The organism is Micromonospora sp. NPDC049171 (genome assembly GCF_040648275.1).
GTDB lineage: Bacteria > Actinomycetota > Actinomycetes > Mycobacteriales > Micromonosporaceae > Micromonospora.
This window is the reverse complement of record NZ_JBEZDJ010000009.1, coordinates 1-224,612: the sequence shown is the minus strand read 5'-3', so window position 1 is coordinate 224,612 and position 224,612 is coordinate 1. Positions and strand designations below refer to the sequence as shown.

The 224,612-nt window shown below is 71.5% G+C and carries 214 protein-coding genes, 3 tRNA genes, 1 other RNA gene, 6 pseudogenes and 2 riboswitches (1 of these 226 running past the window's edge); of the genes and pseudogenes, 102 read left to right on the top strand and 122 right to left on the bottom strand.

Annotated features, from left to right (window positions below; genetic code table 11):
• The 3 genes from AB0B14_RS14515 to AB0B14_RS14505 all read right to left on the bottom strand — a co-directional run.
• Positions 1-217, bottom strand: partial view of a DUF4062 domain-containing protein gene (locus AB0B14_RS14515; protein WP_357522676.1) — the start only. Its footprint begins 788 nt before the window's first position; 217 of the gene's 1,005 nt are visible here — the first part of the coding sequence; the start codon lies at positions 215-217; the stop codon falls past the left edge of the window.
• Between the two features lie 1,117 nt (positions 218-1,334).
• Entirely contained in the window at positions 1,335-1,844 is a 510-nt protein-coding gene (locus AB0B14_RS14510) for a hypothetical protein (protein WP_357070522.1), read from the bottom strand.
• Positions 1,845-1,855: 11 nt separating this feature from the next.
• A complete protein-coding gene (locus tag AB0B14_RS14505) occupies positions 1,856-2,245 on the bottom strand; it encodes a phosphotransferase (protein ID WP_357070525.1) in 390 nt (129 codons plus the stop codon).
• A gap of 297 nt (positions 2,246-2,542) precedes the next feature.
• Between AB0B14_RS14505 and AB0B14_RS14500 the strand changes: the two genes are divergently transcribed.
• Complete coding sequence (locus AB0B14_RS14500; RefSeq protein WP_357070528.1) at positions 2,543-3,343, top strand: methyltransferase domain-containing protein; 801 nt, start codon at positions 2,543-2,545, stop codon at positions 3,341-3,343.
• A gap of 152 nt (positions 3,344-3,495) precedes the next feature.
• Here the strand turns inward: AB0B14_RS14500 and rnpB are convergent.
• Positions 3,496-3,911, bottom strand: an RNA gene (rnpB, locus tag AB0B14_RS14495) — RNase P RNA component class A.
• A 144-nt stretch (positions 3,912-4,055) separates the two neighbouring features.
• Entirely contained in the window at positions 4,056-5,018 is a 963-nt protein-coding gene (locus AB0B14_RS14490; protein WP_357522675.1) for a threonine/serine dehydratase, read from the bottom strand.
• A gap of 97 nt (positions 5,019-5,115) precedes the next feature.
• Between AB0B14_RS14490 and AB0B14_RS14485 the strand changes: the two genes are divergently transcribed.
• Positions 5,116-5,877 (top strand): sulfite exporter TauE/SafE family protein, encoded by a 762-nt coding sequence (locus AB0B14_RS14485; protein ID WP_357522674.1) that lies wholly within the window; start codon positions 5,116-5,118, stop codon positions 5,875-5,877.
• A gap of 26 nt (positions 5,878-5,903) precedes the next feature.
• Here the strand turns inward: AB0B14_RS14485 and AB0B14_RS14480 are convergent, their stop codons facing one another.
• On the bottom strand, positions 5,904-7,136 hold the full coding sequence (locus AB0B14_RS14480; protein WP_357522673.1) for an MFS transporter: 1,233 nt from the start codon (positions 7,134-7,136) through the stop codon (positions 5,904-5,906).
• 54 nt (positions 7,137-7,190) lie between these two features.
• Between AB0B14_RS14480 and AB0B14_RS14475 the strand changes: the two genes are divergently transcribed.
• Positions 7,191-7,649 (top strand): MarR family transcriptional regulator, encoded by a 459-nt coding sequence (locus AB0B14_RS14475; protein ID WP_357070540.1) that lies wholly within the window; start codon positions 7,191-7,193, stop codon positions 7,647-7,649.
• Positions 7,650-7,877: 228 nt separating this feature from the next.
• Here the strand turns inward: AB0B14_RS14475 and mctP are convergent, their stop codons facing one another.
• The 7 genes from mctP to AB0B14_RS14440 all read right to left on the bottom strand — a co-directional run bounded on the left by mctP (position 7,878) and on the right by AB0B14_RS14440 (position 14,981).
• A complete protein-coding gene (gene mctP / locus AB0B14_RS14470) occupies positions 7,878-9,527 on the bottom strand; it encodes a monocarboxylate uptake permease MctP (protein WP_357522672.1) in 1,650 nt (549 codons plus the stop codon).
• The gene (locus AB0B14_RS14465) at positions 9,527-9,769 is read right to left on the bottom strand and encodes a DUF3311 domain-containing protein (RefSeq protein WP_139587743.1); all 243 of its coding nucleotides are present in this window, start codon (positions 9,767-9,769) and stop codon (positions 9,527-9,529) included. The genes mctP and AB0B14_RS14465 overlap by 1 nt, the downstream gene beginning before the upstream one ends.
• A 579-nt stretch (positions 9,770-10,348) precedes the next feature.
• Positions 10,349-11,491, bottom strand: a complete 1,143-nt coding sequence (locus AB0B14_RS14460) for a bifunctional RNase H/acid phosphatase (protein ID WP_357522671.1) — start codon at positions 11,489-11,491, stop codon at positions 10,349-10,351.
• A gap of 3 nt (positions 11,492-11,494) precedes the next feature.
• Entirely contained in the window at positions 11,495-12,232 is a 738-nt protein-coding gene (locus AB0B14_RS14455; RefSeq protein WP_357522670.1) for a C4-type zinc ribbon domain-containing protein, read from the bottom strand.
• Entirely contained in the window at positions 12,222-13,094 is an 873-nt protein-coding gene (locus AB0B14_RS14450; protein WP_357070553.1) for a Nif3-like dinuclear metal center hexameric protein, read from the bottom strand. Before AB0B14_RS14450 ends, AB0B14_RS14455 begins: the two co-directional genes overlap by 11 nt.
• A 71-nt stretch (positions 13,095-13,165) precedes the next feature.
• Entirely contained in the window at positions 13,166-13,738 is a 573-nt protein-coding gene (locus AB0B14_RS14445) for a flavoprotein (RefSeq protein ID WP_357522669.1), read from the bottom strand.
• Positions 13,739-13,754: 16 nt separating this feature from the next.
• Entirely contained in the window at positions 13,755-14,981 is a 1,227-nt protein-coding gene (locus tag AB0B14_RS14440; protein ID WP_357070559.1) for a helix-turn-helix domain-containing protein, read from the bottom strand.
• A 247-nt stretch (positions 14,982-15,228) separates the two neighbouring features.
• Between AB0B14_RS14440 and AB0B14_RS14435 the strand changes: the two genes are divergently transcribed.
• On the top strand, positions 15,229-15,900 hold the full coding sequence (locus tag AB0B14_RS14435) for a bifunctional DNA primase/polymerase (protein ID WP_357071031.1): 672 nt from the start codon (positions 15,229-15,231) through the stop codon (positions 15,898-15,900).
• Between the two features lie 313 nt (positions 15,901-16,213).
• On the opposite strand, the gene AB0B14_RS14430 is transcribed toward AB0B14_RS14435, so the two are convergent.
• From AB0B14_RS14430 to AB0B14_RS14410, 5 genes are read right to left on the bottom strand one after another with little or no spacing between them, the layout of a single operon-like run.
• Complete coding sequence (locus tag AB0B14_RS14430) at positions 16,214-16,936, bottom strand: FAD:protein FMN transferase (protein WP_357071034.1); 723 nt, start codon at positions 16,934-16,936, stop codon at positions 16,214-16,216.
• Between the two features lie 49 nt (positions 16,937-16,985).
• Positions 16,986-17,597 (bottom strand): FMN-binding protein, encoded by a 612-nt coding sequence (locus tag AB0B14_RS14425; RefSeq protein WP_357522668.1) that lies wholly within the window; start codon positions 17,595-17,597, stop codon positions 16,986-16,988.
• An 11-nt stretch (positions 17,598-17,608) separates the two neighbouring features.
• Positions 17,609-19,027, bottom strand: a complete 1,419-nt coding sequence (locus tag AB0B14_RS14420; RefSeq protein WP_357522667.1) for a ferredoxin reductase family protein — start codon at positions 19,025-19,027, stop codon at positions 17,609-17,611.
• Positions 19,024-20,406, bottom strand: a complete 1,383-nt coding sequence (locus AB0B14_RS14415; protein WP_357070568.1) for a DUF1501 domain-containing protein — start codon at positions 20,404-20,406, stop codon at positions 19,024-19,026. Before AB0B14_RS14415 ends, AB0B14_RS14420 begins: the two co-directional genes overlap by 4 nt.
• An 8-nt stretch (positions 20,407-20,414) precedes the next feature.
• Entirely contained in the window at positions 20,415-22,517 is a 2,103-nt protein-coding gene (locus AB0B14_RS14410) for a DUF1800 domain-containing protein (RefSeq protein WP_357070571.1), read from the bottom strand.
• Between the two features lie 430 nt (positions 22,518-22,947).
• On the opposite strand from AB0B14_RS14410, the gene AB0B14_RS14405 reads away from it, so the two are divergent.
• Positions 22,948-23,205 carry a DUF3040 domain-containing protein gene (locus AB0B14_RS14405; RefSeq protein ID WP_091409372.1) on the top strand — a complete coding sequence of 86 codons (258 nt, stop codon included), beginning with the start codon at positions 22,948-22,950 and terminating at the stop codon, positions 23,203-23,205.
• A 4-nt stretch (positions 23,206-23,209) separates the two neighbouring features.
• Here AB0B14_RS14405 and AB0B14_RS14400 read toward each other — a convergent pair whose 3' ends face one another.
• The 3 genes from AB0B14_RS14400 to AB0B14_RS14390 all read right to left on the bottom strand — a co-directional run bounded on the left by AB0B14_RS14400 (position 23,210) and on the right by AB0B14_RS14390 (position 28,014).
• The gene (locus AB0B14_RS14400; protein WP_357070574.1) at positions 23,210-24,127 is read right to left on the bottom strand and encodes an SWIM zinc finger family protein; all 918 of its coding nucleotides are present in this window, start codon (positions 24,125-24,127) and stop codon (positions 23,210-23,212) included.
• A gap of 73 nt (positions 24,128-24,200) precedes the next feature.
• The gene (locus AB0B14_RS14395; RefSeq protein WP_357522666.1) at positions 24,201-27,398 is read right to left on the bottom strand and encodes a DEAD/DEAH box helicase; all 3,198 of its coding nucleotides are present in this window, start codon (positions 27,396-27,398) and stop codon (positions 24,201-24,203) included.
• A 97-nt stretch (positions 27,399-27,495) separates the two neighbouring features.
• Positions 27,496-28,014, bottom strand: a complete 519-nt coding sequence (locus tag AB0B14_RS14390; RefSeq protein ID WP_357522665.1) for a DinB family protein — start codon at positions 28,012-28,014, stop codon at positions 27,496-27,498.
• Between the two features lie 81 nt (positions 28,015-28,095).
• Here AB0B14_RS14390 and AB0B14_RS14385 point away from each other — a divergent pair, with 81 nt between their 5' ends.
• Positions 28,096-28,302, top strand: coding sequence for a hypothetical protein (locus tag AB0B14_RS14385; RefSeq protein ID WP_357070583.1), 207 nt, complete (start codon positions 28,096-28,098; stop codon positions 28,300-28,302).
• Between the two features lie 8 nt (positions 28,303-28,310).
• Here the strand turns inward: AB0B14_RS14385 and AB0B14_RS14380 are convergent, their stop codons facing one another.
• Together AB0B14_RS14380 and AB0B14_RS14375 are read right to left on the bottom strand one after the other, a co-directional pair.
• Positions 28,311-29,453, bottom strand: coding sequence for a polysaccharide pyruvyl transferase family protein (locus AB0B14_RS14380; RefSeq protein ID WP_357070586.1), 1,143 nt, complete (start codon positions 29,451-29,453; stop codon positions 28,311-28,313).
• Between the two features lie 91 nt (positions 29,454-29,544).
• Positions 29,545-30,024 carry a GNAT family N-acetyltransferase gene (locus tag AB0B14_RS14375; protein WP_357070589.1) on the bottom strand — a complete coding sequence of 160 codons (480 nt, stop codon included), beginning with the start codon at positions 30,022-30,024 and terminating at the stop codon, positions 29,545-29,547.
• A gap of 163 nt (positions 30,025-30,187) precedes the next feature.
• On the opposite strand from AB0B14_RS14375, the gene AB0B14_RS14370 reads away from it, so the two are divergent.
• Both AB0B14_RS14370 and AB0B14_RS14365 read left to right on the top strand, forming a co-directional pair.
• Positions 30,188-30,928, top strand: coding sequence for a 3-oxoacyl-ACP reductase family protein (locus tag AB0B14_RS14370; RefSeq protein WP_357070592.1), 741 nt, complete (start codon positions 30,188-30,190; stop codon positions 30,926-30,928).
• A 315-nt stretch (positions 30,929-31,243) separates the two neighbouring features.
• Positions 31,244-31,996 (top strand): hypothetical protein, encoded by a 753-nt coding sequence (locus AB0B14_RS14365; RefSeq protein WP_357522664.1) that lies wholly within the window; start codon positions 31,244-31,246, stop codon positions 31,994-31,996.
• A gap of 14 nt (positions 31,997-32,010) precedes the next feature.
• Here AB0B14_RS14365 and AB0B14_RS14360 read toward each other — a convergent pair whose 3' ends face one another.
• From AB0B14_RS14360 to AB0B14_RS14350, 3 genes are all read right to left on the bottom strand, one after another.
• Positions 32,011-32,562: a DinB family protein gene (locus tag AB0B14_RS14360; protein WP_357070598.1), complete on the bottom strand. Its 552-nt coding sequence runs from the start codon at positions 32,560-32,562 to the stop codon at positions 32,011-32,013.
• 136 nt (positions 32,563-32,698) lie between these two features.
• Positions 32,699-32,902: a heavy-metal-associated domain-containing protein gene (locus AB0B14_RS14355; RefSeq protein ID WP_357070601.1), complete on the bottom strand. Its 204-nt coding sequence runs from the start codon at positions 32,900-32,902 to the stop codon at positions 32,699-32,701.
• Positions 32,899-33,315, bottom strand: a complete 417-nt coding sequence (locus tag AB0B14_RS14350; protein ID WP_357070604.1) for a nuclear transport factor 2 family protein — start codon at positions 33,313-33,315, stop codon at positions 32,899-32,901. The genes AB0B14_RS14355 and AB0B14_RS14350 overlap by 4 nt, the downstream gene beginning before the upstream one ends.
• Before the next feature lie 74 nt (positions 33,316-33,389).
• Here AB0B14_RS14350 and AB0B14_RS14345 point away from each other — a divergent pair, with 74 nt between their 5' ends.
• On the top strand, positions 33,390-33,977 hold the full coding sequence (locus AB0B14_RS14345) for a TetR/AcrR family transcriptional regulator (RefSeq protein WP_357070607.1): 588 nt from the start codon (positions 33,390-33,392) through the stop codon (positions 33,975-33,977).
• Positions 33,978-34,248: 271 nt separating this feature from the next.
• Here AB0B14_RS14345 and AB0B14_RS14340 read toward each other — a convergent pair.
• From AB0B14_RS14340 to AB0B14_RS14310, 7 genes are all read right to left on the bottom strand, one after another.
• A tRNA-Val gene (locus AB0B14_RS14340) sits at positions 34,249-34,320 on the bottom strand.
• A gap of 77 nt (positions 34,321-34,397) precedes the next feature.
• Complete coding sequence (locus tag AB0B14_RS14335; protein WP_357522663.1) at positions 34,398-34,862, bottom strand: peroxiredoxin; 465 nt, start codon at positions 34,860-34,862, stop codon at positions 34,398-34,400.
• Positions 34,863-34,951: 89 nt separating this feature from the next.
• Positions 34,952-35,389: a DUF3052 domain-containing protein gene (locus AB0B14_RS14330; RefSeq protein ID WP_272612865.1), complete on the bottom strand. Its 438-nt coding sequence runs from the start codon at positions 35,387-35,389 to the stop codon at positions 34,952-34,954.
• Between the two features lie 112 nt (positions 35,390-35,501).
• Positions 35,502-38,114 (bottom strand): thiamine pyrophosphate-dependent enzyme, encoded by a 2,613-nt coding sequence (locus tag AB0B14_RS14325; protein WP_357522662.1) that lies wholly within the window; start codon positions 38,112-38,114, stop codon positions 35,502-35,504.
• 51 nt (positions 38,115-38,165) lie between these two features.
• The gene (locus tag AB0B14_RS14320; protein ID WP_357522699.1) at positions 38,166-38,570 is read right to left on the bottom strand and encodes a MarR family winged helix-turn-helix transcriptional regulator; all 405 of its coding nucleotides are present in this window, start codon (positions 38,568-38,570) and stop codon (positions 38,166-38,168) included.
• 373 nt (positions 38,571-38,943) lie between these two features.
• Positions 38,944-39,348: a YjbQ family protein gene (locus tag AB0B14_RS14315; protein WP_357070617.1), complete on the bottom strand. Its 405-nt coding sequence runs from the start codon at positions 39,346-39,348 to the stop codon at positions 38,944-38,946.
• Positions 39,349-39,374: 26 nt separating this feature from the next.
• Entirely contained in the window at positions 39,375-39,854 is a 480-nt protein-coding gene (locus tag AB0B14_RS14310; RefSeq protein WP_357070620.1) for a hypothetical protein, read from the bottom strand.
• A gap of 178 nt (positions 39,855-40,032) precedes the next feature.
• Between AB0B14_RS14310 and aceE the strand changes: the two genes are divergently transcribed.
• Complete coding sequence (aceE, locus tag AB0B14_RS14305; RefSeq protein ID WP_357070623.1) at positions 40,033-42,771, top strand: pyruvate dehydrogenase (acetyl-transferring), homodimeric type; 2,739 nt, start codon at positions 40,033-40,035, stop codon at positions 42,769-42,771.
• A gap of 259 nt (positions 42,772-43,030) precedes the next feature.
• On the opposite strand, the gene AB0B14_RS14300 is transcribed toward aceE, so the two are convergent.
• A complete protein-coding gene (locus tag AB0B14_RS14300) occupies positions 43,031-43,477 on the bottom strand; it encodes an SRPBCC domain-containing protein (protein ID WP_088988232.1) in 447 nt (148 codons plus the stop codon).
• A gap of 188 nt (positions 43,478-43,665) precedes the next feature.
• Here AB0B14_RS14300 and AB0B14_RS14295 point away from each other — a divergent pair, with 188 nt between their 5' ends.
• Genes AB0B14_RS14295 through gltX form a run of 3 tightly spaced genes read left to right on the top strand, consistent with a single transcriptional unit; the run spans position 43,666 to position 47,750 of the window.
• A complete protein-coding gene (locus AB0B14_RS14295; protein WP_357522661.1) occupies positions 43,666-45,015 on the top strand; it encodes a GH1 family beta-glucosidase in 1,350 nt (449 codons plus the stop codon).
• On the top strand, positions 45,012-46,289 hold the full coding sequence (locus AB0B14_RS14290; RefSeq protein ID WP_357522660.1) for an MFS transporter: 1,278 nt from the start codon (positions 45,012-45,014) through the stop codon (positions 46,287-46,289). The genes AB0B14_RS14295 and AB0B14_RS14290 overlap by 4 nt, the downstream gene beginning before the upstream one ends.
• 51 nt (positions 46,290-46,340) lie before the next feature.
• On the top strand, positions 46,341-47,750 hold the full coding sequence (gltX, locus tag AB0B14_RS14285; protein WP_357522659.1) for a glutamate--tRNA ligase: 1,410 nt from the start codon (positions 46,341-46,343) through the stop codon (positions 47,748-47,750).
• 328 nt (positions 47,751-48,078) lie between these two features.
• Here the strand turns inward: gltX and AB0B14_RS14280 are convergent, their stop codons facing one another.
• The gene (locus AB0B14_RS14280; protein WP_357070636.1) at positions 48,079-48,684 is read right to left on the bottom strand and encodes a copper resistance protein CopC; all 606 of its coding nucleotides are present in this window, start codon (positions 48,682-48,684) and stop codon (positions 48,079-48,081) included.
• A 253-nt stretch (positions 48,685-48,937) separates the two neighbouring features.
• On the opposite strand from AB0B14_RS14280, the gene AB0B14_RS14275 reads away from it, so the two are divergent.
• Entirely contained in the window at positions 48,938-49,585 is a 648-nt protein-coding gene (locus AB0B14_RS14275; protein WP_357070639.1) for a hypothetical protein, read from the top strand.
• Positions 49,586-49,652: 67 nt separating this feature from the next.
• Here AB0B14_RS14275 and AB0B14_RS14270 read toward each other — a convergent pair whose 3' ends face one another.
• The gene (locus AB0B14_RS14270) at positions 49,653-49,979 is read right to left on the bottom strand and encodes a hypothetical protein (protein ID WP_357522658.1); all 327 of its coding nucleotides are present in this window, start codon (positions 49,977-49,979) and stop codon (positions 49,653-49,655) included.
• A gap of 225 nt (positions 49,980-50,204) precedes the next feature.
• On the bottom strand, positions 50,205-50,702 hold the full coding sequence (locus AB0B14_RS14265; RefSeq protein WP_357522657.1) for a phosphoribosyltransferase family protein: 498 nt from the start codon (positions 50,700-50,702) through the stop codon (positions 50,205-50,207).
• 164 nt (positions 50,703-50,866) lie between these two features.
• Between AB0B14_RS14265 and AB0B14_RS14260 the strand changes: the two genes are divergently transcribed.
• The 8 genes and pseudogenes from AB0B14_RS14260 (at position 50,867) to fabF (ending at position 58,503) form a co-directional block, all read left to right on the top strand.
• Positions 50,867-52,066, top strand: coding sequence for a histidine kinase (locus tag AB0B14_RS14260; RefSeq protein ID WP_357522698.1), 1,200 nt, complete (start codon positions 50,867-50,869; stop codon positions 52,064-52,066).
• A complete protein-coding gene (locus tag AB0B14_RS14255; RefSeq protein WP_357070648.1) occupies positions 52,063-52,746 on the top strand; it encodes a response regulator transcription factor in 684 nt (227 codons plus the stop codon). The genes AB0B14_RS14260 and AB0B14_RS14255 overlap by 4 nt, the downstream gene beginning before the upstream one ends.
• A gap of 94 nt (positions 52,747-52,840) precedes the next feature.
• A complete protein-coding gene (locus AB0B14_RS14250) occupies positions 52,841-53,689 on the top strand; it encodes a septum formation family protein (RefSeq protein WP_357522656.1) in 849 nt (282 codons plus the stop codon).
• Between the two features lie 23 nt (positions 53,690-53,712).
• Positions 53,713-54,984: pseudogene (locus AB0B14_RS14245) on the top strand (helix-turn-helix domain-containing protein); the annotation flags it as partial.
• A 97-nt stretch (positions 54,985-55,081) separates the two neighbouring features.
• The gene (locus AB0B14_RS14240) at positions 55,082-56,008 is read left to right on the top strand and encodes an ACP S-malonyltransferase (RefSeq protein ID WP_357070654.1); all 927 of its coding nucleotides are present in this window, start codon (positions 55,082-55,084) and stop codon (positions 56,006-56,008) included.
• Positions 56,005-56,949 (top strand): beta-ketoacyl-ACP synthase III, encoded by a 945-nt coding sequence (locus tag AB0B14_RS14235; RefSeq protein ID WP_357070658.1) that lies wholly within the window; start codon positions 56,005-56,007, stop codon positions 56,947-56,949. The genes AB0B14_RS14240 and AB0B14_RS14235 overlap by 4 nt, the downstream gene beginning before the upstream one ends.
• A gap of 85 nt (positions 56,950-57,034) precedes the next feature.
• Entirely contained in the window at positions 57,035-57,274 is a 240-nt protein-coding gene (locus tag AB0B14_RS14230; RefSeq protein ID WP_030330276.1) for an acyl carrier protein, read from the top strand.
• Positions 57,275-57,276: 2 nt separating this feature from the next.
• Positions 57,277-58,503 carry a beta-ketoacyl-ACP synthase II gene (fabF, locus tag AB0B14_RS14225; protein WP_357070662.1) on the top strand — a complete coding sequence of 409 codons (1,227 nt, stop codon included), beginning with the start codon at positions 57,277-57,279 and terminating at the stop codon, positions 58,501-58,503.
• A gap of 50 nt (positions 58,504-58,553) precedes the next feature.
• Here the strand turns inward: fabF and AB0B14_RS14220 are convergent, their stop codons facing one another.
• Positions 58,554-58,772 carry a hypothetical protein gene (locus tag AB0B14_RS14220; RefSeq protein ID WP_112582579.1) on the bottom strand — a complete coding sequence of 73 codons (219 nt, stop codon included), beginning with the start codon at positions 58,770-58,772 and terminating at the stop codon, positions 58,554-58,556.
• Positions 58,773-58,906: 134 nt separating this feature from the next.
• Here AB0B14_RS14220 and AB0B14_RS14215 point away from each other — a divergent pair, with 134 nt between their 5' ends.
• Positions 58,907-59,566, top strand: a complete 660-nt coding sequence (locus AB0B14_RS14215) for a lipoprotein (RefSeq protein ID WP_357522655.1) — start codon at positions 58,907-58,909, stop codon at positions 59,564-59,566.
• Positions 59,567-59,594: 28 nt separating this feature from the next.
• Here AB0B14_RS14215 and AB0B14_RS14210 read toward each other — a convergent pair whose 3' ends face one another.
• Positions 59,595-61,328: a glycoside hydrolase family 3 N-terminal domain-containing protein gene (locus AB0B14_RS14210; protein WP_357522654.1), complete on the bottom strand. Its 1,734-nt coding sequence runs from the start codon at positions 61,326-61,328 to the stop codon at positions 59,595-59,597.
• 87 nt (positions 61,329-61,415) lie between these two features.
• The gene (locus tag AB0B14_RS14205; protein WP_357070672.1) at positions 61,416-61,907 is read right to left on the bottom strand and encodes a DUF3145 domain-containing protein; all 492 of its coding nucleotides are present in this window, start codon (positions 61,905-61,907) and stop codon (positions 61,416-61,418) included.
• A 309-nt stretch (positions 61,908-62,216) separates the two neighbouring features.
• Between AB0B14_RS14205 and AB0B14_RS14200 the strand changes: the two genes are divergently transcribed.
• A complete protein-coding gene (locus tag AB0B14_RS14200) occupies positions 62,217-62,546 on the top strand; it encodes a hypothetical protein (protein WP_007463527.1) in 330 nt (109 codons plus the stop codon).
• Between the two features lie 201 nt (positions 62,547-62,747).
• Here AB0B14_RS14200 and AB0B14_RS14195 read toward each other — a convergent pair whose 3' ends face one another.
• Positions 62,748-63,374, bottom strand: a complete 627-nt coding sequence (locus tag AB0B14_RS14195) for a carbonic anhydrase (RefSeq protein ID WP_357070675.1) — start codon at positions 63,372-63,374, stop codon at positions 62,748-62,750.
• Positions 63,375-63,532: 158 nt separating this feature from the next.
• Between AB0B14_RS14195 and AB0B14_RS14190 the strand changes: the two genes are divergently transcribed.
• The 5 genes from AB0B14_RS14190 to AB0B14_RS14170 all read left to right on the top strand — a co-directional run bounded on the left by AB0B14_RS14190 (position 63,533) and on the right by AB0B14_RS14170 (position 69,687).
• Complete coding sequence (locus AB0B14_RS14190; RefSeq protein ID WP_357070678.1) at positions 63,533-64,477, top strand: alpha/beta hydrolase; 945 nt, start codon at positions 63,533-63,535, stop codon at positions 64,475-64,477.
• Between the two features lie 108 nt (positions 64,478-64,585).
• The gene (locus AB0B14_RS14185; protein ID WP_357070681.1) at positions 64,586-66,700 is read left to right on the top strand and encodes an AAA family ATPase; all 2,115 of its coding nucleotides are present in this window, start codon (positions 64,586-64,588) and stop codon (positions 66,698-66,700) included.
• Positions 66,701-66,807: 107 nt separating this feature from the next.
• Positions 66,808-67,725, top strand: coding sequence for a cation diffusion facilitator family transporter (locus AB0B14_RS14180; protein WP_357070684.1), 918 nt, complete (start codon positions 66,808-66,810; stop codon positions 67,723-67,725).
• Positions 67,726-67,837: 112 nt separating this feature from the next.
• A riboswitch (cyclic di-AMP (ydaO/yuaA leader) is annotated at positions 67,838-67,969 on the top strand.
• A 56-nt stretch (positions 67,970-68,025) separates the two neighbouring features.
• Entirely contained in the window at positions 68,026-69,045 is a 1,020-nt protein-coding gene (locus AB0B14_RS14175; protein WP_357522697.1) for a hypothetical protein, read from the top strand.
• A gap of 168 nt (positions 69,046-69,213) precedes the next feature.
• Positions 69,214-69,687: a hypothetical protein gene (locus AB0B14_RS14170; protein WP_357070687.1), complete on the top strand. Its 474-nt coding sequence runs from the start codon at positions 69,214-69,216 to the stop codon at positions 69,685-69,687.
• A 119-nt stretch (positions 69,688-69,806) separates the two neighbouring features.
• On the opposite strand, the gene AB0B14_RS14165 is transcribed toward AB0B14_RS14170, so the two are convergent.
• Positions 69,807-70,274 carry an SRPBCC family protein gene (locus tag AB0B14_RS14165; RefSeq protein WP_357522653.1) on the bottom strand — a complete coding sequence of 156 codons (468 nt, stop codon included), beginning with the start codon at positions 70,272-70,274 and terminating at the stop codon, positions 69,807-69,809.
• Between the two features lie 189 nt (positions 70,275-70,463).
• Between AB0B14_RS14165 and AB0B14_RS14160 the strand changes: the two genes are divergently transcribed.
• Both AB0B14_RS14160 and AB0B14_RS14155 read left to right on the top strand, forming a co-directional pair.
• Positions 70,464-71,441 carry a PfkB family carbohydrate kinase gene (locus tag AB0B14_RS14160; protein WP_357522652.1) on the top strand — a complete coding sequence of 326 codons (978 nt, stop codon included), beginning with the start codon at positions 70,464-70,466 and terminating at the stop codon, positions 71,439-71,441.
• Positions 71,438-72,265, top strand: a complete 828-nt coding sequence (locus AB0B14_RS14155) for a 5'/3'-nucleotidase SurE (RefSeq protein WP_357070696.1) — start codon at positions 71,438-71,440, stop codon at positions 72,263-72,265. Before AB0B14_RS14160 ends, AB0B14_RS14155 begins: the two co-directional genes overlap by 4 nt.
• Positions 72,266-72,283: 18 nt before the next feature.
• Here AB0B14_RS14155 and AB0B14_RS14150 read toward each other — a convergent pair whose 3' ends face one another.
• Positions 72,284-72,646: an STAS domain-containing protein gene (locus AB0B14_RS14150; protein ID WP_030330302.1), complete on the bottom strand. Its 363-nt coding sequence runs from the start codon at positions 72,644-72,646 to the stop codon at positions 72,284-72,286.
• Positions 72,647-73,033: 387 nt separating this feature from the next.
• Between AB0B14_RS14150 and AB0B14_RS14145 the strand changes: the two genes are divergently transcribed.
• The gene (locus tag AB0B14_RS14145; protein ID WP_167626067.1) at positions 73,034-73,174 is read left to right on the top strand and encodes a hypothetical protein; all 141 of its coding nucleotides are present in this window, start codon (positions 73,034-73,036) and stop codon (positions 73,172-73,174) included.
• Between the two features lie 139 nt (positions 73,175-73,313).
• Complete coding sequence (locus AB0B14_RS14140) at positions 73,314-73,712, top strand: hypothetical protein (protein WP_357070703.1); 399 nt, start codon at positions 73,314-73,316, stop codon at positions 73,710-73,712.
• A 166-nt stretch (positions 73,713-73,878) separates the two neighbouring features.
• Here AB0B14_RS14140 and AB0B14_RS14135 read toward each other — a convergent pair whose 3' ends face one another.
• Positions 73,879-76,605: a cellulose binding domain-containing protein gene (locus tag AB0B14_RS14135; RefSeq protein ID WP_357522651.1), complete on the bottom strand. Its 2,727-nt coding sequence runs from the start codon at positions 76,603-76,605 to the stop codon at positions 73,879-73,881.
• Between the two features lie 345 nt (positions 76,606-76,950).
• Here AB0B14_RS14135 and AB0B14_RS14130 point away from each other — a divergent pair, with 345 nt between their 5' ends.
• From AB0B14_RS14130 to AB0B14_RS14120, 3 genes are all read left to right on the top strand, one after another.
• Positions 76,951-77,637, top strand: a complete 687-nt coding sequence (locus AB0B14_RS14130; protein ID WP_357070709.1) for a BON domain-containing protein — start codon at positions 76,951-76,953, stop codon at positions 77,635-77,637.
• Between the two features lie 122 nt (positions 77,638-77,759).
• Positions 77,760-78,257: a redoxin domain-containing protein gene (locus AB0B14_RS14125; RefSeq protein ID WP_357070712.1), complete on the top strand. Its 498-nt coding sequence runs from the start codon at positions 77,760-77,762 to the stop codon at positions 78,255-78,257.
• Positions 78,254-78,802 carry a DsbA family protein gene (locus AB0B14_RS14120; protein WP_357070715.1) on the top strand — a complete coding sequence of 183 codons (549 nt, stop codon included), beginning with the start codon at positions 78,254-78,256 and terminating at the stop codon, positions 78,800-78,802. The genes AB0B14_RS14125 and AB0B14_RS14120 overlap by 4 nt, the downstream gene beginning before the upstream one ends.
• Positions 78,803-78,813: 11 nt before the next feature.
• On the opposite strand, the gene AB0B14_RS14115 is transcribed toward AB0B14_RS14120, so the two are convergent.
• Complete coding sequence (locus AB0B14_RS14115; RefSeq protein ID WP_357522650.1) at positions 78,814-81,726, bottom strand: LuxR C-terminal-related transcriptional regulator; 2,913 nt, start codon at positions 81,724-81,726, stop codon at positions 78,814-78,816.
• A gap of 163 nt (positions 81,727-81,889) precedes the next feature.
• Here AB0B14_RS14115 and AB0B14_RS14110 point away from each other — a divergent pair, with 163 nt between their 5' ends.
• The 5 genes from AB0B14_RS14110 to serS all read left to right on the top strand — a co-directional run bounded on the left by AB0B14_RS14110 (position 81,890) and on the right by serS (position 87,207).
• Complete coding sequence (locus AB0B14_RS14110) at positions 81,890-82,318, top strand: hypothetical protein (protein ID WP_357522649.1); 429 nt, start codon at positions 81,890-81,892, stop codon at positions 82,316-82,318.
• Complete coding sequence (locus tag AB0B14_RS14105; RefSeq protein WP_357522648.1) at positions 82,315-83,442, top strand: alcohol dehydrogenase catalytic domain-containing protein; 1,128 nt, start codon at positions 82,315-82,317, stop codon at positions 83,440-83,442. Before AB0B14_RS14110 ends, AB0B14_RS14105 begins: the two co-directional genes overlap by 4 nt.
• 49 nt (positions 83,443-83,491) lie before the next feature.
• Entirely contained in the window at positions 83,492-84,673 is a 1,182-nt protein-coding gene (locus tag AB0B14_RS14100; RefSeq protein WP_357522647.1) for a saccharopine dehydrogenase NADP-binding domain-containing protein, read from the top strand.
• 25 nt (positions 84,674-84,698) lie between these two features.
• Positions 84,699-85,781, top strand: a complete 1,083-nt coding sequence (locus AB0B14_RS14095; protein WP_357522646.1) for a MerR family transcriptional regulator — start codon at positions 84,699-84,701, stop codon at positions 85,779-85,781.
• 142 nt (positions 85,782-85,923) lie between these two features.
• Positions 85,924-87,207: a serine--tRNA ligase gene (gene serS, locus AB0B14_RS14090; RefSeq protein ID WP_357070730.1), complete on the top strand. Its 1,284-nt coding sequence runs from the start codon at positions 85,924-85,926 to the stop codon at positions 87,205-87,207.
• Between the two features lie 93 nt (positions 87,208-87,300).
• Here the strand turns inward: serS and AB0B14_RS14085 are convergent, their stop codons facing one another.
• Genes AB0B14_RS14085 through AB0B14_RS14070 form a run of 4 tightly spaced genes read right to left on the bottom strand, consistent with a single transcriptional unit; the run spans position 87,301 to position 91,982 of the window.
• Positions 87,301-88,176: a cytochrome c biogenesis CcdA family protein gene (locus tag AB0B14_RS14085; RefSeq protein WP_357522645.1), complete on the bottom strand. Its 876-nt coding sequence runs from the start codon at positions 88,174-88,176 to the stop codon at positions 87,301-87,303.
• Positions 88,173-88,799, bottom strand: coding sequence for a redoxin domain-containing protein (locus AB0B14_RS14080; RefSeq protein WP_357522644.1), 627 nt, complete (start codon positions 88,797-88,799; stop codon positions 88,173-88,175). The genes AB0B14_RS14085 and AB0B14_RS14080 overlap by 4 nt, the downstream gene beginning before the upstream one ends.
• A 37-nt stretch (positions 88,800-88,836) precedes the next feature.
• The gene (locus AB0B14_RS14075; protein WP_357070739.1) at positions 88,837-90,300 is read right to left on the bottom strand and encodes an NADH-ubiquinone oxidoreductase-F iron-sulfur binding region domain-containing protein; all 1,464 of its coding nucleotides are present in this window, start codon (positions 90,298-90,300) and stop codon (positions 88,837-88,839) included.
• Positions 90,300-91,982 (bottom strand): hypothetical protein, encoded by a 1,683-nt coding sequence (locus tag AB0B14_RS14070; RefSeq protein WP_357522643.1) that lies wholly within the window; start codon positions 91,980-91,982, stop codon positions 90,300-90,302. The genes AB0B14_RS14075 and AB0B14_RS14070 overlap by 1 nt, the downstream gene beginning before the upstream one ends.
• A gap of 199 nt (positions 91,983-92,181) precedes the next feature.
• Here AB0B14_RS14070 and AB0B14_RS14065 point away from each other — a divergent pair, with 199 nt between their 5' ends.
• Positions 92,182-93,087: a L,D-transpeptidase gene (locus AB0B14_RS14065; protein ID WP_357070745.1), complete on the top strand. Its 906-nt coding sequence runs from the start codon at positions 92,182-92,184 to the stop codon at positions 93,085-93,087.
• Between the two features lie 10 nt (positions 93,088-93,097).
• Here AB0B14_RS14065 and AB0B14_RS14060 read toward each other — a convergent pair whose 3' ends face one another.
• Genes AB0B14_RS14060 through AB0B14_RS14045 form a run of 4 tightly spaced genes read right to left on the bottom strand, consistent with a single transcriptional unit; the run spans position 93,098 to position 96,599 of the window.
• Positions 93,098-93,730 (bottom strand): response regulator transcription factor, encoded by a 633-nt coding sequence (locus AB0B14_RS14060; RefSeq protein WP_357522642.1) that lies wholly within the window; start codon positions 93,728-93,730, stop codon positions 93,098-93,100.
• Positions 93,727-94,857: a histidine kinase gene (locus AB0B14_RS14055; RefSeq protein WP_357522641.1), complete on the bottom strand. Its 1,131-nt coding sequence runs from the start codon at positions 94,855-94,857 to the stop codon at positions 93,727-93,729. The genes AB0B14_RS14060 and AB0B14_RS14055 overlap by 4 nt, the downstream gene beginning before the upstream one ends.
• Positions 94,858-94,885: 28 nt before the next feature.
• Positions 94,886-95,698 (bottom strand): ABC transporter permease, encoded by an 813-nt coding sequence (locus tag AB0B14_RS14050; protein WP_357522640.1) that lies wholly within the window; start codon positions 95,696-95,698, stop codon positions 94,886-94,888.
• A 1-nt stretch (position 95,699) separates the two neighbouring features.
• On the bottom strand, positions 95,700-96,599 hold the full coding sequence (locus AB0B14_RS14045) for an ABC transporter ATP-binding protein (protein ID WP_357522639.1): 900 nt from the start codon (positions 96,597-96,599) through the stop codon (positions 95,700-95,702).
• Between the two features lie 280 nt (positions 96,600-96,879).
• On the opposite strand from AB0B14_RS14045, the gene AB0B14_RS14040 reads away from it, so the two are divergent.
• Together AB0B14_RS14040 and AB0B14_RS14035 are read left to right on the top strand one after the other, a co-directional pair.
• Positions 96,880-97,734 carry an alpha/beta hydrolase gene (locus AB0B14_RS14040; RefSeq protein ID WP_357522638.1) on the top strand — a complete coding sequence of 285 codons (855 nt, stop codon included), beginning with the start codon at positions 96,880-96,882 and terminating at the stop codon, positions 97,732-97,734.
• A gap of 49 nt (positions 97,735-97,783) precedes the next feature.
• Positions 97,784-98,941 carry a site-2 protease family protein gene (locus tag AB0B14_RS14035; RefSeq protein ID WP_357522637.1) on the top strand — a complete coding sequence of 386 codons (1,158 nt, stop codon included), beginning with the start codon at positions 97,784-97,786 and terminating at the stop codon, positions 98,939-98,941.
• A gap of 68 nt (positions 98,942-99,009) precedes the next feature.
• Here AB0B14_RS14035 and AB0B14_RS14030 read toward each other — a convergent pair whose 3' ends face one another.
• Positions 99,010-100,293: an FAD-binding protein gene (locus AB0B14_RS14030; RefSeq protein ID WP_357522636.1), complete on the bottom strand. Its 1,284-nt coding sequence runs from the start codon at positions 100,291-100,293 to the stop codon at positions 99,010-99,012.
• A complete protein-coding gene (locus AB0B14_RS14025; protein ID WP_357522635.1) occupies positions 100,290-101,141 on the bottom strand; it encodes a hypothetical protein in 852 nt (283 codons plus the stop codon). The genes AB0B14_RS14030 and AB0B14_RS14025 overlap by 4 nt, the downstream gene beginning before the upstream one ends.
• A 20-nt stretch (positions 101,142-101,161) precedes the next feature.
• On the opposite strand from AB0B14_RS14025, the gene AB0B14_RS14020 reads away from it, so the two are divergent.
• Complete coding sequence (locus AB0B14_RS14020; protein WP_357522634.1) at positions 101,162-101,599, top strand: hypothetical protein; 438 nt, start codon at positions 101,162-101,164, stop codon at positions 101,597-101,599.
• A gap of 22 nt (positions 101,600-101,621) precedes the next feature.
• Here AB0B14_RS14020 and AB0B14_RS14015 read toward each other — a convergent pair whose 3' ends face one another.
• From AB0B14_RS14015 to AB0B14_RS13995, 5 genes are all read right to left on the bottom strand, one after another.
• Positions 101,622-102,551 carry an LLM class F420-dependent oxidoreductase gene (locus tag AB0B14_RS14015; protein WP_357522633.1) on the bottom strand — a complete coding sequence of 310 codons (930 nt, stop codon included), beginning with the start codon at positions 102,549-102,551 and terminating at the stop codon, positions 101,622-101,624.
• Between the two features lie 69 nt (positions 102,552-102,620).
• Positions 102,621-103,661, bottom strand: coding sequence for a hypothetical protein (locus tag AB0B14_RS14010; protein WP_357522632.1), 1,041 nt, complete (start codon positions 103,659-103,661; stop codon positions 102,621-102,623).
• Positions 103,661-103,930, bottom strand: a complete 270-nt coding sequence (locus AB0B14_RS14005) for a hypothetical protein (RefSeq protein ID WP_357522631.1) — start codon at positions 103,928-103,930, stop codon at positions 103,661-103,663. Before AB0B14_RS14005 ends, AB0B14_RS14010 begins: the two co-directional genes overlap by 1 nt.
• Positions 103,931-104,217: 287 nt before the next feature.
• On the bottom strand, positions 104,218-105,012 hold the full coding sequence (locus tag AB0B14_RS14000; RefSeq protein ID WP_357522630.1) for a class I SAM-dependent methyltransferase: 795 nt from the start codon (positions 105,010-105,012) through the stop codon (positions 104,218-104,220).
• A gap of 41 nt (positions 105,013-105,053) precedes the next feature.
• Positions 105,054-105,608, bottom strand: a complete 555-nt coding sequence (locus AB0B14_RS13995; protein WP_357522629.1) for a Uma2 family endonuclease — start codon at positions 105,606-105,608, stop codon at positions 105,054-105,056.
• Positions 105,609-105,730: 122 nt separating this feature from the next.
• Here AB0B14_RS13995 and AB0B14_RS13990 point away from each other — a divergent pair, with 122 nt between their 5' ends.
• The 5 genes and pseudogenes from AB0B14_RS13990 (at position 105,731) to AB0B14_RS13970 (ending at position 110,151) form a co-directional block, all read left to right on the top strand.
• Positions 105,731-106,183: a GNAT family N-acetyltransferase gene (locus AB0B14_RS13990; RefSeq protein WP_357070790.1), complete on the top strand. Its 453-nt coding sequence runs from the start codon at positions 105,731-105,733 to the stop codon at positions 106,181-106,183.
• Positions 106,184-106,193: 10 nt separating this feature from the next.
• A complete protein-coding gene (locus AB0B14_RS13985) occupies positions 106,194-106,673 on the top strand; it encodes a hypothetical protein (protein WP_357522628.1) in 480 nt (159 codons plus the stop codon).
• A 75-nt stretch (positions 106,674-106,748) separates the two neighbouring features.
• Positions 106,749-107,873, top strand: a pseudogene (locus tag AB0B14_RS13980) (MFS transporter); the annotation flags it as partial.
• 63 nt (positions 107,874-107,936) lie between these two features.
• Positions 107,937-108,881 (top strand): RNA polymerase sigma-70 factor, encoded by a 945-nt coding sequence (locus AB0B14_RS13975; RefSeq protein ID WP_357071050.1) that lies wholly within the window; start codon positions 107,937-107,939, stop codon positions 108,879-108,881.
• Between the two features lie 82 nt (positions 108,882-108,963).
• Entirely contained in the window at positions 108,964-110,151 is a 1,188-nt protein-coding gene (locus tag AB0B14_RS13970; protein WP_357522627.1) for an FAD-dependent oxidoreductase, read from the top strand.
• A gap of 8 nt (positions 110,152-110,159) precedes the next feature.
• Here the strand turns inward: AB0B14_RS13970 and AB0B14_RS13965 are convergent, their stop codons facing one another.
• Positions 110,160-111,053, bottom strand: coding sequence for an NmrA family NAD(P)-binding protein (locus AB0B14_RS13965; RefSeq protein WP_357522626.1), 894 nt, complete (start codon positions 111,051-111,053; stop codon positions 110,160-110,162).
• Positions 111,054-111,137: 84 nt separating this feature from the next.
• On the opposite strand from AB0B14_RS13965, the gene AB0B14_RS13960 reads away from it, so the two are divergent.
• Entirely contained in the window at positions 111,138-111,698 is a 561-nt protein-coding gene (locus tag AB0B14_RS13960) for a helix-turn-helix domain-containing protein (RefSeq protein WP_357070802.1), read from the top strand.
• A 304-nt stretch (positions 111,699-112,002) separates the two neighbouring features.
• A pseudogene (locus AB0B14_RS13955) lies at positions 112,003-112,191 on the top strand (cell division protein DivIVA); the annotation flags it as partial.
• A 146-nt stretch (positions 112,192-112,337) separates the two neighbouring features.
• On the opposite strand, the gene AB0B14_RS13950 reads toward AB0B14_RS13955, so the two are convergent.
• Complete coding sequence (locus tag AB0B14_RS13950; RefSeq protein ID WP_357070805.1) at positions 112,338-112,829, bottom strand: YcxB family protein; 492 nt, start codon at positions 112,827-112,829, stop codon at positions 112,338-112,340.
• 149 nt (positions 112,830-112,978) lie between these two features.
• Here AB0B14_RS13950 and AB0B14_RS13945 point away from each other — a divergent pair, with 149 nt between their 5' ends.
• A complete protein-coding gene (locus AB0B14_RS13945; protein ID WP_357522625.1) occupies positions 112,979-113,569 on the top strand; it encodes a DinB family protein in 591 nt (196 codons plus the stop codon).
• A 12-nt stretch (positions 113,570-113,581) separates the two neighbouring features.
• On the opposite strand, the gene AB0B14_RS13940 is transcribed toward AB0B14_RS13945, so the two are convergent.
• The 3 genes from AB0B14_RS13940 to AB0B14_RS13930 all read right to left on the bottom strand — a co-directional run bounded on the left by AB0B14_RS13940 (position 113,582) and on the right by AB0B14_RS13930 (position 116,326).
• A complete protein-coding gene (locus tag AB0B14_RS13940; RefSeq protein ID WP_357522624.1) occupies positions 113,582-114,592 on the bottom strand; it encodes an AraC family transcriptional regulator in 1,011 nt (336 codons plus the stop codon).
• A gap of 502 nt (positions 114,593-115,094) precedes the next feature.
• On the bottom strand, positions 115,095-115,505 hold the full coding sequence (locus AB0B14_RS13935) for a lasso peptide biosynthesis B2 protein (RefSeq protein WP_357070811.1): 411 nt from the start codon (positions 115,503-115,505) through the stop codon (positions 115,095-115,097).
• A complete protein-coding gene (locus AB0B14_RS13930; RefSeq protein WP_357070814.1) occupies positions 115,502-116,326 on the bottom strand; it encodes a hypothetical protein in 825 nt (274 codons plus the stop codon). The genes AB0B14_RS13935 and AB0B14_RS13930 overlap by 4 nt, the downstream gene beginning before the upstream one ends.
• A 255-nt stretch (positions 116,327-116,581) precedes the next feature.
• On the opposite strand from AB0B14_RS13930, the gene AB0B14_RS13925 reads away from it, so the two are divergent.
• A complete protein-coding gene (locus AB0B14_RS13925) occupies positions 116,582-117,544 on the top strand; it encodes an AraC family transcriptional regulator (RefSeq protein ID WP_357070817.1) in 963 nt (320 codons plus the stop codon).
• Positions 117,545-117,629: 85 nt separating this feature from the next.
• Here AB0B14_RS13925 and AB0B14_RS13920 read toward each other — a convergent pair whose 3' ends face one another.
• The 4 genes from AB0B14_RS13920 to AB0B14_RS13905 form a co-directional block, all read right to left on the bottom strand.
• A complete protein-coding gene (locus tag AB0B14_RS13920; protein WP_357522623.1) occupies positions 117,630-118,517 on the bottom strand; it encodes a hypothetical protein in 888 nt (295 codons plus the stop codon).
• Positions 118,518-118,559: 42 nt separating this feature from the next.
• A complete protein-coding gene (locus tag AB0B14_RS13915; RefSeq protein ID WP_357522622.1) occupies positions 118,560-119,279 on the bottom strand; it encodes a hypothetical protein in 720 nt (239 codons plus the stop codon).
• Positions 119,280-119,371: 92 nt separating this feature from the next.
• Positions 119,372-122,143 carry a BTAD domain-containing putative transcriptional regulator gene (locus tag AB0B14_RS13910; protein WP_357522696.1) on the bottom strand — a complete coding sequence of 924 codons (2,772 nt, stop codon included), beginning with the start codon at positions 122,141-122,143 and terminating at the stop codon, positions 119,372-119,374.
• Positions 122,144-122,231: 88 nt separating this feature from the next.
• Complete coding sequence (locus AB0B14_RS13905) at positions 122,232-122,474, bottom strand: hypothetical protein (RefSeq protein WP_357070827.1); 243 nt, start codon at positions 122,472-122,474, stop codon at positions 122,232-122,234.
• Between AB0B14_RS13905 and AB0B14_RS13900 the strand changes: the two genes are divergently transcribed.
• From AB0B14_RS13900 to AB0B14_RS13890, 3 genes are all read left to right on the top strand, one after another.
• A complete protein-coding gene (locus AB0B14_RS13900) occupies positions 122,450-123,010 on the top strand; it encodes a BTAD domain-containing putative transcriptional regulator (RefSeq protein WP_357522621.1) in 561 nt (186 codons plus the stop codon). The two genes, AB0B14_RS13905 and AB0B14_RS13900, sit on opposite strands and share 25 nt — an antisense overlap.
• 57 nt (positions 123,011-123,067) lie before the next feature.
• Positions 123,068-123,520: a hypothetical protein gene (locus tag AB0B14_RS13895; protein ID WP_357522620.1), complete on the top strand. Its 453-nt coding sequence runs from the start codon at positions 123,068-123,070 to the stop codon at positions 123,518-123,520.
• A 61-nt stretch (positions 123,521-123,581) separates the two neighbouring features.
• The gene (locus tag AB0B14_RS13890; protein WP_357070836.1) at positions 123,582-124,013 is read left to right on the top strand and encodes a hypothetical protein; all 432 of its coding nucleotides are present in this window, start codon (positions 123,582-123,584) and stop codon (positions 124,011-124,013) included.
• Positions 124,014-124,017: 4 nt separating this feature from the next.
• Here the strand turns inward: AB0B14_RS13890 and AB0B14_RS13885 are convergent, their stop codons facing one another.
• Together AB0B14_RS13885 and AB0B14_RS13880 are read right to left on the bottom strand one after the other, a co-directional pair.
• Entirely contained in the window at positions 124,018-124,575 is a 558-nt protein-coding gene (locus AB0B14_RS13885) for a hypothetical protein (protein ID WP_357070839.1), read from the bottom strand.
• Between the two features lie 233 nt (positions 124,576-124,808).
• Positions 124,809-126,008 carry a DUF418 domain-containing protein gene (locus AB0B14_RS13880; protein ID WP_357522619.1) on the bottom strand — a complete coding sequence of 400 codons (1,200 nt, stop codon included), beginning with the start codon at positions 126,006-126,008 and terminating at the stop codon, positions 124,809-124,811.
• A 111-nt stretch (positions 126,009-126,119) separates the two neighbouring features.
• Between AB0B14_RS13880 and AB0B14_RS13875 the strand changes: the two genes are divergently transcribed.
• The gene (locus AB0B14_RS13875; protein ID WP_357522618.1) at positions 126,120-126,872 is read left to right on the top strand and encodes a TetR/AcrR family transcriptional regulator; all 753 of its coding nucleotides are present in this window, start codon (positions 126,120-126,122) and stop codon (positions 126,870-126,872) included.
• A gap of 28 nt (positions 126,873-126,900) precedes the next feature.
• On the opposite strand, the gene AB0B14_RS13870 is transcribed toward AB0B14_RS13875, so the two are convergent.
• Genes AB0B14_RS13870 through AB0B14_RS13860 form a run of 3 tightly spaced genes read right to left on the bottom strand, consistent with a single transcriptional unit; the run spans position 126,901 to position 128,619 of the window.
• Positions 126,901-127,575 (bottom strand): uridylate kinase, encoded by a 675-nt coding sequence (locus tag AB0B14_RS13870; protein WP_357522695.1) that lies wholly within the window; start codon positions 127,573-127,575, stop codon positions 126,901-126,903.
• Positions 127,576-127,592: 17 nt separating this feature from the next.
• The gene (locus tag AB0B14_RS13865; protein ID WP_357522617.1) at positions 127,593-127,781 is read right to left on the bottom strand and encodes a DUF397 domain-containing protein; all 189 of its coding nucleotides are present in this window, start codon (positions 127,779-127,781) and stop codon (positions 127,593-127,595) included.
• On the bottom strand, positions 127,771-128,619 hold the full coding sequence (locus AB0B14_RS13860; RefSeq protein WP_357522616.1) for a helix-turn-helix transcriptional regulator: 849 nt from the start codon (positions 128,617-128,619) through the stop codon (positions 127,771-127,773). The genes AB0B14_RS13865 and AB0B14_RS13860 overlap by 11 nt, the downstream gene beginning before the upstream one ends.
• A gap of 197 nt (positions 128,620-128,816) precedes the next feature.
• On the opposite strand from AB0B14_RS13860, the gene AB0B14_RS13855 reads away from it, so the two are divergent.
• A complete protein-coding gene (locus AB0B14_RS13855) occupies positions 128,817-128,966 on the top strand; it encodes a hypothetical protein (RefSeq protein WP_357522615.1) in 150 nt (49 codons plus the stop codon).
• Positions 128,963-130,156 (top strand): helix-turn-helix domain-containing protein, encoded by a 1,194-nt coding sequence (locus AB0B14_RS13850; RefSeq protein ID WP_357522614.1) that lies wholly within the window; start codon positions 128,963-128,965, stop codon positions 130,154-130,156. Before AB0B14_RS13855 ends, AB0B14_RS13850 begins: the two co-directional genes overlap by 4 nt.
• Positions 130,157-130,319: 163 nt before the next feature.
• On the opposite strand, the gene AB0B14_RS13845 is transcribed toward AB0B14_RS13850, so the two are convergent.
• On the bottom strand, positions 130,320-130,856 hold the full coding sequence (locus AB0B14_RS13845; protein ID WP_357522613.1) for a hypothetical protein: 537 nt from the start codon (positions 130,854-130,856) through the stop codon (positions 130,320-130,322).
• Between the two features lie 539 nt (positions 130,857-131,395).
• On the opposite strand from AB0B14_RS13845, the gene AB0B14_RS13840 reads away from it, so the two are divergent.
• Both AB0B14_RS13840 and AB0B14_RS13835 read left to right on the top strand, forming a co-directional pair.
• On the top strand, positions 131,396-132,079 hold the full coding sequence (locus tag AB0B14_RS13840) for a hypothetical protein (RefSeq protein ID WP_357522612.1): 684 nt from the start codon (positions 131,396-131,398) through the stop codon (positions 132,077-132,079).
• Between the two features lie 341 nt (positions 132,080-132,420).
• Positions 132,421-132,951, top strand: coding sequence for a hypothetical protein (locus AB0B14_RS13835; RefSeq protein ID WP_357070866.1), 531 nt, complete (start codon positions 132,421-132,423; stop codon positions 132,949-132,951).
• Positions 132,952-133,021: 70 nt separating this feature from the next.
• On the opposite strand, the gene AB0B14_RS13830 is transcribed toward AB0B14_RS13835, so the two are convergent.
• Complete coding sequence (locus AB0B14_RS13830) at positions 133,022-133,426, bottom strand: nuclear transport factor 2 family protein (RefSeq protein WP_357070869.1); 405 nt, start codon at positions 133,424-133,426, stop codon at positions 133,022-133,024.
• Positions 133,427-133,489: 63 nt separating this feature from the next.
• On the opposite strand from AB0B14_RS13830, the gene AB0B14_RS13825 reads away from it, so the two are divergent.
• The 4 genes from AB0B14_RS13825 (at position 133,490) to AB0B14_RS13810 (ending at position 135,884) form a co-directional block, all read left to right on the top strand.
• Positions 133,490-134,056 carry a TetR/AcrR family transcriptional regulator gene (locus tag AB0B14_RS13825; RefSeq protein ID WP_357070872.1) on the top strand — a complete coding sequence of 189 codons (567 nt, stop codon included), beginning with the start codon at positions 133,490-133,492 and terminating at the stop codon, positions 134,054-134,056.
• Between the two features lie 87 nt (positions 134,057-134,143).
• Positions 134,144-135,100: a prolyl aminopeptidase gene (pip, locus tag AB0B14_RS13820; protein ID WP_357522611.1), complete on the top strand. Its 957-nt coding sequence runs from the start codon at positions 134,144-134,146 to the stop codon at positions 135,098-135,100.
• Between the two features lie 158 nt (positions 135,101-135,258).
• Positions 135,259-135,513 carry a type II toxin-antitoxin system prevent-host-death family antitoxin gene (locus AB0B14_RS13815; protein ID WP_357522610.1) on the top strand — a complete coding sequence of 85 codons (255 nt, stop codon included), beginning with the start codon at positions 135,259-135,261 and terminating at the stop codon, positions 135,511-135,513.
• A complete protein-coding gene (locus AB0B14_RS13810) occupies positions 135,510-135,884 on the top strand; it encodes a type II toxin-antitoxin system VapC family toxin (protein WP_357522609.1) in 375 nt (124 codons plus the stop codon). The genes AB0B14_RS13815 and AB0B14_RS13810 overlap by 4 nt, the downstream gene beginning before the upstream one ends.
• A 515-nt stretch (positions 135,885-136,399) precedes the next feature.
• Here AB0B14_RS13810 and AB0B14_RS13805 read toward each other — a convergent pair.
• Together AB0B14_RS13805 and AB0B14_RS13800 are read right to left on the bottom strand one after the other, a co-directional pair.
• On the bottom strand, positions 136,400-136,687 hold the full coding sequence (locus AB0B14_RS13805; protein WP_357070880.1) for a type II toxin-antitoxin system RelE/ParE family toxin: 288 nt from the start codon (positions 136,685-136,687) through the stop codon (positions 136,400-136,402).
• Positions 136,684-136,968 carry a type II toxin-antitoxin system Phd/YefM family antitoxin gene (locus AB0B14_RS13800; RefSeq protein ID WP_357070883.1) on the bottom strand — a complete coding sequence of 95 codons (285 nt, stop codon included), beginning with the start codon at positions 136,966-136,968 and terminating at the stop codon, positions 136,684-136,686. Before AB0B14_RS13800 ends, AB0B14_RS13805 begins: the two co-directional genes overlap by 4 nt.
• Before the next feature lie 306 nt (positions 136,969-137,274).
• Here AB0B14_RS13800 and AB0B14_RS13795 point away from each other — a divergent pair, with 306 nt between their 5' ends.
• Positions 137,275-137,418, top strand: a complete 144-nt coding sequence (locus AB0B14_RS13795; RefSeq protein WP_357522608.1) for a hypothetical protein — start codon at positions 137,275-137,277, stop codon at positions 137,416-137,418.
• Between the two features lie 324 nt (positions 137,419-137,742).
• Here the strand turns inward: AB0B14_RS13795 and AB0B14_RS13790 are convergent, their stop codons facing one another.
• Complete coding sequence (locus AB0B14_RS13790) at positions 137,743-138,630, bottom strand: NAD(P)-binding domain-containing protein (protein ID WP_357070889.1); 888 nt, start codon at positions 138,628-138,630, stop codon at positions 137,743-137,745.
• Positions 138,631-138,713: 83 nt separating this feature from the next.
• On the opposite strand from AB0B14_RS13790, the gene AB0B14_RS13785 reads away from it, so the two are divergent.
• Together AB0B14_RS13785 and AB0B14_RS13780 are read left to right on the top strand one after the other, a co-directional pair.
• The gene (locus tag AB0B14_RS13785) at positions 138,714-139,067 is read left to right on the top strand and encodes a MerR family transcriptional regulator (protein WP_357070892.1); all 354 of its coding nucleotides are present in this window, start codon (positions 138,714-138,716) and stop codon (positions 139,065-139,067) included.
• Between the two features lie 461 nt (positions 139,068-139,528).
• Entirely contained in the window at positions 139,529-140,032 is a 504-nt protein-coding gene (locus AB0B14_RS13780) for an NUDIX hydrolase (protein WP_357070895.1), read from the top strand.
• 146 nt (positions 140,033-140,178) lie between these two features.
• On the opposite strand, the gene AB0B14_RS13775 is transcribed toward AB0B14_RS13780, so the two are convergent.
• Positions 140,179-141,147: a hypothetical protein gene (locus AB0B14_RS13775; RefSeq protein ID WP_357070898.1), complete on the bottom strand. Its 969-nt coding sequence runs from the start codon at positions 141,145-141,147 to the stop codon at positions 140,179-140,181.
• A 156-nt stretch (positions 141,148-141,303) separates the two neighbouring features.
• On the opposite strand from AB0B14_RS13775, the gene AB0B14_RS13770 reads away from it, so the two are divergent.
• The 9 genes and pseudogenes from AB0B14_RS13770 (at position 141,304) to AB0B14_RS13730 (ending at position 150,950) form a co-directional block, all read left to right on the top strand.
• On the top strand, positions 141,304-143,376 hold the full coding sequence (locus tag AB0B14_RS13770; protein ID WP_357522607.1) for a serine hydrolase domain-containing protein: 2,073 nt from the start codon (positions 141,304-141,306) through the stop codon (positions 143,374-143,376).
• Between the two features lie 74 nt (positions 143,377-143,450).
• Positions 143,451-144,791 (top strand): histidine kinase, encoded by a 1,341-nt coding sequence (locus tag AB0B14_RS13765; protein ID WP_357070904.1) that lies wholly within the window; start codon positions 143,451-143,453, stop codon positions 144,789-144,791.
• 47 nt (positions 144,792-144,838) lie between these two features.
• Complete coding sequence (locus tag AB0B14_RS13760; RefSeq protein ID WP_357070907.1) at positions 144,839-145,483, top strand: response regulator transcription factor; 645 nt, start codon at positions 144,839-144,841, stop codon at positions 145,481-145,483.
• 255 nt (positions 145,484-145,738) lie between these two features.
• A pseudogene (locus tag AB0B14_RS13755) lies at positions 145,739-145,981 on the top strand (macro domain-containing protein); the annotation flags it as partial.
• Between the two features lie 153 nt (positions 145,982-146,134).
• Positions 146,135-146,482: a YciI family protein gene (locus AB0B14_RS13750; RefSeq protein ID WP_357522694.1), complete on the top strand. Its 348-nt coding sequence runs from the start codon at positions 146,135-146,137 to the stop codon at positions 146,480-146,482.
• On the top strand, positions 146,476-147,684 hold the full coding sequence (locus tag AB0B14_RS13745; RefSeq protein ID WP_357070913.1) for an RNA polymerase sigma factor: 1,209 nt from the start codon (positions 146,476-146,478) through the stop codon (positions 147,682-147,684). Before AB0B14_RS13750 ends, AB0B14_RS13745 begins: the two co-directional genes overlap by 7 nt.
• A 350-nt stretch (positions 147,685-148,034) precedes the next feature.
• Positions 148,035-149,117 (top strand): cellulose binding domain-containing protein, encoded by a 1,083-nt coding sequence (locus AB0B14_RS13740; protein WP_357522606.1) that lies wholly within the window; start codon positions 148,035-148,037, stop codon positions 149,115-149,117.
• A 504-nt stretch (positions 149,118-149,621) separates the two neighbouring features.
• On the top strand, positions 149,622-150,023 hold the full coding sequence (locus tag AB0B14_RS13735; protein WP_357522605.1) for a DUF6461 domain-containing protein: 402 nt from the start codon (positions 149,622-149,624) through the stop codon (positions 150,021-150,023).
• 61 nt (positions 150,024-150,084) lie between these two features.
• Positions 150,085-150,950: pseudogene (locus tag AB0B14_RS13730) on the top strand (IS5 family transposase).
• A 15-nt stretch (positions 150,951-150,965) separates the two neighbouring features.
• On the opposite strand, the gene AB0B14_RS13725 reads toward AB0B14_RS13730, so the two are convergent.
• A complete protein-coding gene (locus AB0B14_RS13725) occupies positions 150,966-151,889 on the bottom strand; it encodes an EamA family transporter (RefSeq protein ID WP_357070922.1) in 924 nt (307 codons plus the stop codon).
• 72 nt (positions 151,890-151,961) lie between these two features.
• Here AB0B14_RS13725 and AB0B14_RS13720 point away from each other — a divergent pair, with 72 nt between their 5' ends.
• Positions 151,962-152,891, top strand: a complete 930-nt coding sequence (locus AB0B14_RS13720) for a LysR substrate-binding domain-containing protein (RefSeq protein WP_357522604.1) — start codon at positions 151,962-151,964, stop codon at positions 152,889-152,891.
• Between the two features lie 643 nt (positions 152,892-153,534).
• Here AB0B14_RS13720 and AB0B14_RS13715 read toward each other — a convergent pair.
• The 4 genes from AB0B14_RS13715 to AB0B14_RS13700 all read right to left on the bottom strand — a co-directional run bounded on the left by AB0B14_RS13715 (position 153,535) and on the right by AB0B14_RS13700 (position 157,394).
• Positions 153,535-153,608, bottom strand: a tRNA-Ile gene (locus AB0B14_RS13715).
• 122 nt (positions 153,609-153,730) lie between these two features.
• Positions 153,731-154,969, bottom strand: coding sequence for an FAD-dependent oxidoreductase (locus AB0B14_RS13710; RefSeq protein ID WP_357522603.1), 1,239 nt, complete (start codon positions 154,967-154,969; stop codon positions 153,731-153,733).
• The gene (locus tag AB0B14_RS13705) at positions 154,959-157,076 is read right to left on the bottom strand and encodes an MMPL family transporter (protein WP_357522602.1); all 2,118 of its coding nucleotides are present in this window, start codon (positions 157,074-157,076) and stop codon (positions 154,959-154,961) included. Before AB0B14_RS13705 ends, AB0B14_RS13710 begins: the two co-directional genes overlap by 11 nt.
• A 245-nt stretch (positions 157,077-157,321) precedes the next feature.
• Positions 157,322-157,394, bottom strand: a tRNA-Asn gene (locus AB0B14_RS13700).
• Positions 157,395-157,688: 294 nt separating this feature from the next.
• Here AB0B14_RS13700 and AB0B14_RS13695 point away from each other — a divergent pair.
• Positions 157,689-158,096: a hypothetical protein gene (locus tag AB0B14_RS13695; RefSeq protein ID WP_357070934.1), complete on the top strand. Its 408-nt coding sequence runs from the start codon at positions 157,689-157,691 to the stop codon at positions 158,094-158,096.
• 64 nt (positions 158,097-158,160) lie between these two features.
• Here AB0B14_RS13695 and AB0B14_RS13690 read toward each other — a convergent pair whose 3' ends face one another.
• From AB0B14_RS13690 to AB0B14_RS13605, 18 genes are all read right to left on the bottom strand, one after another.
• Positions 158,161-159,168: a sugar phosphate isomerase/epimerase family protein gene (locus AB0B14_RS13690; RefSeq protein ID WP_357070937.1), complete on the bottom strand. Its 1,008-nt coding sequence runs from the start codon at positions 159,166-159,168 to the stop codon at positions 158,161-158,163.
• Positions 159,169-159,379: 211 nt separating this feature from the next.
• On the bottom strand, positions 159,380-159,883 hold the full coding sequence (locus tag AB0B14_RS13685) for an ATP-binding protein (RefSeq protein ID WP_357522601.1): 504 nt from the start codon (positions 159,881-159,883) through the stop codon (positions 159,380-159,382).
• A gap of 185 nt (positions 159,884-160,068) precedes the next feature.
• On the bottom strand, positions 160,069-162,177 hold the full coding sequence (locus AB0B14_RS13680; RefSeq protein WP_357070943.1) for a ThuA domain-containing protein: 2,109 nt from the start codon (positions 162,175-162,177) through the stop codon (positions 160,069-160,071).
• A 75-nt stretch (positions 162,178-162,252) separates the two neighbouring features.
• A complete protein-coding gene (locus AB0B14_RS13675) occupies positions 162,253-165,105 on the bottom strand; it encodes a PQQ-dependent sugar dehydrogenase (RefSeq protein ID WP_357070946.1) in 2,853 nt (950 codons plus the stop codon).
• 219 nt (positions 165,106-165,324) lie between these two features.
• Positions 165,325-166,392 (bottom strand): polyprenyl synthetase family protein, encoded by a 1,068-nt coding sequence (locus AB0B14_RS13670; protein ID WP_357070949.1) that lies wholly within the window; start codon positions 166,390-166,392, stop codon positions 165,325-165,327.
• On the bottom strand, positions 166,389-167,795 hold the full coding sequence (locus AB0B14_RS13665; RefSeq protein ID WP_357522600.1) for a nucleotide pyrophosphatase/phosphodiesterase family protein: 1,407 nt from the start codon (positions 167,793-167,795) through the stop codon (positions 166,389-166,391). The genes AB0B14_RS13670 and AB0B14_RS13665 overlap by 4 nt, the downstream gene beginning before the upstream one ends.
• Positions 167,792-168,991 carry a metabolite traffic protein EboE gene (gene eboE, locus AB0B14_RS13660; protein ID WP_357522599.1) on the bottom strand — a complete coding sequence of 400 codons (1,200 nt, stop codon included), beginning with the start codon at positions 168,989-168,991 and terminating at the stop codon, positions 167,792-167,794. Before eboE ends, AB0B14_RS13665 begins: the two co-directional genes overlap by 4 nt.
• Positions 168,991-169,848 (bottom strand): TatD family hydrolase, encoded by an 858-nt coding sequence (locus AB0B14_RS13655; RefSeq protein WP_357070958.1) that lies wholly within the window; start codon positions 169,846-169,848, stop codon positions 168,991-168,993. The genes eboE and AB0B14_RS13655 overlap by 1 nt, the downstream gene beginning before the upstream one ends.
• Position 169,849: 1 nt before the next feature.
• Positions 169,850-170,458 (bottom strand): EboA domain-containing protein, encoded by a 609-nt coding sequence (locus tag AB0B14_RS13650; RefSeq protein WP_357070962.1) that lies wholly within the window; start codon positions 170,456-170,458, stop codon positions 169,850-169,852.
• Positions 170,459-170,515: 57 nt separating this feature from the next.
• A complete protein-coding gene (locus tag AB0B14_RS13645; RefSeq protein WP_357522598.1) occupies positions 170,516-171,535 on the bottom strand; it encodes a sugar phosphate isomerase/epimerase family protein in 1,020 nt (339 codons plus the stop codon).
• Positions 171,532-172,467: an SCO3242 family prenyltransferase gene (locus tag AB0B14_RS13640; protein ID WP_357522597.1), complete on the bottom strand. Its 936-nt coding sequence runs from the start codon at positions 172,465-172,467 to the stop codon at positions 171,532-171,534. The genes AB0B14_RS13645 and AB0B14_RS13640 overlap by 4 nt, the downstream gene beginning before the upstream one ends.
• Complete coding sequence (locus tag AB0B14_RS13635; protein ID WP_357070971.1) at positions 172,451-173,617, bottom strand: inositol-3-phosphate synthase; 1,167 nt, start codon at positions 173,615-173,617, stop codon at positions 172,451-172,453. Before AB0B14_RS13635 ends, AB0B14_RS13640 begins: the two co-directional genes overlap by 17 nt.
• Positions 173,618-174,095: 478 nt before the next feature.
• On the bottom strand, positions 174,096-175,304 hold the full coding sequence (locus AB0B14_RS13630; protein WP_357070974.1) for a Gfo/Idh/MocA family oxidoreductase: 1,209 nt from the start codon (positions 175,302-175,304) through the stop codon (positions 174,096-174,098).
• 19 nt (positions 175,305-175,323) lie between these two features.
• A complete protein-coding gene (locus AB0B14_RS13625; RefSeq protein WP_357070977.1) occupies positions 175,324-176,376 on the bottom strand; it encodes a substrate-binding domain-containing protein in 1,053 nt (350 codons plus the stop codon).
• Between the two features lie 98 nt (positions 176,377-176,474).
• Positions 176,475-177,602 (bottom strand): ABC transporter permease, encoded by a 1,128-nt coding sequence (locus tag AB0B14_RS13620; RefSeq protein ID WP_357522596.1) that lies wholly within the window; start codon positions 177,600-177,602, stop codon positions 176,475-176,477.
• Entirely contained in the window at positions 177,599-179,107 is a 1,509-nt protein-coding gene (locus AB0B14_RS13615; RefSeq protein WP_357071062.1) for a sugar ABC transporter ATP-binding protein, read from the bottom strand. Before AB0B14_RS13615 ends, AB0B14_RS13620 begins: the two co-directional genes overlap by 4 nt.
• Positions 179,108-179,240: 133 nt before the next feature.
• The gene (locus AB0B14_RS13610; protein ID WP_357070983.1) at positions 179,241-180,419 is read right to left on the bottom strand and encodes an ROK family protein; all 1,179 of its coding nucleotides are present in this window, start codon (positions 180,417-180,419) and stop codon (positions 179,241-179,243) included.
• 341 nt (positions 180,420-180,760) lie between these two features.
• Entirely contained in the window at positions 180,761-181,780 is a 1,020-nt protein-coding gene (locus AB0B14_RS13605) for a YihY/virulence factor BrkB family protein (protein ID WP_357070986.1), read from the bottom strand.
• A gap of 858 nt (positions 181,781-182,638) precedes the next feature.
• Here AB0B14_RS13605 and AB0B14_RS13600 point away from each other — a divergent pair.
• From AB0B14_RS13600 to AB0B14_RS13580, 5 genes are all read left to right on the top strand, one after another.
• Positions 182,639-184,729: a TRAP transporter fused permease subunit gene (locus AB0B14_RS13600; RefSeq protein WP_357522693.1), complete on the top strand. Its 2,091-nt coding sequence runs from the start codon at positions 182,639-182,641 to the stop codon at positions 184,727-184,729.
• Entirely contained in the window at positions 184,726-185,748 is a 1,023-nt protein-coding gene (locus tag AB0B14_RS13595; protein WP_357070989.1) for a TAXI family TRAP transporter solute-binding subunit, read from the top strand. Before AB0B14_RS13600 ends, AB0B14_RS13595 begins: the two co-directional genes overlap by 4 nt.
• A 62-nt stretch (positions 185,749-185,810) precedes the next feature.
• Entirely contained in the window at positions 185,811-188,201 is a 2,391-nt protein-coding gene (locus AB0B14_RS13590) for a nitrate- and nitrite sensing domain-containing protein (RefSeq protein ID WP_357522595.1), read from the top strand.
• Complete coding sequence (locus tag AB0B14_RS13585) at positions 188,198-188,590, top strand: roadblock/LC7 domain-containing protein (RefSeq protein WP_357070995.1); 393 nt, start codon at positions 188,198-188,200, stop codon at positions 188,588-188,590. The genes AB0B14_RS13590 and AB0B14_RS13585 overlap by 4 nt, the downstream gene beginning before the upstream one ends.
• Positions 188,587-189,555, top strand: coding sequence for a TAXI family TRAP transporter solute-binding subunit (locus tag AB0B14_RS13580; RefSeq protein WP_357070998.1), 969 nt, complete (start codon positions 188,587-188,589; stop codon positions 189,553-189,555). The genes AB0B14_RS13585 and AB0B14_RS13580 overlap by 4 nt, the downstream gene beginning before the upstream one ends.
• A 16-nt stretch (positions 189,556-189,571) precedes the next feature.
• Here the strand turns inward: AB0B14_RS13580 and AB0B14_RS13575 are convergent, their stop codons facing one another.
• Entirely contained in the window at positions 189,572-190,108 is a 537-nt protein-coding gene (locus AB0B14_RS13575; protein ID WP_357071001.1) for a hypothetical protein, read from the bottom strand.
• Positions 190,109-192,011 (bottom strand): annotated as a pseudogene (dnaG, locus tag AB0B14_RS13570) (DNA primase).
• Between the two features lie 113 nt (positions 192,012-192,124).
• On the opposite strand from dnaG, the gene AB0B14_RS13565 reads away from it, so the two are divergent.
• Positions 192,125-193,330 carry a low temperature requirement protein A gene (locus AB0B14_RS13565; RefSeq protein WP_357071004.1) on the top strand — a complete coding sequence of 402 codons (1,206 nt, stop codon included), beginning with the start codon at positions 192,125-192,127 and terminating at the stop codon, positions 193,328-193,330.
• Between the two features lies 1 nt (position 193,331).
• Here the strand turns inward: AB0B14_RS13565 and AB0B14_RS13560 are convergent, their stop codons facing one another.
• The 3 genes from AB0B14_RS13560 to AB0B14_RS13550 are packed head-to-tail and all read right to left on the bottom strand — an operon-like array spanning position 193,332 to position 195,808.
• Complete coding sequence (locus AB0B14_RS13560; RefSeq protein ID WP_357071007.1) at positions 193,332-194,162, bottom strand: siderophore-interacting protein; 831 nt, start codon at positions 194,160-194,162, stop codon at positions 193,332-193,334.
• 15 nt (positions 194,163-194,177) lie between these two features.
• Entirely contained in the window at positions 194,178-195,443 is a 1,266-nt protein-coding gene (locus AB0B14_RS13555; RefSeq protein WP_357522594.1) for a deoxyguanosinetriphosphate triphosphohydrolase, read from the bottom strand.
• 17 nt (positions 195,444-195,460) lie between these two features.
• On the bottom strand, positions 195,461-195,808 hold the full coding sequence (locus AB0B14_RS13550) for a VOC family protein (protein ID WP_357071013.1): 348 nt from the start codon (positions 195,806-195,808) through the stop codon (positions 195,461-195,463).
• Positions 195,809-196,060: 252 nt separating this feature from the next.
• Here AB0B14_RS13550 and AB0B14_RS13545 point away from each other — a divergent pair, with 252 nt between their 5' ends.
• The gene (locus tag AB0B14_RS13545) at positions 196,061-196,561 is read left to right on the top strand and encodes a roadblock/LC7 domain-containing protein (protein WP_357522593.1); all 501 of its coding nucleotides are present in this window, start codon (positions 196,061-196,063) and stop codon (positions 196,559-196,561) included.
• Between the two features lie 40 nt (positions 196,562-196,601).
• Here the strand turns inward: AB0B14_RS13545 and ppdK are convergent, their stop codons facing one another.
• Positions 196,602-199,310: a pyruvate, phosphate dikinase gene (ppdK, locus tag AB0B14_RS13540; protein ID WP_357522592.1), complete on the bottom strand. Its 2,709-nt coding sequence runs from the start codon at positions 199,308-199,310 to the stop codon at positions 196,602-196,604.
• A 255-nt stretch (positions 199,311-199,565) separates the two neighbouring features.
• Between ppdK and AB0B14_RS13535 the strand changes: the two genes are divergently transcribed.
• Together AB0B14_RS13535 and AB0B14_RS13530 are read left to right on the top strand one after the other, a co-directional pair.
• Positions 199,566-201,302: a family 20 glycosylhydrolase gene (locus AB0B14_RS13535; protein ID WP_357522591.1), complete on the top strand. Its 1,737-nt coding sequence runs from the start codon at positions 199,566-199,568 to the stop codon at positions 201,300-201,302.
• Between the two features lie 527 nt (positions 201,303-201,829).
• Entirely contained in the window at positions 201,830-202,492 is a 663-nt protein-coding gene (locus AB0B14_RS13530) for a C39 family peptidase (RefSeq protein ID WP_357522590.1), read from the top strand.
• Between the two features lie 143 nt (positions 202,493-202,635).
• Here AB0B14_RS13530 and dusB read toward each other — a convergent pair whose 3' ends face one another.
• The 5 genes from dusB to AB0B14_RS13505 form a co-directional block, all read right to left on the bottom strand.
• Positions 202,636-203,808 (bottom strand): tRNA dihydrouridine synthase DusB, encoded by a 1,173-nt coding sequence (dusB, locus tag AB0B14_RS13525; RefSeq protein ID WP_357077207.1) that lies wholly within the window; start codon positions 203,806-203,808, stop codon positions 202,636-202,638.
• A gap of 86 nt (positions 203,809-203,894) precedes the next feature.
• Positions 203,895-204,578: a hypothetical protein gene (locus AB0B14_RS13520; protein ID WP_357522589.1), complete on the bottom strand. Its 684-nt coding sequence runs from the start codon at positions 204,576-204,578 to the stop codon at positions 203,895-203,897.
• Between the two features lie 141 nt (positions 204,579-204,719).
• Complete coding sequence (locus AB0B14_RS13515) at positions 204,720-206,099, bottom strand: glycine--tRNA ligase (RefSeq protein WP_357077200.1); 1,380 nt, start codon at positions 206,097-206,099, stop codon at positions 204,720-204,722.
• 114 nt (positions 206,100-206,213) lie between these two features.
• The gene (locus tag AB0B14_RS13510; RefSeq protein WP_357077199.1) at positions 206,214-206,693 is read right to left on the bottom strand and encodes a hypothetical protein; all 480 of its coding nucleotides are present in this window, start codon (positions 206,691-206,693) and stop codon (positions 206,214-206,216) included.
• 24 nt (positions 206,694-206,717) lie between these two features.
• Positions 206,718-207,059: an antibiotic biosynthesis monooxygenase gene (locus AB0B14_RS13505; protein ID WP_357522588.1), complete on the bottom strand. Its 342-nt coding sequence runs from the start codon at positions 207,057-207,059 to the stop codon at positions 206,718-206,720.
• A 29-nt stretch (positions 207,060-207,088) separates the two neighbouring features.
• Here AB0B14_RS13505 and AB0B14_RS13500 point away from each other — a divergent pair, with 29 nt between their 5' ends.
• The 8 genes from AB0B14_RS13500 to AB0B14_RS13465 all read left to right on the top strand — a co-directional run bounded on the left by AB0B14_RS13500 (position 207,089) and on the right by AB0B14_RS13465 (position 211,737).
• A complete protein-coding gene (locus AB0B14_RS13500) occupies positions 207,089-207,346 on the top strand; it encodes a hypothetical protein (RefSeq protein WP_357077194.1) in 258 nt (85 codons plus the stop codon).
• Positions 207,347-207,400: 54 nt separating this feature from the next.
• Complete coding sequence (locus AB0B14_RS13495; protein WP_357522587.1) at positions 207,401-208,345, top strand: metal ABC transporter substrate-binding protein; 945 nt, start codon at positions 207,401-207,403, stop codon at positions 208,343-208,345.
• Positions 208,342-209,103: a metal ABC transporter ATP-binding protein gene (locus tag AB0B14_RS13490; protein WP_357077188.1), complete on the top strand. Its 762-nt coding sequence runs from the start codon at positions 208,342-208,344 to the stop codon at positions 209,101-209,103. Before AB0B14_RS13495 ends, AB0B14_RS13490 begins: the two co-directional genes overlap by 4 nt.
• A gap of 3 nt (positions 209,104-209,106) precedes the next feature.
• On the top strand, positions 209,107-209,979 hold the full coding sequence (locus tag AB0B14_RS13485) for a metal ABC transporter permease (protein ID WP_357522586.1): 873 nt from the start codon (positions 209,107-209,109) through the stop codon (positions 209,977-209,979).
• A gap of 37 nt (positions 209,980-210,016) precedes the next feature.
• Positions 210,017-210,316 (top strand): metalloregulator ArsR/SmtB family transcription factor, encoded by a 300-nt coding sequence (locus tag AB0B14_RS13480; RefSeq protein ID WP_355030824.1) that lies wholly within the window; start codon positions 210,017-210,019, stop codon positions 210,314-210,316.
• A complete protein-coding gene (locus AB0B14_RS13475) occupies positions 210,313-210,711 on the top strand; it encodes a Fur family transcriptional regulator (protein ID WP_357522585.1) in 399 nt (132 codons plus the stop codon). The genes AB0B14_RS13480 and AB0B14_RS13475 overlap by 4 nt, the downstream gene beginning before the upstream one ends.
• Before the next feature lie 51 nt (positions 210,712-210,762).
• Complete coding sequence (locus AB0B14_RS13470) at positions 210,763-211,371, top strand: hypothetical protein (RefSeq protein ID WP_357077176.1); 609 nt, start codon at positions 210,763-210,765, stop codon at positions 211,369-211,371.
• Between the two features lie 198 nt (positions 211,372-211,569).
• Complete coding sequence (locus AB0B14_RS13465; RefSeq protein WP_357077173.1) at positions 211,570-211,737, top strand: hypothetical protein; 168 nt, start codon at positions 211,570-211,572, stop codon at positions 211,735-211,737.
• Between the two features lie 143 nt (positions 211,738-211,880).
• On the opposite strand, the gene AB0B14_RS13460 is transcribed toward AB0B14_RS13465, so the two are convergent.
• From AB0B14_RS13460 to AB0B14_RS13440, 5 genes are all read right to left on the bottom strand, one after another.
• Complete coding sequence (locus AB0B14_RS13460; RefSeq protein WP_357522584.1) at positions 211,881-213,887, bottom strand: acyl-CoA dehydrogenase family protein; 2,007 nt, start codon at positions 213,885-213,887, stop codon at positions 211,881-211,883.
• A 104-nt stretch (positions 213,888-213,991) separates the two neighbouring features.
• Positions 213,992-214,495 (bottom strand): DUF6328 family protein, encoded by a 504-nt coding sequence (locus tag AB0B14_RS13455; RefSeq protein WP_357522583.1) that lies wholly within the window; start codon positions 214,493-214,495, stop codon positions 213,992-213,994.
• Between the two features lie 139 nt (positions 214,496-214,634).
• Positions 214,635-215,384 (bottom strand): SIS domain-containing protein, encoded by a 750-nt coding sequence (locus tag AB0B14_RS13450; RefSeq protein WP_357522582.1) that lies wholly within the window; start codon positions 215,382-215,384, stop codon positions 214,635-214,637.
• Positions 215,381-216,187 (bottom strand): AAC(3) family N-acetyltransferase, encoded by an 807-nt coding sequence (locus AB0B14_RS13445; RefSeq protein ID WP_357522581.1) that lies wholly within the window; start codon positions 216,185-216,187, stop codon positions 215,381-215,383. The genes AB0B14_RS13450 and AB0B14_RS13445 overlap by 4 nt, the downstream gene beginning before the upstream one ends.
• Before the next feature lie 29 nt (positions 216,188-216,216).
• On the bottom strand, positions 216,217-217,047 hold the full coding sequence (locus tag AB0B14_RS13440) for an alpha/beta fold hydrolase (protein ID WP_357522580.1): 831 nt from the start codon (positions 217,045-217,047) through the stop codon (positions 216,217-216,219).
• Positions 217,048-217,153: 106 nt separating this feature from the next.
• A riboswitch (TPP riboswitch) is annotated at positions 217,154-217,258 on the top strand.
• Positions 217,259-217,333: 75 nt separating this feature from the next.
• On the opposite strand from AB0B14_RS13440, the gene AB0B14_RS13435 reads away from it, so the two are divergent.
• The 3 genes from AB0B14_RS13435 to AB0B14_RS13425 all read left to right on the top strand — a co-directional run bounded on the left by AB0B14_RS13435 (position 217,334) and on the right by AB0B14_RS13425 (position 220,339).
• Positions 217,334-217,927 carry an ECF transporter S component gene (locus AB0B14_RS13435; protein ID WP_357522579.1) on the top strand — a complete coding sequence of 198 codons (594 nt, stop codon included), beginning with the start codon at positions 217,334-217,336 and terminating at the stop codon, positions 217,925-217,927.
• A gap of 118 nt (positions 217,928-218,045) precedes the next feature.
• The gene (locus AB0B14_RS13430; protein ID WP_357522578.1) at positions 218,046-219,542 is read left to right on the top strand and encodes an ABC transporter ATP-binding protein; all 1,497 of its coding nucleotides are present in this window, start codon (positions 218,046-218,048) and stop codon (positions 219,540-219,542) included.
• The gene (locus tag AB0B14_RS13425; RefSeq protein WP_357077149.1) at positions 219,539-220,339 is read left to right on the top strand and encodes an energy-coupling factor transporter transmembrane component T; all 801 of its coding nucleotides are present in this window, start codon (positions 219,539-219,541) and stop codon (positions 220,337-220,339) included. The genes AB0B14_RS13430 and AB0B14_RS13425 overlap by 4 nt, the downstream gene beginning before the upstream one ends.
• 132 nt (positions 220,340-220,471) lie before the next feature.
• Here AB0B14_RS13425 and AB0B14_RS13420 read toward each other — a convergent pair whose 3' ends face one another.
• The gene (locus AB0B14_RS13420) at positions 220,472-220,978 is read right to left on the bottom strand and encodes a hypothetical protein (RefSeq protein WP_357522577.1); all 507 of its coding nucleotides are present in this window, start codon (positions 220,976-220,978) and stop codon (positions 220,472-220,474) included.
• 292 nt (positions 220,979-221,270) lie between these two features.
• On the opposite strand from AB0B14_RS13420, the gene AB0B14_RS13415 reads away from it, so the two are divergent.
• Both AB0B14_RS13415 and gndA read left to right on the top strand, forming a co-directional pair.
• A complete protein-coding gene (locus AB0B14_RS13415) occupies positions 221,271-221,567 on the top strand; it encodes a thiamine-binding protein (protein ID WP_357077142.1) in 297 nt (98 codons plus the stop codon).
• 187 nt (positions 221,568-221,754) lie between these two features.
• Positions 221,755-223,197, top strand: a complete 1,443-nt coding sequence (gene gndA, locus AB0B14_RS13410; protein WP_357077139.1) for an NADP-dependent phosphogluconate dehydrogenase — start codon at positions 221,755-221,757, stop codon at positions 223,195-223,197.
• A gap of 160 nt (positions 223,198-223,357) precedes the next feature.
• Here the strand turns inward: gndA and AB0B14_RS13405 are convergent, their stop codons facing one another.
• The gene (locus tag AB0B14_RS13405) at positions 223,358-224,119 is read right to left on the bottom strand and encodes a pirin family protein (RefSeq protein WP_357077136.1); all 762 of its coding nucleotides are present in this window, start codon (positions 224,117-224,119) and stop codon (positions 223,358-223,360) included.
• Positions 224,116-224,463 (bottom strand): hypothetical protein, encoded by a 348-nt coding sequence (locus AB0B14_RS13400; protein ID WP_357522576.1) that lies wholly within the window; start codon positions 224,461-224,463, stop codon positions 224,116-224,118. Before AB0B14_RS13400 ends, AB0B14_RS13405 begins: the two co-directional genes overlap by 4 nt.
• Between the last annotated feature and the right edge of the window lie 149 nt (positions 224,464-224,612).

The window sequence follows — 224,612 nt, the reverse complement described above, 5'->3', positions numbered from 1 at the left end:
TATCACTATCCCGCGCAAGACTTCCGTATCGACCCCCGATAATCAATACAAAGAGGTCGACGTTCGGAACTTCCTTGAAACAGGACTCGGAAGCGCTAGTTGCCGGATCGTAAAAGACCGCCCCGTCCTCACTTAGGACGGCGCCATAACCCAGCGCTTCAATCATTCGCTTGAGGCTCTCACGAATGTAGCGGAGGTCGTAGAAAGTGGAGCTCACGAAGACGGTAGGGGATGCCATAGAGCGATTGTTGCATCGGATGCTCCGTGACTGGATGCTTGGAGCCTGGCGAGTCGCGGGGCGCTAGTAGTTTGAGGAGGAATGCCCGCATTGCCCGGGGTGCTGCATAGTTGATCGGCAACCCCTGGCCGGTCAACCTAGCAACGACGGCCCCGACATGGGTACACAGTTGCGAACTTACAGAAGATAGCCCCCAGGCGGCCGACGCCAAACTTGTGGAGCTGATTGAGCATGTCGTCCGGCTTCGACATGCGCCCCGACCCGATCATCGACTCGGGGGCACAGCTTCCGCTACATGTAGCAGCCGCCGGCATGTTCGAAGAAACCCTTGCCGAGGATAGCGCCTTGCCTGACACGTATGCGGGAGGGCAGCAGGAATTGATTGACGCGATGCGTGCCGATCTGGACCGTCTTGATCGGGCCATAAAGCAAGGCGCAGGGGAGGACGAGGCAGCTATTGGGCAACAAGACCACGCGCGCCCTCAGGCCGTCTCAGGTCGAACCTTGACGGGGCGAAGATCCCACCGCAGAACCGCCCCGGATGGGTGGTCACTTGTGATCACCCGGTAGACGTGACCCGCCGCCCGCTCTCCCCGATGCCGCATCGAGTGGTCACCCGGACGAGTCTGGCCCTCAGATACAACGCTCTCACGGGCGCGGTTCCGGAACCCCAGCCGCAGGCCCGAACAGGCTATCGATCGCGTTTCGGGTGTGTTCCTCGCGGGACGGCATCAGCGCAGCTTGGTCGCGATATGTCGGGCACAGTCACGTGGAAGGCTGCCGCTGGCTCGCCAGGTCGCCATCCCCCAGCCAGAGCCTTGCGGACGACTGCCACGACCGTCGACGGAAGTACAGGGACGGGCGGGCCGCCGAACCAGTTGCTCGGATGGTCCTGAGGCATGCTGACCAGCAGCACGCTGCCCTTGCGGTCGGCTTGCTCGATGGCGAAGGTAAGTGGTCGCTCGCAGAGTGCCTGGTCGTAGGTCGGCTTCCCGCGCACTCGCCACCGGTAGACGATGCCGTCGACCGTGGTCAGCCTTGAGCCCTTCCTGGTCAATGCCATGCCGATCCCCCTCGCGGTCGATTGTGGGGCCCGTCAGGAGGGTGAGACGGTCGGAGTCGACGCCGGGTCGTAGTTGGCGTCGGATCGGAACAAGACGACGCCGCTCGCCGAGTCCAGCAAGTATGAGGCTGACACGGCCGAGCCTTCCTCGCCGTCGCTCCAATCCAGGCCGGTCCCACCACGCCACTCCGGTTCGGCGGGCAGCCAGGACGACAGCCGCGGGTGTGGCGCGACATCGTCGGGGATGTCCACGTCCAGGGCAGTCGTCAACTCGGTCAGCCTGGCAATGTCGGCCTGCGCAACCCGGACCGCGCCCTCACGCACCAGGAAGAGGTCGCCAACGTTGAAGTCGCAGCGGCCGTTCTCTGTCCACTCCCACCAGTGGACCTCCAGGACCCGACCCAGCGGTCGCAGCTCCGACTCGATCGGCGCGGCTTCGGTATGCACGGATGCGTCGACCGTCACCTCCGGCTCGGCGCAGCTGAACGGCATAGAACACCCGCCCTGGGACATCGACAGTGCGCCCAGGGCAAGAATGCCCACCACACGGCGCCTCACGTCACCACCAGGACGAGCACTGTGGGTAGCGAAGGGTCGATCATCCGACCCAGCGCAGCTGAGGTTGCCACCTCGCCGTCAAGCCATTGCGAGACCGCCCAGGGCCACGGATACCCGAAGTCCGGTCGACCCACCGCGACCGGTTGCGGGATGGCCAGCGGTAGGTGCGGGGCCAACTGTGGCAGCCACCGATACTCCTTCTCGGCCTGCCTGACGGCACCGGCGTGCCGAGGCAACCGGACCGCAAGTTTCTCGCCGATCCGATGGATGACGTGGTCGGACCCACCCGGCTCAACCAGGCGCAGCGGCAGCCCGGCCCACTGTGGGAACTGTGTTTCGATCAACCGTTCGACAAGTACGCGGTCGATTCGAGGTCGGACAATCACCAGGGACGGCTCCTACCGGGAGGGAAATCATGACCAGGAGAGCTCACGACTGATCACCTGTCGACCGGTTTCCCATAGGTACTCGTCAACGATCAGCTCAGAGCCTTGATCACGGCTCTGAGCTGGTGGGCGACGGACGAGTCGACCTGTACGCCGGACTATGGCCATTGTCCCTCCGACTGAGGCCATGGGCATGAATTCCGGTGGCAGAGGGGAAGCCCAGAAGGCTACTCTCAGTTCCCGCCGAGGGTGAACAATGCACTACAAGCTCATCCACTTGAACGAGAGGCAATACATATGACCAATGAAGCATCATTGCGCTTTCCCCGATCCTCGCAGTATTCGCTTGACTGGTTGAAGTCGTGCGTCAGCGGGGGAGCCAACTCGCTTTGGCTCACAGAGTGGCTCACTCAGCAGATGCCTCTACAAAAAGGAATGAGAGTTTTGGATCTCGGCAGTGGCCGCGGAGCTTCGTCGATCTTCATGAGCCGTGAATTCGGTGTCGAGGTGTGGTCGGTGGACCTGTGGTTCGGAGCAGATGAACGCGCTCTGCGAATTCATGATGCTGGTCTTGACAAGAGCGTGTTCGCGTTGCATGCGGACGCGAAGTCGCTGCCGTTTTCGACGGGCTTCTTCGATGCCGTGACCAGCATCGACTCGTTCATGTACTTCGGGACCGACGACCTGTTCGTGAACTACCTTGCGCGCTTTGTCAAGCCAGGCGGTCTGATAGGAATTGCCAATGCCGGCCTGATGCAGGAGATTGACGGACCCATTCCTGATCATCTCACCGGCTGGTGGGAACCAAGCATGGCCTGCCTGCACTCCGCCGGCTGGTGGTCTCGGCACTGGCAGCGCAGCGGAGTAGTCGCGGTGGAGGCGGCCGATGCAATGCCGGACGGATGGAAGAGATGGCTGGAGTGGCAATACGCTGTCGCCCCTGACAACAGCGCGGAAATCGGGGCTTTGAAGGCCGACCAAGGCCGCAACCTTGGATATGTCCGAGCCGTGTGTCGCCGCCTACCGGAGGCTGCACTCGACGAACCAATCACGTCCATCCCTGTCGACTACGAATACCGTCCTATTGCAGCTGATTAACCGCAGTGCCTCTCGCCAGGGCGGGGGGCGCAGCATGCCTCGTTACGGCGTGGGGCCCTGATATTGGGATTGCCTTGTTACCACCCAACTCCAACGACACCTAACAGACGACCAGCTCAGAGCCTTGATCGAGGCTCTGAGCTGGTGGGCGACGGACGAGTCGACCTGTACGCCGGATTCTGTGCGCGGCGCGTACCCCGGAGGGTGTGCGCCGGCGGCGGCCATCCATCTCGGCCTGCCGTTGCCGGCAGGCTCCAGCGGCCTACCCGCAGACATCGGGCGGGCAGCCCTCAAGCGTCTGCGCCGGGTCGTCATCTTGCGGTGACGGCCCTTGCTTGGCCTTGCTCCGGGTGGGGTTTACCGAGCCACCCCGGTCACCCGGGGTGCTGGTGGGCTCTTACCCCACCGTTTCACCCTTACCGTCCCCGTTGGGGTCGGCGGTCTGTTTTCTGTGGCACTGTCCCGCGGGTCACCCCGGGTTGCCGTTAACAACCACCCTGCCCTGTGGAGTCCGGACGTTCCTCGGCGGCGGGCCGAAGCCCGCCGACGCGACCGCCCGGTCGACTCGTCCGTCGCGCTCCCATCCTAACGACGTGATGGGGAGGCCCCGTTCCGCCCCGGCCCGGCTCGGCCGATGACGATGGCGGATCGGCGCGACCGGCAGACGGAGGCCGGATCGTGCGGGGCGGCCTGCTGCCGGCCACAGGGACGATTACCCGAGGGCGCTCAGGCGCGCCGTCCACGACGCCACGTCGGCGACCGTGGCGTTGCCACCGCAGAGCACGAGACCCAACCGGGCATCGTCACCCACCCGCTCCCGTACCCGGCGGGCGGCCGGCAGCAGGCATCCGGCGGCCGGCTCGGCCCAGACCTTCGCATGCTCGGCCAACTCCACAGTTCCCCGCACCGCCTCCGCGTCGGAGACCACGAGCACGTCGCTGACCAGGGCAGTCACGTGATCGTAGGTGAGCTGCGAGACGGTCGGCGCGCTGAGCGTGGTGACGATCGACGACAGCGGCACCTCGACCGGCCCACCCTTGGCCAGGGCCTGCGACATCGCCTGCGCGCCCTCGGTCTCCACGCCCCAGACCCGTACCCCCGGCCGGCGTGCCCGCAGCGCCGCGGCCACCCCGGAGATCAGCGCCCCGCCGCCGACGCTGACCAGTACGTCGGTCAACTCACCGGCGTCGTCGGCGAACTCCAGTCCGACAGTGCCCTGCCCGGCGAGCACCACCGGGTCGTCGAACGGGTGCAGCAGGGTCAGGCCGTCCTCCCGCAGCCGGGACATGAGCGCGAACGCGGCGGACATGCCGTCGGTCAGCTGGACGTCGGCACCGGCCGCGCGGGCCACCTCGATGGCACGCGCCGGTGCCGTCCGGGGCATCACCACGGTCGCCGCCACGCCCAGGGCGCCGGCCATCACCGCGACCGCGATGCCGTGGTTGCCGCCGCTGACCGCCAGCACGCCCGCCGCCCGCTCGGCGTCGTCCAGGACGAGCAGCTTCGCCGCCGCGCCACGTGCCTTGAACGACCCGGTACGTTGCAGCAGCTCCAGCTTGGCGGTGACGGGCACGCCGAGCAGCTCGGACAGGCCGGGGCTGGGCACGGTGGGCGTGTGGACCACATGGCCGGCGATCCGGTCGGCGGCCGCCTCGATGTCCGCGAGCTCGATCATCACCGAAGCGTGCCACAGCAGCGGGACAGGCCGACCCGCGGATCAGGAGCAGCCGATCGTGCGGGGGGCCAGGCGGCCGGGCTAGCCTCGTGGGGCTATGGATCTTTCCCACGCGGCGCTGCTACTCGCCGCCGGTCTCGCCGCTGGCACGGTCAACGCGGTGGCCGGTGGCGGTTCGCTTATCACTTTTCCGGCGATGATCGCGGTCGGGTTGCCCCCGGTTCCGGCGAACGTCAGCAACTCCATCGCGGTGTTCCCCGGTTACCTGGCCAGCGTGGCGGGCAGCCGGATGGACCTGCCGCGCCCCCGGGCGCTCGCCACGCTGATACCCACCACGATCGCCGGCACGATCGCCGGAGCGTTGCTGTTGCTGGCCACCCCGGCCCGCGCGTTCGAGCTGGTCGTACCCTTTCTGGTCCTCGGCGCGACAGCGGTCCTGGCGTTCCAGGACCCGCTGCGCCGGCTGGTCGGCCACCCCCGGGACCTGTCGCCACGCCGGCGGACGGTCACGGTGCAGGCGATGGTGGCGCTTGGCGCGGTGTACGGCGGTTACTTCGGTGCGGCACTCGGGGTGATGCTTGTCGCCGGGCTGGCCCTGGTGCTGGACGCGACGCTGGCACGGGTGAGCGCGATCAAGAATCTGCTCTCCGCGTTGGTGGGGTTGACCACGCTCGTGGTTTTCGCCCTGTTCGGCCCGGTGAACTGGGCGGCGGTCGCGGTGGTCGCGCCGGCCACCCTCCTTGGGGGGTACGCGGGCGCCCGGCTCGTCCGCCGGCTGCCGCCGGTGGTGCTCAAGACGCTGATCGTGGTGTTCGGCACGACGATCGGCCTCTACCTGCTCTGGCGCGCCCTGAGCTGACCGGCGGCAAAGCCAACAAGCCTGCGTCAGTAGGCCTCGCCTACCGGCTCCTCGACGGCGTTCTCGGCATCGGCGGCGGCGCGGTTCAGGCGCGACCAGAGCACCCGCTCGCCGTAGCCGGCCGCCATCACGTGTGCGAAGGCCAGGTAGACCAGCACGCCGACGGCGAGGACCCCGAAGCCGACCCAGAACGGCAGGGCCAGCGAGTGCTCGGCGAGCTTGCCGGAGATGATCGGTGCCGGCGCGGCGGCGCCCCAGCGGACCAGGTTGAACGCTCCGGTGGCGACCCGACGATCGCTGGAGCCGAGGCCGAGCGCCAGGTCGGTAAGGTTGGCGTTGGCCAGCCCCATGCAGAGTCCGGCCAGCACCAGCACCACGAGCGCCTCGGCGGTGGAGTGCGAGGTGGCGAAGAGGACCATGCAGACCAGCAGGCCGGTGATGGCCACGCCGACGGTCTGCACCGCGCCGATCCGGTGGGCGAGCCGGTGGCCGATGACCAGGATGCCGGTGGCCAGGCCGAGGCCCCAGCCGGTGAACGCGAGCCCCAGCGGCACGATGTCCAGGCCGAGGAAGAGCGGCGTGTAGCCGAGCACCACGAAGAACACGAAGTTGTACGCGGCGGTCACCACGCAGAGGGCGATGAACGCCGGCCGGCGGTAGGTGGCGAAGATCTGGCCGACGCGTACCGGGGCCTGGCGGTTGGCGGGTTCGCGGAGTTTGCGGGAGGCCACGCCGAGGGCGAGGACCATGAAGACGCCGCAGACGAAGAACGGCAGCCGCCAGCTGACCTGGCCGAGCAGGCCACCGATCAGCGGTCCGACGGCGAACCCGAGGCCGAGGGCGGTCTCGAAGAGGCCGACCACCCATTCCCGGTCGACGGCCAGGTTGACCAGCACCACCATGGCGGTGGCGAAGAACATCGCGTTGCCCAGTCCCCAGACGCCGCGCAGCACGGACAGCTGCACGATGTTGTCGCTGAACGAGGCGAGGATCGCGGCGAGGCCGACCACGGAGACGCCGGTGATCAGCACCGGTTTGAAGCCGAACCGGCCGCTGGCCAGCGTCGCCGGGATCATGCCCAGGGCCATGACCGCGATGTACGCGGTGAACAGCAACTCGACCTGCCAGGCGCTGACCCCGATCGCCTCGCCGATGGCCGGCAGGATCGGGTCGACGACGGCGATGCCGGCGATGGCGAGGAAGGCCACCAGTGTGGTGGCGTAGATGGCACTGCGGTTCGGTTCGGAACGCCGATCCACTCCGACTCCTCAGATAGCTGTATCGTACAGGTAATTATCCTGTATCATACAGCTATGAACGACGACGACGAAAGCACCCTCGGCCGGATCGAGACCGAGGTGGCCCTGCTGATGCGCTTCGGCGAGGCCACCCGGCGGGCCACCGGCACCGCCGAGCACCGGGTGCTCGACCGCGCGGCGTACGTCATCCTGCGCCACCTGGCCGACGCCGGCCCACAGAACGTCTCGGCGCTCGCCGCCCGACTCAACCTGGACGGCTCGACGGTGACCCGGCAGGTCTCCGCCCTACAACGCGACGGCCTGATCACTCGCACCCCGGATCCCTCCGACGGCCGGGGCACGGTCATCTCCCCCACCGCCGCCGGCCTGCAACGGATGGCCGTCGTGCAGGCCGCCCGCACCCGGCTCTACGGCGACATGCTGGCCGACTGGACCACCGAGGACCGCACCGCCCTGGCAACCCTGCTCGGCCGCCTAAACCAGGCCCTGATAAACCGCAACCACCCCCGCTGATCCGCTGATCCACCCCCGCCCAGCCCCGCCCCGCCCCGCCCAGCCCCGTCGATCTTGCACTTATGGTGGGGGACAAACGGTCTGAATCACCACCTGCCGGGCACCACAACTGCAAGATCGACGCGGGAGACGCCGGGCGCGGGGAAACGGGGCGCGGGGAGACGGGGCGCGGGGACAGGTGCGCCCGGGCACCGACCCACGTCGGCGCCCGGGCGTACGTGCCTGAGGTCAGGCGACCGGTTCGCGGGCCGAGTCGGCGTCGCTGTCGGTGCCCGGGGTGACCCGGGGGTCGCCCTCGTCGGCGAAGTAGTCGTCAGGTGTGGTGCCGTCGACTCCTTCCTCGACCTTCGCGGCCCGCAGCGCGAGCGTCACCAGCGCCGCCACGGCCAGGTTGACCGCCACGGCCACGATGCCGACGTAGATCGTCTTGGTGGTGTCGAACCCGAACTCCGACAGCGGGAACGCCGAGCCGCCGAAGTGCTTCTTCGTCGGGCTGGCCACCTGGTAGAGCATCCACATGCCCAGGCCCATGCCGGCCACCCAGCCGACGATCAGGCCGGTGCGGTGGAACCAGCGGGTGTAGAGGCCCAGCGCCACCGCCGGCAGCGTCTGCAGGATGATCACGCCGCCGATCAGCTGGAGGTCGATGGAGAACTGCGGGTCGAGGAACACGATGCAGGCCACCGCGCCGACCTTCACCACCAGCGAGGTGATCTTCGAGACGTTCGCCTCCTGGGCCGGGGAGGCGTCCCGCTTCAGGTACTCCTTGTAGATGTTGCGGGTGAACAGGTTCGCCGCCGCGATCGACATGATCGCCGCGGGCACCAGGGCACCGATGCCGATCGCGGCGTACGCCACACCGGCGAACCAGTCCGGGAACTGCTGGTCGAACAGCAGCGGCACGATCGTGTTGTTGTCGACCGTGCCCTCCTTCGCGCCGGGCAGCGGCTTCACCCCCGCCGCGATGGCCATGTAGCCGAGCAGCGCGATCAGCCCGAGCAGCAGGCTGTACGCCGGCAGCGCCGACATGTTCCGCTTGATCACGTCGCGGTTCTTGCTGGCCAGCACACCGGTGATGCTGTGCGGGTAGAGGAAGAGCGCCAACGCCGAGCCGAGCGCCAACGTCATGTACTGAAGTTGGTTGTTGCCGTTGAGCAGGATGCCGTCGTTCGGGTTGGGTGAGGCGTCGAACTTCGCGTCCGCGGCGGCGAAGATGTCACCCCAGCCGCCCAGCTTGTACGGCAGGTAGACGACCGCCACCAGGATGACGATGTAGATCAGGCTGTCCTTGACGAACGCGATGAGCGCGGGCGCGCGCAGCCCCGACTGGTACGTGTACGCGGCCAGGATGGCGAACGCGATGATGATCGGCAGGTGCCGGGCCACCGCGTTGTCGCCGGTGACCCCCATCGTCTTGAGAACGGCCTCGATGCCGATCAGCTGCAACGCGATGTACGGCATGGTGGCCACGATGCCGGTGATGGCGATCAGCAGGGCCAGCGCCGGCGAGTCGAACCGGTTGCGGACGAAGTCGGCCGGCGTGACGAAGCCGTGCCGGTGCGACACCGACCAGAGGCGCACCAACACCAGGAAGACCAGCGGGTAGATGACGATGGTGTACGGCACGGCGAAGAACCCGGCCGCACCGGCACCGAACATCAACGCCGGCACCGCCACAAAGGTGTACGCGGTGTAGAGGTCACCGCCGATCAGGAACCAGGTGATCCAGCCGCCGAAGCTGCGGCCGCCCAGCCCCCACTCGTCCAGGTGCGCCATGTCCTTCGGTGCCCGCCACCGGGCGGCCACGAAGCCCATCGCGCTGACCAGGAGGAACAGCAGCGAAAAGACGATGATCTCGGTGAGATGGTCGCGCCACATCAGCGGCCTCCCCGCTTCTTCGTCATCTGGTAGACCAAAGTGGTGGTGCCGACGCCGAGCAGGATGAAGGCCAGTTGCAGCCAGTAGAAGCGCGGGAAGCCGAAGACCCGGGGCGAGTCGCCGTTGAAGAAGGCCGGGATCAGCGGTACGACGATGGGAATGAAGAGCAACCAGTTCCAGGGGCTGTGGTCCTTCGCCCTGGCCGGCGCCGTGGTGGGCGCCTCCGGTTCGGGTGCAGCCATCTGACACACCTCCGGGGAGTCGAAGATCTCGATGTAACGGGCCGGAGGCTACGGCTTTGCGCGGACCGCCACGCGGCCCGGCCGGTGAGTCGTGCGCCGAGCGGCGATCACGGTGCGCCGAATGACGCGCACGCCCAGTAGGACAGCGAGAACCGCCGCCCGGCCACCAGCCCGACGGGCCGCCAAGGGTTGCGGGGTGATGTCACGGCACGAGGTCGGGCCGCCGTGGCTGACCACGAGCCGTGCGGGTGCTTCGTCGACCCTGGGCCGCGGCGACGAGGGGGGTGCGGAGATCAGTCGCGGCGACGATCCCCGCACCCCTCCTCTCGATGGCTGATCGCTGATTGTCCTTTGCTCTGCACCCCAATAGGCACCGGTCGCAGACAGTAGCCGTCGCACCCGCGGGTGCAGAGCAAAGGACAACCCTGAGCTGGCTGGACGCCCTGGTGCCAACGGGCACCCTCGCCGCGTTCTACGAGCTGCCCCCGGCCTACCTGAACAAGCAGCTACAGGCCGTGGGGCCGGGCGGGTTTCCGCGCGGCAGGGCGCGACGAGCCGGTGGGCCCGACCGCCGCCGATCTAGAGCGCGGCGAGGTGGGCGGTGTCGTTGACCGTGCGCACGGCCACGCCGCCGTCGGGCCACATGTCGAGCACCGAGATGCCGGCCGCGTCCAGGAAGAGCCGGTGCAGGAACCCGTCGCCGGCCGCGAGGGCGTCGCGCAGCACCAGCTTGATCGGCGAGACGTGCGAGACCACCACCACGGTCTCCCCGGGGTACGCGGTGAGCAGCCCGGCTGTCACGCGGTGCGCGCGTTCGGCGACGTGGGTGAACGACTCTCCGCCCGGCGGGGCGATCCGGGGTGAGGCGAGCCAGGCGTCCATCTCCCCCGGCCACTGCTGACGCACCTCGGCGAAGGTGCGCCCCTCCCACGCGCCGAAGTCGCACTCGATCAGGTCGTCCTCGGTGCGCACCGGCACGTCACCGCCGAGCGCTTCGGCGATCGCCGCCGCGGTGGCCGTACACCGGGACAGCGGTGAGCTGAGCACGGCCGCGACGGACGGAGCCAGCGCGGCCACCCGGGCGCCGGTGGCCCCGGCCTGGGCCCGGCCGCGCTCGGACAGGGGCACGTCACCGCGGCCGGAGTAGCGCCGCTGCTCGGTGTACTCGGTCTCGCCGTGGCGGACCAGGATCAGCCGGGTGGCGGTGAAGGTCGGCCGTGGCTCCCACGAGGCCGGCGCGGTCGCCGGGTCGCTGCCGACCGCGGGTGTCGCCGGCGGTTGGCCCGCCGTCCGGGAAGAGGTGGGACGGCCGGCGGCGGCGTCCATGGCGGCGTTGGCGAGCGCGTCGGCGTGCCGGTTCTCGTCGCGCGGAATCCAGGTGAACCGGACGGCGGTGAACCGGCCCACCAACCCGGCGGCCTGGGCGGCGAGGGGCCGCAGGCCGGGGTGCTTGATCTGCCACCGGCCGCACATCTGCTCGACCACCAGTTTGGAGTCCATCCGGACGTCCACCTCGGCGGCACCCAGCTCGGCGGCGGCGGTCAGGCCGGCGATCAGCCCCTGGTACTCGGCGACGTTGTTGGTCGTCGTACCCAGTGACTCGGAACGCTCGGCGAGCACCTCGCCGGTCTCCGGGTCGAGCACCACCGCGCCGTAGCCGGCGGGGCCGGGGTTGCCCCGGGACCCGCCGTCGGCCTCGACGGCGACCACGCGCGGCGCCACGACCTACAGGCCCGACTCGTTGGTGCGGACCATGATCCGGCGGCAGTCCTCGCAGCGGACCACGTCGTCCGGGGCCGCCTTGCGGATCCGGGCGAGGTCGGCACCGGACAGCTCCAGCCGGCACCCGCCGCAGCGGCCCCCGGTGAGCAGCGCGGCACCGAGGCCGGTGTCCTCGCGGATCTTGTCGTAGAGGGTGACCAGGTCGCTCGGGAGGTCGGCGGCGAGCGGCTGACGGGCCCCCCGCTTGAACTCCTCCTCCTTGGCGATCTCGGCCAACGCGTCGTCGCGGCGCTGCTCGGTCGCGGCCCGCTTGTCCCGGGTGTCGGCCAGCCGCTGCTCCACGCCGTCCAGGACGCCCTGCGCGGTCTCGCGCTGCTCCATCAGCTCCAGTTCGGCGTCCTCCAGGTCGCCCTGGCGCCGGTTCAGCGAGACCAGCTCGTGCTGGAGCGCCTCCAACTCGCGGGCCGGGCCGGTGCCGGCGGCCAGCCGGTTCTCGTCCTTCTGCTTGCGGGCGCGGACCTGGTCGACGTCCTTCTCCAGCCGGGCGATGTCCCGGTCCAGGTCGTCGACCGCCACCTGGGCGCGGACCCGCTCGTCCTCCAACGACGACAGCTCCCGGGCCAGCGACTCCAGCTCGGCCCGCTCGGCAAGCGTCCGCCTGCGGTGGGCGAGCTGGGCGAGGTTGGTGTCGATCGCCTGGAGGTCGAGCAGGCGGCGCTGCACCTGAGGGTCAGCCTTCACGGTCGGGCTCCTTGTCGTCCACAACGGGTGCGGCGGCATGCACGGTCCACGGGTCGGTATCCAGGTCGGACACCAGCGTCTCGACGCCCAGCGCCTCCCGTAGGAGGGCGGCCAGGTCGTCCAGCCACGGTCGTTCGGTCGCCCAGTGGGCGGCGTCGATCAGGGCGGGACCATCGGCGGCGAGGTGCTCGCCGGCCGGGTGGTGCCGCAGGTCGGCGGTGAGGAACGCGTCCACCCCGGCGGCGGTCGCGGCGCCGAGGAAGCTGTCCCCCGACCCGCCGCTGACGGCGAGGGTACGAACCATACGCCCGGGATCCCCCGCGGCGCGAACTCCCCAGGACGTGACGGGGAGCACGGCGGCCGCGTGTCGGGTCAGCTCGGCGAGAGTCATCGGCTCGGGCAACTCGCCGACCCGGCCGAAACCCCGGTCGTCGCCGTGGGCGGCCGAGCCGGGCGCGGGCCGCTGCAACGGGCGCAGCCCGGTCAGCCCGAACCGGGCGGCGAGGGCGTCCGAGACACCCGGGGACGCCACGTCGGCGTTGGTGTGCGCCGCGTAGAGCGCCACCCCGGCGCGGATCAACTGGTGGATGATCCGGCCCTTGAAGGTCGTCGGCGCCACCGACGAGACCCCGCGCAGCAACAGCGGGTGATGCGCGACGATCATGTCCACGTCGGCGGCCAGCGCTTCGGCGACCGTCTCGGGCACCACGTCGACCACGCAGAGCACCCGGTGGACCGGGGCGGTCGGCTCGCCGAGCACCAGGCCCACCCGGTCCCAGTCCTCGGCCCAGACCGGTGGATAGCGCCGTTCCAGCTCGGCCACCACGTCGGTCACCGTGGGGACGGATCTGCTAGTGCTCACGGCGGGCCAGCTTACCGGCGCGGGGGCGGCCCAGCGGTGACGCCCGGCCCGGTCGCGCCGCGCCGTGGCCGCTAGGCGGCTCCCACGGCGACGGCGTGCAGCGCGGCCAGCGGCATCGCCCACGGGAAGGCGTGCAGGTGTTGCTCCCCCGTGCCGGGCGGGTGCAAGGCGACCACGTCGTCACCGAAGAGCACCGTGACACCCCACTCGGCCAGCCGGGCCAGGCCGGCGCGGAACGCCGGGTGGGCGGCCATCGCGACGTTGGTGTACGGCACCGCCACGATGGGGATGCCCTTGCCCTGCGCCTCGACCAGCAGCCCCAGCGCGAGTGTGTCGGCGATGCCGGCCGCCCACTTGTTGACCGTGTTGACCGTCGCCGGGCAGACGATCATTGCGTCGGCGGGCGGCAACACGTCCGGGTCGTCGGGATTCTTGTAGTGCGTCCGCACCGGGTGGCCGGTCTGCCGGGCCAGGGCGGTCTGGTCGACGAACTTGGCGCCGTCCGGCGTGACGACCACGCAGACGTCCCAGCCGTCCTGCTGCGCCAGGTCGACCAACTGCCCGACCCTGCGGGCCAGCGGCGAACCACAGGCGATGACGTAGAGCACCGCACGGCGTCCGCTGCTGCGCGCTGGACCGGCCATCACACCGGCTCCGCGGTCATACCCCTACTCCCATGTGCTCAGCCAACTCCGCTACCGGAGAAGGCGGCGCACCACGTGTGCGACGAAGGACGTCCGACATCACCTCGTGGGCGATCGGCCGGCAGCGGATCTCCGACGGCGCGAGCCGATCACCCATCAGCAACATCTCGCCGGCGTTCGCCACGTCGCCGACCTGGGCGTACCCGCGGGCGATGTCGAGCAGGTGGTGGGCGCGGCGTTCGGGCAGCAGCGCGTTGAAGGAGTGCTCCGCGATGCGGTGGTGCACCTCCACCGCCCGACCCCCGTCGCCCAACTCCACCGCGGCGGCGGCCCGGTGCAGCTCGACGTTCGTCGGGCCGAACGACGTCCAGTAGTGGTTGTGGTCGCCACCGAGCAGGGTCGCGGCCTCCTGGGCACAGTTGATCAGGTCGTCGACGCTGGCCGAGTCGCCGATGCGGGACGCGGCCATCGCGCCCTGCAGCAGCAACATCCCGTAGACGGAGAGCCGGGCCGGAGTGACCTCGTTGCTTCCGCCGGGTGCCAGCCGGTTGGCGATCTGGACGTTCAGCTCCAGTGCGGGGCGGGCCCGACCCATCGCGGCCAGGGCGTTGCACACCCGGGTGGTGGCGATGCCGGCCAGCAGGGGGTCGTCGGCGCGCTGGGCCACCGCCATCGACCGGTCGGCGGCCAGCCAGGCCAGCTCGCACTCGCCGAGCTTGCGCAGCACCGAGGAGGCGATCTGGTAGACCTGGCCGAGCAGGTGGGCCGCCTCGGCGGCCCGCTCACCGCCGTAGGCGGCGTCGGCCGCCTGGGCGTCGCGCAGCAGCTTCGGCAGGGCCCGGGTGAGCATGCCGTAGCGGCCGTACTGGTAGGTGAGCCAGGCGTGGTTGACGGCCTTGCGCAGGTCGTCCAGCGGTGGCGGACACGGCACCGCGTCGAAGTACGCGCTCATCGAGTCGTAGCGTTCCAGCGCGGCCCGGATCTCCTGCACCTCGACCTGGTCGATGCAGTTGAGGGCGTCGGCGCGTCGCTCCGGGTCCTTGCCCATCAGCAGTTGCACGTCCATCTGGAGGATGTCGGCGATCTCGTAGAGGACGGAGAACTTGTCCAGCCGGCGAACGCCGCGTTCGACCTTGTCCACCCAACTCTTGGACTTGCCGAGCCGATCGGCGAAGACCTGTTGCGACATCTTGCGGCGCCCTCGCCAGTAGGCCACTCGCCGTCCTATGGGTAGCTCGTCCATCTGCCCATCCTCCTCTGCCGCCGCCGATAGATCGAGCGGGGGCGATGTCAGCGGGTGCGACGGCCGCCGTTCACGTTCAGGTTTTCGCTGGTCGCACACGATGTACGTCAGTCGAACGGCCAGCCCTCGTACTTTCGTGCAAGTTGCACGAGCCGTTCGTCAACCTCAACGATCGTGGGTTACGGCAGTGACGGTGCTCGACATGCGACCTGGCGACCGCCGGGCCCGACGAGGGGAGATGGCACACATGTGGGGGAACGTCGGACCGCGCGTAGCCGAACTGTCACCACTGGAACGAGTCCGGCTGCGCAGGGTCGCCATGCGGTACGCCACACACGGATGGGAGGTCACGCCAGGGGCCTGCCTGGCCCGCAGTCGCTTCGTCTGTGGTCGGGCCGGTTGTCCCACCGTGGGCTGCCACCCCGCCCTGGAGAACTGGGAGTTGGCCGCCAGCGCCGACCCGGCCCGGGTGGCCACCTGGTGGCGCAACCGTCCACACGGGGTGCTGCTGCCCACCGGCCGAACCTTCGACGTGCTGGAGGTGCCCGCCCACCTGGGCCGGCACGTGCTCGACGCGGTGCGGATCCACCCGGCCGGCACCGGCGTACGCGGCCCGGTGCTTGTCACCCCCACCGGGCGGTGGATGTTCCTGGTCCGCCCCGGCGACCCGCTCCGGCCGGAGTTGGAGCACTGCTTCCACGTGGTCCGACACGGGCCGGGCTCGTGGATCCCCGCGCCGCCCACCCGGCTGCCGGAGGGGACGGTCCGCTGGGCGGTCGCCCCCGAGCAGGCCCGCTGGCAACTGCCGGACTCGTACCTCGTACAGAACACGTTGATCGGGGCGCTGCGCGCCGCTGGCGTGACCCTCGCCCCCGACCTGCTCCCCGGTCACCTGCCGCTGCCCCGACGAGGCCGATGAGACCGGCCCGACCGACGATTCGATCCGGTGCCCGACAGCGTCGCCGGGGCGCCGGTCCTCGTTGACAGGAAGACGGCGCGAACGCGCGCCACGAACGGGGGAACGATGTCCACGAACGACAGGGCGCCTCATCCCGGCGGCACCGAACCGCCCCGCCGTAGCCACCGACGCCACCGGTGGGCCGGCACCCGACCCTCCGGCTCGCGCCCCGGCCGCCCACGCCCCACCGGCTCCCGCCCAGCCGGCACCCACCGCCCAGTCCGCTAGAACAACCCACCCCACCCGCCCCACCCCCCGCGCGGGGGGTGGGGCGTTAGGTGGTTAGGGGTAGGCCGGCGGAATGGTATTGGCGGGCGTCGTCGGTCACCACCGCATGGGTGTGGTCGTCCAGGCCGCTCAGCCAACCCAGACCGGCGGTGCCCATGGCCAGGGCGGCGGTGGCGTACGCGTCGGCCACGCCGAGGTCCGTGCCGACCACTGTCACCGAGCGCAACCCGCTGGCCGGGGTGCCCCGGCGTGGGTCCAGCACGTGCCGGCCCCGCTCGTAGACGCCGGACGTGGCCACGGCCAGGTCGGTCCCGGTGAGCACCAGGCAGGTCGCCATGGCGTCCCAGGGGTGCCGGATGCCGATGCGCCACGGTGCCCCGGTCGGGGACACGCCCCGCACCCGCAGGTCACCGCCAGCGTTCACGCAGTGGTTCACGGCACCGGCGGCGAGCAGGCGGTCCGAGGCGACCTGGGCGGCCCACCCCTTGACGAAACCGGACGGGTCGAGCCGCCCGGTGGCGTACGCGTCGAAGAACCCGTCGGTGGCACCCCACAGGTCGGCGCAGGTCTCCAGCACGAACCGCAGATCCGCCGACGCCTCGGAGAGCAGCACCTCACCCCGGTCGAAGCGGCACACCTCGCTGTCCGGCTGGTACGTGCTGAACCGGGCGTCCACCTCGCGCATCCAGGCGAAGACGTCGTCGGCCACCTCGGACAGGGTGGCCGGCGGCAGGTCGTCGGCGAGGTCCAGGGTGATCGCCGTACCCATGATCTGCTCGACCCGGCACAGCCCGGGTCGGATCAGCGCCGCCGGCACGTCAGAACGCCTGCTCGATCGCGCCCCGCAGCGACTGCTTGTAGGAGTTGCTGGTCTCGGTGGCACCGGAGACGGTGTTGACGTTGGCGCTCTGCTTCTGCACCACCTCGCCGCCGCTTCCGTCGTACCGGCCGCTGACGTCGTCGCTGTGGATGTCGGACTCACCCCCGCTGGGCAGCGACAGTGCGACGGCGTCGACGATCCGGCTGCCGGAGACCACGATCTGCACCTGCACGTACCCGTACTCGTTGTCCACGCCCGGCCCGGTGATCCGGCGGGTGGTCGGCTGCGGCGCCTTGGTGGTGGGCCGCGGCGCGGTCGGAGCCTTCGTGGTGGTGCGGGGGGTGCTGGGCGGCCGGGTGGTGCTCTTGGTGGGTTTGGCCGACGACGGCGCGCTGGGCGCCACCGACGGCGTCGGTGCCCCGGCGGGCGGTTCGGCGGCGGCGCCGGGGGCCGGGGCGGCGGCCGGGTCGACGTCCTGTGGGGTGGGGTCGACCGGTTGGGCGGTCGGCAGGTTCTGGGCGACCTGGGTGGCGGCCGGCGACCCCTTGAACACCACGAGCGCGGTGGTGCTGGCGGCCAGGCCGGTGATCGCGAGCAACGCGCGACGCATCTGATGCCTTCCTACAACTCGAACGTGGCCAGGTGGATCTGCCGTCGGGGCACGCCGGCCCTGCGCAGCGCGCGCACCGACTGTTCCACCAGGCCGGGTGGCCCACACAGGTAGACGTCGCGCCGGGCCACGTCGGGCACCAGTTGACGCAACCCGTCCGGGCTCATCAGTTGACGGGGGCCGGGGTCGTCGCGGGACCCGATGACGTACCAGACCGAGGTGTCGCGCTCCTGCGCCAGCCAGTCCAGCTCACGGCTGAGCAGCACGTCGGCGGGGGTGCGGGCCCGGTAGATCAGGGCCGCGCCTGGCGGCAACTCCTCCAGCATCGCCCGGATCGGCGTGATGCCGCTGCCGCCCGCGATCAGCAGGGCCCGCTCGCGGACCCGGTGCGCGGCCGTGAAGGTGCCCGAGGGGCCCTCGGCCCAGACCCGGGTGCCTGCGGTCAGGTCCCGCAGGTCCCCGGTGTGCGCGCCGACGACCTTGACGGTGAGTCGTAACCAGCGACCGTTCGCGGCGGCGGAGACGGAGAACGGGTGCGACTGCCACCAGCAGCCCCTGGTGAGGAAGCGCCAGCGGAAGTACTGGCCGCCGAGCATCGCCAGCCGGCCGAGCCGTTCGCCGGTGAGGTAGATGGAGATGGTGTCGGGACTCTCGGCGACCACGTCGGCGACCCGCAGTTTGTAGCGCAGGTTGAACGCCAGCGGCGCGAGCACCCGACCCCAGAGCAGGGCGGCGACCACCAGCACGTAGAGCGCGATCCAGCCGGTGCGGACCGGACCGGGCTTGTAGAGCTGCGCGCCGTGGGTGAACTGGTGGCCGAAGCCGAGCAGCAGGATCAGGTAGCTGGACAGGTGCAGCAGGTGCCACAGCTCGTAGGGCAGCGCCCGGCGGATCGCCCGGATGCTGCTGAGCCCGACAAGCATCATGATCCCGGCGGCGACGAACGCCGACACCATGTCCTCGTAGTCGCCGAGCAGCGTGCCGACCTCGGCGAGGAGCGACTGGTTCCGCAGGTCGGCGTAGCCGACGATGATCAGCGACAGGTGCGCCAGCACGGCGACCAGCAGGGTGGCACCGACGTCGCGGTGCCAGCGGGCCATCTGCTCGCCGCCGATCCACCGTTCCAGCACCGGCAGCCGGCTCATCATCAGCACCTGCACCAGCAGCAGGTAGCCGGCGATCAGACCGCTGATCCGGCCCGCCGCGGTGACGGTGGACGCGGTGCTGCGCAACGAACCGGCGGGGGTGCCCAACCACCACGGCAGCACGCTGGCGAGCAGGCCGACCAGGAGCAACAGGCCGAGCAGCCGCCGGCCGCCGGGTCCGCGCCGGTCCGGGATCTGCGGGGGTACGGGCGCAGCCGACCGGCCGCCGTGCCGGGACGAGGTCCCGGTACGACGGCCGGCGGCGTGGGTGTGCGAATGCGTCACGCGTACAGCTTCATCGGGGCGTACTTCTGGCGGGGGAAGACCTTCTCGACCTCCGCGTTGGTGAGCCCGAACCGGCCCTGGGCCACCGCGCCGTACACGTTGAACATGTTGTTGTACTCCGGCACGTCACCGGAGTCCAGCTTGTCCAGACCGTTCCAGTCGCCGAGCAGCGAGCCGGCCAGCTTCTTGCCGGAGAGGATCGTGACCACCCCACCGTGCCCGTGGTCGGTGCCGCCGGTGTTGGAGCCGACCCGGCGGCCGAACTCGCTGGACACCATGATCGTCACGTCGGCGGCCTGCGGGCCGAGGTCGGTGAAGAAGGCCGCCATCGCGCTGGCCAGCTCGTTCAGCCGGCGGTGCAGCTGGCCGCCGGCGGCGGTGCCCTGGTTCTCGTGGGTGTCGTAGCCGCCCATCCCGACGGTGGCGACCCGGACGTTCGCGCCGCCCTTGATCAGCTGGGCGAGTTGCTTGAACGAGTTGCCGACGCCCTCGTACTTGACGCCCTCGGCCGGCTCGTACGGCTTGGCGGCCAACTGCTGGGCGGTGGCCAGCGCGCCCATGCCCTCCTGCACGGCCTCCTCGACCGGGTGGTTGATCCCGGTGAAGAGCCCCTTGATGGCGGCCTCGGTGGCGGCCCGGTACTTCTGGTCGCCGTTGAGCCGCAGCGATCCCACGTTGTTCAGCGACAGCGCGCCGTTGGTGCCCACGAGTGAGCGGGGCAGGGTGCTGCCGATGCCGACGCTGCGGAACGCGGTGCCCTTGCCCAGGTGGTCGACCAGACCGTCGAGCCAGCCCCGGCCGCCGGTCTCGTTGGGCAGGCCACCCAGGTTGCAGGCGTCCGCGGCCTGGAAGTGGCTGCGCGACAGGCGCGGGTCCGAGGTCCCCGGGACAAAGGCCAGTTGGCCGGCCGCGAGCCACTTCTCCAACGGCTTGAACGCGCTGGTCAGCTTGAAGCCACGGTCCAGGGCCAGCGAGTCGTTGCCGAGCAGCAGGTCGGGGCGGGCCTTGGCGAGCACCGGCTCGTTGTCCGGCGCGACCAGGCTCAGCCCGTCCAGGCCGCCGTAGAGGAAGACGTGGATCAGGGTGCCGGTCGGGGTCGCCGCGAACGACGCCGACGTGGTGACGAACTGGGCGGTGGCCAGGGCGGTGGCGGTGGCCGCGGCACCCACGACGAAGGTCCGCCGGGTGACGCCACGACCGTCCTGCTGGGCCTCCTCCAGGTTCTCCAGAGTGCGGTAGCGGTCGGCCTCGGCGGCGTTCTCGGCGGCGACGATGTCCGCCTCCGCGCGCAGCAACGCCTCGGCCGGGTTGTCGGCCAGCCGTCGCACGTCGGGGCATTCGGGGTGCAGGGGGAAAGAGTTGTACACAGTCTTCTCCATCGGGTGCCTCACCGGAGGTGGTGCTGGGGGGAAGCGAGGATCGCCCGCGCGACGGCGGTGATGGCCCCGTTGAACGTGGCGTCCACCTTGGCAGTCGCCGGCACACCGGCCACACCGAGGATGAGGGTCTTCTCCCGCGTGCTCAGCAGCTGACCCACCAGCCGCTGGGAGAGCGCGTCCACGTACGCCCCGGCGGTGGCCGGCGGCTTGGCGATCAACTTCTCGGGCGCCGTGTACGTGAAGGTGGTGCGGAAGCCACCGATGATCTCGCCCGCCTCGTTCCAGCCGTTGACCATGGTGCCGGCCGACGTCCAGGCGACGTAGACATCCGGGTAGCCGTCCGGGGTGGGCTGACCCATCGGGAACTGGCCCAGCTCGCGCAGCTTGTCGTGGATCTGCCGCAGGCCCCGGGCGTACGGGGTGCGCTTGTTGTCGCCGTTGTTGTGCTTCGGCGACGGGTCCGGTGAGACGCCCAGGGTGCGGTACGTGGCGACCAGGTACTCCATCGGCCGGCGCACCTTCTGGCCCACGCCGGCCCAGAACTCCGAGGAGCTGAACAGCGCCATCAACACCGGCTTGATCAGGCCGTTGTTGGTGGTGTACGTCTTGGCCAGCCGGTCCACCAAAGACTTCGGCGGGGTGTCCGAGACGAACCGGGTCGCCAGGCTCTGCGCGACGTACTTCGCCGTCGACGGGTGCAGCGCGATGTAGGCGATGTACGCGTCGATCGCCGCGTCGGCCTTCTTCGGGTCCAGCGAGTCGTTGGCGTGGGTGAAGCCGAGGATCTTCACCTTGCCGACGTAGTGCTGTTCCGGCTTGAAGACGTACTTGCCGTCCCGGTCGATACCGCGACCGGTCTGCAGCATGGCCGCCTGCCGGACGTCCTGCTCCTCGTAGCCACCGTCGACGCCGACCGAGTAGAGCTCGAGGTTCTCCCGGGCGAGGTTCTCGTTGATCGCGTCCTTGCGGGAGTCCTTCTGGTTCAGGTAGATCAGCAGCGCGGGGTGCTTGTTCGCGGCAACCAGCATCTCCGGGTAGCTGCTCAGCGCGTACTTGCGCACGACGTCCTGGTCGAACGAGTTGCGGTAGACCTCGCCGCCGTCGAAGTCGGCCGCGACGTGCAGGAAGTCGTTCCAGAAGTCGACCATCACCTCGAACAGCTGGCGCTTGGACCAGATCTGCCGCGCGATGGTGGCGTCGACCATCTCCCGCTCCGGCTGGGCGCCCTGCTCGTTGAGCTGGTCCCGCTGGGTGCGCAACTGCTGCGGGTCGAGCTTTAGGGTGGGCAGTTCGGAGAGCTTCAGCTCGGCCTTGCTCGGCTCGATCTTGTCCGGCTCCAACTGGGCGCGGATCCAGGCGTCGATGCCCTGGCTCTTGATGTCGGCGATCACCGCGGGCGTGGGCCCGAAGGTGGCGCGCCGGGCCAGGTGCAGGATCGGGTCCTTGGACAGCACCGTCTTGACCGTCACCTTTGTCGCCGCCGCGGCGGCGGCCGGGCCGGGCAGGGTCCGTCCACTTGTCGGCGCGTTCTTCTTCAGCGCCTCACCGGCCCGAGAGCCCATGTAGCTCTCGTTCTGCTCGGTGTACGTCCGCACCGTGCTGGGCTGCTGGCCACTGGGCCGCGCCGCGGTGCCGTCGGTCACCGTGCTGCCGGTCGCGTCGCCGGCCGCTGCCGCCTCGTCGCCGAAGAGGCCACGGAACTGCGGGGTCATGGCGATCGCCGCGCCACCGGCGACGACGGCGGCGGTGCCGCCGAGGGCGACCATGGCCTTGCGCCGGCCGACCTTGCGGCCCGGGTCGTCGTCATCGTCGAGGGCGGGCAGTCCGGCACCGGCCGGTCGCGCCGGTGCCGGCCGGCCGAGACCCTCCGGGCCGACCCACTGCGGTCCGCGCGGGCCGGGGGCCGGGTGTCCGGCGTGGGCGTAACCGTCGCCGTACTGCTCGCGCGGGTCGGCCTGGGCGGGGTAGCCGCCCTGGTAGGGGTGGGGCGAGTCGTACCCGTACGGCGCGGGCGTGTGGGGGTCGCCGTAGCCGTCCGCGCTGTGGTGCTGGCGTCCGTCCCAACCGCGGTCGTCCCGCGGTCGACGTGGTGGCACATTCTGGTCGGCCATGTACCAATCCCGATTTCTGATGAGCGCCGAGAACTGCGACCGGCAGGTGCGGCAGGTGCGGCGACTGTTGCCTGAGGGGGTTGCTACGGCAAGGTAGCCAAGCCCTCAGGTGCCTTCAAGGTGGGCCGAACACCCGCAGGAGGGCACTTAAGACAGCGCTCAGCGCGTCGTCGGGATCGGGCGGCGGGCCGGAGTCGAGCGCGGACCCTCCCAGCAGGGCGTACGTGCGGCAGCCGGGCACAGATCGGACCGCTCCGCCGGAGGCGACACGTTCCGCGCCGCCCATCACCACAGACAAACTTAAGGTTTGGGTAAGCCGGACATGAGGTTCACTCGCGTGGCGGAAAAGTAGCAGCAGCGGGTGGGCGTGAGCCGCCGTCACGGCGGGTATGCCGCCGAACCGCTGAACGCGTGAGGGGAAGGCAGCGCCATGCTCAGCAAAGAGGATCAGCGCAGGTTCGACCAGATCACCCGTCAGCTCCGGGAGAGTGACCCGGCCTTCTTCAACCGGCTGGACCACCGGGCCCGGGCCCGCAGGGGCCGCTACCTGATGTTGTTGACCATCGTGCTGTGGGCGTCGCTGCCAGCGATAGCCGTGTTCGCCGGCCGGTTGACCGGCGCGATCTGCGCGGTGGTGCTCGTGGCGAACGCCGCGATCATGTGGCGGTTCCGCCGCCGGTGGACGTGACGGCTCACCGGTCGGCCGGGCCGAAGGCCCGGTACGCACGACGCAGACGTTCCAGCAGCCCCGGCCCGCCGATGGCCGGAGCTGGCGCTCCGAGCTGGCGCAGCAGGAGGTCGGGGCCGGTCGCCAGTCGGGGTGGCCGATCGGGCAGCGGCACCGACGGCATCCAGAACCGGTCCGCCGATTCGGCCAGCGGCGTCGCCGGCAGCCCGGCGAGCGCGCGGGCCGCGCCGACCGGTGCCACGACGTCCACGGTCGACTCCGATCCGTCCGGCTCGGACGGTGGGCCGGCCGGTGCGGGTGGCAGGGCGGCGCCGGTGGCCTCGACGCGCCGGGCGCGCAGCTCGTCGAGCAGCTGGGCGCGGGATCGGCCGCGCCAGTGCAGCAACTCGAACGGGTCCGCGTCAAACGCCTCGGCCAGCAGGTAGAACGTCGCCGCGAGGTGCTTGCACGGCACCGCGAAGTCGGGGCAGTTGCACCGCTGGGTCAGCTCGTCGACGGCGGCGGGAAAGAGCGGCGCGCCAGCGGCGACGAACAGCTCCTCCAACTCGTCGGGCAGGTCCCCGGCGAGCAGCCGGGCGCTGAAGAACGCCTGGCCGGCCAGCTCCGCCTCGATCCGGGACCAGAGCGCGGCCGGGAACGGCTTCAGCGCGATCGACACCTGGTACGGCTGCGGGCGCGAGCCCTGCACCACCGCGCTGACCCGCCCCGGTGCGATGTCGAGCGTGAGCACCTGACCGGCCCGCGCGTACGACCGGCCACGGGTCAGCCGGGTGCCGAGCGCGAAGGACTCCAGCACCTCCAGGAAACGTCGCGACCACCAGGAACTGCCGATCGCGCCCCGGGCGCTGCGCGCCCGCAGACCCCCGTCGACCTTGCGGGGGCGCCCGTAGTCGGCGAACCGGTCGGTACTCGGCTGGCTCACTCCAGCGCTCCGCTGCGCTCCGCGCCGGGGTGAGGCACCACGCTGTGCCTGATGGTTCGCACACTCCGCTCGCTCACTCCACCACCGCCCCGGCCTCCAGGGCGAACAGGTCACGCAACTGGCCGGTGGACAACTCGGTGATCCACTGCTCGCCGGTGCCGACCACCCGCTCGGCGAGGTTGCGCTTGTCCGCGATCAACGCGGCCACCTTCTCCTCCACGGTGCCGGCGCAGACGAACTTGCGGACCTGCACCCGCCGACGCTGACCGATGCGGAACGCCCGATCGGTGGCCTGGTCCTCCACCGCCGGGTTCCACCACCGGTCCACGTGCACCACGTGGTTGGCGGCGGTCAGGGTGAGCCCGGTGCCACCGGCCTTGAGGGAGAGGACGAACAGCGGCGGACCATCCGCCGACTGGAAGCGCTGCACCATCGCGTCCCGTTCGGCCTTACCGAGGCCGCCGTGCAGGAACAACACCTCCCGGCCGAACCGTGCCGACAGGTGGCCCCGCAACATCGCACCGAACTCGGCGTACTGGGTGAACAGCAGCGCCCGCTCCCCCGCCGCCAGCACCTCCTCCAGGATCTCGGTCAGTCGGGCCAGCTTGCCGGAGCGGCCCTCCAACGCCGAGCCGTCGCGCAGCAGTTGGGCCGGGTGGTTGCAGACCTGCTTGAGTCGGGTCATGGTGGCCAGCACCAGGCCGCGCCGCTCGATGCCGTCGCTGGTCTCGATCCGGGCCAGCATGTCGTCGACCACCACCCGGTACAGGGCGGCCTGCTCCGCGGTGAGGTTGCAGACCACCTCCATCTCCAGCTTCTCCGGCAGGTCCGAGATGATCGACGAGTCGGTCTTGAGGCGGCGCAACACGAACGGCCCGGTGATCCGGCGCAATCGCTCGGCGGCCTCGACGTCGCCGTTGCGCTCGATCGGCTCGGCGAACCGCTTACGGAACGTCGCCGCCGGCCCCAGCAGACCCGGGTTGGCGAACTGCATGATCGACCACAGGTCGGCGAGCCGGTTCTCCACCGGCGTACCGGTCACCGCCACCCGCTGCCGGGCGGGCAGCGCGCGGACCGCCTCGGCCTGCCGGGTCGACGCGTTCTTGATCGCCTGCGCCTCGTCCACCACCACCCGGTGCCAGTCGATGCCAGCCAGGTCGACGGCGTCGCGGGCGGCCACCGAGTAGGTGGTGAGAACCAGGTCCGCACCGTGCGCGGCCGCGGTGAACTCCGCCCCCCGCGCGCGCTCCGCGCCATGGTGTACGTGCACCCGAAGCGTCGGCGTGAACCGTGCCGCCTCCCGCTGCCAGTTGCCGACCAGCGACATCGGACAGACCAGCAGCGTCGGCCCGGCGTCCGGTGGATCCCCGGCGAGCAGCGCGAGCAACTGCACGGTCTTGCCCAGCCCCATGTCGTCGGCGAGCACGCCACCCAGGCCGAGCGAGCGCAGGAAGGCAAGCCAGGCCAGTCCGCGCTGTTGGTACGGCCGCAGCGTCCCCTGGAAACCCGGCGGCGCGTCCAGCGGGGTGAGCCGGCGCTCGACCGCCCCGGCGAGCAGGTCGCCAAGTGCTCCGTCGGCGGTCACCTCCAGCACCGGCAGCGCCCCGGTGGCCTCGCCGTCGGCCAGCCCGAGGCGGAGCAGGTCGGCGACGCTCAGCTCACCCGCCGAGCGGAGCAGACGCAGACCGGCGGCGAGCCGCCCCGGGTCCAGTTCGACCCACCGACCGCGCAGCCGCACCAGCGGGGTCTTCATCTCGGCCAATGCCGCCAGCTCCTCGGCGGACAACGGCTGGTCACCGAGGGCGATCTCCCAGCGGTAGTCGACCAGGGCGTCCAGGCCGACACCTGCTTCGGTGCCACCGACAGTGCCCGGCGCGGTGCGGCTGCGGGCCCGCAGCCGAGCGCCGAGCCGCGCCGACCGGCGCTGCCACCACGAGGGCAACAGCACCCCGAAGCCGGCCGCGTGCAGCACCGGGGCACCCTCGCTGAGGAATCGGTGCGCCCCCTCGACATCCAGGTCCATCGCCTCGGGAGCGGCGGTGCGCAGCGCGGCGTCCAGGTCCGGCCAGAGCCGGCTGGCCCGACCCAGCTCGGCCAGCAGCGTCTCCTGCGGGCTGCTCGTGCGACCGGCCAGGCCGCCGAGCGTCTGCGGCGCCCGCCAGACCTGCCCGGCGTCGACGTGCAGACCGGGCTCGTCCGCCGACTGCAACCCGAACTCCAGCCGCCACCGACCGCCACCGACCGACTCCACCGGCACGATGTCGGCCGGTGCCGGGCGGGTGACCAGGATGGGTTCGGTGATCTCGTCGGGGGCTGGCTCCACCAACCGGAAACTGGCCCGCACCGGGCCGCCAGCGGCGTCCCGCTGCCAGACGTCCAGCTCGTCGCGCAGCGTGGCCAACGCCAGGGGATCGACGGTGAAGTCACGCCGAGGGCCGGCGAGTGCGGCCAACCAGGCCGGTGCCGGGCCGCCCGGCCGCAGTCCCCGGGCCAGCGTGGTGGTCGCCAGAGCAGCCCGCGCGGCGGCGTCGGTCAACGCGTCGAGCGCGTCCGCGACCAGCGCGGCGGCCGTCAGCTCAACCCCACCCAGCTCGGCCGAGGTCGGGGTGGGCGGCACGGCGGCGGCTCGGGTGGCCGGCGGCAGGGCCAACGCCAGTGATCGCGCCCAGCCGGCGTCGGTGCCGGTCAACAGCGGCCGCCAGACCGCACGCGCCGACACCTGCGCAGAACCGCCCGACGAAGCCCCCGCCGCCATGCCCCCGGCCGGCGCTGCGTCCGCCACCGCCCGGCCCGCCGACGCGGCGACGCCGGGGAGCACCCGGCCCCGGGTTACCAGATCGGCGGCGAAGTCGGCCAACTCGGCGAGGTGGCGCAGGGTGGCTCCGGGCACCGCCGGGAGGTCGTCCAGGGCGCGTAGCAGCGGCAGCGCGTCGTCTGGGGCGTACACCAGAACGGGGACCCGCCACCCGGCCAGGGTGAGCCGGCCGCGGGCCGGGGGTGCGACGGCGGTCCGGATCAGCTCGGGTGAGTCGGTGGGCGTGCCGGCCCGGGTGGGCAGGGTCAGCAGCGCGGTGTCCGGGCGGGTCGGCTCGGCGACGTCGCCGAGGACGGCGGCCAGGTCGGCGTGCCCGGCGGCGAAGGGGTGCGGGCGCTCCCGGGGCGGCCGGCCGGGACGGGTCGGCGCTGGTGGCGCGGCGCTGTCCTCGGCCCAGACGGCGAGGCCGCCGGTCGAGCCGTCGCAGGGCTTCCACAGCCCGTGGATGACCAGCACCTGCTCCCCCTCGTCGCCGCCCGCGCCCAGGATATGCGGCCCCGCTGGGCGATCACGCGCCCCACCGGCCCAGGCACGAACTCAACGAAGATCAGGTTCAGATCGCGCCGGACTCGCCGTCGGTCAACTCGCGCAGGATGTCGGCATGGCCGGCGTGTCGGGCCGTCTCCTCGATCAGGTGCACCAGGATCCAGCGCAGCGACACCTCGCCGAGCTGCGGGTGCGGCACCACGTGGTCGAGGTCGAAACGCGCGGCGATCGACCGGGACCGGGCGCAGGCCCGCTCGTACGCCTCGGTCAGCCCGGCGACGGTGTCCTGGTCGCCGAGGGTGAAGCTCGCCACCGCGTCCTCCTCCGAGGTGAGGTAGACGTCGCCCGGCTCGGGAGCCAGCAGGGTCGGGAACCAGTTCCGCTCGACCAGGGTCAGGTGCTTGACCAGCCCGGCGAGCGTGGTCGCCGAGGGCACCAGGCGTCGGCCGGCGTCGGCGTCGGAGAGACCGCGCACCTTGCGCAGCAGCACGCCACGGTGGAAGTCGAGAAACGAGTCCAGTACGGCGCGCTCGTCGCCGGTGCGGGCGAGCACCGGACCGAGCGTCGGATCGATCGTCTGCTCCATCCGCCGACCCTAGCCACGGGCCGGGTCGCCCGCTGCCCCGCTATCGCTGCGGGCGGGCGACACGACGGGCAGGATGGGCGCATGGCTTCATCCGTGCGAATCCTTCTCGTCGGCGGCTCGGCGGACGGGCAGACCATCACCGTCGAACTGGACAGCAACGGCCGTCCACCGCTGACCCACCATCACCTCGGCTCGGGTGGGCTGGCGGGGGCACAGATCTACGAGCTGGAGACCGCCCACGACGAGGCCAGCGAGTGGCGCTACCGGTGGACCGGCCCCGCGGTCTGAGCGCCCACTCAGACCCGGGTCAGGGCCTGGCTGCGCAGGCCCTCCAACACGCCGCGGGTGACCTCCGAGGTGCCCCGCGCCTGCTCGCACACCTCCGCCACCCGGCGGGCGGTGGCCTCGGCGCGTTGCTCCCGCTCGTCCCACAGCCTGTCGACCTCGGCCAACAGCGGCCCCTCGACCTCCCGCTCCACGCCGCGCAGGGCCGGCACGCCGAGCCGCTGGGCCAGGTCGAAGACCTTGCCGGCGTACGGCAGGGGCAGGAACGGTGTGCCGACCATCGCCGCGAAGATCAGGAAGTGCAGGCGCATGCCGACGGCCAGGTCGAAGTGCCGCATCAGCCCGAGTACCTGCTGTGGAGAGTAGGTGCCGTGCAGGATTCGCCCCCGATCGGCGGCGACCATGTGGGAGAGCACCCCGTGGGCGTGCCGGATGTCGTCGCGCTCCATCGGCACGAACAGCACGTACGCGTCGATCCGGTGCACCAGGAAGTCACCGATCTGGGCCAGCAGCCGGTGGTAGCCGTCCACGTCCAGCCGCTCGGCGGCCCGCCCCGGCTCCCGCACGCTGATCCCGACCAGCCGCTTACCGACCGGCACGCCCTCCTCGGCGAGCAGGTGCGCCGGGAAGTCCTCGGGCTGGAGGAGGAAGGCCGGGTCGGCGGTGACCGTGATCGGGTTGAGCAGGCCGGCCTCCTCCAGCACCATCCGGGACTCCTGGTCCCGGACCGTCACCTGGGTCGCGCCGGAGAGCGTTTCCCGGACCATGCCGGTGTCCACCCCGTCGCTGAGCGGCCCGACCCCCACCGCGTACGTGATCAGGGGCAGGCCACGCTCCTGGGCGACCCGGACCACCCGCAGGTAGCGGCGGGCCTCCCGGTCGTAGAGGATGCCGCCGCCGCCCAGGATGAGCAGATCGAGCTGGGCCAGGACCAGGGCGGAGTCGGTACGGCTGACGCCCTCCCAGGGCACCGCCTCGACATCCGGATGGGCGGCCCGGGTGTGCTCCGGGTTACGGGAGAAGACAATGATCCGAGCGTTTGGTTCCTGCGTGCGCAGATCGGTGAGCAGGCCGGTGAGGATCGCCTCGTCGCCGAGATTTCGCCCACCGTACGAGCCGAGCACACCGATGGTCAGTCCGGCGCCATGCGTCATCCGTCGCTCCTCCCCAGGTGCGGTCCGCGCCGGTTTCCCGCTGGGCAGGTGAACAGTCCTGCCGGGGGGACCGTCCTGGGTCACTCCCGGCTCAACTCGCCGCGGTGATCCGCTTCGCCATCTGCTGCGAGGTGACCTCGAAGCCCAGACTCCGGTAGAGCCCGATCGCCACGACGTTCGTACCGAAGACGTTCAGACCCAACTCGGGCACGTTGAGCTGGGCGAGTTCGACCTCGATGAGCTGGATCATCCGGCGTGCGTAGCCGCGTCCCCGGTGCTCCGGATGCACCTCGATGTTGTGGATCCAGGCCTGGCGCGGGGCGGTCGCCGCCGGCAGGGTCACCCAGATCCAGCCGATCTCGGTGTCGTCGACCCGGCCCAGCCGCAGCAGCGCCCCCTCGGTCGCCGCGCCCGCCGGCAGCGACTCCCGGATCTGGCTGACCGACCGTTCGAGGGCCGCCTCCGGGGTCAACCCCCGGTTCACGACCAGGTCCTCCGCGTACCCCTGCTCCAACTCCCCGAGCAGCCGGGTCAGGTCCTGCTCGGTCATCGGTGTCAACGTCAACTCCACCGAATCCTCCCCTCTGTCGTCGCCGGTGAAGAGTGCAGCAGATCAGACCTGGGCGCGCCACCGGGTTCGGTCGCGCACGGGCGCGGGTTTCGGACCTGGGGGTGGGAACGAGGGGTCCGATTGCCGCCAGACGGGCAGTCGGCGCGGCTACATGATCGTTTGCATGATGACACTCAACGACAGGGTCGCCCTGGTGACCGGGGGCTCTCGCGGCATCGGGGCCGGCATCGCCCTGCGCCTGGCCCAGGACGGCGCCGACGTGGCGCTGACCTACCGGCAGGACGCGGAGCGGGCCGCGACAGTGGTGAAACAGATCGAGGCGCTGGGCCGGCGGGCGCTGGCCATCCAGGCCGACGGTGCCGACCCGAGCGCCGTGCGGGGCGCGGTCGACCGGGTGGCCGCCGACCTGGGTCGGCTGGACATCCTGGTGAACAACGCGGCGGTCTTCCTGGTCGGTGCCATGGACGAACTCGGCCCGGCGGAGCTGGAGCAGACCATCGCGGTGAACATCCGGGCACCGTACGTCGCCGTGCAGGCGGCGCTGCGGCACCTGGGCGAAGGCGGACGGATCATCAGCATCGGCAGCAACGTCGGTGAACGGGCCGTCTTCCCCGGGCTGACGCTCTACTGCATGAGCAAGACCGCGCTCGTCGGGTTGACCCGGGGCCTGGCCCGCGAGCTGGGCCCACGGAACATCACCGTCAACCTGGTCAACCCCGGGCCGACCGACACGGACGCCAACCCGGCGGACGGCCCGAACGCGGCGGCCATCAGGGGATTCACCGCCGTCGGCCGCTACGCTCGCCCCGCCGACATCGCGGCCACCGTCGCGCACCTGGCCAGCCCCGAGGCCGGGTACGTGACAGGTGCGGTGCTCAATGTGGACGGCGGCTTCACCAGCTGAGGACCCCGGGCGGCGTCGGATGGCGCCGCGACGCCGCCCAACCTCAACCACAACACCGTTGCGTTAGGGCTGTAGCCAGCGGGTCAACCCGGGACAGGAAGTGCCCGATCTGCGCCTGGCTTGGCGATCATGGAGTTGTGGTGCCGACTTTGGGGGTTTTACGGGCGTTCTGTTACCCACCACAACTCCATGATCGACAAGACAGTGCTGGTTGACGAACAGCCGTTCCACCTAACGCAACGGCGTTGACCTCAACCAGCACCGCTGATCACCAGCTCGCTCGTCGGCTTGACCGGACCGCCTACGGTGCCGGCCATGTCCCTTCGCGCGGCACGCCTGCTGGTCTGGCCCTTCGCCGTGGCCGCACTCGCCCTGCGGGTCTGCGCCGAGCTGTGGTTCAAGCCGCTGACCTGGCGGATCGATCCGAATGGCGTCGCCCTCCTGACGTGGGTGGCCGTCCTGGCCGGCACGCTCCTGGTGCCGTGGGCCGGCTACAACCTGTTGACCAGGAGCAACCGGCGGCCCGCGACCTGGCAGGTGGACGCGGCGCGGAACCGCTTCGTCGCGCCGTCGAGCCCGCGCTGGATGGGCCCCTGGTCGATGGTCCTTGGCTGGATCGCGGCGGCCTTCGTGCAGACCGAACGGATCGCCGGCGAGGATCGCGCACAACTCGTCCAGATACCAGGGGTGCTGGCGCTGGCCATCGCTGTCCCGCTCCTCGTCCTGGGCGGTATCGCGCTCACCCTGCTGCTGAACCGGCCACGCCTCACCCTGGACCGCGATGGCATCACGGCAAAGGGCCTTGTCAGGCGGACCTTCCTACCCTGGGATCGCCTGGTTCCCGGTGGACCGCCTCCCCCGCCCCCGAAGGCCGCGAGCATCCCCCTGGTGCGGGTGCCCGCGGTGCCGGGCAAGCCGCCCTACCCGTATCCGCTGGCGGCCGGACGGCTGCACGTGGAGCCGGGGTTCCTCGCGAACACGATTCGGCAGTACGTGGAGCACCCTGAGCACCGCTCGGCCATCGGCACCCAGCGCGAACTGGATCGGCTGCACGCCACCCTGAGGTGAAACCGGCCGCGTCCTCAGCGGGGCGGATCCTCGCCGGTGAGCCCGTCCACCGACTCCCGGATCAGGTCGGCGTGGCCGACGTGCCGGGCGTACTCCTCAATGAGGTCGACGAGAACCCGGCGCAGGCTCGGCACGCGACCGTCCGGCCACTCGCCCCGCGCCAACTGCTCCGGACCGGCGTCGGTCAGCAGGTCGGCGACGGTGGCCCGGGAACGGGCCACCGCCTCCCGCCAGAGGTTGTAGAGCTGCTCCGGGGTGTCCTCGGCGGCGGAGTGCCAGTCCCAGCCGGGGTTCGCGGCCCAGTCGACGGTCTCCCACGGTGGTCCGGGTGAACGCCCGGCCAGCTTCAGCGAGAAGTAGAGATCCTCGACGAAGGCCAGGTGCTTGAGCAGCCCACCCAGGGTGATCGACGACGGGCCGAGCGTCGCCCGCAGACCGTCCGCGTCGAGCCCACCGGTCTTCCAGGCGAGAGTCGCGCGCTGCCGGTCCAGGGAGCCCAGCAGGGTGGCGGTCTCGTCGCCCGCGATCGGCGGCTCGGGGTGACCGTGCTCGTCGGCGTTGGTCATGGTGATCGAGGCTAACGGGCCGACCGAGGCCGGTCCATCCCGCGTGGACACGAATAGGATTCCGTGGGTGAAGCCACGGGTGGTCCCGGGTCGGGCGAGCTGCTGTTGGCGGACGAGCGGAGCTGCCGTCGAGACGTCAGGGCAGTTCGTAGCCGGCTTCCTCGACTGCGGCGCGCACCTCGGCGATGTCGAGAGGGCGGTCGCTCGTCACCGTGGCGGTGTCGGATTCGACGTCCACCGCCACGGCGGTGACACCGGGAATCCGTTCGATCTCCTCGGTGACGAAGCCCGCGCAGTGCCCGCAGGCCATACCGATCACCCGATAGCTGCTGACGGTCATGGCGGCGACTGCCCTCGGGCAGGCGCCTCGACGGGCACCGAACGGGTCAGCATGTGAGCCCGGCGCATCCGCCCGTCGGCAGCGAACTGCCCGAAGAAGTGGACGTCCACGCTGCCCTCCCGCTTGGAGGTCTGGAAGTGCAGGGTGTAGCGGGCGGCGATCCGGTCCCCGGCCGCGATCGCCTCGTGCACCTCCCACCGGGCGCCGGTCTGGTGCTTGCGCGCCGGGCGCGAGTGTGCGATGAGCTTGGCGCGGTCCATCAGGTGGCCGTCGGCGACCTGCACGATGTCGGGCGTGTGATAGCGGTCGACGACAGTGGCCGGGTCCTCGTCGCCGTGAACCAGCTCGCTCATGAAAGAGGTGAAGAAGTTCGCGATGAACTCCTTCGGGGCGGTGCCGTCGGAAGCGGTCATCTCACCTACCGTTCGGTCGATCCTTTACAGCTTGTAAAATATCGATCCTCGACAACTTTGGCAAGGTGTAAGAGATGAGTGGCTCAGCAGATCGCAACCGCCGCGCCGACGCCCGCCGCAACAGCGGCGCGATCCTCGACGCGGCGATCCGACTGCTCGACGCGCAGCCCGACGCGAGCCTCGACGCCATCGCCGGCGCCGCCGGTGTCACCCGGCAGACCGTCTACGCCCACTTCCCGTCCCGTGAGCAGCTGATGGCGGCAGTCGTCCGACGGATCACCGACGAGGCCGTCGCCGCGATGGACGCCGCCGACCCGGACCACGGACCCGCCACGGACGCGCTCACCCGCGTCCTCACGGCCGGCGCCCAGATCGCCGAGCGCTATCCGGTCCTGATCCAGCAGATCGCGGCACTGCCGGTGAGTCCGCAGGTCGACGAGGAACGCCACGTGCCGGTCGCCGATCGGATCACCCGGGTGATTCGGCGCGGACAGGCGAGCGGCGAGTTCGACAGTGGACTGCCGGCCGGGTTGCTCGCCACGATGACCATCAAGATCGGCCACGCCGTGGGCGAGGAGGTCGACGCCGGCCGGATGACCCGGACCGAGGCCGCCGACGCGCTGCGTACCGTCCTGATCAGGCTGCTGCGCCCCAGCGGGTGATCATGTACGGACGCTAGTCTGATGTGCAACGGCCTACCTGGGAGGCACTGTGACGCAGCGCTCGCAGCCCCAGCAAGGCCGGTGCCCCGTCTGTAAACGTCTCGTGCCCCTCATCGCACAGGGAAAAGCCGCGCGGCACAACGGCACCATTCGCGCCTACGCCCCGCCCGAGGAGTGCCGCGGGGGTGGACAGCGAGCGGAAGCCACGGGGTCACGAGACGACGAAGGCCACCGGTGATCCGGCAGCCCTCGGCGCTCACGTGTCGGAAGGTGGGCGCGGCAGGTTTCGAACCTGCGACCCCTCGCTTGTAAGGCGAGTGCTCTCCCACTGAGCTACGCGCCCGGATCGCCCGTGCGGCGGGCCGGTGGCTGGCAAGCTTACCTTGCTCGCCGCCGACCTCGGCGCACGGCGTACCCCGGTCAGCTTGTCGCTTCGGCGATGGCCTTGCGCCAGCCCTGCTGGTCGCGGGCCTCGCCCGGGCCGTTCATCTCGGCGTAGCGGACCACGCCGGCCTTGTCGATGAGGAAGGTGCCCCGGTTGGCGAAGCCGGCGTTGTCGTTGAAGACCCCGTACGCCTGGGCGACGGCGCCGTGCGGCCAGAAGTCGGCGAGCAGGGGGAACTGGTAGCCCTCGCGGTCGGCCCAGACCTTGTGGCTGAAGACCGAGTCGACGCTGACCGTCAGCACCTGGACGTCGTCGTTCACGTACGCGTCGAGGTTGTCCCGCACCTCGCTCAGCTCGCCCTGGCAGGTGCCGGTGAAGGCGAACGGGTAGAAGACCAGCAGCACGGCGCGCCTGCCCCGGAAGTCCGAGAGTCGGACTTCCTGGTTGTTCTGGTCCTTCAGCACGAAGTCCGGTGCCTCGGCACCAACCTCGATGGGCATGCGTGATCTCCTCGGGGGTCGAGTCGGGGGGAACGGCACCAGCCTGCCACCCGACGGTGCGGACCGCCGGGCCGGCGAAACGGCGCGGGCTACTTCTTGGCCTTGGCCCCTCGGCGCAGCACCAGACGTGCGCCGCTCCAGTCCCGGCCGGCGTTGACGGTCGAGGTCTGCTGAAGGCCGGCGGTGGGCGCGGACTCCGCGACCTCGCTCGGCTCGACGTGCCCGTCACGCCCCGCCTTCGGGGTGAGTAGCCACACGACCCCGTTGTCGGCCAGCGGGCCGAGGGCATCGACGAGAAGTTCGAAAAGGTCACCGTCGCCGTCGCGGTACCAAACCAGCACCGCGTCGACCACCTCGTCGGTGTCCTCGTCGACCAGCTCTCCACAGCGGTCGGTCAGGGCGTCCCGGAGATCCTGGTCGACGTCGTCGTCGTACCCCATCTCCATGACGACCATCCCCGGTTCCATTCCGAACCGGTCCGCCAGGCTGCGTACCCCGTCGGCGGCCTGACCAGCGGTCGCGCTCACTGTCGCGTGCCTCCTCATCTCGTCCCTGCTCGCGGCGTCGGTGCGACGCCGTCAGGCAAAGTCCACACACTTGTGCGTCCGCGCGCAAGTGGCGCACCGGGTGCAACGGAATTTACCGTGCCAGCAGCGTACGGGCACCGTCGGTAATGGCTTCCGCCGAGACCAGAACATGACGTGCTGCTGGACCTAATGGTACAAACGAGTCAACTCCGGCCACGCGCCGCGCGGCACCGACATATCCGGCGTCGACGAGCGCGGCGATCACCCCCTCGCCGACCCCACCGGAGCGGCGCGTCTCGTCCACCACCAGCACCCGTCCCGTCGCCGAGGACTCCCGGATGATGTCGGCCACCGGCAGCGGGGCCAGCCAGCGCAGATCCACCACCCGGATGCCCACCCCCTCCTCGGCGAGGACCGCAGCGGCCCGCAGCGACATCCGCACCCCGTTACCGAAGGTGATGATGGTCAGGTCGTCGGCCGAGCCGACCCGGTAGACGCGGGCCCGACCGATCGGCACGTGCCCGGAAACCCACGCGCCCGGCTCCGGGTAGGCGGCCAGCCACTCCCCGTCGCCCTCGGCGTACAGGTCACGGGTGTGGTAAAGCGCGATCGGCTCCACGAACACGCAGACGCTGCCGTCCACCGCCGCGCTGGCCAGGCAGGTCCGCAGCATGGGCGCCGCGTCGTCCGGCCGCGCCGGCACCGCGACCACCAGACCTGGCACATCCCGGAGTACGGCCACCGAGTTGTCGTTGTGGAAGTGCCCGCCGAAACCCTCCTGGTACGCCAGCCCGGCGACCCGGACCACCATCGGATTGCGGAACGCCCCCCGCGAGAAGAACTGCATGGTCGCCGCCTCGCCGCGCAGCTGGTCCTCGGCGTTGTGCAGGTACGCCAGGTACTGGATCTCCGGCACCGGCAGCATCCCGGCCAACCCGGCCCCGAGGCCCAGCCCGAGCACCGACGTCTCGTCCAGCAGGGTGTCGAAGACCCGGGCCGCCCCGAAACGGTCGCGCAGCCCCTTCGTCACCCCGTACACACCGCCCTTGGCGGCCACGTCCTCCCCGAAGATCGCCATCTGCGGGTGGTCGAGCATCCCGTCGGCGAGCGCCGCGTTGATGCTCTGCGCCAGACTCATCGGGCCGGCCAGTTCCGGCGGCTTACCGCCGAACGCCTCGACCCGGGCGCCGGCGCCCGGCCCGCTGGCCCGCGCCGCGGCGTCGGCCACCGCCCGCGCCACCCGCACCGGACGGCGTGGGGCCAGCGCCGACACCACGTCGGCCGCGGAGCCCAGCTTCGGCTCGCCCAGCACCTCCTCGGCCAGCCGGCGTACCTGCCAGCCGGTCTCGTCGTACCGGGCCAGCAGCTCCTCGCCGGTGGCCACACCGGCGTCGACGAGCAGCCGCGCGGTGGCGGCCACCGGGTCCCGGTCCAGCTCCTCGGCCAGCTCGGCCGTGCTCCGGTACGCCGACTCCGCGTCCGCACCGGCGTGTCCCATCAGCCGTACCGTGCGCAGGTGCAGCACGGCCGGCCGCCGGTTACGGCGCACCCAGGCCGCCGCCTCGGCCGCCACCGCGTACGTCTGCACCGGGTCGGCCCCGTCCGCGCTGAAGTAGCGGATGCCCGGCTTCGCCCGCAGGGTCGCCTCGACCCAGCCCTCCGGTGAGCGGACGCTGATGCCCAGCCCGTTGTCCTCGCAGACGAAGAGCACCGGGATGCGCAGGCCGGCGTGGTCGTACCAGCCGGCGGTGTTGAACGCGGCGGTGGCGGTGGCGTGGTTGACCGAGGCGTCGCCGAAGGAGCACACCACTATCGCGTCCGGGGGCCACGGAACGGACGCGGGGCCCGCACCGCCGCCGACCCGCACCCCGGCCCCGGTACGCCGCCCGACGCTGTCCAGCCGGCGCAGCCGCTCCACGGCCAGTCCCATCCCGACCGCGCGGGGCAGGTGCGAGGCGATCGTGGAGGTGGTCGGCACGATGGCCAGGTCGGCCCGGCCGAACACCTTGTGCCGGCCGCCCGCGATCGGCTCCTGACTGGAGGCGACCATCCCGCGCAGCACGTCCCGGGCCGCGTCCTCGTACGCCGCGAACCCGCCGACCGCCGACGCGGACCCGGCGGGATCACGCTCGGTCGCCTCGCGGCCAGTCGACTCGGGGTCGGTCGCCTCGGGGTCGGTCGCCTCGCGGTCGGTCGGCCGGGACTCGGAGCGCTCGAAGTCGGCCGGCACGGAACCGGAAAGCACAGACCCGGTAAGCACTGAGCCGGACGGCACAGACCCAGACGGCACGGAACCGGACGGGACGGACCCGGACGGGACGGACCCGGACGGCTTCGGGTCGGCGGTCGCTGCCGAACCCACGGTCGCTGCCGAATCGGCGGCGGCCTGCGCGGCGCGGACGCAGTAGAAGGCGCCGGAGCGGTAGTGCAGCAGCGCCGGATCGGTGGGGCGCAGCGCGGCGGCGACCGCGGCGTTGCCCTCGTGCCCGGCCGAGCCGATTGTGTAGAAGCCCTCGCCGAAGCCGCGCAGCCAACGGCCGGCCAGGTCGAGCTGCCGGCTGGTCACCTGCGCGTCGAACAGGTCCAGCACCTGCGCCCCGGTCAGTGGGGCATCGTCGCTGACCGGGTCGGCGGGGTCACGCCGCCGCACCGCGGCGGGCAGCGCCGCCAGCGTCTCCCGGAACCGGTCGTCGAGATCTTGCGGGGTCGTCACGTGGGACAGCATTACCGACGAGAGCCAGTGTCGCCCAGTGGGACACGGCTGGCGCCTGTCGACTCACTCCGGCCCGCAGGGCTCCGAACAGTCCTCGTCGGACATCTTCCGGACCAGGTCACGAAGGGTGCTCAGCTCCCGGTCGGTCAGCCCGGACAGGAGTCGGGAGTCGGACATCACCTCGGTCACCCGGTCCCGTTCGACGCGTCCCCGCTCGGTCACCACCAACGTCTTCTGCCTGCGGTCCGCCGGGTCGGTGCGGCGCTCGACCAACCCGACCTGCTCCAGCTTGTCGACGAGGATCGTCACGTTCGACCGGTCGCAGCCCAGTCGACCGGCGAGGTCACGGGCGGGCAGCGGGTGGTCCGGGTCCAGTTCGCGCAACGCCCGGGCCGCCGCCGGGGTGAGCCCCAACTGAGCGAACGCGACGCCCTGCCGGTGCCGCAGCGCGGTGATCACCTGCGTCATCCGACGCACCACATCGTCGGCGAGGCCAGCCCGATCCACCGGTCCACCGGTTGCGGGCCCCGCCTCCTGCGTCACGTCCACATCGTACGCACGGCGCCCGGTCGCGGAGCTCGGCGATCGGGTTCGCGCACGCCGCCCACCGCGGCGACGCCGCCCGCGCCGGGACCGACCGGAACGGACCAGGAGCAGTTCGCCCATCCGTCCGGTGGCGACGACTGCACCTCGGTGCACGTCTCACGCCGACTGTGCCGGGACTTGCTCACCGGCCGGTCGGCACCCGCGGTGGTGCACCTCGCCTGGCGGTGGTGCACCGGCCGACACCACTAGAACGAGGATCGAACACGATCTTGGCGCGGTCAGCCGGGGAGAGCGGTCAGCCGGGGAGGAAGGAGAAGCGGACCTGGCGGGTGGGGTTGTCGCCGTTGGTGTCGACGAGACAGATCGACTGCCACGTGCCCAGCGCCAGACGCCCGCCGAGCACCGGCAGCGTGGCGTACGGCGGGACGAACGCCGGCAGCACGTGATCCCGACCGTGGCCGGGTGAGCCGTGCCGGTGCCGCCAGCGGTCCGTCGTGGGGAGCAGGTCGTCCAGCGCGCTGAGCAGGTCGTCGTCGGAGCCCGACCCGGTCTCGATGATCGCCAGGCCAGCCGTGGCGTGCGGCACGAAGACGTGCAGCAGGCCGTCGCCCTCCCCGGAGACGAACTGTTGGGCTTCGGCGGTGATGTCCCGGACGGTCGGCCGGGACCCGGTCTGGACGGTGATCACGTCGCTGCGCATACGTCGCATTCTGCCGGAGAGCGGGGTCAGTAACTGCCGCCACCGCCACCCGAGTCGCCGCCGCCGGACCAACCGCCACCCGAGTCACCGCCGCTGGACGAGCCCCCGCCGGAGTCACCGCTGGACCAGCCCCAGCCGGACCAGCCTCCCCCGGAGTCGCCGCCGACCGGTTGCGTACCGTCGGAGCGGTCGTGGTCGCCGTCGCGCTGGCGGTCGACGTGCCCGCTCCCGGCGTCCCCGGCGGGCATCGGGTAGAGGGGGTACCCGGCGGCGCCGTCCGAGTCCGGACGGCGGCGACGGCGACCTCCGTCCTGGCCGCTCACGCGGGCCGCGCGGCTCGTCTGCCGCAGCAGGACCACGCCGAACACGACCAGCAGGGCCCCGAGGGCCATCAGTCCCACCGTCGGCCAGGTGTTGCCGGCAGCGAGGGCGAACACGCCGATGACCAGGCCCGCCACCCCGACAACGATCATGCTGGCGGCAATCGCGACAGAACGTCCGTTCATGGTGCCGACGGTAGGAGTGCCGGTCAAACCGCTCAGGTTTCACCGGGCCGTCGCGTTAAGTTACCGGCGGGTACCTGTGTTCAGCATCGCGTCCGGGGGGCCTAGACGTGACGAGGGGTGCCACCAGGGGGCAGGATGGCGCTAGAGACCTATCCCACACACAACCGAGGGAACGCCTGTGGCTACGGAACGCAAGCGCCCGGTGATCAGCGACGGCCTACCGAGCCAGCTTCCGGACATCGACCCTGACGAGACAAGCGAATGGGTCGAGTCGCTTGACGGTGTCATCGACGAACGCGGAGCCAAGCGCGCCCGCTACGTCATGCTGCGCCTGCTGGAGCGGGCCCGTGAGCGCCAGGTCGGGGTTCCGCCCCTGACCACCACCGATTACATCAACACCATCCCGTCCGAGCGCGAGCCCTGGTTCCCGGGTGACGAGCACGTCGAGCGGCGGATCCGGGCGTACGTCCGGTGGAACGCCGCCATGCTGGTGCACCGGGCGCAGCGCCCGGAGATCGGCGTCGGCGGGCACATCTCCACCTTCGCCAGCTCCGCGTCGCTCTACGAGGTGGGCTTCAACCACTTCTTCCGGGGCAAGAACCACCCGGGCGGTGGCGACCAGATCTTCTACCAGGGCCACGCCTCCCCCGGCATGTACGCGCGGGCGTTCCTGGAGGGGCGGCTCAGCGAGCACCAGCTCGACGGGTTCCGCCAGGAGCTGTCGCACCCCGGTGGTGGGTTGCCGTCGTACCCGCACCCGCGGCTGATGCCGGACTTCTGGGAGTTCCCCACCGTTTCGATGGGCCTCGGCGGTCTGAACGCGATCTACCAGGCCCGGTTCAACAGGTACCTGCAGCACCGCGGCATCAAGGACACCTCCCAGCAGCACGTCTGGGCGTTCCTCGGCGACGGCGAGATGGACGAGCCGGAGACGCTCGGCGCCATCGGCGTGGCCGCCCGCGAGGAGCTGGACAACCTCACCTTCGTGATCAACTGCAACCTGCAGCGGCTGGACGGCCCGGTACGGGGCAACGGCAAGGTCATGCAGGAGCTGGAGGCGTTCTTCCGGGGTGCCGGCTGGAACGTGATCAAGGTCGTCTGGGGCCGCGAGTGGGACCCGCTGCTCGCCGCGGACACCGACGGCGCGCTGGTCAACCTCATGAACACCACGACCGACGGCGACTACCAGACCTACAAGGCGGAGTCGGGCGCGTACGTGCGGGAGCACTTCTTCGGCCGGGACGCACGGACCCGCAAGATGGTCGAGCCGCTCAGCGACGACGAGATCTGGAACCTCAAGCGGGGTGGGCACGACTACCGCAAGCTCTACGCGGCCTACAAGGCGGCCACCGAGCACACCGGTCAGCCCACAGTCATCCTGGCGAAGACGATCAAGGGCTGGACGCTCGGCTCGCACTTCGAGGGCCGCAACGCGACCCACCAGATGAAGAAGCTGACGCTGGAGGATCTGAAGACCTTCCGCGACCGTCTCTACCTGGACATCCCGGACAAGGCGCTGGAGGACAACCCCTACCTGCCGCCGTACTTCCACCCGGGTGAGAAGTCCGAGGAGCTGGCGTACCTGAAGGAGCGGCGCGAGCAGCTCGGCGGTTACCTGCCGTCCCGGCGGACCAGCACGAAGCGGCTGGCCATCCCCGGCCCGGAGCGGTTCGCCGACATCAAGCGCGGCTCGGGCAAGCAGAAGGTGGCCACCACGCAGGCCTTCGTCCGTCTGCTCAAGGACGTGATGAAGGACAAGGAGTTCGGCAAGCGTTGGGTGCCGATCATCCCGGACGAGGCCCGCACCTTCGGTCTCGACTCGATCTTCCCGACCGCGAAGATCTACTCGCCGCACGGCCAGCGCTACACCTCGGTCGACCGGGAGCTGTTCCTGTCGTACAAGGAGTCGACCTCCGGGCAGATCCTGCACGAGGGGATCAACGAGGCCGGTTCGGTGGCCTCGTTCACCGCGGCCGGCTCGGCGTACGCCACGCACGACGAGCCGATGATCCCGATGTACATCTTCTACTCGATGTTCGGGTTCCAGCGGACCGCCGACGGGCTGTGGGCCGCGGCCGACCAGATGGCCCGGGGCTTCCTGCTCGGCGCCACCGCGGGTCGGACCACGCTCAACGGTGAGGGCCTCCAGCACGAGGACGGGCACTCCCTGCTGATCGCCGCCACCAACCCGGCGGTGGTCGCGTACGACCCGGCGTTCGCGTACGAGATCGCACACATCCTGGAGCAGGGCCTGCACCGGATGTACGGGGACGCGCAGGAGAACGTCTTCTACTACCTGACGGTCTACAACGAGCCGACGTTGCAGCCGGCCGAGCCAGCCGACGTGGACGTGGAGGGCCTGCTCAAGGGCATCTACCGCTACGCGCCGGCCCCGCAGGTCGACGGCCCGAAGGCCAACCTGCTGGCCTCGGGCACCGGGATGCAGTGGGCGCTCAAGGCCCAGCAGCTGCTCGCCCAGGACTGGGGGGTGGGCGCCGACGTCTGGTCGGTGACCTCGTGGACCGAGCTGCGCCGCGACGCGGTGGAGACCGAGGAGTACAACCTCCTCAACCCGGGCGCCGAGGCGAAGATCCCGTACATCCAGCAGAAGCTGGCCGACGCGGACGGGCCGAAGGTCGCGGTCAGCGACTTCATGCGTGCCGTACCGGATCTGATCGCCCGCTGGGTGCCCGGCGACTACACGTCGCTCGGCACGGACGGCTTCGGCATGTCGGACACCCGGCACGCGCTGCGTCGGCACTTCCACGTCGACGCGGAGTCGATCGTGGTAGCCACGCTGCGGCAGCTCGCCCGCAGCGGCGCGGTCGCGGCCACGATCCCGGCCGAGGCCGCCAAGAAGTACGCGATCGACGACGTCAACGCCGCCCCGGTGGGCGAGACCGGCGGCGACAGCTAGACCCCAGCACCATCGACGAAGGGCCCGACGCTGCGCGCCGGGCCCTTCGTCATGCCTGCCCCCACTTGCACCCGTCGATCATGCAGTTGTGGTGGTGGACGAAGCGCTTGAATCGCACCTTTCCCGGCACCACAAGTCCATGATCGACGCCAAGCTGGGGCGGGGGTGGGGGTGGTGTACGGAGCGGCGGTGGTCCGGGGGCCCTGGCGGGGATCCGGACCACCGCCGTCGCGGGTGACGCCGGGAGGATGGGCGCTCGTCAGCCGACGGCGGCCAGGTCGGTGAGCCGGGCCAGCGAGTCCTCCAGGTCGGCGCCGACCCGACGCAGTCCGAGGCGCAGCAGGGCCGCCTTGACCGGGCCGGCCGGCCAGCGGACCACGATGAGCCGCACGATGGTCCCGCCCTCCTCCTCATCGGTGGTGAGCTGGACGTAGATCTCGGTGCGTGCCTCCGCCCGAGAGCCGGCGCCCTTGGCCCGTTCCCGCCAGCCGATCAACGTCGGCTCCTGGTAGGCGATCACCTCGGCCTCGTGCGCCGAGCCGCGCCCCGCCTGGACCAGTTGTCGCCGGCCGAAGCCCTCACCCGAGAGCACTTCGGCCGCGCGAACCCCGGCCAGCCAGGCCGGCAACTGCTCGGCCCGCTGGACAACATCCCAGACCACTTCAATTGGCGCCGCCACGTGCGCACTGCGTTCAACGAGGATCATTTTCCGTCTTCCTCCGGTGAGGACATCCCACGATATCGGCACTCTATGCGCTAAATCGGACTTACCTGGACGGGTTCGGAAAAAGACACGCCGATCAACCATTGCGGATTGCGCCAGGCCGGCCTATGGCGCATTCATCGAGAGCGCCCTAAAGTCCCGAACACATTTCACGTTGATCGGGAGGGCGCATGTCCACCGCACCGATGCCCGAGTTCCCCGCCGGCTTCCGCTGGGGCGTCTCCACGTCCGCCCACCAGATCGAGGGTGCCAGCACGGCCGACGGACGCGGTCCGTCCATCTGGGACACCTTCGCGCACTCCCCGGGCCGGATCAGCGACGGCAGCAACGGCGCGGTGGCCTGCGACCACTACCACCGGCACACCGAGGACGTCGCGCTGCTGGCCGGACTGGGCGTGTCGGCGTACCGGTTCTCCATCGCCTGGCCCCGGGTGCGGCCCACCGGCACCGGCCCGGCCAACCCGGCCGGCCTGGACTTCTACGACCGGCTGGTGGACGAGTTGCTGGCCGCCGGCATCGACCCGGTGGCCACCCTGTACCACTGGGACCTGCCGCAACCGCTCGAAGACGCCGGCGGCTGGCTGCACCGCGACACCGCCGCCCGCTTCGCCGAGTACGCCGACCTGACCGCCGCCCGGCTCGGCGACCGGGTCCGGCTCTGGATCACCCTCAACGAGCCGTTCATCCACATGAGCCTCGGCTACGGCATGGGCGAGCACGCCCCCGGCCGGGCGCTGCTCTTCGACGCCTTCCCGGTCGCCCACCACCAACTGCTCGGGCACGGGCTCGCCGTCGCCGCGCTGCGATCGCACACCAGCAGCCCGGTGGCGATCGCCAACAACTACTCGCCGGTGCGGGTGCTCGGCGACCGGGACGCCGACCGGGCCGCCGGGGCCGCGTACGAGGTGCTGCACAACCGGCTCTTCACCGATCCGCTGCTCGGTCGCGGCTACCCCGAGCTGCCCGGCTTCGACCCGGGCATCGTCCGCCCCGGCGATCTGGACACCATCGCCGCGCCGATCGACGTGCTCGGGGTCAACTACTACAACCCCACGGGTGTACGGGCCGCCGAGGAGGGTTCACCACTGCCGTTCGACCTGGTGCCGCTGGACGGCTATCCGCGTACCGCCTTCGACTGGCCGGTGGCCCCGGACGGGCTGCACGAGTTGCTCGGCTGGCTCCGCGACACGTACGGCGACGCGCTGCCGCCCATCGAGATCACCGAGGGCGGCTGCGCGTACGACGACGCACCCGACGCGCACGGGCAGGTGGCGGATCCGGAGCGGATCGCGTACCTCGACGGGCACCTGCGGGCGGTCCGGGCCGCCATCGACGACGGGGTGGATGTCCGCGGGTACTTCGTCTGGTCGCTGCTCGACAACTGGGAGTGGGCCGAGGGGTTCACCAAGCGCTTCGGTCTGGTGCACGTGGACTTCGCCACCCAGACGCGTACGCCGAAGTCGTCGTACACCTGGTTGCGGGACGTGATCGCGGCCTCCCGGGGCGGGTCGGCGCGGTGACCACCCTGGACCCGACGCCGGCGTCGCCGCCGGCGGCGCTCGCCGAGCCGACGGTTCCGGTGCGGCGCGGCTGGATCGGTCTGATCTTCGCCGCCAACCTGGGCGTGTGGATGGCGTTCTTCACGCCCATCCAGGTGCTGCTGCCGCAGCAGATCGAGCAGATCGCACCGGGCGACAAGGAGAACATGCTGGCCGTGGTCACCGGCCTCGGCGCGCTGGCCGCGGTGCTCGCCAACCCCCTGGCCGGCGCGTTCTCCGACCGGACGTGCCTGCGGATCGCCGGCCGCGAGTTCGGTCGTCGGCACGTCTGGACGGCGGGTGGGGCCCTGCTCGGCGCGGCGGCCCTGGTGCTGCTGGCCCAGCAGCGGACCATCCTCGGCGTCGCCCTCGGCTGGGTGGCCGCGCAGGTCTGCTTCAACGCGATGCTGGCCAGCCTCAGCGCGGCCATCCCGGACCGGGTGCCGGTGACGCAACGCGGCGGCGTCTCGGGTTGGGTGGGCATCCCGCAGGCGCTCGGGCTGGTGCTCGGCGCGGTGCTGGTCACCGCCGTGGTCACCGGCAACGCCGCCGGCTACCTGGCCATCGCGGTGGCCATCCTGCTGCTGTCGCTGCCGTTCGCGCTGCTCACTCCCGACGAGCCGCTGCCGCGTACCCATCGGCCCGTGGTGCGCACCCGGGCGCTGCTGGCCTCGATGTGGATCAGCCCGCGCCGGCACCCGGATTTCGCCTGGGCCTGGCTCACCCGGTTCCTGGTCCAGCTCGGCAACGCGTTGGGCACCCTCTACCTGCTGTACTTCCTCACCGACGGGGTGCACCACGCCGATCCCGAGAGTGGCCTGCTCGTGCTGATCCTGCTCTACACGCTCGGCATGATGCTGACCGCGGTGGTGGCCGGCCGAATGTCCGACCGCTCCGGACGCCGCAAGATCTACGTGATCGTCTCCGGGCTGATCATGGCGGTGGCGGCGCTGCTGCTCGCGGTCGCGCCGGTCTGGCCGATGGCCATCGTCGCGGCGCTGCTGCTCGGCGCCGGCTACGGCGTCTACCTCTCGGTGGACGCCGCGTTGATCACCCAGGTGCTGCCCCGGGCCACCGACCGGGCCAAGGACCTGGGCGTCATCAACATCGCCAACTCCGCGCCGCAGGTGCTCGGGCCGGCCCTGTCCGCCCCGCTCGTGGTGTACCTGGGCGGTTACCCCACGCTCTACGCGGTCACCGCCGTGGTCACCCTGATCGGCAGCGCCCTGGTGGTGAAGATCCGTTCGGTGCCGTGAGTCAGGGGGGCGTGGCCAAAAGCGGTCGCCGCCCGCCGTAGGCTGGGGGACGTGACGGTACGTGTGCGCTTCGCCCCCTCCCCGACCGGTATGTTCCACGTCGGCGGTGCCCGCTCGGCACTGCAGAACTGGATCTACGCCAAGCAGCAGGGCGGGGTGTTCGTGCTGCGCGTCGAGGACACCGACGCGGCGCGCAACAAACCCGAGTGGACCGAGGGCATCCTCTCCGCGCTGGACTGGATCGGCATCTCCCGGGGCAGCTACGAGGGTCCGTACTTCCAGTCGGAGAACGCCGGCGAGCACCGGGCCGCCGCCGCTCGCCTCTACGACTCGGGTCGCGCCTACTACTGCGACTGCACCCGCGAGGACGTGCAGGCCCGCACCGGCTCGCAGTACCAGGGCTACGACGGCTACCACCGCGACCGTGGCCTCGGCCCCGGCCCGGGGCACGCGCTGCGCTTCCGTACGCCCGACGAGGGCACGACCGTGGTGGTCGACCTGATCCGCGGTGAGCCCACCTTCGAGAACAAGCTCATCGAGGACTTCGTCATCGCCCGGGGCGACGGCTCGCCCGTCTTCCTGCTGGCCAACGTCGTCGACGACATGACCATGGGGATCACCCACGTGATCCGGGCCGAGGAGCACCTGCCCAACACGCCCAAGCAGCAGCTGCTGTGGGACGCGCTCGGGGTCAAGCCGCCGATCTGGGCGCACGTGCCGGTGGTCGTCAACGAGAAGCGGCAGAAGCTCTCCAAGCGGCGGGACAAGGTCGCCCTGGAGGCGTACCGCGACGAGGGTTACCTCGCCGGGGCGATGCGCAACTACCTGATGCTGCTCGGCTGGGCGCCGTCGGGCGACCGCGAGATCGTTGCCTGGTCGGTCATCGAGGACGAGTTCCGGTTGGAGGAGGTCAACCCCTCCCCCGCGTTCTTCGACGAGAAGAAGCTGCGCGCGTTCAACGGTGAGTACATTCGGGCGCTGTCCGTGCCCGACTTCATCGACGCCTGCCAGCCGTGGCTGACCGGCACCGGGACCATCGCGCCGCCGCCCTGGCAGCCGGAGGAGTTCGACGCCGACGCGTTCGCCGCAGTCGCCCCGCTGGCCCAGACCCGGCTCGCGGTGCTCAGCGAGATCGTCCCGAACGTCGACTTCCTCTTCCTCGCCTCGCCGCTGATCGACGAGGCCGCCTGGGCCAAGACGATGAAGGACGGCTCGGCCGAGCTGCTGGACGCGGCCATCGCGGCGTTCGAGTCGCTGGAGTCGTGGGACGCCGAGACGCTGAAGTCGACGCTGGAGGCGGTCGGCGCCGAGCGGGGCCTCAAGCTCGGCAAGACACAGGCACCGGTACGCGTCGCGGTCACCGGCCGCACCGTGGGTCTGCCGCTGTTCGAGTCGCTGGAGGTCCTCGGTCGCGAGCGCACCCTGACCCGGATGCGCGCCGCCCGACTCCGCCTGGTCTGACCGTCGCTCGTCGACGCGTCAAGAACGGCGACCGGGTCACCGCCCTCGCCGGCGCCCTCGCGCGTCGCCGTCGCGCGTCGCCCTCGCACGTCGCTGGCGCCCTCGCGCGTCGCTGGCGCCCTCGCGCGTCGCTGGCGCCCTCGCGCGTCGCTGGCGCCCTCGCGCGTCGCTGGCGCCCTCGCGCGTCGCTGGCGCAACTGCGCATCGCCCTTCCTTTGCTCTGCACCCCAATACGCGCCGGTCACAGACCGTAGCTGTCGCATCCGCGGGTGCAGAGCAAAGGATGACCGATACCCCTGACCCACCGGGGGCGGTGAGTTTCAGCGGGTCACCGAACGCGTCGGCGCCGACGGAACATGAGGGCGGTTGCGAGTGCGGCGAGCAGCAGCAGGCCGCCGAGCGCCCCGGTCCACAGGCGACCGCCGGAGTCGGACTGCTCCGACGCCGCCGGCACCGCGGAGGCCGTCGAGCTGGCAGGTGTCGCCGACGCGGGCCCGGCGGAGGGTGTGCCGACGGCCGAGGGTGAGCCGGCCGGGCTGGCGCCGACGGCGGCCGACGGCGAGGCGGACGGGTCGGCGGCGGTCCCGGTCGTCAGGGTGAACCGCACCTCGCCCTTCACCGGGTGCCCGTCGCTGGACGCGAGCTGGTAGCCGACGACGTAGAGCCCCGCGGCCGTCGGCGTGAACGGCACCCGCACGCGGCTGCCGTCGAAGACGGGTGGGCCGCCAGCGACCACATTGTTCGGTCCCGTTATTGTGATCTTCGTCGTAGCCTTTGCCGGCTTGGCGAGGAACCGCAGCTCGATCCGGGCCGGTGCCTTCGCCACTCGGGCACCGTCGCGCGGATCGCTGCCGGTCAGCGAGTTGTGCGCGGCGGCCGGAGTTGCCGGCATCAGGAACGACACACCGAACGCCACGCCGAGCACCACTGGCATGACCCGCACCGTACGTGTAACCCTGCCCCCCATGAACCCCTCCGTAAGGGTACGATCCGCCCGCTGATCAAACGGCTCCTCATTAGTTGAGCAGAGATCGCAGATAGTTCCAATTACTGTTCCAGAAGCTGCAACCCATCGACGTTCTGCGGAGTCTGTAGGAGTAGGCCCGGCCATCTGGTCGATGCCCGCACCGGCAGACCGCTTCAGGCGTCACACCGAAGCCATCCATCGAACGGGGCGAGGAGGCGGGATGGTCCGACACATGAGGCGGTTGGCCGCCGTGCTGGCGGGCGCGCTGGCGACGGCGCTGCTGTCGCTCGGCACCGCCGGCCCGGTCTCGGCGGCGCCGAACACGGCACCGGCCGGGGTGGACATCACGGGCGAGGGGCTCGCCGCGCCGCTGCGGTTGCGCGTGGACACCCAACCCGCCCACGTCGGCGCGGTCATCGACCAGGTCAACTTCCTGGGGCGCACCGGCATGCCGACCGGCCCGAAGCCGGCCGACCTCGGTCCGAAGTACACGGTCGTGGTGTTCGCCGGCGAGACGCCGCAGCAGACCTACGACCTCTATCCCCGGGCGGTCGGTGGCCCGCGGGTCTACCGGCCGGCGAAGCAGCCGGCCGGCAAGGCCAGCGCTGGTTGGTTCCTGGGACGGCTGAGCATGTCCGAGACCCTGCGCACCGCCGGTGTGCCGCTGGAGCGGCAGTTCGACACGGTCAGCGGTGGTGCGGGCGGTGGCGAACGGGTGCTCCCGGAGGACACGCTCGACCCGGCGAAGGACCTCGACGACGCGCTTGGCGACCTACAACGCCTGCTGCTGCTCAACGTCGGGGTGATGCTGACGATCACGGTCGGCCTGGCCGGGATCGCCCTGCTGATCCGCCGCCGCACGCGCTGACCCGCCGCACGCGCTGACCCGCCGCAACCGCTGACCCACCGCACGCGCTGTTTCGCGCGGCGGGCGCTCAGCACCAGCGGCGTGGTGGGCGCTCCCGGCGGGTGGCCCGCGGGCGCGGCCGGACCGGGCCGTGCCGATGCGCCCCGGCCCAGCCGGGAAGTTCGCTGAGGCAACCAGCAGGAACGTCTGCGTCGGGCTCGGCCAGGGCGGCGCCCTCGGCGGAGCGCTGACGCGGGAGCGTGGTCTCGTCGTCCCGGCCGGTGAGCGGCTCCCCCGGGTGCCCCGTCGCGCCGGCAGCCGGCCGGCGGTGTTTGCCAGCCGCCTGCGGGTCGTGGTGCCCCGGTCGGCAGGGCTCGCCCTGGGCGCAGCCGTGCTCGGCCTCCCCGTGCGCCATCCCCGGTCTCCTCACGTTCGCCTCACCCGCGGGTGCTCCCCCGACGTGCCCCTGTCACCGTACTGGCCGGGACCGACTGGCCGCGCACGGCGTACCCGGGGTCGGCACCGGCCAGTTCGCAAAAACGACGGTGAGCGCGGAACCCTGCCGCGCAGTTCACAGCCTCTTTTCGCGCCGTTAATCCGGAGGTCGCAGACAGCGGGCGCAGACGGAGCCGACCGGCGCTCAGCGGGCGCGGTGCGCCTCCAGGTCCGCCCGGCGCAGGAGCGCTCGCAGCGCCACACCGTGCCCGGCGAGCGCCTCGGCCCCACCCTCGACGCGGTCGATGACGCACAGGGCGTGCTCCACCCGGGCACCCAGTTCGCGTAGTTGGCCGGTGGAGATGACGACCTGGCCGCCGGAGGTGACGACGTCCTCGACCACCAGCACCTGCCGCCCGGCCAGCTCCGCTCCCTCGGCCAGCCGGGCCGTCCCGTACGGCTTCGCGCTCTTGCGGACGAAGGCGCAGGGCAGCCCGGTGTGCCGGCCGAGCGCGGTCACCACCGGGATCCCGCCCATCTCCAGCCCGGCCAGCACCTCGGTGCCGGTCGGGACCAGGTGCGCGAGTTGGGCGGCCACCCGGTCCAGCAGGCGGGGATCGGCCTCGAAGCGGTACTTGTCGAAGTACTCGTCGGCGGTCCGACCGGAGCGGAGCACGAACGTGCCGGTCAGTCGGCAGGTCACGTCGATCTCGCGGGCCAGGGCGGCCAGGGCTCCGGGTCGGTCATGTTGATCATTATCGTCGGGCCGGGACGGGCTGCGCGTACCCCTTTCGGCGCATGTCGACGCCGTCGGCCTCCTCCTCCGGTCGGTGTCCGGGGGTCGGCGGCTGTGGTGGGATCGTGGGTATGCGACCGCCACCGTGGCTCGGATCCGGCACCCTCGGGCGCGACCTCGCGCTCGCCGCCGCGTCGCTGGCCGGCGGCCTGGTGCTCTACTCCCTGGGCTGGCAGCCGCAGGTCCGTCCGAACACGGGCGTGCCGTCGGCGCTGTTCCTGCCGCCGCTGCTGGTGATGTGCGCGGCCGTGGGCATGCGTCGGGTCGCCCCCCGCGCCAGCCTGGCCGTGGGCACCGGGGCGCTGGTGGTGGACACCGCGCTCGGCAACTCGCTGGGCACGATCCTGGTCTACACGCAGGTGCTCTACGACGCCTGCGTGTACGGCCCGCCCCGGCTGTGGCGGTGGCTGCTGCGGGTGACCATCGGACTGAGCCTGCTCGGTGCCGTCGTCGGCGTGGTCTCCCTCGACAACTGGCGCGGGGTCACCATCGGGGTGCTGGTGGTGCTCGCCGGGCTGCTGCCGGTCCTGACCGGCATCAGCGTGCGGCAGTACCGCGACCAGGCCGCCGCCGAGCGGGCGCGGGCCGAGCAGACCGCCCGGCTGGTCGAGTTGGACCGCCGGCAGGCGGTCAGCGCCGAACGGGCCCGGATGGCCCGCGAGCTGCACGACGTCGTCGCCAACCACCTCAGCGCGGTCGCCATCCACGCCACCGCCGTGCTGTCCGTACCCGGCCTGGATCGCGGCCAGGTCACCTCGGCGTTGCACGTGATCCGGGAGAGCAGCGTGCAGGGCCTGGCGGAGATGCGTCAGATGATCGAGGTGCTGCGGGAGCCGGCGACCGGCGACGGTCCCGCGGGTGACGGCCCGGCGGTGCCGGAGGTGGTCACCGCCCGGCTCGCCGAGGCGGACGGGCTGGTCGAGCGGATCCAGGCCGCCGGCCTGGCGGTACGGGTAAGCACCGATGGCACCCCGGGCCCGCTGCCGGTGGGGGTGGACCTCGCCGCGTACCGGATCGTGCAGGAGTCGCTGACCAACGCGCTCAAGCACGGCACGGGTAAGGCGGAGTTGACCATCGCGTACCGGCCGGCGGAGGTGGTGGTGACCGTGGAGAATCCGGTGCGCGTACCCGGGGGCGGGGTGCCGGGCGCCGGGGCCGGGCTGATCGGGATGCGGGAACGGGTCACGCTGTTGGCCGGGCGGTTCACCGCCGGGCCGCGGGACGGGCGCTGGCAGGTCCGGGCCACGCTGCCCACCGGGCAGGGCGGGTGACCGGGCCGGCGCGCGCACCGGACGACGCGGTCGTCCGGGTGGTGCTCGCGGACGACCAACCGGCGGTACGGGCCGGACTGGCCCTGATCCTGGGCGCCGCCCCCGACCTGGAGGTGGTCGGCGAAGCGGCCGACGGCGACGAGGCGGTGCGGCTGTGCCGGGAGTTACGCCCGGACGTGGCGGTGCTGGACGTGCGGATGCCCCGCCAGGACGGGATCTGGGCGACCCGGGCGATCGTCGCCGACCTGCTCGCCGACGTGCTGGTGCTCACCACCTTCGACCTCGACGAGTACGTCTTCGGCGCGCTGCGCGCCGGTGCGGCCGGGTTCCTGCTCAAGGACACCGACGCTGACGGCCTGGTGACCGCGGTGCGGACGGTGGCGCGTGGCGACGGGTTCATCGCCCCCGCGGTGACCCGTCGGTTGATCGCGGCCTTCGCGGCCACCGCGCCGGGTGCGTCCGCGGACACCCGGGCCGCGCTGGGCACCCTCACCCCTCGTGAGCGTGACGTGTTGGCCTGCCTCGGGCTGGGCCTGTCCAACCAGCAGATCGCCGACCGGCTGGCGACGGCGGAGAGCACCACCAAGACGCACGTGAGCCGGATCCTGGCGAAACTGGGCCTGCGCAGCCGGGTACAGGCCGCGATCCTGGCCCAGGAGCTGGGCCTGCCGCCACCGTGATCCGCCGCCGGTCCACCCTGGACGGTGCTGTCGCCCTGCTGCCGTACGCTGCGCGCCATCGACGCCGACAGCGGCGGCCCAGAACGGAGACAACGTGCGACGGTGGTGGGGGACGACGGTCCTGGCAGTGCTGATCATGGGGGCGGGCGGTTGCGACAGCATCTTCGCCGACGAGTCGCTCCCGTCCTTCACCCCCGAGGCGGGGGTGTGTCACGCCGCCGCCTCCGACGAGCGCAGCCCCGAGACGTACACGCCGATCCCCTGCTCTTCGAAGCACGAGACGGAGACCTTCCTGGTCGGCCGGTTCGGCGGCGCGGACGCCGCCGCGTCGGCACCGCCGGCGGCCAACACCGAGGGCATCGGGCGGGCGTACGGGTCCTGCGACGCCGAGGCTGCCCTCTTCCTGGGCGGCGAGTGGCGCGAGTCACGGCTGGCGATGCGGGTGCTGGTCCCGTCGGCGGCGCACTGGGAGGCGGGTGAGCGGTGGTACCGCTGCGACCTGCTGGAGATGCACGCGGTGGACCGGTGGTTCCCCGAACCCCGGGCGAACAGCCTCGGCGGTGCCCTGACCGGTGACTCGACGCTGCGGCTCACCTGTTTCACCGAACCGGAGGAGACCGCCGAGGGCGGCGTCAACCTGCCGCCGACGGACTGCACCGGGCCGCACGCCACCGAGTTCGCCGGCCTCTGGCGGCCCACCCCGCAGGCCGATCAGGTCACCGAGGAGGTCATGCGGGCGGGTTGTCAGTCGACGATCGCGCAACACGTCGGGTTGCCGGAGCGGGACCTGGGCGACCGGTTCGAGGCGTTGGCGTCCGTCCCGTCTGGTGAGCCCGAGTGGCAGGCGGATGCCGGCGCCTGGTGTTTCCTGCACAGCCCCGACCGGGTGCTCACCGCGTCGGTGAAGGGTGCCGGTCGGCGCGTGCTGCCGGCGACCCGCTGACCGGTGCCGACGTGGTTGGCCTGGTCACGACGTGTCAGGCTAGGGCGGTGAGTACGCCGGGGGGTGGAGAGCTGGCGGCCACGCTGCGCCGGATCGAGCGTTCGGCGGGGGCGTTGGCCACCTCCAGCGTGGCTCGGATGGATGAGACGCTGCCGTGGTTCCGGGCGCTGCCGGCCGACCAGCGCTCCTGGGTGATGCTGGTGGCCCAGGCCGGCGCCCGGTCGCTGGTGCAGTGGCTGAGCGAGGGTGGCGGCACCGCGGACAGCACCCAGGAGGTCTCCGACGAGGTCTTCGCCGCCGCCCCGCAGGCGCTGGCCCGGTCGATCACCCTCCAGCAGACCGTCGCGTTGATCAAGGTGACCATCGACGTGGTCGAGGAGCAGGTGTCGCACCTGGCCGCCGAGGGCGAGGAGCAGCAACTCCGCGAGGCGGTGCTGCGCTTCTCCCGGGAGATCGCGTTCGCCGCCGCCCGGGTCTACGCGCGGGCGGCCGAGTCACGCGGCGCGTGGGACGCCCGGTTGCAGGCCCTGCTCGTCGACGCGCTGTTGCGCGGTGACTCGCCCGACGTGCTGGCCAGTCGGGCCGCCGCGCTCGGCTGGGCGGACGCGCCGCCGGTGGCGGTGGCGGTCGGCCGATCGCCGGGCGGGGAGGTCTCCGCCGTGCTGCACGTGGTCTACCGGCAGGCCCGCCGGATCGGTGTGGAGGTGATCGGCGGGGTGCACGGCGACCGGCTGGTGATCGTGCTGGGCGGCGCGGCGGACCCGCTCACCGCCACCGCCGAGCTGCTGAGCGCGTTCGGTGACGGGCCGGTGGTGGTCGGTCCGGCCGTACCGAGCCTGGACGAGGCGACCGAGTCGGCGCGGGCGGCGCTGTCCGGGTTCCGGGCGGCGCCGGCCTGGCCCGGTGCTCCCCGTCCGGTGCCGGCCGCTGATCTGTTGCCGGAGCGGGCCCTGGCCGGCGACGCGGAGGCTCGGCGGCGGCTGCGACACGACGTGTACGCGACGCTGGTGCGCGCCGGCGGCGAGTTGCTGGCGACCCTGGACGCCTTCCTGGCCGCCGGTGGCACGCTGGAGAGCGCCGCCCGGGCGTTGTTCGTCCACCCGAACACGGTGCGTTACCGGCTCCGGCGGATCGCCGAGGTGACCGGCTTCTCGCCGCTGTCTCCCCGGGACGCGTTCGCACTTCAGGTGGCGCTCACCGTGGGTCGGCTGGATCCGGTCGTCCCGCTCACCTCGACCGTCACGACTCAGACAATGACCCCGGCCAACCGGAAAACCGTCCGAACCGAGGATTGATTCACGCCGACTTTTGTAGGAAACCTCCAAAGGTTCTAGTGTGGTTTGGTCGGAGGCGACACAGCGTTACCCGCGCGAATCCGGGAGAGTCATAGGCGTGCTCGCCGTACTTAGTCCCGGCCAGGGTTCTCAGAAACCCGGCTTCCTGACCCCCTGGCTCGACCTGACCGGCACCGAGGCGCGGCTGCGCGAGTGGTCGGCGTTGGCCGGGGTCGACCTGACGCACCTGGGCACCGCCGCCGGTGCCGACGAGATCATGGATACCGCCCGCACCCAGCCGCTGCTGGTCGCCGCGGCGCTACTCGCGGCCGAGCACCTGCCACTGGAAGGCGTCGACATCACCGCCGGGCACAGCGTCGGTGAGTTGAGTGCCGCCACCCTCGCCGGCGTGCTGACCGCCGAAGCCGCGATCACCCTCGCCGGCGTACGCGGCCGGGAGATGGCGGCCGCGTGCGCGCTGGAGCCGACCGGGATGGCCGCGACGCTGGGTGGCGACCCCGACGAGGTGCTCGCCGCCATCGAGGCACACGGGTTGTACCCGGCCAACCGCAACGGCGCCGGGCAGATCGTCGCCGCCGGCACGCTGGACGGAATCGACAGGCTCGTCGCCGAGCCGCCGGCCCGGACCCGGATCATCCGACTCAAGGTGGCGGGCGCGTTCCACACCCCGTACATGGCTCCGGCCGCGACCGCGCTCGCCGCGGTCGCCGCCGGCATCACCCCCGCCGACCCGACCCGGACCCTGCTCTCGAACCTCGACGGCACCGCTGTCGACAACGGCGCCGAGCTGGTGCAGCGCCTCATCCGTCAGATCACCGCGCCGGTGCGCTGGGATCTGTGCATGCGTACGCTGGCCGACCTCGGTGTCACCGGCGTGATCGAGCTGCCGCACGCCGGCACGCTCGCCGGGCTGATCAAACGGGACCTCAAGGGCGAGGGCGCCCCGGAGATCGTCACCCTGAACACCCCGGACGACCTGCCGGCCGCACGGGACCTGATCGCCCGCATCGGAGGTCGTTCATGACTGGCAGTCGCATCGTCTCGATGGGGCACTACCAGCCCTCCCGGGTGGTGACCAACGACGACATCGCCCAGCTCGTCGACACCAACGACGAGTGGATCCGCGACCGCGTCGGCATCGTCAGCCGGCGGATCGCCGACAGCGAGACGGTGGCCGACATGGCCGCCGCCGCCGCCGGCAAGGCGCTTGCCAACTCCGGCCTGACTGCCGCCGACATCGACCTGGTCGTGGTCGCCACCTGCACGTCGATCGACCGCAGCCCCAACGTGGCCTGCCGGGTCGCCGCCAAGCTGGGCATCACCGCCCCGGCCGCGTTCGACGTGAACACCGCCTGCTCGGGCTTCGCGTACGGGCTGGGCACCGTCGACCACGCCATCCGGGCCGGCGCGTCGCGCAACGCGCTCGTCATCGGCGCCGAGAAGCTCTCCGACTTCACCGACTGGACCGACCGCTCCACCTGCATCATCTTCGCCGACGGCGCCGGTGCCGCGGTGGTCACCGCCACCGCTGACGACGAGCCGGCCGGGATCGGCCCGGTGGTCTGGGGTTCGGTGCCGGAGAAGAGCGACGCGGTCCGCATCGAGGGCTGGCGCCCGTACGTCCAGCAGGAGGGGCAGGCGGTGTTCCGCTGGGCCACCACCGAGCTGGCGCCGCTGGCCCTGCAGGCCTGTGAGCGGGCCGGGGTCGACCCGTCGGAGCTGGCCGCGTTCGTGCCACACCAGGCCAACACCCGGATCATCGACGGCATCGCCAAGCGGCTCAACATCCCCAACGCGATCATCGCGAAGGACATCGTCGAGTCCGGCAACACCTCTGCCGCGAGCGTGCCGCTGGCCCTGTCCAAGCTGGTCGAGCGCCGGGAGGTGCCCTCGGGCGCACCGGTGCTGCTGTTCGGCTTCGGCGGTGGTCTGACCTACGCCGGTCAGGTCGTCCGCTGCCCCTGAAGACCCCCTCCGGCGCGTACGCGTCGAGGAGTGGCGGTCGGCGACGCCGTCCGTCGGACAACCCCGATGAAAGGAACCAACCACAATGACCCGTGACGAGATCACCACCGGCCTCGCCGAGATCCTCGAAGAGGTTGCCGGAGTGAACCCGGACGACGTGGCCGAGGGGAAGTCCTTCACCGACGACCTCGACGTCGACTCGCTCTCCATGGTGGAGGTCGTGGTGGCCGCCGAGGAGAAGTTCGGCGTCAAAATCCCGGACAACGAGGTACAGAACCTCAAGACCGTCGGTGACGCCGTCAGCTACATCGCGGCGCAGTCCTGATCATGAGTCGTCCTGACGTCGTCGTCACCGGGCTCGGCGCGACGACCCCGCTTGGCGGGGACGTCGCGTCGACCTGGGACGCCATGCTCGCCGGCCGCTCCGGGGTGAGTGCCCTCACCCAGGAGTGGGCCGAGCAACTGCCGGTCCGCATCGCCGCCCAGCTGGCCGTGGAGCCGTCCGAGGTGCTGGACCGGGTCCGACTGCGCCGGCTGGACCGGTCCGAGGCGATCGCGATCATCGCGGCGCAACAGGCCTGGGCGGACGCCGGCCTCGCCGGCTCCGACCTCGACGGGGAGCGGTTGGCCGTCAGCGTCGGTTCCGGCATCGGCGGTGCCACCACCCTGCTCGCCCAGGACGACATCCTCGAGGCGTCCGGGCCGCGGCGGGTGTCCCCGCACACCATCCCGATGCTGATGCCGAACGGTCCGGCCGCCTGGGTCGGGCTGGAACTGGGCGCCAAGGCCGGGGTGCACGCGGTGGCCAGCGCCTGCGCCACCGGCGCCGAGGCGATCGCGCTCGGTCTGGACATCATCCGCTCCGGCCGGGCCGACGTGGTGGTGGCCGGCGGCACCGAGGCGGTCATCCACCCGCTGCCGATCGCCGGTTTCAGCTCGATGCGGGCCATGTCCACCCGCAACGACGACCCCGAGCGCGCCTCCCGCCCGTGGGACCGGGGCCGGGACGGCTTCGTCCTCGGTGAGGGTGCCGGCATCCTGGTGCTGGAACGGGCCGAGCACGCCGCCGCCCGGGGCGCCCGGGTGTACGCGCGCCTCGCCGGGGCCGGCATCACGTCCGACGCGTACGACATCGTGCAGCCACACGCCGAGGGCGAGGGCGCGATCCGGGCCATCGCCAAGGCCATCGCGGACGCGGACGTGGCCAAGCGGGACATCGTGCACGTCAACGCCCACGCCACGTCGACGCCGGTCGGTGACATGCTGGAGATCGGCGGGCTGCACAAGGCGCTCGGCGACCACCCGGTGTTGTCCGCGACGAAGTCGATGACCGGTCACCTGCTCGGTGCGGCCGGCGCGCTGGAGTCGATCGCCACCATCCTGGCCATCCGCGACAGTGTCGTCCCACCGACGATCAACCTCGACGACCCAGAGCCCGGTCTCACTCTGGACGTCGCGGCGCACAAGGCACGCCACATGGAGATCCCCGCCGCGTTGAACAACGCGTTCGGCTTCGGCGGCCACAACGTGGCGCTCGTCTTCGCCCGACCCTGAGATCCCGCGAAAGGGGCCCCTCCTCGTCGAGGAGGGGCCCCTTTCGTCGTTCAGCCTCGGTTGCGGGGGTGCTGTTTCGCGGTGCGCTCGTTGCCGTGGCGGTAGTTGCCGGTCCAGCGGGCCATCACCAACTGTGGGTCGTCGTCGACCTCGGCGAGGAACTCCGCGGCCCGCGCGCCGCGCAGCGTGCCGGCGACCCGGCCGTGGTGCGTGATCACCACCGTGCCGTCCGCCCGTTGCACGTGCCGGAATCCCGCTGCCGCTCCCATCGGGTCAGGTTGTCAGACCGACCCGGGCGGGGCGACCCGATTTCCGTCGCGCGGGCACACGATCGCCGATTGACGTCGACTGACCGCCCGGCTTAGATGGGCCGACTGAAGATCGACTGACGGGGATCACCACCATGGACACTCGTACCCTTGTCGCCGTGTCGGCGGCGGCGCTCACCCTCGGCCTGCTGGCCGGCTGCGGCGACGACGCCGCCGCTCCCGCCGGGCCGAAGGCCGGCGGCCCGGCCCCGCAGGCCACGGGCGAGCCCTGGTACGACGAGGTGGCCCCGGCGTCGCCCGGCGGCACCAGTTCTCCCTGCCCGGTACCGGTGTCGTTTCCGCTGGCCGAGGGGTGGACGGCCAAGGCCGTCGAGCCGCCCAAGGGCGAGCTGGCCGAGCTGCTCGGCGAGGCACTCACCAAGCGCGGCGGCACCACCGTGCGCTGCGAGGTGGACGGCCGGGCGGCCGGCGGCGGATTCCTGCGGATCTGGGCGGCGGACTCGCCGACGGTCACGCCGCGCGCCGCGCTGGAGGGTTTCGCCGCCGGGGCCGGCGAGACGGTCGCCGGCCAGCAGTTCCGCGACCTTCGCGCCGGCGGCTTCGACGCCACCGAGATGACCTGGCTCGCCACCAACCCGCTGGCCGACGAGGAGGAGTCGCGGAACTGGGCGCTGGCCGTCCAGTCGGCGGGGCAGACGCTAGTCTTCGCGGTCAACGAGGGACTGATCGCCGAACGGACCGACGTGCTGCCGGCGTACCGGCTCGCGGTGCGGGGGCTCGCGAAGGGCGAGTGAGGTGGGCGCGGACCCGGCGCGCCGCCGGTCAGGTCCGACAGGTCGTGGCGGGCAGACCGGGCACGACCACCGGGGACCGGCCTCCCGGCCGGGCCTTGCCGGCCAGCACGGCAGCCAGCGCGGTCATGGACGCCCGGCTGGAGGAGTACGTGGCCAGCAACGTCGGAGACTTCGCCTCGCCCAGCACGTACGGGGTGTCCATGGCGACCGTGACCGCCGCGTCGGCGCGCAGGTCCTTGGCGCCGTCGCCGTAGCCCACCAGGTGCACGATCGTCCCGCCGCTGGGCTTGACCGACACCCCGGCGGCGGTCAGTGCGGCGGTGAGCGCGGCCCGGGTGCCGTCCCGTCCTCCGGAGGAGGTGACGGTGACCGGCCCGGGGATCGCGCCGCCGCAGGTGCCGCGCAGCACGGTCACGGCGGCGGCGGCCAGCGCGTCGGCCGCGGCCCGGTGCGCCGGGGCGTTGAGCGTGGACATCTGCGCGGCCGGGGTCTCCGCGAGCCGGAACTTCATGGTCAGCACCCGGGTGACCGCCTCGACCAGCCGGGTCCGGGGCAGTGTTCCGCCGCGCAGCGCGGCGAGCAGCCCGTCGTACGCCTGGCCGACGTTCGGGGTCATCAGGATGAGGTCGTTGCCGGCGTTCAGCGCTCGGACCGCCGCCTCGCCGGGTGCCCAGCGCTTCGCGGGCGGCATGTTCATCCCGTCGGTGATCACCACGCCCTTGAAGCCGAGCTGGCCGCGCAGCACGTCGGTGAGCAGCTTGTGGGAGAAGGTCGCCGGGGTCCCCGGGTCGATCGCGCGGGCGTCCAGGTGACCGGACATCACCGCCATCGCCCCGGCGTCGATGCCGGCGGTGAACGGCGGCCACGCGCCGCTCTGCAATTCGGCGGCGGACTGGGTGAGCACCGGCAGGTCCTGGTGCGAGTCGTCGGCGCTGTGGCCGTGCCCGGGGAAGTGCTTCAGGGTGGCCGCGACCCCGGCCGCCTGGAGGCCACGGACGGCGCCGCCCACCTGCGCCGCGGCCTGCTTCGGGTCGGAGCCGTACGACCGGGAGCCGATCACGGTGCTGCGGGTGGCCAGCACATCGGCCACCGGGGCGAAGTCGACGTTGATCCCCATCGCGGCCAGCTCGGCACCGGCGGACTGCCAGGCGGCCTCGGTCAGCTTCGGGTCGCCGGCCGCGCCCGCCGCGAGCGCGCTGGGCAGCACGGTGACCCCGTCGGTCACGCGGGTGACGACGCCGTACTCCTGGTCGGTGCCGATCAGCAGCGGCGCGGGCCCGGCGGCGAGCCGACCGGCGGCGGTACGCAACCCGGTGGTGAGCTCGTGCACCTGCTTCGGGTTGTCGACGTTCGTGGTCTCCTGGTTGCCCTTGGTCGGATCGTCGGCGCTGAAGCCGACCAGGATCAGGCCACCCAGCCGGTACTTGGCGATCATGTCGGCGGGGGTGTCGACCCCGGCGAGGGCCTGGTTGCCGGCAGCCGAGCCGGCGGACACCTTCGTCGCCGAGTCGCCGTAGGCGTACGGCATCAGCACCTGACCGACGAGGTCTTCGTCGGACAGCGTGGCGACCAGGGCCGCGGCACGGGCGGCGGGGTCGTTGGCCGGTGTCGCGGCGGGGACGCTCGGGGCGGCGGTCGCGCCAGCCGGGCTGGGTGGCGGCGCGGGGCGCTCCGGGTCGCCTGAGCAGCCGGAGACGAGCAGAGCGGTCAGAGCGGCGACTGTGACGGCGGCGCGCCACGGGCGATTCGACACGCCGCCCATCCCACCAGCTTCCCCCTTATCGGGGCAACTTGACCTTACCGGTCGCCGCCGGCCCGACGGCGTACGGCCAGCGGGCCGGCGGCCGGATCAGCCGACCCGGGTGAGCAAGGTCACCGGGGCGCCGTCGCCGGCGTACCGGTACGGCTCCAGGTCCGCGTCCCACGCCGTGCCGAGCGCCTTGTCCAGGGCGTGCGCCAGCGCCTCCGGGGCCCGGGAGGCGACCATCAGCGCGCGTAGTCGGTCCTCGCCGAGCTGGATGTCGCCGGCCACACCGACGGTGGCCCGGAACAGGCCACGGGCCGGCACGTACATGAACCGCTCGCCGTCGGCACCGGGACTCGGCTCCTCGGTGACCTCGAAACGGATCATGGGCCACTGCCGCAGGGCAACAGCCAGCTCGGCGCCCGTCCCCGGACGACCGGTCCACCCGCACTCGGCCCGGCGTGCGCCGGGGTCGACGGGCTGAGCCGTCCACTGCAGGTTGACCGGCGCGGCTAGGACGCGCGCGATCGCCCACTCGACGTGCGAGCACACGGCGAGTGGGGTCGAGTGGACGTATACGACGCCACGCGTTGGCACGGTGACCTCCCGGGAGAGCGAGGTGCGTCTTCCCCTACGACCTCGTCCACCCAGGTGGTTGCTGCAACACATGATGACTCCTGTGACGCGTGGTGCGCCAGGGAATCGGAAAAAACGCCGGGTGGAATAGCCGGACGGGTGGCCGCCGTTGCCTCTCAGGACACCGCGACGACCAGCATGATGTCGTGGTCCTGTACAGTTCCATCGGCGGCTTATGCCGCGTTACACCTTCGCGGGTCGAGCGCAGTGTGGCCCGCACACAGCCCCCGGACGTCCAGTCCTCCCGTACGTCTTGCAAGGAGTACCTCCGTGGCGAGCAACACCTCTAAGACCGCGCGCGCGTCCGTCCGGGCCGGCCAGGCTGGCCAGGGTGGCGCCCTCAGCGTGCTGGGCGAGTTCAAGTACCTCATCCCGCTCAACGGCGGCAAGCACGCCTACGTGCGGAACCTGACCAACGGCAAGACCGCGCACCTGCGCACGGACTCCGACGCCTTCGTCGAGGAGATCCGCGTGCTGGCCGCCGCCGGCCACGCCGCCAAGATCCGGGCGGAGATCAACAACCTGGCTGCCGTTCACCCGAACGACGGCTGGGAGGCCACCGAGAAGCGCCTGGTCGCGGCCGGCGTCTTCGAGGGCTGAGCCCCTCCCCCACCGCACCATCGACACCGCCCGCCGGGAGTTCCCGGCGGGCGGTGTCGCGTGTCCGGGGCGAGATCCACTCGGCTTCCCGAAAACCGGAGTGTCCCGGCCGGCCGGACACCCCGACATCACGAAACCCGAGTCGATCAAGCACGCCGCGCGGGCGTCGGCGTCGGCGTCGGTCGAGCGCGGCGGGCGGGTTCAGGCCGGGTCGAGCAGGGTGACCTCGCCGGTGGCCAGGTCGTAGAGGCCACCGACCACGGCCACCCGTCCGGCGGCGACCGGCCCGGCGAGCAGGTCGTCGGCGCGCAGCGTGCCTACCGTTCGCCGGACGTGCCGACGGATCGCGAGCGGCAGCACCGCCGGGTCGTCGATCCCCACCTCGGTCACCGCCGGGGCGATCTCGTCCACCAGGTGCGCCAGCGAGCCGCCGGGACGCTCCCCGGCGCGCAGCGCGTCCACGGTGGCGCCGACCGCGCCGCACCGCTCGTGACCGAGGACCAGCACCAGCGGTACGCCGAGCTGGCCGACCACGTACTCGATCGACCCGCACACCGCCCGGTCGAGCACGTGCCCACCGGTACGGATCACGCAGATCGCACCGAACGTCTGGTCGAAGATCGCCTCCAGCGGCACCCGCGAGTCGATGCAGCCGAGCACCACGGCGTACGGCTGCTGGTCGCCGGAGGCGGCGGCCGCGGCGGCCGTGACGTCGTGCCCGTGGATCGGCTGGCCGCTGACGAACCGCCGGTTGCCGGCGAGCAGGTCGGCCAGCGCGGCGCGAGGAGTGCCGCCGGCCTGCCGCCCCGGCCCCGATGCCCCGCCCATGGGCGCTCCCGAGGACCCCATGCCGTCCAGCTTGGCCCGCCGTCGGACCCCACGGGCGGGGTCGGGAATGTTGGCGACGGCGTGATTGGTGTGCTGCCGTGGCGGGTAGCCGGGTACCAGTGGGACTGGTGGTGCCGGGCGGCCCTGGGGAGGTGGCGATGCCGGAGCGGTTCGAGGTCGGGCTGCCGGACGGCGTACGGCTCAACGTCGAGGCGACGGGGCCGACGGACGCGCAGGTCACCGCCATCCTGTTGCACGGCTGGACGTTGGACGGGCGCGCGTGGCACCGGCAGGTCGACGCGCTCACCGCGGCGTTCGGCGGGTCGGTGCGGGTGGTCACCTACGACGCGCGGGGGCACGGCCGGTCCAGCTGCATGGCGTTGCCCACGGCCACCCTGGCCCAACTCGGCGACGACCTGGCCGCGGTGCTCGACACGGTGGCGCCGGTCGGGCCGGTGGTCCTGGTCGGGCACTCGATGGGCGGCATGACGATCATGGAGTACGCCCACCGCCACCCCGCGCACTTCGCCGCCCGTACGGCCGGTCTGGTCTTCGTGTCGACCACCGCCGAGGGGCACACGCACACCGTCTACGGGCTGTCGCCACGGATCGCCCGGTTGATCCGGTTGGCCGAGACGACAGGTGCCGGGGTGCTGGCCCGGTGCGGCTCCTGGCGAGCGCCCCGGGCGCTGCTGAACGCGTTGCGCCCGAGCATCCGCTGGATGCTCTTCGGCGACCGCTGCGACCCCTCCGACATCCGCCTGGTGACCTCCGCGGTGGCTCGTGCCTCGCTGCGCTCGATCGGCGGGTTCCGCGCCTCCATCGGCACCCAGCACCGACTGGACACCCTCACCGCGTTGGCCCACCTGCCGGCCGCCGCCCTGGTCGGCGACCGGGACCGGCTGACCCCACCGCCGTGCGCCGAGTCGATCGCGGCGGCCCTGCCGGCCACCGAGTTGACCGTCTGCCCGGGTGCCGGGCACATGCTGATGATGGAGCGCCCGGACGAGGTCAACGCGGCCCTCACCGGCGTCCTGCGTCGGGTGCTCGCCGAACCGCCGTCCCGCAGCCGGGGGGCGACGCCCGCCGAAACGGGTGTCTGAGCGCGTTCCCGCACCTCGGGCGCGGCCGGCCAGGCGCGGGGCCGTACCCTTCTGCGGTCGGCTCGCGCGGTTCCCGCCGCCTGCCGGCGACCTTCGAAGGAGCGTGCGTTGACCGACCAGACCGGCCTGGAGCAGGAGATCGCCGTCGAGCAACGCCACCTCGACCGGGTGTACGCGCGACTCGCCGAACTGCGGCAGTCGGCGGTCCGTGCCGAGCGTGACGGCTACCGGATGGCCCGGGTGGGCACGTACGGCTCGTTGGTCGAGCGTGACGCGATGGTCTTCCACGCGGCACAGCGGCGGCACGTCCTGGACGCCGAGTACGAGGGGCTGGTCTTCGGCCGGCTGGACCTGCGGGACCGGCAGGTGCTGCACGTCGGGCGGCTCGGCATCCGCGACGAGGACACCACCACGCTTGTCGTCGACTGGCGGGCACCGGCCGCCGCCGCCTTCTACCAGGCCACCCCGGCGCAGCCGCTGGACGTGGTGCGTCGCCGCACGATCCAGTCCCGCGCCGAGCGGGTCACCCGGATCGAGGACGACCTGCTGGACCCGAACGCCGCCCCGGAGGGGATGACCGTCGTCGGCGACGGCGCGCTGCTGGCCACCCTGTCCAAGGCCACCGGCCGGGGCATGCGCGACATCGTGGCGACCATCCAGCGGGAGCAGGACGAGGCGATCCGCTCACCCGGTTCCGGGGTGACGATCGTCGCGGGCGGCCCCGGCACCGGCAAGACCGCTGTCGCCCTGCACCGGGCCGCCTTCCTGCTCTACTCCGACCGCAGCCGGTACGCCGGTGGCGGCATCCTGGTGGTCGGCCCGTCGTCGGTCTTCGTGGAGTACATCGGCTCGGTGCTGCCGTCGCTCGGTGAGGACACCGCGACCCTGCACTCGCTGGGCACCCTGTTTCCGGGAATGAGCGCCACCCGCACCGACCCGCCCGAGGTGGCGGCGGTGAAGGGCTCGCTGCGGATGCGCCGGGTGCTGGAGCGGGCGGCCCGCGACGCGGTGCCGGGCGGCCCGGGTGAGCTGCGGCTGCTCTACCGGGGCACGTTGCTGCGGCTGGACCGGGCGGCGCTGGACCGGATCCGGGACCGCGCGCTGCACCGGGGTGCCCGCCGCAACGAGGTTCGCCGGGCCGGCTTCGACGGGATCTTCGCCGCGCTCTGGGCGCAGGCCCGTGAGGTGGGCGTTCGACTGCCGGAGCAGCGGACCTTCGAGGCGGAGATCGCCGAGCGGTCGGAGTTCCGCGAGTTCCTCAAGGCGTGGTGGCCTCGGCTGCACCCGCGGCACGTGCTCGGCTGGCTGGCGCGGCCGGACCGGCTGCGGCGGTACGCCGGGGGGATCCTCTCCGGCGCGGAGATCCGGCTGCTGACCGCCGCGTACCGGAACCTGGACTCGGATGGGTTGACCATCGCCGACATCGCGCTGCTGGACGAGTTGGACGCCCTGCTCGGCAAGCCGGCGCAGCCGGCCAGGGCCCGGCGTGACCCGTTCCAGTTGGCCGGCGGCGTCCGTGAGCTGAGCACCGCCAGCGACCGGCAGCGGGCCGCCCGCGCGGCGGCGCGGGAGCGTCCGGAGGACTACCGGGACTACGCGCACGTGGTGGTGGACGAGGCGCAGGACGTCTCACCGATGCAGTGGCGGATGGTCGGTCGGCGTGGTCGGCTGGCCTCCTGGACGGTGGTGGGTGACCCCGCGCAGACCGCGTGGACCGGCGACCCCGACGAGTTGGACCGGGCCCGGGACCAGGCGCTGGGCCGACGCAAGCGGCACGATTTCACGCTCACCACCAACTACCGCAACTCCGCGGAGATCTTCGCGGTGGCGGCGGCGGAGATCCGCCGGCTCTACCCCGACCTGCCGCTGCCGACGGCCGTGCGCTCCACCGGGGTCGATCCGGTCGAGCTGGTGGTGCCCGCGACGGGGTTGGCGACCGCGACCGTGCAGGCGGCCGCCGGCCTGCTGACCGAGGTGGAGGGCACGGTCGGGGTGATCACGCCGGTCCCCCGCCGGGACGAGGTCGCCGGCTGGCTCGCCGCGCTCGACGCGCCGCGCCTGCAGGTGGTCACCAGCCTGGAGGCCAAGGGCATGGAGTACGACGGGGTCGTGCTTGTCGCACCGAGCGAGATCCGGGCGGATCCGGGTGCCGGGGTCCGCACCCTGTACGTGGCGCTGTCCCGGGCCACGCAGCGACTCACCACCATCGACCCGACCGGCTGATCCGTGCCCGCTCGTCGCACGGGCCGGCGGCCGACTTGACACTTGCACACATAGCGATGTGAACATACATTTGACCGGGCCCCGGCCGGCAGCGGAAGGTGGATCTCGTGGGCGCAGGTCATGACCACCACCACGGGTCCGTCGCCAATGCCGCACAGCAGCACCGGGGCCGCCTCTGGGCGGCGTTCGGGCTGCTCGCCACCCTGATGGTGGTCGAGGCGGTGGCCGCCCTGCACACCGGCTCGCTCGCCCTGCTCTCCGACGCCGGGCACATGTTCACCGACGTGCTCGGCATCGGTTTGGCGCTCGCCGCGATCACCGCCACCCGACGGGCCACCGGCGACCCGCAGCGCACCTTCGGGCTCTACCGCCTCGAGGTGCTCGCCGCACTGGCCAACGCCGTCCTGCTCTCCGGCGTCGCGATCTACGTGGTGATCGCGGCGATCCGCCGCTTCGGCGACCCGCACGAGGTCGTCGCCGGCCCGATGCTCGTGGTGGCCGTACTCGGCCTGCTCGCGAACGTCGCCGCCTTCGCCCTGCTCCGCGCCGGTGCCCGGGAGAGCATCAACCTGCAGGGCGCCTACCTGGAGGTGCTCGGCGACCTGCTCGGCTCACTCGGCGTGATCGGTGCCGCACTGCTCATCGCCGTCACCGACTGGTGGTGGGCCGACCCGCTGGTCGCGGTCGCCATCGGCGCGTTCATCCTGCCGCGCACCTGGCGGCTGGCCCGCGCCGCCGTCCGCATCCTGGTGCAGGCCGCCCCGGAGCACCTCCAGGTGACCGCCGTGCACGACCGGCTGGCCGCCGTCCCCGGTGTGGTGGAGGTGCACGACCTGCACGTCTGGACGCTCACCTCGGGCATGGAGGTGGCCTCCGCGCACCTGACCATGGCACCCGACGCGGAGGTCGGCGCGGTGCTGACCGCAGCGCGTACCGCCCTGCACGACGACTTCCGGATCGAACACGCGACGTTGCAGATCGAGCCCGGCGCCGCCACCGGGGCCTGCGGCTCAATCGAGTGGTAACACCCATTTCCGTGACGACGTGCGCACCTTCCGTCACATCGGCTGCAGCAGCCCCACCGGCACCGGTAGGCTCGGTCCCGGCCTCCACCAGGCGGCGCCCTCCAGGCGCCGGTGGCGGTCGCCGCCTAATCGCCCAACCGGGCGAACCGGGGAACCACGTTCCTGGGGTGCATCCGCGTCAGCGGTAGGGATCTTCCGTCCCGAACCCGTCAGCTAACCCGGTCGGCGGCTGACGGAAGGACATGCGCAGTGGCACCAGCACGACCACCCGCCGCCCGACTGGCGGCCCTGATCGTCGCGATGTTCGCCCTCGGCGTCGCGATCCCGGCCGGCACCGCCTCGGCCGCTCCCCCGACCGGCCTGCGGGCCGCCGCCGCACCCGACTCCGACGAGGAGGGCGGCACCCCGTCGCTGCGCGCCCAACTCGAGGCCGCCAGCAAGGGCTACCTGGACGCCAAACGCGCTCTGGACACCTCCGTGCAGCGGCAGCAGCAGCTCGCCACCCAGCTGAAGACCATCGAGGTCGAGCTGGCCCAGCGCGACGGCAAGGTCGGCCAGATCGCCGGCGTGGCGTACCGCACCGGCCGGCTCGGTGCGGTGTCGGCGCTGCTCAACAGCAGCAGCCCGGAGGGCTTCATGGATCGGGCCGCCGCCCTGGAGGCGGTGGCCGCCAACGAGGACCGGGTGCTGCGCGACCTGCTCGCCACCAAGGACGAGGCCAATCGCACCCGGGCCGCCCTGAACGGCGAGATCACCGAACAGCGCAAGCAGGTCACCGTGATGGCCAAGCGCAAGGAGCAGGCCGAACGCGCCCTGACCGTCGCCAACACGCCCAAGCCTCCGCAGACCACCGCCGACACCAGCTCCAACCGGGGCACCTCCACCGCCAACGCGAAGGCGGCGCCACGCAACTCCGACGGCTCCTGGCCCTCCGAGTCGTGCAGCGTCAACGACCCCACGCCCGCCAACGGCTGCATCACCCCGCGCACCCTGCACGCGCTCAACCAGGCCAAGGCCGCCGGCTTCACCCGGTACGTCTCCTGTCACCGCCCCAGCGGCTCGGGCGAGCACCCGAAGGGCCGGGCCTGCGACTTCGCCGCCCAGACGAGCGGCTTCGGCGGCAACGCCACCGGCGGCGACAAGACGTACGGCAACAACCTGGCCGCGTACTTCATCCGCAACGCCGACCGGCTCGCCGTGCTGTACGTGATCTGGTACCGGCAGATCTGGCTGCCCAGCAGCGGGTGGAAGTCGTACAGCGGCGCCGGTGGCACCCCGTCCACCGACCACACCAACCACGTACACCTGTCGGTCTACTGACCCGGCCGTTCCCCGCAGCGCATGATGCCTGTGAGTCATCGTGATGACTCACAGGCATCACGTTCGTTCGGGCAGTCGCGCGGCGCTGGCCGGCTACGTCAGCGGGCGTACCCCTGATGTCGCCGCTCGTCGGACGACCCGGCCAGAGCCGGCGGGCAGCCTTGCGGTATGCCTCGGATCCCACCCGCCGCCCGCAAGGGCCTTCTCACCCTGCACCTGGTCACGTCGCTGGGCTGGCTCGGCGCGGACCTGGTGCTGCTCACCCTCGGCATCGCCGTGCAGCGGGGCGCCGACCCGGCGGTGCTCTACCCGGTCGGCGCGCTGGTCGGCACCGTCCTGTTCGCGCCGCTGAGCGTCCTGGTGTGGCTCATCGGTGTCGCCAGCGCGCTGCTCACCCCGTGGGGCCTCGTGCGCTACCGGTGGGTGCTGGTCAAGCTCGTGCTCACCACGGTGATGGCCGGGCTGGTGCTGTTCCTGCTCACCCCGAACCTGCGGCACGCCGGAGAGTTGGGCGCCGCCCTGCCCGCACGGGACCGCGCCGACCTGGTGATCGCACCCGCGGTGTCGACCACCCTCCTGCTCATCGCGACGGTGCTGTCCACGTACAAGCCGTGGGGACGTCGCCCCGCAAGATCGCGCTAGAACCAGGATGTCGTGGCCTCCTGAGCGTCAACAGGCCACTCCATCCAGGATCGAGCACGATCATGGACCCGGGCGGCGGGCCGCGGGCGGGTCGGGACCCGGGCGGGCAAGGGCGCGGGTCAGGCCGGGGGCGGTGGGTCGCCGGTGCGGTTGAGGGCTGGGCCCAGGCGGGCGGCCAGGGCCAGGTGAGCGGCCCGCGCCTGGCGGAACGCGTACCGGAACAGCGGCGTCGGTGCGGTCAGGGTGATCTCGACGTCGATCCGGACCAGGCCGTCGGGCTCGGCGCGCAGTCGGGTGTGGTTGTGCACGGTGGTGGCGGGCCACTGCCGGGCCACCATGATGATCTCGTCGTCGCTGCTGCTCAGCACGTCCGCCTGGTACGTGGTGCGGAAGCGTAGTGGGCCGGCCACCAGCCTGTCGTTGATCGTGTAGCTGGCCTGGGCGCCGGGTCGGGGCGGCACTTGACGGACCTGGACGATCAGCGGGTGCAGCTCACCCTGTCGGGTCAGGTCGCTGAGCATCGCCGCCGCCTCGGCCAGCGAGCACCGGGCCTGGACGGTGTAGCTGAAGGTATCGCTGCTGAGCACACGTCTCCCGCCGTCGATTGTCGCACGATCGTCCCGTACCGATGCCTGACTGGCAACGCCCGACGGCGGCCGGATGCCCGGACGAACCCCGGCCGATGGGGTGCCGCACCGCCAGTCATCGCATTAAGGTCGGTTGGTGGTAAATCACCCGACCAGGATGAAGGGCGACATCATGCGCGGTGACAACAGGTGAGCGGGCACGTGATGGTCTTCGCACCCACGCCGCAGCTCACGGTCACCGTGGACCAGCCGAACGACCACCCGGAGCTGCACCTGCACCCCGGCGGGCAGGGTGTCTGGCAGGCCCGGATGGTGCTGTCGCTCGGTGTCGACGTGGTGCTCTGCGCCGCCCTCGGCGGCGAGATCGGCCAGGTGTTGGAGCCACTCCTGGTCAGCGAGGGCGTGGACCTCAAGGTGGTGGCCCGGGACTCCGGCAGCGGCGGGTACGTGCACGACCGCCGGGGCGGCTCGCGGCAGGAGATCGCCGACGTGCCCGGGCAGCCGCTGAGCCGACACGAGCTGGACGAGTTGTACAACCTGGCCCTCGGCGAGGGCCTGCGGGCCGCGGTGAGCGTCCTCAGTGGGCCGAACGAGCCGTGGCTCGTCCCGGCCGACCTGTACCGGCGCTTCGCCGCCGACCTCGGCGCCAACGGCGGGCGGGTGGTGGTCGACCTCTCCGGCGATCACCTCGGTGCGGTGCTGGAGAGCGGCGTGTTCTTCCTCAAGGTGAGCCACGAGGAGTTGATCCGCGACGGTCGCGCCCGCAGCGACGACAGCCTGGAGCTGACCCGCACCATGTACGAGCTGCACGCCGCCGGTGCCGAGACGGTGGTGGTGAGCCGGGCCGACCAGCCGGCGTTGGCGCTCATCGACGGGGAACTGTTCGAGGTGGAGATGCCCCGGTTGGAGGCCGCCGACCCGCGCGGCGCGGGCGACTCGATGACCGCCGGGGTGGCGGCCGTCGTGGCCCGCGGCGGGGACATCCGGACCGCCATCCGCACCGGTGCCGCCGCCGGGGCGATGAACGTGACCCGGCACGGCCTCGGCACCGGACGACTGGACTCGATCACCGGCCTGGTCGAGCGGGTCCGGCTGGTGCCGGCGGACAGCCGACCCCAGGAGCGGACCACCCCGGACGAGCTGGCCGACCGGGTGGTCGAGCGATGACGCTGCGCGTGCTGATCACCAACGACGACGGGATCGCCGCGCCGGGCATCCAGGCCCTGGCCTGGGCGGCGGCACAGCGGGGCCTGGACGTGGTGGTCGCGGCGCCGCTGGAGGAGGCGAGCGGCACCAGCGCCGCGATGAGCGCCGTGGAGCGGGACGGGCGGGTCGTCGTGAACGACCACCCGCTGCCGGACCTGTCGGGTGTGCCGGCGTACGGGGTGGGTGGCTCCCCCGGCTTCATCACCCTGATCGCGCTGCACGGCGCGTTCGGCCCGCCGCCGTCGGTGGTGCTCTCCGGCATCAACCGGGGTGCCAACGCGGGCCGTGCCGTGCTGCACTCCGGGACGGTGGGTGCCGCGTTCACCGCCGCGATGAACGGCTGCCGGGCGATGGCGGTCTCCCTGGACGTGCTCTCCGCGGGCGAGGCGACGGCAGCCAGCGGTGGCGCCGCGGTGGACGCCGCCGCCCGGGTACGCGACGCCGAGCGGCACTGGAGCACCGCCGCGCGGGTCGCCCTGGACCTGCTGCCCCGGTTGACCTCCGCGCCGCTGGAGAGCGTGCTCAACGTCAACGCCCCGGACCTGCCGCACGGGCGGCTGCGTGGGGTGCGACGCGGCACACTGGCCAGCTTCGGTCAGGTGCAGATGACGGTGGCCGAATCCGGCCACGGCTTCGTCCGGACGTCGTTGGAGGAGCCGGGGCAGGCCGCGCAGCCCGGCACGGACGTGGCGCTGCTGGCCGCCGGGTACGCCTCGGTGACGGCCATCCGGGCAGTCACCGAAGCGACGGATGTCGACCTGACCGGGCTGGACGACCAGCCCTGACGGTCATGGCGGGCGCGCTCAGGCGCCGGGCAGCACCTCGGGGGTGGCCGCGCCGGCGAAGTAGGGCTCCGGTGCACCGAACAGGCCGAGCAGGCCGGTCACCCAGAGCTGCCGGTGCACGAACCGGCTCGGCTCGGTGACCACCAGCTTGACGTCGCTGACCTCGGCCGTCTGGAAGCCGGCAACCATGGCGCTGATGCCGACGGAGTCGATGAAGGTGACCAGCCTCATGTTGAGCTCGATGCGCAGCGGTCGGCCCTTGGCCAGCACCTCCGCGATCGCCTCACGCACCTCGTACGCTGTGTCGACGTCGATCTCGCCCCGCGGGGCGATCTCCACGACTCCACCGGACAAAACCGACTTCACGATCGACAGGCTCACGCGAGCACCTCCACCCGCCCGTCCCCCGGGCGCCTCATCAGTACGCGGGCCGCGACCGAGAGTATTCCTCCGACAGCCTCGGTCGCCACCCCTCGGGATGAGCAATTCGCGGATCCGGCCGCACAAAGGCACCCATATCCGCACTTTTGAGTATCTGATTGCTCAAGACTTTTTGTTATTTGACCTCCGACGACCCGTCGTGACCGACGCGCCGCCGAACCAGGGTAGCGGCCCCGGCCCGACGCGCCCGACAACCGGCCCACAAGCGACGGCCCGCCCGCTGCCACCGGCGTGTCGCCTGCGGATACCCGCCCGTTCCGCGCCGTCGGCTTGCCGACGCCACCTAGCATCGGGCCGGGACACCGCCCGTGACGGAGAGGATCTTCGATGATCAAACGACTTGCTGGGCTGGCCGGCGTCGGCGTGCTGCTGGCCCTCGTACTGGCCTGCGGTTTCGGTGGTGGCGACGACGATGACGACGATGACGACGACTTCGCCCGCGGCGTCGCCGTGGTGGCGGTGCGCTGAGTCCCGGCAGCGGGCCGCAGCCGGCCGGGTTTGCACCCGGACGGCCCTGGGCACTGGCGGGGTAGGCGAACCGTGACGCGCTGAACAGACGCCGAGGTCCGAAGTGGCCGGCGGCTTCGGCACCCGAGGAGGTAACCACATGTTCGGAACCAACCTGCTGGACCGCCGCAACAAGCCGGAGCGGATTGCGGACCAGGCCTGGGAGCACCTGCTGTCCGCCGTCAGCTACGCCGGCGACAGTGTGCGCGACACCGCCCGCTCGGCCCGTCGCAACAGCGGCGACCTCGCCGACGGTGCGGGTGACCTGGTCGGCTCCGCCGCCGAGGAGGCGCGACGCCGCGCCTCGCTGGCCTTCGACGCACTCGCCGGCCGGCAGCCGGCTCTGCCCTGGACCCTGCTGATCGGTGCGGCGCTTGTCGGTGCCGCGGTCGGCTGGGCCGTCGGGTCGGCCGCGCGGGCCGCGGGCAGCCGGGATGACCGCGCGGTCGACGACGTGGAGTTCGTCGACGTGGACCGGCCCAACTCCCCGGCGGTCTGAACGACCGAACGACGCAGGGCCGCACTCGCTTGAGTGCGGCCCTGCGTCGTTCGCACCGCACCTGTCGATCGTGGGGTGGACCGGTCCGCCGGGTGCCGGACCCCTCAGGCAGCCCGACGGACCGGTGCTCGGGTGGTGATCGGGCCCTCCGGCCCGGATCACCAGGTCAGCGGCTCAGGCAGGTGACTGTGGTCGGCGGCGTGTTGCTGCCGGTCCACGAGCCGAGGAAGCCGCCGGTGGTGGTGGCCCCGGCGCCGAGCGCGCCGTTCCAGCCGCTGTCGCGGACCGAGACGACGGCCCCGACCTGGGTGTGGGTCCCGCCCCAGAGTTGGGTGATCTGCTGCCCGTTGGGGAAGGTCCAGCCGAGCGTCCAACCGGCGATGGGCACGCTGCCGGCATTCTGGACCACCAACTCCGCCTGGAAGCCACCCGACCAGGAGCCGGTGACGCGATAGGTCGCCGTACACCCACTCGTCGGCGGCGGCGTGGTGGGAGGCGGCGTCGTCGGAGGCGGCGTCGTCGGAGGCGGCGTCGTCGGCGGCGGCGTCGTCGGCGGCGGCGGCGTCGTCGGCGGCGGCGTCGTGGGGGGCGGCCCATCGGTCCGGTCGGCGACGAGGATGCCGCGCCCGTTGGAGCCGAGGTACACCCGGCCGTAGACGCGGGGGTCACCGGTCAACGCCTCGGCCGGGTTGCCGTACTGGTGGCGGTCGTCGTTGATGCGTACCCACGTCGCGCCGGCGTCGTCGGAGCGGTGCACGCCGGGCTGACCGTTCACCGTGCCGTACAGGAAGACGGCGGGGTTGGTCCGCCCGGGTGCCGCCTTGCCGAAGCCGACGTTGCCGGAGGCGCTGACGCCGTCCAGCTTGGTGAAGCTGGCACCGGAGTCGGTGGATCGCCACAGGCCACCGGGCCCGGCCAGCCACAACTCGCCGGAACGGCCGGGCAGCGCCTTGAACCGGACGTCGGTGGCGGGCAGACCGGTCGCCGCCGTGGCGGTGAAACTCGCCCCACCGTTGGTGCTGAGGTAGAACCGCCCGCCGCTGAAGCCGTAGAACCGGTTGGGGTCAACCCGGTCGGACTCGATGCTCGCGTTGGCGGGGATGCCGGCCGAGGGCGCCCACGAGTTGCCGAAGCCCACCGAGTAGACCACCCGTTGACCGGCGTCGCCGGGCGCCCAGACGAACCGGCTGCCGTCGGCCGCCGCGGCGACCGTGCCACCGGTGTTGACCCCGGACGGTTCGGTGCCCTGGAACCAGGTGGCCCCACCGTCGGTGGAGAACGCGACATGGCTGTCGCCGGGCCGGTCGGAGTCGGTGAAGCTCCCGGCCCGCACCAGTACGGCCGGTTTGCTCTCGGCATAGTCCAGGCTGGTGGTGGTCGTGAACACCGGTTGGGTGAACAGCATGGGCGGAATGGCGGTCAGGTCGGTGTGCCGGAAGCCACCGACGTCACCGAGCGCGCTGATCAGCGGTGCGCCGCTGGGCGGGCTGACCAGGTCGAGCACCGCCGTCTCCTCCAGCCCGCGGACCATCGGTCGGATGGTGAACTGGCCGCCGGTGTCCCACTTGGTGAGGTCGGTGGTGCCGTAGATGGTGGCGCCGGTGCCGTACATCATCCGGTTGGAGTCGTGCGGGTCGATCTCCACCGACTCGTTCATCCAGCCGAGCTTCGGCGAGGCCTCCGGGGGCGCCGGGTTGACGCCGAAGGTCAGCCAGGGCACCGAGCTGATGTCCATGGTGTAGCGGCGGGACCGCTCGGGATAGTTGGTGAAGTCCCAGATCCGGGTCCAGGTCGCCCCACCGTCGGTGCTGCGGAAGAAGATCGCGTCCGGCCACCAGGAGACCTGGGTGGCCACCATCAGCGTGTTGGGGTGCTGCCGGTCGATGGTCAGGCCGCTGTAGCCGAAGTAGTCGTCGCCGCTGGTGGAGGGCACCGGGCTGATCCGGGCCCAGGCTCCGGTCGACCGGGTGAACTTCCAGACGTCGCCCTTGCCGCCGTCGTACGGGCCACCGGTGTCGCTGGTGGCGATGTAGAGGTGACCGCCGACCGGGTCGACGACACCCTTGTGCGCCAGGTAGCCGGTGGGCTGGCCGGGAATGCGCGACCAGCTCACGCCCCCGTCGGTGCTGCGGTAGACCGGATTTTCCTTGTCCGCCACGCCCACGTAGATGGTCTGCGTCGTGGATCCGGCGGTGCCGGTGCTCTTGTCGAAGCTGACCCAGGTCAGGCCCTGGTTCTGCCCGTTGTAGCCGTTCGGGTCGCTGGGGTCGGCCCGGTAGTTGCCGACGTTCGGAAAGGCGGTGACCTTGGCCCAGGTCGCCCCGTGGTCGGTGCTGCGCCAGAGCCCGTTGCCGCCCTCGGCGCCGTAGTACAGGATGCTGTTCCGGTTGGGGTCGACGGCCAGCCGCTCACCCATCCCTCGGCCCGGCATGTTGCCGCCGTTCTTGAACGGCAACTCGGTGCTCTGCCAGGTGGCACCCTTGTCGGTCGAGCGCAGGATGGCGCCGTTGTTCGGGTCCCAGCCGTTGGTGTACATGCCGACCGCCGCGTACACCCGGTTGGTCTGCACCGGGTCGGTGGCGATGCTGACCACGCCGTTGTAACCCCAGCGGTCGGCGCCGACCCAGTCGAGCAGCGGCGTCCACGACTGGCTGGCCTGCTCCCAGCGGTACGCCCCACCGATGTCGGTGCGCGCGTAGATCAGGTTTTTCTCGGTGGGGTTGAAGACGATGCCGGGCACGAAGCCGCCGCCGCCCACCGGGACGTTGCGCCAGGTGTACGCCTCCGCTGCGGTCGGGGCGGAGGCCGACCCGGCGGGGGTGAGCGGGACCGCCACGACGGCTGTGGCGGCTGCCAGCACGGTCACGACCGTGCTGGCGAGACTTCTGGGCATCTGTGGATCCTCTCGGGAGGCAACCCCGGGGGACGGGGTTGGTCGCGTGGCGACGCCGTGGCCCGGGGGACGGGCACAACGACGGGACGGACGGAGCTGCCCTGGCTCCCACCACCCGACGCGACGGCTCCCGCAATCGAGGAATGTGACTACCGTAACCGAAATGGGCTCGCTTTGGAAGCGCTCCCATCATCTCCCCCGGCGCTCGCCCGTAACGTCCGGAGCTGCGGTCCTCACCCGGTGCGGGTGAGGACGCTTCACCCGTGGCGGCGGCAGGCTCGGACCCCGGCGGACCTCCGGCCGCAGCCGCCACCGGTCCGCCACCCACGCAGGGAGGAGGCCCAGATGGCGATCGCGGAGATCGACCGCACCGACCAGGACATCCAGTCCGCCGTCCTCGACGAGCTGACCTGGGAACCGAGGGTGCAGCCACACGAGATCGGGGTGACCGTGGCCGAGGGTGTGGTCACGCTGACCGGTCGGGTGGACAGCTACGCCAAGAAGTGGGCCGCCGAACGGGCCGCCCACCGGGTCGTCCGGGTCCGGGCGGTCGCCAACGACCTGGCCGTGCAACTGGCCAACGGCGCCGAGCGCACCGATCCCGACCTGGCCGCCGCGGCCAGCCACGCGCTGGAGTGGGATGCGTTCGTGCCCATCGAGAAGCTTCAGGTCACCGTCTCGTCCGGTTGGGTGACGCTGCACGGCGATGTCGAGTGGGAGTACCAGCGCCGGGCGGCCGAGCGCGCCGTCGGGCGGCTCACCGGCGTACGCGGGGTGAGCAACGGCGTCACCGTCCGGCCGACCGCCGCACCGGACGGCCGAAACCTGGCCGAACTGATCGTCGACGCCCTGGCCCGGGCCGGGGCGACCGAGGCCGAGCGGATCAGCGTCCGGGTGCACGGCGACACCGCGGTGCTCGCCGGGCTGGTGCACTCCATGCCGGAGCGCGCCGAGGTCGAGCAGGTGGCCTGGTCCGCGCCGGGCATCCGCGAGGTGCAGAACCACATCGCGGTCGCACCGGTACTGCGCTGAGCGAGAGCGAACGCCCGGCGGGCGCGGGCAAGCACGGCGGACGCCCGGCGGGCGCTGAGCGAGCGCGAAACCACCCGGGGTGGGTGAGCCGGCCTCACCCACCCCGGGAGCAGGCTGGTGGCATGAGTGATCCGAACGGGCTGATCCAACCGGGGCGCCCCGCGCCCGGTTTCACCCTGGCGGCCACCCCGGACGGGGCCCTGACCGGGCCCGAGCAGTTCCGGGGCCGACCTGTCGTACTCGCCTTCTACCCCGCCGACTGGAGCCCGGTCTGCGGTGACCAGATGTCGCTCTACCAGTCGGCGGCACCCGTCTTCGCCCAGTACCGGGCGGTGGTGCTCGGCGTCTCGGTGGACAGCATCTGGTCACACCGGGCATTCGCCCAGAGCCGGGGCATCGAGTTCCCACTGCTTGCCGACTTCGAGCCGAAGGGCGAGGTGGCCCGCCGCTACGGCGCGTACAGCTCGCGGGGTGAGGCGGACCGCGCGCTCGTGGTGCTCGACCCGACGGGGACGGTGGCCTGGAGCTACCTCTCGCCGCCGGACGTCAACCCGGGCGCGGACGGCATCTTCGACGCGCTGGACCAACTCGCCGCCGATCGGAAGGTGATGGCCGGATGACCACGCCACTGCAGGTGACCGCCCGACTGCGGGACCCGGTCACCACCGAGGACCACGTCCGGGGGCCGGCCGACGCGGCGGTGACAGTCGTCGAGTACGGCGACTTCCAGTGCCAGTTCTGCGGCGCGGCGTACCCGAACCTGCACGAGATGCTGCGGCAGCGGTCCGACACCGTCCGGCTGGTCTACCGGTACTTCCCGATCGCCAACGTCCACCCGTACGCCGAACGTGCCGCCGAGACGGCCGAGGCCGCCGCGGTTCGCGGCCGGTTCTGGGAGATGCACGACTGGCTCTACGAGCACCAGGACCAACTCGACCCGGTGCACCTCTCGCTCGGTGTCGAGCAGGTCGGGCTGCCGCCGGACGAGTTGAACGCCGAGGTGGAGAACCGGGCGCACGCCGACCGGGTGCGCCGGGACTTCGTGGGTGGCATTCGCAGCGGGGTGAACGGCACGCCCACCCTGTTCGTCAACGGCGTCCGCCACGACGGCGGGTACGAGTTGCCCGACCTGTTGACGGCCGTGGACGCGGCGAGTGACGCCTGACCGCGTTCCGCTCAGATGAGCCGCAACTCGCGCGCCCGCCGGACCGCCTCGCGCCGGCGGGTCGCGTCGAGTTTGCGGTAGATGTTGCGCACGTGGGTCTTCACGGTGTTGACCGAGAGGGACAGCTCGCTGGCGATCTCCACGTTGGACAGGATGCTCTGTAGGTAGCGCAGGATCGTCAGTTCCCGCTCGGTGAGCGGCTCGTCGAGGGCGCCCCTCGGCTCGGTGGTCGGGCGGGCGGGCCCGCGCCCGCTCTGCCCGGCCCCGCGCACCAGGTCACTGACCAACGCGAAGTGTGCGGTGCCCGCGTCCAGGTGTGCGGCCAGCAGGTCCCGGACCGGCGGTTCGGCGCGAGTGAACACCCGCCGGCAGCCCGGCGGGCCAGCCAGGTCCAGCACCTGCTCCAGGAGTCGACCCGCCCGACGCCCGTCCCCGGCCCGCTCGGCCAGGACGGCGTCCAGCAGGCCCGCGTCCAGGCGTACCGGCAGGGGCCAGGCCGTGGCCGTCGGCGCCTGCCAGGCGGGCACGCTGCGCGCGGCGGCGGCGTGGTCGCCGGCCAACAGCTCCACCCTGGCCCGCGCCACCGCGAGCGCCGGATCGGCGGTGCCGACCAGCGAGCCTCCGTCGGCGGTGCCGGCCAGCGAGCCTCCGTCGGCGGTGCCGGTCCCCTCGTCGGCGGTGCCGGCGAGCAGGTCGCGGGCGGCGGCCAGGTCGCCCCGCTCGGCGCGCAGTCCGGCCTCGGCGGCCCGCAGCAGGCCGGTCAGCTCGGCGGCGGACGGCCGGTCGGCCAGTGCTTCCCGGGCCCGGACGAGAAGTCGTTGGCCGGCGGCCAGGTCCCCGGCGTCGCGGTGCAGTTGTGCCCGGCACAGCGCCGCCGCCGCGGTGGCCACCGGTTCGCCGTCGGCGGCGGAGAGCCAGCCGTCGCCGGTGTCGTCGGCCCACCCGCCGGTGACGCCGAGTGCCGGGCCGGCGAGGTTGAGGTTCGCGGTGGCCTCGTCGGGCTGGTCGCGCAGCAGCGCCACCTGGGCCAACGCCAGGTACGCGTAGGCGCAGTCGAGCTGGCAGGACCAGCCCCGACACGGCGGCATGCCCAGCGCGTCCCGGGCCGCCTGCTCCGCCGCCCGCAGCCCCCCGCGCAGGGCGAGCAGCAGCGCGGCCCGGCTGGCGCCGACCAGCTCGGTGCGCGGCCGGCGGGCCTCCCGGGCGGCCGCCCGGGCACGGACGAACCGGGCGGTCGGCAACGCGCCCTCGGCCAACTCGACGAGCCCCAGTCCGGTGCCGGTGAACGCCCGCAGGTCGGCGTCGTCGGCGGCGTCGCCGCCACCGGATGTCGGCGCGGTGGTCGACGTGGAGTCCGGCAGCCGGGTCGGCGTGGCGCCCTCCGGGCGGGTCCGCAGCAGCCGGGCAGCGGCGGCGCGCACCTGCACCGGGTCGCCGGCGAGCCGGGCCACCGTCAGTTCCAGCGCGGTGACCAGCCGCAGGAACCGTTGCCGGCGAGGCACCGGCAGTCCCGCGGCGTGTCCGGCGGCGGCGCGCAGCTGATCGGTGGCGGCCGGCAGGTCACCGGCGTAGGCGCGCTCGGCAGCGTAGGCCAGCGCCACCTCCGGGTCGGCCCGGAGCACCTCCGCCGGCGGGGCCACCGGTGCCGGGGTGTGCACCGGGCCACTGTCGTACCGGGTCAGCTCCGGCCAGTGCGCGACGAACAGGTCGCCGGCCAGGTCCCACCGGCCGGCGGTCAGCGCGTGCCGCAGCGCGTCGGCCGGCCGGCCGTCGTTGGCGTACCAGTCGGCCGCCCGCACGTGCAGGTCGCGCACCTCGTGGTCGGGCAACCGGGCCAGGTCGGCGCGGAGCAGGTCGGCGAGCAGGGGGTCGCAGCGGTACCAGGGCGGGCGGGTGTCCTCCCGGTGCAGCAGACCACCGGTCCCGGCCAGGTCGGCGAGCGCCTGCCCGGCGTCGGCGCGGCCGGTCAGCGCCCCGGCCAGGTCGGCGCAGACGGTCTCGACGAGGGCGGTCCGACGCAGCAGGTCCTCCTCGGCCGGGTCGAGCGTCGCCAGCACCTCCTCGCGGAGGTACCCGGCGATCTCCGGTTGGTCTCCCCCGAACTGCCCCACCCAGCGCTCCGGGTCGCGCTGCCCGCGTACCGCCAGGGCGGCGATGCGCAACGCGGCCGGCCAGCCCCCGGTGCGCTCGCGGAGCTGGCGCACGGCGGCCGCCGGCAGGGCCGCGCCGTGCGCGGTGAGCAGGTCGGCCACCTCGTCGTCGGTGAACGCCAGCTCGTCCGGGCCGATCTCGGTCAGCTCGCCGGCGAGGCGCAGCCGGTGCAGGGGCAGGTGCAGCCCGGCCCGCGCCCCGATCACCAGGCGTAGTCGCTGCCCGGCGTGCCGCAGCAGGAACTCCACGCCGCTCAGCGCCGCCGGGTCGGCGACCCGGTGCAGGTCGTCGAGGATCAGCAGCACCGGCCGGTCCGCGGCGGCGAGGGTGGCGGCCAGCACCTCCAGTTGGTCGGGTCGGGGCGGCCGGTCGGGCACCGGGCCACCGTCCGCCGACCCGGTCGCGGTCCGCAACGCCGACGCGAGGTACGCCCAGAGCCGCGATGCGTCGTCGCCGACCTCCACCGACACCCAGGCCAGGACCGGGCTGGGTGTCGGTGCCGAGAGGTCGCCGGAGTCGGGCACCACGGCGCCCGGGTCGACGTCGGGCGTCTGACCGTCGAGCCGCGCCCAGGTGGCGAGCAGCGTGGTCTTGCCCCAGCCGGCGGGTGCGGCGACCAGGGTGACCGGTCCGGCACTGCCCTCGTCCAACCGGCGCAGCAGCCGGGGCCGGGCCACTACCGGCTCCGGTGGCACGGCCGGGCTCAGCCGCGACGCGAGCAGCGGTCGCTCCGGTGCCGTGTCGACGCGTACGCGATCCTGCTGTTCTGGCACTCAGCCCCACCCCCACCACGCGCTCCACCCCCGGTCGGCGAGCGGTTACCCGACGCGGGCCGGTTCACCCCTTCCGGGCGAGCACGCTTCACCCGAGGGCGACCGACGATCGGGGGACGTGGACCGGGAGGACGTGGGACGGGTGGGAGCGATGGGACGGCTGGTGCGGGCAGGACCCGCCCTCGGCGGCGCGGCGCGCAGCGGAGCGGCGCGCCTGTTGCGCGTACCCCGGTGGCGTCGTCGGACCGGCGCGGACCGCGACCCCGCCGCGGCGGCCCGGTGGGAGGTGGTGACCGTCGACCGGCCGCCGGAGCAGGTGCTGCCCGCCGGTCGGTGGCCGGAACCGCTGCGCCGCCTGGACGGCGCGGTCGAGGTGCGGGTGCGCCCGGCGCCCGGCGACCGGGGCACCGAGCTGGCCGCCCGACCGGTGGCCGGCGCCACCCCGCCGGTCGGGTTGGCCGCGCACCTGGTCGGCGACGACCCCCATCTGCTGGTCCGCCGGACCCTGCGCCAGATCAAGCAGCGGGTGGAGGCCGGCGAGGTGCTGCGCGCCGACCGATCGGCGCTGGACCGCCCCGAGGTCCGCGGGTGAGGGCGCTGTGCTGGGTGGCCGCCGACGAGCTGGCGGTACGCGAGGTGCCCGACCCGGAGCTGCGCAACGAGCGGGACGTCATCGTCCGGGTACGTCGCAGTGCCACCGCGGGCGGCGACCTGCCGCTGCTGGCCGGACGGCACCCCCTGCTGCGCTCCGGCGACGTGCTCGGGGCCGAGTTCCTGGGCGAGGTGGTCGAGGTCGGTCCCGGGGTCCGCCGGCACCGGGGCGGCGATCGGGTGGTCGTCGGCGCGAGCGTCGCCTGCGGCGGCTGCTGGTACTGCCGTCAGGGCCTGCACTCCTGCTGCGACAACGCCCATGCCGACCAGGCGAGCGACGACCCCGACCGGGGACACTCGGACGCCGGCTGCTTCGGCCGGCCCCGGGCGGCGGGCGGGTTCGCGGGCGGTCACGCGGAGTACGTGCGGGTGCCGTACGCCGATGTGAGTGCCTTCCCGGTGCCGGACGCGGTCGACGACGACCGGGCGGTGTTCGCCGCCGACGCGGCGCCGACCGGGTGGCTGGCCGCCGAGCTGGGCGCGGTGCGGCCCGGGGACGTGGTGGCGGTCTGGGGTGCCGGGGCGGTGGGTCAGTTGACCGCTCGGGCGGCGGTGCTGCACGGTGCCGCCCGGGTGCTCGTCGTCGACCGGCACGAGGAGCGGTTGCGGATGGCCGAGCGGCACTCCGGGGCGGAGCCGCTGGACTACCGTCGCACCGACGTCGCGGCGGAGCTGCGCGACCGCAGCGGTGGGCGCGGGCCGGACGTGTGCGTGGTGACTGTCGGCGCGCCGCCACCCGAGCGGTTCGCTGCCGACCGGCCGGACGCGAGACGCGAGGCCGTGCACGCCTGCCGCAAGGGCGGTGTGGTGGTGCTGCTCGGCGGGACGGACGGGTTCGTCGACGCGTTCCCGCTGGGCACGGTGACCGACCGACGGCTGACGTTGCGCGGGGCCCGTCGGCCGGACCTGCGCAGCGTGCCGATGCTGCTGGACCGGATGGCCCGCGACGAGCTGCGCACCGAACACCTGGCCACCCACCGGTTGCCGCTGGCGCACGGCCCCGAGGGGTACGCGCTGTTCCGGGACCGGGCCGACGGCTGCGTACGGGCCGTGTTCACGCCGTGACGTCTGCTCGGCACCGTGCGTCGACGCGAGCAGGTGGCAGACTCCGGGGATGGTTGGCGAGCGGACGTACGACGTGGTGCTGTTCGGGGCGACCGGGTTCACCGGTGGCCTGACCGCCGAATACCTGGCCCGACACGCGCCGGCCGGGCTGCGTTGGGCGCTGGCCGGCCGCAACCCGGCCCGCCTGGCCGCCGTCCGGGACCGGCTCACCGCGATCGACCCGACACGTGCCGACCTGCCGCTGCTCACCGCCGACGTGACGGACGCCGAGTCGCTGCGGGCCGTGGCGGAGAGCGCCCGGGTGGTGGCCAGCACGGTCGGCCCGTACGTCCACCACGGTGAGCCGCTGGTCGCGGCCTGCGCGGCGGCCGGCACCGACTATCTGGACATCACCGGCGAGCCGGAGTTCGTCGACCTGATGTACGTGCGCCACCACGCCCAGGCGACAGGCACCGGCGCGCGGCTGGTGCACGCCTGCGGGTTCGACTCCGTCCCGCACGACCTGGGCGTCTGGTTCACCGTCAAGCAGTTGCCCGCCGACGTTCCGATCACCGTGGACGGTCACGTCCGCGCCGGTGGCCGGGTCTCCGCCGGCACCTACCATTCGGCGCTCACCGCGTTCTCCCGGACCGGGCAGGCCAGCCGGGCCGCCCGGGAGCGCCGGGCGGTCGAGCCGCGCCCCACCGACCGCCGGGTCCGCGCCGTGCCGGGCCGGCTGGCCCGCTCCGCCGAGGTGGGCGGCTGGACCGTGCCGCTGCCGACAATCGACCCGCAGGTGGTCCGCCGGTCGGCGGCGGCCCGCCCGGAGTACGGCCCGGACTTCCGGTACCGGCACTTCGCCGCGGTGAAGCGGCTGCCCACCGTGCTGGCCGGCGCGGTCGGGCTCGGCGCGCTGATCGGGCTGGTGCGGCTGCCGCCCAGTCGACGCTGGCTGCTCGGTCGGCTCGCGTCCGGGCAGGGGCCGACCGCCGAGCAGCGGGCGGCGTCCTGGTTCACGGTCCGGTTCGTCGGCACCGGCGGCGGGCGGCGGGTGGTCACCGAGGTGGCCGGCGGCGACCCGGGTTACGACGAGACGGCGAAGATGCTCGCCGAGTCGGCGCTCTGCCTGGCACTCGACGAGCTGCCGCCGACCGCCGGGCAGCTCACCCCGGTCGCCGCGATGGGGGACGCGCTGCTCGACCGGCTCGTCCGTGCCGGGCTCACCTTCCGGGTGCTGGGCCGCTCGGCTTGACCCTCGACCGGGTCGAGGGGGCAGGATGCCCAGCGTGAGCGACCTGCACAGCATCGGTGAGCTGGCCCGGGCCAGTGGCCTGACCGTCAGCGCGTTGCGCTTCTACGACTCGGCGGGGGTGCTTCAGCCGGCCCTGGTCGACCCGGTGACCGGCTACCGCTGGTACACCGACGAGCAGATCACCCCGGCCCGGTTGGTGGCCGGGCTGCGCCGGATCGGGGTGCCGGTCCCGGAGATCGCCGCCGCGGTCCGCGCCGAGCCGGCCGTGGTGCACCGGATGCTCGACGCGCACCTGCGCCGGCTCGCCGACGGGCTCACCGACGCCCGTCGGGAGGCCGCCCGGCTGCGGGCCCTGGTCGACCCGGCCCAGCCGGCCACCACCACGCTGCTGCTCTCCCCCGCCGACCTGGCCGCCGCGCTCGACGCGGTGCGCTTCGCCGTCGGCGTCGACCCGGAGCTGCCGATGCTCTCCGGCGTGCTGCTCGACGTGGAGCCCGACGGGGTCCGACTCGTCGCCACCGACCGGTACCGGCTCGCGCTGGCTCGGGCCGGGGCCGACGTCGACGGACCGCCGGTGCGGGTGTTCGTGCCGGTGGCCCTCGTTGACCGGCTCCGCCCGCTGCTCGACGCCGCCGACGCCCCACCGGTGTGGCTGAGCGTGGCCGGCGCGGACCTGCGGGTGCGGGTGGCCGAGGCCACGGTGACCGGCACCGCCCTGCCGTACGACTTCCCGGACTACCGCCGGCTGCTGCGCAAGGCCGTCGGCGACCGGCCGGCCGCCCGCCGGATCCCGGTGGACGTGGCGACGCTGCGCGCCGCGCTGGCCGACCCGGCGGCTCCCACCGTCGCCCGTGACCACGACGGCACCACCAGGGCGGTCACCGTGCTCGGCGTCGACGACGAGGGCGGTCTGCGGCTGCTCCCCGCCGCCGACCTGGCCTCCGACACGCTGCGGGTCGGCGTGGACGGCGGCTACCTGCTCGACGCGCTGACCGCGGCCGGGGCGCCGCAGCTGGTGTTGGAGCTGGACGGCCCGATCGCCCCGCTGGCCGTACGCCGACCGGACGACGCGGACACCTACTCCGTGCTGATGCCGATCCGGCTCTGACTGCGCGGCCGGCACTCCCCGTTCCGGGAGTGCCGCACTCCCCGTTCCGGGAGTGCCGCACTCCCCGTTCCGGGAGGAAAAGCCCGCGACGGTAGCATCGGGTGGTTCACCTGTGACCCCGGACGGAGGCGTACGGAGCAGCATGCTCGACATGGAGTTGATCCGGAAGGATCGCGAGGCGGTGGCGACCGCGCTGGCGAAGCGTCTGGATCCCGCCGAGGTCACCCGGGCGCTGGACGAGATCCAGCGGCTCGACCAGGAACGCCGCACCCTGATCACGGAGATCGACGCCGAGCGGCAGCGTCGCAAGGCCGAGGCTCGGGCGTACGCGCAGGCGAAGCGGGCCGGCGAGGAGCCGCAGGCCGCCGCGCCGGAGGCCGAGCGTAAGCAGCTCGCCGAGCTGGAGTCCCAACTGGACGAGGTGCAGTCGCGGCTGCGTACGGCGATGAGTGAGCTGCCCAACCTGCCGGCCGACGACGTGGTGGCCGGCGGCAAGGAAGCCAACCGGGTCGTGAAGACCTTCGGCGAGCCGCCGGTGATCGACAAGGTCCGCGACCACGTCGAGTTGAGCCGCGCGCTGGGCCTCGTCGACTACGAACGCGGGGTCAAGCTCGGCGGCTCCGGCTTCTGGATGTACACCGGTGCCGGCGCCCGGCTGGAGTGGGCGCTGCTCAACTACTTCATCGACCAGCACGTCAAGGCCGGGTACGAATTCCTGCTCCCGCCGCACCTGCTGCTCGACTCGGCCGGCTTCGCCGCCGGGCAGTTCCCGAAGTTCTACGACGACGTCTACCACCTGGACGCCGAGTCCGCCCCGCGCGGGCAGTTCCTGTTGCCCACCTCGGAGACGGCGATCCTCGGCGCGTACCAGGACGAGATCCTGGAGACCCCGAAGCTGCCGCTGAAGGCCTTCGCGTACACGCCGTGCTACCGGCGGGAGTCGGCCGGCTCGCACTCCGACGAGCGCGGCACGGTGCGCGGGCACCAGTTCAACAAGGTGGAGATCTTCCAGTTCACCCTGCCGGAGCAGGCCGACGCGGCACTGGAGGAGATGCTCGCCCACGCGGAGAGCCTGGTCGAGGGGCTGGGCCTGCACTACCAGCGCTCGCTGCTCTCCGCCGGTGACGCCAGCGCGGCCATGCGCAAGACCCTCGACATCGAGGTGTGGATGCCGAGCACCGGCAAGTACAAGGAGGTGTCGTCGGTCTCCTGGTCCGGCGACTACCAGGCGCGTCGGGCGGCCATCCGCTACCGCGAGCCGGGCGGCAAGCAGACCCGCTTCGTGCACACCCTCAACGGCTCCGCCTTGGCCACCAGCCGCCTGTTCCCCGCCATCCTGGAGCAGAACCAGCAGCCCGACGGCAGCGTCCTGATCCCCAAGGTCCTCCAAGACCGCCTAGGAACAGACCGCCTAACCCCCCGCTAACCCCCGCCCCGCCCCCGCTGCCCTCCCCCGCCCCCCTGCCCTCCCCCTCCGCCCTGCCCCGCTCCGCCCTGTCCCGCCTCGTTGATCATGGAGTTATTGCCCCTCGCCTCGGCGTGTCGTGGCAATAACCTCATGATCAACGGGGTGGGGGTGGTGGAGGAGGAGCGCGGTCAGGAGCAGGGTGGCTAGTGCGGCCAGCAGTAGCGCTGGGCCTAGGGTGTTCAGGGTGTTGGCTAGGGTTTGTTGGAGCTGGGCGGCCGCTTGGATGACCGGGTCTTGTAGGGCTTGTCGGCTTCCGGCGGCCAGCCTCAGTTCGTACCAGCCGTACCAGGCTACGTAACCGCCGGCGAGCAGCAGCACCAGGCCGCTGAGGCGGGGCACCAGCGCGCCCGCGACGCGCAGCCGGGCCACCAGACCGTCGCGCAGCAGCGCCACACCCAGCGCGGCGACCGCGACCACCAGGCCCATCCCGAGGGCGTACGCGCCGAACAGCGCCAACCCCTGCCCGGTCGAGCCGGCCTGGAGGCTGGTCACCACGATGGCCAGGAACGGGGCGATGGCGCAGCCGAGCGACGCCAGCGCGTACGCCGCGCCGAACAGCGCCATCGACGGCCAGGAGCGGGTCAGCCGGGGTGCCCGGGTGGTCCAGCCGGGTGCGGGCAGTCGTCGGCCGGCGAGCAGCCAGCAGCCGGCCACCGCCAGCAGCACGCCGAGCGCCACGGTCAGCCACGGCAGCCGGGGCCGCAGCCAGCCGGCCAGCGGCGCGAGCGCCAGGCCGAACGCGCCGAACACCAGTACGTACCCCAGGGTCAGCCCGGCCGCCGCGGTGAGCGCGCGGCCGACCGCGCCGCGGGCGTCCGACGCCCCGGCGACCAACAGCGAGAGGTACGCGGGCAGCAACGCGAAGCCGCACGGGTTGACCGCGCCGAGCATGCCGGCGGTCAGCGCGAGCAGCAGGGGGCCGGTCACGCCCCGGCCAGTGCGGCGACCCGGGCGGTGAGTGCCTCACCGTCAAGGAAGCCCTGGTGGACCACCGTGCCGCTGCGATCGATGAGCACGAAGATGCTCTGCTGGGTCACCTTGAACCGCTTCCAGAGCACGCCCTTGCGGTCGTCGATCTGTGGCGTTGCGGCGAGGTCGAACTCGGTGACGAACTCCCTCATGGCCCGTTGCTCGCCCAGCCCGGCGACGCCGATGATCGGCACGGTGTCCCGGTAGCGGGGCGCGACCTCGGCCACCGTCCAGGCCTGGCTGGCGCAGGTGGCGCACCACGGCGCCCAGAACCACAGCACCACCGGCTTGCCGGCGAGCTGCGCCGCGTCGAACGCCGCGCCGGTGAGGGTGGTGCCGGTGAAGCGCAGCACGTCCGGGACCGCTGCCGGGGCCGTACTCGCCGAGCCGGTCGCGGCGGCGGTGGTGGTTGGCGGGGCACCGGTGGTGGCCGGCGCGGTGCCGGCGAGCGCCGGTGCCGGGGTGGCCGTACCGGTGCAGGAGACCACGCCGAGCAGCGCGGCGGCCAACGCCACGGCGGCGCCGGCACGGCGGGCCGCACCAACCCCGGCCAACCGCCTCGGTACGTGCCAGCTGCGCATGCGCGTCTCCGTTCGTTCGGCGAGAAGGTGCCCTTTCCTACTCGGCCTTGGCGAGGCGCAGAGCCAGCTCGGGGCACACCTTGACCGCCTTCAGCGCGCCCTCCCGCAGCCAGGTCGGCACGGGGGTGGGCGGGAAGGCGGGGTATCCGTTCGCGTCGAGCCGGATGAAGTCCGGTACGACGTGCGCGCACAGGCCGTGCCCGTCGCAGCGCGACCAGTCCAGGGTGAGCTTCTGCGGGTTCGCGTCGGGTGCGCCGGGCAGCCCCATCACACCCTTGACCCGCCGGCCGCAGCCGTCTCCGGTGGTGTGCAGTCGCAGGTCGTCGGCGAAGACCTCGATCGCGGAGAGCGCGAACCGGGCGGTGCCGTCCGGGTGGCTGCACGCGCCCCGGCCCCTCACCTCGCCGGCGGCGGCTCGCACCACGTCGGCCGGCTGGCTCCCGGCCACGGCCAGGTCCACCGCGCGGGCCAGGTCCGGCAGGCCCATCTTGCACGGCCCGCACTGGCCGGCGGACTCCCCGGCGAGATAGCGCACCACCTGGGCGGCCTCACCGAGCGGGCAGGTGTCGACGCCGAGCGGGACGATGATGCCCGCACCGAGGGTGCCGCCGACCGCGGCCAGGCCCTTGCGGGACACCTCGGCACTGTCCGCAGCCTCCGGGGTGATCCACTTGCCGTGGTAGCCGCCCATCAGGATGCCCTGGGTCTCCGGCACCTCGCACAGGTCGAGGACGTCGCGCAGCGGCATGCCGGCGGTGCACTCCACCACGGCCGGCCGGCCCGCCGCGCCGGTCACGGTGAGCAGCACGGTGCCCGGCTCGTCGTCGGTGCCGAGCGCGGCGTACTCGTACGGGCCGAGGCGGGCGCCGACGGCGAGCTGCGCGTACGTCTCGGCGTTCGACAGCAGGGTGGGCAGGCCGCTGACCCCGGAGTCGCTGGAGCGTTTCTTGGTGCCGGGCGGGATGTGCGGCAGGCCGTTGATCCCGTTGACGAGTGCGCCGCCCTCGCCGGAGATGAACCGGTGCGGCACGGTGACGATGGTGGTCAGCACCGGCATCCGGCGCTCTTCGAGGGCCTCCATCAGCGAGTCCCGGCCGACCCCGTCGTCGGCCACACCGATCACGATCTCGTCGGCGTCCAACGCGTACGCGGCCAGCGCCGCGCCGTCCAGGATCAGGTGCGGGGCGCGGGTGAGCAGCACCTTGTCCTTCCAGCTGGCCGGCTCCCCCTCGGTGGCGTTGACGACCACCACGGCGGCGAGGTCCTGCCGTTCGCAGGACTCCAACACCGCGCGCAGTTTGCGGGCGAACGGGAAACCCGCCCCGCCCTTGCCCTTGAGCTGCATGCCCTCGGCGAGCCGGAGCAGTTGCGCCGGCTCCATCGGGCCGATTGGGCCGTGCACCTCCTCGTGCGCGGCCAGGTCGAGCCGACCGAACTCGGCGAAGCCGGCGGTGAGCCGGGGCTCACCCACGCACGCGACCGGTGGCACTGCCGTGCGCATCACTTCGCCTCACCCCGCAGCCCAGCCCAGTACGCCCCGTCCACCGCGTCCGCGCTGGCCTTGCGACGCTTCGCGGACCGACCCTCGCCGGCTGCCCGCCGAGCGCGCCGGGACGCCAGGTCGACAAGGGTCGGGGTGTCGTCGACGGGCGGCGCGACCTCGTCCGGCACGTACCGGGCCGGCGGACGCCAGTAGTCCGGCTCCTCCGGCACGTCGTCCTCGACACTGTGCCGGCCGCTGCCGCTGCGCGGCGTCGCGGAGATCGGGCTGGCCGAGATCGGGCCGGCGGAGATCGGCTCGACGGAGACGGGGCCGGCGGAGATCGGCTCGACGGCCTGCCAGCGCAGCGGGCTGTCCCACGGCTCCTCCGGCTCGACCGTCGGCTGCGGCGGCGCCGAGTAGCGGCTGCCGTCGTCCTCGCTGCGCGACCGGCGGCGGGACCGCTCGGCGGCCGGCTCGTCGGCGCGTCGCCGACCGGTCGGAACGGCCTCGTCCCGGGTACGGGAGCCGCGCCGCCGGGTCACCGGCTCCAACTCCTCCTCGTCGCGTCGACGGGTGACAATCTCCTCGTCGTCGCGCCCGCGGGCGACGGTCTCCTCGGCGCTGCGGCGCGACCGGCGGGCCCTGGACTCCGCCTCGTCGCGCCGGCCGCGCGACTGTCGCTCGGTGTCGCGGCGGGCCGCCGGCTCTTCTTCCGCACGCCGGCGACGACTGGGTCGGGTCGACTCGACGAGGGAACCGGGCTCGGGCACCACCGGAACGGTGAACCGGTCCGGGTCACGCCGCGCGGCCGGCGCGGCCCAGGTGGCGGTGGTGGTCTCCGCCCAGGCGGGACGCTTGTCCGCGTCGGCGTTCTTGCGTCGGCTCAGCCCGGCCAGCAGCGACCGGCCGGTGTTCGTCTCCTTGGCCCGCCCGGCCAGCGCCGCGTTGCGCACCGCGGCCTGGTGCTGTTCGCGGCTGCGCCGGCCGATGGTGACCGAGAGCCGGACCAGCAGGGCCAGCACCACGAGCAGGATGCAGCCGAGGTAGCTGAACACCACCCAGGGGCTCGCGGCCCGACCGGCGTTGAGGCCGTGCAGCACGGCGAACGGCCAGGCGAGGTACGCGGTGGAGTGCAGGGTGCGCCACAGCCACTTGGGACCGACACCGGCGAAGCGGGCCCGGATGATGCCGGTCCAGATCACGCTGACCATCAGCAGGGCGGCCACGGTGCCGAGCCCGACGTAGAGCCCTCGGCCGCCGACGAACGGCACCAGCGCGTCGGTCGCGGCCGCCCGCCCGGTGGCGATCTTGGTGAGGACGTGGAAGCCGAGCCCGGCCACGCCCAGCACGCCGGTGGCCCGGTGCGCCGACTGCATCAGCACCCGGTGCGAGATGCGCAGCACCAGACGGTCGGTGGCGAGCAGGCCGAGCATCACGGTCAGGCTCAACGTCACCAGGGAGATCACCCCGGCGAAGAACTCGGTGAAGAAGAAGCCGTACGCGTACGCCTTCTGTCCAGCGCCCGTCAGCATGACCGCCGCCCACAGTGCGGCGAGCACCGACGCGATCAGCAGGGTGGTCGCCGACCTTGACGGTGTGCGTACCCCCCGACTGCTGGCGCTGGTCCGGACGGTGGCCGCCTTCTGGTTCTGCTGTGCCCGGGCCATGTGCTCCTCGATCGTCTCGCGGCGGCGTACCACCGGCCGACCCCTGCTCCCCCATCCAGTACGGGCCGGCGGGGCGCGCGGATCACCCGCGCCGAAAAATTTCTGGGCCGGAATCGAACCGAGGTGCGTCGACGTGCGTTGGCGTCCCCCTCGGTGCGGGGTCGGGACCTTTCGGTCGGCGGGTATCCGCGAACCGGGAGCCGCGAGCCGGCCGCCACCTTAGAGTGGTTTGGTGCCGTTTGACCGAAAGTCCAAGTACCGCCGTCGTGGCGTCTGGGTGGCCGCCGCCATCGGCGTACCCGCCCTGCTGGTGACCGCGCTGCTGGTGGGTCAGGCGCTGACCCCCGGCACGGCCCCCGACAGACGGATCGCGGCCGCCGACCCGACCCCGAGCAGTGCCGAGCAGAGCCCGGAGGAGCTGGTCCTCCCGGCCGCGCCCGCCCCGGCCGGGCTGCCGGTGGTCGACTACGACCCCGCGCCCGGAGGCTTCCCCGCCGATCCGGCCACCCTGGACACCACGCCGCTGACCGAGGGCGTGCACCCGACCAGGCGGATCGCCGCGTACGACGCACCCGGCGGCCGTCCGCGCGCCTTCCTCGAACCCACGATCAGCGGCGTCGAGCTGACCATGCCGATCGCCGAGCGGCGCGCCGGCTGGACGGCCGTCCTGCTGCCCTCCGCCAATCGGCGCCTCGCCTGGCTGCCGGCCGGCGGGTTCGACACCGTGGCGCTGCGCGACCAGATCGTGGTGGAACGCAAGGTCCACCGGCTCACCTGGTACCGGGCCGGCGCGGCGGTGCGTTCCTGGGAGGTCAGCCTCGGCCAGTCGGGACAGGAGACGCCGCTGGGGCGGACGTTCGTCCTGGGTCGGACCCCGCCGCCCGAGGAGGTCTACGGAGGCGTGGACATCTACGCCCTCGGCTCGGTGCCCGACGACCCCGAGTCGGTGCCGGCCGGGCTGCGCGGCGCCCACATCGGGGTGCACACCTGGTACAACGACGACGAGCTGGGTGCGAACACCACGAACGGCTGCATCCGGCTGACCCGCAGCGGCCAGCGGGAGTTGCTCGCCGAGGTCCGGCCCGGCAGCAGCGTGGTGGTCGTCGACAAGCTGCCCACCCCGCCCCCGACCGCCTGAGGTGCGGCCGTCACTCGCCGAGCAGCCAGCCGTTCTGCTCGGCGACCCGGATCGCCTCGGCCCGGTTGCGCGCACCGGTCTTGCCGATCGCCGCCGAGAGGTGGTTGCGCACCGTCCCCTCGGACAGGTGCAGCACCCTGGCCAGGTCGGCGACCGTGCCACCGCCGCGGGCGGTCCGCAACACCTCGGTCTCCCGGTCGGTCAGCGGGCTCACCCCGGCGGCCAGGGTCTCGGCGGCCAGTGCGGGGTCGACCACCCGCAGACCGGCGTACACCCGGCGGACCGCGTCGGCGAGTTGCCGAGCCGGGGTGTCCTTGACCACGAAGCCGCTCGCGCCGGCCTCCATCGCCCGACGCAGGTAGCCGGGCCGGCCGAAGGTGGTCACCACCAACACCCGGCAGGTCGGCACCGCGGTCCGTAACGCGGCGGCGGCGGCGATCCCGTCCAGGCCGGGCATCTCCACGTCCAGCAGGGCGACGTCGGGGTTGCTGCGGCGCGCAGCGGGGACCACCTCGTCGCCCCGGCCGACCTCGGCCACCACGCTCAGGTCCTCCTCCAGCGAGAGCAACGCGGCCAGCGCGCCCCGGACCAGTGCCTGATCGTCGGCGAGCAGCAGCCGGATCGGCGGGGAGTCGCCGCTCACCGGGCCCCCGCCGGGGCGTGCACCCGGAGCAGGAAGCCACTCCCGTCCGGCCGGCGGCCGACGCTGAGCGCGGCGTCCAACTCCCGCGCCCGCTCACGCAGGCCGATCAGCCCGTACCCGCCGGCGTCGGGAGTGGACGGACCCCGCCCGTCGTCGCTCACCTCGACCCGGTCCGGGTGCACCCGGATCGTGCAGCACCGTGCCCCGCTGTGCCGGACCACGTTCGTCACCCCTTCCCGCACCGCCCACCCGAACAACCGGTCCCACTCGTCCGGCAGCGCCGGCACCTCGGCCGGCAGGTCCGCCGCGATGCCCGCCGCGGCCAGCGCGGAGCGGGCGCCGGCCACCTCCGCGGCGAGGGTGACCTCGCGGTACGCCCCGACCGTCTGCCGTACGTCGGCCAGCGCCGCGCGGGCCAGCGCCTCCACCTCGGCGATCTCGACGGCGGCGCGCGCATGGTCCACCTCGATGAGCCGGCCCGCCAACTCGGCCTTGATCGCCACCACGGTCAACGAGTGCCCGAGAATGTCGTGCAGGTCGCGGGCGGCGCGGGCCCGCTCCTCGGCGACCGCGAGCCGGCCGATCTCCTGCTGGGCGGCCCGAAGTTCGCTGTTGCGCTGCGCCAGCCGGGACACCCCGAACATGGCGAACGAGGCGAGCAGGACCGCGACGGTGACCGTGCTCTCCCCCGTCCAGGTCGGCACCAGCCAGGCCCCCACCAGTGGAATCAGCGCGCAGAGCGCCACGATGACCACTGCCTGCGCCGCGGACAGCAGGAACACCGCGGACGCGGCCACGAACACCAGCGTGGCCGTCCAGTCCCCGGCGGTGCCCGGGATGCTGGCCAGACCCAGCACCACCAGGCCTGTCAGCGCGAGCCCCGCCCGGCGTGGGGGGATCGGTCGGAGGTGCTCACGCAGCTGACGGGCCCACTGGAACAGCAGCACGTAGCCGAGACCGAAGGCGATCAGGGTGGCGACGCCGACCACCCGCCGCCACGGCTGCGGCTGGTGCAGTGCGGTGGAGAGAGGCACATTGAGGAAGAACAGCCACACCGCGGCCAGCAGCCAACCGGTGAACCGCCATCGGCGGCTCACCGGTCGGGGCTGACCCGTCAGGGAGTCCATCGGGTTCACGCTAGCCGTCGCGCGGGGGTCAGACCCGCGCGGTGTCCCGGCGGAACAGCCGGGCCGCACCGACACCGAAGAGCAGTGCCCAGACGACGAGGTTGGCCACCGCCGCCACACTCACCCCCTCGCCGGTCAGCGGGGCGCGGGCCAGCACACCCATGCCGTACACCGGGGTGAACTTCGCGACCTCCTGGAGCACCTCCGGCAGCACCTCGACCGGGACGAACAGGCCACCGAACATGGCCAGCACGGCCAGGATCGGGCCGATGAACTGCATGACGTTCTCGGCCGGCACCAGGTAGCCGATGAACAGGCCGAACGCGGCGAACACCAGCGAGCCGAGCCAGGCGGCGAGCCCGGACAGCAGCCAGACGTACGCGGGGATGCGCACACCGGCCGCCGCGCCCACCAGGAACTCGACGACGACGGCGAGCAGGCCGAGGGTCATCGCGGTGACCAGCTTGGTGGCCACGTACGCGGTCGGGCGCAACGGGGTGAGCCGCAGCTGCCGGCTCCAGCCCAGTGCCCGCTCGGTGGCGACCGCGCCGCCCGCGCTGGTGGTCGCCACCATGGCCGCGTACACCGCCAGGCTGATCATGACGTACGCGGTGACCGGGCGACCGTTGTCCAGCGACTGCCCGCCCTGCGGCAGGCCGAAGATGAGGAAGAAGACGCCCGGCATGATCAGCGTGAAGGCGAGGGTGCGGCGGTTACGCAGCACCCGGCGCAGCTCGATGAGCAGGACTCCCGGAGCGAACCCGCCCAGGGCGGGCAGCCGACGGTCCGGCTCGGCGGCACGGGCGGGGGTGGGGGTGGGGGTGGGGGCGATGGTCGTCATCTCAGGCTCCGGTGTGCGCGGTGGTCAGGGCGAGGAAGGCGTCCTCGAGGTTGCGGGAGGTGATCTCCACGTCCCGGGCGTCGGTGCGGGTGAGCAGGTGCCGGGCGATCGCGTCCGAGTCACCGGTGCGCACCAGCACGCTGTCGCCGCGTACCTCCACGGCGTCGACGCCGGGCAGCGCGGCCAGCGCGGCCTGGTCGGCGCCGGGGAGGGTGGCCCGGACCGTGCGGCCGGCGGCCAGGTTCTTGATCTCCGCGGTGGTGCCGTCGGCGACGATGCGCCCCTGCCGGACCAGCACGATCCGGTCGGCGTACGCGTCGGCCTCGTCCAGGTAGTGGGTGGCGAAGATGACGGTCCGGCCGGCCCGCGCGTCACGGCACAGGGCCTGCCAGAAGTCCCGTCGGCCCTCGACGTCCATGCCGGTGGTCGGCTCGTCGAGCACCATCAGATCCGGGTCGGGCAACAGCGCCAGCGCGAAGCGCAGCCGCTGCTGCTGCCCGCCGGAGCACCGCCCGACGACCCGCCCGGCGATGTCGGCGATACCGGCCCGCTCCAGCACCTCGGCCGTCGGGCGGGTGTGCCGGTAGAAGTGCGCGCTCATCTCGACCGTCTCGCCGACGGTGAGGTCCTTGAGCAGCCCGCCGGTCTGGAGCACGGCGGCGACCCGACCCCGGGCCACCGCGTTGTCCGGGGTGCCGCCGAGGATGCGGACGGTGCCCTCGTCCGGGCGGGCCAAACCGAGCAGCATGTCGATGGTGGTGGTCTTGCCCGCCCCGTTGGGGCCGAGGAACGCCACCACCTCGCCGGGCTGCACCCGCAGGCTCAGCCCGTCGACCGCGGTGACCGCGCCGAAGGTCTTGGTGAGGCCGCTCAACTCGACGGCCGGATGCGTACTGGTCATGTCAACCATGCTCCGGCGGCGCGTACCCCGATGCCCGGAGCGGTCGTCACGTCCCGGCCATGACATTTGTCAGGGCCTGGGCGGCACGCAGAGTGACCGCCGCGCGAGCGAGCACCACCGCGAGCGTGATGCCCCTGAGTCATCAATATGCCCCTGTGTCATCACGCTCTCTGCCATGTCCGCCCCACACGCGGCACGACGAGGCGAGCACCGGCGGAGGAATTCCCCGCGCGGCAGCGGGTAACCGCCGGGCCGGACGCCGCGACACCGGGAGGATGCGATGGGTGCCACGCCGCAGGGCCAGGTCGACACGATCGTGCTGATCCACGGGCTCTGGATGACCCCGCGCAGCTGGCAGGGGTGGACCGAGCGGTACACCGCGCGCGGCATGCACGTCATCGCCCCGGCCTGGCCCGGGATGGACCGGTCCGTGGAGGAGTTGCGGGACGACCCCGCCCCCATCGCCGAGCAGAGCATGGCCACGATCGTCGCGCACTACGACAGGATCATCCGGGCGCTGCCCCGACCACCGATCATCATGGGCCACTCGTTCGGCGGCCTGTTCGCCCAGGTCCTCGCCGACCGGGGTCTCGGCGCGGCGGTGGTGGGGGTGCATCCCGCGGCGGTGAAGGGGGTGCTCAAGGTGCCGCTGAGTCAGCTGCGCTCCGGCTTCCCGATCCTGCGCAGCCCCGCCAACCGGAGCAGGGCCGTGCCGTTCACCCCGGACGACTTCGCCTACACGTTCGGCAACACGATGAGCCGTGCCGACTCCGACCGGGCCTATCAGCGCTACGCCGTCCCCGGCGCCGGCCGGGTGTTCTTCGAGGGCGCGTTCGCCAACGTCGACCCGCGCTCACCCGCCCGGGTCGACACCGCACGCGACGACCGCGCGCCCCTGCTGCTGCTGGCCGGCGGGGCGGACCACGTGGTGCCGGCGTCGGTGGTGCGCGCCAACGCGGGGCTCTACCAGAAGTCCCGGGCGCTCACCGCGTACCAGGAGTTTCCCGGCCGGTCGCACTTCACCGTCGGGCAGGACGGCTGGGAGGAGGTCGCCGACTACGCGCTGGACTGGGCGCTGCGCGCGGCGGCCCTGCCCCGGGAGGCGACAATCGCCAGCGAAGCACCCCGCCGCTGACCGGCAGGGTTTCCGGCATGTCGACGGTCTGGCGGGGTATCTCGGTGGGATGAGGGCCAGTTTCCGACTCGGTCGGATCGCGGGGGTGCCGGTCGGCGTCAACTGGAGCGTTCTGGTCATCTTCGCGTTGATCGCGTGGGGGCTGGCCGCCAACCAGTTCCCCCGTTCTTACCCGGATCGCTCGTCCGTGGCGTACACCCTCGCCGGGCTGGTGGCGGCGGTGGTCTTCTTCGTCGGCCTGCTCGCCCACGAGGTGTCGCACGCGGTGGTGGCCAAGCGCAACGGGCTGGAGGTCGACGGCATCACGCTGTGGCTGTTCGGCGGGGTGGCCGAGTTGCGGGGCGAGCCGCGCGACCCGGGCGCGGAGCTGCGGATCGCCGGTGTCGGCCCGCTGGTCAGCCTGCTGCTCGGGGCGTTCTTCGGCGCGATCGCCGCGCTGCTCGCGCTGGCCGGGCAGGATGGGCTGCTCTTCGGGGCGGTGGCCTGGCTGGCCGGCATCAACGTGCTGCTGGCCATCTTCAACGTGCTGCCGGCCGCACCGCTGGACGGCGGCCGATTGCTGCGCGCCGCGGTGTGGAAGGCCACCGGTGACCGGACCAGAGCCTCGGTGGTCGCCGCGCGGGCGGGTTGGGTGCTGGGCGTCCTGTTGATCGGTCTGGGGTTGTGGCAGTTCCTGTCCGGGGTGGGTTTCGGTGGGCTCTGGCTGGCCCTGATCGGCTGGTTCCTGATCGGTGCCGCCGGGATGGAGGAGCGACAGGCCCGCACCGGCAGCGCGCTGCGCGGTGTTCGGGTGGGTGACGTTATGACACCGCAGCCGCAGACCGCCTCGGCGGAGATGACTGTCGCCGACTTCGTCGACCACTACCTGTTCGCGTACCGGCATTCGGCGCTGCCACTCACCGAGGAGGGCCGGCCGACCGGCCTGGTCACCGTCGACCGGGTGCGCGGTGTGCCGGCCGAGCGGCGGGCGTCGACCACGCTGGCCGAGGTGGCCTGCCGGGCCGACCAGCTGGTCCTAGCCCAGCCCGGCGAAGAACTCAACGACCTGCTCCCCCGCCTCAGCGAGTGCGCCGACGGCCGAGCCCTGGTGGTAACGGAAGACGGCCGCCTAACCGGAATAGTCTCCCCCAGCGACATCAGCCGAGCCGTCCAACGCAGCACCCTACGCACCCCAACCCCCACCCCAACCCCCACCCACTCGCGTTGATCATGGGGTTATCGTCACGACACGCCGGAAACGGCGGCAGTAACTCCATGATCAACAGCGCCGGGGGGTCAGCGGGGGAAGTAGTTGTCCAGGAGGTTGGTGCGGAACTTTCCGGTTGGGTCTTGGCGGGGCAGTAGGGCGACGAAGTCGGCGTGGCGGGGGTAGCGGGCGGCCAGCTCCGTCGGGTCGGTGACGAAGACCTTGCCCCAGTGGGGGCGGGGCGCGAAGGGCGCCAGGCGTTCCTCCACCGCGGCCACCACCGGCAGTACGGCGGCGGTGTCGTCGATCCAGGTGAAGTGCACGACGAAGCTGTCCCGTTGGTGGTTCGGGCTGAGCCACAGCTCGTCCGCCGCCACCGTCCGCAGCTCGCACACCAGCAGCACCGGCGCGATCAGGTGCGCCACCTCGTCCAGTGCGGCGAGCACGTCGGCTGCCGCCGTACGCGGCACATGGTATTCGGACTGCAACTCGTCGCCGCTGCTCGGGGTGAAGCCGAGCTTGAAGTGTGGCAGCCGCTCGTGCCACGGGCCCGGTTCGCCGAGCTGCGGGGTGCAGTTCTCCGGTGACATGCCGAGCACCGGGTGCCGTGGCTCGGTGGCGGCGGTGGTGCCGAGCCAGTCCGCCGGGGGCGGCGGCTGGTCGGCCACCTGCTTGCGCCACACCTCACGCAGTCGGGGTGCCCGCCAGTCGGTGAAGACACTCACGCTGTACGCCGAGTCGAGCGCCTCGTCCAACGCCTCCCGGTCGAGGTCGAGCGACACGTACTGGCGCAGCTCGTAGGCCGGCACCACGTCCAGGGTGACCCGGGTGACCAGGCCGAGCGCGCCGAGACCGACCACCATGCCGGCGAACGTGTCCGGGTCGGTCTCGCGGTCGACCCGCAGCAGGTCGCCGTCGGCGGTGACCAACTCCAGGGCGGCGACCGCGGTGGCCAGGTTGCCGTGGGTCGGACCGGAGCCGTGGGTGGCGGTGGCCACCGCGCCGGCCACCGAGATGTGCGGCAGCGAGGCGAGGTTGGCCAGCGCGTACCCCTGGGTGTGCAGGTGTCGGGCGACGTCGCCGTAGCGCATCGCGCCGCTCACGGTGGCCTGCCCGCGCTCGCGGTCCACCTCGACGACCGGGGGCAGCCCGGCGAGGGTGACCAGGTCGCCGTCGGTGTCGCCGAAGCGGTTGAAGGAGTGCCCGCTGCCCACCGCCCGGATCCGGGTGCTGCCGGCGACCAGGCGGCGCAGTTCGTCGGTGGACGTCGGCCGGTGGAACGCCCGAGCGGCGTACCGCACGTTGCCGGCCCAGTTGCGGCGCGGAACGTCGGCCGCGGTGGCCGGTGTGGCGTGCGGTCCGTGCGCGATCATGTTGCGGTCTCCCGATCGGTGGACTTGTGGTCGGCCAACGCGGCGACGAGGGCGTCCAGAACCGTATCCGTCTGGAACGTGTGGTAGCCACGTTGGGCGATCGGCAGCCCGGCCGCGCTGGCGCGTTCGATCTCACCCCGGGCCGCCTGACGGCTCGGCGCGTCCCCGGCCAGCAGGGCGTCCTGGCCACGGCGGATCAACCGGTCGACCCGGTCCATCTGGTAGCCCCGCAGGCCCACCGGCAGGTCCGGGTCGGCGAAGGCCGCTCGGCGCAGCGCCAGCAGGTCGACGAAACGGTCACCGGCATACTGCGTGAGCGCGGCGGCCACCTGGTCGGGCTGCTCACGGACCTGGTCGAGGACGAGCACCTCGATGGCGGGGCGACCGTCGAGTGGGTGGCGGGCGGTCACCGGCTCCAGCGGCACACCCGGCACGGGCACCAGCAGCAGTCGCGGCGGCCTCCGGTAGCCGTCGCGGCGGGGCGGCTCGTCCAGGACCAACGCGTCGACCTCGGCCCACCGGATGTCCCGGCGCAGGCCGGGCCGCCGGATGGTGAGCCCCTCGGCGCCGATTCCGAACCGGAACGGCCGCAGCGCGCTGACCAGCGCCACGACGCCGAGCGCGACGGCACCCCCCGCGATGATCGTCCGTAGCGGGGCGCCGTCGCTGGGATAGACCAAGAGGAGCACCCCACCGAGTACGCACACCAGAGCGAGCGCACGGGCCCCCCGATTCCGGCGTAGTTCCACGCTCGGACCCCCGTTCATGACCGTGGCGTCGGTTCCCGCATCCTCCGCCAAACCGCCCACCGAGGACACCGGTCGATCGGGCACGGTTGTTCTCGTCATCGCCGGGGAACCCTACGCCCATGAGCAGCTACCGCGATCCGGCCCCACGGGGCGACGTGTTCCCCTCCGAGGAGGAACTGGACCCGACCGGCAGCGGCGTCGAGCCGGCCAGCGCGCCGCCAACCGGCGGGTTGCCCAGCCATCCGTCGCCCACGCCCGGTCCCCGACCCACCCCGGCACCCGCACCGGCCCCGACTCCGGTGCCGGCACCCGGCCCCGCGCCGCGCGCGCCGGGTGCCGGACCACAGTCGATCGTGACCCGGCACCTGGACGGCTCGGTGGAGGTGGTCACCGACCTCGACGGCGACGGCGTCGCCGACGTCGTGCAGATCGACGTGGACGGCGACGGGATCGCCGACATCACCTACGTGGACAGTGACCGGGACGGCCGGCTGGACACCGTGCTGGGCGAGGCGAACCTGCCCGGGACGGGCGTGGGCGCCCACCGTCGCGCCTGACGACAGGCAGCGGCCGGTTGGCTCAGAGCTTCGCCATGACCTCGTGGGCGACCAGTTCGAGGTGCTCCAGGTCGCCGAGGTCCAGCACCTGTAGGTAGAGCCGCTGGCTGCCGATCTCCGCGTACCGGCCGATGGTGTCCAGGACCTCGCCGGGCGTCCCGGCCAGGCCGTTGACCCGCAACTCGTCCGGTTGGCGGCCGATCGCGGCGGCCCGACGGGCCACCTCGGCGTCGTCGCGTCCGCAGCAGAGCACCAGGGCGTTGGACCACACCATCTCGGCCGGGTCCCGGCCGATCTCCCCGCACGCGGCGCGGACCCGGTCGAACTGGGCCGCCGTGTCCGGCACCGAGGCGAACGGCAGGTTGAACTCGTCGGCGTAGCGGGCGGCAAGCCTGGGGGTGCGCTTCGGGCCCGTCCCGCCGAGCAGGATCGGCGGGCGCGGCTGCTGCACGGGCTTCGGCAGTGCGGGCGAGTCCCGGACCGGGTAGTACCGGCCGTCGTACTCGAAGCGCTGCCCCGCCGGCGTGGACCAGAGCCCGGTGATGACCGCTAGCTGCTCCTCCAGCCTGTCGAACCGCTCGGCCAGGGGCGGGAACGGGATGCCGTACGCGCTGTGCTCCTCGGCGTACCAGCCGGTGCCGATGCCCAACTCGACGCGACCGCCGCTCATCTGGTCGACCTGCGCCACGGTGATCGCCAGCGGGCCGGGCAGCCGGAAGGTGGCCGCGGTCATCAACGTGCCGAGCCGGATGCGGCTGGTGTCTCGGGCCAGGCCAGCCAGCGTGGTCCACGCGTCGGTGGGACCGGGCTCGCCGGTCACGTCACCCATCTTGAGGTAGTGGTCGGACCGGAAGAACGCACCGTAGCCGGCGTCCTCGGCGCAGCGGGCGACGGCGAGCAACTGGTCGTAGCTGGCGCCCTGCTGGGGTTCGGTGAAGATCCGCAATTCCATCATCCGAGCATAGGGTCCCCCGGTCGACCCGGTCGGCAGTCGCACCGACCGGGTCGCCGAGCCGCGGACTCAGGCGTACGGCAGGGTGGCGTAGGCGGACCGCAGCGCGGCCAGCCCGGTCGCCTTCGGCGTCAGCGTGCCCCACCCGGAGTTGAAGTAGTTGGTGCGGGCGATCGGCGGTCCACCCTCGGCGTTGAGCTGGGCGATGGCCGCCGGCACGGTGGCGATCCAGGCGGCCTGGTTGGGGATCTCGGCCACCCGCACCCCCCACTCGGCGATGAGCACCCGGCGGGACAGCGCCACCGGACCGAGGTCGGCCACCGCCCAGTCCTTGTTGCGGCGGAACCGGGCCAGCGCGGTGTGGCTGGCGTTGGTGCCGTAGACGTTCCACTGGAGGAAGTCCAGCCGGGTCATCAGCGACTCCGGGTGGACGCGCTGGAAGCAGGCCCGGTCGAAGCCGCCGATGCCGAGCGAGAACGTCGTACCGCCGGGCAGCGTCCGCGCCTTGAACCAGGTGAGGATGTAGTTGATCGCCTGCACCGCGCGGGCGTCGGACTGCGCCCAGGTGTACGGAACACCGGCTTCGGTGGTGCCGAACTCGTGGTCGGTGTCCAGTTCGGACGCGAGTTGGATGTTCACGCCGAAGCCGAGCGTCCGATACTGCGCCAGCGCGCGGGCGAACAACCCGTCACACTGACCGCTGACCACCTGTCCGTACCCGTACGCCTTCGGCCAGGTCGTGCCGGGGCGCTGCTGGATGGTCATCGACGGCGCCGGCACGGTGTAGGTGGTGCCGTCCACGGTGAAGGTCTGCGGGCCGGTGTCCGCGGCGCCGTAGTGCTTGAGTTCCAACACCATGTTGATCTGTACCCCCGCCTTACCGAGGGTGACCAGCCAGGGCCGGTTGTAGCCGGGGAAGATGTAGCCGTCGGCGAAACTGCGGTACTGGGTCAGGGAGCGGAAGTTGCCGCCGGCCATGTCGGCGGTCGGGTCGGCACCACCGGAGAGGTAGTAGCCGCCGAGCACCGGTTGGCTACCCACGATGTAGTCGGCGGTGGCCGTCGCGGTGTTACCGGCCGTGTCGCGCACCTGGACGGTGACGCGGGGCATCACGCCACCGCCCGGTACACGGCGACGGCACCGTTGTCGGAGACCCGGGTCCAGATGCGCCCGGAGCTGTCGGTCACGGTCAGGGTAAGCGGGTCGATGACCGCGGTGACCTTGACGGGTGCGCTGCTGTTGCCCTGCGCGTCGGTGACCACGATGGTGACTGTCAACGGCTTGGTGTCGGTGTCGGCGTAGGTGACTGTCAAAAGCATCTGGTCGCCCGGCGAGTAGACCGGCGCGGTCAGGGTTGCGGTTGCGGTGGGAGCGGCCATGGAAATGCCTCTCTGAGATAGGTCGCCGGGTCCGGGCGCACGAATGAGCGACTCCGAGCCGACGTGACGCACAGAAGTGCGCGAGGGAAGACGGGACACCGGCCCAGGCGACGCGACCATGCGGCGTCGGCGGTGATGACGTCCTTGTCCCGGTGAGGAGGAACCCGCTGCGGGCGCCCCCAGCGGAGTCGGCACCTGCCCCAACAGTGCTCCGCCGGAAGCCCTAGCGTCTTGTCCGGTGCACGACACAGACCCCCACTGACCTGCGGAAACGTGAGTCGCGGTTGCTACCCGGCCGCGACACCCCGCACGGCCCAGGCGCGCGCGCCGAGGTGGATCGAGCCGTCCGGCTCGACCGGAAGACGGGCCGCCAGCGCCTCCCGCAGCGCGTCCCGGGCCGGCTCGGCCAACGTCGTGAGGTACCCCGGCGCCGTGCCCTGCCCACCGAGGAACGGCGTCCAGTAGTCGGCGAAGTCGGTGAAGACCGTCGGCACGTCGATCGGTCGGACCGACACCTCGCCCAAGCCGGCGTCCTCCCAGAGCGCCCGCAACGCCTCGGGCCGCCACACGGTGCCACGGCTCTGCTCGTCGAGCGTCGCCGCGGCCGGGTCGAGCTGCGCGGCGGCGTCCCAGAAGTGCCGCATCATCGCCATGCCGTCGGCGTAGTCCCAGATGTAGGCGGCCACCGTCCCCGCCGGCCGGACCACCCGGGTGAACTCCGCCACCGCCCGCGCCGGCTCCGGCACGAAGTTGAGCGTCAACCCGCTCACCACCACGTCCGCGGTGCGGTCACCCACCGGCAGCGCGCGGGCGTCGCCCGCCTGGAAGGTCGCCCGCGCGTCGGCGACCCGGGTACGCGCGGTCGCGACGAAACCCACCGACCGGTCGACGCCGGTGACCCGAGCGGGCGCGGCGTCGGCGAGGATCGTCGAGGTCAGCACGCCGGTGCCGCAGCCGACATCCAGCCACTGCCGACCGGGCGCCACGCCCAACTCGCGCAGGAACTCCGCCGCGACCAGGCGGCTCCACCGACCGACGTACGCCTCGTACGCGTCACTGTCCGCCCACACCGGGTGCGTCATGCCGGCACGATACGACGGGCGCTGTCACTCGGCGGTGAATTTCAGTCGAGATGATCGGCGGGAGTCGTCTGCAGCAGCCACGCCAACGGCATCCGGGCCCGCTCCTCGTAGCTGCCGTCCCCGTCCAGCCGATGCAGGGTGACCGTCTGCGCGCCGTCCCGGTCCACCACCCAGTAGCGCGGGATCCCCGCCGACGCGTACTCGCGGACCTTCGTCACCGAGTCGATCGCTTCCGAGCCCGGCGAGACGATCTCCACGACGAGCACGACGTCGTCGACCGCCGCCCAGACGCTGCGGGTCGGCGGCTTGCGCCACACACTGAGGTCGGGGATGCGACCGCCGTTGCCATCCGGGCCGGAGATGCGCAGCCCGGCCGCCTGAAGCACCTGCTCGGCGGGCCAACCTGCCATGATCAGCCAGGCGAAGAGGCGACTGGCGATCATGGCGTGGTCCGAGTCGGGGGGCGGCATGACCGACAGGACCCCCTCGGGGCTGGTCTCGTAACGGTGGCCGTTCGGGTCGGCGGCGTTCATCGCCGCCACGTCGTCGAGCGTCACGATGGCGGGCATGTGCATGCCGACGGCCTCAGCGCTCATGAGCCTCATCCTAATTGACGAGCGGCACCTCACCCCGCTCCGCTCAGCGACGTCGGCGTGCCGGGTCGAGCAGGGCGGGCGGGGTGTCGGACTTCTCGTGGGGCAGCGCTAGCGTGGTGATCATGGTGGAGTGGGAGCTGCGGCCGGCCTCGATGGCGGACGTCGACGCCGTGGCCGAGCTGCGCGCCGTGGTGCTGCGGGCCGATCTGGAGCGACTCGGGCGCTACGACGATCAGCGCGTGCGGCAACGCCTGCGCGACGGCTTCGTGCCGGCGTACACCTGGGTTGTCGAGGTGGGCGGCGCGTTCGCCGGCTGCGTGGCGCTGCGCCCGGCGGACGACGCCCGCTGGTTGGAGCACTTCTACCTGGCACCGCACCTGCAGGGCAGCGGCATCGGCACGGCGGTGCTGCGCGAGCTGCTGGACCGGTGCGACCGCGACGGCACCCCGGTCCGGCTGAACGTGTTGCGGGGCAGTCCGGCCCGGCGGCTGTACGAGCGACACGGGTTCACGCTCGAGGCCGAGGATCCGGTGGACGTGTTCCTGGTGCGCGCACCGACGCCGCTGTCAACGTAACATTGACAGCGTGACGTCGGAGCTGGGGCGGTTGGCGGACGTCCAGGTTGCCCGTGCCCGCCTGGACGAGCAGGAGTTGGACCTGATCGACCGGGCGCGGCACGGCGGCGCGACGTGGGCGCAGGTGGCACAGGCGCTGGGCCTCGGCAGTCGGCAGGCCGCCGAGCAGCGCCGGCAGCGCCTGGTGGCGGCGCGGCGGTCGCGGCAGCGGCAGCTCGACGTCCGCTACTCGACGCAGATCGCGGCGGTGCGGGCCGCCGTGGCCGACCTCGGACGATGGATTGCCGCCGACCGGCGGTGGGACGCGCGGTTCCGTCGGGCGGTGCTGGTGCGCGGCACGGTGGACGCCGCCCTGGACGCCGCCCCGGGCTCGCTGTACGCGTTGGCCCTGCATCTCGTCGCCGACCTCGGCGAGGCGGGCGACCGACTGCCGACGCCAGCCCGAGCCGCCGCGTCGACCATCGAGGACGCGTTGTCAAGGCCACGTTGACGTAGGCCGTCAGCATTGCGCCGGCAAGCCTCAACAAACAGGATGTGAGTCACCTCGACTCAACCTGGAGGGCCCATGCGGCGCAATGCCGGTCTGTTCGTGGCGATCTCTCTGCTGTCCGGCTTCGGCAGCAGCGCCATGTCCCTGGTGGCCGGCATCTGGATCCTGGACCTCACCGGCTCCACCGGCCTCGCGGCCCTCGCCGGGCTGTGCGTGTACGCCCCGGTGCTCGCCGGCCCGTGGCTGGGCGGCCTGCTCGACTCCGCACCCCGACGGCCACTTGTCATCGCGGTCAACCTCCTGCTGGCCGCCGCCCTGCTGACACTGTTCGCGGTGCGGGGGCCGGGGCAGACGTGGCTCATCTTCGCCGTCTCCTCCGTCTACGGTCTGAGCTACGTGCTCATCGACGCGGGTGAGACGGCGCTGTTGCCGTCCGCGCTGACACCCACCGAACTCGGCGACGTCAACGGGTGGCGCTCCAGCGCACAGGAGGGCACGAAACTCGTCGCCCCGCTGGCCGGTGCCGCCCTCTACGCGTGGCGCGGCGGACACGCGGCCGTCGTCCTCAGCGCGGCCACGCCGGTCCTGGTCGCCATCCTGTACGCGGCGGTGCGCCTGCACCGCACGCCACCCGACCAGCCACCGCAGCGGCACCGCGGTCCGCGTACCGGATTGTCGGTCCTGTTCGAACAGCGGGCCACAGGCGTGCCGGTCGCGCTCGCCGCCGTGGCCATCGCGATGTCCGGCTTCACCACCGCGGCGGTCTACCAGATCGTGGTCACCGAACTCCGCCTACCGACGACGTTCCTGGGTGTGCTGACCAGCGCGCAGGGCGCCGGTTCCATTCTCGGCGGCCTGCTCGTCGGCAGGCTGCTGGCCGGTCGGGGCCCCACCGCTGTCGGTGTCGGCGGAACCGTGCTGTTCGCCGTCGGTTGCCTGGCCCGTTGCCTGCCGTGGTGGCCGGTCACGGTCGCCGGCGCGGTGCTCGCCGGCGTCGGCCTGCCCTGGTCCCTGGTCGCGGCGGTGACCGCCGTGCAGACGCACACGCCGTCGGCACAGTTGGGCCGGGTCTCCGCGACGGCGAACACCGCGATGTTCGGCCCGCTCGTGCTGGCCATCCCGCTCGGCTCGGCGGTCGTGCACCTCGGCGGACGCCCACCACTCGTCGCCGCCGTCGTGCTCTGCCTGACGGCGGTGGCCGCCACGCTCCGGCTTCCCACGGGCACGGTCGACCGGCTCGCGGGCGTGGTTAACTATCGAGCCATGCCGCTCAGTCCGGACGAGGTCGAGCTCTTCGAACGCGCCAGGGCCCGCCTGGGAGCGATCGCCTATCGCCTGCTGGGCTCGACGAGTGACGCGGAAGACGCGGTCCAGGACACGTTCCTGCGCTGGCAGGCCGCCGATCGGCAGCGGGTCGAGACGCCCGAGGCCTGGCTGACGAAGGCGCTCACCAACGTGTGCCTCAACCAGCTCACCTCGGCGCGGGCCCGGCGCGAGACCTACGTGGGCACCTGGCTGCCCGAACCGGTCCTGGCCGGGGATCGGATGCTCGGTCCACTCGACACCGCCGAGCAGCGCGAGTCGGTCTCGATGGCGGTCCTCACCCTCCTGGAGCGGTTGTCGGCCAAGGAGCGCGCGGTGTACGTGCTCCGTGAGGCCTTCGGCTACACCCACGCGGAGATCGCCGACATGCTCGGCGTCAGCGAGTCGAACTGCCAGCAGATCTACCGGCGGGCCAAGCAGCACGTCACCGGCGACCGGGCCCGCACCGAGGTCGACGCTGCCACCGCGCGCCGGATCGTGGAGGAGTTCCTGGCGGCGGCCGCCAACGGCGAGACCGAGCGGCTGGTCACGCTCCTCACCGACGACGCGACGAGCATCGGCGACGGCGGCGGCAAGATCCCGGCCCGGACCAGTCCGGCCGTCGGCGCGCTGGCGGTGGCCAGGTTCCTGCGCGGCCTGTTCGCGCCCAGCACCGCCAAGCGCGACCTCGTGGGCGGCAGCCCCGCCCTCTACGTCGACGTCGCCAACGGCGCCCCGGCACTGGTGGTGGTGCTCGACGAACAGGTCGTCGGTGTGCTGGCGCTGAAGGTGACGTCCGACGGCGTCGCGGCCCTGCACGCCCAGGTCAACCCGGACAAGCTGGTTCGCGCCACCCGCCAGTGGTCCGCGTCCCCGCACGGGGAGCCCCTGCTGCACGTCTGGTGACCCAGCTCTCAGCCGACTCCTGTCAGGAATCGGGTCGCTGTCCGGTTCAGGAAGCGACCCTCACCGAGACAGGAGTGACACCATGAAGCACCGGATCGTCGTCCTCGGGGCCGGATACGCCGGAGCCATCGCCGCCGGGCGTCTCGCCCGGCGACTGCACCCCGACGACACGCGGATCACCGTCGTCAACGCCGACGCCGACTTCGTCGAGCGGGTCCGTATGCACCAACTCGCCACCGGGCAGCACCTCAAGCACCGGCCGCTGACCGACGTCTACGCGGGCACCGCGGTCGAGACCCGCGTGGCCCGGGTCACCGCCGTCGACACCGACCGCAGGACCGTCGCCCTCGTCGCCGAGCACGGCACCGACGAGATCGCGTACGACACGCTCGTCTACGCCCTCGGCAGCACCAGCGCGGACCACGGCGTCCCCGGCGTCGCCGAGCACGCGTACGACATCGCCGGCAGGACGTCGGCGACGCGGTTGCGCGACCGCCTGGCCCAGCTCCCGGCCGGCGCGACGGTGCTCGTCGTCGGTGGCGGCCTCACCGGCCTGGAGGCGGTCACCGAGATCGCGGAGGCCCGCCCGGACCTCGACGTCGCGCTCGCCGCCCGCGGTGCGCTCGGCGACTGGCTCACCGACAAGGCGCGGCAGCACCTGCGCGGGGTCTGCGACCGGCTCGGGATCACCGTGCACGAGCACACCGACATCGCCCGGGTCGACGCCACCGGCGCGGTCACCGGCGGCGGCCGGGTGCTCCCCGCCGAGGTGACCGTGTGGACGGCCGGCTTCGCCGTCCACCCCATCGCCGCGGCCACGACCCTGACGGTCGCGGACACCGGGCAGATCGTCGTCGACGCCACGATGCGGTCGGTCTCCCACCCCGACGTGTACGCCGTCGGCGACGCGGCGATCGCCGAAGGACCGGGCGGGAAACCACTGCGGATGTCCTGCGCCTCGGGCACCCCGATGGCCTGGCAGGCCGCCGACGCCATCGCCGTGCGCCTGACCGGTCGGACGAAGATCCCGAAGGCCCCGCTGCGCTACTTCAACCAGTGCATCAGCCTCGGCCGCCGCGACGGCATCATCCAGTACGTGACAGCCGACGACCGGGCCAGGCCCGCCCTGCTGAAGGGCACGCTGGCGGCCCGCTACAAGGAGTTCGTCTGCGCGGGCGCGGCGTGGAGCGTCTCCCGCCCGATCCTGTACCCGGTGCGCCGCCACCGCATCGTCGCGACCCGGACGGAGACCCTCGCGACGACGTCGTGACCGGTTGACTATCCGGAGAACGTGCGCCGGGCCCAGGTGCGGAAATCGGTGGTGGGCAGGCCGAGCGCCCGGGCGATCTCCGGGCGGGCGGGGCTGCCGTTCTCGTTGATCCGCTCGACCGCGTTGACCATGGCCGGGAGCAGGCCGCGCTCCACCGCCTGTTGCGGGGTGAGCACGGGCGCGGCGATCGTCCGGCCGGTGACCTCGCTGAGGATCGCCGCGACCTCGGTCATGGTGAGCAGGTCGCCGGCGAGTTCGACGTCCAGGCCGTCGAACTTCTCCGGGTTCGTGAACGCGGTCGCCGCGGCTTCGCCGATGTCCTCGACGGCGATCCACGGAAGCCGCGCGTCCGCGGCGAACCCGGTGATGATCGTGCCGCCCGACCAGTCGCCGAAGAGGTAGGACCAGCCGACGAGGTTCTCCATGAAGGTCGAGGGCAGGAGCACGGTCCAGTGCGCGAAGCCGCCGGTACGCACCATCTCGTCAATGGCCGCCTTGCTCTCCCAGTAGTGCCGCTCCCAGCGCCCTTCGGCCCAGCCGGGCTGGTTGCGGTGGAAGTCGCCGGCACCGGAGACGCTGCTGTGCACGACGTGCGACACACCGGCCCGGCGGGCGGCCTCGACGACGTTGCGGCCGCGGGTCAGCTCGGCGTCGCCCTGCATGTTCGCGACGTCGGGGTACGGGATCGAGAAGAGGCCGTCCATCCCCTCGGCCGCGGCGAGCAGCGACGCCGCGTCGTCCAGGTCGCCCTCGACCAGTTCGGCACCCCGCTTGAGCAGGGCCTGGGCGCTGTCGGCACCGGGGTCGCGGACCAGCGCGCGGACCGCGACGCCACGATCCAGCAGCGCTCGGGCCGTCGCCCCGCCCTGTTTGCCGGTCGCGCCGATGACAAGGACAGTCATGATTGCCTCCCACGAAGTGGGGCCTCCCCCCACTTCTCGTCGGTTACGATATGGGGGACCACCCCACTTTGGCAATGGCGGGCCATGCGAGCTGACGCACAACGCAACTACGACCTCATCGTCACGGCGGCCACCGAGGCGATCGCCCGCGACGGCGCCTACGCGTCGCTGGAGGACATCGCCCGCACCGCCGGGGTGGGTTCGGCGACCCTGCACCGACACTTCCCGTCCCGCTGGTCCCTGCTCCAGGCCGTGTTCCACACCTGCGTCGGCAACCTGTCCGCCCGCGCCGACGACCTGCTGGCCGAACCGGACGCACTCGCCGCGTTCACCACCTGGTTGCGGGAGGTCACCGCGTACGCCACGACAACCCGCGGCCTGGCGGTGACGCTGCTGAACGCGCCACCCGAGGAGAACGGGACCTGTGGCGCGATGCTCACCGCGGCAGGCGAGAAGCTGCTGCGTCGGGCCGCGGACCAGGGTTCGGTACGCCCGGACGTCGCGATGGCGGACCTGGTGACCCTCGTCAACGCGATCTCGCTCGCCGCACAGCCGGCCGACGCGACCAAGGCGGAGCGGCTCCTGACCCTCGCCCTGGCGGGAATTCAGCCACCCGGGCGATCTGACGAGGACCGGCCTGCTTGACTCGTTCGTCATCCTGGGAAACGGAGCCCCCGACCGTGCCACCCGAGGAGGACTCGTGCGTAAGCCAGCCAAGACCGCGGCCGTCCTCTTCGGGCTCGGTGTCGGCGCCGCGGTCGGCCCATCCCTCGGGCCGGCCGCCGCGTGGTCCGGCGCCACGATCGCCGCGCTCGGCGTCGTGCTCTCCCTCGTCGGCACCACGGAGTCCCATCTCGTCGAGGACGGTCTGGTCGACCGCGACAAGGCAGCAGCGGGGACAGCCGACGGGACGGCCACCGGCACCGCGGCCGGCACGGACCAATGGTTGCTGGACCAACAACGGCGGCCCACCCTCAGCGGCCTGGGCACCCGGGTCGAACAGATCCTCAGACGCGCCGAGCAGCAGGCCGACGAGCACCGGGCGGAGGCGCGGCGCGAAGCGGAGGGCATCGTGTCCGGCGCCCGGCGGGAGGCGGAGGCGCTTCTCGACCGGGCCCACGAACAGGCGGCCGGGATTGCCGGCCCGCACTGGGAACCGCTAGCGACACCACCCGCGGCGGGCGAGGATCCGAGCCGTACCGCCTGACGGAAGCCGACTCGCGCCGCGCCTTCACCCCCTGACGCACCCGCAGACCCGCTCCGGGCCGAGGGCGCGCCGGCGGGTCACTGCAGCAGGCCCCGTTTGACCAGGTACGCGCGCAGCGTCTCGGCGTCCTCGGCGGACATCAGGCGGCGGGGGATGACTGTCGCCGGCATCCGGCCGACGAACACGATCCAGAAATCGGGGGTGTCCTTCACCTGGGCGACCCCGTCCCAGGCGATGCCGCTGGACTGCGTGCCACTGCGCATCATGATGTTGTCGTCGGTGATGTCGTAGGCGCCCTCGACCGCGTAGCCACTGGAGCGGCGCCGGGCGCGCCACCGCACCCAGGGCGAATACAGCATCGACAGCAGACCGGCCACGACCATCGCCATGCACAGCGGCGAGATCTGCTCGGCCCGGTCGGACCCGCGCGCGACGGCGAGACCGATCGCCCCCACCGCCACCAGCACCGCGCCGATGTAGCCGTACCTGCGTAGGCGCACACGGCTGAGCGCGGCGGCGACCCGGCCCGGGTAGGCGGGGTCGGCGGGGACGTCGAAATGGATGTGCACGCCGAAACGATAGTGCCCCGCCCATCCCCGGGCAGCGCCTGACCCGTGCCCGCCGGCCGGACCGCCGGGGGCCGCCGGGCAGCGACTGCCGGTGCGGACGACGAGGCGACCATGCATGTTTGTCGGTCGGTTGGGTGAGACTGGCGGGCATGGCTGATCTGGGCGATGCGAAGACCGCGCTGCACCACTATCTCCGGGTGACCCGCGACGACCTGATCTGGAAGCTCGACGGGCTCAGCGAACGCGAGGCCAGGTTGCCGCGCACCGCGACCGGCACCAACATCCTGGGGGTCGTCAAGCACTGCCTCAATGTCGAGGCCGGCTACTTCGGGCCCACGTTCGGGCGTGAGTTCCCGACACCTGGGGAGCTGGTCCCCGAGCACGTGTTCGACGAGGACCCGCAGGCCGACTGGTACGCCACGGAGGAGGAGACGAAGGACGGGCTGATCGACCTGTATCGCCGGGTGGGGGCGTTCGCCGACGAGACGATCGACGGGCTCCCTCTCGACGCGCCGGGACGGGTGCCGTGGTGGCGGCCGGGCAATCAGGACGTGACCTTGCAGCGGATCATCGTCCACGTGACGGGTGACCTCGCCCGCCATGCCGGTCACGCCGACATCCTGCGCGAGCAGCACGACGGGGCGGTCGGTTGGCGGCGGGACAACAGCAACATCCCCGACGGCTACGACTGGCCGGCGTACGTGCGCAAGCTGACGAAGCTCGCCGACCGGTTCGGATAGCCGACCGGTTCGTCACTGGCTCTGCTCCAGCGACGCCGACGCTCCGGTGGCGCGCAGGGTGTCGTAGGGGTGGCAGCCGTAGGCCTCGCGGTACGCCTGGGCGAAGCGCCCGGGATGGGTCCAGCCCCAGCGTCGCGCCGTCTCCGCCACGGTCTGCCCAGGTTTGGCGTGTTGCAGGTCCCAGTGTGCCTGGCGTAATCGGACGGTTCGCAGGAACGCCATCGGGCTCTGGCCCTGGTAGCGCTGGAACGCGACCTGTAACGCGCGTTGGCTGACCTCGCAGGCTTCGGCTATCCGGCCCACGGTCAACGGTGCCGCGGCATGGGCCTCGATGAACTCGGCGGCCCGGCGCACGATGGCGCGGCCGACACCCGCCTGTCCGGGCAGGTAGTTGATGGTCATGGTGGTGTTCGGGAACACCGCGACGGCGGTGGTCGCCAACAGGTCCACCAGGCCGGCGCGGGCCAGCGGGCTGGCGGCCACCGCGTTGACGGCGAGCTGTCGACGGGCGAACGCCGTCACCGACTGCCAGAGCAGGGCCATCGCCGGTGACAGAGGCGCCATCGTGGTGAACTGGAAGTTCGCGATGGGCAGGCCGGTGCGGACGGAGGCGGCCGCCGCGACCCGTTGCATCGGTAGCCGGACGAAGACGGCCGCCAGATCGTCGACGAGGTGGACCGCACCCGCCTCCGGGTATCGACCGGTCGTGCCGGGGCCGAGCCGCAACTCCTCGTCGGTGGTGCGGACGGCGTACCGGCCGCTGACCACCGTCACGGCGGTGAAGTCGCGATAGGGCAACGACTCGGCGCGGTTGCGCATGGTGTATCGACTCTCACCGACCTCCAGGTCTTCGACGCGCAGCGTCGCCTGCCGGTAGTGGAATCGAGCGCGTGGACCGGAGATCCGCACGCGGTGTTCCCCGTACTTGAGTGCGATCACGTGGTGCGCTTCTTCTGGGTCGTCGGTCTCGACGACCTCTCGGGTGACAGGCTCCTGCCCGTCACCATCGTCCGTCCACGGCATGGGCCGTCACCTCCGTCGGACCGTCAATCCGGCCCGATCTGGTTGAACGCCCCACGTGGTGGTTCGCAACGGCCTGTCGGAGACTTCCGGGGCCCTCGTGGCGGCATCCACCGCGCTTGCGGCACGCCGAGCCGCCGAGTCGATCCGGTTCCCGTATGCCCCTGGCCGATTCGCGAATGGCAGGTCGCGCGGCGGTTGGCTGCCGGGCAACAATCGAGTTCGATGCTGCGCATCCCCAAGCTGGACCGAGATGGTCTCGGGGGTGAGTGGCATGAATGTGTCGATGTGGTTACCTGTCCCCTTCGGGTGAAGTTGTCGGGTTGCCGACTTTTCAGCAGGCAGGGTCCGGCGCGCACACCAGCGCCGACCTCTGCCGGTCCGCGCCACTCGCCCCGGGCCGGCCCAGTCCGCCGGCCGATCGGCGTCCGCGACGAAGCGACCCCGGTCGGCCGGTCCCCCGTCCGTCCCGCCGGTCGTTCCCACCCGGGCTGGTCCGCTGTGGTCAGCGCAACCAGGCGGGCGGGACCGGGTGCCGCAGGATCTCGGCCAGCCCGTGCCGGTGCGGGTCCGGATCGCCGTCGAGCCAGGCGTGGGCGTGGAAACCGGCCGCCGGGGCGCTGACTCCGATCACCACCGTCCGCGGCACCCCCCGCTCGGCGAACCAGCGCTGTCGCACCAGCGCGGTCTCCAGGCAGTTGCCGCCGCTGCGGCGCAGCGCTCGCTGGACCAGCGTGTCGGTGCCACCGGACGGGGGCGCGGTGAGGCGTACCGCGCCCAGACCGCCGCGGGCGAGTTGGCGACGTACTCGCCGGCAGGCCAGCATCGTCCAGGCCACCAGGGCCACGCCACCTGGCCCGTACCGACGGATCAGCCGGACCAGCGCATCGACGGTGCGGCCGGGGCTGGCGGTCACGGCAGCGGCCCGGCGGCGGTGAGCGCGGTGTCGAGGAGCCGGTGGGTGGCGCCGAGGGCCGCCCAGTCGCGGGGGCGGGTCAGGTCGTAGCCGGGCCGCGCGGCCAGCGCCAGGAGCGCCCCCGGGTCGGAGGGCAACTCGGGCAGCGAGCGCCGGGCGGCGAGGCGGGCCAGCACCTCGGCCGGGCCGACCGGGGTCACCGCGGGCCGGTCACCCCAGTGCAGGAAGATCCAACCACCGAGGGGTAGCCGGGGCGTCACAGCGGGCAGGGTGACCCGCAGCCGGGTGTCGCCGCGGACACCTCGGGTGGGCAACCCGAAGCCGGGGATGGGCTCGCGCAGGTCGACGCAGCGTGGGCCGGCGAGCACGTCGCCGCCGGCACAGACCACGATGTCGTCGGCCAGCACCGGCAACTCCCGGGCGGCGAGCGCCGCGAGCAGCGTGCTCTTGCCGGCGGTACGGCCACCGAGCACCACCCACGCCCGTCCGGTGTGCACGAACGCCCCGGCGTGGAAGGTCTCCCGCCCGGCCCAACGGTTGACCACCACGGCGACCGGGGCGAGATACGGGTGGGCGAGCAGGTCCGCGGCGAGCGGCGGCCCGTAGAAGGTGGCGTTGCCGCTGGCCCGGCCCAGTTCGAGGGTACGGCCGTCGGTGAGCACCCGGACCATCCGGTCGGCGTCCAACGGCGCGGGCGGCGGCGGGGCGGCGTGCCGCTGCCGGACCCGCACCGGCCGGCTTCCCACTGGTGCACGCGCGCCGGCGTCCAACTCGGTGACCTCGTCGAGGCCCTCGATGCGCAGCCCGTACACGGTTCTCATGGGTGTGTGTCTCCTGGTGTGACCCGGGCGCGCGGACGAACACCGGGTGGGGTTGCGGCGACTCCGAAGAGGACTCGCGGGCAGGGAGAATCCGCTCTCTCGGGACTACCATGTCGCGCACCCCAGAAGCTCTTTCGCCGGCCTCGGTCGGCGTTATCTGGCTCGGCTCGCGCGGATGGTGGACAGGCGTCCCCCTCCTCGTCGACGCGGGCCGTTCTCCACTCGACCCGCCGCGCCCGCGTCGGCAGGGGCTGCGTGTCGTTCATCTGGCGCAGGTACGAGACTCGCGAGGTCTCGGCGGCGCACGACGTGATCAGCCAGGCGTGCGCGGGGATCGAGCTTCGGTCGCACAACGTCGTCGGGCAGTTCACGTACCAGCAGGAGTCGGTGCAGGCGGGGCCACTCCTGGTGAGTCGGGTGCGGTGCGGCGCGGACATCGAGGGCCGCTTCTTCGAGCCACTGAGCGACCTGATGTTCCTCTCGGTGCTGCACGGGCAGGTCAACACACTGGATGGCCGGGACAAGGTGCGGACCGGCCCCCTTGCGGTGCTCCTGAACCCGACCGGCCGCCCGTTCACCAATATCTGCCGGGAGTTCGACCTCTACTGCGTCAACCTGGACCCACGTGTCGTGACCGAGGCCGCCGCCGAGCCGACGGGCATCGATCCGGCCGACTTTCGATTCGAGTCGATCACGCCGATCTCCGCCGAGCTGGGTCAGTACTGGCACAGCGCCACGGTCTATCTCTACCACCTCCTCACCGGGCCCCCGGAGCCGTTACAGAGCCCGTTGGTGATCGGCGCCGCCATCGACCTGGCCGCCTCGGCCGCACTCGCCACCTTTCCGAACTCCGCGATGATGATGTCCCACCGCCCCGAGGCCGTCCCGTTACCCGCCGGCCCGGTACGCCGCGCCGTGTCGTTCATCGAGACGCACGCCGACGAAGCGATCACCGCCACCCAGATCGCCGACGCCGCCCGGGTGACGTCACGCGCCCTACAGGCGGCGTTTCGTCGCCAGCTGGGCACCACGCCGATGGCGTACCTGCGGCGGACGCGGCTGGACCGGGCCCACCAGGACCTGCTCAGGGCCGATCCGACCCGGGGGGCCACCGTGGCCGCCATCGCACACCGCTGGGGTTACCCGCACACCGGCCGGTTCGCCGCCGACTATCGCGCGGCGTACGGCCAGTCGCCCAGCGACACCCTGCACACCTGATCCGGCCGGGACGACTGCCGGCCGGATCAGGTGGAGGCGAGATCGCCGTCCGGGCCCGGACGGCGATCGAGCGCTGGCCGACCCGCTAGAACCCGCCCCACCGGTGGGCCTCGCACCTCCAGGTCTTGCCGTTGTTGTGAGAGACGCACACCACGACGATCTTCCCGAGGACGGGAAGCCCGAGGGTGAAGATGTGCAGCTTCATCTTCTTCACGTACGGGACGCCGGACTTCTCGGCGATGTCGGCCAGCGCCCACCCCGGGTCCGGTGCGTCCACCGTCGCCACCCGGCGCAACGTGTCGACGTCCCTGCCGTCGAGGAGCATCTCGATCTCCTCCGCCGAGGGCTCGGCGTCGCCGACCACCGTGTCCACCCGGTACGGCCCGTCGGCGGCCACCCCGTTGACCTTCTCGAAGGCCGCCTTCGTCCCGCCCACCGTGGTGTCGCCGGCCAGGTCGAGGGTGAGGATCTCATCGGTGCTCCGACGCGACAGGAGGCACTCCCAGATGCTCTTGCCCGAGGCGACGCACATGGTCAGGCACCACTCCCGGCCGTCGGGCGTGGACGAGGCGAACAGCAGCGAGGTCGCCGTCGTGCCGTCGCCCCTGCCGTCGTACGCGCCGTCGGCGAGGTCGGCCATTGTCGTGCCGAGGATGTCCCGGCCGCCCGGCATCGTGCCCACGACCGTGACGCCGTCCACCCGCTCACCGGCCATGAGCGCCGTGAGCTGGTCGTCGGTGAGAGCGCGGCCTCCGGTGTCGACGGCCAGCACCCGGTCCAGGTCGCCGACGGGCCGGCCGGTCAGCTCCTCGAACCGTTGCCGCACGGTCCCCGGCGCACCGGGGTGGTCGGTGACTGTCGTGCGGGCCTCGTCCTCGGCTGCCTGCGACGGCGCGTACGAGGCGGTCAGCCCGACGATCAGGGCTGCGGTGATGATGGTGACGCGCCTGGTGATGTCCCGTAGAGCTGTCATCCTGTCCTCATCTCGGTGATCGTGTGGGCGGAGTCGGACGGGCTACCAGCGACACGTGACGATGTCGCCGACGGTGTTCGGGGACCCCGAGCCGCAGTGGTCGTCGATCCACTCGCCGATGTCGTCGATCGTGTCCACGATCCAGGCGATCACCGACTTGATCGCGCCCCAGATGCTGAAGTAGACGACTGTCGTCTCGGGGGTGCCGCCGGCCTCGTCGATGACGTCCTTCGTCGACATGGCGGCGGTCGGCTTCTCGATGATGTCCAGCACCCGTACGCCGGTGTCGTCCTTGCCGGCCAGCAGCGCCTCGATCTGCTCCGGGGTGCGCTCCTTGCCGTCGTCGACCGCCACGATCGCCCGGTCGACAAGCACCTCTCGGCTGCCGCTGACGGCCTGGGCGATGGTGGCGATCTCGCCCACCGTGAGGTCGTTGCCGAGCGCCGGCCCGGTGAACCGCCGGACCGAGACGGCGCCGGACGGGTCGATCTGGAGCTCGCTGGCCGTGATCAGGTCGTCCGCGCCGAACGGGTCCCAGGCGAACGTCCACCGCCCGCCTTCGCAGCGGAACTGCCCGTGCACCCGGCCCTCGGGCTCGGTCTCGGTGCGGACGACCCCGCCGCGGTCGTCGAGGTGCTGGACCACACAGTCGGTGCCCTTCGTCGGCGGTTTGTCGGGCCGGGCCACGGCTGTGGTGGGCAGGGCCAGCACCGTCGCGCTGACCACCCCGAGCACCGTGAGTTGGTGTGCCAAATGCTTCATCGAACGCTCCACTCGTCGGGAAAGAAACTGGTGTCCGAAGAGTGGCGGTCCGCGCTGAAGCGGCCCGGAAACGGCGCTGAAAGCGGGGTACGTCAGGGCAGTCGACTGGCGTCGAGCTGTGCCAGGTCGGCACGGATCGAGTCGGCGTCGGCATCGCCGAGCTCGTCGAGGATGGCAAGTGCCCGGTGCCATGCGGCACGGGTGGCACCGAGATCGGCGAGGGCCCGGTGGCTGCCACCGAGGTTGACGTACGTGCTCGCCTCGGCGTACCGGTCGTTGACCTGGGTGAAGAGGTCGAGTGCGTGCTCGTAGCAGGCGATCGCGCGCCGGTCGTCACCGAGCTGGTGATGGGCGTGACCGAGACTGTCCCAGGTGTCGGCCTGCCCCTGGACGTCGTCCACCTCCTGCAACATCCGCAGCGCCTCGCCGCACGACGCGAGGGCACGGTGGTAGTCGCCGAGCAGCGCCTCCTGCCAACCGACCGCGTTGAGGGTGTACCCCTGCCCGGCCCGGTTGCCGGTCCGCCGGAACAGGGTCAGTGCCCGCCTCGAATGGTCGAGCGCCTGGTGGTGCTGCCCCCGCCGCTCGGCCAGCTGACCACTGTTGAGACAGGTGTGGGCCCGCCCGTCGTCGTCGCCGACGTCGGTGAACAGGTCGAGCGCGCGCCGCAGGTGGTCGTCGGCCTCGTCGTACTCGCGCAGCCGGGAGCAGGCGAGACCGAGGCTGCGGTGCGCGTGGCCCTGCCCGGTCTGATCGCCGATGCGGGACGCGGCGGCCAACGCGATGCGTTGCGTGCCGAGCCAGTCCTGCCAGTGCCCCTGCCGGTGCAGGAAGCCGGCCAGGGTCCAGGCGAGCTGCCACGCGTGTCCCTCGAACCCGGACCGCGCCGCCAGCGGTACGGCGGCGAGCAGGACGGGAAGCTCGGCGGTGAACCACGCCGTGGCGGCCGCCCTGCTCCGGGGGCTCTCCGGTGTCACGTCCGCCCGTGGTGGCGCGAGGCTGATCTCGCTGAAGTGCGGGTGCAGTGCGAGGTCGGCGGCGTGTGCGGTGTGCAGGCAGTGGTCGAGCAGCCGGTGCACGGCGGCGCGTCGGTCGGCGGGTGACTCGGCCTCGTCGGCGAGGCCGGCGGCGTACGCGCGCAGCAGGTCGTGGAACGCGTAACGCCCGTAGGTGTGCTCGGTGAGCAGGTTCGCCCGGATCAGCTCGGTCAGCAGCGCAGCGCTCGCCGGCGGGGTGAGACCGGCCAGGCTGGCCACGGCCGGAACGGCGACGTCCGGGCCGGGATGCAGGCTCAGCAGCCGGAACAGCCGCAGCGCCGGTGGGCTCAGTGTCCGACACGACCAGGAGAAGACCGCCCGCACGTCGGTGGCCGCGTCGCCCCCGTGGAAGGCGTCCAGATCGCCCAGCTCGGCGGCGACAGTGGCCAACGAGAAGTGCCGGTTGGTGGCGGCTCTGGCCGCGACGATGGCCAGGGCGATGGGCAACCGCGCGCACCGGTCGGCGATGGTGTCGGCCGCGGCGGGTTCGGCGGCGACCTGGTGCTCCCCCAGCCGGCGGACCAGCATGTCGCGGGCCTCGGCGGGGCTCAGCAGGTCGAGGAACACCGGTTGGGCGCTCTCGGTGACGACGAGCGGGATGAGCTGGTCGCGGCTGGTGACGACGGTGAGGCAGTCGGGTGAGCCGGGCAGCAGCGGCCGGACCTGTTCCGCGTCGCGCGCGTTGTCCAGCACGACCAGCAGGCGTTTGCCGGCCACCGTCGTGCGGTACAGGCTCACCATCAGGGTCTCGTCGCTCGGCATCCGTGTCGCCGGCACGCCGAGCGCCTCCAGGAAGCCGTGCAGTGCTCGCGCCGGCTCGGTCGGCGCGGCCCCCGGGTCGAAGCCGCGCAGGTTGACGTAGAGCTGCCCGTCCGGGAAGCGCTCGGCCGCGCGGTGCGCCCAGTGCACGGCGAGCGCGGTCTTGCCGACGCCCGCGGTTCCGGACACCACCACGGCGCCGCCCCGGTCGATCAGCGCGTCGAGGGCGGCCAGCTCCGCGTCGCGCCCCCCGAACGTCGGTACGGCGGGAGGCAGTTGCGCCGCCACCGGCGTCGGTGCCGCCGTCACCGGCGCGGGTGCGGCGATCGCCGTGTCCTGGCGCAGGATGGCGCACTCCAGATCCCGTAGCCGCGGACTCGGGTCGATGCCGAGGCTCTCCCGCAGGGTGTCGCGCAGCCGCCGGTACGTGGCGACCGCCTCGCCCTGCCGGCCGTCGCGGTACAGGGCGAGCATCAGCTGCGCGTGCAGGTGCTCGTCGAGGGGGTGTTGCCGGACGAGCCGTTCCAACCCGGGGACCAGCCGAGCGTGCTCGCCGACCGACAGCCGGGCCTCGGCGAGCGCCCGTTCGGCCTCCAACCGCAGACTGGCCAGGTGGTCGGCCTGCTCTTCGAGCCACGCGGACCCGGCCACGTCGGCCAACGGCGGTCCGCGCCACAGCGCCACCGCGGCCGTCAGGTGCGCCACCCGCTCGCTGCGGTCCGACGATCGGCGGGCCAGTTCGAGGAGGTGCTCGGCGGCCTGGACATCCGTGGACTCCGGCCCGGTGTTGAGCACGTAACCGGGCTGACGTGCCACGATCGACCCGGGCTCGCCGAGCACTCCGCGCAGGTAGGAGACGTGGCGCTGCAACGTGTTGGCCACGGTGGCCGGTGGGTGCTCGCCCCAGACCACGTCGATGAGCCGGTCGACGCTCACCACCCGGCCCGCGTGCAGCGCCAGCGTCGCCAGCACCGCCTTGCGGCGCACTCCGTTGACCGCCTGCGGACTGCCGGCGACGACCACCTCCACCGGCCCGAGCAGCCTGACCCGCACCCCCGTGCCGACCATCGAGATCACCAGATCAGGCTAGTTGCGCAGCCCGGAGACCTCGCTCTGTTCGTCGGGCACTGGACAAGACCGACGACAGAGCCCGCCGTCAGCCAACGTACTTGCCGTTGCGGGTGTCCCCCGAGTTGCCGTCGTAGTGCACCTTGCGGTAGCGGTGCACCGAGCCCTTCTTGACCGCCTGCCAGTGGGCGTACGCCACCGCGTAGTCGTGCTGCTTGTAGTAGTCACCTGCCGCCTTGTAGTAGATCCGGTGCCGGGCGTCGCCGCCGCAGTTGGCGAGGTAGCTGTAGGAGTGAAGGCGCCCCGGTGCTGGCCAACGCCTGGCAGTCACGCAAGGCACGGGACCTGCTCCGGATCCTCGCCGCCCGACGCGGTCGCGCGGTGCCCCGGGAGCAGCTCGGCGAGATGCTCTGTTCCGCCCAGGACCCGGACCGGGTCAGCCACCGGCTGTCCGTGGCGCTGTCCACCCTGCGCGGCGTCCTCGATCCGGAACGCCGTACGTCGACGGACCACTTCATCATCGCCGCGCACCCCAGCCTGGCGCTCGACGTGGAGCACGTGGAGCTGGACGTCGAGGAGTTCCTCGCCGAGGCGGCACACGGCCTCCGACTGGCCGAGGTGGCGGATCGCCACCTCGGCCGCGCCCTGGAGCTGGAGCCCCACGACGAGGGCGTGCACGGCGAGTTCGTCCGGACGTTGACGGCCGCGGGCCGGCACGGCGAGGCCGCCCAGGCGTACCGACGTTACGTACAGGCGATGTCCGCCATCGGCGTACCGGCCCAGGCGCGTGGTGACCTTGTCCCGCCGGGCCGGCCGTACGTGCTGCCGTCAGTCGATACCCAACGGGTTGTCACTCCCTCCCCGTAGCCTGCCCGGCGAGCCGACCGAAAGCTGTGGCGGCCACGTCGTACGAGGGAGAGTGTGGTGTCCGCGATCGCGTCCTTGACCCTGGTGCCCAGGGACAGCATCACCGAGCTGGCCAGCCTGGCCCGCACGTCGCCGTCGTCGCTCCACTCGTACCTGGCGGAGCACGGGCGCGAGGCGCGGCAGACGTACGACTGGTCCGGGTACTGCATGCTGTACGTCCTGACCTATCTGGACGAGCGCGGCATCGACCTGGAGCCGTCGGAGTTCAATGCCGAGTCCGAGGCCATCAACAGCGCGTACGGCTACACCACGCTCATCACCCCGGCCCCGCGGTTAGTGGATCAGCTCGATCCCGGCGCGCACCGCGAGGCGGATCTGGTCGCCCACTTCGAGGAGATGGGGTTGGACTTCGAGGAGAGCGGCGCGGCCGGCCTGGACACGCTGAGGGTGTTGCGCGACAGCATCGCCGAGCTCGCCGATGACCAGGTGTTGGTGCTGAACATCGGCTGAGATCGACCCGGCCAGGTGGTGCACACCCGTGATCGGCATCGACAGTTGTAGGGTGCCCTCCGTGGGATACACGGTGCTGCCCTCGGGCCGGCTGAACCTTCCAGCGTCGGACGACGCCGCCGCGGTCGCCGCTGTCCAGGCCGCCTTGACTGGACAGAGTGGTTGGTACCGGCCGGAGGCGTTTCCGGCGAATGGCACGCTTGTCGACCTGGCGGAGGCGGCCAGAGCCTCGATCGTCCGCGACGGAGACTGGATCGAGTTCGGGTACGACGACGAGGGTGACCCCAAGTGGTCGGACCGGGCGACGGCCTTCTACGTCGCCATCGCACCGTTCGTCCGCTCGGGCACCGTCCAGATCGAGGGCGAGGACGGCGCCCGCTGGTCCTACACCTACGCCGATGGGCAGATCACCCAGGACGGTTGGAACGGCTGGGATGGGTCCGTCGAGCCGTTCGGCGACTACGTGGACCTCCCGCCCCCGGGCAACCGGTAGGCAGCTAGTCGTCGTTGAGGTTGACTGTCACACCCTGGTCGGCGCATGCCGTCTGGAAACCCGCCACCGCGGCTCCCAGCGGCGCGATGAGCCCGAGCGCCCTTTCCTTCTGCCCCTCCGGCAGCTGGGTCATCTGCCAGGCGATGTCGATCAGCGCGGTGCCGTGCTTGCGGATGTCCTCGTGCCGGGAGTCTTCGAACAGCTCGCGGGTCTTGCGATACTCGGCTTCGGTGAGCTTGTCGTCGCCGGGGTTCGTGGCGGTGCCGTCGGGGTTCTTGCCGGCGGCCATCGCCTTGCACGCGGCAACCCCGGAATCCTCCTTGATGAACCCGTCGTACACGGTATATCCGCTGGCGGCGACCATCAGGACGGCGACGAGTGCGAGGCCGGCGATCAGCAGCGGCTTCGCGCGTGGGGTGGCTGGCGGGGGTGACGGCAGGGGGTCGGGTGCACCTGTCCCGGGTTCCTGCTGCCCGATCGGCTGCGGCTGCTGCGGCGGAAACACCGGACCGCCCTGCGGGTAGGGCGGCTGCGGCTGCTGGGCTTGGTAAGGGTCGGTCACGGTGTGCTCCCCACGTGATTTCTGGCGCTGGTGTGGCAAGTTACCCGTCCTGACTCAGCCCCGAAAGGTGCACGGTGCGTAGATCGCCCGGTGCACGCCGGGCGCACTGTCGAGGTCGGCCGGGCGAATCGCCGACACGGGCCGCAGGGGTACGGCGTTGACCGTCGCCGTCGACGCCGTACCCCAGCTCGACCTGGCATCCGACGGACGCCCGCCGGCCGACCCGGCCTCCCTTACGCGCGTGGCGGGTAGGCCAGGCGGCGGAGGACGAACTCGGCGGGGCCGGGCCGTCCGCGCCGGTCCAGTTGACGGGCGATCAGGACGGTGGCGAGCCAGACGGCCACCGCGATGACCAGGCCGGTCACCGTGGGGCTGCCGAAACGGTCGCCGAGGGCGAGCATGAAGGGTGCCAGGAGGACGAGCCAGGCCACGGACTGCATGAGGTACCCGGACAGGGAGCGCTGACCCAGGGCGGAGAGTGCGCCGACGACCGGGCCGGATCGGGTGGCCCGCAGGGCGATCAGGCCGAAGACGGCCACGTAACCGGGACCGGCGAACATGCCGCTGGCGCCGTGGAGCAGCAGCGTCAGACCGGCTGTCGACTCGTCGACGTGCAGCCATCCGGCGCTGAGCAGAGCGGCCGGGAGACCTCCGACGATGGCCATGCCGAGGCCGAGGATGGCGGTCCAGGTGAGCAGGGCGCGGTGGCGGGCCGGCTCTTCGAGGACGCGGCGGCGAGCGGCCCACATGCCCAGCCAGGCGATCATGACGAAGGGCAGGACGGTCAGCGTGTGCGTCGGCCATTCGCCGAGGCGGTCCAGCATCGCCGCGACGTAGTCGGTGGCGGCGAGGGAGTCGACGTGTGTCGACGGCAGCGGTGCCGACCCGCCCGAGCCGCCGAGGATGGTGATGACCACGACGACGCCGAGGACCAGCACCTCCACCGCCGCCAGCGCCCAGAGCACCAGCGCGATCCAGTGGACCCGGTCGCCGCGACGCAGGAGCAGCAGGGTCATCGCGATCCCGACGATCCCGTACGCGCCGAGGAAGTCGCCGTAGTAGAGAAGTGCGGCGTGCACGAACCCGAACACGACGAGCCAGAGGTTACGGCGCAGCAGCACGGAACGGACCTGCTGGGGTGTGGCACCGGAGGCGTCCTGGCGGCGGGCGAGTTGGACGAGGCCGTAGCCGAACATCACGGCGAAGACCGGGTAGCCGCGGGCATGGACGAGATCGAAGAGCAGGAGGTTGAGGCCGCGGTCGACGCCCTCGGGTGTGGCGTCGAGACCGGGCTCGCCGGCGAAGACGACCCCGGCGACGTTGGCCAGCGCGATGATCAGCAGCATCGCTCCCCGGGCCAGGTCCGGCGCGAGGGCGCGTTCGGTGCGCAGCACCGGCCCTCTCGATGTCCGCGAAGCGGTGTCAGTGCCCATGCTCGTCTCTCCCCGCTGTCCCGATTTTAGTTTCATTGAGAAAGTATCACGGGCAAACTAATGGGTCTGGCATGATGGGTCGGGTATCTGTCCGGGCGAACGTGGGAGCCCATGACCAGCGAGGACTTCGTCCCGGCGCCGCTGCGCCGGCTGTGGGGGATGCCAGAGTCGTCGCGTCTCGGACGACCCGCGACCCTCGACGTCACAGTGGTCGTCGCCGCGGCGGTCACGATCGCCGACCGCGACGGGCTGGCCGGCGTCACGCTCCCCAAGGTCGCCGAGAGCCTCGGCTTCACGAGCATGTCGCTCTACCGGCACGTCGGGTCCAAGGACGAACTGCTCACCCTCATGGCCAACGCCGCGCTGGGTCCGCCACCGACGATCGACGGCGGCGACTGGCGGGAGGGGCTGCGCGGTTGGGCATTCGCGCATCGCGCGGTGTACCAGCGTCGGCCCTGGCTGACTCGCGTGCCCATCTCCGGGCCGCCCGCCGGGCCGAACCAGATCGCCTGGATGGAGACCGCACTGGCGATCATGTCCCGCACCCACCTGGACTGGGCGCACAAGATCGGTGCCCTGTCCCTGATCAGCGGATACGTCGTCCAGTCGGTACGGCAGTACAGCGAACTCTCCGAGGGCCGGCCCCCGGGCCAGGGTCAGGCTGACGCGGAACGCGAATACGGTCGGGCGCTGGCGCGGCTCGTCGACCCCGCCCGCTTCCCCGAGATGGCCCGCCTGTTCTCCTCGACGCTGTTCGAGGCACCACCGTCGGACACTCCCGACGCGACAATCGCCGACGCGGACTTCACCCTCGGGCTGGAGCTGATCCTCGACGGCATCGCCGTCCGGATCGAGCGTTCCTGATCAGCTCCTGGGCCGGAGACCGCGCCGCCTACCGCCTTGGCACGCTCCAGAGCGGGCGCTGGGGCTCGTCGTTGTGCACGACGACGTCCGCGCGGTGGGTCGGACGGGCCGTGGCGACATACAGCTGCTGGGAGGGGATGTACCGCTCGCGCCAACGTCGTTCGACCTCGGCCCGGGTGGACACCCGATGCTCGCGGAGCACGGCACGATCCACTGTCTTCTCCGGTGCCGTCGACACGAAGACGCGCAGGTCCCACCGGTCGACCAGTTCCGGGCGCAGAAGGAAGACGCCGTCGACGACCAGCACGGCGTCGACCGGGGCGGTCGTGAACGGCGGGGACACCGCGGCATCCGCGCGGTGGTCGTACACCGCGGGTTGGAAACGTCGATCGCCGCCCGGCCCGAGCGGACCGAGCAGGACCCGGGTCAACGCCTCGCGGTCGTGCGTGTCGTGGTAGCAGCCTTCGGCCGAGTACTCGCCACGCGGATAGCGCTGTGCCCGGGGAAAGAGGAAGTCGTCGATCGTGGCGCGGATGACGTCACGGCCCTGTTCACGCAGGACGACGGCCAACTCGTCGGCGAGGGTGGTCTTGCCGGCGGCGGGCGGTCCGTCGACGGCGACCCGCGTCGGATGGTCGACGGTGACGGACCCGACCGCCTCGGCCAGGCGGTCGAGCAGCTCGTCTCGGGTGCCCCGCACCAGGCCGCCGTCCTTCCCGGTCAGGGGCGGCGGGCGTTCGTCTTGATCGTGTCGACGAACGCGTCCCAGGCGGCGGGCGCGAAGCTCAGCATCCCGGCGTCGGGGGCCGTGGAGTCGCGGACATCGACCTGGACGCGCCGGTCACGCACCTCCACGCACTGACCGTTGCTGCCGGAACGGCTCGACGTGCGCCAGGCGTTACGTTCCATGCTTGCTCAGCTCCTTGACGAACGTGATCGACTCGGCGGGCGACATCGCCAGCGTCCTCAGATTGTCGTACGCCGCCGACAGCCGCGCCAGGTCACGGCTCGACTCAAGGAACAGCTCACCGGCCAGAGTCTCGATGTAGCCCAGTGGCGGCTCGTCCCGCTCGAAACTGAGCAGGGCGAAGCCGCTGCTGTCCGCCAGGTGGGCGCCGGCCCCGAAGCGCAGCACCTGGATCGTCACGTTCGGCAGTCGACTGAGGGTGACCAGGTGATCGAGTTGCTCACGCAGCACGTCCGGACCGCCAACCTCGGTGCGAACCGACGCCTCGGACAGGATGGCGTGCATCCGCAGCGGAGTCGGTTGCCGGCGCAGCACCCCCTGCCGGGTCATCCGGGCGGAAACCCGCTGGTCGATGGTCGCCTGGTCGGTCTCCCGGCCGATGACGTTGACCTCACGGGCATAGCTCTCGGTCTGCAGGAGACCGGGCACCAGCATCGGCTCGAAGTTCTTGAGCTCCACCGCCTCGATCTCGTACGCGATGTAGGTGGCGTACTTGCCACCGAGGCGCTGCCACCACCCGTCCTCACGCAGACCGCGTGCCTGATCGAGCAGCGAGGTCCCCGGCTCCTCGTCGATCCTGACGCCGTACGTGACCAGCAGCTCCATCACGTCACCGACCCGAGGTCTGATCTCGCCCGACTCGATCCGGCTGATCCGCGACGGTGAGCAGTCGACGATCGCCGCCGCGGCCTCGCCGGTCAGGTCCTTCGCTTCGCGGAGCTTGCGGAGCTCCCGGCCCAGTCGCCGAGAGCGCGGTGTCGCTGGCGTAAATCGAGGCATGTCGTGATTCTGCGCCCTGACTCGCGTTTCTCCATGCTCTAACGCACGTGCTCGGCGTGTCGATCATGTTGATTGCCTTGCTTTGCATCACATGATGCGCAACTCTGATGACTGTGGGCCACGGAGCTTCACCACAGCGTGAGCTGCGGGCCTGGCGACCTCCCGGCCTCCGGCTTCGTCAGAAAGCGAGCGTGCGCATGGCCTCTGAAGTCGCGTCGATCGTGTTCGGCGGCCTGGTGCCCGGCTTCCTGGCCGGTCTCCTCGCCTTCCGGGTCAAATCGCGCTGGTGCCCCCGCTGCGGGGAATCCACCGACGCCATGGAGCCGTCGCCGGAGCGGGAGCGATGACCGGGCCCAGCCGCCGCACCGGCAACGAGCCGCCGATCGGGCGACGGATGGCCGAACTGCGGGCACGTCGGGGAATGAGTCAGCAGGTCTTCGCCGACCGGATTCGCCGGTCGAAAAGCTGGGTGGACAAGGTCGAGCGAGGAGTGCGTACCCTCGACCGGCTCTCGGTGATCGAGACGGTCGCCGCGGCCCTCGGCGTCGCCCCGGACGTCCTGCTCGCGGGCAAGGCCCCGCGCGAGCCGGCCGCCGAACCCGGCGGCGACGTGGAACGCCTCCGCGCGGCGCTGGCCCGCTACGACCTACCCGACTCCGGCAACGACGGCCAGCCAGCGCCGTCGTTGGCTCAGCTCGATGCCCAGGCGGGGTACGCGTGGACGGCGTACCGCAACGGTCACCACCCCCAGGTGCTGCGCCTACTGCCCGATCTGCTCTGCGACAGCCGCACGCAGCCGGGAGACGCGGCGGACTTGCTGGTACGGGTGTATCGGCTCGCCGCCCAGGTGCTGGTCAAACTCGGTGAGGCCGACCTGGCCTGGCTGGCCGCCGATCGGGCGATGAACGCCGCCGCCGGTAACCCTTGGCGTGCCGGCCTTGCGGCGATCTCACTCACCCAGGCCCTGCGATCCCTGCGGCGAGGAGGGTTGGCGATGACGGCCGCCGTCGCCGCCGTACACCAACTCGACCTGGCACCGCCCCACGTCCGCCAGCCCGGCGTAACCGGGACCCTGTTGATCGAAGCGGCGCTCGCCGCCGCCGTCAGCGGAGACGCCAACGCGGCAGGCGAACTCACCGAGCGCGCGGCTCGCCTCGCCGAAGGCCAGCGCCAGCACGACTGGGACGGCATCGGATTCGGTCCCGCGCCTGTCGACCTCGCCCGCGCCCTGATCGCGATGTGGTCTGGCGACCACCAACTGGCCGTGACCACCCACCTCCGGGTAGCCAGCGGTAACGCCTGGCACCTGCTTCCCGCCGAACACCGGGCCGCCCATCTGATCGACATCGCGCACGCCTATCTGGACCTCGGAGACACCCGCTCCGCTGGCCGGACGTTGGTCGCCGCCAACCGGATCGCCACCTGGGAGACACGAATTCGTCCGGTGGCCCGGGCAGCGCTGACCGCCGTGTTCCGGGCCGGCCCCGGTGCGGCCGACGTGTCCCGCCTGGCCGACACCATCGGACTGACGCGGTAACGAACGTCCGCTGTGCAACGGCCGGATCCTGACAACCGCCACGGTCACCGCGTGCCTGCTGTGCGCCGCCGCGGGGTCGGATCACCGTGCTGGCGAAGAATCGAAACGTGTTCCTGCAGTTCCGCCGCGGCCGCGCATGACCAGCACCCGCCCGGCTGCGGTGTCACATCGCCGAAACCGCGCCCTCGATCTTCTTCGCCTGCGTCGGCTTCACCTTCCCTGACACGCGCACCAGCACACGCCCGTCATCCGCGCGGTAGTGGTATTCGGTGCCAAGGATGGGCATGTTCTTCAAGGCTTCCTGAATGAACTTGGACCGGCGTTCCACACCCTCAACAGCTGGGAACACTTCGACGACAAGCCCACGGTCAATGCCGTACTTGTCTGCTGTCTTGTCTCCGCCGGGCAGGTCAGCGGATGCCCTGGACGTGTACCCGTTGGGCCTGCCGAGGAGGTCGTTGGGGTCGGTGTCTTCGTCTTGCACGGCGCCGGCGGTGAGGCCCAGTTTCGCGGCGGACAGTTTGTCGAGCACCTGCTTGGCGGTGAGCGGGGCAGCCGCCGCCGGGGCTGGTGCGGGCGCGGCGGGTACGGCGGGCGACGCTGGCGGGGCGGCAACCGGGCTGTCGGGTGTGTTGGTGCCGCAGCCGGCGGCAAGCATGAGGGTGGCGGCGACGGCGATAGTGCTGTGGCGAAGACGCATCGCATGATCCTCGGACAGCAGACACACCTGGGTGGCCCGCTGACTCACCGGATGGCTGTCCGGTAGGCGACACAGCATTCGCATCGGATCCAGCAAGGTAACCCGAGAGCCAACGCACCCACTACACCGTCCTCGCCCCTGGCCGCTGCCCTAACGACCCTCGCCACGACCTGCGGCACCAGCGAACCCACCGCCAACGCCGCAACCGAATCCGCCCCCGCACCGCTGCCCATCGAGGATGGGAACCGCCTGACCTGCCACACCCCGCCCACCAACATGCGGGAAACCCTCGAAAACCTCGCCGCGACGCCTCAAGCCGCCGAGTATGCGATGAAGTCAAATGACCTGATCATGTCGTAGCACGGGCCGGACTTGCGGGCGGCGGTAACCACGAGACAGCGCCCTTGGATGGGCAGCGGAACACGGCCCTGCACTCCGATGTGGAAATCAGTAATGCCGCAATCAACGTGGCTGAGGTGTGCGGGACCACTGTACGGCGACGGACCGTGACTACAGCACAACCTGCGAAGGGGAACGACATGTCGGACTTCAGCGAACGGATCAACCAGGCCGCAGCAGCCCGCCACCAGGCCACCGCAGGCGCGGCGCAGCTCCTCAACGCGTTCCGGGTAGCTAACTCTGCCGCCCCCGCCGAAGCCGCGCGCAGACTCGATCGCCTCGCCGCCGATACTCGGGACTTCCTCACCCAGCGCGGCGTTCCACCGCAGAGAGTCGTCGCCCGCAAAGACACAACGCTCAGAGGGGCAGTGCTAGAGACAGTCACCGAAGGGTGGAATCTCAGGCCAGACTTCCTTACAGTGGACGGCCATTTCGTCCGCTTCACCAGCCCGCCACGCCGCTCCGGTGACGATATCCTGCGCCACAAGGTGCGCCCAGGCGACCGCTACCTCGGCCATTACTACAAGAGCAAGCCACCGAAGGTTGTGGAGGTTCGGACTGGGGTGGACAATGCTGTGTTTGTTGGTGAGCGGGTACCACAATTGAGCGTTATTTCGGAGGCCAACTTCGGTCGGTTCTACTACGGCGATTTCTACGACCCGTCGTTCGCCCGCCCTCCTCAGGCGTTGCTGCTGACCGACGACGTTTCCCAGCTTTACCTTGCGTCGCCGCAGGCGTACGAAAGCGACTACCACGTTCAGCGTGTAGATGAGCAGGTGCTGCAAAGCACAGTGCTACTGGTTGATCCGGCGGCCGGGAATTGATTGACGAACCTTGCCCGGTTTCCCGGTTCGCGGGTGGATCGGCGCATGCTTGGGCTGAGGCGTATCGCTGCGCGCGGAACCAGTGAGGCTGGCTTCGGACCTGCGGCTGAGCCTGAACCAGCGCGTCGCGGGGACGTGCGAGGGGGACGGGCCACGCCGCGACCGAGGAATCATGAGATCAAGATGGGCAACCGGCGAACTGCTCAGATGGGCTTCTAGCAGCGGAGCGCCGGGGACACCTCGTCACCACTCCCCACGGCTGGGGCGGGGAGAATGCCCTCCATGGGAGGCTCTTAGGAGCTGGCGTTGTCTGACTTGGGGGGCCGCAAGGGATGTGGGTGGTGGATGCCGCAGCCAAGGAGGCGGCTGTCGCCCGGTTCCTCAAGGAGCATCCGCAAGGAGGTCAGGCCGCCAGCGAGCATCCCGCGCTGCGGGGCTGTGCCGAGGTCGCCTGGTCCGAGATTCCCGGTTGTCCCGATGGAATCCCGTCTCTGTTCTACGGGCTACTCGATCAGGTTGCCGCACCAGAGGCCGCACGCGTGCTCACCAACATCCTGATGGGGGGCGTCTTCCGCCTAAGCGCGGCAATGCCGGCAGCGTTGCCGTTCCTGCTTCGGCTGGCGGCCAGCCCGGATGTTTCGGTGCGGTCCGGCTTGTTCGACCTCGTGGTCGTCACCGCTGAGCTATCGCAGCCGGTCGACGCGGACAACGAGCGCGCAGTGCTGCTGCTTGGCAACGACAGCGATCATCCGGAACGTGAACAGTGCAGGGCTATTTTCTCCGAACATGCCTCCCTGCTCCAGATGTTGCTGGACGACGACACGTTGAATGCTCTCGACAGAGCGTGGCTTCAGCAGGTCGCGGGACCTTGAAACCGACTCCAGATCTCCTCGTCGGGCAGGCCCCGATGAGGAGATGAGCGGACGCTGGATCTTGTTGGTGTCAGTCCTGCTGTAGGGGCGTGCGTCGGGCGCGCACGATTCGGTGCGTGATACGCCATCCGGCAGCCGTTCGTTCGACGGTGTCCTCGTACGTGACGCTGCCGGTCGATCCATCAGCCATGACCCCGAATCCCTTGGACAGGGCATTGACCGTGCCGTCCGCCGTCTCGCGCAGCACGATATTTGTCACGTGGTGGGCTACCGGGTTGGCGTCGCCCAGCGCCAGGGCGGCTTCGCGGGCTGCGGCGAGACCGACCAACGTGCCGCCGCCGAGAGCCGACACGTCGTAGACGACGTCGTCGGTGAACAGCGCCGCCAGGCCGTCGAAGTCGCCGCGATCTGTCAGGTGCCCGTGCGAGTTGATCAGATCCGTGATGGTGATCCGGTCATCCATGGTGATGGGCATCGTGCTCCCCCCTGCCTCCTAAACGGGGAACCCCCCACTTAGCTGCCGGTAACGTATCCGGGGATGTCCCCGGTTAGCAAGCGTGGCCCGCGCTCCGACGCGTCCCGTAACCGTGCGCGGCTCGTCGCCGCAGCCCGCGAAGCGCTGATCGACGCGGGCAACGACGTCGCGTTCGACGTGATCGCCCGACGCGCCGGGGTCGGCAACGCCACCCTGTACCGCCACTTCCCGACGCGGGCCGATCTGCTCGTCGCCGTCTATGCCGACGAGGTCGCCGCACTGTGCCGACGCGGCGAGCAGTTGTTGGGGGCGGCGGAGCCGACGGACGCGCTGTTCGCCTGGCTCGACGAGTTCGTGGTGCACGTGGCCACCAAGCGGCCCCTCGCCCTGGCCGCGACGGAAGGCTCCGACGAAAGCCGTACCGCGCTGTTTCGGGACTGGCACGCGTCGATCACCTCGATCGCCGACCGCCTCGTCCGACGCGCGCAGCCAGCACTCCGTTCCGACCTCACCGCCACCGACGTGCTGACCCTGGCCAGCGGAGCGGCCCTCACCGCCGACCCCGCGCAGGCCCGCCGCCTGGTCGCACTCCTGCGTACCGGCATTGTCGCCTCAACCGGCACCGCCTGAGGCTCCCTTCGGCGTCTGCGGCCAGGTCCCGCAACACGGCTGAGAACTGGGGTGCGCGGCAACGAGCAGACTGGTTGGATCACTGAAATGGCCCGCTTATATCCGGAGATCGAACCCTTCGCACACGGCATGCTCGACGTCGGGGACGGCCACCTCGTCTACTGGGAGAGCAGCGGTAACCCCCTCGGAAAGCCAGCCCTGGTGTTGCACGGTGGCCCCGGCTCCGGAGCCGGCGCCTCCTGGCGGCGATTCTTCGACCCGGCCGTCTATCGGGTGGTCCTGTTCGATCAGCGGGGATGCGGACGCAGCACACCGGACGCGGGCGACGTGCGAACGGACCTGTCGACCAACACCATGCCGCACCTGCTGGCCGACATCGAAAAGCTACGCACGCACCTGGACATCGACAGGTGGCTACTGCTCGGCGGATCGTGGGGCAGCGCCCTCGGCCTCGGCTACGCCGAGCGGCACCCCGACCGGGTCACCGAGATCGTGCTGTTCAGCGTCGTCACCAGCACACCGGCAGAGCACAGGTGGCTCACCCGCGACCTCGGACGGATCTTCCCCGAACAGTGGGAGAGATTCCGGGACGCGGTGCCGGCGGCCGAACGCGACGGCAATCTGCCCGCCGCCTACGCCCGCCTGCTGGCCGATCCGGACGAAGGCGTGCGGGACCAGGCCGCCCGCAACTGGTGTGCCTGGGAGGACGCTCTCGTCTCGAACCTGCCCGGCAGCCAACCTGACCCACGTTATGAGGATCCGGCGTTTCGGATGACCTTCGCGCGTCTCGTCACCCACTACTGGGCGCACGACGGTTGGTTCGCCGACGGCGAGTTGATGGCTGGTGCACACCGGCTCGCCGGCATTCCCGGTGTGCTCGCACACGGCCGGCTCGACCTCGGGAGCCCGGTCGACATCCCCTGGCAACTGTCCAAGCTGTGGCCCGAGGCACGGTTGGAGCTGATCGACGATGCTGGCCACGGCAGCGGGCGCGGCGTCGGCGACGTGGTCATCGACGCCTTGGACCACTTCGGGGCCGGCTGACTGCCTCATTGGCCCGTTTCAAAGTGATTCTGTGCTCCCATCAGCCCAAAGGTCGTAGACGTAGCGCGTCGAACTGCTCACGCAGGGCACACCTGCCCAGCCGTACCCGGGACTCGTCCCCGCAGTCGTCAAGCTCGAAGAACAGCGGAGGTTGCGCCGTGTCGGCCGAGGCCGTGCACTACAACATGCATGATGCCAAGACCCATCTGTCGCGCATCATCGAACGGGTCGAACGCGGCGAGGAGATCATCATCGCCCGAGCCGGTACTCCGGTGGCGAAGGTCGTGCCGCTGGTCCGGCGGGCCAACCGCACCGCAGTCGGTTCCCTCGCCGGGCAACTGGACCTCTCCGGCGACTGGGACTCATCACAAACCAACGCCGAGATCGCCGCCGACTTCGGCATCGGCGCATGACCCTGCTGCTGGACACCCACGTCGCGCTCTGGGCCATCACCGGCGACGCAACCCTTGGCACCGAGTTCCTCGACCGGCTACGCCACGAGCCGGACATCTTCCTCTCCCCGGTCACCCTGTGGGAGATCACCATCAAACAGCGTGCGGGGAAACTCCCCGGACCCCCTGACCTCGCCGAGCGGGTAAGAGACATGGGCTTCCGCGAGCTCCCGGTGACCCACGCCCACACCATCGCCGCCCGCCGCCTGCCACCGCATCACCGCGATCCGTTCGATCGCATGCTGGTGGCCCAGGCGATCACCGAGAATCTGACCCTGGCCTCCCGCGACGCGTCGATAGCGCTGTACGACGTGGACGTCCTCAAGGTGTGATCGGCCGGGTCCATCAACGCTTGATGCCGACGAGGCCCCCCACCGCGCACGCTGGCCGTCCGGCCGGTGCCGCTCCAAGCAGCGCCGGTTGTTCGATCTCCGAGATGCCGGCCGTGGCCTGCAACTTCGCGGGTCTTGAACCCTCCGTTTGGGTCTCCGTTTCGGTGGGCCGGAGGTACCACCATGCGAACCACACCGCCACGATCGTCGGCGACCCGCTACCCCTGCCACCAATAGGAGCGCTGGCAGGTAGGGATGCGTAGTGACGGGCTCTCCCGTGCGTCGCGTCGGAGGGTACTCAGACGGCTCGGCCGCAACACTTCCTGTACTCAACTGCTCGTTCGAGCCGCCCTGCCCCGACGCCATGCGTCGGCAGCCCCGAGCAGGATCTCACCTTGATCGTCCGGATACTGCTCCACCTCGGCCTCAAGGGCTGCAGCCTCGTCAGCCACGCTCATCGACACGGTGCTCACCGTACTGAATGCCATGGCATCGGGCAGGGAGGGCCAGGGGCGTCAGGAGCGGTATACATCCCTCCGATGAGCAATGTCCACAACGGTCACGGTGTGGTTGTCGTCGTCGATGCGGTAGATGATCCGGTAGGTGCCTCGCCGGGCGCTGAACCAATCCGACAACGGCGGCAGCAAGCGCTTCCCGACCCGGTAGGGCTCTCGCACCAACGGCCCGGTCATGAACTCGTACGCGGCCACCGCGACGGCCTCCGGCAACCATTCGGCGAGTGCTCGACGGACGGTCGGCGTGGTGCGGAGCGTGTACGGATCTTCCGGCGGCCGGGGGCTCACGCGGCCGAGGCGCGACGGGCGCGAATGGTCTCCGCAAGCTGGTCGGCGGACACCTCTTCACCTCGGGCCAGTTCCGCGTCGGAGTCGGCCAGCCGCCGCAGGGTGCCCGCATCCCCGAGAATCGCGACGGTTTCCTCGAGCCGCTCCAGGTCCTCCACCGAAACCAGCACGGCGGACGGCCGGCCGTGCACCGTGACCGTCACCCGCTCGTGGTGGTCGTGTACCCGCCCCACCAGCTCAGAAAGCCGAGTCTTCACTTCCCCCAACGGCAGTGTCGTCATGGTCACAAGTATGACCAAAAAGCTGCCAGGACGTCCACCATTACGTCAGACGACACGCCAATGGTCCGCGTGGTGACCACCTGTCACCACGAAACAGCAGGGCAGAAGGTTCGGTGGACCGGATGTGGCACAACCCGAACCGCATTCACGCTGTTCAGGGGCCCATCGTGACACTGCCAGCCGTACGCCGACGCCGGTCCTGACCGGCTCGCCGCCGGTCAGCCCGACGCAGCGTCGCCGGACTGATCCGATCCGCAAACGGCATCGGCGCTGCGACCCCGATCACCCGACCACCACTCATGGATCATGACGGCCAGGGCAGTGACCGCCTGCTCCCGATCCTCCGCCAACATCGACGCCGTCCTCGACTCTCGCACCACCACGATCGACGTACGACGCTTCGTCCCCGCCATGCTCAGAACAACGAAGGCCCCGGCCGCACGGGAATGAGACCCTCCGCCGACGCCGCCAACCACACCAACTCGCAGACTTCCTGTCGGCACGGATGCACTGTCATGCCGATGAGCGGATGTCGGGTGCACAGCCGAAGCGCCGAGGATCTTCGGCTGTGCGGCACGCTGGCCGCCAGCAAATGGCTATTGTGAGGTTGCTGGTTGTGACCGTTTCACCGGTCGGTAGGCGAGTGGTCTGACGAGGCTGATCGAACCATGATCCCCGCACGAGCACCTGTGGGCGAATGCCGGATCACCCCACGGTCCATCTCCAGGACAGGTTCTTGGCCTGCTGATGCCGGTGCTCGCGCGTGGGGTGAGGTCAGCCGCGGATGACCTCGAACAGGCTGGCGAAACTGTCTTTCCCGTGGCCGGCTGCGATGCCCTGGTTGGTCAGTGACTTGATGAGTGCGGGAAGGGTGGTATCGATGCCGGAGGCCCGTGCGGCTTCGATGAGGTGGTCCATGAGTGGGGCGTCCAGTTCGAGCCATTCCTCGTCGCCCGGGTAGTGCCGATCATCGATCTGCTGTGCGTAGTCGGTGATCACCTCTGTGACGGTGGCGGCCAGCCAGCGGGTCAGGAGAGGCGCCACGGTGGTGGCAGGGACCTGGGCGGTGCCGAGAAGCGCGGCGGTCTGCAAGAAGCCGATCAGGGTGGTCCAGGCGAGGTTGAGCATCGCCACGTCGTAGAGGGCGGCGGTGCCAGGGGCCGCGCCAAGGTAGGTGGCGGCGCCCAGGTGCCTGAGCGATGCCTCGTGACGCTCGAACACCTCGTGCGAGCCGCTGTAGACCAGCACCGTCTCCGGCCTGCCGACATGCTCGGGATGGGCCATCAACGCACCGTCGAGGTAGTGGCCGCCCCGGGCGTCCATCCAAGCGGCGACCTGCTCGGCCTGGGCACTCGTTCCCGATGTCAGGTTGACCACGTCGGCGGAGGTGACATACGGGTCTGCTAGGCGAAGGATGCGCTGGACGCTGTCGTAGTCGTCGACGCAGACGAGGATCAGGGATGCGGCGGTGAAGGCCGCCTGCAACGAGTCGGCCCGGGACACGTCCTCGGCAGGCGGCGCCTCGGACAGGGTGCCGGCCTCGTCCCACACTGTGACGGCACCACCAGCCGCCGCCAGGGCGCGGGCCAGTGCCGCGCCTCGCGGGCTTAGCCCTAACACCGTCACCCGGGCGCCCGTTCGCTGGTTCATGAAGTCCTCCACTGTTCATGGGACCCGCGTGGCCGCGTGATCTGTGTGCTAAAGCTAGACCTTGACATCGATGTGAGAGTCAAGTGGAGAGTGTCGTGCGTATCGGGGAATTGGCTCGACGAACCGGCGTCAACCAACGGCTGTTGCGCTACTACGAGGAGCAGGGCCTACTGCGGCCAGTTCGGCGACCGAGCGGATACCGCGAGTACGGCAACGCCGACGTGGAACAGGTGCGACGCATCCGCACCCTGCTCGCCGCCGGGCTCAACACCACCACCATCGCCGACGTGCTGCCCTGTACGGCCGACACCGGCAACGGCCTGGCCGCGGCATGTCCCGACCTCTTGACCGACCTGCGCCGTGAACGCGACCGGATCAGCAGTTCCATCGCCGAGCTGCGCACCGCCCGGACGATGCTCGACGCCATCATCGAGGCCACCTCACGCTGAGGCCACACGCCGCCCAACCGAGCCAACATCGAAGCCCTCGCAAGATCCACGACGGCATCCACGGCTGGCTCTGTCCACCGCTGCTGAAGTTCCTGCCGGCCGGAGGCTGGACCACCCACAGCGCCTGCCCGACGACCAACCGGCCGCTCGCAGCCCAGCTACGCGCCGTCGTATCGGGCGATCCATCCCAGTCGCTGCGGTCACGGCGAGACGGCCCAGAAAGCTAACCGACAACAAGCCGCCCTCCGCAAACACATCCTCATTTGCCGCAGGCAGGGCGTGGTAGCGCTGATCCGTCCAGCGCTGTCAGTAACCGTCGATCATGAGCGCGCGTCCGGAGTGCAAGGACGTTCGGACGTGCGAAAGTAGTCTCCTGGTCGCCGTACCCGGCCCGCGCCGATATCGGGATCGCCATTCACAGGCGGCCACACGTACCTGTACCGTGTGGCAGAATCTGTTTCATGGCGTCCCCGATTATGATCGATGCTGCGGGCAATGAGTTGCTGGAGTTCAGGACGGGAGCCGAGGGCAGTTTGGAACTCCTCGAGGCTGACATCCCGTTGACGCTGGCGTTGGTGGTAGCTCGATACAACGGCAAGACCCTGCTTGTGCTGAATAGATCGCGAAAGGAGTGGGAACTACCGGGCGGCATGGTTGAGCCAGGTGAGACACCCAGGGAAGCGGCGGTCCGAGAATTCGTTGAAGAGACCGGCCAGACCGTTCCGGTCATTTCATTCGTGGGCGCAGCCAAGTTCCGGCTGATGCCTGACCGACGCTTGGAGTATTCCGCCGTCTATGTTTGCGGCCTCGTCGGCCGCATACCATTCGTCCCCAACGACGAGATCGCCGACGTCCGGTGGTGGGACGGGACGGAAATCTCCGCTCTGGCGGCTCTCGACGCTGAAATCTGTCGGCTGGTGCAGTGCGGTGAGCACTGCCAGCCGCCGCAGAGCGCTCCGCGCTGATCTGCCCCAGTGCGTGCGGCGGGCTGGCCAACGGAAGAGTCACATCGTGTGACGCCGTGACGTCCTCGGCACCTTCGGGTTGTCGACAGAGTTATTGAGGCCCGGTCGGGCCGTACGTGGTCATAGATCCACGACACGGAGCGTGCTCAGTCCTGTGGCACGAAGAACGTTGGCATGGTCTCCTCGATCTTGGCGGTGAGTTCATCAATGATTGCGGTGGGCCAGCCGAAGTAGGACGTTGTGTAGGTGAGGGCGTTGTAGAACGCGGCGATTGCTGCCCTCGCCGCGTTCTCAGCGGAACCCAAGCCAACACGAAGGTAGGCCACCTGGTGGCCTGTCACTGGGTCTTCAGCCCATTCGCGTCGTTGGCGGGCAGGGTAGAGGGTCGGGTGAGTCATGTTGGACAGAAAGCCGTAGATTCCGGTCCCCGCACGACCGTCGATTGTCCCGCCGTAGCTCTGGGTCAGTTCGTACATCCAGAGAACGACAGCTTCCAGGTTGGGTAGGGTCTGTCCGTTCAAGGTCCGGTTCCCCAAGGCCGCTGTGGTCGTGCCGGGAAAGCGAGCGATGATCTCACCCTTCAGCGCCGTGTAATGCTGGTCGGCCAGCAGGTGACTTGGGTGCGTCTTGGCGCGCATCCGACCGGCGTTCTTCTTCGCCTCTTCCGCGCTCACGAGCTCCTCAAGGTAGGCGCGGGCAAGCCTGTTCTCGGACGATTCGTTGGGGTCTTCGCCGAGTACCCACACAGCGTGTGCACAGTTCTCGATGGTTGAACGGATGAGCGGTGGCGTCGGGAAGATGACCTCACAGCTCGCATAAAGGCTCGCGAGTCCGCCGAGGTGGCCGCTCGCTGTGAGTAGGTAGGTCTGCACGACCTCCGCGATTAGCCTATGCCCGGTCTCTCCTCGCGGCTCGGCGACTGCGGGGTCTGGCGAGGGAAGTTCCGCCGCAGCGTGTGCGGCGGGGGATCGCTGCGCCGGCGTCCAATGGAAACGGTCGGCCGTCTCGAAGAAGGCATCACGGCAGGCGACGAACAGGCTTGCGATCTCGCCCAGTCGGAGGTACGGCAATGGCGAGGTCAACAGGCGCCGGCTGGTTCGCGGTACGCCGATCACCGGCACTACGTCGTTGCCGCGAGCCCGGCCGATCTGCGGGGCCGGTCCGCGGTATGGTCCGGCTTGATCGCTGGTTGAGCCTCCTACTTAAGTCGTAAGTCGAGTGTGGTCCTGCGCCAGATGGCGCGGCGGTGCTGCTGCAGCAGGCTCTCGGGTATGAACCAGAGCGATGCACCAGAGCAGACTCCTTCCCGGTCCTACCTGTCCCGGCCGGCTTTCCGCCTGCGGCGTCTCGGTGCCGCCCTGGCAACCGCGGTCGTCGTCGGGGCGGGCGTCGTCGGCTGCGGTGCCGGTGCCGCGCAGGAGCCGGCCCCGACGAGCGACACCCCGGCGGCAGCCGTCGAACCGGGCGTGCTGAACGCCAGCGACGTGAACGCCTGGCTCGACGAGATGCTCCCGGCCGCGCTGGAAGCCAATGACATCGCCGGGGCAACGGTCGCCGTCGTCAACGACGGTGGGACCGTCACCACCCGGGGGTACGGCCACGTCGACACCGGTGGCGAGGGCACCGAGCCGGTGCCGGTCGACCCCGAGCGGCACCTGTTCCGGATCGGGTCGGTGTCGAAGCTCGCCACCGCCACCGCCGCGATGCAACTCGTCCAGGACGGCAAGGTCAACCTCGACGCCGACATCGCCGGCTACCTCGACTTCACCATCCCCCGCAACTTCGACGAGCCGATCACCCTGCGGCACCTGCTGACCCACACCGCCGGGTTCGAGGAACGGATCGCCGGCCTCATCGGCAAGGAAGGCACCGAGGCCGTCCTACGCGACGCTCTGGTCACCGACCCGCCGGAGCAGATCTACCGGCCGGGCACCGTGCCGGCCTACTCCAACTACGGCAACTCGCTCGCCGGATACATCGTCGAACGGGTCAGTGGCATCCCGTTCGAGGAGTACGTCGACCGTAACGTCTTCGACCGCCTCGGCATGACATCGTCCTCATTCGCCCAGCCGCTCCCCGCCGACCTGGCAGGCCGCGTTTCGAACGGATACGACAACGCGTCGTCCCCCGCCGGGTACTTCGAGATCATCGGCACCCCGCCCGCCGGGTCGATGAGCGCCTCGGCCCCGGACATGGCCCGCTTCATGCTCGCCCACCTGGGCGAACCCGTCGGCGACACCCCGATCCTGGACAAGCCGACGCTCGACCTGATGCACCAGCCAGCGCTCGACGCCACCACGCTCGGCACCCTCGCCGGTGCACCCCGGATGACCCTCGGGTTCTTCGACGAGAGCCGCAACGGCCACCGGATCATCGGCCACGGCGGCGACACCCTCTACTTCCACACCCACCTACAGATCTACCCGGACGAGGGCGCCGGCCTGTTCATCTCGCTCAACAGCACCGGTACGTCGGGGCTGGCCAACCACAAGCTGCGACAGGAGCTGACGAAAGCCTTCGCCGACCGTTACTTCCCGGCGGTGCCCGGCGCGGCGGCGAACAACGTGTCGGCGACCGAACTGGCCGCTCCGACCACCGACGCCTCGGGCACGGCCGAGCGGGCCGCGATGGCCGCCGGCACCTACGAGAGCTCCCGCGCGATCGAGAGCAACTTCCTGACCGTGATCGGCCTGTCCGGGCGTACCACGGTGAGCGTCCGCGATGACGGCCGGCTGCTGCTCGAACCGCGTCCGATGTCCGATACCGCCGCCGTCTACGAAGAGATCGAACCCTGGGTCTGGCGCGAGGTGGGCGGCCAGGAGACGATCGCGATGCGAGCCGTCGACGGCCGGGTCGACGCGATCGTTTTCGACTCCGCGTTCGCCCTGGTGCCCGTCGATACCGCACGCAGCACCTATCTGGCCATCCCGGTGATCGTCGGCTCGGTGGTCATCCTCCTGCTCACCGTCCTGGCCTGGCCGATCGGGGCGATCGGTCGCCGGCTGCGGCGGCGGGCACCGCGTGATCGAGCTGGACGCACCGCGCGCATCCTCAGCCGCGTCGCAGTCGGCTGCGCCCTGCTCGCGGTCGGCGGCTGGGTGGGAAGCCTGATGCTCATCATGGGCCTGGAGGATCTCTCCACCGTCTCGATGCGGAGCGTGCAGGTGGCCCAGCTGATCGGCCTGCTCGGGGTGATCCCCGCAGCGGTCCGGCTGGTGGACGACGTCCGCCGGCGGGTCGGCTGGTCGCGGACCGCCGGCAGCGCGCTGGTCCTGCTGGCCCTCGCCGGTACGGGATGGTTCGCCGTCGAGTTCATGCTGCTCTCGCCGAACATCTCCTACTGACGGTTTCGACCGATCCCTTCCCGACCCACCCCTCCCCGATCCGTCTCGATCTGCTAGCAGAGGATGCTGACACGGTGAACGATCACATCGAGGACGGCCCGGTCACCGCCGAGCCAATTGGTCCGGCGGACCAGCCCCGGCTGACGAAGCGGGTGGACGTACTGCTCGCCAACCTCGGGGTGACCGGGCGGTTCGCCCGGGACTGTCTGCTCGCGGCCGTCGTCGCCGGGCTGACGTTCACATTGATGGCGGCTCTGTTCCGGGGCGCGACGTCACCGGGCGAAATCGTGGTAGACCCGGTGCGGGCCTGGCTGCTCGTCGCCCTCGGGGTCGGGCAGGCGCTGCTGCTCTGCCTGCGCCGGGTCCGCCCGCTGCTCTGCCTCGCCGGCATCGTCGGCCTTCAGGTCGCCATGATCACCCTGTCCCCACCAGACGCGACGATCCGGGCATTCGCACCGTTTATCGTCGCGTACACCATCGGGGTTCTGCTGCCGGCCCGGACGGCGTTCGTGCTGGTCGGCGCGGCGGTGGCGATCGAGGCGACAGCGGCGTTCGGCACCGCCGCCGTCACGACGCCGGACCTTCTGCTGTCGGCTGTCGGCCCTGCCGGGTCGAGCGCACTGTCCAATCTCGCTGCGGTCCTCGTCGGCAACTACGTGGCGACCCGCCGACGCTACACGCAGCTGCTACGCCTGCAGGCCGCCGAGGCGGTCCGGGCCCAGCAGGCGAAGGTGCAGGCCGCGCTCGGCGCGGAACGCACCCAGATGGCTCGGGAACTGCACGATGTCGCCGCCCACCACCTGTCCGGCATGGTGGTGCAGGCGGCGGCGGTCCACCGGCTGATCGACCGGGACCCGGACGCGGCGAAGGCCGGCGTGGCCTGGATCCGGTCCCAGGGCAAGGAAACCCTGAACAACCTGCGGCTGGTGGTCGGGGTGCTGCGCGGCACCCCGGCCGACAGCAGCGGCGGCGGCGACACACCTGGCCACCATGGCGAAGGAAGCGCTCCGGTGCCAGGCTTGGCCGTGCTCGACGACCTGGTCCGGACCGCTCGGGACCTGGGCACACCGGTCGAGTTCGTGGGTGAAGGGCCGCCACGTCCGGTGCCGCCGATCGCCGACGTCGCTCTCTATCGGATGGTGCAGGAGTCGCTGTCCAATGCGCGGCAGCACGCGCCGGGCGCCCCGGTGCTGATCACGCTGCGCTACCTGCCGCGAGAGGTGTCGCTGGCGGTGGTGAACGATCCGCCAGCGCGGCGTCCCGAACCTGCGGCGCGCACCAGCAGCGGAGTCGGGCTGATCGGCATGCGGGAACGGGCGCAGTTGATCGGCGCACGTTTCGCGGCCGGGCCGACGACCGAAGGCGGCTGGTCCGTCACAGCGACGCTGACATCAAAGGGAGGGGACCCGTCGTGACCGGTGCTGGGAATGGGGCCGAGACTGGCGCTGGGACGATCCGAGTGATGCTGGTCGACGACCAGGCGGTGGTGCGGGCCGGTTTCCGGGTGCTCCTGGCGCAGGCGGACGACATCGAGGTGGTGGCGGAGGCGTCCAGCGGATCGTCAGCGGTGGCGGTGGCGGCCCGGCTGCGCCCCGACGTCATCTGCATGGATGTCCGGATGCCCGGCGGCGACGGGCTCACCGCGACCCGCGAGATCCTCGCCGGCTCGCCCGAGTCGCCGCCAGCCATCCTGGTGGTGACCACGTTCGACCTCGACGAGTACGTCTTCGGCGCACTCGAATCCGGGGCCAGTGGCTTCATCCTCAAGGACTGCGAGCCGGAGGACCTGATCGACGCGATCCGTCGGCTGGCGAACGGGTACGGTCTCGTCGACCAGGTCGTGACCCGCCGGGTGATCTCGGAGTTCGCCCGTCGGCGACCGGCAGCACCGCCCGCGTCCGCGGCGGCGCACCAGCTCACCCCGCGCGAAGCCGAGATCGTACGATTGCTCGCCAAAGGGCTGTCCAACAACGAAATCGCCGACGAGCTCTTCATCGAGACCAGCACGGTCAAGTCACACCTCGGGCGGGCGATGACCAAGATCGGCGTACGGGACCGGGTGCAGACCGTGGTGTGGGCGTACCAGAACGGGTTGGCCCCGAGCTGACAGTCGGTCGAGGACGGGGAGGGTGACGCCGGCGTGCAGGTAGAACTTGTAGATCGCGTCGCGCAACTCCCGGGCAACCCGCGCGGTCGCCGGCAAGACCCCGGCCAAACGCAACCGGTACGTACGCCGGACCGGCGCGGCGAAGGATGTCAGCCGTGCGCTGGAGGCCAAGGACCGGGCGCTGGCCGGGATCAAGGTCCACATCACCAACCTCCCGGACCCCGACCCCGAGCAAGTCATCGCCGCCTCCAGCCGGTCGGGCCGATCTGGGAAGGCGGTGACCACGGCGAAGCCGACGTCCTGGCCTCCCGCTACCGACGCAGCCCGCAACTCGCCGACGGACTCGGCGCCCGGACCGTCGCCTTCCCCGCGATCGCCACCGGCGTGTGTGGCTTCCCTCCCGACCAGGCCGCCCGGATCGCCGTGGCAACGCTCAAGGCCATACCAACAGCGGTTCAACGGGTACGACTCGTCGCATTCGACGAGGACACCCGGGAACGCCCGCAAGCGGCAGCGACTGACACCTCCGCAACTGCCACGACCGAACGGCCTTGCTCTGATCGGGGCCGGATCGAGTTTCGACGTCGAGGTGTCGATTTCGCGGCTCGCCGTTCGTCTTACTGCGAATCTCGTACCGACGAGGAGGTAGCGATGAAGTACGTCATGCTCATCTACCAAGGCCCGGCGCTCGAACGGCAGTCCGCGCTTACCGAGGTGGAGCAGAAGCAGGTCTACGCCGACTACCAGGGGATCAACCAGGCACCGGGTGTTACCACCGTGCCGCCGCTGGGACTCGCCGAGAACGCGACCACCGTGCGGGTCGAAGGAGGCAAGATCCTGACGACCGATGGCCCGTTCGTCGGGATGAAGGAGGCCGTGGGTGGCCTGTTCATCCTTGAGGCCGACGACATCGACGCGGCCATCGAGGTGGCCGCCCGCGTCCCGGCGGCACGCTATGGCGGAGCCGTCGAGATCCGGCCCTCGGAAGTGTATTGGTAACGGCACTCGACGAGATCTTCCGCGACGAGTGGGGGCGCGTCCTGGCCACCCTCATCGGCGTCCTCGGCGACTTCGACCTCGCCGAGGACGCCGCGCAGGAGGCGTTCGTCATCGCCGCCGATCATTGGCCACGCGACGGCGTGCCAACCAACCCGCGCGCCTGGCTGGTCCGCACGGCGCGTAACCGCGCTACCGACCGCATCCGCCGTGACCGTGCCTTCGCCGCCAGGCTCGGCCTGCTCGTCGCTGCCCAGGAGGTCGAGATGCCCGTGGACACCACCACCTTTCCCGACGAACGCCTGGAACTCATCTTCACCTGCTGTCACCCGGCGCTCGGCATCGAGGCGCAGGTCGCGCTTACGCTGCGTACCCTCGGGGGCTTGACCACCGACGAGATCGCCCGCGCCCTGCTCGTCCCGGAGCGCACCATGGCGCAGCGTTTGGTGCGGGCCAAACGTAAGATCAAGGCGGCGGGGATCCCGTTCCGGGTCCCGCCGGATCACCTGCTCCGCGAGCGTCTCGACGCCGTACTCGCCGTCGTGTATCTGATCTTCAATGAGGGTTACGGCGGTCGCGACGAGCTCGCGGCCGAGGCGATCTGGCTGGGACGTGCACTGACCGAACTGCTTCCCGACGACCCCGAGGTTCGCGGGCTCCTGGCGATGATGCTCTTGCACGACTCTCGCCGCGAGACGAGGTTCAACGACGGCGAATTGGTGCTGCTCGAAGATCAAGATCCGTCACGGTGGAACACCACGCAGATCGCCCAGGGACGTGCCGGACTCAACCAGGCGATCGCTTTGGGCGGTCGCGGGCCCTACGTCCTCCAGGCCGCGATCGCCTCGCTGCACGCCGAGACGCCGTGCGACTGGGCGCAGATCGCCGCCCTGTACGGCGAGCTCACCCGCCTGACCGCCTCGCCGGTCGTCGAGCTGAACCGCGCCATCGCCGTCGCCGAGACCGAAGGACCACAGGCCGGTCTGCGTATCGTCGACGAACTCGGTCTGGAGGACTTCCGCTACCTGCACTCAACTAGGGCCGAGCTGCTGCGACGGCACGGGCGCACCGATGAGGCGCGCGACGCCTATCGACGTGCGAGGGAACTCACCGAGGACGGAGCCGAACGGCGCTTCCTCGAACGCCGGCTAACGGAACTTGCCAACGGAACAGGTCCCGGTAGCGACCCGGCAGCACCGGATTGAGTCCTGACCAGGGTCCTGGCACCTAGCGCCAGTTGCCGGCCAGCCCTACGGCCCTCCCGAGTGACCGGCGACATCGCCGCACCTGTGCCGGTGCGGCGTCGGATGCACACTCTTGTCACCGAACACCCCGTGCCTCCTGGCCGGCCGTGCCCAGGATCCCGCGCCGGACCGAGCTCGCTTCCGGCCTCCGCTTCGACGTGGTGGGCCCTGAACGATCGGGCCTTGGTGCGACTGCTGAACATTCGGTCATAGTGGACGCCCTGTGCGCCCGCCCGCGCGTATACCGTGACGGGCAAGCATAGGCAGGTATCAATTGCAGGGGGGGCGTCGACATGGCGTTATCAAAACGGGTGGCCCTTGCGGCATCCTGGCTGGTAGCGGGAGTGGGCGCGCTGACCGCCCTCGCCATGATCTCTGTGGTGCCCGGTAGCGCCTCGGCGGACACCGTGGCAGGTGGATGCCGGGCGACGGCGCGTACCGACTCGCATTGGGGCAATGGTCCGACGAGCGGCGCGGTCGTCGTCGTCACGGTCACCAACACCGCGACGACGCCCGCGACGACCTGGTCGGTGACGTGGACGCTGGCGGACGGCCAACGGGTCGTCAACGCGTGGAACGCCACGGTCAGCACGTCGGGCCAGACGGTGACCGCGGTCAACCTCGCATGGAACGGCAGGCTGGCTCCGGGTGCCTCCACGACGTTCGGGATGCAGCTGGCCGGCTCGAGCTCGGCACCGGCGTTGAGCTGCAGTAACAATGCCGTGTCACCGCCCTCCTCGCCGCCAGTCTCCAGCTCGCCGCCGGGGCCTGAGGACGTCAGGGTCACCGAGGCCGACACCCGCACCGCAGTGACCCTGGTCCTCGGGCAGACGCTCGGCGTGTCCCTGCCGTCGAGCTACCTACCGTTGACGTCCACCAGCCCGGCGTTGACCCTCGTGTCGAGCAGCGGCGGATACCCCACCGGTCAGCCGCTGACCGCGCTGTTCCGGGCGGTCGGTACCGGTTCGCTCGACCTGTCCACGGTGAGCGACGACCCGTGCTTCCACACGACGCCACCGTGTGCGAGACCGGTCCTGCAGTGGACGGTTCACGTCAACGTCGTCCCCGCGTCGCCGGCCGGAGACGTCAACCTAACCCAGGCCGCGAACCGGACCACGGTCAATCTGGTCGTCGGGCAGACACTCGGCGTGTCGCTACCCGCGAACTACCGGCCGTTCACGTCCGTGAACCCTGCGTTGACCCTCGTGTGGACCACCGGTGGTTACCCCACCGGGCAGCCGCTCAGGGTGCTGTTCCGGGCGGTCGGGGGCGCCTCGTTCGACCTTTACACGCAGACCGACACGGCGTGCAACCACGACCCCACCCCGTGCCCCGGCCCATACCAGCCGTGGACGGTACGCATAAACACCCTCTACCCGCCGCCGTCCCGCTGACCGGGCCACAACGACAAGTCGATCACCATGCACCTCGCCGCCACGCGCGCGCCGGCACCGGCGATGATCGTCAGGTATCGGCGCACTCAGGGGAGGCGAATGCCGGGCCTGCGATTGACGCGCCGGCCACAACGGGCGCATGACTCCTACGTCCTGGCGTACTCGCCGTGGCCGCCACCGCTGCCACATCAGCCCGCCGCCGACGCCGTGGACGTACCGAGCTTGGCCGTGTGGGCCGTGGATGTCCAAGCCGCACTGACCCTCCTGGGACGGATCCACGACAGCCGGCACGTCGGACTTCCACACCCGGATCGGCGCTACGCGAGGCTCACCGACCTGGACTCCGCAGGCGCCGACCTCGATCGGGCCGCGATGCTCGACTGCGGCATGACCGGTCGGAGACCCGTACCAACCCCGGCCGGATCCGGGAGCGGGCGTCCCCCGAGAACAGTCGGCCTCGAGGACGTCGCGTCCCGCCTTGGTGGCGACCCCGACGATCTCGAAGTGCTTGACCTGTCCGAAGCCTACGAGATCGGCCCGAACGACGGATGGGTCCTGCATCTCGATCAGGTAGGCCCTGCTGTCACCATTTTCGAAGACAACGGCTTCCAGGGAGCCCGCCCGGAGGTGCTGCGAGCGTTCAGCGTCGACGCGGAGGTTCGCAGTGCCTGGTGGAACGTCAACGCGGTGACACGGTTCAGCTTTGCCACGCAGGGCGAGCTCATCACCGCGATGGAAGCTGGCTGGACACGCGGAGGCGTCAGACCCGACGCGCTCGACGCCGAGCTTGCTGATCGCTACGGCGCCATGCGTACTCCCAGTCTGTGGGTGGCAGGAATGCTCGCTGCGGTCGAGCGCCGTACCGGTATCCGTCTTGATCGCGACCAGCGTGCTGAGGTGTCGTAGCCGCGGACTAGGACGTGTCCTGCCGACCTGTGAGTGGGGGTTGATCGTTGACGATGTGCCGGTGGTACGTCGTGGTGAGTTGACCGATGAGGCGTGGGTGGTGATCGCGCCGCTGCTTCCCGAGTCGGGCGGTTCGAGGGGCGGTGGCGGGATCATCGGCAGGTCATCAATGGGATTCTGTGGAAGCTGTGTACGGGCGCGCCGTGGCGTGACCTGCCGGAACGCTTCGGGCCGTGGAAGACCTGCCATGAGCGCCTGCGGCGGTGGACCGCTGACGGCACGTGGGATCGGATCCTGGCCGCGGTGCAGGTCCATGACGACGGCACACCGGTGCAGTGGACGATCAGTATCGACTCGTCGATCGTGCGGACGCACCAGCATGCCGGCGCCCGCAAAAAAGGGGCTCCGCAACAAGTCCGGCGACGCCTGGTGCGCGAGATGGCGAGGCCATCGGCCGATCCCGTGGAGGGCTGAGCACGAAGATCCACCTCGCGGTCGACGGACGCGGCCGACCGTTGTCGCTCCTGCTCACCCCCGGTCAGGCCGGCGACAATCCCCAGCTCCTGACGTTGCTCGACGCGATCCGCGTCAACGAGCCCGGACCCGGACGACCCCGCAAGCGCCCCGAGGTGCTCATCGCCGACAAGGGCTACGCGCTTGACTCGACGCGTCGAGCCCTGCGGCAGCGAGGAATCCGGCACGTCATCCCCGAACGCAGCGACCAGGTCCGCCCGCCGGGCAGCCAAAGGCAGCACCGGCGGACGACCACCAGCCTTCGACAAGGCGATCTACAAGAAGCGCAACGTCGTAGAACGCTGCTTCAACCGGCTCAAACAGTGGCGTGACCTGGCCACCCGCTACGCCAAACGCGCATCCCCTTACCGCGCGAGCCTCATCCTGATCGCTGCCGTCATCTGGCTTCCATGATCGACAGGACAGACCCTAGGCAGTCGCGGCCGGGGCGTACTCGGGCTCGCGACCCTCGCTCGCATCCGTGGCGTTGTTGGCGTCCGCTGTGGAGCGCCGCACTACCAGCGCCAGCCCGGCGATGACGATGGCGGCCGCGGCCAGCTCCGTCACGCCGACGGGCTCATCCAGCAGCAGCCACGCCGCGCTGAGCCCGAAGACAGGCACCAGGAGGCTGAACGGCGCCACTCTCGCGATCGAGTACTGGGCGATCAGCCGGTTCCAGATGCCGAAGCCGACGAGGGTCGACACGTACGCGATGTACGCCACGGCTAGCAGTCCGCGCCCCGACAGGCCGGTGATCGCATCGAGCACCGCCTGTCCGCCGTCGACCACGCCGGCCAGGCCGAGCAGCGGTAACGGCGGTACCAGGCTCGACCAGACCAGCAGCGAGAGCGGTCGCGTCTCGCCGCTGGCCCGCATGACTAGGTTTGCCGTGGCCCAGCTGGCCGCCGCGAACAGCGTCAGCGCGAAGCCGATCACCGTAGCGTGGCCGCCGCTGCCGATTGCCAGCACCCCGATCCCGACCGATCCGACCAGTACGCCGGCCACCTGCGCCCGCGCCGGCCGCTCGCCGAGCACTGCCGCAGCCAGCAGCACCGACATGAGCGCCTGCGCCTGCAGCACCAGCGAGGCCAGACCGGCGGACATGCCGGCTGCGAGCGCCGTGAACAGTGCGCCGAACTTCAGGACGCCGAGCACCAGCCCGTAGGCGATCACGTAGCGGAGCCGGGCGCTGGGGCGCGGCACCAGGAAGACCAGCGGCACCGCCGCCGCGACGAAGCGCAGCGCGGTCAGCACGAGCGGCGGCAGGTCGCGCAGGCCCAGCTCGATGGCGACGAAGTTGACGCCCCAGATAGCGGCGACGAGCAGGGCGAGAAGTCGGTGTGATGCTTTCATACCGGCTACGCTGCCCGAGGCAACGCTTAAGGACCAGTTCAACGTTCTTCATCGCTGATGTAGCGTGGCTACATGAATCTTGACGTACGCCGGCTCCGCGTGCTGCACGAGGTTGCGCTGCGCGGCAGCGTCACCGCCGCCGCCGCGGCGCTGCACGTCACTCCGTCGGCGGTCTCCCAGCAGCTCGTTCAGCTGTCCCGAGAGGCCGGGCACGAACTGGTCGAGCGGGCCGGGCGCGGGATCGTCCTCACCCCTGCCGGCCAGGTGCTGGCCAGCCACGCGAAGGACGTGCTGGGCGCGGTGGAGCAGGCGGTGGCCGGGCTCGCCGCGCTCCGCCACGGCGTCAGCGGTACGGTGCGGGTCGGCGCGTTCGCGTCCGCAGCCGGCGCGCTGGTGGCCCCCTCCGCCGCACGCCTGCGGGCGAAGCACCCAAAACTAGACGTGCGGGTGATCGAGGCCGAAGACCAGCAGAGCCGCCTCGACCTACGCTCCGGCACCCTCGATGTAGTGGTGCTGCAGGAGTACGACCACGTGCCCGCGCCGCTGGTCAATGACCTGGACCGGCATCCGGTCACCACCGACCCGATGCACCTGATCACCCCGGTCGCGTGGCGCCGTCGCACCGGCCGGCTGAGCGAGCTGAGCGACGTGCCATGGATCGCCAGCGCCGAGCACACGCCGTGTCTACGGTCCACATTGCACGCTTGCCGGCTCGCCGGCTTCGAGCCGGACATCAGGCACCGTGCCGTCGACTTCGCGCTCACGCTGGACCTCGTCGCGGCCGGGCTGGGCGCCGCGCTGGTGCCGGAGTTGGCACTGCGCCACGTGCCAGCCGGGGTGCACGTGGAGCCACTGGTCGAGCCGGTCACCGAGCGGCGCATCTTCGCAGTCACCCGCGCCCTCGGTGGCACGCCGCAACGGCCCGCGGTGGACGCCCTCCTGGCGGAGCTGAGCGGCCCGACCGGCGTCCCCAGTGGACAGCTTGCGCCGATCATCGCCTGATGTACGTGCTTTGACCCCCGATCGACGAGCATTCGGCCATGATCGGGGCAACGGACGTTGCCGTCAGTCCGCGCGCACGTCAAGCCCGAGGTCGGTGGCGATGACCAGGAAGTTCAAGCAACACGGGAAGCGAACTCTTCACATCGTCAATGTCGCCGACCGCAGTGCCTAGGCTGATCGTCAGCGAGGAAACATCCTGGTCATCGACTTGTACAGGTCCTCGACAATACGGGCAGCCATCAGGCACGGGCGGTCTCTGGCGTGACTTCATCTCCCGCCATTTGGTCACCGGCGGTTGAGCCGTCGAGTCGGCCCCAGCTCATGATCACGTGTACGGATCTGCCGCAGACAAGGCGCGCTGTCAGCTCAGCCAGGTGATCGGCAGCCCATCAACGCAGCCGTCCACCAGCGTCGGCGGACCGCCAGGCAGCGCCACCTCCGGCACCGCTCACACGAGCAGGGCCCACCGAGGGCGTACCTGATCCGGCCGATCACCGCGGCCCTCGGGGCGCTCGGCCGTCACGCACGACGACGGCCGCACCCACCAGACGCCCACGATCCACCAGGTCACGGCGCGTTCGCAAAGGGGGTTCGTGTACCGCCACATCCGCTCTCACGTCTGGCCCAGCTCAGGAGCTATGGGTGGGGCGGGCGGGACTCGAACCCGCGACCGAGGGATTATGAGTCCCCTGCTCTAACCGGCTGAGCTACCGCCCCGAAACGCCGCGCCGGATCTTATCCCGCTCGGCGATCAGCAGCCAGCACCGTGCCGGCCGGTGCCCACGCCTGCACCAGCACGATGGGCTACAGGAATATAACAGCGTGCTCGGGTACGACTGTCAGCCGGCGCGCAGCTCGTCCAGCACCGCGCCGGCGGCTCGCCATCCGCTGGCGAGGGCGCCCTGGATCGATGGGCTGTCCCGGTGGTCACCGGCCACGAACAGGCCCTCTCCCAACGACACGGGCTTGCGTAGCCGTCCCTGCGGTGGCGGTGCGGCGGGCAGCGCCTGGGGCACGGCCACGGTGGTGAGGTGGGTCCAGTCGGCGGTGGATCGGCCGTACAGCCGGGTCAACTCGGCCCGGATGGTCGGCTCGGGTGGGGCGGTCGGGCCGACCACCGAGGTGGCCACCAGGTGCCGGCCGGCGGGGGCGTAGGTCGCCGTGGCGTTGCTGAGCACCACCGTGTTCGCCACGATCTCGCGCCGGTCGCCGTCGACGAGCAGGATCGGCTCGGTGAGCGGCGGCTCGGGAGCGCTGTGGTAGTAGGTGGTGTAGCTGTGCATGCGTACCGTCGCCAGGGCCGGCAGCAGCGCGGGCGCCGCGGGTGGGTCGACGGCGACCACGACGGCCCGGCAGTGGATGTCGCCGGCCTGGGTGCGGACCCGGCCGGGCGCGACCTCCGCGACGGGGGTGTCCAGGTCGAGCAGGTCGGCGGGCAGCGGGTCGGCGATGGCCCGGGGCAGCGCGGCCATGCCCTCGGCGGGCAGGCCGATCCGGCCGCGGGCGAAGGAGCGCAACACCATCGCGAGTACGTGGCTGGACGTGGCCAACTCCCGGTCGATGAACACACCGGACAAAAATGGCCGCAGCAACTCCTCGATGATGGCGTCGGAGAGGCCCGCCCGGCGCAGTGCCGTCTCGGCGCTGGTCTCCGGCGCGGCGAGCAGCCGGGACACCGGCAGGGTGGCGCAGCCGGTCGCGAGCGCGGCGAAGCGGAGCCGGTCGAGCAGGGAGCCGACTCCGGCGAGCGCGGTGCCGGGGGCGCCGGTCGGCTCGCGCAGCGGGTTGACCAGCCGCAGCAGGTCGTCGCCTCGGCGCACCAGCACGCCGGAGGTGAAGTACCCGAGGTGCAGCCGGTCGGTGTCGAGCAACGTGCCGAGCTGCGGGTAGGCGGTGTTGAGCACCTGGAAGCCACGGTCGATGAGGTAGCCGTCGACGACGTCGGTGGCGACCCGGCCGCCGAGCCGGCCGCTGGCCTCCAGCAGCCGCCAGGGCACGCCGGCGCGGTGCAGCCGGCGGGCGGCGGCGAGGCCGGCCAGGCCGCCGCCGACGATGACCACGTCCGTCTCAGCCAGCATCGCGCGCCTCCCGCTCACCGTTCGCCCGGGACAACCGGCCCGGCCACCAGATCTTCGGCCCGATGTCGTACGCGAGCGCGGGCACCAGCAACGACCGGACGATGATCGTGTCGATCAGTACCCCGATCGCGACCGCCGTACCCAGCTCGACGAGCAACACCAGTGGCAGCACGGCGAGGGCGGAGAAGGTCGCGGCGAGCACGATGCCGGCAGAGGTGATCACTCCGCCGGTGACGGCGAGGCCGGCGAGCACACCGGCGCGGGTGCCGCGCTTGACCGACTCCTCCCGCACCCGGCTGGTCAGGAAGATGTTGTAGTCGATGCCGAGGGCGACCAGGAAGACGAACGCGAACAGCGGAAACGACGAGTCCACCCCGGGAAAGTCGAACACGTGGCGGAACAGCAGCGCGCAGAGGCCGAGGGTCGCCGCGAAGCTGAGCAGCACGGTGCCGATCAGCAGCAAAGGGGCGAGCAGCGCGCGCAACAGCAGGGCCAGGATGACCGCGATGACCACCAGCACCACCGGGATGATGACGTTCTGGTCGCGCTTCGCGGCGTCGGAGGTGTCCACGTTGATCGCGGTGAAGCCGCCGACCACCGCGTCCGCGCCAGCCACCCGGTGTACGGCGACACGCAGCTCCCGGATGGTCCGCTCGGCGCCGTCGCTGTCGGGCGGGTCGGCCAGGGTCGCCTCCAGTTGCACCCGCCCGTCGACGACCTTGGGTGGGGCGTTCTCCTCGGGTGGGCCGGTCTGCGGGCCGGCGGTGAAAGGGCGGACGGCGGCGACGCCGGGCACGCCCTGCGCCACCTGGGCGACCTGTTGGGCCGTCTGTTGGGTGGTGAAGATGGTGGCCGGGCTGCCCGTGCCGGCGGGGAAGTGTCGGGCGATCACCTCCTGGCCATCCACCGAGTCGGTGCGCTGGGTGAACAGGTCGGACTGCCCGAGCGTGGTGGCACCGAGCTGGGTGAGGCCCAGCGTGAGGGCGGCCAGCACGACGGCGGTGCTCAGCCAGATCGGTCGGGCGTGCCGGGCCACGAACCCGGCGACGCGGCTCCAGATGCCGTGCTCGGCGCGCGGGTCGGCCTGGTCGGCTCGAGGCCGTCGCGGCCAGAACGCCCACCGGCCGCCCAGCAACAGCAGGGCGGGCAGGAAGGTCAGCATCACCAGCAGGGTGGCGGCGATGCCGATGGCGGCGACCGGGCCGAGCGCCCGGTTGGAGTTGAGGCTGGACAGCAGCAGGCAGAGCAGGCTGACGATGACAGTGCCGCCGGAGGCGATGATGGCGGGCGCGGCGCCCCTCCAGGCCGTCCGCATGGCGTCCCACGGTCGGTCGTGGCGGTGCAGCTCCTCCCGGTAGCGGGCGATCAGCAGCAGCGCGTAGTCGGTGCCCGCCCCGAAGACGAGCACGGTGAGGATGCCCTGCGCCTGCCCGTTGAGCTTGACCACGTCCGCGTCGGCGAGCAGGTAAACGAAGACCGAGGCCAGGGCGTACGACATGCCGGCGGCGAGCAGCGGGAAGATCCAGAGCACCGGGCTGCGGTAGACCACCAGCAGGATGACGAGCACCACCACCAGGGTGACAAGCAGCAGTGGCCCGTCGATGGCGGAGAACACCTTGATCAGGTCGGCGAGCAGGCCGGCGGGTCCGGAGACGTCCACGGTGAGCCCGTCCCGGTCACCGCCGGTGATGTCGCGGAGCCGTTCGACTACCGCTTCGATCTCCTCCCCCTCGGCGTCGTCCACCGGCACGACGACCTGGAGGGCCTGGCCGTCCTCGCTCGGGATGGGCGGCGGCAGCGGGGTGAGCACGCCGGGCACCTGGGCGAACCGGGCGGCGTCGGCGCTGACCCGCTGCCGGTCCGCGTCGGTGATCCCGGCCGGCCGCTCGTAGACGACAAGCGCCGGGATGGTCTGCCGGTCGACGAAGTCGTCGGTGAGGTCCTGGGCGCGGGTCGCCTCGGCGTTGGTGGGCAGGAACGCCGCGTTGTCGTTGGTGGCGACCTCGCTGAGGCGCCCGGCGTACGGGCCGGCCACGCCGCCGATCACCAGCCAGGCCAGCACGACCGCCACCGCGATCAGCGTGGCCCGGCCGCCCCGTCCCGACATCCGCACTCCCCCCATGGATCGACGCGGTGGAGTTTGCGTCAACGCCGACCATCCTGCCGGCCCAGCAGGTCGGAAGGACCGAAACCGGAATCCCAACGGCGTCGATCAAGGAGTTGTGGTGGTGGACGAAAGGCTCAATCACCACTCAACCCGGCACCACAACTCCATGATCGACCGGGGCGGGGGGCGGGAGGGGGTACGAGAACGCCCGTCGGCCGGGGGCCGACGGGCGTTGGGTGGAGAAGCTCCCCCGATTGGACTCGAACCAATAACCTGCCGGTTAACAGCCGGCTGCTCTGCCAATTGAGCTACAGGGGATCGTGCACCGCCCGGCCCCGGATCATGCTGGTGCCGTGCGACGGGAAAAGAATACAGGACATCCCCCGGTGGTGGTCCAGTGGGTTCCGCCCCGCACGCCGCTGATCGAGGTGCCCAGGCCAGCGCCCGCAACGCATCGACAATTAGGGTAAATCGTCATCCCGGCACAAGTATGCGTGAGCGGGGAGCAGGATGGGTAGTTAGCTGCGGACAGAGGACGCAGGCGCGAACAGGTCGCCTTCCGACGGGGCAACTCGCCGAGGCGACGGCGCGTCAGGTACGGAAGGAGCCGCCATGCGCGGAAAGATCATGTTTCTTGGCGGGCTGGCTGCGGGATTCGTCCTGGGCGCCCGTGCCGGCCGGGAAAAGTACGAGGAGCTCGTGGTCAAGGGCCGCAAGGTGCTCGACCACCCGACCGTCCAGGAGGCGGCCGGGGTCGCGCAGGCCCAAGCCAACAAGCTCTACAGCGAGGGCAAGGACAAGCTCGGCCAGACCAAACTGGCCGAGAAGCTGGGCACTGGCAACGGCAGCACCGGCAAGCAGGAGCTGACCGCCGCCGACGACGCGTTCGCCGGCACGCCCGCTACCGTGGGCGCCAAGGCGGGCACCAGCACGGTCGGCACGACCTCCGGGTCGCCGTCGGCCACCAACACCCCCCGCACCAAGCCGTCCGGCTCGGGCACGAACGCCAGCACGCTCTGACCAATCGCACGTCGACGGGCCGGTCGCCGCAGGGCGACCGGCCCGTGGTCTGTCCGGAGTCCGGTCAGTCCTTGCTGCTGAACGCCGCGTCGAAGGCCGCGCTCGGGGCGTCGAAGGCGAGCCGGCGGACGAACTGCAACGCCTCCGGGGCGCCGAGCAGCCGGTCCATCCCGGCGTCTTCCCACTCGACCGAGATCGGGCCGGTGTAGCCGATCGCGTTCAGCGCGCGGAAGCAGTCCTCCCAGGGCACGTCGCCGTGCCCGGTGGAGACGAAGTCCCACCCGCGGCGCAGGTCGGCCCAGGGCAGGTGCGAGGCGAGCCGGCCACGCCGGCCATCCCCGGTACGGACCTTGGCGTCCTTGCAGTCCACGTGGTAGATCCGGTCGGCGAAGTCGAAGATGAAGTTCACCGGGTCCAGCTCCTGCCAGACGAAGTGCGACGGGTCCCAGTTCAACCCGAACGCGGGCCGGTTGCCGATCGCCTCCAGCGTCCGCTTCGTCGTCCAGTAGTCGTACGCGATCTCGCTGGGGTGCACCTCGTGCGCGAACCGCACCCCCACCTCGTCGAACACGTCGAGGATCGGGTTCCACCGGTCGGCGAAGTCCTGGTAGCCGCGCTCGATCATCGACGGCGGCACCGGCGGGAACATCGCCAGGGTGTGCCAGATCGACGACCCGGTGAAGCCGACGACGGTCTTCACGCCGAGCTTCGCCGCCGCCCGCGCGGTGTCCTTGATCTCCTCGGCGGCCCGCTGGCGAACCCCCTCGGGCTCCCCGTCGCCCCAGATGCGGCCGGGCAGGATGTCCTGGTGCCGCTCGTCGATCGGGTGGTCGCAGACCGCCTGACCGACCAGGTGGTTGGAGATCGTGAAGACCTCGAGGTTGTGCTTTGCGAGAGTCTCCCGCTTGCGCTCGACGTACGAGTCGTCGGCGAGCGCCTTGTCGACCTCGAAGTGGTCGCCCCAGCAGGCGATCTCCAGGCCGTCGTAGCCCCACTCGGAGGCGAGCCGGCAGACCTCCTCGAAAGGCAGATCGGCCCACTGGCCGGTGAAGAGCGTGATGGGTCGCGCCATTGTTCTACTCCCCTGTTGTCATGGGGGATTCCAGGTGCGGACCGGGGCGAGGGTGACCGGGCGTACGCGGCGCCGGACGGTCACCGGCGGGTGCGGAACACACCTGAGCCCGGCGGGTTGCGCCTCCCACCGGGTCACCGGCCACCAACACGGTCGCCGCCCCCACCCTATTTCCGTGGCACCCCATTGCGAAAGCCCTGCGGCTCGATCATCATTCGGCCACCTCCTCGGGCGCCGGCAGGGCGGCCCGCACGGTGAAGCCACCACCGGCACGCGGGCCGGCGGACAGCGTGCCTCCGAGGCGTTCGGTGCGCCTGCGTACCCCGAGCAGACCCCGCCCGGCGTCGGAGCTGCCGCCGCCGGACGGCAGGGGGCCGGCACCCTCGTCGCGGACCTCGATGGTGATGCCCGTGGCGTCGTAGCGCAGGCGGACCGCGACCGGCGCGCCCCGGGCGTGCCGGCAGGCGTTGGTCAACGATTCCTCGATGATCCGGTACGCCACCGCGTCGACCGGCCCCGGCAACGGCCGGGGCTGCCCGGCCAGGGTCCACCGCACCGGCTGGCCGGCGGCGAAGCCCTCCACGAGCGCGTCGAGGCGGGTCAGACTGCCCGTCGGATCGAACGGGTCGTCCAGCTCCTCCGGGCGCCGAAGCGCACCGTGCAGCCGATGCCCCTGCTCCAGCACCATCCCGCGCCACTGCGCGAACCGCCCCATGCAGGTCAAGGTACGGCAGTCCGCTGCGCGCCGGTCTCCCGCGTCACCAAACCCCCCGCCCTACCCACCCCTCCCGCCCCGGCGGGCCGGCGCGGCGCGGGTGGGACCGGCGCAGCGCGGGTGGGACCGGCGCAGCGCGGGTGGGACCGGCGCTTTGCGGCGTCGGCCCCACCCGTTCTAGCTGGTTAGGGCAGGGTCCACTTCTGGTTGGCCGCGCCGAGGCAGGTCCAGAGGTGTACGGCGGTGCCGTCCGCCGAGTTGTTGCCGGAGACGTCGAGGCACTTGCCCGACGACGGGTTGCGCAGGCTGCTGTCGGAGGACTGGGCCGCCCAGTTCTGCGCGCCGCTGCCGTTGCAGGTCCAGAGCTGGATCTTGGTGCCGTTGGCGGTGGCAGCACCGTTGACGTCCAGGCACTTGCCGAGCGCCCTGATGGTCGAGCCGGACACGGTCCAGGTCTGCGCCGTGCCGCCGTTGCAGGTGTAGAGCTGGATCTGGGTGCCGTCGGCGCTGCCGCCGCCGCGCACGTCCAGGCACTTGCCCGCCAGGCCCTTGATCGGGCCGACGCCGGGGGTGCCACTGCCGCCCTTGACCAGGGTGAAGTCGTCCAGGTCGAAGAGCCCCGTGCCGCTGCCGGTGAAGGTGAGGTAGAGGTTCTGGGTGCCGGACGGGACGTTGGCGAGCGTGGTGGTGACGTTGGCGTACGTCGACCAGCTGCCGGTGTTGGGCACCGCGACGGTGCCGAGCACCGGGCCGGTGGCGGAGCCGGTGCGCACCTGGATGCTGCCGCCCGCGCCACCGGAGACGACCCGGGCCGTGAACGAGGTGACCCCGGTCAGGTTGACCCCGTTGTACGCGGCCCAGTCGCCCGGCTCGATGTAGCCGAGGGTCTGCCCACCGTTGGCGCCCTCCTTGGCGAACGCGGAGACGCCGTTGGCCGAGGTGAACGACTCGGCCTGGATCGTGCCGGTGGGCGTCGGGGTGGTGCCCAGTTCCTTGATCCGGATGTTGCGGAACGCGACGTCGTCACCGTTGCCGTGGTTCTGGATGCCGATGTGGCCGGCGAGCGAACGGACCGGGTCGGTGTTGGTGAAGTCGTTGATCTTCACTCCGTTGAGGAAGACCTGGAGCCGCTCGCCCTCGACCAGCAGCTCGTAGGCGTTCCACTCCCCCGGCGCGTTCAGCGCCGCGTCCCGGGCCGCGGTGTCGGCGGCCTTGTACGTGTAGACCGCGCCGGTGGTGCGGTCGACCGCGTCGGTGGCGTCGATCTGGACCTCGTAGCCGTTGTTGATCGCCGACTGCGGGTCACTCGACGGCGGGAAGCCGATGAAGATGCCGGAGTTGTCGTCCCCGGCCAGCTTCCAGTCCAGCTTGAGCGAGTAGTTGGTGAACTGCTTGGCGTTGTACCAGAACAACCCCATGCCGCCCACCGAGGTCAGGGTGGCGTCGGAGTTGGTGAAGTTGCCCGGGCCGGCCTGTGACCAGCCGGTCGTCGAGCCGTTGTAGAGCGGGGTGTACCCGGTCTCCGGACGGCAGTCGGCCTTGCTCCGACCGGAGGCGTACCGGATGCCACCGAGCAGGTGGGTCCGGAACGCCGGCTCGGCGTACGACGCCTGGGTGTGCCCGGCCCCGGTGTAGAAGGACCGGCCGCCGTTGTAGCTCTTGCACCAGCTCAACGGGTGGTCGGCGCCCATGCCGCCGCCGGAGTACGACGACTCGTCGAGCGTGGCGAGCACGTGGGCGGTGGAGCGGGCGTTGGTCCGGTAGTTGTACCACTCGTCGGTGCGGGTCCAGGTCTGCGGCAGGTGACCGGTCGCGGCGTGCGCCCGGTCCTCCACCTTGACGTTGGCCTGCTGGATCGCCGGGTGCGAGGCGAACCACGCGCCCACCAGGTTGCCGTAGAACGGCCAGTCGTACTCGGTGTCGGAGGCCGCGTGCACGCCGACGTAACCGCGGCCGGAGGCGATGTACGACTCGAAGGCGGTCTGCTGGCTGGCGTCGAGCACGTCGCCTGTGGTGTTGAGGAAGACGACCGCCTCGTACTGGGCGAGGTTGGCGGTGGTGAACGCGGTCGCGTCCTCGGTGGCGGTGACGGTGAAGTTGTTCGCCGCGCCCAGGTCGCGAATGGTCTGGATGCCGACCGGGATCGCGTCGTGCCGGAAACCGGCGGTCTTGGAGAAGACCAGCACGTCGTACGGGGCGTCGGCGGCGCTGGCCGGGCTTGCCGGGGTGGTGCAGGCGATGACGGCGAGTGCCGCCAGGGCCGCACCGAGGACGGGTCGCAGGCGTCTGCGCATATCGCTCTCCTAACTGTGGTTAGGAAGGGCCCCCTGCCCAACCGTAGGGGGTGACAGGGGGCCCCACCACTCAGCTCAGGGCAGGATCCACTTTTGGTTGGCCGCGCCGAGGCAGGTCCAGAGGTGGACCGCCGTGTTGTCGGCGGAGGTGTTGCCGGAAACGTCGAGGCACTTGCTCGACGCCGCGTTGCGTAGCGTGCCGTCGGCCTGCGCGGCCCAGTTCTGCGCGCCGGTGCCGTTGCAGGTGTAGAGCTGGATCTTGGTGCCGTCGGCGGTACCGGCGCCGGCGACGTCCAGGCACTTACCCAACGACTTGATCGTGGAGTTCGGCGTGACCGCCCAGGTCTGGGCCGCACTGCCGTTGCAGGTGTAGATCTGGATCTGCGTGCCGTCGGCGGTGGCGGCGTTGCGGACGTCCAGGCACTTGCCACCCAGACCCTTGATCGGGCCGCTCCCGCTGGTGGCGGCGCCGGTGACGAACGTGAACGCGTCCAGGTCGTAGAGCGCACCGGTGCCGGACCCGGCGAAGGTCAGGTACAGCGTGGTCGTACCCGTCGGGGGGTTGGTGATCGTGCCGGTCACGGTGGCGAACGTTTCCCAGCCGCCGGTCACCGGGACCGTGGCCGAGCCGAGCACCGTGCCGGTGGCCGAGCCGGCCCGGACCTGGAGGGTGCCACCGGCACCCGCCGAGGAGACCCGGGCGGTGAACGAGGTCACGTTGCCCAGCCGGTACGGCTGGAACGCGATCCAGTCACCGTTGTTGATGTCGCCGACGGTCTTGCCGCCCTCGGCCGTGGCCTTGCTGAACACGTTGATCCCGGACGAGGTGCCGTAGAACTCGGCCTGCCGGTGCCGCGGCGGCAGCGTGTGCTGGGTGTGGGTGGTCAGCCCGCCGGCGTCGGTGTACTCGGCGTCGAAGATCGCGAAGATGTTCGCCGCGTCGTCGTGCTCACCGTCGACCGGGATGGTGATCGAGCCGGAGCACCCGGTCTTCGAGGTGATCTGGTGCCCGTGCTGGTCGTGGCCGAGCACGTAGGTCATCTTGACCTTCGTGCAGTCGATCGTGCCGTCCTCCGGGTCGGTGACCGTGATGCTGTACGGCACCGTGTCGCCGAAGCTGAACAGCTGGCCGTTGCCGGGGTTGTTGATGGTGACCGTGGGCGCGGTGTTGCCGACGCTGATCCGCACGCTGCTGCTGCCGGTGGCGCCCTGCGGGTCCCGCACCGTCAGCGTGGCGGTGTAGGTGCCGTTGGTGGTGTACGTCTTCGTCGGGTTGGCGGCGGTCGAGGTGGTCCCGTCGCCGAAGGCCCACGAGTACGTCAGCGCGCCGCCCTCGGGGTCGGACGAGCCCGCTGAGGAGAAGGTCACCGCGAGCGGTGCCGCACCGGAGGTCCGGTTGGCGCCGGCCACGGCCGTCGGTGCCCGGTTGCCGCTGCCGACGTAGTCGAAGCGGTAGAGCGCCGAGTTGGCGTCGCCGTTGAAGTAGCCGGTGCCGTAGTCGAGCACGTAGTACGCGCCGTCCGGGCCGAACGCGGAGTCCATCACCTGCTTGCCGACCCAGGGGAACGTGTCGATGGTGCCCCGGGAGCCGTCGGAGTTGACGTGGATCGGCTTGATCCAGCCCCGGCCGAACTCGGTGGCGAAGAACTGCCCGTCGAAGGACTGCGGGAACTTGGTGGTGGAGGTCGACGAGGCGTTGTAGCGGTAGACCGGGCCACCCATCGGCGACTCGGAGCCGCCGCCGAACTCGGTCGGGGTGCCGGCGTCGCCGGCGTACCGGATCCAGGCCGGCTGGGCCGGCGGCAGGGTGGTCAGGCCGGTGTTGCGGAACGAGTTGTTGGTGGGCCCGCTGGCGCAGTTGTACTTCGCACCGCCGGTGTTGGCGGCGAAGTCCCACTCGTTGTACGTCTCGGTGGAGGTGTTGGTGCCGGTGCAGTACGGCCAGCCGAAGTTGCCCGGTGCGGCGACCCGGTTGAACTCCACCTGACCGGACGGCCCGCGGGTGGAGCTGGTGGTGCCGGCGTCCGGCCCGTAGTCACCGACGTAGACGACCCCGGTGGCCTTGTCCACGCTGATCCGGAACGGGTTGCGGAACCCCATCGCGTAGATCTCCGGCCGGGTCCTGGCCGTGCCGGGCGCGAACAGGTTGCCCGACGGGATGGAGTACGAGCCGTTGGCGTTCACCTTGATCCGCAGGATCTTGCCGCGCAGGTCGTTGGTGTTGCCGGCGCTGCGTTGCGCGTCGTACGCCGGGTTGCGGTTGGTCCGCTCGTCCAGCGGCGAGTAGCCGGCGGACTCGAACGGGTTGGTGTCGTCACCGGTGGACAGGTACAGGTTGCCGGCGGCGTCGAAGTCGATGTCCCCGCCGACGTGGCAGCACAGGCCCCGGTCGGCCGGCACGTCGAGCACGTCGACCTTGCTCGACTGGTTGATCGTGAAGTCGGCGTTGAGGGTGAACCGGGAGAGGCGGTTCACACCCTGCCAGGCGGAGAAGTCGGTGCCGGTGGCCGGCGCGTCACCGCCGGGGGTGGACAGCGGCGGCGCGTAGTAGAGGAAGATCTGCCGGTTGCTGGCGAAGTTGGGGTCGACCCCGACGCCCTGCAAGCCCTCCTCGTCGTGGTTGTAGACCGACAGGGTGCCGATCACGGAGGTGGTGCCGCTCGCGTCGGTGCGGCGCAGGGTGCCGTTGCGGGCGGTGTGCAGGACGGAGCGGTCCGGCAGCACGGCCAGCGACATCGGTTCGCCCATGTCGGTCACGCCGCGGGCGAGTTCGACCTGCTGGAAGTCGGTGGCGACGATCGTGTGCGCCTGTGCGGGAGCCGAACCGGCGGCCAGCGCGACAGTGCCGGCGGTGACCGCCAGCAGCAGCGCCGAACCAGCGGAGGACCATCGTCGAGAGCGTTGGTGTGGTGCGTCCTTCATGGACATGTGTGCTGCCCCTTCCTGACGAGTGACTGCCAGGCGGGCGCGCGCCGTCGCGCCGGATGCCGTAGCGGTGATGGTGGGGGTCGATGGGTTACCGCGCCGCCGGTTCACCTCGACGAAACATTGTCGTGTTGGTCACGACACTAAGTTGCGGGTGTCGATGTGTCCATACCTTCCGGCGGTACAGCGCCAACTTTCGTCGATCTGATCGAAAGTTGGCGATCACGCCCGGCGGTCGATCGCCTGTCCGGCCAGGGCAACAAGCGCCGCACGCGCCTCGTCAGCCACCATCGCGTTCTGGAGAGCACCGAGCGCGGTCTCGGTCCGGACGCGGATCATCTGCTCGATCCGCTCCAGGGCACCTGTCGTCTCGATGATCCCGCGCAGCTCCGCCGCGCCTTCGGCGTCCAGCGCCGGATTGCCGAACAACTCCCGCAGCCGGACGGTCTGCGACCGGTCGGCGGCACTGCGCGCCAGCGCCATCATCACCGTGGGCTTGCCCTCACGCAGGTCGTCCAGGACCGACTTGCCGGTGATCGCAGGGTCGCCGAAGACGCCCAGCACGTCGTCGCGGAGTTGGAAGGCGTCACCCAACGGGTCACCGAACTCGCCGAGCGCGGCGATCAGGTCCGGCTCCGCGCCGGCCAGGGCCGCCCCGATCTGCAGCGGCCGGGTCACCGTGTAGCGGGCGGCCTTCATCCGGATCACGGTGAGCGCGCTGGCCACCGAGCCGTCACCCACACCCGAGACCAGGTCCAGGTATTCTCCCGCGATCACCTCGGTGCGCATCAGCGCGAAGACGCCGTACCCCCGGTGCACCTGTTCGGTGCTCAGCCCACACTCGTGGAACATCTGGTCCGACCAGGCGGCGCAGAGATCCCCGCAGAGCAGGGCGGTGTTGCGCCCGTACGCCTCCGGGTCGCCGCGCCACGCCGAGCGGGCGTGCAGGTCGGCGAAGAGCCGGTGCACCGACGGCTCACCCCGACGGCGGTCGCTGCCATCCAGGATGTCGTCGTGGATCAGCGCGAACGCGTGGAACAGCTCCAGCGCCGCCGCGGCCACCACGATCGGGGTGCCGTCGGGCGCCCCCGCGCCGCGCCAGCCCCAGTAGCAGAACAGCGGGCGGAGCCGCTTGCCGCCGGCCAGCACGAACCGTTGCAACGCGGTGAACACGCCGCGGGGCGCGCCGTCGGGCCAGTCCGGGCCCTGCCGTTCGAGGAACCCGGCCAACTCGGCGTCGAAGCGCGCCCGCAGCCCGCTGGCGTCGGCGGGCGCGACGGTCAGGGTCACGACCCCTCCCCCGGCCCGCCGTCACGCAGCCCGGCCAGCTCCAGCAACAGCGCCTTGACCTCGGTGGCCGCGATCTTGTCCCGGGCGGCCGTCGGGTCGGAGCAGAGCAGCACCGGGGCGTCCGCCGGGTCGCTGGGCAGCCGCCCGTGCGAGCCCTTCACCGCCCGCGCGCCGGCATCCAGGCCGACGGCACTCATCAAGTACCGCATGCCGAGCTTCTTGCGGGCCAGGGCCACCCCGGCGCGGGCCTTCGCGGCACCGGGATTGGCCGGGTCGAAGAACAGCTCGGCCGGGTCGTACCCCGGCTTGCGGTGGATCTCCACCAGCCGGGCGAAGTCCGGTGCCCGGTCGTCGTCGAGCCAGTAGTAGTACGTGAACCAGGCGTCCGGCTCGGCCACCAACACCAGCTCACCGGCGCGCGGATGGTCCAGACCGTGTGCGGCCTTGCCCTCGGCGTCGAGCACCTCGGCCACCCCGGGCAGGCTGGCACAGAGCTTCGCCACCGCCGGCACGTCGGCCGGGTCCTTGACGTAGACGTGCGCGATCTGGTGGTCGGCGACCGCGAACGCCTTCGACGTCCACGGGTCGAGGTATTCCATGCCGGCCTGGGTGTGCACCCGCAGCAGCCCCTCGGCGCGCAGCAGCCGGTTGACGTCCACCGGCCGGGACACGTCGGTGATGCCGTACTCGGACAGCACCACCACTGTGGCGTCCCGGGCGCGGGCGGCGTCCAGCAGCGGCCCGAGCACCGTGTCCAGCTCGGCTGCCGCGGCGGCGGCCTGGGCCGACGACGGGCCGAAGCGTTGCAGGTCGTAGTCGAGGTGGGGGACGTAGACCAGGGTGAGGTCGGGTGACACGTCGGCCAGGATCTGCTCGGCCGCCTGGCAGATCCACCGCGACGACGGCAACCCGGCCGTCGGCCCCCAGTAGGTGAACAGCGGGAACGTGCCCAGCCGCCCGGTGAGCGCGTCGTGCAGCTCCGGTGGGTCGGTGTAGCAGTCCGGTTCCTTGCGCCCGTCGGCGTAGTAGACCGGGCGGGGCGTCACCGTCCAGTTGACGTCCGCGCCCATGGCGTACCACCAGCAGACGTTGGCCACGGTGTAGCCCGGCTCGGCCCGACGGGCGGCCTGCCACAGCTTGTCCCCGCCGACAAGCGCGTTGTGCTGCCGCCACAGCAACACCTCGCCCAGCTCCCGGAAATACCACCCGTTGCCGACGATCCCGTGCCCGCTGGGCGGCTCGCCGGTGAGGAAGGTGGACTGCACCGAGCAGGTCACCGCGGGCAGCACGGTGCCCAACTCGGCCCGGAAGCCGCCGTCGGCGACACCCCGCAGCCGGGGCATGTGCGCCAGTAGTCGGGGCGTCAACCCCACCACGTCGAGGACCACAAGTCGTCGGCTCATCGCGTCACCCCCATGCTCACGGTTCGGTCTGTGGTCAGGCCGAGGCCGACCAGTTCGTCTCGGGCGAAGGCCAGCTCCGCGGCGATGCCGGCGGCCAGCTCCGCGTCGGTGCCGGGCCGTCGTGCGGCCGGCAGCACCCCCCAGGTGTACGTCTCGACGTCGAGGTGGTCGCAGCCGGCGGTCGGGCCGTCGAAGAGCGCTCTCAGGGCCGCGCGGAGCACCGGCAGGGTCGACCCGAGCGGCTCCTCGGGTGGGGCGTGCAGCGGCACGTGGTAGTGCACCCGCCACGGGCCGGGCAGCTCCCGGTCCAGTGCCTCGTCCAGGTCGTCGGCCGCGTACGCCGGGTCGGCCGGGTCGGCCAGACCGGCGCACCCGGCGCCCCGGGTCTGGTGCAGGAAGCGCGGTTCCACCCAGCGGCGCAGCGCGTCGGCACCGCCGGCCGGGTCGGCCGCCTCGACGGCGGCGGAGACCTGCACCTTCACCACCGGCAGCCCGGCCGCGCGCAGACGCTCCAGCGCCTCGGCCGGCTCCTCCCAGGCGCACGCCAGGTGGGCCAGGTCGACGCAGACGCCCAACCGTTCGGTGTCCATTCCGGACAGCAGCTCGGCCGCCTGACCGGTGCTCTCCACCACGCAGCCGGGCTCCGGCTCGAAGGCGACCCGCACCTCGCGGCCGGTGTCCCGCTGGACCTCGGCCAGACCGGCGGCCAACTGGTCCAACCGGCCTCGGGCCGCGTCGGCCCGAGCGGTGTCCCACGGCTGCCGCCAGGCCAGCGGCAGGGTGGAGATCGAGCCCCGGGCGGCGTCGTCGGGCAGCAGGTCGGCGAGCACCCGGGCCAGGTCCAGGGTGTACGTCAGACGCTGCTCGGTGGTCCAGTCCGGGTGGTACACGTCCTGCTTGACCACCGGGGCCTGGAAGGCCGAGTACGGGAAACCGTTGAGGGTGACCACCTCCAGCCCGCGCGCGTCCAGCTCGGTGCGCAGCCGGCGGCGCAGCGCCGGGTCGGCGGCCAGCTCGGCGGCGACCGGGGCGGCCAGCCACAGGCCGAGCCCGAGCAGGTCACCGCCGAGCGTCTCGCGGACCGGCACGGCGTAGGTGTCCAGTTGACCGAGGATGCCGGCGAGGTCCTCGGCGGGGTGCACGTTCGTGCAGTAACTGAGGTGGACGGTGTCGCCACCGGCGTGTCGCAGCCGCATCAGCTGCCGCCGCGCAGGATCGAGTTGCCGGTCTGCGGGTCCACCTTGGCGGTGACGTCCAGGTCGCTGAGGTCGAGCCGCCCGGACTGCCCGTAGAACTCCACCGGGTTGCGCCACAGCACCCTGTCGACGTCGTCGTCACTGAAGCCGGCCAGCAGCATCGCCTCGCCGGTGGCCCGGGTCAGCAGCGGGTCGGAGCGCCCCCAGTCGGCCGCCGAGTTGACCAGCATCCGTTCGGTGCCGTACTCCCGCAGCAACTCCACCATCCGCGACGGGGTCATCTTGGTGTCCGGGTAGATGGAGAAACCCAACCAGCAGCCGCTGTCCCGGACCAGCTTGACGGTCACCTCGTTGAGGTGGTCGACCACCACGCGACCCGCGTCGATGCCGGATTCGGCGACCACGGCGAGGGTGCGTTCGCAGCCGCGCGCCTTGTCCCGGTGCGGGGTGTGCACGAGCGCCGGCAGGTCGTAGGCAACGGCGAGGGCGAGCTGCGCGGCGAACGCCTCGTCCTCCTCCGGCGTCATCGAGTCGTACCCGATCTCGCCGACCGCCACCACCGCGTCCTTGTCCAGGTAACGGGGCAGCAGGTCGAGCACCGGGCGGCAGCGCGGGTCGTTGGCCTCCTTGGGGTTCAGGGCCACGGTGGCGAAGTGCCGCACCCCGAACTGCCCGGCCCGAAACGGCTCCCAGCCGATCAGCGAGTCGAAGTAGTCGGTGAACGAGGCGGCGCTGGTGCGCGGCTGACCCAGCCAGAACGACGGCTCCACCACGGCGCGTACGCCGGCGGCGGCCATCCGTTCGTAGTCGTCGGTGGTGCGCGAGGTCATATGGATGTGCGGGTCGAAGATACGCATGTCACGCCTCCCGGGGCAGTGCGGCGGTGAGCCGGTCGAGCAGGTCGGTGGCGTCGGCGGGCAACTCCCGGCCGGCGGCGTTCCGCTCCGCGGCCAGCGCGGCCAACATCGCGGCCAACTCCCCGTCGGACCGGGTGTCCAGGTCGGCCACGGCGGCCAGGGGGACGCCGCTGAACACGCACTTGAGCACCGCCTGCCGCCAGGCGGCCGGGTCGAGGTGCCGGGCGTAGGGGCCGAGGGCCGCGGCGACCAGCCGGGTGTCGTTGGTGCGGATCGCGTCGTGCAGCAGCGGCACCCCGGCGGCGCCGATCGGCAGCAGGGGCAGGGCCCGCAGCACAGCTCGCCGCTCGGCCGCGTCCCCGTGCTGGTAGAGGCTTTCGGCGTACGTCGCGTGGTCGCCGGGCAGGCTGGTGAGCAGCAGCACCCGGGCCGCGTCGTCGGCGGTCCAGCCGGGGGCGTCGGGCAGCGCGGCCCGACCGCAACGTCGGCCGGCGGCGGGGAAGAGCCGGGTGATCGCGGTGGGCTCGGCCGTGACCCGGCGCAGCGCCGTGTCCAGCCAGTCGGGATCGGGTACGCCTCCCAGCGCGGCCCGCAGTGAATCCGGTGTCATCCCGTCTCCTCCCTCGTGCTGCTCCAGGTGCCCCCACCACCACCCTTTGCTCTGCACCTATATATGCGCCGGGGCCTCGTCGGCGGGTTTCGCCTCAGCAGGTGTCGCCGCGACGGGTGTCGCCGCAGCAGGTGCCGCTGGGGCGGATGTCGCCTCGGCGGGTGCAGAGCAAAGGGGTTTGGCAGGGTGGTAATCGGTGGACGTCGCGGCGGCGGCGCGCAGGAAATCGATCGACCGGGCGGCCACGTCCGGTGCGGCGTGCGAGTCGCGGGGCAACTCGACGGCGACCAGGCCCCGGTAGCCGGCCTCGGCCAGGGCGGCCAGCACCGGCGGGAAGTCGATCTCGCCGACGCCGAACTCCAGGTGCTCGTGCACGCCCCGGCGCATGTCGTCGATCTGCACGTTGACCAGGTGGTCGGCCACCTCGGCGACGCACTGCGGCACCGGCCAGGGCTCCAGGCACCGGCAGTGGCCAATGTCGAGGGTGATGCCGAAGCGGGCCGGGTCACCGAGGGCCGTGCGCAGCCGACGCCAGTCGGCGATGTCCTGCACCAGCATCCCCGGCTCCGGCTCGAAACCGAGGGTGACCTCGGCGGCGTCCGCCGCGTCGACCACTGTGGCGCAGCCGGCCACCAGCCGGTCCCAGGCGCACTGCGGTGACACCGTCTCGGGCCGGACACCGGCCCAGAACGAGACCGCCTCCGCGCCCAGGTCGGCGCCGATCCGGACGGCCCGGCGCAGGAACTCGATCCGCCGGGTCGGGTCGTCGTGCAGCAACGTCGGGGCGTGCTTGTGCCACGGGTCGAGCAGGTAGCGGGCCCCGGTCTCGATCACCACCGCCAGACCCAGCTCTTCCAACCGTCGGCCGAGGACGGCGACCCGGCGCGCGAGCCCCGGCGCGAACGGGTCCAGGTGGTCGTGGTCCAGGGTGAGCGCCACCCCGTCGTAGCCGAGGTCGGCGAGGACGGCCAGCGCGTCGTCGAGGCGGTGGTTGGCGAAACCGTTCGTGCCGTACCCGAGGCGCAGCGTCGTGCCGTCGGCCGTCGGCGGTGCGGATCGGGGCTGGGGAGCTGTCATGTCGGCGAGACTTTCCGGGCCAGGCGTCGACCCAGCGGCGCGGCGGCCGCGACGGCCAACCCCAGCAGGCCGGCGCCACCGCGCGCGGTCAGCGCCCCCTGGAGGGCGGGCAGGCCGGTGATCCCGGCGCCGACGGCGGCACGAACCCGCCCGGCCGACGGATCCCGGATCACCTCGGCCTGAGCCGCGCCGTAGCGGGCGGCGTACCACCCGGCCAGCACGGCGGGCAGCACGGCCGCGACCCCGACCGAGCGGGTACGACTCGCGCGCCCGCCGATCTCGTCGTCGGCACCGCCCTGGTCGGCGGCACTGGCGGCTGCCCGTCGGGCGTGCGGGAGGGCGGCGCTGGCGGCGACCAGCGCGGTGCCCGCGAGGGTGCGCATCGGCAGCGCCGCGTCGGCGCCACTGACCTCTCGGCGGGACAGCGCGGTGACCGTCCAGGTGTGCGCGGCGACGGTGACCGCCGCCGGCAACGCCCTGGTCACCCGGCCGCCGGACGCGCCGAGCAGCACATCCAGGCCACGACAGGCGGCCATCACGGCCGGACCGGCGGCGGTGTTCTTCGCCAGCAGGTCGTACCCCCAGATGGTGGCGGCCAGCGGCACGGCGAGCGCGGCGGCGCGGCGACCGCCCACGGCGGCGGCCAGGCCCACGCCGGCGGCCGTGAGGCCCGCCGCGAGGCCGACCGCGGCGGCCGGGGTGATCCGACCGCTGGGGATCGGCCGCTCGGGCCGCTCCACCGCGTCCAGGTCACGGTCGGCCCAGTCGTTGGCGGCCATGCCGGCCCAGTAGAGCAGCACCGAGGCGCCGGCCAGGGCGGGGGTACGTGGACCCAACGCGCCGGCCGCCGCCGCGCCGGCGACCACGTCACCGGGGACCGAGAGCGCGGCCGGCGCCCGGACCAGCTCGGCGAGGTCAGCCAGCGTGGTCATCGGCACCGCCCCCGCCGGTGTGCAGCAGCCGCGTGAAGTTGGTCAGCCGCGCCCACTGCTCACCCAGCGAGTGGCTGGGCGAGCCGAGCGGGTCCTTGAAGAAGAAGCCCAGCTCGGTCAGCGGCCCCACGTGCCCGGCGGCGTGCGCGGCGGCGGTGAGTCGGGCCAGGTCGAGCACCAGCGGCGCGGCCAACGCGGAGTCGCAGCCGTGCCAGGTGAACTCCATCCGCATGCTCGTACCGAGGAAGCCCGCGAACGTGATCAGATCCCAGGCCGTCTTGAAGTCGCCCAGCTCCTCGACGTACTCGATGCGGGTGCCGCCCTGCGGGACGTAACCCAGCGTCTCGCCGAGCACCCGCTGCTTGCTCTGCACCTTCGCGGCGTTCGCGGCCGGGTCGGCAAGGGTGGCGCCGTCGCCACCGCCGAGCAGGTTGAACCCGGACCAGGAGCGCACGTCCAGGTTGCGCATCGCGAACATCGGCGCGAGCACGGACTTGACCAGGGTCTCCCCGGTCTTGCCGTCGTGCCCGGCGTACGGCAGGCCGGCCTCGTCGGCGAGCGCGGCCAACGCGGGCAGCCGCAGCCCGGTGGACGGGGTGAAGTCGACGAACGAGCAGCCGGCCAGCAGCGCCGCGTACGCGTAGAGGGAGCTGGGTGGCAGCACCTCGTCCGGGCCGGTGAGCGCGGCGCGCAACGCGTCGGGGTCGGTGTGCCCGGGGTGCGGTGCTGCGGTGGCCTCGGTGGCGGAGACGTTGACGACCACCACCCGGTCCAGTCCGTGCCGCTCGCGGAAGCTGGTGAGGTCGCGGACCACGGCGTCGGCGCGATCGGCCTGGGTGGCCCCGACCGGTGCGGGGCGCAGCTCCTGCTCGACCGCGCCCAGCTCGTCCGGGAGGGCGGCAACCAGCCGCCAGGGGATGACGCCCGCGTCGGCCAGTGCCTCGGCCCGCTTGGTCAGCGGGGTGGTGGCCAGGTCGTGCCCACCGAAGACGAGGTCCGCGAAGGCCGGCAGGGCGGGGCCGCGCAGCTCAGGCAGCTCGGTGACGCAGCCGGTGGGCCCGGCCAGCCCGGCTCGCAACGCGAGCCCTCCGACGATGCTGGTGGTCGCGACGGAACCACGCGCTCCTATCAGCCAGACACCTGTTCGCATGGTGCTCCTTCCCCGTTCTCGAGGAATCGTCGGTACCGCTAAATATAGGAATATCAGAATAAGTTTCGGAAAGATATGGCCTTGTTTGGATGGCCCCGCCCGCCCGCCCCGCACCGGGACAGCACCGGTTTTCCGACGTCGGCGTCGGCGGCGACGACGCCGGACCGGTCCCCGGTACGGGTGCGGGCGGGCGGGGCTGGTAGGCAGGGTCGGGTCGGCGTCTCGACCCTGCCTCCCCCGCATCCGGTCTCCACCGGTGGTGGCGGTCCTCCGGTGCGGCCGGGGAATCCCGGTCCGGTCGCACCGGACGACCGTCCTGCTCGTGCGCCACCGGGCCGTACGGCCCGGCTGCACGCTCTCCGCCGCCGACCTCGTCCCGACCGCGGGGCGCAATCCGCGGTCGGTCCCTCGCCGGTCGGCGTCGGAAAGCCGGTCGGGCGATGACGGTGCGAACACCGCCATCGCGGATGGTCAGAGGTCAGGCGGCGGCTGTGACAAGCGCCGGTTCCACCTCGGCCCAGGAGGAGCCGAGCTCCGCCGAGCGGGCCACCGCGTCCAGCACCAGCTGGACCTGCAACGCGTCGGCGAAGGAGGGAGTCGGGTCGACGCCGGTGGCGACCGCCTCGATGAAGTCACGCATCTCGTGCGTGAACGAGTGCTCGTAGCCGATGATGTGGCCCGGCGGCCACCACGCCGACATGTACGGGTGCTCGCCCTCGGTCACCAGGATGCGGCTGAAACCCTGTTCCACGCTGGGCCGGGTGGCGTCGTAGAACTCCAGCTCGTTGAGCCGCTCCAGGTCGAAGACCACACTGCCCAGCGAGCCGTTGATCTCGACACGCAGCGCGTTCTTGCGACCGGTGGCGAACCGGCTCGCCTCGTACGTGGCCAGGGCGCCGCCGTCGAGCCGGGCCACGAAGACCGCGGCGTCGTCGACGGTGACTGGCCCGGTGGGCACCGAGCCGCCGTCCACAGTGGCCGCCAGACCGCTGGACTCGGCCGGCAACGGCCGCTCCTTGACGAAGGTCTCGGTGACCGCACTGACCCCGCTGATCCGCTGGCCGGTGACGAACTGGGTCAGATCGATGATGTGCGCACCGATGTCACCGAGCGCGCCGGAGCCCGCCCTGTCCTTTTGCAACCGCCAGACCAGCGGGAACTGCGGGTCCACGATCCAGTCCTGTAGGTACGTGGCACGGACGTGTCGAATCACCCCGAGTCGTCCGTCGGCGACCATCTGGCGCATCATCGTGACCGCGGGGACCCGGCGGTAGTTGAACCCGCACATCGACCGCACTCCGGCGGCCCGGGCGACGTCCGCCGCAGCGGTCATCGCCCGCGCCTCCGCCACCGTGTTGGCCAACGGCTTCTCGCACAGAACGTGCTTGCCGGCGGCCAGTGCGGCCAGAGCGATCTCGGCGTGACTGTCACCCGGGGTGCAGATATCGACGACGTCGATATCATCCCGGTTGATCAATTCACGCCAGTCCGTGGTGGACGCGTCCCAGCCGAGCCGATCGGCGGCATCTGCCACCTTCGTTGTGTCTCGACCGCAGATCAGCGCCATCCGGGCCCGCGCCGGCAGGTCGAAAACGCGGTTCACGGTGCGCCACGCCTGTGAGTGCGCGGCGCCCATGAACGCGTAGCCGACCATGCCGACCCGCAGTTCTTTGTCTGTCGTGGACAAGGTGGCCTCCCCTGGTATGTCAGAACCCGAGCTTGTCGTAGCTGCTCGCGTTCTCCTTGGTGATGGTCTCCGAGGCCAGGGTCACTTCCTTCGGAACCTGCAGCTCCGTCAGGTCGCCCAGGCCCCGACCCTGCGCGACGAGCCGCGCGAGCGAGATAGCCGACGAGGCCATCGACGGGTTGTAGGTGACAGTCGCCTTGAGCACCGTGTTGTCGGCCTTGATCGCGTCGATCGCGAGCTTGGAGCCGGCGCCGCCGACCATGAAGAACTCCGACCGGTTGGCCTGCTTGATGGCCGCGAGCACACCGATGCCCTGGTCGTCGTCGTGGTTCCAGATCGCGTCGATCTTCGGCAGCGCCTGGAGCAGCTGGGACGCCTCGCGCTGGCCGCTGTCCGAGGTGAACTCCGCCGAACGGCGGTTCTTCACGGTGAAGCCGTAGGTCGCCAGGGCGGCCTTGAAGCCATTGCTGCGCTCGACGGTCAGCGGGATCTCCAGACCGGCGATCTCACCGATGACCGGGTTGGCGACACCCTTGTCCTTGAGCATCTTGCCGATGAAGTGCCCGGCCGAGACGCCCATGCCGTAGTTGTCACCCTTGATCACCAGCCGGGAGGCCAGCGCGTCGGGGAACGCCCGGTCGAGGTTCACGATCGGGATGCCCGCCTGCATCGCCTGGAGGGCAACGGCGTTGACCTCCTTGCCGTCGTGCGGCAGCACGACGATGATGTCCGGCTTCTGGGCGATCAGCGTGCCGAGCGTGGAGCGCTGGGCCTCCGAGTTCGACCCGCCGTCGACCTCCTTGAACTCCACGTCCGAGTAGGCCGCGGCCTGCGCCTTGGCGTTGGCGTGGATGGCGCCCATCCAGCCGTGGTCGGCGGCCGGGGCGGAGAAGCCGATGACGACCTTCTTGCCCGGGGCGTTGTTGCCTTCGGCGTTGCCGGCGGCCTTGGTCTGGGTGCTGGCCGCCGGGGTCTCGTTGCTGGTGCAGGCGGTGAGCAGGGTGGCGGCGCCAACTGCGGCTCCACCGAAGAGCAACCGGCGGCGCGACAGGTCGCGACTGTGCTGGGTCATGAACGACCTCCTGGGGGCGGAATTTCAGTTGATAAGGGTGTGCGGGGCCCGGCCGCCGTCGAATTTCTCGACGTGGCCCGGGACATCGGTGCGGTGCGTCAGGTTGCGGTGGTGACCCTGTTCCGCGCGAGGAGCCGAGTGACGGACTTGAACTGGAACTGCTGGATCAGGACGGCGGCGACGATGATGCCGCCCTTGACCATGTTCTGCGCCTCGATGGAGAGGCCGTTGATGGCGAAGAGGTTCGTGATCGTGGCGAAGATGATGACGCCGAGCAGCGAGCCGACGATCGTGCCCCGACCACCGCTGAGCAGCGTCCCACCGATGATCGCCGCGGCGATCGCGTCCAACTCGTACAGGTTGGCCATCGCCGCCTGCGCCGAGGTGGCCTGCGAGGTGAGCATGATGGCCGCGATGCCGCAGCACAGACCGGAGAGCGCGTAGAGCAGCATGGTGTGCCGCCGGACGTTGATGCCGGCCAGCCGGGCCGCCTCCGGGTTGCCGCCCACGGCGATGGTCCGCCGGCCGAAGGTCGTCCGGTTGAGCAGGATCCACCCGGCCACCACCACCGCGCCCAGGATGTAGACGAGGATCGGAATCCCGAGAACCTTGCGCGCCGCGATGTCGTTGATGAAGGTGCTGCTCGACACCTGGGTCTGCTTGTTGGAGATCGACGCCGCCAGCCCGCGAGCCGCCACCAGCATCGCGAGCGTCGCGATGAAGGGAACCAACCGCCCGTACGAGATGAGCACGCCGTTGACCAGGCCGACGCAGATGCCGACCACCAGCGCGGCGAAGATCATGCCGCCGGCGCCGTAGCTCTGGGTGGCCACCGTGGTGCACCAGACACCGGCCAGCGCGACGATCGCACCGACCGACAGGTCGATGCCCCCGCCGATGATCACGAAGGTCATCCCGACCGTGACCACGCCGACGACCGACGCGAGTTGCAGGATGGCCAGCACGTTGTTCCAGACCCACGTCGGGTCGCCGTACAGGTCGGGCTTGGTGATCGCGCCGACGATGATGAGCGCGGCCAGGACCCCGATCAGACCCAGGTTGCGCTTCGCGCCGTCGCCGCCGTCGCCCCGCCACCAGGAGAGCCGGCCCCCGGATGCTGCCTTGTCGCTGGCCACCGCCGTCTCCGCCGGGTCCACCGGCGGCGACTGGGCCGGAAGCTGCGGGCGCTCCGGTGTCGCGGTGGGAGTGGGAGTCGCGTCGCTCATGCCGGTGCGCCTTCCATCAAGGACCCCGCCATCACGAGGTCGAGCACAGTGTTTTCGTCAAGTTCGCCGGCCGCTGCTTCACGCACGACCCGCCCTTCCCGCATCACCAGCACCCGGTCGGCCAGGCCCAGCACCTCGGGCACCTCGCTGGAGACCAGCAGCACCCCGACGCCCTGCGCGGCCAAACCCCGGATGACCTGGTAGAGCTCAGCCCGGGCGCCCACGTCCACGCCCCGGGTGGGCTCGTCGAGCAGCAACAGCTTGGTGCCGCCGAGCAGCCACCGCCCGACCACCACCTTCTGCTGGTTGCCGCCGGACAGCGTGCGTACCGGCCGGTCGACGTCCCGGGGCCGCAGCTCCAGGCTCTCGGCGATCCGGTCCGCCTCGGCGCGCTCCTTCGCGGCGTTGGTGAAGCCGAGCCGCGCGTACCGGCCGAAGGTGGCCAGCGTGACGTTGCGGTAGATCGGCTCGCCGAGCAGCAGCGCCTGGCTCTTGCGTTCCTCCGGGGCCATCCCCATGCCGGCCCGCACGGCGGCGCCGACGCCGGGACGCAGCACCTTGCCGTTCATCCGGACCGACCCGGCCTCCGCGAGGCGGGCGCCGTAGATGGTCTCCAGCAGCTCCGAGCGGCCGGAGCCGACCAGGCCCGCGATGCCGACGATCTCCCCGGCGCGCACGTTCAGCGAGACGTCGGCGAACTCACCCGTGCGGGTCAGCCCCTCCACCTGGAGCAGGTCGGCGCCGGCGGGGTCCTCGGCCGGGCGGTCCGGGAAGACGTACTCGATGGTGCGGCCGGTCATCCGGCTGACCAGGTCGCGGGTCGGGGTGTCGCGCGCCGGCAGGTTCGCCGCGGTGGTCCGACCGTCCTTGAGTACGGTGACCCGGTCGCCGATCTCGCGGATCTCCTCCATGCGGTGGGAGATGTAGATGACGGCGATGCCCTGCGCGGTCAGCTCCCGGATGATCCGGAACAGGTTGCCGACCTCGTCGTGGGCCAGCACCGCGCTCGGCTCGTCCATGATGATCAGTCGGGCCTCGTGCGACAGCGCGCGGGCCATGCTGACGATCTGCTTGCCGGCAGCCGGCAGCGACCGGACCATCCGTCCGGGCGGGATCTCACCGTGGCCCAGCCGGCTGAGGATCTGCCGGGTGTGCCGAGCCATCCGGCCGCGCCGGACGAACCCGAAGCTGCGGTACTCGTGACCGAGGAAGGCGTTCTCCGCCACCGACAGGTCCTCGACGAGGTCGAGTTCCTGGTAGATGGTGGCGATGCCGGCCTTCATCGCGGCCTGCGGGTTGGTGAACGTGGCCGGCTCGCCGCGCCACTCCACCTGACCGGAATCCGGTTGGTGCACCCCGGAGAGCACCTTGATCAGGGTGGACTTGCCGGCGCCGTTCTGCCCGAGCAGGCAGTGCACCTCGCCGGCACGCACCTCAAGCTGCACGCCGTCCAGTGCGCGTACACCGGGGAAGGTCTTGACCACATCGGTGAGGCGCAGGACCACCTCGCCCGCGACGGTGTCGGCGGGAGCCTCGACCAGCGGTGCCTCGGCGGCGGCCTCGGCCGACGCGGTGGCGGGGTCATCCTCGGACAGAGCCACAGTCTCCTCCTCGCTCACGACAGGATTTCGGTCTGGTTCATGCGGCTTCCCCGAAGGCGACATCGCCGGCGAGCACCGCCGCGCCGGTGACACCGGCACGTCCACCCAGCTCGGACAGCACGACCGGCAGGTTGCCGGTGGCCAGCGGCAGCGACCGGCGGTAGACCACACTGCGAATCTCGGCGAGCAGGATGTGCCCGAGTTGGGCCAGCCCGCCGCCGATCACGATCATCGACGGGTTGGTGAAGCTGACCAGGCCGGCGAGCACTCCGCCGACCCGTCGTCCGCCGTCCCGGATCAGTTGGATGCACGTCACGTCGCCCTCGACGGCGCCCTCGGCGACGTCCAGCGCGGTGACCACCCCGCGCAGCGCCAGCCGCTCGGCCAGCGCCGGCGACGTCCCACTGCGGGCGGCGGCCAAGGCGTCCTTGGCCAGCGCGGCGCCGCTGAACAGCGCCTCCAGGCAGCCGACGTTGCCGCAGGAGCACATCGGACCGTGCGAGTCGACCTGGATGTGGCCGATGTCGCCGGCGCAACCGTCGGTGCCCCGGTAGACCTCGCCGGTGAGGTAGATGCCGCACCCGATACCGGTGCCGATCTTGATGAAGAGGAAGTCGTCCACCGAGTGGGCGACCCCACCGTGCCGCTCGCCGATCGCCATGATGTTGACGTCGTTGTCGACCACCGCCGGGCAGCCGTGCTCCCGGCTGAGCAACTCGCGCACCGGGAACCGGTCCCAGCCCGGCATGATCGGCGGCGACACCGGAACACCGTCGCGGAAGCTGACCGGACCGGGGACGCCGATGCCCACCGCGTCCAACCGCTCGTACGCACCGTCGACCCGGGCCTTGTGCAGCAGCTCGTTGACCCGTTGCAGGGTCACCTTCGGTCCATTGCGGATGTCGGCTGGCTCGGCGTACTGGGCGACCGGTTCGAGGCGGCCGTTGACCACCTCGATGTCCATCGAGCTGGCGCCGAGGTCGACGGCGGCGAAGCGCAGCTTCGGGTTCAGCTCGACGAGTGTCGAGCGCCGCCCACCCCGGGAGGCGGCGAGCCCCGCCTCGGCGACATAACCCAGCGCCACCAGGCGATCCAGCTCGGCCAGCATGCGCGGGCGCGGCATCTGGAGTCGGTCGCCCAACTCGGCGCGGGAGACGGCCCCCTCGTCGCGGAGCAACCGCAACAGTCGTACGTGCAGGGGGTCGGCGGTCCGCACCGGGGGGTCACCTCTTCATTGGCATCGTTCACATCGACGCAACGTCGAAGTGTTGTGTCCGACACAGTAGGAGCGCGTTGTGCCGCGTGTCCAGAGCTTCAACCGTTCCGAGATGAACTTTTGTCCGAAAGAACAAAAGCTACTAGTCGATCAAGAAAAGGATCACGGGCCGCCCGCGTCCGCTCGCCCGCAGTTCCATCGACACACACGAAATCGCCCCGCCAGTCGATCTTCACTGGCGGGGCGGCGGTGGGCTGCGGGGACGGTCGGTGCGGGGCACGCCGGTCGGTGCGGGGCCGCCGGTCGGTCCCGGCGCGGGGCGCGGGCGCTGCGGGAGGCCGTCAGCGGCGGTTGGCGGCGTTGCGCTTCTTGCGGAGCTTGCGGTCGTCGCGCAGCTCGACGTACGGCTCGTCGTCGACGCCATGGCCGGCCGCGATGGCGCGGCCCCGCTCCAGCTCGGCGTCGAACTCGGCGCCCAGCAGGATCGCGATGTTGCTCAGCCACAGCCAGACCAAGAAGATGATCACCCCGGCCAGCGCCCCGTACGTCTTGTCGTACGAGCCGAAGTTGCTCACGTAGAGGGCGAACACGCCGGAGATCACCAGCCAGATCACCACGGCCAGCACACCACCCGGGCTGACCCAGCGGAAGCCGCCGTGCCGGGCGTTCGGTGAGGCCCAGTAGAGGATCGCGAACATCAGGCTGACCAGGATCAGCAGCACCGGCCACTTGGCGACGTCCCACACCGTGACCGCCGCCGAGCCGAGGCCGACCACGTCCCCCACCGTCTCGGCGAGGCGGCCGGTAAAGACCACGATCACCGCACTGGCCAGCAGCAGCACCCCGACCACCGCGGTCACGCCGAGCCGGATGGGCAGCGTCTTCCAGATCGGCCGACCCTCCGGTACGTCGTAGATGCTGTTCGAGGCGCGCATGAACGCCCCGATGTAGCCGGACGCCGACCAGAACGCGGCCACCACACCGGCGATCGCCGCGATGCTGGCCAGGCTGCCGTTCTTGTCCGCCGCGGTGATCGCGTCGACGATGATCTGGCGGATGCTGCCCTCCGGCACCGCCTGGTTGACGGTGTCCTTGACCCCCTCGGTGGCGCCCGCGCCCAGCAGACCGAGGATCGAGATCAGCACCAGCAGGCCGGGGAAGATGGACAGCACCCCGTAGTAGGTGAGCGCCGCCGCCCAGTCGGTCAGGCTGTCGTCCTGGAATTCGCTGACCGTGCGCCGCAGTGCCGCCTTCCAGCCGCTGCCGGGTAGGTCGGTGGGGCTGTCCGGCCCCGCGTCGGGCCCGACCGGCGCGCTGGCGTCGGCAGGCGTCCGGCGGGCGGCAGACTCGTCCGAGGCCATCGCCCCTCCTCACACGTCGGTGGTGGTGTCACCTCCGACATGCCCCGTGGACCCGCGCCGATAACCCGGACCGCGTACGGCGTTTCGGCCTCTGATCACCTCGGCTTTCGGGAAGTCGGGGTGTCAACGTTGCCTCGATGCCCCGACTTCATGAAATCCGAGTCGATCTCGGAGCGGCGGTGGGTGATCCCCCGGAGGCATCGGCGACCCCTAACACCCCAGACAACACCCCAGACACCACCGCCCTAATAGCGCGCCGACCGGACCATGATCATCGCGGCTGGCTCGGGCCGCCAGCACCATCGGGTCCTTGCATTTCTTTCCGGGCAATGAGGTTGGCCGGGATTCCGCAACACTCGGCTGGCCAGCCCGATAACAAGAAGGTCACACTGGCAAGTTTTTTCGGCTGGTGACCGGGCAGGATCGAACCTGACCAAGCCCGCCAAAGCAGCACCAAGCCGGCGCGCAGAGACGGTTGATGTGACTGTCGGTGATCACACGTTGGGGATGCGTATCTGTTGGCGCCCACCACTCACCGCGACCGCGAGCGGGACCACACAGCCTGCACGACCTGCCGAATCGTCGCTGTATGAGACTGTTGCCGACACGAAATCCATTCGGCAAATCGGCATTCTCAGGGATTCCCCTCACGAAAGAATAGTCACCCACAGCAATCACGGTCAACAATATTCCCATACAGCGCAGTCCCCCGTATTGTCCCCCAGCGTGTCATCAGCGCACCCCGTTCAGGACTCCGTCCCCTCGCCCCGAGGCGACGACGTGCCCGCATCGGTCGACGTCGACGAACGGCCACTGAGGCCACCCGCCGAGAAGGGTCCAGCGGCCGAACCCACCCCCGTGGCCATCGGCGGGCAGCCCGACCCCGAGTTGACCGCACAGTTCGAGGATGAGAAACCGGGCCGGGTGTTCACCGGGCCACTCGGCTTCTTCCTCGCCGGCGTCACCCTCGCCGTCGCTCTCCTCGCCATCTACCAGGTCTTCTTTCCGCTGGCGCAGGGCAGCAAGTTCTACCTGATCATCTTCCTCGCCGGCGTCCTGCCGATGGTCTTCCTGGCGTACCCGTCGGGAGTGCGCCTGCCCCGACGAGGCACACCGGCAGCGCCGACCGACCCGGCGAGCAGCCCGACGACCCGGATGCGCCCCACCCCGGTCGACTGGGTGCTCGCCGTGGCCGCGTTGCTGAGCTGCCTCTACCCGGTGCTACCGGTGTCCGTCGGTACGGGTGGCGGCGGATACGACGCCTTCCTCGATCGACAGGGGCTGCTCGACCCGGTCGACCTGGTGCTGGGCACCGTGCTGCTGGTCCTGCTGCTGGAGGCGTGCCGCCGGACCACCGGCTGGATCCTGCCGGCGGTCTGTCTGCTCTTCCTGGCCTTCGGCTACTACGGCGGGCTGCTACCGCAGTCCTGGCCAGTGGCCCATGCCGGCCTCGACTTCGGGCAGCTCATCGACGCCTTCTACAACTCCGACAGCGGCTTCTACGGCACCCCACTGGACGTGGCCGCCTCGTACATCGTGCTCTTCACCATCTATGGCGCGGTGCTGGACCTCTCCGGCGCTGGCCGCTTCTTCGTGGAACTCTCCGCCGCCGCGTTCCGCCGCTCCCGAACCGCACCGGGACGCACCGCGGTGGCCGCCGGCTTCCTCCTCGGAACCGTCTCCGGGTCGGGTGCGGCCACCACGGTCAGCATCGGCTCGGTCACCTGGCCGATCCTGCGCCGAGCCGGCTATCCGCCGGAGCGGGCCGGCGGCATGCTCGCCGCCGCCGGCGTCGGCGCGATCCTGTCGCCGCCGACGCTGGGGGCCGCCGCGTTCATCATCGCCGAGTACCTCGGCGTCTCGTACCTCCAGGTGCTCGGCTGGGCCACCGTGCCGACCCTGCTCTACTACCTGGGCATCCTGCTCGCGGTGGAGATCGACGCCCGCCGCTCCGGGGTACGTCGGGTCACGATCGACGCCGGATCGGCCTGGTCGCTGCTGGCCCGCTTCGGCTACCACTTCCTCTCGCTGATCGTGATCGTCGTGATGCTCGCCCTTGGCGCCTCGGCGACCAGGGCCGTGGTGCTGGCCACCACGTTGGCGGCCGTGCTCTCCTTCCTGGACCGGCGGCACCGACTCACCCCCGCACGCCTGGTCGAGGCGCTCACCAACGGAGTGCGCGGAGTGCTGGCGGTCAGCGCGGTCTGCGCCGCTGCCGGCATCATCACCGCCACCACCACCAAGACCGGCCTCGGCCCGCAGGCCGCGGCGCTGTTGCTCAGCGGCGCCCAGGCGGTCAGCTCCAACCCGTTCGTCGTGCTCCTGCTCACCGCCGTGCTCGCCGCACTCGCGCTCACGCTGCTCGGCCTGGCCGTGCCGGTCACCGCCTCGTTCGTGATCGGCTGGGTGATCATCGGGCCCGCGCTGCTCAACCTGGGCGTCGACGCACCCGCCGCGGCGATGTTCGTCTTCTACTTCGCGGTGCTCTCCGAGGCCTCGCCGCCGACCGCGCTCGCCGCGGTGGCCGCCGCCGCCGTCACCGGCGGGCGACTGGTCCCGACCATGTGGCAGACCCTGCGGTACGCGCTACCCGCGTACCTCATCCCGATCGCCTTCGTGCTCACGCCTACCGGGCTCGGGCTGCTCGGCATCGGCGGGGTGGACCGCATCCTGCTGGCCGGCCTGACCACCGCGCTCGGAGTCGCGGTGCTCGCGGTGGCGGCCGGTGGATGGCTGCCCGGCATCGGCCCAGCCGGAAAACCCGAGCGGATCGTCGGCGCGCTCGCCGGGCTGGTTCTGCTGTGGCTCGAACCTGTCCCCGTCATGGTCGGCGCCGCCCTGGTCGCGCTCACCGTGGCGGGTGTTCTGCTCCGTCGCAGGACGGCCAACCGGACGGCCGCCGCCGACAGGGGCGTCAACCAGATAGACCATCAGGAGGAGAACAGGTGAGACGGATCAACGTGCGAATAGCCGCGAGTCTCGGGGCAGTCACCCTGATCGCGGCCGGCGTCGCCGGCTGCGGGGGCCGTCAGAAGAGTGCGGCCACCGACGACACCTCCAGCGCGGTCGGCTGCGAGGTCACCAAGGACACCCGGGTCGGCATCGCCACCGGCAACGCCACCGGGGTCTACTACGTCGTCGGCAACGCGCTCGCCGGGCAACTCGCCACGGCCAGCGGTGGCAAGCTCACCGGCACCGCCGCCGAGACCGGCGCCTCGGTGCAGAACATCGAGCAACTCGTCGCCGGACAGTACGACGTCGCCTTCTCGCTCTTCGACACCGCGGTCAACGCGACGCAGGGCAAGGGGACCTTCAAGGGGCCGCAGCCGGTGAAGGCGCTCGCGCGGATCTACGACAACTACACCCAGGTCGTCGTCCGGGCCGACTCGGGAATCACCTCGGTCGCCGAGATGAAGGGCAAGAAGATCTCCACCGGCTCGCCCAAGTCGGGCACCGAGGTCATCGCGCAGCGGCTGCTCACCGCGGCCGGCCTCGACCCGGCAAAGGACATCCAGGCGCAGCGGCTCGACCTGACCAAGACCGTCGACGGCATGAAGGACGGCAGCGTCGACGGCTTCTTCTGGTCCGGCGGCACCCCGACCGGCGGCGTCACCGACCTCTTCACCACCGCGGCCGACAAGGTGAAGTTCATCGACATCAGCCCGCTGCTGCCGAAGATGGCCGAGCTGAACCCCGCGTACCAGGCCGGGACGATCACCAAGGACGTCTACAAGACTCCCGCCGACGTCCCGACCATCGTGGTGCCGAACGTGCTGCTGGTCCGCGACGACCTCGACGCCAACGTCGCCTGCGTCATCACGAAGACCGTGTTCGAGAAGAAGGACGCCCTCAGCCAGGCCAACCCGGCGGCCAAGGGCATCGACCTGGCGAACGCACGCAAGACCGACCCGGTGCCGCTGCACCGTGGGGCGGAGACGGCACTGACGAAGCTGAGCGCCGCAAGCTGATCCGATCATCCCGGCCCGGGCCCAGCGCCCGGGCCGGGCACCACCCCGACCCGGGAGACCCCGTGCCGCTCCCCGCCCACGTACGCCAGCACCGCTCCGGCGGTGTTCTCGAGAACCTTCGCTCGATCCGCACCCAGCTACTCGCGCCGATCCTGGTGACCATCATCAGTCTGACCGTGCTCGGTGCCGCGCAGACCAGCGCCGCGCTCGACGCCAGCGCGGACGCCGAGCGGGCCCGTGTCCTCTCCGGCACCGCCACCGTCACCGTCCAGTTGGTCCACGAACTGGAGCGGGAACTCGGCGAAACGGCGGCGCTGCGCCAACGTGGCGGCACCGCCGGACGGCCCCTCGTGGACGCCCAGCGGCGTCGCGTCGACGCCGCCGTCGAGCGGTTCCGCTCCGCCGATGAGCAGGCCCGGGAGTCGGTGCCCGAGCTGACGTCGGTGCTCGGCAGGGCCAGAGGTCAACTCGAACAGCTCTCCCCCAACCGCGCCCTGGCGCTGACCGGCACGGAGGCGGACCCGGCGTACGCCCGCACCGTCGAGTCCCTGCTGGCTGTCGCGGACGCGCTGCCGGCCCAGTTGCGGGACCCGGAGTTGGCGAACGCCGCCCGGGAGGTCGCCTCCGTCGCCACCCAGGAGCACCTGGCCTCCGTCGAACGTGACCTGCTGCGTGCCGTCTTCGTCCGGGGCCGGCTCAACCCCGGCGAGCTTGCCCGGCTCGGTTCGCTCAACGGTGCCCAGGAGCAGCGCGAGGCCGAGTTCCTCCGGATCGCGACCGACACGGCGGGCAGTTCCTGGGCCCGGCTGCTGACCGGCGGTGACGTGGAGACGGCCCGCACCATGCGGGACGCGGTGCTGGAGACCGACGGTGGCGCCCAGGCGATGAAGACCGACGGCGACGCCTGGTTCGTGGCGCAGAGTGGCACGCTGCGCCGGTACAACCTGCTCGGCCGTGAACTCTCCGAGGATCTCGACCGCGACGCCGCGGCGCTGGCCCGCGACACGCTGAGGACGGCGCTGCTCACCGGTGGGGTGACCGGTGCCGTGGCGCTCGGCTCGCTGATCACGGCCGTGGTGCTGGCGATACGGATCAGCCGGCGGTTGAGCCGCCTCCGGGCCGCGGCGTTGGCCATGGCGAACCACGAGCTACCGGAGCGGATCACCGCCATCGCCGCCGGTGCGCAGCGCCCGGACGAGAGCGCCGCCGGCGCGGCCACCGCCGCGATCGCGCGTGGCCACGACGAGGTCGCCCAGGTCGCCGCGGCCTTCGGCACGGTCAGCCAGGCCACGCTGCGCCTCGCCGGCGCGCAGGCCGAGTTGCGCCTGGACATGACGCGGATGGCCGAGGCGCTGGCCCGGCGGATCCGCACCCTGATCACCCGCCAGCTACGGCTGCTCGACGACTTCGAGCGTGAGGAGACCGACCCCCGGATCCTCGAACGCCTCTTCGCACTGGATCACCTCGCCGCCCGGCTGCGTCGCAACGGGGAGAACCTGCTGGTCCTCTCCGGCGGCGAACCGAGCCGGGGGCACGAGGCTCCGCTGCACCTGGAGGACGTGGTCCGGGCGGCGGCCTCGGAGATCGAGCACTATCCCCGGGTGGAGCTGAACCTGCCGGCGGCCGGGGTGCAGGGCGCGGCGGTCGGCAGCCTGGTGCACCTGCTCGCCGAACTGCTGGAGAACGCCACCGTCTACTCACCGCCGCACACGCCAGTGCTTGTCGACGGCCGGCACACGGTGGACGGGCTGCTGCTGCGGGTCCACGACCACGGGATCGGCATCCGGCCGGGCCGGCTGGCCTCGATCAACGAGCGGCTCGCGAGCCCAGCCATGATCAGCAGTGCGGCGGCCGGCAGCATGGGGTTGCACGTGGTGGCTCACCTGGCCGTCCGGTACGGGATCCGGGTGCAGCTCTACAGCACCGGCACCGGCACCATCGCCCAGGTGGAACTCCCCGACCTGCTGTTGACCCGGATCGAGACGGTCGCCCATCACCAGCCCGTGGCGGGTCGGCCGCTGGCCGGACGGCCGGCGGCCTGGTTCCGGCCGACCAGCGACGCCACCGCCGGGGCACGGCCACTCGTCGCCGCCCAGGGCGCGGCGGGCGGGCAGGCTCGCGGCGTCGCCGCGGTACCGCCGCCCACCGGGCCGCTTCCGGGCGCTGCGCCCCTGCCGCCGCCCACCGGGCCGCTTCCTGGCACTGCGCCCCTGCCGCCGCCGGCTGCCCCGCCAACCCCGCAGCTCACCGCCGGTGGGCTGCCTCGTCGGAGCCGCGGTGACTCACTGCCCACGCAGTTGCCCACGCACGTGCCCCCACCACCGTCCCCCGTCAGCGAGTCGGATCTGCTCGATCCCGAGGTGGTCCGGCGTCGCCTCTCCGCCCTCGCCGAGGGCGTTGCGAGCGCCGCCCGCTCCAACCCGTACACGACACCCAACGGGAGAATTCGATGAACCCACCGGTGACAACAGGCCTGGACTGGCTGCTCGCGAACTTCGTGGACCAGGTTCCGGACGTGTCGCACGCCCTCGCGGTCTCCGAGGACGGGCTTCGACTGGCCGCCTCCCCGCACCTCTCGATCGACCAGGTCGACCAGCTCGCCGCCGTGATCAGCGGACTGGCGAGTCTGACCGTCGGCGCGGCTCGGCTGATGTCCGCCGGCCGCGTACGCCAGCAGATCGTCGACATGGACGGCGGTGTGCTGCTGGTGATGGCGGTCGGCTCACGCGCGTTGCTCGGCGTGCTCGCGGCACCCGGTTGTGACCTCGGCCAGATCGGCTACGAAACCGCGACCCTGGTGCAGCGGGTGGCCGAGGCCCTGGAGCCGGCGGTTCGCCGGTGACCACACGGGTGCGGCGGCTGGGGGCGGCGCTGCTGCTGGCCGTGCTCGTCGCTGGTTGCGGCGGCGAATCGTCCACATCGGACGCCTGGCACGGCGGGCGGATCTTCCTGGCCACCGGCAACACCACAGGCGTCTACTACCAACTCGGCGGCGGTTACGCGGACCTGATCAATCGACATCTGCCCGGCTACGAGGCACGGGCCGAACCGACCGGCGCCTCGGTGGAGAACATCAACCGCCTGACCAGCGGCGACATGGAGATCGCGTTCAGTCTCGCCGACACCGCGGCCGACGCCATCGCCGGAAAGGGCGCGTTCGACGGGAAGCCGCAGTCGGTCCGCGCGCTGGCCCGCATCTACAGCAACTACACCCACCTGATCGTGCGCGCCAACAGCAAGATCGAGACCGTCGCCGACCTGCGCGGCAAGCGGGTCTCCACCGGCTCGCCGAAGTCCGGCACCGACATCATCGCCGGCCGGCTGCTCACCGCGGCCAATCTCGATCCGGACCGCGACGTGCGACGGCTCACCCTGTCACTGCCCGAGACGGTGAAACAGATGCGGGCCGGCAGCCTGGACGCCATGTTCTTCTCCGGTGGTCTGCCCACCCCCGGCATCAAGGACCTGCTCACCAGCTCGCCCGGTGTGTTCCGGCTGCTACCGCTGGACACCCTCCTCCCGCCGCTGGAAAAGGGCTACGGCCCCGTCTACACCACCTCGACGCTGACCGCCAACGTCTACAACACGGCGACTGACGCGCCCACCATCACCGTGGCGAACGTGATCCTGGTCAGCGCCGACATGCCCGACGGCCTGGCGTACGACCTCACCCGGACGCTCTTCGAACACCAGGCAGAGCTGATCGCCGTCCATCCCGAGGCAGCGAACTTCACCCGGGCCAGTGCCGCGCTGAGCGAGCCGATCCCGCTGCATCCCGGCGCCAGCCGCTACTACCGGGGGAGTTGAGCGACCGAGCGTGCGCTCACAGGTCGCCGGGCGCCGTGGCGGCGCGGGCCACGCCGACCAAGCGGTCGGTCTCGGCGAGCAGGGCCTCGTCGTCCGCCGGGGTGCCGGGATCCAGACGGACCGTCCAGGTCAGACCGTCGGCCCCGGCCACACGGCGGGCCGCGACCCGCGCCGCGCCGCCGGGCACCGGCTGGTGCTCGGTGTACGCGACCGAGCGGGTCACCCGGGCCCGCACCTGGTGCGGCAGCTCACCCGGGTCGAGCAGCAGGTAGGTCTCGGCCGGGCCGTCGGCGACCACCGTGTAGCCGTCGCGCTCGACGACTGCCTCGGCGGGCGTGACTGTCAACTGCCGGCCGGACCAGACGGCCTTGAGGATGGTGTGCCAGCCGAGCCGGTGCCCCCGACCGGGCAGCCACAGCCCGAGGTTGCTGGCGACCACCACCCCGTCGCCCTCGCCGTTGCCGGCAGCCGCCCAGGCCAGCACCCGCTCGTCGGGGGTCAGCGGCGGCCGGCTGGCCGGTGGCAGCTTCGGCTTGCGGCTGAACAGTCCCATCTAGAGGCCTCCCGCAGCCTGCTCGCGTAGTGCCCGCGCGTGCTGCTCCAGGGACAGCAGCTCACCGAACGCGGCGAAGTACTCGTCCTTGTTGTTGACCGGGTTGATCCGCTGGATGCGCGACTTGATGTCCCGGATGCGGGAGGTCACCGACCCGAACTGCACCCGGGCCATGGTGATCGACACGTAGCGCGGGTCTGCTTCCCCGTCGATGCGCAGCGGCTCCACCGCCAACTCGCCGACAAGTGCCGCCGCGGCCAGGTCGTCGCAGGCGTCCCGGACCGACTCGATCCAGACCGCGCCGCCGGTCGCCGACGCGGCACCACCGGCCGCCGCGATGGCCGCCCGCACCGCCACGTGCACCGGGTGGCGGTATTCGGTCGACTCGACCGCGTCGAACATGGGCCCGGCCAGGACTGGCTGCTGGAGGGCGAGTTTCAGCGCCTCCCGCTCGACCATCGACTGGGGGCTGTCCAGGGCCGGCTCGGGGCGAGCCGAGGTGGGCCGGGCGGCGGGGGCGGCGTCGCGGGTGCCCGACGGCGGGGTGTTGGCGGCGGCGAGCACCGCCCGCTGCACCGGCTCGATCTCCATCCCGAGGTCCATGGCGAGTTTGCGGACGTACTCCGGGCGCTTTTCCCGGTCCTTGAGGCGCGCGACAAGCGGCGCGGCGTGGCGCATCGCCTCGACCCGGCCGTCGACGGTGTCCAGGTCGAAGCGGCCGATCACGTGCCGCAGCGCGAAGTCGACGAGCGGCTCGCGGCGGGCGACCAGGTCCCGCACGGCCAGGTCGCCCTTGGCCAGCCGCAGATCGCACGGGTCCATGTTGTCCGGGCTGACCGCGATGAACGTGCGCCCGACGAAGCGCTGGTCGTCCTCGAAGGCCCGCAGCGCGGCCTTCTGGCCGGCCGCGTCACCGTCGAAGGTGAAGATGATCTCGCCGACCACCTCGTCGCTGTCGAACAGCAGCCGCCGCAGCACGGAGATGTGGTCCGCCGCGAAGGCGGTGCCGCAGGTCGCCACCGCCGTGGTCACCCCGGCGAGGTGGCAGGCCATCACGTCGGTGTACCCCTCGACGATGACCGCCCGACCCTGCTTGGCGATCTCACGCTTGGCCTGGTCGATGCCGTAGAGCACGTGCGACTTCTTGTAGATCGGCGTCTCGGGGGTGTTCAGGTATTTCGGGCCGTCGTCGTCGTCGAAGAGCTTGCGCGCGCCGAAGCCGATCACGTCGCCGGCGAGGTCACGGATCGGCCAGAGCAGCCGGCGGCGGAACCTGTCGATCAGGGTGCCGGAGCGCGACTCCCGGGACAGCCCGGCGGTGACCAGCTCCTGGTGGGTGAAACCCTGCTGGCGCAGGTGCTTGGTGAGCAGGTCCCAACCCTCCGGAGCGAAGCCGCAGCCGTAGCGCTCGGCGGCGGCCCGGTCGAAACCCCGTTTGGCCAGGAACTCCCGTGCCGGCCGGGCCCCGGCCGTGCTGAGTTGCGCCCGGTAGAACTCGACGGCGGCGGCGTGCGCGGCGACCAGGCGCTGCCGTTGGCCCTGCTGCGGCCGGGGGCGTGGGGTGCCCCGGTCGTCCTCGATGTAGCGCAGTTGGATGCCGGCACGGCCGGCCAGCCGCTCGACCGACTCGACGAAGCTGAGGTGGTCGGCGTCCATCAGGAACTTGATCGCGTCGCCGCCGGCCCCGCAGCCGAAGCAATACCAGACATTGCGGGCCGGGGAGACGTTGAACGACGGGCTCTTCTCGTCGTGGAACGGGCACAGACCCTTGAGGTTGCCGCCACCGGCGGACTTGAGGGTGACCGTCTCGGAGATCACATCCCCGATCGAGGTGCGTTCCCGGACCAGTGCGATGTCCTCGTCCCGGATCCGCCCAGCCATGCGCCACCCCCTCGGCGTACATCCTGCCCTGCCGGGCCGACGACACGCCGGCCGGGGGATGCCGGTGTGGCGGCCACCGCTGCCGGCTGGGCGGTTCCGGCCCGCCGGCCGGGCCCGCACGGGGACCATGACCAGATGCGCAGGGTACGCACCGACGCCCCCCACCTGCCGAGCCGGCTAGCCGCCCGGATGGGGCTCCGTGGGCAGACCCCGCAGACCGACGAGGCCGGCCACCGGCACGCCACCTGGTTGGAGCTCTTCCTCGACCTCATCTTCGTGTACGCGCTGGCGGCGGTGGTGGCCCGGCTGGGCAACGAGCCGACCCCGTCGCCGACGGCGGTGCTGGCGGTGATCGGGCTCTTCGTGGTGATCCAGTGGGCCTGGATCGGGCAGGTCTACTACGACACCCGGTTCGACCCGGACGACGCGTTGCACCGGCTGCTGGTGCTCGTCGCACTTGTCGGCGCGGGCGCGATGACGCTCGGGGTCGACGAGGTCCCGGAGAGCGTGCTCCTGCCGGTCGGCTACCTGATCGTGCGGGGCGTGCTGCTCCTGCTGTACCTGCGGGCCCGCCCGACCAGCTCGATGGCCCGCCTGGTGACGACGATCTACCTGATCGGCTTCGGGTCGGGCTGGCTGATCTGGCTGGTGTCGCTGACCCTGCCCACCGAACTGCGCCCGGTCCTGTGGATCGTCGCCATGGTCATCGAACTGGCCACACCCTGGGTCGGGGCGCGGTGGCTCAACCGCTGGCCGGTGGACAACCGGCACCTGCCGGAACGCATCGGCCAGTTCACCATCATCGTGCTGGGCAGCGCGCTGGCCAGCCTGCTCTTCGCGGTGCCGGACCACCCCCCGCCGCACATGATCCTCACCGCCGCGATGGCCTTCCTCATCCCGGCGGCCGTCTGGTGGGTCTACACCACCTTCGTGACCACCCGCCTGCTCCAGAGTCGGCTGCGCGGTGGGCAGGCGTACAGCTTCCTGCACATTCCGCTCGGCGGCGCACTGCTGCTGCTCGGGTGGTCGCTCGGCCAGGTGGTCCGGCTTGTCGACGCCAACGCGGCCCGGCTGCCGCTGGAGCTGCGGCTGCTGCTGGGCGCGTCGATGGTGGTCTGGACGTTGTGTGGCCTGGCCCTGTACTGGCTGTGGACCCGACCGAGCATCGCCCGGTTGGCGATCGCCGCCTACGGGGTGCTCTCGGTCGGCCTGATCACCGCGCTCGTGCACCGACCGAGGGTGCTGCTGTCGCTGCTCGCCCTGGCGGTCGTCGGGTACGCCGTGCTGCTCAGCCGACGACTCGCCCGAGCCGGCGAGGCGAACCGCACGCCCGAGGGCTGACTCAGGCGGCGGTGGCCTCCTCGGCGGCCACCTGGTTGTTCCAGTCGGCCTTGGTGGAGCGCCAACCCTCGTCGTCCATGCCGCGCCGCCAGTAGCCGGAGATGGAGAGCCGGTCGAGGGGTACGCCCCGCTCGCCGCGCAGCAGCCGGCGCAGGTCCCGGACGAAGGCGGCCTCGCCGTGCACGAACGCGTGCACGTGCCCGGCCGGGAACTGCAACGCCCGTACCGCCTCGACAAGCGCCGCGCCCACCGGGCGGTCGCCCCGGTGCAGCCAGGTCAGCTCGACCGCGCCGGGGCTGAGCAGCTTCTGCTCGTCCGCCGGGTCGGCGATCTCCACGAAGACGTGGGCCGGCGCACCCAGCGGCAGCCGCTCGCACGCGGCGGCGATCGCCGGCAGGGCACTCTCGTCGCCGACCAGCAGGTGCCAGTCCGCGTCCGGGCTCGGCGCGTACGCCCCGCCGGGGCCGACGAAGTGCACCGGGTCACCCGGACGCAGCGCGGCGGCCCACGGGCCGGCCAACCCCTCGTCGCCGTGGTGCACCACGTCCACGGTCAGCTCCTCGGCCAGCGGGTCCCACCGCCGCACGGTGTACGCGCGCAGCCGGGGCCACTGCTCCCGGGGCAGGTCCCGGCGGATCGCGGCGAGGTCCAACGGCTGCGGGTACGCGACACCGGGCTGCGGGAACACCAGCTTGATGTAGTGGTCGGTGAACTCGCCCACCGGCAGGCCGGTCAGCTCGTCCCCACCGAGGACGAGCCGGATCAGGTGCGGGGTGGGCCGCTCGGTGCGCAGCACGTGGACCGAGGTGACGTTCCTGGGGCGCTCCGTCATGCCAGTTAGGCTAGCCTAAGCTGACTCGTGACGGTTCGGCGGTGTGCCGTTACCGGCCAGGCGGGTGTGCCAGGTCACCGCCGCCGGGTCGGTGAGCGAGGCGACCTGGTCGATCACCACCCGCAGCCGGGCGGCGTCATCCCCCGCCGCCCGCCACATCGGCGCGAAGATCGGATCGAGCCCGTCCGGCGCACGCCGGAGCAGCGCGGCCACCAACTCGGCGAGCATCGTCCGCTGCCGTTCGTAGCGGCCCCGGAAACCGGAACGCCGCATCACGTACCGCAGGGCGATGCCCTTGAGCAGCGCGCACTGGGCCCGGACCAGCCTCGGCACCACCAGATCCGCGTCGTAGCGGCGGTGCGGGCCGGGGCCGGAGCGCTCCTCCGTGGCGGCCACCGCCGCCGACACGAACCGGCCGGTCAGCCCACTGGTGGTGGCCTTCAACGCGACCTGGGCGCGGTGGCTGCCGTCGTAACCGACAAGCGGGGCCAGCAGCGGGTCGGCCAGCAGGTCCACCAGCACCCCGGCCAGGTCGTCCGCGGACTCGTCGGAGTACGCGGCGGCCACGTCGGCGCACAGCGCGGCCCGCTCGTCCGCGTCCACGAGCAGCGGACCCACCGTCACGTACCCGCCGTGGATGCCGTCCTCCACGTCGTGCACCGAGTACGCCACGTCGTCCGCCCAGTCCATCACCTGCGCCTCCAGGCAGCGCCGGTCGCCGGGAGCACCGGCCCGGATCCAGCCGAAGACCGCCGCGTCGTCGGCGTACACCCCGAACTTGCGCTGCCCCGGGCGGCGCGGCCAGGGGTACTTGCCGATCGCGTCCAGCGACGCGCGGGTCAGGTTCAGGCCGGCGGACGAGCCGTCCGGGGCGAGCACCTTCGCCTCCAACCGGGTCAGCACCCGCAACGTCTGCGCATTGCCCTCGAAGCCGCCACAGGGCGTGGCCAGCAGGTCCAGAGCGGACTCGCCGTTGTGCCCGAACGGCGGATGCCCGAGATCGTGGGCCAGCCCGGCGACGTCGACCACGTCCGGATCGCAGCCCAACCGGGCGCCCATCTCCCGGGCGATCTGCGCCACCTCCAACGAGTGCGTCAGCCGCGTGCGCAGGAAGTCGTCAGTGCCGGCGGTGTGCACCTGGGTCTTGGTGGCCAGCCGACGAAACGCCGCCGAGTGCAACACGCGGGCGCGGTCCCGCTCGTACGGTGAGCGGCGATGCCCGGTGTCCTTGGGCGCCTCCCGCACCAACCGCGCGTCCGCCGCGCCCGGCTCACCGCTCACCGCTCACTGCTCACTGCTCACTGCTCACGCAGGACGCAGAACTCGTTGCCCTCCGGGTCGGCCAACACCGTCCAGTCGGAGTCACCCTGGCCGATGTCGACGTGCCGGGCGCCCATGTCGACGAGCCGTTCGACCTCGGCCTCCAGGTCGGCGGGGCGCAGGTCGAGGTGCAGCCGGTTCTTGTGGTCCTTGCCGTCGGTCACGGGCACGAAGACCAGGCCGGGCAGGCGGTCGGCGGACTGGCGGATCTCCACCTCACCCGGCTTCTCGGTGACGATCTGATAGCCGAGCGCCTCGGCCCACCAACGGGCCAGTCGCGCCGGGTCACGGGCATCGACGGTGAGGCTCTCCCAGACGCTTGTCATTCAGTCACCCTTCCCGTTCGACGGTGTACGCAATCGGCCGTTTGCGAGCGAGCCAAGGTTACGCCCGTCCCGGCTGCCCGACGCGACCCCGACGCGTCGACGAAGTGTCCACAACCACCGATCGGCCCGGAGTTGTGGACCGACTGCCGTGCGTTACGGGCTCGCGAGCGGAGATGGCCACCGGTAGCGTTCCCAGCGCGGAACGTGACCAGCCAACCGACACGCAGATCCCGACCGGTGAGGGAGCAACTCGTGGACGCAGACACGGTGGTGGGTACGGAACTACGCGGGCTGCGCCGACGTCGACCCGAGGTCGCCGGGACGGTGCTGGCCGGCACCGACGGGCTGCTCATCTCCAGCGACCTGCCCAGCACCGACGCCACCCACCTCGCCGCGCTGGCCGCCGCCAGTTTCGGGCTCGGCCACCGGGTGGCCGACACCGTCCGGCGTGGCGAGTTCCGGGAGTCGGTGGTCCACACGACGGCCGGCTGCGTGGTGACCTACCCGGCCGGGCGCACCGCTCTGCTGACCCTGGTCACCGTGTCGGCACCGGACAACCTGGAGGAGCTGCACCGGGAGGCTCGGGCGGTGGCCCGACGGGCCGGTTCGGTGCTGGACACGCGCATCGGTGGTGGCGGCGCCAGCGCGGTTCCGCATGGGCACGCGCCGCTCGCCGTGCGTACCCCGATGGCGACCCTGCCCACGCAGTCGCGCCGCTCGGCCCGCCCGTCCTGGCGTCGCCCGCCGATCTGATCGGCGGTGCCGGCGGCGGCCGGGCCGCCGCCGGCCCACGTCAGCGGCTGTCCGACCCGCCGGTCTCCACGACGGCCCGACCGGCCTCCAGCCGGGCCACCGGCACCCGGAACGGCGAGCAGGACACGTAGTCCAGGCCGACCTCGTGGAAGAAGTGCACCGAGTCCGGGTCGCCGCCGTGCTCACCGCAGACCCCGAGCTTCAGCCCGGGTCGGGCGGCCCGGCCCTCCTCGGCGGCGATCCGCACCAGCCGGCCGACGCCGTCGCGGTCGATCGACTCGAACGGCGAGATGCCGAAGATGCCCAGCTCCAGGTAGCGCCAGAAGAACGCGCCCTCGACGTCGTCGCGGGAGAAGCCCCAACCCATCTGGGTCAGGTCGTTGGTGCCGAAGGAGAAGAACTCTGCCGCCTCGGCGATCTGCCCGGCGGTCAGCGCCGCCCGGGGCACCTCGATCATGGTGCCGATCAGCACCTCGACGCCGCTGTCACCGACCACCTCGGCGATGATCTTCTCGGCCTCGGCGCGGACCGTCTCCAACTCCTGCACGGCCCCGACCAGCGGCACCATGATCTCCGGCTTCGCCACGCCACCGCCGCGGGCGCAACTGACCGCCGCCTCGGCGATGGCCCGGACCTGCATCGCGAACAGGCCGGGAATGACCAGGCCGAGGCGCACGCCCCGCAACCCGAGCATCGGGTTCTCCTCGTGCATCCGCCGGACGGCGGCCAGCAGCGCCTCCTCCTTGGCGACGTCCTCGCCGCGCTCCTGGGCGACCGCCACGTTGACCGCGAGCTGCTCCAACGGCGGCAGGAACTCGTGCAGCGGCGGATCGATCAACCGGACGGTGACCGGCAGACCGTCCATCTCCCGGAAGATCTCCTCGAAGTCGGCCCGCTGCAACGGCAGCAGCGCCGCCAGCGCCGCTTCCCGCTCCCCCGGGGCCCGGGCCAGGATCAGCCGCTCGACCAGCTCCCGCCGGTCGCCGAGGAACATGTGCTCGGTGCGGCACAACCCGATGCCCTCGGCGCCGAAGCGCCGGGCCCGGGCCGCGTCCGCACCGGTGTCGGCGTTCGTGCGGACCGCCAGCCGCCGCTTGCCGTCGGCGTGCGTCATGATCCGGTGTACGGCCCGGACCAGCGGGTTGTCGATGTGCTCCGGGTCGAGGCTGCCCTCGAAGTACTGCACCACCTCCGACGGCATGACCGGCACCTCGCCGAGGTAGACCTTGCCGGTGGTGCCGTCGATGGAGATGACGTCGCCCTCGCTGACGGTCTGCCCGGCCACGGTGAACCGCTTCGCCGGCACGTTCACGTCGATGTCGTCGGCACCGGAGACGCAGGTCTTGCCCATGCCCCGGGCCACCACGGCGGCGTGGCTGGTCTTGCCGCCGCGCGAGGTGAGGATGCCCTTCGCGGCGATCATGCCGTTCAGGTCGTCCGGGTTGGTCTCCCGGCGGACCAGGATCACCGACCTCCCCTCGGCGGCCAGCTCGACGGCCCGTGCGGAGGTGAAGACCACAGCGCCGGACGCCGCGCCGGGCGAGGCGCCGATGCCCGTGGCGACCGGCTGAAACTCGTGGTCGAGCTGGAAGCGGGGGAACATCAGCTGGGCCAGTTGCGCGCCGTTGACCCGGTGCAGCGCCTCGTCCAGGTCGATCAGGCCCTCGTCGACGAGTTGACCGGCGATGACGAACGCGGCGGCGGCCGTGCGCTTGCCGACCCGGGTCTGCAACATCCACAGCTTGCCGCGCTCGATGGTGAACTCGATGTCGCACAGGTCCTTGTAGTGCTCCTCCAACCGGGCCATGATGCCCAGCAGCTCGTCGTAGGAAGCCCTGTCGAGCTGCCCCAACTCCTGCAACGGCACGGTGTTGCGGATGCCGGCGACCACGTCCTCGCCCTGGGCGTTGGCCAGGTAGTCGCCGTAGATGCCCTGCGCGCCACTGGCCGGGTCACGGGTGAACGCGACGCCGGTGCCGGAATCCGGGCCGAGGTTGCCGAAGACCATGGTCACCACGTTGACCGCGGTGCCGAGGTCGGCCGGGATGCGCTCCTGGCGGCGGTAGAGCACCGCGCGCTCGGCGTTCCACGACTCGAAGACCGCCCGGATGGCGAGGTCGAGCTGTTCGCGCGGCTGCTGCGGGAACTCCCGACCGGTGTGTTTCGAGAAGATCTTCTTGTACGCGTCGACGAGCCCACGCAGGTCGTCCGCGTCCAGGTCCAGGTCGTCGTGCGTACCCTTGGCGCTCTTGATCTCGTCGAGCGCGTGCTCGAACTCCTCGCCCGGCACCTCGCAGACGGTCTTGCCGAACATCTGGATGAGTCGCCGGTAGGAGTCCCAGGCGAACCTGTCGTTCTGCCCCGCCTGTGCCGAGAGCCCGACCACGCTCTGGTCGTTGAGGCCGACGTTGAGGACGGTCTCCATCATGCCGGGCATGGAGAACTTGGCCCCGGAGCGGACCGAGACCAGCAGTGGGTCCCGCGGGTCGCCGAGACGTTTGCCCATCGCGCGCTCCAGCGACTCCAGGTGCGCCTCGATCTGACCGGCGAGCCCGTCCGGCTGCCGGCCCGTCGCGAGGTACGCCTGGCAGGCCTCGGTGGTGATGGTGAACCCGGGGGGAACGGGCAGGCCGAGATTGGTCATCTCGGCGAGGTTCGCCCCCTTGCCGCCGAGCAGGTCCTTCAGGTCCTTGTTGCCCTCGGAGAAGTCGTAGACGTACTTGTGGTCGACGGTCTCTTGCGCTGCCACCAAAGCCTCCACACACGCAACGGGAAACTTAACGAAGGTTCAGGCCGAAGGTTAGGCGAGCGTCGGGTGGCCTGCGACCGTTCGGTGACAATTGGCACAGCCATCACGACTATCCCTGTTCGTACCGGTTTCTGGGAACGCTTCCATGCGCACCATCACGCATCCCGGCCGAGCGTCGTACGCTTGACGGCACGCCAGCCGGTGAACCTCACTTTTGCCATAACCGACGCGAATACACCCCTCGGAGTCGCCGCCGTGTCGACCATCCCCTCCCCCACCCCCGCCACCGGCCCGGTGCCGCCACCGGCGCGGGAGTCGGACGCGGTCACCCTGGCCCAGACCGCCGAGCGGGCCGCCCACGAACTGCTCGCCCAGCCGGCACCGCACCTCGCCCAGCCGGCACCGCACCGGCTGGCCGACGTCGTGCCCGCTCCCGCGCAGGTCCAGCCGGCCCCGGCCGACGACTGGGTGTTACCGGCCGAAGCGGTCATCGTGGCCAGCGCCGACCCCGCCGCACTGGCCGTCGCCACGCAACTCGCCGAGCTGCTCCGGCCCGCCACCGGCTACCCGCTGCCGGTCACCCACTCCGCGCCGCCCGCCGACGCCGCTGCCCGTTCGCTGCCGGCCGCCGACACTGCCGGGCCGGTGCCGGCCGGGGGGATCGCGCTGGTGCTGGACGAGGCCGCCGATCTCGGCGCAGAGGGCTACCGACTCGACGTCGCCCGCGACGGGGTCCGCCTCACCGCCGCCACCGCCACCGGCCTCTTCCACGGCGTGCAGACCCTGCGCCAACTGCTGCCACCGGCCATCGAAAGCCCGACCCCGGTCACCGAACGCTGGGCGCTGCCCGGCGGGACCATCACCGACACTCCCCGCTTCCCCTACCGGGGCGCGATGCTCGACGTCGCACGGCACTTCTTCACCGTCGAGGACATCCTGCGCGTCGTGGACCACCTCGCCCGGTACAAGCTCAACCACCTGCATCTGCACCTCACCGACGACCAGGGTTGGCGGATCGCCGTCGACTCCTGGCCGAGGTTGACCTCCGTCGGTGGGGCGACCGAGGTCGGCGGTGGCCCCGGCGGGCACTACACGAAGGCCGACTACCGGCGGATCGTCTCCTACGCCGCCGCCCGCCATATCACCGTCGTCCCGGAAATCGACCTTCCCGGGCACACCAACTCGGCGCTCGTCGCGTATCCGGAACTGGCACCGGAGAAGATCGCACCACCGCCGTACACCGGCACCGAGGTCGGTTTCAGCTACGTCGACCCGGCCGACGAGCGCACGTACGACTTCATCACCGACGTGGTGGGCGAGGTGGCCGCGCTCACCCCGGGGCCGTGGCTGCACATCGGCGGCGACGAGGCGTTCAAGGTCAAGGGCGAGGTCTACACCGGTTTCGTCGAGCGGGTGCAGCGGATCGTGGCCGGCGTCGGCAAGACCGTCGTCGGCTGGCACCAGCTCGCACCGGCCGGGCACGTCGACGGGCGGGTGCTGCAGTGGTGGGGCACGACCGCCGACGACCCCACCACAGCCGAGGCGGTCCGGCGGGGCGCCCGCCTCATCGTGTCCCCCGGCAACCACGCCTACCTGGACATGAAGTACGCCCCGGACACCCCCATCGGGCACGACTGGGCTGGCCTGATCGACGTGCGCAAGGCGTACGACTGGGATCCGGGCACACACGTCGCAGACGTGCCCGCCACGGCTGTCCTCGGGGTGGAGGCCCCGCTCTGGACCGAGTCGGTCACCTCGCTGGCCGACATCGAGCTGCTGCTCCTGCCCCGACTCCCCGCCATCGCCGAGCTGGGATGGTCACCCCGGGTGACCCATGACTGGGCCGACTTCCGTGACCGACTGGCCGGTCAGGGCCCGCGCTGGGAGAGGGCCGGAATCACCTTCCACCGCGCACCCGAGGTGCCCTGGCCGAGCACCCCGACCATCCCCACCCAGCGCGACGCGACACCTACCGCAACCGCCACGCCCTGATCCCCGGCCCGGGGCGCGTGATCGCCGCAGACCGGCGTGATCGTCTCGGCTTTCATGGTGTCGAGGTATCCCCGGCATCCGGACACCGCGATTTCCGTGAACCCGAGTCGATCACACCGCCTCGCCCGGCCGTGTCGGTTCGCGAGGTGGGCACGGTGGGCGGGTTGTCGGGTTTGACCATCGGTGTCGGGTGGTCGGGGCCACTCCGGCGGCGGAATGGGGGGCCGGGCCGGGTCGTTATACCTGGCATGCCGCCGTAGCCCCCGGGCTCTGGTGTGCGGCAGCCCCCGGGAACACCCGCCGGGGTGCCACGGTTACACCCCCCGGACCCCGCCAGCATGGGCAGGGCCAACCCCCCGGATCAGCGCGGCGGAATGCCTCACCGCCCCGGGGTCGTTACACCCCCCGCAACGCTTCGAGCAGGTCCCCCCGGGATCGCCGGTGTTTGTGCGAACTTCCCCCTTGCACGTGCGGCACGCTCACCCCCGGGCGGGCCGTGCACCCCCGATGCAGAGGAGCACGCCATCATGCGTACCGATCTGATCCGTAAGACCGCTCTGACCGCCGCTGGGCTCGCCTTCACCGGTGGTGCCATCGCCGGACCCGTCACCACCGCGTTCGCCGCGCCGAGCACCGCCAAGCCCACCACCCAAACCCAAACCGACCGCAAGCCCAACGGTGAGCGTCAACTGGGCGTGCGCTACGAGGCGCAGCCGAACTTCTACTACTGCGGCCCCGCCGCCACCCGCAACGCCCTGTCCGTGCAGGGCAAGAACATCAACGTCGACGACATGGCCAAGGAAATGGGCACCACCGAGGCCGGCACCAACAGCATTAACGACATCACCCCGGTGCTGAACAAGGAAACCGGCAAGGCCGACGCCTACCACAGCGTCGAGATCAGCAAGCCCGACGCCGACACCACGCAGACCGACAAGCTGCGCGCCGACATCGTCAAGACCGTAGACAACGGCCGGGCCGTCGTCGCCAACATCGCCGGCACCAGCACCGACACCAACGGTGTCACCCACTCCTACGAGGGCGGGCACTACATCAGCGTCGTCGGCTACCACGACAACGGCACCACCGTCACCATCGCCGACTCCGCCGACCCGAACCAGGCCGCCTACGACATCACCGTCGAGCACCTCGCCGACTGGATCGCCACCCGCGGCTACGCCACCAGCTGACCCACACCCGCACAGGGCCGGACCCTCCAGGGGTCCGGCCCTGTTCGGCATAACCGCAAGCCGGAACGCACACGGTCCCGCGTCCGACGGGGCCTCGGCAGGCCGCCCGCCCGCGCGTCACGGCACACACCAACGGGTGCGGCTCAGCCGCCGGAGTCGTCCATTTCGGCACCCTCGGGGACGGCGTCGTCGTCCCGACTGGCCAGCCAACCCTCCGGCAGGAAGACCTTGCCCGGCGAGTTGGTGCGCCCCCGCGGCTGGCCCAGGGCGGTCACCGGGAACGGCTCCGCCGGATCGAGCTTGCCGAGCAGGTCGTCGAGCTGGGCCAGGCTTTCGATCATCGCCAGCGAGCGGCGCAGTTCGCCGCCGACCGGGAAGCCCTTGAGGTACCAGGCGACGTGCTTGCGGAAATCGGTGCAGCCGTCCCGCTCGCCCCGAGCCGGGTTGCGGGCGCCGGCCACGAACTGGTCGACAAGCAGCTCGGCGTGCCGGCGCATGGTCACCGCCACCTCGCCGAGGGTGGGCAGCCGTCGCTGCGGACGACCGTCGAAGGCGGCTTCCAGGTCGGCGAAGAGCCACGGGCGACCCAGGCAGCCACGCCCGACGACCACGCCGTCGACCCCGGTGTGCGCGACCATCCGCAGCGCGTCGTCGGCCTCCCAGATGTCGCCGTTGCCGAGCACCGGCACGTCGAGGGCCTGCTTCAGGGTGGCGATCGCGTCCCAGTCGGCGGTGCCCGAGTAGCGCTGCGCGGCCGTCCGCCCGTGCAGGGCCACCGCGGCCACGCCGGCCTCCTGGGCGGCGAGCCCGGCTTCGACGTACGTCAGGTGGTCGTCGTCGATGCCCTTGCGCATCTTCACCGTGACCGGCACCCCGGCCGGCGACGCGGCGTCCACCGCGGCCCGCACCAGCCGCGCGAAGAGCCGGCGTCGCCACGGCAGCGCCGCGCCGCCACCACGCCGGGTGACCTTGGGTACGGGGCAGCCGAAGTTGAGGTCGATGTGATCGGCCAGGTTGCGCTCGACGACGATCCGGACGGCGGCGGCGGTGATGTCCGGGTCGGTGCCGTAGAGCTGGAGGCTGCGCGGCTTCTCGTCGTCGCCGAACGCGATCATGCGCAGCGTCTTCGGGTTGCGCTCGACGAGCGCCCGAGTGGTGATCATCTCGCAGACGTAGATGCCGCCGCCCTGCTCACGGCAGAGCCGGCGAAAACCGACGTTGGTGATCCCGGCCATCGGCGCGAGCACCACCGGCGGCCACACCTGGTAGCCACCGAGGGTCAACGGGCGTCCAGGCGCCACCGCGACATCACTCACCCCGCAAGTATACGGAGGGGTTCCTCCCCCTATGCCCGCCGCCGGGCGGACGCTCGGGTCGACGCCCGGGGGCGACCCGAGCGGGCCTACCGGGACAGCCGTCGGGCGGTGCTGAAGCCTGTCCCGCTGGGCCCCGTGCAGGTCTGGAGCACGAGATCGTATCGGCTCGCCCAGTGCGGCATCGTGCCCCCCTTGCGCGGCTGCCAGCGGCGCCCGACCACCTGGTAGGTGCCCGCGCACGGTCCCGACACGACCCGCACCACCCGCCCCGCCGGGAGGTCGTCCAGCCACGCCCAACCCATGGTGTCGTGCCCCGCCAGGAGACACGTCGGCGAGGTCGTCCAGGTGACGAGCGCTCCGCGGTCGATCGCGGCCTGCGAGTGGATGGCCGTGACGGGGGCGAGACGTGTCGTGGGGGCCTGCGGGGGCGTACTGCGCGCACCACCGGCCGCACCGACGACCGGCGGGATGACGGGGGCCCGCGGGGACGCGCTGCGCGCGGGACCGCGGCGGGAGGCGACCCTCGGCTCAAGCCTCGCCTGGGCGGCCTCGATCATCCCCTCGGCGGACGGCGCGGCCAGCGCGGCCGGGTCGACCGAACCGGCCGACCCGCGTGACGCGGATGACACGTCCGGCGGGGCGGAGGCGGCAGCCTGGGCGGGGAGCACCTGGACGGCACCGCGGTGGGCGGTGGAGCCCGAGAGCGCCGGCAGTCCCGCGACGATTGCCGCCGCGGCGGTCACGCGGAGGACGAGAAGTCGCTTCGCCATGTCAACCCACCTTCTTCCGATCACGACCAAGATATCGAAAGATGGCATTGAATTAATTTCATCGACCGGCGTTTTGCCTGGTAGACCACGAAATGGCCCCCTCTCCACCACCGTGGAGAAGGGGCCACTTTCCGGAGTACGTCAGCAGCCGGGGAGGCGCTCGATCAGGTAGCGCTCGACCTGGTCCAGGGAGACCCGCTCCTGAGCCATGGTGTCCCGGTTGCGCACCGTCACGGCGTTGTCGTCCAGGGTGTCGAAGTCGACTGTCACACAGAACGGGGTGCCGATCTCGTCCTGCCGACGGTAGCGGCGGCCGATCGCCTGCGAGTCGTCGAACTCCACCACCCAACGCTTGCGCAGCAGCGTCGCCAGGTCCTTGGCCTTCGGCGACAGCGCCTCGTTGCGCGACAGCGGCAGCACCGCGACCTTGACCGGGGCCAGCCGCGGGTCGAACCGCATCACGGTGCGCTTGTCCACGCCACCCTTGGTGTTCGGTGCCTCGTCCTCGTCGTACGCCTCCAGCAGGAAGGCGAGCACCGCGCGGGTCAGACCCGCGGCCGGCTCGATGACGTACGGCATCCAGCGCTCACTCTTGGTCTGGTCGAAGTACGACAGGTCGACGCCGGAGTGCTTGCTGTGCGTGGAGAGGTCGAAGTCGGTGCGGTTGGCGACACCCTCCAACTCGGCGAACTCGGTGCCGCCGAACTGGAAGCGGTACTCGATGTCGACAGTGCGCTTCGAGTAGTGGGAGAGCTTCTCCTTGGGGTGCTCGTACAGGCGCAGATTGTCCGCCGACAGGCCGAGATCGAGATACCAGTTCCAGCGCTCCTGGAGCCAGTACTCGTGCCACTGCTCGTCGGTGCCCGGCTCGACGAAGAACTCCATCTCCATCTGCTCGAACTCGCGGGTCCGGAAGATGAAGTTGCCTGGGGTGATCTCGTTGCGGAACGACTTGCCGGTCTGCGCGATGCCGAACGGCGGCTTCTTGCGGGCGACCGTCTCGACGTTCTTGTAGTTGACGAAGATGCCCTGGGCGGTTTCCGGGCGCAGGTAGTGCAGCCCCTCGTCGCTCTCCACCGGGCCCAGGTAGGTCTTCATCAGGCCGTTGAACATCTTCGGCTCGGTGAAGGTGCCCTTGTTGCCGCAGTTGGGGCAGTTGAGCTCGGCGAGCGAGACCGGCGGCTTGCCGTGCTTGGCCTCGTACGCCTCCTCCAGGTGGTCCGCCCGGAACCGCTTGTGGCAGAACTGGCACTCGGTGAGCGGGTCGACGAACTCGGCGATGTGGCCGGACGCCTCCCACACCTTGCGGGCCAGGATCACCGCGGAGTCCAGGCCGACGACGTCGTCGCGCTGCTGGACCATGGTCTTCCACCACTGCCGGCGGACGTTCTCCTTGAGTTCCACGCCGAGCGGGCCATAATCCCACGCCGATCGGGTGCCCCCATAGATCTCGCTGGAGGGGAAGACGAAGCCTCGTCGCTTGGCGAGGCTGACGACGGCGTCGATACGGTCGGCTGGCATGTTTCCTCCTACGCCGGCTGGCGGTCGGCGGGGGCGAGATGTGGATGGATCGGTCGGTTCGGGACAACGGTACGACCACCGTCGCCCTGAGCCCAGCAGAATACCGGGGGCGGGTCAGCTGACCCCGCAGACCTCCACGCCACCAGTCTGGCCGTCGCGCCCCAGGATGACCTGCTGCTGCTCCCGGCCACCGCCGTCGAGCGTCACGTCGACCGGCATGGTCAGGTTGATGGTGTCCACCTCACCCAACCGGAACGCGGCCACCTGCGGTTCGGCGGCGGCACGCCGTTCGAACTCGGGCTGGGACTCGCGCTGCTGCGCGTCGTCGCAGAGCTGCTCGTACGCCCGCCCGTAGTTCCGCTCGACAAGCGCCTGGTAGTAGTCGCCGGTCACGGTGCGGGCCTGCTCCCGGACCGCCTGCACGCCGGTGACGAACAGGCCGACGACGGCGCTGCCGCCCCCGCCGCAGCAGAGCACCACGGCGAGCGCGCCGACGCCGAGGCCGATCCAGAGCCGGGTCCGGCGCCCCTCGGTGGGCGGCGCGGCGAACGGCGGAGCCACCCCGGGACCGGGTGGCGGGGCGGGTGCGGTCATAGGAGCAGCGTAGTGTCCGCCGGCTCAGCGGTAAGGACCCGCAGCCCGATCACTCTCGGCGACGACCACGGCCCCGCCGGGGGCTGCGGTGGCCAGCGCCTCGTACGCGGAGGGCTCGTCGACCGACTCGGCGAGCAGCGGTACGGCGCTGACCTTGACCTCGAAGGCGCCCAGTGCCCGGCGGTAGGTGCCGACCGACTTCCACTCGGTGACCAGCGACCAGTACCGGGGGTCGTCGAGCGCCCGGACCAGTTGACCGCGCAGGTAGCCGGGGCAGGCGGCCAGTGCGGTGAGGGCGGCGTGCGCCCGTTCGGTGAAGTCGTCGGCGACATCGACGTCGACCACGAACCGGTTGGTCACCAGCAACGGGTGTCCCTCCTCGTAGAGTCTGTGGGATGCAGCGTACGCAGCGCCCTCTGTTGGCCCGGTTGGCCGGGGCCAACCCGACGTCGGTGTTCCTGATCACCCTGGTGGTGGTGCTGGTGGCGTTCTTCACGCCGGGGGTGATCGGCGGGCTGCTGACGCTCGCGCTGGCCGCCGTGCTGATCGCCCTGTTGGCGACGACCTGGGCGGTTCAGGCGCCACAGACCCGGCTGATTCGACTGGTGATGCTCACGCTGCTGGTGACGGTGGGCCTCGCGAAGCTGCTCTGACATGCAATCATGCGTTTTTGACAATCATTATCGTTGCCACGGACAGTTGGCGTCATGAGCAACCGCACCACGTCCCGTGTCCTGGCCGCCGTCACCGCCCTCCTCACCCTGGGGGCCGGGGCCGCCTGCTCCACCAGCGCCGGCGGCGCCGACCCCCAACGAGTCGACGTGGTGGCCGCGTTCTACCCCCTCCAGTTCCTGGCCGAGCGGATCGGCGGCGACGCGGTCCGGGTGACCAACCTGGCCAAGCCCGGCGCCGAGCCGCACGACCTGGAGCTCAACCCGAGCCAGGTCGGCCAGGTCAGCGAGGCCGAGCTGATCGTCTACCTCAAGGGTTTCCAGCCGGCGGTGGACGACGCCGTCGCCCAGAACGGCGGCGATCGGGCGTTCGACGTGACAAGCGTGCAACCGCTGTTGGACGCGACCGCCGGCGGGCACAACCACGAGGGCGAGGAGGGGCACGCCGGGGAGGGCAACGGCGGCAAGGACCCGCACGTCTGGCTCGACCCGACCCGGCTCGCCGGCATCGGTGACCAGCTCGCCCAGCGGCTCGGCAAGGCCGACCCGGACCGCGCCGCCGACTACACCGCCCGCGCCGCCACGCTGCGCGCCGACCTGACGGCCCTGGACGGCGAGTTCAAGCACGGCCTGGCGACCTGCCAGCGGCGGGAGATCGTGACCAGCCACGCCGCGTTCGGCTACCTCGCCGACCGCTACCAGCTCGAACAGGTCGGCATCACCGGGCTGAGCCCGGACGTCGAGCCCTCGCCGCAGCGGCTCGCGCAGGTGATCGAGGAGGCGAAGGAGCACCACGCCACCACGATCTTCTTCGAGACCCTGGTCAGCCCGAAGGTCGCCGAGACCATCGCCGGTCAGGTCGGCGCGAAGACTGCCGTACTGGACCCGATCGAAGGACTCGCAGCCGGCAGTAACGGGGACTACCTTTCGGTGATGCGTACCAACCTGCGGACCCTGCAGACGGCCTTGGGCTGCTCGTGACCTCACCTGTCATCACCGTCGAGCACGGGGTGGTCGGCTACGACGGCCGCCCCGTGCTCCGGGACATCTCGCTCACCGTGACCGCCGGCGAGGTGGTCGCGGTGCTCGGCGCCAACGGCTCCGGCAAGTCCACCCTGATCCGCGCCGTGCTCGGGCTGGTGCCGTTCAGCGCCGGCTCGGTCACCCTCTTCGACCGGCCGTTGCGCCGGTTCCGGCAGTGGGAGCGCATCGGGTACGTTCCGCAGCGGCTGGGTGCCGGCGGCGGCGTGCCCGCGACCGTCCGTGAGGTGGTGGCGTCCGGGCGGCTGGCCCGCCGGGGGGTGCTCCGCCCGCCGGGTCGCGCCGACCGGGCCGCCGTCGACGCCGCGCTGCTCGCGGTCGGGCTCGCCGACCGGGCCGGCGACCCGGTGGCCACGCTCTCCGGCGGCCAGCAGCAACGCACCCTGATCGCCCGCGCCCTGGCCGGCCACCCGGAGCTGCTGGTCCTCGACGAGCCCACCGCGGGGGTGGACGCGGCCAGCCAGGAGGCATTCGCCGACGCGCTGCGCGACTTCGTCGCCGGCGGCGGGACGGTGCTGCTCGTCGCCCACGAGCTGGGCCCACTGCGACCGGTGATCAGTCGGGCGGTGGTCGTCCACGAGGGCCGCATCGCCCACGACGGCGCGGTGCCGGACCCGGCCGGCCACCACGCGGAGCCGGACCACGACCACGTGCACCCGCACTGCTACGACGAGCCCGCCGGGCTGTGGAGCAACTGACCCATGGGACTCTTCCAGTACTCCTACATGCAGCATGCCCTGATCGGCGCGCTGGTGATCGGCCTGGCCGCGCCGGCGCTCGGCATCTACCTGGTGCAGCGCCGGCTGGCGCTGATCGGCGACGGTGTCGGGCACGTCGCCCTGACCGGCGTCGGGGCGGGCCTGCTGCTCAACCGCTCACCGGTGCTGGTCGCGGTGCTCGTCGCCACCGCCGGCGCGATCGCCATCGAGGTGGTCCGCGCCCGTGGGCGTACCTCCGGTGACCTGGCCCTGGCCCTGCTCTTCTACGGCGGCATCGCGGGCGGCGTGTTGCTGGTCGGCCTCTCCGACGCGACGAGCGCGAACCTCAACGCCTACCTGTTCGGGTCGCTGATCACCACCTCCCTCGCCGACGTGATCACCATCGCGGTGCTCGGCGCGGCGATCCTGGTCACGATGATCGCGCTGCGCCCGGCCCTCTTCGCGGTCAGCCACGACGAGGAGTACGCCCGGGTCTCCGGCCTGCCGGTGCGTACGCTGAACCTGCTGATCGCGGTGGCCACCGCGATCACCGTGACCATCGCGATGCGGGCCGTCGGGGTGCTGTTGATCAGCGCGTTGATGGTGGTGCCGGTCGCCACCGCCCAGCAGGTCACCCGGGGTTTCCGCAGCACCATGACCGCGGCGATGGCGCTCGGGTTCTTCGCCGCCGGCTCCGGTGTCTGGGTGGCGGCCACGGCGGACACCGCGCCGGGTGCCTCGGTGGTGCTCGTCGCGATCGCCTCCTTCCTGGTGGTCGCCGTCGCCGGTGGGGTCTGGCGGACACTGCGCCGGCGGTCGACGCCGGCCGCCGCGCCAACGGCCGAACCTCACGAGGTCGTGCTGGGCCGATCCTGAGCGGGGCGCTGGCGCTGGTATTGGTTACCGTTGCAGGATGACCAGCGCAACGGGCTACGAGGGGTTCGACGGGGCCAGCGAGTTGCTCCGCGCCCTGTCGGCGCCCATCCGGCTGGCCATCGTCAGTGAGCTGGCCAGCGGTGAGCGGTGCGTGCACGAGCTGGTGGACAAACTCGGTGCCGCGCAACCGCTGGTCTCCCAGCACCTGCGGGTGCTGCGCGGCGCTGGTGTGGTGCGGGGTTCCCGCCGCGGTCGCGAGATCGCCTACAGCCTGGTCGACGAGCACGTCGCGCACATCGTGGCGGACGCGGTCAGCCACGCCGGGGAGGGATCATGAGCGAGAGCGGCACTGCGGTGCGCAACACCCGACAGCGTTCGGCGGTGAGTGCGCTGCTGGCCGAGATGGAGGGCTTCCACAGCGCCCAGGACCTGCACGCGATGCTGCGCCAGCGCGGCGAGCGGGTCGGCCTGACCACCGTCTACCGCACCCTGCAGGGGCTGGCCGACGCGGGCGAGATCGACGTGATGCGGCCGCCGGGCGGCGAGCACCTCTACCGCCGGTGCAGCGAGGGGCACCATCACCACCTGGTCTGCCGGGCCTGCGGGCGCACCGTCGAGGTGGCCGGGCCCGCCGTGGAGAGCTGGGCCGACCGGGTCGCCGCGCAGCACGGCTACGCCGACGTCAGCCACACCCTGGAAATCTTCGGCACCTGCCCCACCTGCGTCCGCTGACTGTCGATCCGACCGTGCCGTCAGCGCTCGGTTCGTGACACGCTGTCCGGCGTGAAAATCTATGCCGATCGGTTCCCGACCGCCGCCCGTCAGTTGCTCACCGACCTGCTCGTCGTCGCCTGGGTGTACGCGGCGGTCCGCGGCGCGCTGTGGCTGCACGACCTGGTGCAGAAGCTCGCCGTACCGGGGCAGAAATTGGAGGGCGCCGGTAGCGGGCTCGCCGACAACCTCGCCGACGCCGGCGGCAAGGTTCGCCGGGTGCCACTGGTCGGCGACGAGCTGACCGCGCCCTTCCAACAGGCCGCCAACGCTGCCCGAGGGCTCGCCGACGCCGGCCGCGACCAGCAGCACCTGGTCGATCAGCTCGCCCTCGCCCTCACCATCGCGGTGCTGATCTTCCCGCTCGGCCTGGTGCTGTTCGGTTGGCTGCCGCTGCGGCTGCGCTGGATGCGTCGGGCCGGGTCGGCCGCGAAGCTGGCCGCCGGGCCGGCCGGCCGGGACCTGCTCGCCCTGCGCGCGTTGGCCACCCAGCCGCTGGGCCGGCTGACCCAGGTCGGGCCCGACGTGGCCGAGGCGTGGCGGCGCGGCGACGACGCGACAGTCGACGCGCTGGCCGCGCTGGAGTTGCGCCACCTCGGCCTGCGCGGCCGGACCCGCTGACCCCGACTTCCCCGCGACCACCGCTCGCACCGGCGACCCGCGGATGCCGCCGACCACCGCTCGCACCGTGATCAAGTGATGAAAAGTAGGTCAGAAGCAGCCCGGGGACCTACTTTTCATCACCTGATCATGGCATCGGCGGTGCCGACCACCGCGCCACCTCGGACCGCGCGGTCGAGAGACCGTTAAGGTCTTCGAGTGTTCTACTTCCTGGTCGTCATCGCCGTCCTGCTGCTCGGCTACGCCGCCGTCCTGGTGTCCTTCGTCCGCCGGGGCAAGAAGATCCCGCCCGCGGCGTACCTGGGTCTGGCGGCGGTCAACGGCCTGATCCTGGCGGCAGTGCTGGCCTGGGCGATCAGCCGCTGACCCGCGCCGTCGCCCGCCGACCCGCGCCGCGGCCCGCCGCACCCACACCGCGGCCCGCCGCACCCGCACCGTGGCCCGCTGCACCTGCGCCGGCCGCCGTCGAGCCGGCTCGGCTCGACGTGGCGCCCGGCGGCGCGCGCGGGTCAGGGCTTTGGCGGGATGCGGCGGCGGACGTCCTTGGCGGTGGACGGGCCGGGCGACCAGCGGGCCACCCAGGGCAGTTCGTCGGACGGAGTGATCACGCCCTCCTCCAGGCCCGCGTAGCGGCCGGCGAGGATGCGCTTCGCGGCGGCGGTGTCGACCGAGTCGGTGTTGTCCCACAGGGCGTTGAACAGGGCGTCCACCCGCACCCGCGCCTGCCGGCAGAACAGGTCGGCCAGCTCGACATTTTCCGGGCGGCTGCCCCGCTCGGCGTTGGCCCGGACGCAGACCGCGGACATCGCGAACAACTCGGCGCCGATGTCCACCACGCGGCCGAGGAACGCCTGCTTACGTTCCATCTTTCCCTGCCAGCGGGACATCGCGTAGAACGTCGACCGGGCCAGCTTGCGCGACGACCGCTCCACCTGGCGCAGGTGCGCGGCGAGCGGCCCGAACTCGGCGTACGCCGATGGGCTCTGCCCCCGGCCGACGGCCAGGGTGGGCAGCCACCTCGCGTAGAAGGCACCGGCTCGGGCGCCGGCGCGTGCCTTGCGGCCCAGGCCCGCGTCCGGGTCGATGATGTCGCCGGCCACCGACAGGTGGGCGTCGACCGCCTCCCGCGCGATCAGCAGGTGCATGATCTCGGTGGAGCCCTCGAAGATCCGGTTGATGCGCAGGTCGCGGAGCACCTGCTCGACGTTGGCCGGGCGTTCGCCCCGGGCGGCCAGCGAGTCGGCCGTCTCGTAGCCGCGCCCACCCCGGATCTGGACCAGCTCGTCGCCGATCTTCCAGGCCATCTCGCTGGCGTACAGCTTGACCAGCGCGGCCTCGATCCGGATGTCGTTGTGGTCGTCGTCGGCGAGCAGGCAGCAGAGGTCGAGCATGGTCTCCATGCCGTACGTGGTGGCGGCGATGAAGGAGAGCTTCTGCGCGACCGCCTCGTGCTCGCCTACCGGCCGGCCCCACTGGACCCGGTCGGCGGCCCAGCCCCGGGCCACGTTCAACGCCCACTTGCCGGCGCCCACGCACATCGCCGGCAGCGACAGGCGACCGGTGTTGAGGGTGGTCAGGGCGATCTTCAGCCCCTTGCCCTCGCCACCGATGACGTTCTCGGCGGGCACGAACACGTCGTGGAACCGGGTGAGGCTGTTTTCCAGGCCGCGCAGGCCGACGAACTCGTTGCGCCGTTCGACGGTGATGCCGGCGCTGTCGCCGTCCACCACGAACGCGGTGATGCCGCCCCGCCGCCCCTCGGCGGCCGGCACCCGGGCCATCACCACCAGCAGGGTGGCCACGATGCCGTTGGTGGCCCAGAGCTTCACCCCGTTGAGCCGGTAGCCGGTGCCGTCCTCGGTCGGCTCGGCGGTGGTGGCCAGCCGGGCCGGGTCGGAGCCGACGTCTGGTTCGGTGAGCAGGAACGCGGACACCTCGCCGGCGGCGAGCCGGGGCAGGAAGCGCTGCTTCTGCTCGGCGGTGCCGAACATCTTCAGCGGCTGCGGCACCCCGATCGACTGGTGCGCGGAGAGCAGCGCGCCGATGGCCGGGCTGACCGAGCCGGCCAGCATCAGCGCCCGGCAGTAGTGCAGGTTGCTCAGCCCCAGCCCGCCGTACTTCCGGTCGATCTTCATGCCGAACGCGCCGAGGTCGGCCAGGCCGTGGAACACCGAGTCCGGAATGGACGCGTCGCGCTCGATGGCGGCCCCGTCCACCTCGGCGGCCAGGAAGGCGCGGAACCGACCAAGGAACTCCTCGGCGCGCGCCACGTCGTCCGGATCGGATCGGGGCCACGGGTCGATCAGGTCGAGTCGGAAGCGGCCGAGGAACAGTTCCTTGCCGAAGCTGGGCCGGTCCCAGGTGGACTCGCGGGCGGCCTCGGCGACCTGCCGGGCCTCCTTCTCCGAGACCTGCCCGGCCTCCGTGGGCAACGGGGCCGCGGCACCGGCGGTGCTGGGTGCGGCGTCGGAATCGGGGCCGTCCGGTGCTGGTCGGCCGTCCTGCGTCGTGGTCACGGCTGCCCCCTCGAACCTCGGTGCGGCTGCGTCGACATGCGCGATTGTCGTCACGCTACCCCCGGTTGTTACCCGGGGGTAGCCATCGGTGGAGATCTGTCAGATCAGCGGCCGGCGATCTCGTCCGGGTCGTCGTCCTCGTCGTCGATGTCGTCCTCACCCCAGTTGCGGCGAGCGAACGGCAGGGCGGCCCAGAAGGTGACGAACCAGAGCCCGGTCAGCGCGCTGAGCACGAAGGCGATCGGCCGGTCCAGCACGAAGTCGGTGATCAGCAGCACCGCGCTGACCATCGCGATCAGCATGAAGGCGAGACCACCGGTGGCCATCCGGTGTGCGAAGCGCACCAACTCCGGCTTGCGCCCCTGCCGGAACAGCGCCCGGTGGAACGCCACCGGCGAGATGATCATCGCGGTCGCGGCGGCCGCGGCGAGCAGCGCGACGATGTAGACGTCCCGCTGGAACTCCGTGGTCTCGGTGAACCCGTTACTGAACGGCAGGGTGAGCAGGAAGGCGAAGAGGATCTGCACGCCCGTCTGTGCGACCCGCAACTCCTGCAACAGGTCGGCGAAATTGCGCTGCCAACGCTGCTTCTCGGTCTCCTTGGACACGCGCTACCTCCGCTGCGACGCTACTGCCGGCGGTCCCGGCCGCCGGCAGCAACGCCAATGCCCCACCCGGGCGAGCGTGAAACGGGTTCACGACATCCGTCGTTCACCTTCCGGACGCACCTCGGCCATCAGCACCGCGTCAGGACCCGCGCCGGATTCGACCGGCGTACCGGACCTCCAACTCCGTGTTGTGCGCGTCGCCGTCGGGGATGTTCGCCGACAGGTAGACCGGTGGCCGCTCCCCCGCCGCCAGCAGCCGCGCCACCACCTCCACCGTGACCTGCTGGGCCAGCAGCGCGGCGGTGATCGACGAGACCGCGCCGACCGCGCCGCCGCCGGGCAGCGGCAGCGTCGCGTCACCGTACGGCGCACCGTTGTCGAGCACGACGTCCGCGAGGTCGGCCAGCTTGCGCCCGGACGGGTGGCGGGAGGTCATCCGACCCGAGTGCTGCGCCGAGGTGATCGCCACCAGGGCGTGGCCGCGTTCCTTGACAAGCGTGGCGAACTCCACCATCGCGCCGTTGACCCCGGAGTTCGAGGCGAGCACGAAGACGTCGGCGGGCCGCACCGGAGCCAGCTCGTAGAGCCGGTGGGCCACCGCCGGGTCCCGCTCCAGCAACGGACCGAGCCGTTCGGCCGGCTCGCCGCCGAGCAGCACCAGGTCACGCAGCGCGATCCGGTTGGTCGGCACCAGCCCACCCGCCCGGCCGGCGATCTCCATGGCGAGGGCCTCGGAGTGTCCGGTGCCGAACGCGTGCACCACCCCGTCGGCGCGTACGGCGTCGGCGATCAGGTCGGCGGCCCGCCCCACCGCCTCCCGCTGGCTGGCGGCCACCCGACCGATCGTCTCGGTCACCACGGCCAGGTAGGCCTCGGCACTCACCGTCATGCGTCCTCCGTCGTCCGATTACGGTCCAGCCAGCGCACCCCGAAGTCGACAGCCGCCCGCTGGCGCATCAACCTGCCGGTTCCGGTGCCGACCGGTCCGCTGCGCACCGCCCCGGTGGCCTCCAGGTCCGCGCCCAACGCGTCGAAGTCGTCCGCGTCGAGCCGTACGTCCTGCCACCACACCCATTCCCGACCGCCGTCGCCGGTCCGCACCGCCGCGCCGACCCGCTCGCGGGGCGAACCCGGGCAGCGGTACTCGGCCAGGTGCAGCGAGGTGCTCACCGAGTGGTCCACGCCGAGCAGCAGGACGTCGGCGTCCAGGTCGTAGAGCCGGGCCAGTGGCGAGCCCTCGCCGAGCATGTCGGCCAGGCGGTGCCCGGCCACCACCTGCTCGGCGGCCGGGCCGAGCGCGGCGAACGACACGTGCGGGTGTGAGCTGCGCAGCGCCCCGGGCCAGCCACGGACCGTCTCGGCGAGCGCGCCCATGAACCGGCTCGGGGTCACCGCCGGGTCGAAGCCCGGCATCTCGGCGCGGATCAGCGGCCACCAGTCCGCCGGCACCGGCGGGTTGCGCCACTGCGCGGGATCGCTGTTGTCGGGCGTGTGGGTGGGCACCACGATGGTGCCGTCCGGGCCGAGCGCGTCACGTAGGGCGAGCACCACGGCGTGCGGTCCGCCGCAGACGAACCCGAGCGGACGCAGCGCGGCGTGCACCAGCAGCGTCGCGCCGGGGCGTACGCCCAGCAGGCGCAGTTGCGCGGCGATCGAGCGCCGGGTGCCCGGCCCGCTGGTACCCGTCGTCACGGTGCCCCTCTCCGACCGACCCGCACGGCTCAGGCCGTTCCGGCGGCCCGGGCCAGGATCGCCTCGGCGAGTGGCCCCGGCGCGGTGTCCGGAATCCAGTGACTCACACCGGTCAACGGCACGAAGCGGTACGCCCCGGTGACGTTCGCCGCGCACGCCTCGGCGGCAGTCCGGCCGATGGCGACGTCCCGGTCACTCCAGACGTAGGTGGTGGGCACCGCGACCGGGCCGACGCCGGCCAGGTCGGCGCGGGACATCGCCCGGTACCAGTTCAGCGCGGCGGTGAGCGCCCCCGGCGCACGCATCGGGGCGGCGTAGCGGTCCACCCGGGGCGCGTCGCCCACCCCGCCGAGCATCTTGCGCAGCGCTGTCGCGTTCCACGCCAGCAGCACCCTCTCCGCGGTCCTTGGCTTACGGAACAACGTGATGTACGACGAGCGGGCCTTCTGCTGACCGTCGTTGGCCAGGGCGTACGCCATGGCGGCCGGATGCGGCACGGACACCGCGGTCAGCGTGCGGACCCGGTCGGGGTGCCCGGCGGCGACGGCCCAGGCCACGACCGCGCCCCAGTCGTGGCCGACCAGGTGGACGGTGTCCAGCCCCAGGGCGTCGAGCACCGCCACCACGTCGGCGACCAGCTCGGGGATCCGGTAGTCGGCAACCGCCGTCGGCCGCGCGCCGGGCGAGTAGCCGCGCTGGTCCAGCGCGTACGTGCGCAGCCCGGCCTCGTGCAGCGCGGGCACCACGTCGTCCCATTCGCCGCGGTGTTGGGGAAAGCCGTGCAGCAGCAGGACGGGTACGCCGTCCGACGGACCGCCGGCGGTTACCTCGAACGTGAGACCTCGCGCGTCGACCCGCATGATCGTCAGCCTACCCAGCCGGCGTACCGCTGGCCGAACGCCGAGACGGACGGAAGCCCTGCTAGGCCGGCACCCCTGGTCGGTGTTAGCGTCGACGAGACAACTTCACATCCGACAGGGGAGCGCACAGCGCTGAGAGTGCGGGCACGCCCGCAGACCCTCGAACCTGATCTGGGTAATGCCAGCGCAGGGAGTTCGGTCGACCTCCAGCCGCGCCGCCGTCCGGTGCCACCGGGCGTGCGGCGTGCGTCTTCTCCTGGTTCGCAGTCAGAACTGGGAGCAACACATGACATCCACCACCGACACGGGCCGCTGGCGGACCATCGACATCGTGGTCGCCTCGGTGATCGCGGTCGCCTTCGGCGTCATCTTCTGGGCCTGGGGCCTGGTCTGGAGCGCCACCGAGGGTGCCTTCACCTTCTTCCCGCCGGCGCAGGCGCTGCTCTACGGCGTCTGGCTGATGCCGGCCGTGATCGGCGGCCTGGTCATCCGCAAGCCCGGCGCCGCGCTCTACTGCGAGACGGTGGCCGCGGTCCTCTCTGCGCTGCTGGGCAGCCAGTGGGCCGGCACGGTTATCCCGCAGGGCATCGTGCAGGGCATCGGCGCCGAGCTGGCGTTCGCCGCGTTCCGCTACCGGTCGTACCGGCTGCCGACCGCGCTGCTGGCCGGCGCGCTGACCGGTCTCAGCGCCGCGCTGTTCGACTTCTTCGTCTGGAACGCCGACTACGCGTTCGCCGACTACCGCCTCCCGTACGCGCTGATCACCATCGTCAGCGCCACCGTGATCGCCGGTGCCGGCGGTTGGCTGCTGACCGAGTCCCTGGCCAGAACCGGAGTCCTGGACCGCTTCCCGGTAGGCCGGAACCGAGCACTGATCTGACCCCACCCACTCGGGCCGATCATGAGGTGGACGGGCGGATGGATCTTCAGAACCACCCGTCAACCTCATGATCAACCGGGCAGGGTGAGGGGCGGCAGGCTGGGAGGGGGTGGGTTTGGTGGGCGGGGTACTGCTGCGGGGGTTCGGGTGGCGGCACGCTGGGCGGCGCGCCTGGGCTCTGCGCGGGGTTGATCTGCGGGTCGAGGCTGGGGAGCGGGTTCTGCTGCTCGGGCCCTCCGGGGCCGGTAAGAGCACCCTGCTCAGCGCGCTGGCCGGGCTGCTCCCCGAGGACTCCGGCGAGCAGGAGGGCACCGTCGAGATCGACGGACTCGACCCGCGCAAGGGGCGGGAACGCGTCGGCATCGTCTTCCAGGACCCGGAAACCCAACTGGTGATGGCGCGCTGCGGCGACGACGTCGCGTTCGGGCTGGAGAACCGCGGCGTACCGACCGACGAGATCTGGCCCCGGGTGGACGAGGCGCTGCGCCGCGTCGGCTTCCCGTACCCCCGGGACCGCCCCACCGCCGCGCTCTCCGGCGGCGAACAGCAACGCCTCGCCCTGGCCGGCGCACTGGCACTGCGTCCGGAACTGCTGCTGCTCGACGAGCCGACCGCCAACCTCGACCCGGCCGGGGCCGACCTGATCCGACAGGCGGTGGCCGGCGCGCTGGACGCCGACACCACGCTGATCCTGGTCGAGCACCGGATCGCCGAGGCGCTGCCGCTCGTCGACCGGGTGGTCGTCCTGGAACCTGGCGGCGGGGTCCGCGCCGACGGCACACCCGAGGCCGTCTTCGCCGCCCACGGTGCCACGCTCGCCGCCGAGGGGGTCTGGGTGCCCGGTCACCCCATCGCGCCCCGGCCAGCCACCGCCGCGCCCGGGGACCTGTTGCTCACCGCCGACCGGCTCGGCCTGCCGCCCCGGCTGGGCTCCACCGACCTGGCGGTACGCGCCGGCGAGGCACTCGCCGTACGCGGACCCAACGGCGCCGGCAAGTCCACCCTGGCGTTGCTGCTCGGCGGGCTGCTCCGGCCGGGCGTCGGACGGGTCACCGCATCCGTCGAGTTGGCCGGCACCGACCACCGCACTCCCCCGCACCGCTGGTCGGCCCCCGCACTGGCCCGGCGGATCGGGTCGGTCTTCCAGGATCCGGAGCACCAGTTCGTCACCAGCACCGTCTTCGACGAGCTGGCGCTCGGCCCCCGCCGGACCGGTCAACCTGAGGCGGCCGTCAAGGAGACCGTGTCCGCGCTGCTGGAACGGCTGCGCCTGGGCCGCCTCGCGGCTGCCAACCCGTACACCCTCTCCGGTGGTGAGGCGCGGCGGCTGAGTGTGGCGACCGCCCTGGCCACCGCGCCCCGCCTGCTGATCTGCGACGAACCCACCTTCGGCCAGGACCGGCGGACCTGGCGGGAGTTGGTCGACCTCTTCGCCGACCTGCGCGACGCCGGGCACGGCGTGGTCGCGGTCACCCATGACGCGGACTTCGTGGCCGCGCTCGCCGACCGCACCGTCACCCTGCACCGGGCCGCGGCCGGCGCCGTCCCCGCCGACCCGGCAGGTGATCGGCCAGGTCGGCCGGCGGGCCAGCCTGGCCGGGACGACGTCCGATGATCAGCATCGAGCCGGTCGCCGCGCCCGACGCGCCGTTGGCCCGCCGCAACCCGGTGGCGAAGGTCGCCGCCGCGCTGGTCTTCTCGTTCACCCTGCTGGCCACCCTGGACCCCCTCGCCCCGGCGATCGCCATCGCGCTCGAACTCGCCGTGCTGCCGCTGTTCGGCATCGGCTACCGGGTGCTGGCCCGACGGGCCTGGCCACTGCTCCTCAGTGCCGCCGGCATCCTGGTCACCCTGGTGCTCTTCGCCGCCGACCGGTCCGGCCGGGTCCTCCTGGACGCGGGACCGATCCTGGTGACCACCGGCGTGCTGCTCACCGCCCTCGGCCTGGTGCTACGGGTCTTCGCGGTGGCCCTGCCCGGCGTGATCGTCTTCGCGACCACCGACCCCACCGACCTGGCCGACGCGTTGGTCCAGAACGTGAAGGCACCGGCCCGGTTCGCCATCGGGGCACTGGCCGCGTTCCGTCTGGTGCCGCTGCTCGGTCAGGAGTGGCAGATGATCAGCATGGCCCGACGCGCACGCGGCGTCGACGCGGGCCGCAACCCGGTGGCGAAGCTGCGACTGTTCGCCTCCACCGCGTTCGCGCTGCTGGTCGGGGCGATCCGCCGGGGCACCAGGCTCGCGGTGGCGATGGACGCCCGTGGCTTCGACGCCGGCACACCCCGCACCGTCGCCCGCCGTCAGCACTTCACCCGCGCCGACGCGCTCCTCATCGCCGGGGCGGTAGTGCTGGCCGGCGCCGCCCTCACGACAAGCATCATCGCAGGCACCTTCCGCCCCTTGATCAGCTAAACCCCAGCCGCCGCGCCCACGCAGCACCCTCGCCGATCTTGCGGTTTCTGTCGCCGTTCCGTCCTGGTGTGCCAGTTTCGTGAGGACAGAAAGTGCAAGATCGCGGGGCGAGGTGGGCCGCAGGCGGCTCGATCAGCTACGGCGGAAGGCGTAGCGGCGGGTCTGGCCAGCTTGCTGGCTGCGTCCGCCGCCGGAGCGGTTGCCACCACCCTGCGGCGGGCCGGCCGTCGGTGCCTTCGGTCGCCCGGTCGACTTCGGCAGATCTCCCACCGCCGGCGCGTCGACAACCGCCGGCACATCGACCGCCGCCGGCACATCGACCGCTGCCGGCCCGGCGACCGGAACAGCCAACTCGTCCAGGACAGCCGCCGGCAGCGCCGGCCCGGCCAGCACCGTCGGCCCGGCCAGCACCGTCGGCCCGGCCAGCACCGTCGGCCCGGCCAGCACCGTCGGCCCGGCCAGCACGTCCGGGACAGCCGCCGGCCCGGCCAGCGCCGGTTCCGCCGGCAGGGGCGGTTCGAGCGCGAGGTTCAGGTCGGGGAGGGTGGGTGGGAGCGGGCCGGGGCCGGCCGCCGGGTCGATGCCGAGCGGCGTCGCTTTCGGGGTACGGAACTTCTTCGGGTTACGCCTCGCAGGCATCCTGACCTCCGTCAATGCCGACCGGCACGGCCGGCCCCGCGCTGCGGCGGTCGGTCGGATCGGCTGGTGACCGCCATTGCGCGGCGGTCGAAGGGAGAAGGGACTGCTCACCGGGGCCAGGCAGGGCCAGCGCCGCCGAACGGCGGGGAGGAGATGCGGGACGCCCGGGAGCGCACGGACCGCGACGCGGGACGGCGGGCCGGCTCGGAAAGTGGGGCGTCAGTTACGCATGGCCGTACCCTAGCCACCGCCCGACCGGACGCGCATCCGTTTTTACTGGCACGATCGGCACATGCTTATCGCGTTCTCGATCACCCCGCTCGGCGGTGACGACTCCGTGGGCGACCTGGTCGCCGAGGCGGTGCGGGTGGTCCGTGCCTCCGGCCTTCCCAACCGGACCGATGCCATGTTCACCACCGTCGAGGGCGAGTGGGACGAGGTGATGGCGGTGGTGAAACGGGCGGTCGACGTGGTCGCCGCGCAGGCGCCCCGGGTGAGCGTGGTGCTCAAGGCCGACGTCCGGCCCGGGGTCACCGACGCGCTCAACGGGAAGATCGCCCGGATCGAAGCCCGCCTCGCCGAAGGCTGACGCGCGCGGCGCGGGTTGGCGACAGGTTTCCCGGTACGGCCTACCGGCTCCACTGCGGAGCGCCCAGGCCACCATTCGCAACGCGCATGTTGTTCGCAGAAACGGGAGGTGGATCACTGGTCCATATCGGCTCACATCGCGGTAAGTTTCCAAACGCTGATAGTGGTGACGAGAGGTGGCGGCACGAATGGCTGAGCAGGCGAGGGCGCAGATCGGTGTGACCGGGTTGGCGGTGATGGGCCGGAATCTGGCCCGCAACCTGGCCCGCAACGGCTTCACGGTGGCGGTGCACAACCGGACGCCCGCGCGCACCCGGAGCCTGGTCGCCGAGCATGGCGACGAGGGCACGTTCGTGCCCGGTGAGACGATGGCCGACTTCGTGGCGTCACTGGAACGCCCCCGCGCGGTGATCGTCATGGTCAAGGCGGGTGCGCCCACCGACGCGGTGATCGACGAGTTGGTGCCGCTGCTGGAAGAGGGCGACATCATCGTCGACTGCGGCAACGCCCACTTCGCCGACACCCGCCGCCGGGAGGAGGCGCTGCGCGCGCAGGGGCTGCACTTCAGCGGCACCGGCGTCTCCGGTGGCGAGGAGGGCGCGCTGCTCGGGCCGAGCATCATGCCCGGCGGTTCCGCCGAGTCGTACGCCAAGCTCGGACCGATGTTCGAGAAGATCGCCGCCCAGGTGGACGGCGTGTCGTGCTGCACCCATGTCGGGCCGGACGGCGCCGGGCACTTCGTCAAGATGGTGCACAACGGCATCGAGTACGCCGACATGCAGCTCATCGCCGAGGCGTACGACCTGCTTCGGGCCGGTCTGGGCGCGAAGCCGGCGGAGATCGCGGAGATTTTCCGCGACTGGAACAACGGCGAGTTGGAGTCGTTCCTCATCGAGATCACCGCCGATGTGCTCGCGCACACCGACGCGGCGACCGGCCGCCCCTTCGTGGACATCGTGCAGGACCGGGCCGAGCAGAAGGGCACCGGCCGGTGGACCGTGCAGAGTGCCCTGGATCTGGGCATCCCGATCACCGGAATCGCCGAGGCGACCTTCGCCCGCTCGCTCTCCGGGCACGTCGACCAGCGCGAGGCCGCTCGCCGGGCGTTCCCGGACGCGGGTGAGAAGTGGCAGGTCACCGACCGGGACGCGTTCGTCGAGGACGTCCGCCGGGCGCTGCTCGCTTCAAAGATCGTCGCGTACGCGCAGGGCTTCGACCACATCCGCGCCGGCAGCCAGGAGTACGACTGGGACATCAACCTCGGCGGCACGGCGACGATCTGGCGGGGCGGCTGCATCATCCGGGCCCGCTTCCTCGACCGCATCCGCGAGGCGTACGACGAGAAGCCGGACCTGCCGACGCTGCTGGTGGCGCCCTACTTCGCCGAGGCGGTCGCCGCTGGCGTGCCGAGTTGGCGGCGGGTGGTGGCCGACGCGACCCGGGCCGGTGTGCCGACCCCGGCGTTCTCGTCGTCGTTGGCGTACTTCGACGCGCTGCGCGCCGAGCGCCTGCCCGCCGCGTTGATCCAGGGTCTGCGGGACAACTTCGGCGCGCACACCTACCAGCGGGTCGACCGCGAGGGCTCGTTCCACACCACCTGGGCCGGTGACCGCGCCGAGTCCCCGGCGTAGTCGGCGCGGCGCCCCGCGGCGCCGTGATCGTGCTCGATCCATGATGTAGTGGCCTTCCGCCCTCGGAAGGCCACTACATCCATGTTCGGGTGAGATCGTGGGGGCAGGGCGGTGCGCGCTCATGCGGCAGGGCGGTGCGCGCCTCCCGGCCGGGCAACGGTCAGGCGACGGTGGCGTGCATCTCCCAGACCAGGATCTCGGCCGGTTCGTCGGCGGTGACCCGGCGGCCTCCGGTCCTGGTGAGCCGGACCGCGTCGCCGGTGCCGAGCGGGCCGCTGCCCTCCAGGGTCACCGTGCCGTTGGGCACGTACAGGTGCACGAAGGGTGCGTCGGGGATGGTGACCTCGTCGCCGGGGGCGAGACGGGCGGCGTGCAGGGTGGCGTACCGGTTGCGGATCCGGATCGCGGACGCACCGTCGTAGCGGTCCATTCCGGAGGCGATCGGCACCAGGCCGCCGCGGAGGAGTTCGTCCTCGATCTCCAGTTGCTCGTAGCCGGGGTCGACGCCCTGCTCGTCGGGGAGCACCCACATCTGCACGAAGTGGACCGGGTCGGTGTGCGGCTCCTGGTTGTCGAGTCGCCAGGCGTCGTTCTTCTCCGAGTGCAGGATGCCGGTGCCGGCGCTCATTCGCTGGGCCAGGCCCGGGTAGATCACCCCGGAGTGCCCGGTGGAGTCCTGGTGCACCAGGGAGCCGCGCAGCACCCAGGTGATGATCTCCATGTCCTGGTGCGGGTGGGTTTCGAAGCCAGCCCCCGGGCGTACCACGTCGTCGTTGTTGACCAGCAGCAGACCGTGGTGGGTGTTGGCCGGGTCGTAGTGCCGGGAGAACGAGAACGAGTGCTTGGAGTCCAGCCAGGAGATCCGGGTGGCGAAGCGGTCATCGGCGCGACGCACGTCGACGGCGGGAGCGGGCGCGGTCACCAGGCACGCTGCCCGGCGTCGGGGGTCGACGGCGCCCAGGTCAGGGCCGGCTCGCCGGTGGCCAGCTCGGCGATCTCACCGGTGCGGATCTGCGGTGTGTGACCGAACTCGGCGCAGTGCTGCTCGGCGATCTCGGCACAGATGTCGGCCACCTGTTCGCAGATCGGGTCGCCCAGATCGGCCGCGTTCAACGCCATGATCATCTTGAACCGAAGATCCCGCACATCCACCCCAAACGCCGTAAACCCGCCAGCTTCGGACCCTACCCGCCCCGCTTCCGGAAGACGCCGAAACAACAGCCGGTCCCCCGGCCGAAAGCCCTCCACCCCGGCCGCGTCGATCATGCACTTGTGGTGCCGCACAAAAGTCGGGAAAGCGCCGGAACCGCCCACCACAACTCCATGATCGGCCCGGCGTGTACGACAGAGTCACGGAGGCTGATCCGGACGAACCGGGGTTGGATGCTCTAGCGCATTTCCGGTCGGATGACCTT

Coding starts and splice junctions, on each gene's coding strand:
- AB0B14_RS13910 (WP_357522696.1), bottom strand. CDS start 122,143: ATGGTCGGCACGGGGGTGCGGGTCAGGCTGCTCGGGCCGGTGGAGGTG.
- AB0B14_RS14100 (WP_357522647.1), top strand. CDS start 83,492: ATGGTTGGCGAGCGGACGTACGACGTGGTGCTGTTCGGGGCGACCGGG.
- AB0B14_RS14415 (WP_357070568.1), bottom strand. CDS start 20,406: ATGGAGAAGACTGTGTACAACTCTTTCCCCCTGCACCCCGAATGCCCC.
- mctP (WP_357522672.1), bottom strand. CDS start 9,527: ATGTGGCGCGACCATCTCACCGAGATCATCGTCTTTTCGCTGCTGTTC.
- AB0B14_RS13675 (WP_357070946.1), bottom strand. CDS start 165,105: ATGTCCATGAAGGACGCACCACACCAACGCTCTCGACGATGGTCCTCC.
- AB0B14_RS14435 (WP_357071031.1), top strand. CDS start 15,229: ATGTGGGGGAACGTCGGACCGCGCGTAGCCGAACTGTCACCACTGGAA.
- AB0B14_RS13565 (WP_357071004.1), top strand. CDS start 192,125: ATGCGCAGGGTACGCACCGACGCCCCCCACCTGCCGAGCCGGCTAGCC.
- AB0B14_RS13710 (WP_357522603.1), bottom strand. CDS start 154,969: ATGCTGGCTGAGACGGACGTGGTCATCGTCGGCGGCGGCCTGGCCGGC.
- AB0B14_RS13450 (WP_357522582.1), bottom strand. CDS start 215,384: ATGACGGTGAGTGCCGAGGCCTACCTGGCCGTGGTGACCGAGACGATC.
- AB0B14_RS14170 (WP_357070687.1), top strand. CDS start 69,214: ATGCCTCGGATCCCACCCGCCGCCCGCAAGGGCCTTCTCACCCTGCAC.
- AB0B14_RS13550 (WP_357071013.1), bottom strand. CDS start 195,808: ATGACAAGCGTCTGGGAGAGCCTCACCGTCGATGCCCGTGACCCGGCG.
- AB0B14_RS14000 (WP_357522630.1), bottom strand. CDS start 105,012: ATGACGCACCCGGTGTGGGCGGACAGTGACGCGTACGAGGCGTACGTC.
- serS (WP_357070730.1), top strand. CDS start 85,924: ATGCTCGACATGGAGTTGATCCGGAAGGATCGCGAGGCGGTGGCGACC.
- AB0B14_RS14175 (WP_357522697.1), top strand. CDS start 68,026: ATGTTCGCCCTCGGCGTCGCGATCCCGGCCGGCACCGCCTCGGCCGCT.
- AB0B14_RS14485 (WP_357522674.1), top strand. CDS start 5,116: ATGGATCTTTCCCACGCGGCGCTGCTACTCGCCGCCGGTCTCGCCGCT.
- AB0B14_RS14010 (WP_357522632.1), bottom strand. CDS start 103,661: ATGCCCCGCGTCACCGTCCAGGTGCGCGACACGGCCGGTAACACCGCG.
- AB0B14_RS14325 (WP_357522662.1), bottom strand. CDS start 38,114: ATGCTGTCCCACGTGACGACCCCGCAAGATCTCGACGACCGGTTCCGG.
- AB0B14_RS14220 (WP_112582579.1), bottom strand. CDS start 58,772: ATGGGAGCGGCAGCGGGATTCCGGCACGTGCAACGGGCGGACGGCACG.
- AB0B14_RS14135 (WP_357522651.1), bottom strand. CDS start 76,605: ATGCCCAGAAGTCTCGCCAGCACGGTCGTGACCGTGCTGGCAGCCGCC.
- AB0B14_RS14230 (WP_030330276.1), top strand. CDS start 57,035: ATGACCCGTGACGAGATCACCACCGGCCTCGCCGAGATCCTCGAAGAG.
- fabF (WP_357070662.1), top strand. CDS start 57,277: ATGAGTCGTCCTGACGTCGTCGTCACCGGGCTCGGCGCGACGACCCCG.
- AB0B14_RS13800 (WP_357070883.1), bottom strand. CDS start 136,968: ATGACGACACTGCCGTTGGGGGAAGTGAAGACTCGGCTTTCTGAGCTG.
- AB0B14_RS13915 (WP_357522622.1), bottom strand. CDS start 119,279: ATGAAGCATTTGGCACACCAACTCACGGTGCTCGGGGTGGTCAGCGCG.
- AB0B14_RS14335 (WP_357522663.1), bottom strand. CDS start 34,862: ATGCCCATCGAGGTTGGTGCCGAGGCACCGGACTTCGTGCTGAAGGAC.
- AB0B14_RS13995 (WP_357522629.1), bottom strand. CDS start 105,608: ATGAGCGCTGAGGCCGTCGGCATGCACATGCCCGCCATCGTGACGCTC.
- pip (WP_357522611.1), top strand. CDS start 134,144: ATGGCCCGCTTATATCCGGAGATCGAACCCTTCGCACACGGCATGCTC.
- AB0B14_RS14390 (WP_357522665.1), bottom strand. CDS start 28,014: ATGGAGCAGACGATCGATCCGACGCTCGGTCCGGTGCTCGCCCGCACC.
- AB0B14_RS13705 (WP_357522602.1), bottom strand. CDS start 157,076: ATGTCGGGACGGGGCGGCCGGGCCACGCTGATCGCGGTGGCGGTCGTG.
- AB0B14_RS14055 (WP_357522641.1), bottom strand. CDS start 94,857: ATGGACTCCCTGACGGGTCAGCCCCGACCGGTGAGCCGCCGATGGCGG.
- AB0B14_RS13920 (WP_357522623.1), bottom strand. CDS start 118,517: ATGACAGCTCTACGGGACATCACCAGGCGCGTCACCATCATCACCGCA.
- AB0B14_RS13990 (WP_357070790.1), top strand. CDS start 105,731: ATGGTGGAGTGGGAGCTGCGGCCGGCCTCGATGGCGGACGTCGACGCC.
- AB0B14_RS13680 (WP_357070943.1), bottom strand. CDS start 162,177: ATGCGCAGACGCCTGCGACCCGTCCTCGGTGCGGCCCTGGCGGCACTC.
- AB0B14_RS13475 (WP_357522585.1), top strand. CDS start 210,313: ATGAGCGAGAGCGGCACTGCGGTGCGCAACACCCGACAGCGTTCGGCG.
- AB0B14_RS14140 (WP_357070703.1), top strand. CDS start 73,314: ATGTTCGGAACCAACCTGCTGGACCGCCGCAACAAGCCGGAGCGGATT.
- AB0B14_RS14430 (WP_357071034.1), bottom strand. CDS start 16,936: ATGGGTACGGCGATCACCCTGGACCTCGCCGACGACCTGCCGCCGGCC.
- AB0B14_RS13880 (WP_357522619.1), bottom strand. CDS start 126,008: ATGGGCACTGACACCGCTTCGCGGACATCGAGAGGGCCGGTGCTGCGC.
- AB0B14_RS13665 (WP_357522600.1), bottom strand. CDS start 167,795: ATGAGCCGACGACTTGTGGTCCTCGACGTGGTGGGGTTGACGCCCCGA.
- AB0B14_RS13655 (WP_357070958.1), bottom strand. CDS start 169,848: ATGCGTATCTTCGACCCGCACATCCATATGACCTCGCGCACCACCGAC.
- AB0B14_RS14310 (WP_357070620.1), bottom strand. CDS start 39,854: ATGAACGGACGTTCTGTCGCGATTGCCGCCAGCATGATCGTTGTCGGG.
- AB0B14_RS14280 (WP_357070636.1), bottom strand. CDS start 48,684: ATGCCAGTGGTGCTCGGCGTGGCGTTCGGTGTGTCGTTCCTGATGCCG.
- AB0B14_RS13855 (WP_357522615.1), top strand. CDS start 128,817: ATGGCCTCTGAAGTCGCGTCGATCGTGTTCGGCGGCCTGGTGCCCGGC.
- AB0B14_RS14410 (WP_357070571.1), bottom strand. CDS start 22,517: ATGGCCGACCAGAATGTGCCACCACGTCGACCGCGGGACGACCGCGGT.
- AB0B14_RS14035 (WP_357522637.1), top strand. CDS start 97,784: ATGAGGGCCAGTTTCCGACTCGGTCGGATCGCGGGGGTGCCGGTCGGC.
- AB0B14_RS13760 (WP_357070907.1), top strand. CDS start 144,839: ATGCTGGTCGACGACCAGGCGGTGGTGCGGGCCGGTTTCCGGGTGCTC.
- AB0B14_RS14350 (WP_357070604.1), bottom strand. CDS start 33,315: ATGACCGCTTCCGACGGCACCGCCCCGAAGGAGTTCATCGCGAACTTC.
- gndA (WP_357077139.1), top strand. CDS start 221,755: ATGGCTGAGCAGGCGAGGGCGCAGATCGGTGTGACCGGGTTGGCGGTG.
- AB0B14_RS13840 (WP_357522612.1), top strand. CDS start 131,396: ATGTCGGACTTCAGCGAACGGATCAACCAGGCCGCAGCAGCCCGCCAC.
- AB0B14_RS14300 (WP_088988232.1), bottom strand. CDS start 43,477: ATGATCCTCGTTGAACGCAGTGCGCACGTGGCGGCGCCAATTGAAGTG.
- AB0B14_RS14130 (WP_357070709.1), top strand. CDS start 76,951: ATGGCGATCGCGGAGATCGACCGCACCGACCAGGACATCCAGTCCGCC.
- AB0B14_RS14210 (WP_357522654.1), bottom strand. CDS start 61,328: ATGGGCGGCGTGTCGAATCGCCCGTGGCGCGCCGCCGTCACAGTCGCC.
- AB0B14_RS14370 (WP_357070592.1), top strand. CDS start 30,188: ATGATGACACTCAACGACAGGGTCGCCCTGGTGACCGGGGGCTCTCGC.
- AB0B14_RS13620 (WP_357522596.1), bottom strand. CDS start 177,602: ATGAGCGACGCGACTCCCACTCCCACCGCGACACCGGAGCGCCCGCAG.
- AB0B14_RS13685 (WP_357522601.1), bottom strand. CDS start 159,883: ATGGGGCGGTTCGCGCAGTGGCGCGGGATGGTGCTGGAGCAGGGGCAT.
- AB0B14_RS13720 (WP_357522604.1), top strand. CDS start 151,962: ATGAATCTTGACGTACGCCGGCTCCGCGTGCTGCACGAGGTTGCGCTG.
- AB0B14_RS14050 (WP_357522640.1), bottom strand. CDS start 95,698: ATGACGACCATCGCCCCCACCCCCACCCCCACCCCCGCCCGTGCCGCC.
- AB0B14_RS13400 (WP_357522576.1), bottom strand. CDS start 224,463: ATGATCGACGCGGCCGGGGTGGAGGGCTTTCGGCCGGGGGACCGGCTG.
- AB0B14_RS13645 (WP_357522598.1), bottom strand. CDS start 171,535: ATGACAGCTCCCCAGCCCCGATCCGCACCGCCGACGGCCGACGGCACG.
- AB0B14_RS13510 (WP_357077199.1), bottom strand. CDS start 206,693: ATGACCGCACCCGCCCCGCCACCCGGTCCCGGGGTGGCTCCGCCGTTC.
- AB0B14_RS14190 (WP_357070678.1), top strand. CDS start 63,533: ATGCCGGAGCGGTTCGAGGTCGGGCTGCCGGACGGCGTACGGCTCAAC.
- AB0B14_RS14020 (WP_357522634.1), top strand. CDS start 101,162: ATGAGCAGCTACCGCGATCCGGCCCCACGGGGCGACGTGTTCCCCTCC.
- AB0B14_RS14235 (WP_357070658.1), top strand. CDS start 56,005: ATGACTGGCAGTCGCATCGTCTCGATGGGGCACTACCAGCCCTCCCGG.
- AB0B14_RS13585 (WP_357070995.1), top strand. CDS start 188,198: ATGAACCCACCGGTGACAACAGGCCTGGACTGGCTGCTCGCGAACTTC.
- AB0B14_RS14315 (WP_357070617.1), bottom strand. CDS start 39,348: ATGCGCAGCGACGTGATCACCGTCCAGACCGGGTCCCGGCCGACCGTC.
- AB0B14_RS14360 (WP_357070598.1), bottom strand. CDS start 32,562: ATGACCAACGCCGACGAGCACGGTCACCCCGAGCCGCCGATCGCGGGC.
- AB0B14_RS14075 (WP_357070739.1), bottom strand. CDS start 90,300: ATGCGCACGGCAGTGCCACCGGTCGCGTGCGTGGGTGAGCCCCGGCTC.
- AB0B14_RS13485 (WP_357522586.1), top strand. CDS start 209,107: ATGGGACTCTTCCAGTACTCCTACATGCAGCATGCCCTGATCGGCGCG.
- AB0B14_RS13495 (WP_357522587.1), top strand. CDS start 207,401: ATGAGCAACCGCACCACGTCCCGTGTCCTGGCCGCCGTCACCGCCCTC.
- AB0B14_RS14385 (WP_357070583.1), top strand. CDS start 28,096: ATGGCTTCATCCGTGCGAATCCTTCTCGTCGGCGGCTCGGCGGACGGG.
- AB0B14_RS14005 (WP_357522631.1), bottom strand. CDS start 103,930: ATGGCCGCTCCCACCGCAACCGCAACCCTGACCGCGCCGGTCTACTCG.
- AB0B14_RS14405 (WP_091409372.1), top strand. CDS start 22,948: ATGCTCAGCAAAGAGGATCAGCGCAGGTTCGACCAGATCACCCGTCAG.
- AB0B14_RS14195 (WP_357070675.1), bottom strand. CDS start 63,374: ATGGGCGGGGCATCGGGGCCGGGGCGGCAGGCCGGCGGCACTCCTCGC.
- AB0B14_RS13975 (WP_357071050.1), top strand. CDS start 107,937: ATGCCGCTCAGTCCGGACGAGGTCGAGCTCTTCGAACGCGCCAGGGCC.
- AB0B14_RS13960 (WP_357070802.1), top strand. CDS start 111,138: ATGCGAGCTGACGCACAACGCAACTACGACCTCATCGTCACGGCGGCC.
- AB0B14_RS13425 (WP_357077149.1), top strand. CDS start 219,539: ATGATCAGCATCGAGCCGGTCGCCGCGCCCGACGCGCCGTTGGCCCGC.
- AB0B14_RS14320 (WP_357522699.1), bottom strand. CDS start 38,570: ATGACGCAGGTGATCACCGCGCTGCGGCACCGGCAGGGCGTCGCGTTC.
- AB0B14_RS13690 (WP_357070937.1), bottom strand. CDS start 159,168: ATGGCGCGACCCATCACGCTCTTCACCGGCCAGTGGGCCGATCTGCCT.
- AB0B14_RS14260 (WP_357522698.1), top strand. CDS start 50,867: ATGCGACCGCCACCGTGGCTCGGATCCGGCACCCTCGGGCGCGACCTC.
- AB0B14_RS13420 (WP_357522577.1), bottom strand. CDS start 220,978: ATGCCTGCGAGGCGTAACCCGAAGAAGTTCCGTACCCCGAAAGCGACG.
- AB0B14_RS14295 (WP_357522661.1), top strand. CDS start 43,666: ATGTCCACCGCACCGATGCCCGAGTTCCCCGCCGGCTTCCGCTGGGGC.
- AB0B14_RS14425 (WP_357522668.1), bottom strand. CDS start 17,597: ATGCGTCGCGCGTTGCTCGCGATCACCGGCCTGGCCGCCAGCACCACC.
- AB0B14_RS13945 (WP_357522625.1), top strand. CDS start 112,979: ATGGCTGATCTGGGCGATGCGAAGACCGCGCTGCACCACTATCTCCGG.
- AB0B14_RS14380 (WP_357070586.1), bottom strand. CDS start 29,453: ATGACGCATGGCGCCGGACTGACCATCGGTGTGCTCGGCTCGTACGGT.
- AB0B14_RS13770 (WP_357522607.1), top strand. CDS start 141,304: ATGAACCAGAGCGATGCACCAGAGCAGACTCCTTCCCGGTCCTACCTG.
- AB0B14_RS13635 (WP_357070971.1), bottom strand. CDS start 173,617: ATGCGAACAGGTGTCTGGCTGATAGGAGCGCGTGGTTCCGTCGCGACC.
- AB0B14_RS13865 (WP_357522617.1), bottom strand. CDS start 127,781: ATGGAACGTAACGCCTGGCGCACGTCGAGCCGTTCCGGCAGCAACGGT.
- eboE (WP_357522599.1), bottom strand. CDS start 168,991: ATGCGGCTGCGACACGCCGGTGGCGACACCGTCCACCTCAGTTACTGC.
- AB0B14_RS14500 (WP_357070528.1), top strand. CDS start 2,543: ATGACCAATGAAGCATCATTGCGCTTTCCCCGATCCTCGCAGTATTCG.
- AB0B14_RS14345 (WP_357070607.1), top strand. CDS start 33,390: ATGAGTGGCTCAGCAGATCGCAACCGCCGCGCCGACGCCCGCCGCAAC.
- AB0B14_RS13515 (WP_357077200.1), bottom strand. CDS start 206,099: ATGCCAGCCGACCGTATCGACGCCGTCGTCAGCCTCGCCAAGCGACGA.
- AB0B14_RS14275 (WP_357070639.1), top strand. CDS start 48,938: ATGGTCCGACACATGAGGCGGTTGGCCGCCGTGCTGGCGGGCGCGCTG.
- AB0B14_RS13930 (WP_357070814.1), bottom strand. CDS start 116,326: ATGAGAACCGTGTACGGGCTGCGCATCGAGGGCCTCGACGAGGTCACC.
- AB0B14_RS13480 (WP_355030824.1), top strand. CDS start 210,017: ATGACCAGCGCAACGGGCTACGAGGGGTTCGACGGGGCCAGCGAGTTG.
- AB0B14_RS13810 (WP_357522609.1), top strand. CDS start 135,510: ATGACCCTGCTGCTGGACACCCACGTCGCGCTCTGGGCCATCACCGGC.
- AB0B14_RS14365 (WP_357522664.1), top strand. CDS start 31,244: ATGTCCCTTCGCGCGGCACGCCTGCTGGTCTGGCCCTTCGCCGTGGCC.
- AB0B14_RS14030 (WP_357522636.1), bottom strand. CDS start 100,293: ATGATCGCGCACGGACCGCACGCCACACCGGCCACCGCGGCCGACGTT.
- AB0B14_RS14080 (WP_357522644.1), bottom strand. CDS start 88,799: ATGCGCAGCTGGCACGTACCGAGGCGGTTGGCCGGGGTTGGTGCGGCC.
- AB0B14_RS13440 (WP_357522580.1), bottom strand. CDS start 217,047: ATGCGGGTCGACGCGCGAGGTCTCACGTTCGAGGTAACCGCCGGCGGT.
- AB0B14_RS13850 (WP_357522614.1), top strand. CDS start 128,963: ATGACCGGGCCCAGCCGCCGCACCGGCAACGAGCCGCCGATCGGGCGA.
- AB0B14_RS13780 (WP_357070895.1), top strand. CDS start 139,529: ATGGCGTCCCCGATTATGATCGATGCTGCGGGCAATGAGTTGCTGGAG.
- AB0B14_RS13695 (WP_357070934.1), top strand. CDS start 157,689: ATGCGCGGAAAGATCATGTTTCTTGGCGGGCTGGCTGCGGGATTCGTC.
- AB0B14_RS13725 (WP_357070922.1), bottom strand. CDS start 151,889: ATGAAAGCATCACACCGACTTCTCGCCCTGCTCGTCGCCGCTATCTGG.
- AB0B14_RS13830 (WP_357070869.1), bottom strand. CDS start 133,426: ATGCCCATCACCATGGATGACCGGATCACCATCACGGATCTGATCAAC.
- AB0B14_RS14040 (WP_357522638.1), top strand. CDS start 96,880: ATGGGTGCCACGCCGCAGGGCCAGGTCGACACGATCGTGCTGATCCAC.
- AB0B14_RS13650 (WP_357070962.1), bottom strand. CDS start 170,458: ATGACACCGGATTCACTGCGGGCCGCGCTGGGAGGCGTACCCGATCCC.
- AB0B14_RS14490 (WP_357522675.1), bottom strand. CDS start 5,018: ATGATCGAGCTCGCGGACATCGAGGCGGCCGCCGACCGGATCGCCGGC.
- AB0B14_RS14465 (WP_139587743.1), bottom strand. CDS start 9,769: ATGGCTGCACCCGAACCGGAGGCGCCCACCACGGCGCCGGCCAGGGCG.
- AB0B14_RS14095 (WP_357522646.1), top strand. CDS start 84,699: ATGCCCAGCGTGAGCGACCTGCACAGCATCGGTGAGCTGGCCCGGGCC.
- AB0B14_RS13500 (WP_357077194.1), top strand. CDS start 207,089: ATGCAGCGTACGCAGCGCCCTCTGTTGGCCCGGTTGGCCGGGGCCAAC.
- AB0B14_RS14120 (WP_357070715.1), top strand. CDS start 78,254: ATGACCACGCCACTGCAGGTGACCGCCCGACTGCGGGACCCGGTCACC.
- AB0B14_RS14475 (WP_357070540.1), top strand. CDS start 7,191: ATGAACGACGACGACGAAAGCACCCTCGGCCGGATCGAGACCGAGGTG.
- AB0B14_RS14145 (WP_167626067.1), top strand. CDS start 73,034: ATGATCAAACGACTTGCTGGGCTGGCCGGCGTCGGCGTGCTGCTGGCC.
- AB0B14_RS14445 (WP_357522669.1), bottom strand. CDS start 13,738: ATGGCCGGTCCAGCGCGCAGCAGCGGACGCCGTGCGGTGCTCTACGTC.
- AB0B14_RS13860 (WP_357522616.1), bottom strand. CDS start 128,619: ATGCCTCGATTTACGCCAGCGACACCGCGCTCTCGGCGACTGGGCCGG.
- AB0B14_RS13625 (WP_357070977.1), bottom strand. CDS start 176,376: ATGACCCAGCACAGTCGCGACCTGTCGCGCCGCCGGTTGCTCTTCGGT.
- AB0B14_RS13640 (WP_357522597.1), bottom strand. CDS start 172,467: ATGACCACGCTGGCTGACCTCGCCGAGCTGGTCCGGGCGCCGGCCGCG.
- AB0B14_RS13435 (WP_357522579.1), top strand. CDS start 217,334: ATGACATCCACCACCGACACGGGCCGCTGGCGGACCATCGACATCGTG.
- AB0B14_RS13530 (WP_357522590.1), top strand. CDS start 201,830: ATGCGTACCGATCTGATCCGTAAGACCGCTCTGACCGCCGCTGGGCTC.
- AB0B14_RS13750 (WP_357522694.1), top strand. CDS start 146,135: ATGAAGTACGTCATGCTCATCTACCAAGGCCCGGCGCTCGAACGGCAG.
- AB0B14_RS14215 (WP_357522655.1), top strand. CDS start 58,907: ATGGACACTCGTACCCTTGTCGCCGTGTCGGCGGCGGCGCTCACCCTC.
- AB0B14_RS13825 (WP_357070872.1), top strand. CDS start 133,490: ATGTCCCCGGTTAGCAAGCGTGGCCCGCGCTCCGACGCGTCCCGTAAC.
- AB0B14_RS13795 (WP_357522608.1), top strand. CDS start 137,275: ATGACGGCCAGGGCAGTGACCGCCTGCTCCCGATCCTCCGCCAACATC.
- AB0B14_RS13415 (WP_357077142.1), top strand. CDS start 221,271: ATGCTTATCGCGTTCTCGATCACCCCGCTCGGCGGTGACGACTCCGTG.
- AB0B14_RS13970 (WP_357522627.1), top strand. CDS start 108,964: ATGAAGCACCGGATCGTCGTCCTCGGGGCCGGATACGCCGGAGCCATC.
- AB0B14_RS13940 (WP_357522624.1), bottom strand. CDS start 114,592: ATGCCGTGGACGGACGATGGTGACGGGCAGGAGCCTGTCACCCGAGAG.
- AB0B14_RS14440 (WP_357070559.1), bottom strand. CDS start 14,981: ATGGACGAGCTACCCATAGGACGGCGAGTGGCCTACTGGCGAGGGCGC.
- AB0B14_RS14025 (WP_357522635.1), bottom strand. CDS start 101,141: ATGACGAGAACAACCGTGCCCGATCGACCGGTGTCCTCGGTGGGCGGT.
- AB0B14_RS14045 (WP_357522639.1), bottom strand. CDS start 96,599: ATGACCAGTACGCATCCGGCCGTCGAGTTGAGCGGCCTCACCAAGACC.
- AB0B14_RS13520 (WP_357522589.1), bottom strand. CDS start 204,578: ATGGCGAAGCGACTTCTCGTCCTCCGCGTGACCGCCGCGGCGGCAATC.
- AB0B14_RS13605 (WP_357070986.1), bottom strand. CDS start 181,780: ATGGCCTCGGACGAGTCTGCCGCCCGCCGGACGCCTGCCGACGCCAGC.
- AB0B14_RS13575 (WP_357071001.1), bottom strand. CDS start 190,108: ATGGGACTGTTCAGCCGCAAGCCGAAGCTGCCACCGGCCAGCCGGCCG.
- AB0B14_RS13875 (WP_357522618.1), top strand. CDS start 126,120: ATGACCAGCGAGGACTTCGTCCCGGCGCCGCTGCGCCGGCTGTGGGGG.
- AB0B14_RS14015 (WP_357522633.1), bottom strand. CDS start 102,551: ATGGAATTGCGGATCTTCACCGAACCCCAGCAGGGCGCCAGCTACGAC.
- AB0B14_RS13560 (WP_357071007.1), bottom strand. CDS start 194,162: ATGACGGAGCGCCCCAGGAACGTCACCTCGGTCCACGTGCTGCGCACC.
- AB0B14_RS13965 (WP_357522626.1), bottom strand. CDS start 111,053: ATGACTGTCCTTGTCATCGGCGCGACCGGCAAACAGGGCGGGGCGACG.
- AB0B14_RS14270 (WP_357522658.1), bottom strand. CDS start 49,979: ATGGCGCACGGGGAGGCCGAGCACGGCTGCGCCCAGGGCGAGCCCTGC.
- AB0B14_RS14125 (WP_357070712.1), top strand. CDS start 77,760: ATGAGTGATCCGAACGGGCTGATCCAACCGGGGCGCCCCGCGCCCGGT.
- AB0B14_RS13845 (WP_357522613.1), bottom strand. CDS start 130,856: ATGCGTCTTCGCCACAGCACTATCGCCGTCGCCGCCACCCTCATGCTT.
- AB0B14_RS14155 (WP_357070696.1), top strand. CDS start 71,438: ATGACGCTGCGCGTGCTGATCACCAACGACGACGGGATCGCCGCGCCG.
- AB0B14_RS14355 (WP_357070601.1), bottom strand. CDS start 32,902: ATGACCGTCAGCAGCTATCGGGTGATCGGTATGGCCTGCGGGCACTGC.